Origin of the sequence: Caballeronia sp. LP006 (assembly GCF_031450995.1) — a bacterium.
Classification (GTDB): Bacteria; Pseudomonadota; Gammaproteobacteria; order Burkholderiales; family Burkholderiaceae; genus Caballeronia.
The window spans coordinates 979,834-1,207,921 of sequence record NZ_JARTVW010000003.1 but is presented as its reverse complement, the minus strand read 5'-3'; the positions used below and the strand labels follow the sequence as shown (position 1 = coordinate 1,207,921).

At 62.0% G+C, this 228,088-nt stretch carries 218 protein-coding genes, 1 tRNA gene and 2 pseudogenes (2 of these 221 running past the window's edge); 120 read left to right on the top strand and 101 right to left on the bottom strand.

All coding sequences use genetic code 11. The features are described from left to right. Both P9250_RS10140 and gmd read right to left on the bottom strand, forming a co-directional pair. Positions 1–116, bottom strand: the beginning of a protein-coding gene (locus P9250_RS10140; protein ID WP_250468644.1) for a GDP-mannose 4,6-dehydratase. The gene continues 802 nt to the left of window position 1, outside the view; only the first 116 of its 918 coding nucleotides appear in the window; the start codon lies at positions 114–116; its stop codon lies beyond the left edge, outside the window. 6 nt (positions 117–122) lie between these two features. After that, on the bottom strand, positions 123–1,166 hold the full coding sequence (gene gmd / locus P9250_RS10135) for a GDP-mannose 4,6-dehydratase (RefSeq protein ID WP_310392717.1): 1,044 nt from the start codon (positions 1,164–1,166) through the stop codon (positions 123–125). 281 nt (positions 1,167–1,447) lie between these two features. Between gmd and P9250_RS10130 the strand changes: the two genes are divergently transcribed. From P9250_RS10130 to P9250_RS10120, 3 genes are read left to right on the top strand one after another with little or no spacing between them, the layout of a single operon-like run. Next, positions 1,448–3,643, top strand: coding sequence for a hypothetical protein (locus tag P9250_RS10130; RefSeq protein WP_409014856.1), 2,196 nt, complete (start codon positions 1,448–1,450; stop codon positions 3,641–3,643). A 15-nt stretch (positions 3,644–3,658) separates the two neighbouring features. Continuing rightward, positions 3,659–5,170, top strand: a complete 1,512-nt coding sequence (locus tag P9250_RS10125) for an oligosaccharide flippase family protein (RefSeq protein ID WP_309848186.1) — start codon at positions 3,659–3,661, stop codon at positions 5,168–5,170. Between the two features lie 23 nt (positions 5,171–5,193). Next, the gene (locus P9250_RS10120; RefSeq protein ID WP_409014866.1) at positions 5,194–7,632 is read left to right on the top strand and encodes a glycosyltransferase family 4 protein; all 2,439 of its coding nucleotides are present in this window, start codon (positions 5,194–5,196) and stop codon (positions 7,630–7,632) included. Positions 7,633–7,689: 57 nt separating this feature from the next. Here the strand turns inward: P9250_RS10120 and P9250_RS10115 are convergent, their stop codons facing one another. Beyond that, on the bottom strand, positions 7,690–8,826 hold the full coding sequence (locus P9250_RS10115) for an acyltransferase (protein ID WP_310392792.1): 1,137 nt from the start codon (positions 8,824–8,826) through the stop codon (positions 7,690–7,692). A 217-nt stretch (positions 8,827–9,043) separates the two neighbouring features. On the opposite strand from P9250_RS10115, the gene P9250_RS10110 reads away from it, so the two are divergent. The 4 genes from P9250_RS10110 (at position 9,044) to P9250_RS10095 (ending at position 12,028) form a co-directional block, all read left to right on the top strand. Next, positions 9,044–9,196 carry a hypothetical protein gene (locus tag P9250_RS10110; protein WP_244829986.1) on the top strand — a complete coding sequence of 51 codons (153 nt, stop codon included), beginning with the start codon at positions 9,044–9,046 and terminating at the stop codon, positions 9,194–9,196. A 101-nt stretch (positions 9,197–9,297) separates the two neighbouring features. After that, a complete protein-coding gene (gene galU / locus P9250_RS10105; protein ID WP_244829987.1) occupies positions 9,298–10,230 on the top strand; it encodes a UTP--glucose-1-phosphate uridylyltransferase GalU in 933 nt (310 codons plus the stop codon). A gap of 156 nt (positions 10,231–10,386) precedes the next feature. After that, positions 10,387–10,917 (top strand): septal ring lytic transglycosylase RlpA family protein, encoded by a 531-nt coding sequence (locus P9250_RS10100; RefSeq protein WP_250494210.1) that lies wholly within the window; start codon positions 10,387–10,389, stop codon positions 10,915–10,917. A gap of 49 nt (positions 10,918–10,966) precedes the next feature. Further along, entirely contained in the window at positions 10,967–12,028 is a 1,062-nt protein-coding gene (locus tag P9250_RS10095; RefSeq protein WP_310392711.1) for a phytoene/squalene synthase family protein, read from the top strand. Here the strand turns inward: P9250_RS10095 and P9250_RS10090 are convergent. After that, positions 12,006–12,857 (bottom strand): LysR substrate-binding domain-containing protein, encoded by an 852-nt coding sequence (locus tag P9250_RS10090; RefSeq protein WP_310392709.1) that lies wholly within the window; start codon positions 12,855–12,857, stop codon positions 12,006–12,008. The two genes, P9250_RS10095 and P9250_RS10090, sit on opposite strands and share 23 nt — an antisense overlap. A 106-nt stretch (positions 12,858–12,963) precedes the next feature. Here P9250_RS10090 and P9250_RS10085 point away from each other — a divergent pair, with 106 nt between their 5' ends. From P9250_RS10085 to P9250_RS10075, 3 genes are all read left to right on the top strand, one after another. Beyond that, the gene (locus tag P9250_RS10085; protein WP_310392706.1) at positions 12,964–13,833 is read left to right on the top strand and encodes an alpha/beta hydrolase; all 870 of its coding nucleotides are present in this window, start codon (positions 12,964–12,966) and stop codon (positions 13,831–13,833) included. Positions 13,834–14,031: 198 nt separating this feature from the next. Next, positions 14,032–14,448 carry a hypothetical protein gene (locus P9250_RS10080; RefSeq protein ID WP_310392702.1) on the top strand — a complete coding sequence of 139 codons (417 nt, stop codon included), beginning with the start codon at positions 14,032–14,034 and terminating at the stop codon, positions 14,446–14,448. Positions 14,449–14,637: 189 nt separating this feature from the next. Then, a complete protein-coding gene (locus P9250_RS10075) occupies positions 14,638–15,534 on the top strand; it encodes a fructose bisphosphate aldolase (protein WP_244829993.1) in 897 nt (298 codons plus the stop codon). Positions 15,535–15,579: 45 nt separating this feature from the next. Here P9250_RS10075 and P9250_RS10070 read toward each other — a convergent pair whose 3' ends face one another. Continuing rightward, positions 15,580–16,818, bottom strand: a complete 1,239-nt coding sequence (locus tag P9250_RS10070) for an NAD(P)/FAD-dependent oxidoreductase (protein WP_250494205.1) — start codon at positions 16,816–16,818, stop codon at positions 15,580–15,582. A gap of 280 nt (positions 16,819–17,098) precedes the next feature. Between P9250_RS10070 and P9250_RS10065 the strand changes: the two genes are divergently transcribed. Beyond that, a complete protein-coding gene (locus P9250_RS10065) occupies positions 17,099–17,398 on the top strand; it encodes a DUF4148 domain-containing protein (RefSeq protein WP_310392789.1) in 300 nt (99 codons plus the stop codon). An 82-nt stretch (positions 17,399–17,480) separates the two neighbouring features. Here P9250_RS10065 and P9250_RS10060 read toward each other — a convergent pair whose 3' ends face one another. Continuing rightward, positions 17,481–18,422: a LysR family transcriptional regulator gene (locus P9250_RS10060; protein ID WP_244829996.1), complete on the bottom strand. Its 942-nt coding sequence runs from the start codon at positions 18,420–18,422 to the stop codon at positions 17,481–17,483. A 108-nt stretch (positions 18,423–18,530) separates the two neighbouring features. On the opposite strand from P9250_RS10060, the gene P9250_RS10055 reads away from it, so the two are divergent. The 9 genes from P9250_RS10055 (at position 18,531) to P9250_RS10015 (ending at position 29,846) form a co-directional block, all read left to right on the top strand. Continuing rightward, positions 18,531–20,042: a CoA-acylating methylmalonate-semialdehyde dehydrogenase gene (locus P9250_RS10055; RefSeq protein ID WP_250468613.1), complete on the top strand. Its 1,512-nt coding sequence runs from the start codon at positions 18,531–18,533 to the stop codon at positions 20,040–20,042. Between the two features lie 137 nt (positions 20,043–20,179). Further along, complete coding sequence (locus P9250_RS10050; protein ID WP_310392699.1) at positions 20,180–21,271, top strand: nitronate monooxygenase; 1,092 nt, start codon at positions 20,180–20,182, stop codon at positions 21,269–21,271. 148 nt (positions 21,272–21,419) lie between these two features. Continuing rightward, positions 21,420–22,355, top strand: a complete 936-nt coding sequence (locus P9250_RS10045; protein WP_250468609.1) for a TauD/TfdA family dioxygenase — start codon at positions 21,420–21,422, stop codon at positions 22,353–22,355. A 64-nt stretch (positions 22,356–22,419) separates the two neighbouring features. Beyond that, a complete protein-coding gene (locus P9250_RS10040) occupies positions 22,420–23,481 on the top strand; it encodes an ABC transporter substrate-binding protein (protein ID WP_310392697.1) in 1,062 nt (353 codons plus the stop codon). Between the two features lie 29 nt (positions 23,482–23,510). Continuing rightward, on the top strand, positions 23,511–24,341 hold the full coding sequence (locus P9250_RS10035; protein ID WP_310392695.1) for an ABC transporter permease: 831 nt from the start codon (positions 23,511–23,513) through the stop codon (positions 24,339–24,341). Positions 24,342–24,350: 9 nt separating this feature from the next. Next, entirely contained in the window at positions 24,351–25,142 is a 792-nt protein-coding gene (locus P9250_RS10030) for an ABC transporter permease subunit (RefSeq protein WP_310392693.1), read from the top strand. Positions 25,143–25,162: 20 nt separating this feature from the next. Next, positions 25,163–25,930: an ABC transporter ATP-binding protein gene (locus P9250_RS10025; RefSeq protein WP_250469491.1), complete on the top strand. Its 768-nt coding sequence runs from the start codon at positions 25,163–25,165 to the stop codon at positions 25,928–25,930. Positions 25,931–26,316: 386 nt separating this feature from the next. After that, the gene (locus tag P9250_RS10020; RefSeq protein WP_250494199.1) at positions 26,317–29,457 is read left to right on the top strand and encodes a CheR family methyltransferase; all 3,141 of its coding nucleotides are present in this window, start codon (positions 26,317–26,319) and stop codon (positions 29,455–29,457) included. 11 nt (positions 29,458–29,468) lie between these two features. Continuing rightward, the gene (locus tag P9250_RS10015) at positions 29,469–29,846 is read left to right on the top strand and encodes a response regulator (RefSeq protein WP_250468600.1); all 378 of its coding nucleotides are present in this window, start codon (positions 29,469–29,471) and stop codon (positions 29,844–29,846) included. A gap of 10 nt (positions 29,847–29,856) precedes the next feature. Here the strand turns inward: P9250_RS10015 and P9250_RS10010 are convergent, their stop codons facing one another. The 3 genes from P9250_RS10010 to P9250_RS10000 all read right to left on the bottom strand — a co-directional run bounded on the left by P9250_RS10010 (position 29,857) and on the right by P9250_RS10000 (position 32,830). Further along, positions 29,857–30,621 (bottom strand): enoyl-CoA hydratase, encoded by a 765-nt coding sequence (locus tag P9250_RS10010; RefSeq protein WP_310392687.1) that lies wholly within the window; start codon positions 30,619–30,621, stop codon positions 29,857–29,859. Then, positions 30,618–31,793, bottom strand: a complete 1,176-nt coding sequence (locus P9250_RS10005) for a CoA transferase (RefSeq protein ID WP_309958340.1) — start codon at positions 31,791–31,793, stop codon at positions 30,618–30,620. Before P9250_RS10005 ends, P9250_RS10010 begins: the two co-directional genes overlap by 4 nt. 146 nt (positions 31,794–31,939) lie before the next feature. Further along, positions 31,940–32,830 (bottom strand): LysR family transcriptional regulator, encoded by an 891-nt coding sequence (locus tag P9250_RS10000; RefSeq protein WP_310392685.1) that lies wholly within the window; start codon positions 32,828–32,830, stop codon positions 31,940–31,942. A 238-nt stretch (positions 32,831–33,068) separates the two neighbouring features. Here P9250_RS10000 and kdgT point away from each other — a divergent pair, with 238 nt between their 5' ends. Next, positions 33,069–34,085, top strand: coding sequence for a 2-keto-3-deoxygluconate transporter (gene kdgT, locus P9250_RS09995; protein ID WP_244830008.1), 1,017 nt, complete (start codon positions 33,069–33,071; stop codon positions 34,083–34,085). Between the two features lie 21 nt (positions 34,086–34,106). Here kdgT and P9250_RS09990 read toward each other — a convergent pair whose 3' ends face one another. The 4 genes from P9250_RS09990 to P9250_RS09975 form a co-directional block, all read right to left on the bottom strand. Further along, positions 34,107–34,340: a hypothetical protein gene (locus P9250_RS09990; protein ID WP_244830009.1), complete on the bottom strand. Its 234-nt coding sequence runs from the start codon at positions 34,338–34,340 to the stop codon at positions 34,107–34,109. A gap of 122 nt (positions 34,341–34,462) precedes the next feature. Continuing rightward, a complete protein-coding gene (locus tag P9250_RS09985) occupies positions 34,463–34,681 on the bottom strand; it encodes a hypothetical protein (RefSeq protein ID WP_244830010.1) in 219 nt (72 codons plus the stop codon). Between the two features lie 358 nt (positions 34,682–35,039). Then, on the bottom strand, positions 35,040–35,726 hold the full coding sequence (locus P9250_RS09980; protein ID WP_310392682.1) for a type 1 glutamine amidotransferase domain-containing protein: 687 nt from the start codon (positions 35,724–35,726) through the stop codon (positions 35,040–35,042). 128 nt (positions 35,727–35,854) lie between these two features. Beyond that, positions 35,855–36,460: a TetR/AcrR family transcriptional regulator gene (locus tag P9250_RS09975; RefSeq protein WP_250468592.1), complete on the bottom strand. Its 606-nt coding sequence runs from the start codon at positions 36,458–36,460 to the stop codon at positions 35,855–35,857. 250 nt (positions 36,461–36,710) lie between these two features. On the opposite strand from P9250_RS09975, the gene flgM reads away from it, so the two are divergent. Continuing rightward, on the top strand, positions 36,711–37,016 hold the full coding sequence (flgM, locus tag P9250_RS09970; protein ID WP_244830013.1) for a flagellar biosynthesis anti-sigma factor FlgM: 306 nt from the start codon (positions 36,711–36,713) through the stop codon (positions 37,014–37,016). Positions 37,017–37,367: 351 nt separating this feature from the next. On the opposite strand, the gene P9250_RS09965 is transcribed toward flgM, so the two are convergent. Then, the gene (locus P9250_RS09965; protein ID WP_244830014.1) at positions 37,368–38,144 is read right to left on the bottom strand and encodes an EAL domain-containing protein; all 777 of its coding nucleotides are present in this window, start codon (positions 38,142–38,144) and stop codon (positions 37,368–37,370) included. Positions 38,145–38,231: 87 nt separating this feature from the next. Further along, a complete protein-coding gene (gene gcvA / locus P9250_RS09960; protein WP_310392678.1) occupies positions 38,232–39,164 on the bottom strand; it encodes a transcriptional regulator GcvA in 933 nt (310 codons plus the stop codon). Between the two features lie 108 nt (positions 39,165–39,272). On the opposite strand from gcvA, the gene P9250_RS09955 reads away from it, so the two are divergent. The 7 genes from P9250_RS09955 (at position 39,273) to P9250_RS09925 (ending at position 46,273) form a co-directional block, all read left to right on the top strand. Continuing rightward, positions 39,273–40,478, top strand: coding sequence for an MFS transporter (locus P9250_RS09955; RefSeq protein ID WP_310392676.1), 1,206 nt, complete (start codon positions 39,273–39,275; stop codon positions 40,476–40,478). A 304-nt stretch (positions 40,479–40,782) separates the two neighbouring features. Continuing rightward, positions 40,783–42,084, top strand: coding sequence for a gallate dioxygenase (locus P9250_RS09950; protein ID WP_310392674.1), 1,302 nt, complete (start codon positions 40,783–40,785; stop codon positions 42,082–42,084). Between the two features lie 30 nt (positions 42,085–42,114). Further along, the gene (locus P9250_RS09945; protein ID WP_250468578.1) at positions 42,115–43,467 is read left to right on the top strand and encodes an aromatic acid/H+ symport family MFS transporter; all 1,353 of its coding nucleotides are present in this window, start codon (positions 42,115–42,117) and stop codon (positions 43,465–43,467) included. Positions 43,468–43,481: 14 nt separating this feature from the next. Further along, positions 43,482–44,507, top strand: coding sequence for an amidohydrolase family protein (locus P9250_RS09940; protein ID WP_310392671.1), 1,026 nt, complete (start codon positions 43,482–43,484; stop codon positions 44,505–44,507). Between the two features lie 2 nt (positions 44,508–44,509). Continuing rightward, entirely contained in the window at positions 44,510–45,193 is a 684-nt protein-coding gene (ligK, locus tag P9250_RS09935; protein WP_310392669.1) for a 4-carboxy-4-hydroxy-2-oxoadipate aldolase/oxaloacetate decarboxylase, read from the top strand. A 1-nt stretch (position 45,194) separates the two neighbouring features. Then, on the top strand, positions 45,195–45,887 hold the full coding sequence (locus P9250_RS09930) for a substrate-binding domain-containing protein (protein WP_309848164.1): 693 nt from the start codon (positions 45,195–45,197) through the stop codon (positions 45,885–45,887). Further along, entirely contained in the window at positions 45,884–46,273 is a 390-nt protein-coding gene (locus tag P9250_RS09925; RefSeq protein ID WP_244830023.1) for a hypothetical protein, read from the top strand. Before P9250_RS09930 ends, P9250_RS09925 begins: the two co-directional genes overlap by 4 nt. A gap of 28 nt (positions 46,274–46,301) precedes the next feature. Here the strand turns inward: P9250_RS09925 and P9250_RS09920 are convergent, their stop codons facing one another. The 5 genes from P9250_RS09920 to P9250_RS09900 are packed head-to-tail and all read right to left on the bottom strand — an operon-like array spanning position 46,302 to position 51,744. Continuing rightward, positions 46,302–47,222 (bottom strand): dihydrodipicolinate synthase family protein, encoded by a 921-nt coding sequence (locus P9250_RS09920; protein ID WP_250494189.1) that lies wholly within the window; start codon positions 47,220–47,222, stop codon positions 46,302–46,304. A gap of 19 nt (positions 47,223–47,241) precedes the next feature. Further along, the gene (locus P9250_RS09915) at positions 47,242–48,198 is read right to left on the bottom strand and encodes an amidohydrolase (RefSeq protein WP_250468564.1); all 957 of its coding nucleotides are present in this window, start codon (positions 48,196–48,198) and stop codon (positions 47,242–47,244) included. Between the two features lie 6 nt (positions 48,199–48,204). After that, the gene (locus tag P9250_RS09910; RefSeq protein ID WP_244830026.1) at positions 48,205–49,206 is read right to left on the bottom strand and encodes a 4-hydroxythreonine-4-phosphate dehydrogenase PdxA; all 1,002 of its coding nucleotides are present in this window, start codon (positions 49,204–49,206) and stop codon (positions 48,205–48,207) included. A 22-nt stretch (positions 49,207–49,228) separates the two neighbouring features. Continuing rightward, positions 49,229–50,515, bottom strand: a complete 1,287-nt coding sequence (locus P9250_RS09905) for an MFS transporter (RefSeq protein WP_244830027.1) — start codon at positions 50,513–50,515, stop codon at positions 49,229–49,231. A gap of 53 nt (positions 50,516–50,568) precedes the next feature. Beyond that, positions 50,569–51,744 carry an L-rhamnonate dehydratase gene (locus P9250_RS09900; RefSeq protein ID WP_244830028.1) on the bottom strand — a complete coding sequence of 392 codons (1,176 nt, stop codon included), beginning with the start codon at positions 51,742–51,744 and terminating at the stop codon, positions 50,569–50,571. Between the two features lie 169 nt (positions 51,745–51,913). Here P9250_RS09900 and P9250_RS09895 point away from each other — a divergent pair, with 169 nt between their 5' ends. Beyond that, complete coding sequence (locus P9250_RS09895; protein WP_244830029.1) at positions 51,914–52,837, top strand: LysR family transcriptional regulator; 924 nt, start codon at positions 51,914–51,916, stop codon at positions 52,835–52,837. A gap of 58 nt (positions 52,838–52,895) precedes the next feature. On the opposite strand, the gene P9250_RS09890 is transcribed toward P9250_RS09895, so the two are convergent. The 4 genes from P9250_RS09890 to P9250_RS09875 all read right to left on the bottom strand — a co-directional run bounded on the left by P9250_RS09890 (position 52,896) and on the right by P9250_RS09875 (position 58,162). Then, the gene (locus P9250_RS09890) at positions 52,896–54,212 is read right to left on the bottom strand and encodes an MFS transporter (RefSeq protein WP_250494183.1); all 1,317 of its coding nucleotides are present in this window, start codon (positions 54,210–54,212) and stop codon (positions 52,896–52,898) included. A 225-nt stretch (positions 54,213–54,437) separates the two neighbouring features. Then, complete coding sequence (locus P9250_RS09885) at positions 54,438–55,994, bottom strand: methyl-accepting chemotaxis protein (RefSeq protein ID WP_310392664.1); 1,557 nt, start codon at positions 55,992–55,994, stop codon at positions 54,438–54,440. A gap of 190 nt (positions 55,995–56,184) precedes the next feature. Beyond that, a complete protein-coding gene (locus P9250_RS09880; RefSeq protein ID WP_310392662.1) occupies positions 56,185–57,159 on the bottom strand; it encodes a glycosyltransferase family 2 protein in 975 nt (324 codons plus the stop codon). A gap of 241 nt (positions 57,160–57,400) precedes the next feature. Then, positions 57,401–58,162 (bottom strand): DUF899 domain-containing protein, encoded by a 762-nt coding sequence (locus P9250_RS09875; RefSeq protein WP_310392661.1) that lies wholly within the window; start codon positions 58,160–58,162, stop codon positions 57,401–57,403. Between the two features lie 101 nt (positions 58,163–58,263). Between P9250_RS09875 and P9250_RS09870 the strand changes: the two genes are divergently transcribed. From P9250_RS09870 to P9250_RS09850, 5 genes are all read left to right on the top strand, one after another. Next, positions 58,264–59,484 (top strand): helix-turn-helix domain-containing protein, encoded by a 1,221-nt coding sequence (locus P9250_RS09870; protein WP_310392658.1) that lies wholly within the window; start codon positions 58,264–58,266, stop codon positions 59,482–59,484. 39 nt (positions 59,485–59,523) lie between these two features. Beyond that, a complete protein-coding gene (locus P9250_RS09865; protein ID WP_244830040.1) occupies positions 59,524–60,162 on the top strand; it encodes a DUF5074 domain-containing protein in 639 nt (212 codons plus the stop codon). A 161-nt stretch (positions 60,163–60,323) separates the two neighbouring features. Beyond that, complete coding sequence (locus P9250_RS09860; RefSeq protein ID WP_250510759.1) at positions 60,324–62,441, top strand: hybrid sensor histidine kinase/response regulator; 2,118 nt, start codon at positions 60,324–60,326, stop codon at positions 62,439–62,441. Between the two features lie 141 nt (positions 62,442–62,582). Next, positions 62,583–64,817: an EAL domain-containing protein gene (locus P9250_RS09855; protein ID WP_250494175.1), complete on the top strand. Its 2,235-nt coding sequence runs from the start codon at positions 62,583–62,585 to the stop codon at positions 64,815–64,817. 89 nt (positions 64,818–64,906) lie between these two features. Next, positions 64,907–65,125, top strand: coding sequence for a hypothetical protein (locus P9250_RS09850; protein WP_244830044.1), 219 nt, complete (start codon positions 64,907–64,909; stop codon positions 65,123–65,125). Positions 65,126–65,200: 75 nt separating this feature from the next. Here the strand turns inward: P9250_RS09850 and P9250_RS09845 are convergent. Further along, positions 65,201–65,277, bottom strand: a tRNA-Val gene (locus tag P9250_RS09845). A gap of 180 nt (positions 65,278–65,457) precedes the next feature. Between P9250_RS09845 and P9250_RS09840 the strand changes: the two genes are divergently transcribed. The 4 genes from P9250_RS09840 (at position 65,458) to P9250_RS09825 (ending at position 68,678) form a co-directional block, all read left to right on the top strand. Beyond that, positions 65,458–65,856, top strand: a complete 399-nt coding sequence (locus tag P9250_RS09840) for a VOC family protein (protein WP_244830045.1) — start codon at positions 65,458–65,460, stop codon at positions 65,854–65,856. A 62-nt stretch (positions 65,857–65,918) separates the two neighbouring features. After that, positions 65,919–66,566 (top strand): twin-arginine translocation signal domain-containing protein, encoded by a 648-nt coding sequence (locus P9250_RS09835; RefSeq protein ID WP_310392655.1) that lies wholly within the window; start codon positions 65,919–65,921, stop codon positions 66,564–66,566. An 81-nt stretch (positions 66,567–66,647) separates the two neighbouring features. Then, positions 66,648–68,231 (top strand): GMC family oxidoreductase, encoded by a 1,584-nt coding sequence (locus P9250_RS09830; protein WP_250510757.1) that lies wholly within the window; start codon positions 66,648–66,650, stop codon positions 68,229–68,231. A 99-nt stretch (positions 68,232–68,330) separates the two neighbouring features. Next, a complete protein-coding gene (locus P9250_RS09825; RefSeq protein ID WP_250468531.1) occupies positions 68,331–68,678 on the top strand; it encodes a ribbon-helix-helix domain-containing protein in 348 nt (115 codons plus the stop codon). Between the two features lie 39 nt (positions 68,679–68,717). On the opposite strand, the gene P9250_RS09820 is transcribed toward P9250_RS09825, so the two are convergent. Further along, complete coding sequence (locus P9250_RS09820) at positions 68,718–68,918, bottom strand: hypothetical protein (RefSeq protein WP_309958361.1); 201 nt, start codon at positions 68,916–68,918, stop codon at positions 68,718–68,720. A 289-nt stretch (positions 68,919–69,207) separates the two neighbouring features. On the opposite strand from P9250_RS09820, the gene P9250_RS09815 reads away from it, so the two are divergent. From P9250_RS09815 to P9250_RS09795, 5 genes are all read left to right on the top strand, one after another. Then, positions 69,208–69,888 carry a CsgE family curli-type amyloid fiber assembly protein gene (locus P9250_RS09815; protein WP_284507839.1) on the top strand — a complete coding sequence of 227 codons (681 nt, stop codon included), beginning with the start codon at positions 69,208–69,210 and terminating at the stop codon, positions 69,886–69,888. 33 nt (positions 69,889–69,921) lie between these two features. Further along, complete coding sequence (locus tag P9250_RS09810; protein ID WP_250468527.1) at positions 69,922–70,362, top strand: curli assembly protein CsgF; 441 nt, start codon at positions 69,922–69,924, stop codon at positions 70,360–70,362. A 14-nt stretch (positions 70,363–70,376) separates the two neighbouring features. Further along, positions 70,377–71,315 (top strand): CsgG/HfaB family protein, encoded by a 939-nt coding sequence (locus P9250_RS09805; protein ID WP_244830057.1) that lies wholly within the window; start codon positions 70,377–70,379, stop codon positions 71,313–71,315. Between the two features lie 24 nt (positions 71,316–71,339). Next, positions 71,340–71,870 carry a hypothetical protein gene (locus P9250_RS09800; RefSeq protein ID WP_310392652.1) on the top strand — a complete coding sequence of 177 codons (531 nt, stop codon included), beginning with the start codon at positions 71,340–71,342 and terminating at the stop codon, positions 71,868–71,870. A 166-nt stretch (positions 71,871–72,036) separates the two neighbouring features. Beyond that, positions 72,037–73,311, top strand: coding sequence for a hypothetical protein (locus tag P9250_RS09795; protein ID WP_310392651.1), 1,275 nt, complete (start codon positions 72,037–72,039; stop codon positions 73,309–73,311). 76 nt (positions 73,312–73,387) lie between these two features. On the opposite strand, the gene P9250_RS09790 is transcribed toward P9250_RS09795, so the two are convergent. Both P9250_RS09790 and P9250_RS09785 read right to left on the bottom strand, forming a co-directional pair. Further along, positions 73,388–75,472 carry a glycosyl hydrolase family 28 protein gene (locus tag P9250_RS09790; protein ID WP_310392650.1) on the bottom strand — a complete coding sequence of 695 codons (2,085 nt, stop codon included), beginning with the start codon at positions 75,470–75,472 and terminating at the stop codon, positions 73,388–73,390. A gap of 268 nt (positions 75,473–75,740) precedes the next feature. Further along, on the bottom strand, positions 75,741–76,376 hold the full coding sequence (locus tag P9250_RS09785) for a TetR/AcrR family transcriptional regulator (protein WP_310392649.1): 636 nt from the start codon (positions 76,374–76,376) through the stop codon (positions 75,741–75,743). Between the two features lie 151 nt (positions 76,377–76,527). Between P9250_RS09785 and P9250_RS09780 the strand changes: the two genes are divergently transcribed. Continuing rightward, positions 76,528–77,646, top strand: a complete 1,119-nt coding sequence (locus P9250_RS09780) for a porin (RefSeq protein WP_255784700.1) — start codon at positions 76,528–76,530, stop codon at positions 77,644–77,646. Between the two features lies 1 nt (position 77,647). Here P9250_RS09780 and P9250_RS09775 read toward each other — a convergent pair whose 3' ends face one another. After that, positions 77,648–78,394, bottom strand: a complete 747-nt coding sequence (locus tag P9250_RS09775) for an NAD(P)H-binding protein (RefSeq protein WP_310392648.1) — start codon at positions 78,392–78,394, stop codon at positions 77,648–77,650. Between the two features lie 105 nt (positions 78,395–78,499). On the opposite strand from P9250_RS09775, the gene P9250_RS09770 reads away from it, so the two are divergent. After that, positions 78,500–79,948 carry a PLP-dependent aminotransferase family protein gene (locus tag P9250_RS09770; protein ID WP_310392647.1) on the top strand — a complete coding sequence of 483 codons (1,449 nt, stop codon included), beginning with the start codon at positions 78,500–78,502 and terminating at the stop codon, positions 79,946–79,948. Positions 79,949–79,955: 7 nt separating this feature from the next. Here the strand turns inward: P9250_RS09770 and P9250_RS09765 are convergent, their stop codons facing one another. From P9250_RS09765 to P9250_RS09740, 6 genes are all read right to left on the bottom strand, one after another. After that, on the bottom strand, positions 79,956–80,573 hold the full coding sequence (locus tag P9250_RS09765; protein WP_310392646.1) for an NAD(P)H-dependent oxidoreductase: 618 nt from the start codon (positions 80,571–80,573) through the stop codon (positions 79,956–79,958). Further along, positions 80,570–81,028 (bottom strand): GNAT family N-acetyltransferase, encoded by a 459-nt coding sequence (locus P9250_RS09760; protein ID WP_250494166.1) that lies wholly within the window; start codon positions 81,026–81,028, stop codon positions 80,570–80,572. The genes P9250_RS09765 and P9250_RS09760 overlap by 4 nt, the downstream gene beginning before the upstream one ends. Positions 81,029–81,120: 92 nt before the next feature. Next, positions 81,121–81,972 (bottom strand): sugar phosphate isomerase/epimerase family protein, encoded by an 852-nt coding sequence (locus P9250_RS09755; RefSeq protein ID WP_310392645.1) that lies wholly within the window; start codon positions 81,970–81,972, stop codon positions 81,121–81,123. A gap of 4 nt (positions 81,973–81,976) precedes the next feature. Next, entirely contained in the window at positions 81,977–83,140 is a 1,164-nt protein-coding gene (locus tag P9250_RS09750; protein ID WP_310392644.1) for a dihydrodipicolinate synthase family protein, read from the bottom strand. An 8-nt stretch (positions 83,141–83,148) separates the two neighbouring features. After that, positions 83,149–83,928 (bottom strand): 3-ketoacyl-ACP reductase, encoded by a 780-nt coding sequence (locus P9250_RS09745; protein WP_250494163.1) that lies wholly within the window; start codon positions 83,926–83,928, stop codon positions 83,149–83,151. A gap of 127 nt (positions 83,929–84,055) precedes the next feature. Beyond that, a complete protein-coding gene (locus P9250_RS09740) occupies positions 84,056–84,721 on the bottom strand; it encodes a TetR/AcrR family transcriptional regulator (RefSeq protein ID WP_244830074.1) in 666 nt (221 codons plus the stop codon). Positions 84,722–84,917: 196 nt separating this feature from the next. Here P9250_RS09740 and P9250_RS09735 point away from each other — a divergent pair, with 196 nt between their 5' ends. The 5 genes from P9250_RS09735 to P9250_RS09715 all read left to right on the top strand — a co-directional run bounded on the left by P9250_RS09735 (position 84,918) and on the right by P9250_RS09715 (position 89,526). Beyond that, the gene (locus tag P9250_RS09735) at positions 84,918–86,438 is read left to right on the top strand and encodes a CoA-transferase (protein WP_310392642.1); all 1,521 of its coding nucleotides are present in this window, start codon (positions 84,918–84,920) and stop codon (positions 86,436–86,438) included. A gap of 26 nt (positions 86,439–86,464) precedes the next feature. Further along, on the top strand, positions 86,465–87,235 hold the full coding sequence (locus P9250_RS09730; RefSeq protein ID WP_310392641.1) for an enoyl-CoA hydratase/isomerase family protein: 771 nt from the start codon (positions 86,465–86,467) through the stop codon (positions 87,233–87,235). A 71-nt stretch (positions 87,236–87,306) separates the two neighbouring features. Next, on the top strand, positions 87,307–88,605 hold the full coding sequence (locus tag P9250_RS09725) for an MFS transporter (RefSeq protein ID WP_310392640.1): 1,299 nt from the start codon (positions 87,307–87,309) through the stop codon (positions 88,603–88,605). A gap of 48 nt (positions 88,606–88,653) precedes the next feature. After that, positions 88,654–89,148, top strand: a complete 495-nt coding sequence (locus P9250_RS09720) for an MOSC domain-containing protein (protein ID WP_250468490.1) — start codon at positions 88,654–88,656, stop codon at positions 89,146–89,148. A gap of 45 nt (positions 89,149–89,193) precedes the next feature. Further along, positions 89,194–89,526 (top strand): DUF2322 family protein, encoded by a 333-nt coding sequence (locus P9250_RS09715; RefSeq protein ID WP_250468483.1) that lies wholly within the window; start codon positions 89,194–89,196, stop codon positions 89,524–89,526. Positions 89,527–89,585: 59 nt separating this feature from the next. Here the strand turns inward: P9250_RS09715 and P9250_RS09710 are convergent, their stop codons facing one another. Both P9250_RS09710 and kdgD read right to left on the bottom strand, forming a co-directional pair. Next, the gene (locus P9250_RS09710) at positions 89,586–90,938 is read right to left on the bottom strand and encodes an MFS transporter (RefSeq protein ID WP_310392639.1); all 1,353 of its coding nucleotides are present in this window, start codon (positions 90,936–90,938) and stop codon (positions 89,586–89,588) included. A 90-nt stretch (positions 90,939–91,028) separates the two neighbouring features. After that, entirely contained in the window at positions 91,029–91,946 is a 918-nt protein-coding gene (gene kdgD, locus P9250_RS09705) for a 5-dehydro-4-deoxyglucarate dehydratase (protein ID WP_310392638.1), read from the bottom strand. A gap of 194 nt (positions 91,947–92,140) precedes the next feature. On the opposite strand from kdgD, the gene garD reads away from it, so the two are divergent. The 4 genes and pseudogenes from garD to P9250_RS09685 form a co-directional block, all read left to right on the top strand. Continuing rightward, a complete protein-coding gene (garD, locus tag P9250_RS09700) occupies positions 92,141–93,733 on the top strand; it encodes a galactarate dehydratase (RefSeq protein ID WP_310392637.1) in 1,593 nt (530 codons plus the stop codon). A gap of 174 nt (positions 93,734–93,907) precedes the next feature. Further along, entirely contained in the window at positions 93,908–94,609 is a 702-nt protein-coding gene (locus tag P9250_RS09695) for an ABC transporter ATP-binding protein (protein ID WP_244830087.1), read from the top strand. Continuing rightward, positions 94,606–97,173, top strand: coding sequence for an FtsX-like permease family protein (locus P9250_RS09690; RefSeq protein ID WP_310392635.1), 2,568 nt, complete (start codon positions 94,606–94,608; stop codon positions 97,171–97,173). Before P9250_RS09695 ends, P9250_RS09690 begins: the two co-directional genes overlap by 4 nt. A 140-nt stretch (positions 97,174–97,313) precedes the next feature. After that, a pseudogene (locus tag P9250_RS09685) lies at positions 97,314–98,362 on the top strand (lipocalin-like domain-containing protein); the annotation flags it as partial. 6 nt (positions 98,363–98,368) lie between these two features. On the opposite strand, the gene P9250_RS09680 reads toward P9250_RS09685, so the two are convergent. Both P9250_RS09680 and bluB read right to left on the bottom strand, forming a co-directional pair. Further along, complete coding sequence (locus P9250_RS09680) at positions 98,369–99,073, bottom strand: DUF4148 domain-containing protein (RefSeq protein WP_310392633.1); 705 nt, start codon at positions 99,071–99,073, stop codon at positions 98,369–98,371. 198 nt (positions 99,074–99,271) lie between these two features. Next, positions 99,272–99,928, bottom strand: coding sequence for a 5,6-dimethylbenzimidazole synthase (bluB, locus tag P9250_RS09675; protein ID WP_310392632.1), 657 nt, complete (start codon positions 99,926–99,928; stop codon positions 99,272–99,274). Between the two features lie 248 nt (positions 99,929–100,176). On the opposite strand from bluB, the gene P9250_RS09670 reads away from it, so the two are divergent. From P9250_RS09670 to P9250_RS09660, 3 genes are all read left to right on the top strand, one after another. Continuing rightward, a complete protein-coding gene (locus tag P9250_RS09670) occupies positions 100,177–101,400 on the top strand; it encodes a PepSY-associated TM helix domain-containing protein (RefSeq protein WP_310392631.1) in 1,224 nt (407 codons plus the stop codon). A gap of 172 nt (positions 101,401–101,572) precedes the next feature. Continuing rightward, on the top strand, positions 101,573–101,986 hold the full coding sequence (locus P9250_RS09665) for a DUF1801 domain-containing protein (protein WP_310392630.1): 414 nt from the start codon (positions 101,573–101,575) through the stop codon (positions 101,984–101,986). 113 nt (positions 101,987–102,099) lie between these two features. Then, complete coding sequence (locus tag P9250_RS09660) at positions 102,100–102,963, top strand: NmrA family NAD(P)-binding protein (RefSeq protein WP_310392629.1); 864 nt, start codon at positions 102,100–102,102, stop codon at positions 102,961–102,963. A 4-nt stretch (positions 102,964–102,967) separates the two neighbouring features. Here P9250_RS09660 and P9250_RS09655 read toward each other — a convergent pair whose 3' ends face one another. The 3 genes from P9250_RS09655 to P9250_RS09645 form a co-directional block, all read right to left on the bottom strand. Then, positions 102,968–103,345, bottom strand: coding sequence for a DUF1090 domain-containing protein (locus tag P9250_RS09655; protein WP_310392628.1), 378 nt, complete (start codon positions 103,343–103,345; stop codon positions 102,968–102,970). Positions 103,346–103,528: 183 nt separating this feature from the next. Further along, positions 103,529–104,170, bottom strand: coding sequence for a DUF1109 domain-containing protein (locus P9250_RS09650; protein WP_310392627.1), 642 nt, complete (start codon positions 104,168–104,170; stop codon positions 103,529–103,531). Beyond that, positions 104,167–104,712 carry a sigma-70 family RNA polymerase sigma factor gene (locus P9250_RS09645; protein ID WP_310392787.1) on the bottom strand — a complete coding sequence of 182 codons (546 nt, stop codon included), beginning with the start codon at positions 104,710–104,712 and terminating at the stop codon, positions 104,167–104,169. The genes P9250_RS09650 and P9250_RS09645 overlap by 4 nt, the downstream gene beginning before the upstream one ends. A 321-nt stretch (positions 104,713–105,033) precedes the next feature. Between P9250_RS09645 and P9250_RS09640 the strand changes: the two genes are divergently transcribed. The 3 genes from P9250_RS09640 (at position 105,034) to P9250_RS09630 (ending at position 106,748) form a co-directional block, all read left to right on the top strand. Continuing rightward, complete coding sequence (locus tag P9250_RS09640; protein WP_244830104.1) at positions 105,034–105,648, top strand: cytochrome b/b6 domain-containing protein; 615 nt, start codon at positions 105,034–105,036, stop codon at positions 105,646–105,648. A gap of 19 nt (positions 105,649–105,667) precedes the next feature. Further along, positions 105,668–106,444 carry a molybdopterin-dependent oxidoreductase gene (locus P9250_RS09635; RefSeq protein ID WP_244830105.1) on the top strand — a complete coding sequence of 259 codons (777 nt, stop codon included), beginning with the start codon at positions 105,668–105,670 and terminating at the stop codon, positions 106,442–106,444. A gap of 70 nt (positions 106,445–106,514) precedes the next feature. Further along, positions 106,515–106,748 carry a pentapeptide MXKDX repeat protein gene (locus tag P9250_RS09630; RefSeq protein WP_244830106.1) on the top strand — a complete coding sequence of 78 codons (234 nt, stop codon included), beginning with the start codon at positions 106,515–106,517 and terminating at the stop codon, positions 106,746–106,748. A gap of 94 nt (positions 106,749–106,842) precedes the next feature. Here the strand turns inward: P9250_RS09630 and P9250_RS09625 are convergent, their stop codons facing one another. Further along, entirely contained in the window at positions 106,843–107,955 is a 1,113-nt protein-coding gene (locus tag P9250_RS09625) for an MBL fold metallo-hydrolase (protein WP_310392626.1), read from the bottom strand. Positions 107,956–108,050: 95 nt separating this feature from the next. Here P9250_RS09625 and P9250_RS09620 point away from each other — a divergent pair, with 95 nt between their 5' ends. After that, positions 108,051–108,689, top strand: a complete 639-nt coding sequence (locus P9250_RS09620) for a TetR/AcrR family transcriptional regulator (RefSeq protein WP_310392625.1) — start codon at positions 108,051–108,053, stop codon at positions 108,687–108,689. A gap of 34 nt (positions 108,690–108,723) precedes the next feature. Next, positions 108,724–109,464, top strand: coding sequence for a beta-ketoacyl-ACP reductase (locus P9250_RS09615; RefSeq protein WP_310392624.1), 741 nt, complete (start codon positions 108,724–108,726; stop codon positions 109,462–109,464). 10 nt (positions 109,465–109,474) lie between these two features. On the opposite strand, the gene P9250_RS09610 is transcribed toward P9250_RS09615, so the two are convergent. After that, positions 109,475–110,884 carry an HdeD family acid-resistance protein gene (locus P9250_RS09610; RefSeq protein ID WP_244830110.1) on the bottom strand — a complete coding sequence of 470 codons (1,410 nt, stop codon included), beginning with the start codon at positions 110,882–110,884 and terminating at the stop codon, positions 109,475–109,477. 113 nt (positions 110,885–110,997) lie between these two features. Then, entirely contained in the window at positions 110,998–111,870 is an 873-nt protein-coding gene (locus P9250_RS09605) for a GNAT family N-acetyltransferase (RefSeq protein ID WP_310392622.1), read from the bottom strand. A gap of 237 nt (positions 111,871–112,107) precedes the next feature. Between P9250_RS09605 and P9250_RS09600 the strand changes: the two genes are divergently transcribed. The 11 genes from P9250_RS09600 (at position 112,108) to P9250_RS09550 (ending at position 124,610) form a co-directional block, all read left to right on the top strand. Next, positions 112,108–113,586, top strand: a complete 1,479-nt coding sequence (locus P9250_RS09600; protein WP_310392620.1) for an aldehyde dehydrogenase family protein — start codon at positions 112,108–112,110, stop codon at positions 113,584–113,586. 195 nt (positions 113,587–113,781) lie between these two features. Beyond that, positions 113,782–114,450: a haloacid dehalogenase type II gene (locus tag P9250_RS09595; RefSeq protein WP_250468443.1), complete on the top strand. Its 669-nt coding sequence runs from the start codon at positions 113,782–113,784 to the stop codon at positions 114,448–114,450. A 22-nt stretch (positions 114,451–114,472) separates the two neighbouring features. Beyond that, a complete protein-coding gene (locus tag P9250_RS09590; RefSeq protein WP_309848125.1) occupies positions 114,473–115,747 on the top strand; it encodes an FAD-binding oxidoreductase in 1,275 nt (424 codons plus the stop codon). Between the two features lie 94 nt (positions 115,748–115,841). Then, the gene (locus tag P9250_RS09585) at positions 115,842–117,458 is read left to right on the top strand and encodes an ABC transporter substrate-binding protein (RefSeq protein ID WP_244830115.1); all 1,617 of its coding nucleotides are present in this window, start codon (positions 115,842–115,844) and stop codon (positions 117,456–117,458) included. 75 nt (positions 117,459–117,533) lie between these two features. Then, the gene (locus P9250_RS09580) at positions 117,534–118,490 is read left to right on the top strand and encodes an ABC transporter permease (RefSeq protein ID WP_244830116.1); all 957 of its coding nucleotides are present in this window, start codon (positions 117,534–117,536) and stop codon (positions 118,488–118,490) included. Then, positions 118,487–119,431 carry an ABC transporter permease gene (locus P9250_RS09575; protein ID WP_310392616.1) on the top strand — a complete coding sequence of 315 codons (945 nt, stop codon included), beginning with the start codon at positions 118,487–118,489 and terminating at the stop codon, positions 119,429–119,431. Before P9250_RS09580 ends, P9250_RS09575 begins: the two co-directional genes overlap by 4 nt. Next, positions 119,428–121,275: an ABC transporter ATP-binding protein gene (locus P9250_RS09570; RefSeq protein ID WP_310392614.1), complete on the top strand. Its 1,848-nt coding sequence runs from the start codon at positions 119,428–119,430 to the stop codon at positions 121,273–121,275. Before P9250_RS09575 ends, P9250_RS09570 begins: the two co-directional genes overlap by 4 nt. Further along, entirely contained in the window at positions 121,272–121,592 is a 321-nt protein-coding gene (locus P9250_RS09565; protein WP_244830119.1) for a (2Fe-2S)-binding protein, read from the top strand. Before P9250_RS09570 ends, P9250_RS09565 begins: the two co-directional genes overlap by 4 nt. Continuing rightward, positions 121,571–122,989, top strand: coding sequence for an FAD/NAD(P)-binding oxidoreductase (locus tag P9250_RS09560; protein WP_310392613.1), 1,419 nt, complete (start codon positions 121,571–121,573; stop codon positions 122,987–122,989). The genes P9250_RS09565 and P9250_RS09560 overlap by 22 nt, the downstream gene beginning before the upstream one ends. Further along, entirely contained in the window at positions 122,986–124,155 is a 1,170-nt protein-coding gene (locus P9250_RS09555) for an FAD-dependent oxidoreductase (protein WP_310392612.1), read from the top strand. Before P9250_RS09560 ends, P9250_RS09555 begins: the two co-directional genes overlap by 4 nt. Next, positions 124,152–124,610 carry a helix-turn-helix domain-containing protein gene (locus P9250_RS09550; RefSeq protein WP_250527918.1) on the top strand — a complete coding sequence of 153 codons (459 nt, stop codon included), beginning with the start codon at positions 124,152–124,154 and terminating at the stop codon, positions 124,608–124,610. The genes P9250_RS09555 and P9250_RS09550 overlap by 4 nt, the downstream gene beginning before the upstream one ends. On the opposite strand, the gene P9250_RS09545 is transcribed toward P9250_RS09550, so the two are convergent. Then, complete coding sequence (locus P9250_RS09545) at positions 124,524–125,495, bottom strand: LysR family transcriptional regulator (protein WP_250494137.1); 972 nt, start codon at positions 125,493–125,495, stop codon at positions 124,524–124,526. The two genes, P9250_RS09550 and P9250_RS09545, sit on opposite strands and share 87 nt — an antisense overlap. Positions 125,496–125,598: 103 nt before the next feature. Here P9250_RS09545 and P9250_RS09540 point away from each other — a divergent pair, with 103 nt between their 5' ends. The 6 genes from P9250_RS09540 (at position 125,599) to P9250_RS09515 (ending at position 131,933) form a co-directional block, all read left to right on the top strand. Next, positions 125,599–126,675 (top strand): ABC transporter ATP-binding protein, encoded by a 1,077-nt coding sequence (locus P9250_RS09540; RefSeq protein ID WP_250468435.1) that lies wholly within the window; start codon positions 125,599–125,601, stop codon positions 126,673–126,675. Between the two features lie 81 nt (positions 126,676–126,756). Further along, positions 126,757–127,470 (top strand): HAD-IA family hydrolase, encoded by a 714-nt coding sequence (locus P9250_RS09535; RefSeq protein ID WP_244830125.1) that lies wholly within the window; start codon positions 126,757–126,759, stop codon positions 127,468–127,470. A 2-nt stretch (positions 127,471–127,472) separates the two neighbouring features. Further along, positions 127,473–128,783 (top strand): FAD-binding oxidoreductase, encoded by a 1,311-nt coding sequence (locus tag P9250_RS09530; RefSeq protein WP_310392611.1) that lies wholly within the window; start codon positions 127,473–127,475, stop codon positions 128,781–128,783. Next, positions 128,780–129,691, top strand: a complete 912-nt coding sequence (locus tag P9250_RS09525; protein WP_310392610.1) for an ABC transporter permease — start codon at positions 128,780–128,782, stop codon at positions 129,689–129,691. The genes P9250_RS09530 and P9250_RS09525 overlap by 4 nt, the downstream gene beginning before the upstream one ends. After that, positions 129,688–130,482: an ABC transporter permease gene (locus tag P9250_RS09520; RefSeq protein ID WP_250468432.1), complete on the top strand. Its 795-nt coding sequence runs from the start codon at positions 129,688–129,690 to the stop codon at positions 130,480–130,482. The genes P9250_RS09525 and P9250_RS09520 overlap by 4 nt, the downstream gene beginning before the upstream one ends. A gap of 23 nt (positions 130,483–130,505) precedes the next feature. Then, positions 130,506–131,933 (top strand): aldehyde dehydrogenase family protein, encoded by a 1,428-nt coding sequence (locus tag P9250_RS09515; RefSeq protein ID WP_310392608.1) that lies wholly within the window; start codon positions 130,506–130,508, stop codon positions 131,931–131,933. 56 nt (positions 131,934–131,989) lie between these two features. Here the strand turns inward: P9250_RS09515 and P9250_RS09510 are convergent, their stop codons facing one another. From P9250_RS09510 to P9250_RS09465, 10 genes are all read right to left on the bottom strand, one after another. Beyond that, positions 131,990–133,732, bottom strand: a complete 1,743-nt coding sequence (locus P9250_RS09510; protein WP_310392785.1) for a GMC family oxidoreductase N-terminal domain-containing protein — start codon at positions 133,730–133,732, stop codon at positions 131,990–131,992. A 23-nt stretch (positions 133,733–133,755) separates the two neighbouring features. Next, positions 133,756–134,772: an ABC transporter substrate-binding protein gene (locus P9250_RS09505; protein WP_244830130.1), complete on the bottom strand. Its 1,017-nt coding sequence runs from the start codon at positions 134,770–134,772 to the stop codon at positions 133,756–133,758. A gap of 243 nt (positions 134,773–135,015) precedes the next feature. Beyond that, positions 135,016–135,363, bottom strand: a complete 348-nt coding sequence (locus tag P9250_RS09500; protein WP_250510718.1) for a cupin domain-containing protein — start codon at positions 135,361–135,363, stop codon at positions 135,016–135,018. A gap of 25 nt (positions 135,364–135,388) precedes the next feature. Continuing rightward, positions 135,389–136,366, bottom strand: a complete 978-nt coding sequence (locus P9250_RS09495) for a M14 family metallopeptidase (RefSeq protein ID WP_250468429.1) — start codon at positions 136,364–136,366, stop codon at positions 135,389–135,391. Further along, positions 136,363–137,829: an NAD-dependent succinate-semialdehyde dehydrogenase gene (locus P9250_RS09490; protein WP_310392605.1), complete on the bottom strand. Its 1,467-nt coding sequence runs from the start codon at positions 137,827–137,829 to the stop codon at positions 136,363–136,365. Before P9250_RS09490 ends, P9250_RS09495 begins: the two co-directional genes overlap by 4 nt. Positions 137,830–137,839: 10 nt before the next feature. Then, entirely contained in the window at positions 137,840–138,919 is a 1,080-nt protein-coding gene (locus P9250_RS09485; RefSeq protein ID WP_310392603.1) for a tartrate dehydrogenase, read from the bottom strand. A gap of 133 nt (positions 138,920–139,052) precedes the next feature. Beyond that, on the bottom strand, positions 139,053–139,550 hold the full coding sequence (locus P9250_RS09480; RefSeq protein ID WP_244830135.1) for an Lrp/AsnC family transcriptional regulator: 498 nt from the start codon (positions 139,548–139,550) through the stop codon (positions 139,053–139,055). Between the two features lie 45 nt (positions 139,551–139,595). Continuing rightward, entirely contained in the window at positions 139,596–141,026 is a 1,431-nt protein-coding gene (locus P9250_RS09475; RefSeq protein ID WP_244830136.1) for an aspartate aminotransferase family protein, read from the bottom strand. Between the two features lie 139 nt (positions 141,027–141,165). Beyond that, positions 141,166–142,092 carry a glyoxylate/hydroxypyruvate reductase A gene (locus P9250_RS09470; protein WP_310392600.1) on the bottom strand — a complete coding sequence of 309 codons (927 nt, stop codon included), beginning with the start codon at positions 142,090–142,092 and terminating at the stop codon, positions 141,166–141,168. Positions 142,093–142,097: 5 nt separating this feature from the next. Beyond that, a complete protein-coding gene (locus P9250_RS09465) occupies positions 142,098–142,973 on the bottom strand; it encodes a GNAT family N-acetyltransferase (protein WP_310392598.1) in 876 nt (291 codons plus the stop codon). 200 nt (positions 142,974–143,173) lie between these two features. On the opposite strand from P9250_RS09465, the gene P9250_RS09460 reads away from it, so the two are divergent. Together P9250_RS09460 and P9250_RS09455 are read left to right on the top strand one after the other, a co-directional pair. Continuing rightward, positions 143,174–144,988, top strand: coding sequence for a DNA-binding protein (locus P9250_RS09460; RefSeq protein ID WP_310392596.1), 1,815 nt, complete (start codon positions 143,174–143,176; stop codon positions 144,986–144,988). 169 nt (positions 144,989–145,157) lie between these two features. Further along, a complete protein-coding gene (locus P9250_RS09455) occupies positions 145,158–146,180 on the top strand; it encodes a polysaccharide deacetylase family protein (protein WP_409014851.1) in 1,023 nt (340 codons plus the stop codon). Here the strand turns inward: P9250_RS09455 and P9250_RS09450 are convergent, their stop codons facing one another. Then, positions 146,181–147,305: a glycosyltransferase gene (locus tag P9250_RS09450; RefSeq protein WP_309958392.1), complete on the bottom strand. Its 1,125-nt coding sequence runs from the start codon at positions 147,303–147,305 to the stop codon at positions 146,181–146,183. It lies immediately after the preceding gene. A 659-nt stretch (positions 147,306–147,964) separates the two neighbouring features. Between P9250_RS09450 and P9250_RS09445 the strand changes: the two genes are divergently transcribed. Then, on the top strand, positions 147,965–149,020 hold the full coding sequence (locus P9250_RS09445) for a hypothetical protein (RefSeq protein WP_310392594.1): 1,056 nt from the start codon (positions 147,965–147,967) through the stop codon (positions 149,018–149,020). Positions 149,021–149,125: 105 nt separating this feature from the next. After that, the gene (locus P9250_RS09440) at positions 149,126–150,208 is read left to right on the top strand and encodes an EpsG family protein (RefSeq protein WP_310392592.1); all 1,083 of its coding nucleotides are present in this window, start codon (positions 149,126–149,128) and stop codon (positions 150,206–150,208) included. Positions 150,209–150,250: 42 nt separating this feature from the next. Here the strand turns inward: P9250_RS09440 and P9250_RS09435 are convergent, their stop codons facing one another. Next, on the bottom strand, positions 150,251–151,213 hold the full coding sequence (locus P9250_RS09435; protein WP_244830144.1) for a GNAT family N-acetyltransferase: 963 nt from the start codon (positions 151,211–151,213) through the stop codon (positions 150,251–150,253). 525 nt (positions 151,214–151,738) lie between these two features. Here P9250_RS09435 and P9250_RS09430 point away from each other — a divergent pair. The 3 genes from P9250_RS09430 (at position 151,739) to P9250_RS09420 (ending at position 155,076) form a co-directional block, all read left to right on the top strand. Continuing rightward, on the top strand, positions 151,739–152,884 hold the full coding sequence (locus P9250_RS09430; RefSeq protein ID WP_310392590.1) for a GNAT family N-acetyltransferase: 1,146 nt from the start codon (positions 151,739–151,741) through the stop codon (positions 152,882–152,884). Positions 152,885–153,499: 615 nt separating this feature from the next. Continuing rightward, positions 153,500–154,651 (top strand): hypothetical protein, encoded by a 1,152-nt coding sequence (locus tag P9250_RS09425; RefSeq protein ID WP_250494123.1) that lies wholly within the window; start codon positions 153,500–153,502, stop codon positions 154,649–154,651. A gap of 215 nt (positions 154,652–154,866) precedes the next feature. Next, complete coding sequence (locus P9250_RS09420; RefSeq protein WP_250510706.1) at positions 154,867–155,076, top strand: hypothetical protein; 210 nt, start codon at positions 154,867–154,869, stop codon at positions 155,074–155,076. A gap of 31 nt (positions 155,077–155,107) precedes the next feature. Here the strand turns inward: P9250_RS09420 and P9250_RS09415 are convergent, their stop codons facing one another. The 12 genes from P9250_RS09415 to P9250_RS09360 all read right to left on the bottom strand — a co-directional run bounded on the left by P9250_RS09415 (position 155,108) and on the right by P9250_RS09360 (position 170,632). After that, complete coding sequence (locus P9250_RS09415; protein WP_310392587.1) at positions 155,108–156,328, bottom strand: glycosyltransferase; 1,221 nt, start codon at positions 156,326–156,328, stop codon at positions 155,108–155,110. Next, positions 156,325–157,506 (bottom strand): glycosyltransferase family 4 protein, encoded by a 1,182-nt coding sequence (locus tag P9250_RS09410; RefSeq protein WP_310392584.1) that lies wholly within the window; start codon positions 157,504–157,506, stop codon positions 156,325–156,327. Before P9250_RS09410 ends, P9250_RS09415 begins: the two co-directional genes overlap by 4 nt. 17 nt (positions 157,507–157,523) lie before the next feature. After that, positions 157,524–158,702: a glycosyltransferase family 4 protein gene (locus tag P9250_RS09405; protein WP_310392582.1), complete on the bottom strand. Its 1,179-nt coding sequence runs from the start codon at positions 158,700–158,702 to the stop codon at positions 157,524–157,526. Beyond that, positions 158,699–160,036 carry a lipid II flippase MurJ gene (gene murJ / locus P9250_RS09400; RefSeq protein WP_309848102.1) on the bottom strand — a complete coding sequence of 446 codons (1,338 nt, stop codon included), beginning with the start codon at positions 160,034–160,036 and terminating at the stop codon, positions 158,699–158,701. The genes P9250_RS09405 and murJ overlap by 4 nt, the downstream gene beginning before the upstream one ends. Positions 160,037–160,079: 43 nt before the next feature. Then, entirely contained in the window at positions 160,080–161,165 is a 1,086-nt protein-coding gene (locus tag P9250_RS09395) for an SDR family oxidoreductase (RefSeq protein WP_310392580.1), read from the bottom strand. A gap of 18 nt (positions 161,166–161,183) precedes the next feature. Then, complete coding sequence (tviB, locus tag P9250_RS09390) at positions 161,184–162,461, bottom strand: Vi polysaccharide biosynthesis UDP-N-acetylglucosamine C-6 dehydrogenase TviB (RefSeq protein ID WP_244830153.1); 1,278 nt, start codon at positions 162,459–162,461, stop codon at positions 161,184–161,186. A gap of 80 nt (positions 162,462–162,541) precedes the next feature. After that, on the bottom strand, positions 162,542–164,788 hold the full coding sequence (locus tag P9250_RS09385; RefSeq protein ID WP_250468410.1) for a polysaccharide biosynthesis tyrosine autokinase: 2,247 nt from the start codon (positions 164,786–164,788) through the stop codon (positions 162,542–162,544). 506 nt (positions 164,789–165,294) lie between these two features. Beyond that, positions 165,295–166,764 (bottom strand): efflux transporter outer membrane subunit, encoded by a 1,470-nt coding sequence (locus P9250_RS09380; protein ID WP_310392577.1) that lies wholly within the window; start codon positions 166,762–166,764, stop codon positions 165,295–165,297. A 17-nt stretch (positions 166,765–166,781) separates the two neighbouring features. Continuing rightward, positions 166,782–167,813: an HlyD family secretion protein gene (locus P9250_RS09375; protein WP_310392575.1), complete on the bottom strand. Its 1,032-nt coding sequence runs from the start codon at positions 167,811–167,813 to the stop codon at positions 166,782–166,784. After that, on the bottom strand, positions 167,810–168,019 hold the full coding sequence (locus P9250_RS09370) for a DUF1656 domain-containing protein (RefSeq protein WP_244830156.1): 210 nt from the start codon (positions 168,017–168,019) through the stop codon (positions 167,810–167,812). The genes P9250_RS09375 and P9250_RS09370 overlap by 4 nt, the downstream gene beginning before the upstream one ends. A gap of 34 nt (positions 168,020–168,053) precedes the next feature. Beyond that, a complete protein-coding gene (locus tag P9250_RS09365) occupies positions 168,054–170,156 on the bottom strand; it encodes an FUSC family protein (protein ID WP_250527902.1) in 2,103 nt (700 codons plus the stop codon). Beyond that, positions 170,153–170,632, bottom strand: a complete 480-nt coding sequence (locus P9250_RS09360) for a MarR family winged helix-turn-helix transcriptional regulator (RefSeq protein ID WP_244830158.1) — start codon at positions 170,630–170,632, stop codon at positions 170,153–170,155. Before P9250_RS09360 ends, P9250_RS09365 begins: the two co-directional genes overlap by 4 nt. Before the next feature lie 106 nt (positions 170,633–170,738). Here P9250_RS09360 and P9250_RS09355 point away from each other — a divergent pair, with 106 nt between their 5' ends. The 7 genes from P9250_RS09355 (at position 170,739) to P9250_RS09325 (ending at position 178,526) form a co-directional block, all read left to right on the top strand. Continuing rightward, on the top strand, positions 170,739–171,500 hold the full coding sequence (locus P9250_RS09355; RefSeq protein WP_244830159.1) for a YoaK family protein: 762 nt from the start codon (positions 170,739–170,741) through the stop codon (positions 171,498–171,500). Between the two features lie 23 nt (positions 171,501–171,523). Next, on the top strand, positions 171,524–172,699 hold the full coding sequence (ampC, locus tag P9250_RS09350; RefSeq protein ID WP_409014850.1) for a class C beta-lactamase: 1,176 nt from the start codon (positions 171,524–171,526) through the stop codon (positions 172,697–172,699). A 473-nt stretch (positions 172,700–173,172) separates the two neighbouring features. Beyond that, positions 173,173–174,258 carry a linear amide C-N hydrolase gene (locus P9250_RS09345; RefSeq protein ID WP_250494111.1) on the top strand — a complete coding sequence of 362 codons (1,086 nt, stop codon included), beginning with the start codon at positions 173,173–173,175 and terminating at the stop codon, positions 174,256–174,258. Positions 174,259–174,340: 82 nt separating this feature from the next. Continuing rightward, positions 174,341–175,045 (top strand): DUF3348 domain-containing protein, encoded by a 705-nt coding sequence (locus tag P9250_RS09340; protein WP_310392779.1) that lies wholly within the window; start codon positions 174,341–174,343, stop codon positions 175,043–175,045. Between the two features lie 9 nt (positions 175,046–175,054). Further along, the gene (locus P9250_RS09335; RefSeq protein ID WP_310392567.1) at positions 175,055–177,334 is read left to right on the top strand and encodes a DUF802 domain-containing protein; all 2,280 of its coding nucleotides are present in this window, start codon (positions 175,055–175,057) and stop codon (positions 177,332–177,334) included. Continuing rightward, a complete protein-coding gene (locus P9250_RS09330; RefSeq protein WP_244830162.1) occupies positions 177,331–177,972 on the top strand; it encodes an OmpA family protein in 642 nt (213 codons plus the stop codon). The genes P9250_RS09335 and P9250_RS09330 overlap by 4 nt, the downstream gene beginning before the upstream one ends. Further along, on the top strand, positions 177,969–178,526 hold the full coding sequence (locus P9250_RS09325) for a DUF2894 domain-containing protein (RefSeq protein ID WP_310392565.1): 558 nt from the start codon (positions 177,969–177,971) through the stop codon (positions 178,524–178,526). The genes P9250_RS09330 and P9250_RS09325 overlap by 4 nt, the downstream gene beginning before the upstream one ends. 25 nt (positions 178,527–178,551) lie before the next feature. Here the strand turns inward: P9250_RS09325 and P9250_RS09320 are convergent, their stop codons facing one another. The 10 genes from P9250_RS09320 to P9250_RS09275 form a co-directional block, all read right to left on the bottom strand. Continuing rightward, positions 178,552–179,553 carry a transketolase family protein gene (locus P9250_RS09320; protein ID WP_250494107.1) on the bottom strand — a complete coding sequence of 334 codons (1,002 nt, stop codon included), beginning with the start codon at positions 179,551–179,553 and terminating at the stop codon, positions 178,552–178,554. Continuing rightward, entirely contained in the window at positions 179,550–180,392 is an 843-nt protein-coding gene (locus P9250_RS09315) for a transketolase (protein WP_244830165.1), read from the bottom strand. The genes P9250_RS09320 and P9250_RS09315 overlap by 4 nt, the downstream gene beginning before the upstream one ends. A 24-nt stretch (positions 180,393–180,416) precedes the next feature. Continuing rightward, positions 180,417–181,745, bottom strand: a complete 1,329-nt coding sequence (locus P9250_RS09310; protein WP_244830166.1) for an MFS transporter — start codon at positions 181,743–181,745, stop codon at positions 180,417–180,419. Positions 181,746–181,833: 88 nt separating this feature from the next. Further along, a complete protein-coding gene (locus P9250_RS09305) occupies positions 181,834–182,583 on the bottom strand; it encodes an SDR family NAD(P)-dependent oxidoreductase (RefSeq protein WP_250468402.1) in 750 nt (249 codons plus the stop codon). A gap of 135 nt (positions 182,584–182,718) precedes the next feature. After that, positions 182,719–183,615: a LysR substrate-binding domain-containing protein gene (locus P9250_RS09300; protein WP_244830168.1), complete on the bottom strand. Its 897-nt coding sequence runs from the start codon at positions 183,613–183,615 to the stop codon at positions 182,719–182,721. Between the two features lie 149 nt (positions 183,616–183,764). After that, on the bottom strand, positions 183,765–184,352 hold the full coding sequence (locus tag P9250_RS09295) for a peroxidase-related enzyme (RefSeq protein WP_250468401.1): 588 nt from the start codon (positions 184,350–184,352) through the stop codon (positions 183,765–183,767). 19 nt (positions 184,353–184,371) lie between these two features. Continuing rightward, the gene (locus P9250_RS09290) at positions 184,372–186,981 is read right to left on the bottom strand and encodes a PAS domain-containing protein (protein ID WP_250468400.1); all 2,610 of its coding nucleotides are present in this window, start codon (positions 186,979–186,981) and stop codon (positions 184,372–184,374) included. Between the two features lie 221 nt (positions 186,982–187,202). Beyond that, positions 187,203–187,379 carry a hypothetical protein gene (locus P9250_RS09285; RefSeq protein ID WP_244830173.1) on the bottom strand — a complete coding sequence of 59 codons (177 nt, stop codon included), beginning with the start codon at positions 187,377–187,379 and terminating at the stop codon, positions 187,203–187,205. 62 nt (positions 187,380–187,441) lie between these two features. Further along, the gene (locus P9250_RS09280; protein ID WP_250494101.1) at positions 187,442–188,272 is read right to left on the bottom strand and encodes a siderophore-interacting protein; all 831 of its coding nucleotides are present in this window, start codon (positions 188,270–188,272) and stop codon (positions 187,442–187,444) included. 14 nt (positions 188,273–188,286) lie between these two features. Beyond that, entirely contained in the window at positions 188,287–189,036 is a 750-nt protein-coding gene (locus P9250_RS09275; protein WP_310392561.1) for a PadR family transcriptional regulator, read from the bottom strand. 150 nt (positions 189,037–189,186) lie between these two features. On the opposite strand from P9250_RS09275, the gene P9250_RS09270 reads away from it, so the two are divergent. Continuing rightward, positions 189,187–189,768 carry a flavin reductase family protein gene (locus P9250_RS09270; RefSeq protein ID WP_310392559.1) on the top strand — a complete coding sequence of 194 codons (582 nt, stop codon included), beginning with the start codon at positions 189,187–189,189 and terminating at the stop codon, positions 189,766–189,768. Between the two features lie 312 nt (positions 189,769–190,080). Further along, on the top strand, positions 190,081–190,833 hold the full coding sequence (locus P9250_RS09265) for a hypothetical protein (RefSeq protein WP_310392557.1): 753 nt from the start codon (positions 190,081–190,083) through the stop codon (positions 190,831–190,833). 94 nt (positions 190,834–190,927) lie between these two features. On the opposite strand, the gene P9250_RS09260 is transcribed toward P9250_RS09265, so the two are convergent. From P9250_RS09260 to P9250_RS09250, 3 genes are read right to left on the bottom strand one after another with little or no spacing between them, the layout of a single operon-like run. Continuing rightward, positions 190,928–192,271 carry a HAMP domain-containing sensor histidine kinase gene (locus P9250_RS09260; protein WP_250510692.1) on the bottom strand — a complete coding sequence of 448 codons (1,344 nt, stop codon included), beginning with the start codon at positions 192,269–192,271 and terminating at the stop codon, positions 190,928–190,930. Then, positions 192,268–193,008, bottom strand: coding sequence for a response regulator (locus tag P9250_RS09255; protein ID WP_250510691.1), 741 nt, complete (start codon positions 193,006–193,008; stop codon positions 192,268–192,270). The genes P9250_RS09260 and P9250_RS09255 overlap by 4 nt, the downstream gene beginning before the upstream one ends. Before the next feature lie 7 nt (positions 193,009–193,015). Beyond that, positions 193,016–193,138 (bottom strand): hypothetical protein, encoded by a 123-nt coding sequence (locus P9250_RS09250; protein ID WP_284507835.1) that lies wholly within the window; start codon positions 193,136–193,138, stop codon positions 193,016–193,018. A gap of 271 nt (positions 193,139–193,409) precedes the next feature. Here P9250_RS09250 and P9250_RS09245 point away from each other — a divergent pair, with 271 nt between their 5' ends. From P9250_RS09245 to P9250_RS09235, 3 genes are read left to right on the top strand one after another with little or no spacing between them, the layout of a single operon-like run. Further along, positions 193,410–193,598, top strand: coding sequence for a DUF4148 domain-containing protein (locus P9250_RS09245; RefSeq protein ID WP_309848077.1), 189 nt, complete (start codon positions 193,410–193,412; stop codon positions 193,596–193,598). A 39-nt stretch (positions 193,599–193,637) separates the two neighbouring features. Continuing rightward, positions 193,638–193,910: a hypothetical protein gene (locus tag P9250_RS09240; protein WP_309848075.1), complete on the top strand. Its 273-nt coding sequence runs from the start codon at positions 193,638–193,640 to the stop codon at positions 193,908–193,910. A 36-nt stretch (positions 193,911–193,946) separates the two neighbouring features. Continuing rightward, entirely contained in the window at positions 193,947–194,363 is a 417-nt protein-coding gene (locus tag P9250_RS09235) for an organic hydroperoxide resistance protein (protein WP_309848073.1), read from the top strand. A gap of 99 nt (positions 194,364–194,462) precedes the next feature. Here P9250_RS09235 and P9250_RS09230 read toward each other — a convergent pair whose 3' ends face one another. The 3 genes from P9250_RS09230 to P9250_RS09220 all read right to left on the bottom strand — a co-directional run bounded on the left by P9250_RS09230 (position 194,463) and on the right by P9250_RS09220 (position 196,592). Further along, positions 194,463–195,086, bottom strand: coding sequence for a superoxide dismutase (locus P9250_RS09230; RefSeq protein ID WP_310392552.1), 624 nt, complete (start codon positions 195,084–195,086; stop codon positions 194,463–194,465). Between the two features lie 30 nt (positions 195,087–195,116). Then, entirely contained in the window at positions 195,117–195,608 is a 492-nt protein-coding gene (locus P9250_RS09225; protein ID WP_309958413.1) for a hypothetical protein, read from the bottom strand. A gap of 255 nt (positions 195,609–195,863) precedes the next feature. After that, positions 195,864–196,592 carry a haloacid dehalogenase type II gene (locus P9250_RS09220; RefSeq protein WP_310392550.1) on the bottom strand — a complete coding sequence of 243 codons (729 nt, stop codon included), beginning with the start codon at positions 196,590–196,592 and terminating at the stop codon, positions 195,864–195,866. A gap of 93 nt (positions 196,593–196,685) precedes the next feature. On the opposite strand from P9250_RS09220, the pseudogene P9250_RS09215 reads away from it, so the two are divergent. From P9250_RS09215 to P9250_RS09205, 3 genes and pseudogenes are all read left to right on the top strand, one after another. Then, a pseudogene (locus P9250_RS09215) lies at positions 196,686–196,871 on the top strand (helix-turn-helix domain-containing protein); the annotation flags it as partial. Between the two features lie 372 nt (positions 196,872–197,243). Further along, positions 197,244–197,876, top strand: coding sequence for a TetR/AcrR family transcriptional regulator (locus P9250_RS09210; RefSeq protein ID WP_404989408.1), 633 nt, complete (start codon positions 197,244–197,246; stop codon positions 197,874–197,876). A 188-nt stretch (positions 197,877–198,064) separates the two neighbouring features. Then, the gene (locus P9250_RS09205) at positions 198,065–198,472 is read left to right on the top strand and encodes a VOC family protein (RefSeq protein ID WP_250494094.1); all 408 of its coding nucleotides are present in this window, start codon (positions 198,065–198,067) and stop codon (positions 198,470–198,472) included. Positions 198,473–198,563: 91 nt separating this feature from the next. On the opposite strand, the gene P9250_RS09200 is transcribed toward P9250_RS09205, so the two are convergent. Next, positions 198,564–198,986, bottom strand: a complete 423-nt coding sequence (locus tag P9250_RS09200; protein ID WP_310392547.1) for an RcnB family protein — start codon at positions 198,984–198,986, stop codon at positions 198,564–198,566. A 276-nt stretch (positions 198,987–199,262) separates the two neighbouring features. On the opposite strand from P9250_RS09200, the gene P9250_RS09195 reads away from it, so the two are divergent. The 3 genes from P9250_RS09195 (at position 199,263) to P9250_RS09185 (ending at position 201,895) form a co-directional block, all read left to right on the top strand. Next, positions 199,263–200,777: an FGGY family carbohydrate kinase gene (locus tag P9250_RS09195; RefSeq protein WP_310392545.1), complete on the top strand. Its 1,515-nt coding sequence runs from the start codon at positions 199,263–199,265 to the stop codon at positions 200,775–200,777. Then, a complete protein-coding gene (locus tag P9250_RS09190) occupies positions 200,774–201,436 on the top strand; it encodes an HAD family phosphatase (RefSeq protein WP_310392543.1) in 663 nt (220 codons plus the stop codon). The genes P9250_RS09195 and P9250_RS09190 overlap by 4 nt, the downstream gene beginning before the upstream one ends. Before the next feature lie 201 nt (positions 201,437–201,637). Beyond that, positions 201,638–201,895 (top strand): hypothetical protein, encoded by a 258-nt coding sequence (locus P9250_RS09185; protein WP_250494088.1) that lies wholly within the window; start codon positions 201,638–201,640, stop codon positions 201,893–201,895. A gap of 19 nt (positions 201,896–201,914) precedes the next feature. On the opposite strand, the gene P9250_RS09180 is transcribed toward P9250_RS09185, so the two are convergent. Then, entirely contained in the window at positions 201,915–203,084 is a 1,170-nt protein-coding gene (locus tag P9250_RS09180; RefSeq protein WP_310392540.1) for a zinc-dependent alcohol dehydrogenase, read from the bottom strand. 42 nt (positions 203,085–203,126) lie between these two features. Then, on the bottom strand, positions 203,127–203,330 hold the full coding sequence (locus P9250_RS09175; RefSeq protein ID WP_250510684.1) for a CsbD family protein: 204 nt from the start codon (positions 203,328–203,330) through the stop codon (positions 203,127–203,129). A gap of 265 nt (positions 203,331–203,595) precedes the next feature. Here P9250_RS09175 and P9250_RS09170 point away from each other — a divergent pair, with 265 nt between their 5' ends. Beyond that, complete coding sequence (locus tag P9250_RS09170; protein WP_309848060.1) at positions 203,596–203,784, top strand: hypothetical protein; 189 nt, start codon at positions 203,596–203,598, stop codon at positions 203,782–203,784. 58 nt (positions 203,785–203,842) lie between these two features. Here P9250_RS09170 and P9250_RS09165 read toward each other — a convergent pair whose 3' ends face one another. The 6 genes from P9250_RS09165 to P9250_RS09140 form a co-directional block, all read right to left on the bottom strand. Beyond that, positions 203,843–204,670: an ABC transporter permease gene (locus P9250_RS09165; protein ID WP_310392537.1), complete on the bottom strand. Its 828-nt coding sequence runs from the start codon at positions 204,668–204,670 to the stop codon at positions 203,843–203,845. A gap of 19 nt (positions 204,671–204,689) precedes the next feature. Next, positions 204,690–205,943: an ABC transporter permease gene (locus P9250_RS09160; RefSeq protein WP_310392535.1), complete on the bottom strand. Its 1,254-nt coding sequence runs from the start codon at positions 205,941–205,943 to the stop codon at positions 204,690–204,692. 77 nt (positions 205,944–206,020) lie between these two features. Beyond that, positions 206,021–207,067 carry an ABC transporter substrate-binding protein gene (locus P9250_RS09155; protein ID WP_244830197.1) on the bottom strand — a complete coding sequence of 349 codons (1,047 nt, stop codon included), beginning with the start codon at positions 207,065–207,067 and terminating at the stop codon, positions 206,021–206,023. A 1-nt stretch (position 207,068) separates the two neighbouring features. Beyond that, on the bottom strand, positions 207,069–208,250 hold the full coding sequence (locus P9250_RS09150) for an ABC transporter ATP-binding protein (protein ID WP_310392532.1): 1,182 nt from the start codon (positions 208,248–208,250) through the stop codon (positions 207,069–207,071). A gap of 29 nt (positions 208,251–208,279) precedes the next feature. Continuing rightward, on the bottom strand, positions 208,280–209,428 hold the full coding sequence (locus P9250_RS09145; protein ID WP_310392530.1) for an SRPBCC family protein: 1,149 nt from the start codon (positions 209,426–209,428) through the stop codon (positions 208,280–208,282). 166 nt (positions 209,429–209,594) lie between these two features. After that, complete coding sequence (locus P9250_RS09140) at positions 209,595–210,521, bottom strand: LysR family transcriptional regulator (protein WP_250468380.1); 927 nt, start codon at positions 210,519–210,521, stop codon at positions 209,595–209,597. Between the two features lie 234 nt (positions 210,522–210,755). Here P9250_RS09140 and P9250_RS09135 point away from each other — a divergent pair, with 234 nt between their 5' ends. The 5 genes from P9250_RS09135 to P9250_RS09115 all read left to right on the top strand — a co-directional run bounded on the left by P9250_RS09135 (position 210,756) and on the right by P9250_RS09115 (position 215,970). Continuing rightward, positions 210,756–212,087, top strand: coding sequence for an NAD(P)/FAD-dependent oxidoreductase (locus P9250_RS09135; protein ID WP_310392527.1), 1,332 nt, complete (start codon positions 210,756–210,758; stop codon positions 212,085–212,087). Between the two features lie 57 nt (positions 212,088–212,144). Next, on the top strand, positions 212,145–212,576 hold the full coding sequence (locus P9250_RS09130) for a RidA family protein (protein ID WP_244830202.1): 432 nt from the start codon (positions 212,145–212,147) through the stop codon (positions 212,574–212,576). Between the two features lie 15 nt (positions 212,577–212,591). Then, positions 212,592–213,269, top strand: a complete 678-nt coding sequence (locus P9250_RS09125; protein ID WP_244830203.1) for a DUF1028 domain-containing protein — start codon at positions 212,592–212,594, stop codon at positions 213,267–213,269. Further along, entirely contained in the window at positions 213,262–214,425 is a 1,164-nt protein-coding gene (gene argE, locus P9250_RS09120) for an acetylornithine deacetylase (RefSeq protein WP_310392524.1), read from the top strand. The genes P9250_RS09125 and argE overlap by 8 nt, the downstream gene beginning before the upstream one ends. Positions 214,426–214,533: 108 nt before the next feature. Further along, a complete protein-coding gene (locus P9250_RS09115; protein WP_250468377.1) occupies positions 214,534–215,970 on the top strand; it encodes a cytosine permease in 1,437 nt (478 codons plus the stop codon). Between the two features lie 56 nt (positions 215,971–216,026). Here the strand turns inward: P9250_RS09115 and hpxZ are convergent, their stop codons facing one another. From hpxZ to P9250_RS09090, 5 genes are read right to left on the bottom strand one after another with little or no spacing between them, the layout of a single operon-like run. Then, positions 216,027–216,404 carry an oxalurate catabolism protein HpxZ gene (hpxZ, locus tag P9250_RS09110; RefSeq protein ID WP_310392522.1) on the bottom strand — a complete coding sequence of 126 codons (378 nt, stop codon included), beginning with the start codon at positions 216,402–216,404 and terminating at the stop codon, positions 216,027–216,029. Next, positions 216,401–217,804 (bottom strand): AtzE family amidohydrolase, encoded by a 1,404-nt coding sequence (locus tag P9250_RS09105; protein ID WP_310392520.1) that lies wholly within the window; start codon positions 217,802–217,804, stop codon positions 216,401–216,403. Before P9250_RS09105 ends, hpxZ begins: the two co-directional genes overlap by 4 nt. After that, positions 217,801–217,998 carry an AtzG-like protein gene (locus P9250_RS09100; protein WP_310392518.1) on the bottom strand — a complete coding sequence of 66 codons (198 nt, stop codon included), beginning with the start codon at positions 217,996–217,998 and terminating at the stop codon, positions 217,801–217,803. Before P9250_RS09100 ends, P9250_RS09105 begins: the two co-directional genes overlap by 4 nt. Before the next feature lie 50 nt (positions 217,999–218,048). Continuing rightward, positions 218,049–219,182, bottom strand: coding sequence for an amidase (locus tag P9250_RS09095; RefSeq protein ID WP_310392517.1), 1,134 nt, complete (start codon positions 219,180–219,182; stop codon positions 218,049–218,051). Continuing rightward, positions 219,179–219,982 (bottom strand): cysteine hydrolase, encoded by an 804-nt coding sequence (locus P9250_RS09090; RefSeq protein WP_310392776.1) that lies wholly within the window; start codon positions 219,980–219,982, stop codon positions 219,179–219,181. The genes P9250_RS09095 and P9250_RS09090 overlap by 4 nt, the downstream gene beginning before the upstream one ends. Positions 219,983–220,157: 175 nt before the next feature. Between P9250_RS09090 and P9250_RS09085 the strand changes: the two genes are divergently transcribed. From P9250_RS09085 to P9250_RS09060, 6 genes are all read left to right on the top strand, one after another. After that, entirely contained in the window at positions 220,158–221,165 is a 1,008-nt protein-coding gene (locus tag P9250_RS09085) for a BMP family protein (protein WP_404989399.1), read from the top strand. Beyond that, positions 221,162–222,733, top strand: a complete 1,572-nt coding sequence (locus P9250_RS09080) for an ABC transporter ATP-binding protein (RefSeq protein ID WP_310392515.1) — start codon at positions 221,162–221,164, stop codon at positions 222,731–222,733. Before P9250_RS09085 ends, P9250_RS09080 begins: the two co-directional genes overlap by 4 nt. Further along, positions 222,730–223,836 carry an ABC transporter permease gene (locus P9250_RS09075; protein WP_409014843.1) on the top strand — a complete coding sequence of 369 codons (1,107 nt, stop codon included), beginning with the start codon at positions 222,730–222,732 and terminating at the stop codon, positions 223,834–223,836. Before P9250_RS09080 ends, P9250_RS09075 begins: the two co-directional genes overlap by 4 nt. Beyond that, entirely contained in the window at positions 223,833–224,750 is a 918-nt protein-coding gene (locus tag P9250_RS09070; RefSeq protein WP_310392513.1) for an ABC transporter permease, read from the top strand. The genes P9250_RS09075 and P9250_RS09070 overlap by 4 nt, the downstream gene beginning before the upstream one ends. A gap of 41 nt (positions 224,751–224,791) precedes the next feature. Then, positions 224,792–225,496 (top strand): TetR family transcriptional regulator, encoded by a 705-nt coding sequence (locus P9250_RS09065; protein WP_310392511.1) that lies wholly within the window; start codon positions 224,792–224,794, stop codon positions 225,494–225,496. Between the two features lie 158 nt (positions 225,497–225,654). Beyond that, positions 225,655–225,930 (top strand): hypothetical protein, encoded by a 276-nt coding sequence (locus tag P9250_RS09060; RefSeq protein WP_310392509.1) that lies wholly within the window; start codon positions 225,655–225,657, stop codon positions 225,928–225,930. A gap of 29 nt (positions 225,931–225,959) precedes the next feature. Here P9250_RS09060 and P9250_RS09055 read toward each other — a convergent pair whose 3' ends face one another. Continuing rightward, positions 225,960–226,850: a LysR family transcriptional regulator gene (locus tag P9250_RS09055; RefSeq protein ID WP_310392507.1), complete on the bottom strand. Its 891-nt coding sequence runs from the start codon at positions 226,848–226,850 to the stop codon at positions 225,960–225,962. 219 nt (positions 226,851–227,069) lie between these two features. On the opposite strand from P9250_RS09055, the gene sdhC reads away from it, so the two are divergent. The 3 genes in view from sdhC to sdhA are tightly spaced (at most 5 nt apart) and all read left to right on the top strand, a layout consistent with a single transcriptional unit that may run on beyond the window. Beyond that, positions 227,070–227,480, top strand: a complete 411-nt coding sequence (sdhC, locus tag P9250_RS09050) for a succinate dehydrogenase, cytochrome b556 subunit (RefSeq protein WP_244829107.1) — start codon at positions 227,070–227,072, stop codon at positions 227,478–227,480. Between the two features lie 4 nt (positions 227,481–227,484). After that, positions 227,485–227,853, top strand: a complete 369-nt coding sequence (gene sdhD / locus P9250_RS09045) for a succinate dehydrogenase, hydrophobic membrane anchor protein (RefSeq protein WP_250511816.1) — start codon at positions 227,485–227,487, stop codon at positions 227,851–227,853. A gap of 5 nt (positions 227,854–227,858) precedes the next feature. After that, positions 227,859–228,088, top strand: partial view of a succinate dehydrogenase flavoprotein subunit gene (gene sdhA / locus P9250_RS09040; protein ID WP_244829109.1) — the start only. Its footprint extends 1,546 nt past the window's final position; only the first 230 of its 1,776 coding nucleotides appear in the window; the start codon lies at positions 227,859–227,861; its stop codon lies off the right edge, out of view.

Genomic DNA, 228,088 nt, shown 5'->3' with positions numbered 1-228,088 from the left:
GCTTCCGGCGAAGCGGACGTGGTGCCCCAGACGTCGTAGCCTGCGTTCATCAAATGCGCCGCCATGTGGCGGCCCGTGAAGCCGGAGAGCCCGGTTATGAGTGCGCGACGAGGCATGGGCGTTCAGAAGGTAGGCTGCAATTCGTTACGCTTCAGGTCCGCTTCGACCATCATCTGGCAGAGCGCTTCGAGCGTGGTCGAGGGATGCCAGCCCAGCTTTTCGCGTGCCTTGTCCGCGCTGCCAATCAACAAATCCACTTCCGCCGGACGATAGAACTTCGGGTTCACGCGCACCAGCGTGCGTCCCGTCGATATGTCGATACCGCGTTCGCGCTCGCCTTTACCGGCCCATTCAAGTTGATAACCCGCTGCGGCAAATGCCATGCGCACGAAGTCGCGTACCGTCTCCGTGCGATTGGTGGCGAGCACATAAGTATCGGGCTCGCTCGCCTGCAGCATGCGCCACATGCCTTCCACGTATTCGGCGGCAAAGCCCCAGTCGCGCTTTGCGTCGAGATTGCCAAGCTCGAGCAACTCTTCCTTGCCGAGCTTTATTTTTGCAACCGTATCCGTTATCTTGCGCGTGACGAATTCACGGCCACGCAACGGCGATTCGTGATTGAACAAGATGCCGCTGCATCCGAAGATGTTGTACGACTCGCGATAATTGATCGTCGTCCAATGAGCGAACAGCTTGGCCACACCATATGGGCTACGCGGATAAAAGGGCGTCTCCTCCGATTGCGGAATCGCCTGCACCTTGCCGAACATCTCCGATGTCGATGCCTGGTAATAGCGGATCGTCGGATCGATCACGCGCACGGCTTCGAGCAGATTGAGTGCGCCTAAGCCCGTGACGCCCGCGGTCGTCGAAGGCTGATCGAAGGAGACGCCCACGAAGCTTTGCGCCGCGAGGTTATAGAGCTCGCTTGCTTCGGCGGATTCGAGCAGACGCAGGTTCGAACCAAGATCGGTCAGATCGTGCTCAACCAGCTTGAGCTTCGGATGCCGGTCTATACCGAGTTCCGCGATACGCCAGAAATTCACCGAGCTCGTGCGCCGATACGTACCGACCACTTCGTAACCTTTGTCGAGCAGCAGCTTGGCAAGATACGCGCCGTCCTGCCCCGATACTCCGGTGATGATCGCCTTGTTCTGCGTGGCCATGGTGTTACCTCGTCGGTGATGTCATGAGGCGATTCTAGGCAAAAGAAATCGGAAAAAAACCTTTAGCAATTTTTAATGAGCGCGCCATTCGGCGCTTAGGAAAAGACGTTTCTTAAGCCATGCGAATGCCATTTAGCAGACGAATATTTTTCGTTTTTTTAGCTTTATTTGGCCTCTAACCTGCAAAGCGTCGGACCGCGACTCTTCTCGTTGATGCGACCAGACGACGTCCCGATGCATCGAGCGCACCCGGCGTGCACGCAGTTTTATCGGAGGCCCCGTTGCAGCGTAATTCGTTCTTCACTTCCGTTTGCAGGCTGATCTGTTTGCCGCTCGCGTGCGTGGCGGCTGGCGCATTCGCGACGCCGCCCGTGCTCGATGCAAAGACATCGTGGATAGGCAATACGTCGGGCTTTGGCGACGGCACATGGACGCAGATCAACATCACGGCGATTGCCGTTGCGCCCGATGGCCGCGTGTTCACCAATGCGCCGTGGGACGAAAGCGGCGCGGAAGCGAGCGTGTATCGCGATGGCCGCATGTCGAGTTACGCCGGCGGCACGCATGGATGGGGCGCTTCCGGCGGCAACGCCGTTGCAGTGAATTCGCGCTATGTATTTGTCGCCGTCGGCGTAGGTAACGAACGAGGCCGGCTCGTCAAGCAAGGCGTGTGGCCGCCTGCGGGCAAGCAGTGGTGGGGCGTATCGCGTCGCGATATCAACGACGTCAAGCGTCCCGTGCCTTTCGGTGCGAGTGCATTGGACGAAAAGGACCCGCGCGCCACGCTGGCGCGCAGCTTCCTCACGATCAACGAGTCGAACGACGCACGACAGGACGTAAGCGGTCTTGCTGCAAGCGAAACAAGGCTTTATGTGGCGAACACGGCGCTGAATCGCATCGAAGTCTATGACGCGCAGTCGATGCAAAAAGAAGCGCAATGGAGCGCGCCGCAGCCGGGGAAAATCGCGCTGTCGGCGGATGGTTCCTTATGGGCGATCGTGGAGAGCAATGGCGATCATCCGCGCATCGCGCATTACGCCGCATCGGGCGCGTTATTGGACGATGCGCCGCGCTTGAATGCCGATAGCAGCGCGGTGGATATCGCCATCGACAGAGAAGGGCGTCTGCTTGTAGCCGATAACGGGCCGCGTCAGCAAGTGTTGTTCTTTTTGCGCAAGGCGAATGCTTATCTCGAAGCTGGCGCGTTGGGCGAGCGCGGCGGCATCTTCTCCGGCGTTGCGGGAACGTCGGGCCCGCGTCGCTTCAATGGCCTGACAGGCGTGGGTGTCGATGCCGCTGGCAACGTCTACGTGTCGACGAACGGAATAGGGCCACGCACGGGTTCGACGGGCGCCGGTCTTGGCGCGACGCTGGAAAGCTATGCCGCCAATGGCGCGTTGCGTTGGCAGACGCAAGGGCTTCTTTTCGTCGATGGCGCGTGGATCGATCCGGGCCGCCCCAATAGCGTCTTTACCGGCAACAAGCGTTTCGAGCTGGACCTGTCGAAGCCTGCGGGACAGGACTGGAAATACGCGGGCTTTCTGTCGGGCCGCTTCAAGTATCCCGACGATCCGGTGTTTCACGTCGATCAATGGCCGGGCATGCCTATCGCAAGAAAACTCGATGGCCGCACGTTCCTGTTTCTGACCGACATGTATGCGGATCACATGAAGATCTATCGCTTCGATGCGAAGCATGACGGCGAGCTGGCGATTCCATCGGGCTTTATCGCGGGAAGACCACGCCCCGTGCAGAACGTGCCGAACCGCCCCGAAGGCGGCGAGTGGATTTGGCGCGATAGCAATGGCAACGGCCGCTTCGACGAAAGCGAATTCAAGCGCAATCCGGGCACTGCGCGCATGACGGGCGGCTGGGGCTGGTGGGTCGATATCAAAGGCGACATCTGGCGCACGAGCGACGTGAAGGGCATTTATCGCGTGCGCTATGGCGGCCTCGACAAGCAAGGCAATCCTGTCTACGACTACGAAAACATCGAGACGTACCCCGTTCCCGCGCCGTTCACCGAATTGCGCCGCGCGATCTACGACGCGGCAAGCGACACGCTCTATGTCACCGGTTATACAGCGGACGCGCCTTACGACAAGCGCTATTGGAAAGAGGTCGGCAAGCGCCTCGTGCGCTACGACCACTGGTCCGACGGCCCGCATCAACGCTATGCAATCGACTTGCCGTGGGATACGCAGAAGAAGCCGCTATCGACCGTGATTGGTGTGACCGTCGAAGGGCAATACGTGTTCGCGGTCGAGCCTGTTGGCGACGTGCACGTGTTCGACAAGGACTCCGGCAAAGAGGTAGGCGTAATCAAGCCGGGGGCGGAAGTCGGTCATGCGTCGGGCTGGGTGGACGTACCCAATGGCGTGAGCGCCTATAAGCGCGGCGATGGCGAGTACCTGGTGTTCGTCGAGGAAGACGCACGAGGCAAGGTGATGATGTACCGCTGGAAACCCGGCACATGAAGTCGCGAGGAACCGATGGAAAAGAGCATGGTCAGGAACGTCGGCATCAACTTCGTCGGGTTGATCCTGCCGACATTCGTATCGCTTGCAACGGTGCCTGCCTATATCCACCTCGTAGGCGTGGAGCGTTATGGCGTGATCAGTCTCGTATGGACGCTGATCGGCTACTTCGGGATTCTCGATCTCGGCATGAGCATGGCCGCGCAACATCAGATAGCGAAAGCGCATTCGGCCGGGGATATGGCACAGCGCGCGCAGGTCTTCTCGAGCGCGGTGTGGCTCAACTTCGCGACGGGCGTGGCAGGCGGCCTCGCCATCTACTTCGGCGCGTTTCTCTATACGGCGTATGTGGCGCACTCCGCACCGGCCTTGCAGCATGAGGTTTATCGCGCGTTGCCGTGGCTCGCGCTCGCCATTCCCATTGCCAATGTGTCGTGGGTTTTTGCTGGCGCGATCAACGCGATGGAACGCTTCGGCATCTATAACGCCAATCAGACCTTCGGCACTTTCCTGTTCCAGTTGCTGCCGCTCGGTGCTGCGTGGTTCATCGCGGCCAATCTGCAAACGGTGCTGGCTGCCGCGGTCGTCGCGAGATTGCTTGCGGCCATTCTGCTTGGAAGAGCGAGTCTGAAGCTGCTGGCGATACGCCGCATCGATTGGCCGAAGCGTGCCGTTACGGGCGGACTCTTCCGCTTCGGCGGCTGGATGCTGGTCTCAACGATGACCTCCATGCTCACCGATTCGCTCGATCGCGTTCTGCTCGGCGCGCATCTCGGCGCGCGTTTCGTCACGTATTACACGGTGCCGCAGAACCTCGTCACGCGTCTCAACATGCTGCCCAACGCGATGGTGCGCACGCTGTTTCCGCGCCTTTCATCGATCGATCGCAGCGACGCCGGCAAGATGGCCGCGACATCGCTCGAATTCCTCAATGGCGTATTTACGCCGCTCGCGATCTTCGCGATGCTCGTGCTCGAACCGTTCCTGCATGTGTGGATCGGCGCTGACCTCGCCATCGCAAGCGCGCCGGTAGGCCGCATTCTCGTGATCGGTGTATGGCTCGTCGGTCAGGCGAGCGTCACGCGCATCCTCATTCAGTCGCAGATCAACCCCGCTTCGGCTGCACGTGCAGGACTCTTCCAGTTGCCGTTCTTCGTGGCGCTTCTATGGTTCGGCATCCAACGATACGGGCCCGTTGGCGCCGCAAGCGTGGTTGCCCTGCGAGCGCTTGCGGACTACGCGGTGCTCTTGTGGCTGACCCGTGTGCGCGCAACCCCGATTGCGCTCGACATGCTTGCCCATCTCGCGTTTCTGCTCGCGGGGCTGGTGCTTGGCTATCTGATCGATGCCATGGCGCATCCGCTCTATGCAATATCCGCTGCCGCCTTGCTCGCACTCGTCGATGCGGGATGGTCCGTGGTGACGCGGCCGGCCTTGCGTGCGCTTTTGCTTGCAGTGTTACGCAAGGCCGGCGCGCGTTTCGGAAGACGCAATCATTTACCGTTGAAGGCGAGGAGTGACGCATGAAAACAAATATCGAAGACGCGTTCATGGGGAGCGCGAAAGCGCGTCATTTCCTGCACGAGCCGGCGCCAGCCATGACGCCGGTGCCGCGTCGCGAGCGCAGTATCGCGCGTGCGAACGGTGTACCGCGTATCGCTATCGTGCATGACTGGCTCGTGACCTACGCTGGCGCGGAGCGTGTGCTGGAACAGATGATCGCGTGCTTTCCGGACGCGGATATTTTTAGCGTCGTCGACTTCCTCGAAGACAGAGGGTTCTTGCGCGGCAAGCAGGCGAAGACCTCGTTCATCCAGAAGTTGCCCTTCGCGAAGAAGCGCTATCGCGCATATTTGCCGCTCATGCCGCTCGCGATAGAACAGCTTGACGTGTCCGGCTACGACCTCATTCTGTCGAGCAGCCATGCGGTAGCGAAGGGTGTGTTGACAGGACCCGATCAGGTGCACGTCAGTTACGTGCATTCGCCCATACGCTACGCATGGGACCTGCAACATCAGTATCTCAAGCAGTCGAATCTCACTGCGGGCATGAAGTCGCTGATCGCACGCATGGCGCTGCATTACATGCGTAGCTGGGACATACGTACCTCGAATTCGGTGAATCATTTCATCGCTAATTCGGCTTTCATTGCGCGGCGAATCCACAAGGTTTATCGGCGTTCGTCGCAAGTGATCTTTCCTCCTGTCGATGTCGCCGCGTTCAACGTGTGCGAGGAAAAGGACGATTTTTATTTAACGGCGTCGCGCATGGTGCCGTACAAGAAGATCGATCTGATCGTCGAGGCGTTCGCGCAGATGCCTGAGCGCAAGCTCGTCGTGATCGGCGAGGGCCCGGACATGGCGAAGATCCGTGCGAAGGCTACGCCCAACGTGCGCATCATGGGGTATCAGCCGTTCTCCGTGCTGCACGAAAAGATGCGCCGCGCGAAAGCGTTCGTCTTCGCGGCGGAAGAAGACTTCGGCATCTCGGTGGTCGAAGCGCAAGCGTGCGGCACGCCAGTGATTGCCTATGGCAAGGGCGGCGCATTGGAAACCGTGCGCGATGCGTCGGAGGCCGAGCCCACGGGCATGTTCTTTCAGGAGCAGTCGGCGGACGCCATCGTGGATGCTGTCGAGGCCTTCGAAGACGGGACGGTGACGTTCAAGCCAGCCGACTGTCGCAAGAACGCAGAGCGCTTTTCCAACGCGCGTTTCAGGGAGCAGTTCCATGCGCATGTCGCACGCGTGGCGCCGCGCTTCGTTCTTCCTCCGCTGCCGGCCGAGCCCGAGGTTCAGGTCGAAGAAAAGAGCGATTTGCGCGTGCTTGCCGTGGATCAAAGCGGCTCGCTTGGCGGCGCGGAACTCTCCATGCTCGAAGTGGTGAAGAACATGCGCGGCGACGTGCAGACGGTTCTTTTCGACGATGGTCCGTTTCGCATTGCGCTGGAAGCGGTCGGCATCAAGGTAGACGTGCTCGACGGCAAAGCGCTCGGCAATGTTCGCAAGGACGGCATGACGCGTCCCGGCGCGGGCGTGGTGGGCGGCGTCGTCAAGCTCCTGCGCGGCACGCTCGAAAAGTCGCGCAATGCCGATGTCATCTACGTCAACACGCAGCGCGCGATGGTGATCGGCGCCATCGCCGGCCTGATCTCGCGGCGCCCCGTGGTGTGGCATCTGCGCGATATCGTGAGCGAGGACCACTTCGGGCGCACGCAGCTTTCCATCATCAAGTGGTGCACCAAGCTCATGCTCGAACATGTCATCGCCAATTCGACGGCATCGGCGGCCGCGGTCACGGCGCTCACGCGTTTGCGCGAGGAGCGGCTCGATGTCGTGTTCAACGGCATATCGGCGGAGCCTTTCACTAGCATCGAAACGGTGGCGCAGCATGAGTTACGAGCACGGTTCGGCTTGCCGCAAGATGCGTTTCTCGTCGGATGCTTTAGCCGTCTTGCACGCTGGAAGGGTCAGCATGTACTGCTCGAAGCGTTGCGCGAATGCACGGAGATGCATGCCGTTCTGGTTGGCGCGGCGCTTTTTGGAGAACACGAGTACGAGGCCGAGCTGCGTGCTTTCGTACTCGAACACGGGCTTGCGGACCGCGTGCATTTTCTCGGCTTTCAGGATGACATTGCCGCGTGCATGAAAGCGGTCGATGTGGTCACGCATACGTCGATCATGCCGGAGCCGTTTGGCCGCGTGATCATCGAAGGCATGTTGTCGAAACGGCCCGTTGTTGCGACGCGTGCGGGCGGCGTGACGGATATCGTCGACGATGGCGAGAACGGCCTGCTCTGCGCTCCCGGCGATGCCGCCGAACTGGCGCGCATACTGGATCGCCTCAAGGACGACTCACCGCTTCGTGACCGTCTGACCGAAAGCGGCTTCGTACACGCAACGAAAAGATTCGGGACCGAGCGATATGTCGAGAGCGTCGAGAGAATCCTCGGAGACGTGGCGGCGAAGGCGAAGAAGCGCGAGCGTAGCTGAGGTACTCGAACTTCGATTAAGCCGCCTTTCGAGGCGGCTTTTTTTAATGGCGCTTTATCAACGCGCAATGCGAACGCGTGTCTTCGCAGGTTTCAATCTTGCGGCCCAGGCCATGGCGGGTCGCTCGACAAGCGCATAGAACGCTGCGGCAATGACAACGGCAATGGCGGTAAATGCGAACGAGGCCCAGATGCCCGTTTGCAAGACCGAATGAAAAAGCACGGACCCAAGCAGCACGAGAATGGGCAGATGCACGACGTAAAGCGAGAAGCTGAACTCGCCGAGCACGGAAAACACGCGCACTGGGCCGCCTTCACGCATGGGCCGATCTAGCGCGCCAAACAAATAAACGGCAAACGCCAGCGCCCAAAGCTGAAACGCCAGATATTGCGCAAGCCCGAAGGCAGCGCATCCGCATAGCGCGATGCCAACCGCCACGACTGCCGAGCGCCTCGGTGCGCGCACGTTGCGCGCTTTCGCTTCGGCGATCCACGCCCCGAGCATCCATGAAAGCCAGTAGGACGTGAAGATCACGATCTGCAGGCGCTCGAAGACGAGCGCCGACACGATGTTGACGACAGCGACAAGGCCGACGACCGCCGGCATTCCGATTCGCCTCCGCAATGCAATCACGAGCGGATATACGAGGTAGAACTGCACCTCGACGGAGAGCGTCCATAAGGCGCCATTGGAGCCGAACGTCTTGCCCGCGATTCCCTGCAAGGAAAAGAGATTGATGAGGAAAGCATGAAGATCGAAGGGATTGATCTTGCGGCTGACCGGATCAAAGCCGACGCTAAGCGAATCCAGCACGAACGTCAGTACCAGCGCGGCAATCAGAACCGGATAGATCCGCACGAACCGCCGTAGCAGAAAATTCAAGCCGTCGAACGGCGCGCGCGGGTCGGCATTCAGGCGCCGCGCCATCGCGCGATGAATGCAATAGCCGCTGATGATGAAGAAAATCGGCACACCGGCCGATCCCCAGGCGACAGGGAACGTGAGGTAACTGACGACTGTGTTGAGGTCGAACGCGGGCGAAGCGCGATGAAACTGCTGCATGCCGACCCACGTAACCTGCCTGCAATGAAAGTACGCGACCAGCAACGCGGCGACACCACGCCATGCGTTGATCGCGACGTCTCTATCGTCGGCGATAGCGTTCGAATTGCGCGCGGAAGTGCGCAGCGCCATGCCGCTTTCGTCGAAGGCCGGGGAGTCGCTCATCGCTAAACCTTAAGGAGCCGAAGGGATCGGCCCATGTTAGAGCAGCAAGAAATTCATGCCTAAGCAAAAAATTCGGCGCATTTCTTAAGAAAACAGGCAGCGTAACGGCTTAAAGCGGGCGAATTATTTATCGATTTTTTTCTGCTACGGTGAGCCCTCATCTACAGGCGAATGGGTGTCGATCATGGATATGCATGCAGTCGCCGGCATAGCCGTGCTGCTGGTACTCGTGGCGGCGTCCGCGTACCGCGACGCGTTGCGCAACGACCCTCTCGATCCCTTCCGCAAGAAGGGCTCCAACAATGCGCAGGCATCGCAGATGGAGGAAGCGGAGTAACGCGCGCAACGCCAGAAGCCTGCCGCAAGTGCGGGCGAATTCACAAGAAAAACAGCGCGGGGACAACGTCAATTTTCCGGTTTCGATCTGGAGGAGCAGTCATGCTTAAAGTGACCAAGGCCGTATTTCCAGTTGCAGGTCTCGGCACACGTTTTTTGCCAGCCACCAAGGCGAGTCCGAAGGAAATGCTGCCAGTGGTCGATAAGCCGCTCATTCAATACGCGGTGGAAGAAGCCATTGCTGCGGGCATGACGGAGATGATCTTCGTCACGGGTCGGGGCAAGCGCGCAATCGAGGATCACTTCGACAAATCATATGAGCTCGAAGCGGAACTGGAAGCGCGCAACAAGGCGGTTCTGCTCGATGCGGTACGCAGCATCAAGCCCGCGAACGTGGATTGTTTCTACGTGCGCCAGCCGGCCGCGCTGGGCTTGGGTCATGCGGTGCTATGCGCGGAACGGCTCGTCGGCGGTGAACCATTCGCCGTCATTCTGGCCGACGACCTGCTGCACGGCGCCGAGCCTGTCATGAAGCAACTCGTCGATGTATTCGACCACTATCACAGCTCGGTGATCGGTGTGGAACGCATCGCGCGCGAGGAAAGCGCGTCGTATGGCGTGATCGAAGGCCGCGAATGGGAAGAGGACGTCATCAAGTTGTCGGGTGTCGTCGAGAAGCCGCAGCCCGCGCTTGCGCCTTCCAATCTCGGCGTGGTCGGGCGTTACGTGCTGATGCCGAGCATCTTCGATCATCTGCGCAAGACGAAGCCCAACGCGGGCGGCGAGATTCAGCTAACCGATGCCATCGGCTCCTTGCTCGCGGTCGAACAGGTGCTGGCGTATCGCTACTACGGCACGCGTTTCGACTGCGGCAGCAAGCTCGGGTATCTCAAGGCGACGGTACAACTGGCCTTGCAACATCCTGAAGTGCGCGGAGACTTTGAGGCGTATCTGCGTGCGGCGGTATGGGCGCTCATGCCGCAAACAAAGGACGAACCGATGACGCATGCGGAATCGCTACAGGATTCGCTGTGATTGGAAATAGTTCGAATGACGAATCATGATCATCGTAAGGCAAACGTAGTCCTGTAAAGAAGCGTCATATCCAAGGAAGGCAGGTCAACGCTAAAAAGCAGAGGGCGTTAAGGGCGATCCGATCCACGAATCGGTAACTCATGGAGTAGATCGCCCATGCAGGTCCGCGCATTTCATGCGCGCCGGCTATTGGCCTGGATCGTGTCCATCGGCGCTTGCGTGTTGCTGTGCGGATGGACTTCACATCGGCCAGTCAAGCCAGCACGCAAGCATCATGCTTTACACAAGGCCGTGTCGCACACGAAGCATGTGCACGCCAAGAAGGCATATGCCTTCCAGATCGGCATGGCCAGCTATTACGCCGACGCCTTCCAAGGCCGCCCCACCGCGAGCGGCGAGGCTTACGACATGAACGCGCTCACGGCCGCGCATCTCACGCTGCCGCTCGGCACTTACGTGCGCGTCAGCAATGCCGCGAAGACGCGGTCGGTCGTCGTGCGCATCAACGACCGCGGCCCCTACCAGAAGGGCCGCGTGATCGATCTTTCGTTTGCGGCGGCGGTATTGCTCGGCCTGCAACACGCGGGCACGGCGCAAGTGGTGATCGAGCGTGTATCGGCGCATGATGCCGTCGCCATTCCCTTGCATCATCGCGCAAAGAGGCGAAGGCACAAGCGGCACCGTTGAGCCGGATACAATGCGCTCTCGCCTGCTTGAGCGCTCTCTGATCCCACTCATGAATCAATCGACCCGGGCAGTCCTCCTCGGCCCGCTTCTCAAGAGCGTTTCGCGCTCGTTCTATCTGACGCTGCGGATTCTTCCGGCGGGCATGCGCGACCCCGTCGCGCTGGCGTATCTGCTTGCGCGCGCCGCCGATACCATCGCGGATACGTCGCTCATCGCGCCGCAACTTCGTCTGGAATTGCTGCTGTCGTTGCGCGCGCAAGTCAACGGCGCACCGGACGATGGCGCGCTGGCCCGCATAGCCGGCGAAGTAGCGGGCCAGCAAGCGCAAGCGGATGAACGCGCGCTGCTCGAATCGCTCGGCGGAGCGCTTGCCATCCTGCCGCAATTGAGCAAGGCCGACCGCGATGCCGTGCGCGATATCGTGACCACGCTCACAACGGGCATGGAGTTCGACCTGCGCACGTTCCCCGATGAAACCTCTGGCGAGATCGCGGCGCTCGGTGAATTCGACGAACTGGACCGCTACACCTATCTCGTCGCGGGCTGCGTGGGCGAGTTCTGGACGAAGATGACCTACGCGCATATGCCGGGCACGCTCGAGGCCGCGCCGGATGTCATGCTCGCGCGCGGCGTGCGCTTCGGCAAGGCGCTGCAGATGACCAACGTGCTGCGCGATTGCGCGCGCGATCTGCGTATCGGGCGTTGCTATCTGCCTTCGTCGATGCTGGCGCGTCATGGCATCGCGCCACGAGAACTGCTCGCGCCCGATGCATCCGATAAAGCGCGTCCCGTACAAGGCGAGCTGTTGCAAACCACCATCGCGCTCTATGGCGACGCGCTGGCCTACACGATGGCGATTCCATCGAGCGCCATTCGGCTGCGGCTCGCGTGCCTGTGGCCGATCATGATCGGGCTGGAAACGCTGGTGTTGCTGGCGCGTAACGACGCATGGCTCGCCCCGGAGCGCATTACCAAGGTGCGCCGCAACGATGTCTATCGCATCATGGCGGCGTCGATGCCGCTGGTTGCATCGAATAGGCTTCTGAAGGCGTGGGCCGAACGCAGGATCAGCGCCATCCAAGCCGCACTCAACGGCGCAACTCGGCCATGATGCGTTCGGCCAGGAAGTCGCAAGGCGGCCGTTTGGATGCCGCGCTGCGCGCCAGCACCACTTCGAGCGCGGCGATTTCCGGCAGCCCTTGCGCCTGACCGAGTAGCGTGAAATGCGCGGGGACAGCGCACTTGGCAAGCGGCGTGACGGCAAGACCGGCTTCGGCCATCGTCAGGAGACCGAGCAGACTCGGGCTCTCGTACGACGTGCGATAGCCGATACGCGCGCGTTCCAGGCTGCGTATGGCGTTCTCGCGCGCCACGCTGCCCGGCAGGAACACGGCAATGGGCAAGGGACGTTCGCGCCAGATTTCCGTGGCGCCGGGCGCGGCGGCCCAGACCATCGGCTCATGACGCAGGAATTCGCCGCTCAGACCTTTCACGCGCGTGGCGCAGACGAGATCGACCGAGCCGTCTTTCAGCTTCGGCGCAAGCGCCACGCTCGGCAAGCCGACCACCTGAATCTCGACTTTGGGAAAGGTCGCCGAAAACTTCTTGAGGATGGGCGGAAACAGCGACGACGCGTAGTCGTCCGGTACGCCGATCACCACGCGCCCCGTCACGTCCGGCCGCACGACGGCGGCCCATGCTTCATCGCGCAAGGCGAGCATGCGGCGCGCGTAGGTCAGTAACACTTCGCCGTCTTGCGTGGGCGTCACGCTGCGCGGTTTGCGCACGAACAGCGCCTTGCCAAGCGCGGTTTCGAGCGTCTTGATCTGCATGCTGACGGCCGATTGCGAGCGATGCACGAGTTCCGCCGCGCGGCTGATGTTGCCCGTGTCCGCGACGGCGACGATCATGGCAAGGACATCGAGGTCGAGTGCTTTCATGCCTGTGTATGACGACTTGGTATCAGAAAATCTGAACGATGTTATCAATATTATGCGATTTTCTTTTAAATTGGCGGACGGCATAGTGCGGGAAAGGAGCGAATCAATGAACGCCCGTACCGATCCCGCCGTACTGTCCGCCTTGCAAGCCTTGCCGGAAGCGTCTTTCGCAACGACCGCGTCCGGCATTTCCGTGCCTTACGTGGATTGCGGAGAAGGCGAGCCGCTCCTGTTCTTGCATGGTTCGCTCTGCGATTACCGCTACTGGAGCGCGCAGATTCTGCCGCTTGCCAGGCAGTTTCGTTGCATCGCGCCGAGTCTCAGCCACTACTGGCCCGCCGTCGATGCCTTCGTGCAGGGCGAATTCACTTGGGAAGCGCATGTCGCGGAGATGGCGGAATTTATCGAGGCGCTCGACATTGCACCCGTGCATCTGGTCGGGCATTCGCGCGGCGGGTGCGTCGCGTTTCATCTCGCAAGGGAACATCCGCGTCTCGTGAAGACGCTCACGCTCGCGGACCCGGGCGGACCGCTCCAGGTCTCGCCGCAGCCTGCGGCCGCCAGCTTGCCGCCCGCGACCAACGCGTTGCGCACGCGCGTGGCGGAACTCATCGAGATGGGCGAAATCGAGCCGGGGCTGGAACTGTTCGTCGACTCGGTCAGCATGCCGGGCTTCTGGCAAAAGAGCACGCCGGCTTTTCGACGGATGGCGATAGACAACGCGCTTACGGTGCCGAAGCAACTTCGCGATCCCTTGCCCGCTTATACCCGCGACGCCGCGCGCGATATCAAGTGCCGCACTTTGCTGATAGACGGACAAAAGAGCCCGCGCATGTTCCGCAATAACGTCGACAAGCTGGCGGAATGGATTGAATTCACGGATCGGCAAACTATTGCCGGGGCATCGCACGGAATGAACGTGGCAAGCCCGGCCGCATTCAATCGCGCTATACAGGCGTTTGCCGGTGCCTGGTAATTTCCTTAGCGATTCTTGAGCAAGAACGCTCGTTCGCTCGAAAGTCACGCTTAAGAATATCTTTGGCTATTGCTAAGGAAGTAATGGAAGGCAAGCTTTTATCGTCCGACTTTTTGTCTGCTTGTTGTGGCGGGACAACGCAAACGCGCGGGTCTCGGGCTAACATCATTGCCACCTCATCGCCAAGAAGAGGCCAATGTGAGTACGGGCCAAGACGATCTCGAAGTATGGAAGCGCCAGCGCACCCAGCAATTGGCGTTCGAACTGGCCGATAGCGGTCAGTACGAGAATTTCGCCGATATCGCTTATGCGCTGCAATTCGAGCGCGGTCTCGCGACGGCGCAAGCACTCATCGAAAATCCGGAAATGCGTCGCTTGCTCAACGTGCATTGCGCAAATGCGCGTGAAGCGCTCTTGAACGTCAAAGCGCCAGCGCCTGAAAAATTACAGGCGCAATCTCAGCCGGTTTTAGAAGCGCCCGAATTACCCACCCTCGAAATCATGGCGGCGCAAGGCGCGCCATCGTTCCTGCGCCGCGCTGCATTCATGCTCGGGCGAAGCGCACGCGCGGTCGAACCCCTGAACGCCGGGGACTTCAACTCCGCTGCGCCTTGAGCAGATCGAGCCGCAAAAGCCCTGCCGCGTCGCCCTTTCTCTCCTCGATTTGAGTGTGTGGCAGGGGAAATGGCGGATATGCACAGTCAAGTCGCGCCTCAAAACCATTACACTTACCGTAGTGGAACCAGAAGCCCGGGCCGTGCTCGCGCGCGTTCCGGTGTTTGAACTTTGAGGAGGGAAATGTTCGTGGCTAACGAAAAGATGCTGTCGCAAATGGCGGAGAAGCAAGGTTTTATCGCCGCCTTGGATCAAAGCGGCGGTTCGACGCCGGGCGCGCTCAAGCAGTACGGCATTGCAGAAGACGCCTACAACGGCGACGCCGAGATGTTCAAGCTGATGCATGAAATGCGCGTGCGCATCATCACCGCGCCGTCATTCACGGGAGAAAAGGTCATTGGCGCCATTCTCTTCGAAGCCACCATGGACGGTCAGGCAAATGGCAAGTCCGTGCCTGCGTTCCTGTGGGAAGACCGTGGCGTGGTGCCGTTCCTCAAGGTCGACAAGGGCCTCGAAGCAGAAGCCGACGGCGTTCAGGTCATGAAGCCGAACCCCGGCCTCGACGCGCTGCTGGAACGCGCCGTGAAGCTCGGCATCTTCGGCACGAAGATGCGTTCGGTCATCAAGGACGCGAACGAAAAGGGCATCGCCGCAGTCGTGAAGCAGCAATTCGAAGTGGGCAATCAGATCATCGGACACGGTCTCGTGCCCATTCTCGAACCCGAAGTGTCCATCAAGAGCACGGACAAGAAGGGTGCGGAAAAGATTCTGCGCGACGAATTGCTGAAAGGTCTCGACGCGCTGCCGGAATCCAGTCAGGTGATGATCAAGCTGACCATCCCCGATGAAGTGGACTTCTACGCGCCGCTGATCGAGCATCCGCGTGTCGTGCGCGTGGTGGCGCTTTCGGGCGGCTATACGCGCACCGACGCATGCCAGCGTCTGGCGAAGAACCACGGCATGATCGCGAGCTTCTCGCGCGCGCTCATCAACGAACTGAAGAAGTCGATGAGCGACGAAGAGTTCAACGCTACGCTCGGCGAGTCCATCGACGAGATCTACGAAGCATCGGTCGACAAGGTTTGATGCTTCAGTGGCGATGAGGCGTGGTGTCTGCCCTCATCGCCACGATCATGAATCGGCGCGTGTCGTCGATGGCGGCGTTTGCACGATAGGCGCGGCAGCCCGGAACAACTCTTCGCGGCAGCCGCTCCTCGGCGGATAGATCCGCTCCCCGTTGATCGTGCGCTTGGTCGCCTTGGCGGCCTCGCCTTCCGACACCAGCTTGCGTTCCCATCCCTCCGTATAGACCGCGCCCCACGGGCCCAGGTCGCAGACCGTCGTGTACCAGTCGATCTGCAACGGCAGCATCTCTTCTCCGTATAAATCGCAGACGGCGTTATTGCCGGCGTAGCGGCCCATCGGCCGGCCATGCTGACACGACATGACCGAAGGCCGTTTACCGTCGATCAGCACGCGTGCGCAATCGCCCGCCGCAAATACGCCGGGAACGCCCGTGACGCGGAGATAGGCATCGACGGGCACGCGGCCCATGGAATCGAGTCCGACGGGAAGCTGGCTCGCTAATGCGTTGGCGCGCATGCCGCCGCACCAGACCACGGTGCATGCCTGGATGTAATCGGCATTGACGCCGTCCGAAAGCGAAGCGCCGTGTCCGTCGAGTTCTTCCAGCGATACGCCTGGCCTAAGCTCGACATCGAGCGAGGTCATGGCCTGAACGACGACGCTTTGCGCGCCGCCCATCGATTGCGCGATTTTCGGCGACCGATCCGCGAGCACCACGCGCACCTTGTCGCGATCCGCTTCGCCCACGATCTCACGCAGGCGGCCGGGCAATTCCGCCGCGAGTTCGATTCCCGTGAGGCCTGCGCCGATCACGACAGCCGTATAGCGTCCGGGCGAGTCGGGCAATGCGGGCAGGGTGGACAGATGCGCCTGGAGCTTGCAGGCGCCCGCGTAGGTATCGACGTCGAACGAGTGGCGATCCAGCCCGGGAATTTCCGGGCGTACCAGTTCGCTGCCTACCGCGAGGATGAGCCGGTCGTATTCCAGCGAACCTTCTCCGTCTTCCCGCGTGAACATGACGCGCCGATTCGCGCTATCGACCGTGTGCGCGGTCGCCTGGACGAAGCGCACGCCGGTCGGACCGAACACGCCGTCGAGCGGCACGAGCGTGGGATCGAGCGGTTGCTCGTAGTTGCGCACGCGCACGCTGTGATAAGGCTGCGGATTGAGGACGACCACTTCGGCCTCATCCGCTGGTTGCTGCAATTCATCGAGTTTGCGCGCGGCGGCGAGCGCGCTCCATAGTCCGGCAAAACCCGCCCCAACGACCACGATTCGCTTCAAGGCATTGCCTCCTTTGCAAACCGAACGTTCGATCCATTTGGCATGATGTGTCGTGGACAACGTCCTGCTTACTTTATAGGCGATGCGCTAAGCAATTTCCCGTCGATGCTAAAGAACTGGAGTTTTCAGGCCTGGATTAGTCGCGATTTCACCAAAACTGATTTCGTGGATTAAGTATTTACCCTTAGCGAAGCACTCACTAAACTCTCTTCAACGGTCGCACACGAGCAAATGCCAAGTGAGCGACAGCCCCAAAAACCTAAGCTGGAGGGTATCAATCATGAACAAGCTCATTGGAATCGCAGCAGTTGCCATCGCTTTCGCCGCACCGGTTGCTTCTTTCGCACAATCGAACCAACCGCTTACGCGCGCTGAAGTTCGCGAACAGATCGTTCAGTTGGAAAAGGCCGGTTATAACCCCGGCTTCGTGAGCGACTCGCACTATCCGTCGGACATTCAAGCTGCTGAAGTGCGCGTTGCGGGTCAAGGCAACTCGTTTGGCGGTGCGACTGAAGGCTCGGCGCAAGCCGGCTCGCGTGCGGTGCAAGCCGACGTGTTCCCGACGTTTGCGCACCACTAAGCAACAGGTAGTCTCGCTATAAAGAAAGCGCTCGCAATTGCGGGCGCTTTTTCTTTGGCTAAGGCAAGCGCTAAAGAAAACGCTAAAGCGGAAAGCCGCCCGCAAAGGTCTCGCGCAAATAGCCGATGAAAAGCGCGACCGCACGCGGCACATGAGGCGCATAAGGACGCACGACATAAAGCTGATCGGCGAATGTGCCCACGCAGCGCCAGTCCGGCAGCAACACCACAAGCTTTCCCGCCTGCACCGCGGCTTGCGCGCTGAAGTCGGGCAACAGCGCGATACCCAGATCGTCGAGCGCGGCATCGCGCAGCACTTCGCTATTGTTCGCGGAGAATGGCCCGTTGACCGCAAGCGTATGAGGCCCGGCCGCCGTCTTGCGCGCGCCCTTACGCACGAACGACCACACGCCCGATGTCTGCGCGCGCGGATAAAACAGGCAGTCGTGCACCGCGAGATCGGCGGGCGTCGCGGGCATGCCGCGCCGTTTGAGATATGCATGTGTCGCCACGATCACCGAATGGGTATCGCACAACTTCCACGCGACATGCGTTTCCGGCGCTTGCGCGCTGTGCCGGATGGCGAGATCGAAGCCCTCCGTCGCAATGGAACTCAACCTGTCCGATGCTTCCAGTTGCACCCGCACTTCCGGATGCGCATGCAGAAAGCCCGCTAAACGCGGCACCAATTGCTGACGCGCGAACGCCATTGGCGCGGTGACGCGGATCAAGCCGCGCGCCACGCCCGCCATTTCCCTCACGCTCGAAAAGCTCGCGGCGATATGCTCGTACTGCGTGCGTGTATCGTCGACGAGGCGCCGTCCTGCCTCCGTGAAGCGCACGCTGCGCGTGGTGCGCGTGACGAGCGGCACGCCTGCCGCGCGCTCCAGTTCGGCGATACGCTGACTCATTGCGGCTTTGCTCACGTTGAGCCGCGCCGCCGCCGCCGTGTAGCTGCCCTGCTCGGCGAGCACCGTGAGCCAATGCAGATGCGTCCAGAGCCCTTCGACTTTTTGTGCGTCCATGCGCGGGGATTGTTTGCTTTTATGAACAATGAGTTCAATCATAACGCGTTCGCGGCGCACGATTCCGTCCTACACTCTTGGCATTGACACTTCTGGACAGGAGACGAAATGCAAGCGTATAACGACACCGCCGACGTGGTTCACTTCATTCATGGCGAACGCGTGAATGGCTCGGGCGCCCGCTCGCAGCCCATTTTCAATCCCGCGACGGGCGAGCGTCCGCGCAAGCTCGTGCTCGGCGAAGTCGCCGATGTCGATGCCGCCGTCGAGAGCGCGAAAGCCGCGTTCCCCGCATGGCGCGATACGCCGCCCATTCGGCGCGCGCGCGTCATGCTGAAGTTCCTCGAACTCATGAACCTGCGTCGCGATGAGCTCGCGGCGATCATCACCGCCGAGCACGGCAAGGTCTTTACCGACGCGCAGGGCGAAGTGTCACGCGGTATCGACGTGATCGAATTCGCTTGCGGCATTCCGCAATTGCTGAAGGGCGATTACACCGAACAAGTCTCCACCGGCATGGATAACTGGACGACGCGTCAGCCGCTCGGCGTCGTCGCGGGCATCACGCCGTTCAACTTCCCTTGCATGGTGCCGTGCTGGATGTTCCCCGTGGCCATTGCAAGCGGCAACGCGTTCATCCTGAAGCCGAGCGAGCGCGATCCGTCCGCGTCGCTTTTCATGGCTAATCTGCTGAAGGAAGCGGGTCTGCCGGACGGCATTTTCAACGTGGTGCAAGGCGACAAGGTCGTGGTCGATGCATTGCTCGAACATCCCGATGTGCGCGCGATCAGCTTCGTCGGTTCGACGCCCATCGCCAACTATATCTACGAGACCGGCGCGAAGCACGGCAAGCGTGTGCAGGCGCTCGGCGGCGCAAAAAATCACATGGTCGTGATGCCGGACGCCGATCTCGATCAGGCTATCGATGCGCTCATCGGCGCGGGCTACGGTTCGGCGGGCGAGCGCTGCATGGCGGTATCGGTCGCGGTGCTGGTGGGCGACGTGGCGGACAAGATCGTGCCGCGCCTCGCCGAACGCGCGCAGCAGCTCGTCATCAAGAACGGCATGGAGCTGGATGCCGAAATGGGGCCGATCGTCACGCGCGCCGCGCTGGAACGTATCGAAGGTTACATCGCGCTGGGCGTGGATGAAGGCGCGAAACTCGTCGTCGATGGACGCGGCCACAAGGTTCCCGGTCACGAAGACGGCTTCTTCACGGGCGGCACGCTGTTCGACCATGTGACGCCGAACATGCGCATCTACAAGGAAGAAATCTTCGGGCCGGTGCTTTCATGCGTGCGCGTGAAGGACTTCGGCGAAGCCGTGGAACTCGTCAATGCGCACGAGTTCGGCAACGGCGTCGCCTGCTACACGCGCGACGGTCACGTTGCGCGCGAGTTCGGCCGACGCATCGAAGTGGGCATGGTCGGCATCAACGTACCCATTCCCGTTCCGATGGCATGGCATGGCTTCGGCGGCTGGAAGCGCAGTCTCTTCGGCGACATGCACGCTTATGGCGAAGAAGGCGTGCGCTTCTATACGAAGCAAAAGTCCATCATGCAACGCTGGCCGGAAAGCACGGAAAAGGGCGCGGAATTCGTGATGCCGACCGCGAAGTAAGGCATACGCAGCACAGGTGGTCGTCGCCCGCTTGGCTTCCGTGCAGGAAGGAGCGGGCGATTTGTTATCTGGCCTCGCAGCCTTGCGTGCGGTTTCATCGTCGAGAAGCTCGAGGCCACTATCGAGAGGACATGGTCATGAGCAGGAGCAACGCTTTATTGCCGTTACTCGGCATCAACAAGCCCATCATTCAAGCGCCGATGGCCGGTGTCACGACGCCTGCTCTCGCGGCGGCGGTATCGAATGCGGGCGGACTGGGGTCGCTCGGCGTGGGCGCGATGAACGCCGAAGCGGCGCGCAAGGTTATTCGTGAGACGCGCGCGCTGACCGACAAGCCGTTCAACGTCAACGTGTTCTGTCATAGCCCGGCTAAAGCCGACGCCGCTCTGGAAAGCACGTGGATCGAATGGCTCGCGCCCGTCTTCGCGCGATACGGCGCCACGCCGCCCGCGCGGCTCAGCGAAATCTACACGAGCTTTGTCGTCGATGAAGCCATGCTCAAGGTCTTCGTCGAAGAAAAGCCGGCTATCGTGAGCTTTCACTTCGGCCTGCCTTCGAAGGACTATATCGATGCCCTCCGTAACGCGGGCATCAAACTGATTGCATCTGCAACTAATGTGAGTGAAGCGGAGCAAATCGCAAAAGCGGGTATCGATGCGATCGTCGCGCAAGGCATCGAAGCGGGCGGGCATCGCGGTATCTTCGACAGCGAAGCCGACGACGATTATCTCGGCACCTTCGCCCTCACGCGTTTGCTCGTGCGCAAGTTCGACGTACCGGTGATCGCGGCGGGCGGCATCATGGATGGCGCGGGAATCGCCGCCGCGCTCGCGCTCGGCGCGCAGGCGGCGCAGCTTGGCACGGCTTTCGTTCCGACCACCGAGTCCGCAATCGATGCGGGATATCGTCGCGCGCTTCTGAGCGATGCCGCGAATCGCACCACGCTTACCGCCGCGATATCGGGCCGCCCGGCGCGCAGTCTCGTCAACAAGTTCACGGAACTCGGGCGTGAGGCAAACGCACCGAACAACCCCGCGTATCCCGTGACTTACGACGCGGGCAAGGCGCTGCATGCGGCGGCCAAGGCACGAGGCGAGTTCGGCTATGGCGCGCAATGGGGCGGGCAGGCGGCCGCACTCGCGCGCGAAATGTCCGCTGCGGAATTGATGGCTCGGCTCGAAGCGGAACTCGATGAAACGATCGAATCCTTACAGCGTTATTCGCGTTGAATAGCGGATTCGAGCAAAGCGTCATCACCTCGGCGCTGTAAAGCTTAGTCGAAACGCTTCGTTGGTCGGATGGGCAGTCGATGCTTCAATGTTTCGGTCGCGTTCTTTCGCGGCTTGCCCACGATATCCGAAACCAACGGAGCAACCGATGTCCGATTCCGCTACGCTCGACCACGATTCCGTCCGTCAGCCCGCCGCCACGCAGGAGCCTTTCCAGGTCCGTCCCATAGGCGGCCGCATTGGCGCCGAAGTGCGCGGCGTGACGCTCTCAGGCGATCTCGACGATACCGCCATCACTCGCATCAACGACGCGCTGCTCAAGCACAAGGTGCTGTTCTTTCGCGGCCAGTCGCATCTGGACGACGCTTCGCAGGAAGCGTTCGCCGCGCGTTTTGGCGACACCGTGGCGCATCCCACGGTGCCTTCGAAGGAAGGCACGAGCCGTCTGCTCGAACTCGATTCGAAGCACGGCACGCGCGCCAATTCATGGCATACGGATGTCACTTTCGTCGATGCCTATCCGAAGATTTCCATCCTGCGCGGCGTGGTGATCCCGCCTGCCGGCGGCGATACCGTGTGGGGCAACACCGCCACCGCCTACAGCAACCTGCCGCAGCCCTTGCGCGATCTCGCCGACAACCTCTGGGCGTTGCATTCGAACGCCTACGACTACGCAGCCACGCGCAACGCGCCCGACACCGAGACGGAGCGCGAGTACCGCAAGCAGTTCACCTCCACGCTCTACGAGACGGAACATCCCGTGGTGCGCGTGCATCCGGAAACGGGTGAACGCACGCTCGTGCTGGGTCACTTCGTGCAGCGCTTCGTCGGGCTGTCGCAGCGCGATTCGGACCGACTGCTCGAAATCTTCCACGATCACATTCAGCGCCTCGAGAACACGGTGCGCTGGCGCTGGACCCAAGGCGATGTCGCGATCTGGGACAACCGCGCGACGCAGCACTACGCGGTGGCGGATTACGGCGATGACCACCGCGTCGTGCGTCGCGCGACCGTTCACGGCGACGTGCCCGTTTCCATCGACGGCAGAAAGAGCCGCACCGTCAAGCGCGAAGCACGCGCCTGAACGCCCTCACTGGCGATGACGCGGGTCATCGCCAGTCGATCATCGAATAACGCCGAAGGACAAGATGACAACGAGATTCGCGCGCTTCGCGGGCGCTCTTTTGTACGCCGCATTCGTTTCCATCTCGCACGCCGCGGCGCCGGAAACGGTGCGCATCGGCGTTGCGCAGCAGGGCGCGGGCGACCCGCCCACGTTCGGCGGCTCGCCTGCCGCCACCGCGCAATTGCAGCATCGTGTCGAGGATGCATTGCAGGGCGATCACATCAAGGTCGAGTGGATCTTCTTCAAGGGCGCGGGTCCGGCCGTGAACGAGGCGCTCGCCAACAAGCAGATCGACTTCGCGTATCAGGGTGACTTGCCCGCCGTGCTCGGACGCGCGAACGGCCTGAAGACGCACTTGCTGCTCGAATCGAATGTGCGCGCGGGCGTGTATGTCGCGGTGCCGCCGGACTCCGACATCAAGTCGGTGAAAGACCTCAAGGGCAAGCGCGTGGCGATTTTTCGGGGCACGAATCTGCAGCTCGTCGCGGATAACGTGCTCAAGGAAAACGGCCTGACCGAACGCGATCTGCGCGTCATCAATCTCGATACGGCCGCGGCGCAGGCAGCGCTTGCGTCGAAGGGCGTCGATGCCGTGTTTCTCGACTACTCGCTCTTCAAGTTGCAGCGCCAGGGTCTCGCGAAGATCGTTTATGCGTCGCGCGATGGCGGCATGCAACTGACGCGGCAAGCGCATCTGCTCGTACTCGACGACTTCGAAAGCGCGCATCCCGACGTGGTGCAAAAGGTCGTGACTTCGGTGGTGCAGGCCGCGCAATGGTCGTCCGACGAAGGCAATCGCAATGCGCTCTTCACGTTGTGGTCGAAGAGCGGCGTGCCGTCGGAGTCGTGGGCATCGGAGTATGCGAATCAGCCTTTGAAGGACCGCAATTCGCCGCTCATCGATCCATTTGTGCAGGCACGCTATCAGTCCGTCGCCGATGACGCCTTGCGGCTGAACCTCATTCGCCAACCTGTCAGCGTGAACGGCTGGTTCGAGCCGAAGTATCTCGATCAGGCGCTCAAGTCGCTCAAGCTCGAAAGCTACTGGCCGCGCTTCGATGCGTCGGGCAAGCCGGTCGCCTGACCCGCTTCTTTCTTAACGGAGAACTTCCGATGGCGAATGCTCTCTCGCGTGTGCTGGTGCCGGCGGCACGCCGCAACGCTTCGGTCGCGCGCGCATCCGGCGGCACGGCGCGTTCGCTTGGCTGGGCCGTATTGCCGTGGCTTCTGCCGCTCGCCTGCGCGTTGCTATGGGTGCTGGGCTCGCGTTTTGGATGGATCTCCGCGCAGGTTCTGCCGCCGCCCTCGCTGGTCTTCGATACCCTTGCCGCGCTCATCAAGAGCGGCGAACTATGGATGCACTTGGGCGCGAGCATGTCGCGCGCGGCTGTCGGCTTTGGCGGCGGCGTGGTGCTCGGCATTCTGCTAGGCGGCGTGCTCGGCCTGTCGCGCACGGTCGAGGCGTATGTGCTGCCGAGCTTCAACGCGATCGTGCAGGTGCCCGTGCTCGGCTGGCTGCCGTTTCTGATGATCGTGGTGGGCATCGGTGAGCCGTTGAAGTATCTGCTCATCGGTCATGCCGCGCTCGTGCCGGTGACCCTGAGCACCTTGCAGGGCTTTCGCAGCACGCCGCCCGAGTTGCGTGAGGTCGCGGCGGTGTATCGCTATACGCGCTGGCAAACCATTTTGCGTCTGGTCTTGCCCTCGTCGGTGCCGATGATCGGCACGGGCATTCGCCTCGCCTTCACCAAAGCATGGCTGACGCTCGTGGTCGTGGAACTCGTGGCATCGTCGGAAGGGCTCGGCTATCTGATCGTGTACGGACGCCAGCTCTTTCAGCTCGATCTGGTGCTGGCTTCGGTCTTGATCGTGGGCGCGGTCGGCTATGTCGCCGATCGCTTGTTGACCGCGCTCGAGCGCAAGTTGCAGCGCGGCGCGGTCTAGGAGCGGCCGATGTCATCGATAGAACTCGAAGCAGTCCCGCGTGTCGCCGTGCCGAAGCGCTGGCGCGGCTTCGTGCTGCCGCTCGCGGCGCTGGCGATATGGTGGCTCGTATCGCGCGATGCCAAGCCCGCCCACAGCATGATGGTGTCGCCCGCGCAAGTGCTGCATGTCGCGTGGGAACAGTTGCGTAGCGGCGCGCTGGCGCGTGCGTTGTCGGCGTCGCTTGCGCGGGAGTTGACGGGCTTTGCGATCGGCACTTCGCTCGGGCTCGCGCTCGGCGCGTTGCTGGGTGTGTCGAAGCTCGCGAATCGCGCCATTGCGCCGAGCTTCAACACCTTCAAGCAAGTGTCGCTGTTCGCGTGGATTCCGCTCATCTCCGTGTGGTTCGGTCTCGGCGATGTCGCGAAGGTCGTGTTCCTGTCGCTCGCCGCGCTGGTTCCGGTCGTGATGCATACGAGCGACGGCATCCGCGCCGTGCCGCCGCGTTTTCTCGAAGTGGCGCGCGCGTATCGCTACGGCAAGTTGCAGACGCTCGCGTTCGTGGTGCTGCCGGCCGCGCTGCCTTCGATCTTCACGGGCATCTATCTCGCGCTCATCTATTCGTGGCTCGCGACGCTCGGTGCGGAGTATCTGCTCGTCGCGGGAAGCGGGATCGGCAATACGCTCGTGGATGGCAGCGAGCAGTTTCGGATGGATCTCGTCGTATTCGGCGTGATCGTCGTGGGAATAACGGGGTGGGCGCTCAACGCGCTCGCGCGTGCGGTGCAGCGGCGCTGGTTCAGCGAAGCGCGCGCGGCTTGAGGAGAATGACGATGGCAGCGATACCAACGATGGCAACGGACACGAGCGGCCTCGCGCTGCGGCGGGTGAGCAAGCGTTATGAGGGCGATGCAGGTGCGCCCGTGCTGGATCGTATCGACCTCTCGATCCGAAGCGGCGAGTTCGTGAGTATCGTCGGGGCGAGCGGTTGCGGGAAGTCGACGCTCTTGCGGTTGATCGCAGGCCTCGATGCGTCGTACGAAGGCGAAATCGAATTCGGCGGCGAGCGCGTGGTCTCGACGGATCTTTCGCGCGGCATCGTGTTTCAAGATCATCGTCTGTTTCCATGGCTGAACGTCGAACAGAACGTCGCGGTGGCCTTGCGCAACGCGCCTTTGAGCAAGCACGAGAAAGCGCGTGCGGTAGCCGAGCATGTGGCGCTCGTCGGCCTCGAGGGGTGCGAGGGACAGTATCCGCATCAGCTCTCGGGCGGCATGGCGCAGCGTGTCGCCATTGCGCGAGGGCTCGTCAACCGGCCGCGTTTGCTCTTGCTCGATGAACCGTTCGGCGCACTCGATGCGCTCACGCGCGCACGGCTCCAGGACGAACTGCAACGCATCTGGGCGCAGGAGCGCATCACGATGGTCCTCGTCACGCATGACGTCGAGGAGGCGGTGCTGCTCTCGGATCGCATCGTGGTGATGGAAGCGCGTCCGGGACGTATCGGCGAAATCGTCGATGTCGACCTGCCGCGTCCGCGCAAGCGCGGCAGTCTCGATGTCGTCGCGCTCAGGGACGGTATTCTCGAAGGGTTCTTTCACGAAGCGTAGAAGTACTGCCAGACAGCGCTCGTCGCCGTCGCCATCGCCGTGAAATAAAAATCGAACGGATTCGACGGCGAGTCAAGGCTTATATTCGTGAAGTGGCCCGCGCGGGCCGTTTATGTTCAACACTCTGGCTGACCGCTCGCGTCACGCCATACATGTCTGCCCGCCTTGCACGCACGCTTCGACGCCCGTTGCGCGCGCGGTAATATAGACTGATACCTTTGTTCTTCGAGGCGGTCCATGACCAGCAAGCACGCAATCGACGTCCGTCTTACGGAACATCTCGCGGTTTTCGTCAGGGCGCGCTCAGGCCTTGCTCGCGAAGCCGGACTTCTCCCAGAGGCAAGGCGCCTGGACCACAGCGACAATGCGCCGATGCGGGAGAAGTCATGACACCGGCAACCGACTTCCCCATTGTCGGCGTCGGCGCGTCCGCGGGCGGCGTCGAGGCGCTGGAAGGCTTCTTTCGCGGCATGCCGGAAAAGCCAGGCCTCGCTTGCGTGATCATCACGCACCTGAGCCCGGACCGTATCAGCTTGTTGCCGGAGATTGTTTCGCGTTTTACGCCAATGCAGGTACACGCGATTGCCGAAGGCGAGCCGATCGTGATCGATAGCGTCTATCTCTTGCCGCGCGATGCCATCGTCAGCGTCTCGAACCGGACCTTGCACGTGCAGTCACTGGACAAGCCGCGTCGCGAGCGCAAGCCGATCGACCATTTTCTGAGCACGCTCGCGCTCGATATCGGCGAACTGTCGGCAGGCGTCATTCTCTCGGGCGGCGATTCGGACGGCACGCTCGGCATCAAGGCCATCAAGGAGCGGGGCGGACTGACGCTCGCACAGGTTGCGGACGGCTTCGGACCGCATCACCCGGACATGCCCAATAGCGCCATTGCCACTGGCCTGGTCGATTTCGCCGTGCCGGTCGACCAAATGGGCGCGAAGCTCGCGAGCTTTGCCGCGGGCGCCTTCAGGCTCGATTCCGTCGTGGAAGAGCCCGAAGTCGAAGCCGCCGCGAAAGCATTCGACGAGGCGCGAGAAGCCATCTACGGCATCTTGCGCGATAACGTCGGACACGACTTCAGCGGCTACAAGGTCAAGACTTTTTCGCGGCGGGTGCAGCGGCGCATGCAGGTCCGGGCGATGGCAACTCCGGAGAGTTATGTAGCGCGGCTCGCGGCCGATCCGCAGGAAGTGACGGCACTGTTTCGCGATCTCTTGATCAACGTCACGAGCTTTTTCCGCGATGAGCACGCGTTCGAGAGTCTCGCCACACTCGTCCTGCCGAAGCTTTTCGAAGGCCGCACCGCCGAGGATGTCGTACGTGTCTGGGTGCCGGGCTGCGCCACGGGCGAGGAAGTGTATTCCATCGCCATGCTGATGTCCGAACAGATCGCAGGTGTCGAGAAGGCGCCGCGCATCCAGATCTTCGCCACCGATATCGACGACGGAGCGCTCACGGTGGCGCGTGCGGCGCGCTATCCGCTGGCGTTGCTCGACAATGTATCGCAAGAGCGGCGCGACCGTTTCTTCGTGCCGGACGGCAGCAGCTTCGTGGTGGCCAAGGAAGTGCGCGAACTGTGCATCTTTTCGCCGCACAGCGTCATTCGCGATCCGCCTTTCTCACGCATCGATCTCGTGTCGTGCCGCAATCTCCTCATCTACTTCGGCATCGAGGTCCAGAATCAGGTCATTCCGACCTTCCACTATGCGCTGCGCCCGGACGGTTTTCTGTTCCTCGGCCCGTCGGAGAACGTGAGCCAGTTCGACGAGTTGTTCGTTCCGCTCGACAAGAAGCATAGGCTTTTCAAGCGCCGCGCCGATGTCGTGTCGCAAGTGCGTCTGCCGCTCGCGGTATCCGCGCTGACTATCGGCCATCTGTCCGCGTTGACGCCGAGCCGTCCGCCCCTGGGCGGCGCCGCGCTGCGCCTGGCTGTCGACGGTCATATGATCGACCGCTTCACGCCGCCGCACGTGCTCGTGACGCGCGATGGCGATGTCGTCTACTACTCGGGCCGCACCGGCAAATATCTCGAGGCAGCGCCCGGCATGCCGACGCGCCAGCTATTCGCAATGGCGCGCAAGGGGCTGGGCCTCGACTTGCGCTCGGTGTTTCGCGAAGCGGTCGACTCGGGCCGCACGATCGCGCGAGAGGGGGTGGTGGTCGAAGGCGAGGACGGCCGTGTACAGGTGATCAATCTGACCATCGAGCCGCTCGTCCAGCAAGCGCCGGGTGAGCGCATGTATCTCGTCGTGTTCCAGGACCAAGGGCCCGTGCTCACGCGCGAAGAGGCGCTTGCGCGCGCCGAGGCCATGCACGACGGCACCGCGGAGCAAATCGAAAAGGAACTACGGGATACCCGTGAACGCCTGCAATCGATGATAGAGGAATACGAGACCGCGCTCGAAGAACTCAAGTCGTCGAACGAAGAGTTGGTTTCGGTCAACGAGGAACTGCAATCGTCGAACGAAGAGCTGGAGGCGTCCAAGGAAGAGCTCGTCTCGCTCAACGAGGAGCTGCACACCGTCAATCTGGAACTGAATGGCAAGATCGACGCGCTCGACCGCTCGAACAGCGATCTTCACAACCTGTTCGAAAGCACGTCGGTCGCCACCGTGTTTCTCGACCGGCAATTTTCCATTCGCTCATTTACCCCGGCAATGGCCGATATCTTCCATATCCGTCCGGTCGATCGCGGGCGTCCCATTTCGGAGCTCGTCAGCCGTCTCGACCTTCCGGGGCTGGAAGAAGGCATCCGTGAGGTATTCAGGAGTCAGGAAACACGCGAACAGCAGGTCAGCAGCAAGGATGGGCTGAATCATTTCCTCGTGCGTCTCGCACCTTATCTCAACGGCGATCGCAAGATCGACGGTGTGGTCATTGCTTTCGTCGATATCACGGGAATGGTTCATGCTGAAGGTAGACAGGACGTTTTGATTGCGGAACTGCAACACAGGACGCGAAATCTGTTGTCGGTGATTCAGTCGATCGCGCAACAGACGCTCTCGGGCGACGAAGCGCTCGACACGTTCACGAGTCGCCTCGCCGCGCTTGGCAGGCTGCAGGGCTTGATCGGCGAAGCGAACGGGCATCTGATCAATTTGGGTGACATCGTTCGCCTTGAATTCGAGGCGCTCGGTGTCGGCAGCAGCGACAGGGTCTCGGTGAGTGGACCGGTCGTGCCGCTCGGCTTTCGCAACGTTCAGACGATCGCGCTCGTGCTTCACGAACTCGCGACCAACGCGCTCAAGTACGGCGCGTTGAAGCATAAAGGCGCACGGCTCGTCGTCAGCTGGATTGTCGAGAAAAGAGAGTCCGGGCCGGAATGGCTCGTTCTGGACTGGATCGAAAGCGGTGTGCGCATCACGCCCGAGGACAAGAAAATCGGCTTCGGCCGGCAACTCATCGAGAAAGCGCTTCGTTTCACGCTACACGCTCGCACCGAGCTGGACTTCAACTGGGATGGGGTTTCGTGTCATATCGAGATCCCGCTGCGACCAGCGCATATGCACGGCAGCAGTCCCTAGGGGGTCCGAAAATGGCAGTAGTCGGGACACCGCTCGAAGGTTTGAGCATCTTGGTCGTGGAAGACGATTACCTGGTGGCGCTCGCGCTGTCCGCGTTGCTCGAAATTGCAGGGGCAATCGTCGTCGGGCCGGTGGCGTGGGCGCAGGACGCGCTGGCGCTTCTCGACGACGACGAACATTACATCGACGTTGCTATTCTCGACATCGACCTCAACGGCGAGAAGTCATACGCCGTAGCAGATGAACTGACGCTGCGTGAGATCCGCTTCATCTTTGCAACCGGGTACGGTGTCGATTCGATCGATATCGCCTACCGGCATCATCCGCGTTGTCAAAAACCCTTCGATCATCAAACGCTCTTCAACACGCTCGCACTGAGCGGGCGTTGAAGAGCCGCGCTCACCGTTTCGGCTTGCCCGAAGTGAATGCTGCCACCGCGTCACGAAAAGCCGCGCTTCCATAGACTTCCTCGATAATGTCTTCGTCCGCGAAGCTCTGGTCGATCACGATGCGCCGCAGGCTCTCCTTTACCGCCTTCTGCGTGATTGGCGACAACGCCATGAGCCGCTCGGCAAGCGCATGCGCGCTGGCATTGAGCGCGTCTTTCGTCACCACCGAATATACGTAGCCGCACGCCAGGACCTCGTTCGCTGCGAGAAAGTCGGCGAGCATCAGCATGCGCTTGACGCGCGGCACGCCGAAAGCCGCATGTAGCCGCGCGATATTGCGCGACGAAAGCGTGTTCGAGAGCGTCTCGGCAATCGGTGCGCCGAAACGGGAGTTTTCGCTGCACACGCGAAAGTCGCAGGCAGTGGCGAGCGCGAGACCACCGCCGACCGCCCAGCCATCGATCACGGCGAGCGTGGGAAGCGCGATGCGCTCGACTGTATCGATCACGCGCTCGACCAGCGCTTCGTAGGCCACGCCATCGTGTCCGCCGCGAAAGTTCTTGAAGTACTCGATATCCGTTCCCGCGATAAACGACTTGCCGCCCGCGCCGCGAAAGAGAATGCAGCGCACGTCTTTATTGCGCTGGCATTCGTCGATACGCGCGAGCAGCGCTTCGTACATGGGAATCGACATGGCGTTGTGACGCTCGGGCCGGTCGATGACGATCTCCGCCGCGCCCGATGCATGCAGCGTAAGCCGGACATGTTCGCTCATGGCTTCATTCCACTGGTTCCGTTGATCTCCGCGAAGATCTCTTCGTTATGTTCGCCGAGCAGGGGCGGATGGCGGCGCACGGTCTGCGGCGTCCCGAGCAGCTTGACCGGAAAGCCGATGTTCTTCACTTTGCCTTCGTGCGGATGATCGATTTCCATTGCCATGCGGCGATGCGTGGCATGTTCGCTCTCGAATGCTTCCGGATAAGTCAGGATAGGGCCGGCTGGAATGCCGGCCGCGAGCAGGGTATCGACCCATTCCGCGCTGTCGCGCTTGGCGAACTCCTCTTCGAGCACTTGGATCATGGCCTCGCGGTTTTTCAGGCGCAGCGAGACGTTCGCATAGTCGGCGTGGTCGATCAGATCGGGCCGCTCCAACAGCCCGCACAGCTTCGTCCACAGCTTCTGGTTAGTCGCGCCCATCACGAAGTAGCCATCGCGCGCCTTCACGGCCTGATACGGCGCGCTCATCTTGTTGCTGGTGCCAAGCGGTGTCGGCGGCACGCCCGTGCCCCAGTATTCCGACATGTCCCAGATCGAGAAGGCCATGACGGAATCGAAGAGAGAAGCGTCGATATGCTGACCGACGCCCGATTTTTGCGCGCCGATATAAGCCGACAACAGCCCCGACACCGCAAAGAGCGCGCAGCCGATATCCGCCACCGGCACGCCCGCCTTGACCGGCTTGCCGCCGGGATATCCCGTCACGCTCATGACGCCGGACATGGCCTGAGCCATCAGATCGAAGCCGGGCCGCGTGGACCACGGGCCGCTTTGCCCGAAGCCCGAGATGCTCACATAAACGATCTTCGGGTTGATCTCCCGGATCGACTCGTAATCGATACGAAGCCGCTGCACCACGCCTGGCCGATAGTTCTCGACGATTACATCGGCAGTCTTCGCGAGCTTGTAGAAGAGCTCGCGGCCTTCGTCGCTCTTCAGGTCCAGCGTCACCGAACGCTTGTTGCGGTTCATGTTGAGAAAGCCCATGCTGTCGGGCCCTTTCATCTTGAAGCCCATCGCGCCGCGCGTCTGATCGCCTTCGGGCGGTTCCACCTTGATGACATCCGCGCCCATGTCGGCGAGCAGCATGCAGGCGAACGGTCCTGCCATGACCTGGCTTACGTCGAGCACGCGGATTCCGTCCAGGGGGAGAGGTTTTGTCTGGGTCATGTCGATTGGTTCGGTGGAGAAGGGCTTCGACCTGCGGCGCGGGTCATGCCTTCACTTTCGACCACCGCTTGCAATGCCGCAAGGCTTGCGCGGGCAAGGCTGGCTTCGCAATTCGCGAAAGCCTCGAGCGTGCTTCCTCGTTCAGACTAGTCGCGTTCGGCGAGCAGCTCGGCCACGACGCGTTGAAGCGTCTGTTCCTGAGCGTGACCTTCGACGCAAGAAAGCACGTAGCTGCGCTTATGCCAGTCGCCTGCAATCTCCTGCGACGCAATCGCGCGTTCCGGGTGAAAGCTGCGCAGCACAGCCGCGGGCATGAGGCCGACGCCCAAGCCCTGACGCACCATCACGAGCATGGTGTCGAAGCCGCTCACGGCGTAATTGTTCGCGAAGAGTCGTCCCCGGCTCTGATGTGCGCGTTGCAGCGCGGACAGAATGGCGGAGCCTTTGCCGAGACTGATCACGGGCAAGTCCATGATCTCGTCGATACCGAGCGGCGCATCGTCGAACTGAAAATGTTCGGTGCTATACACGAGTTCGAGCCGGTCTTCGCGATACGGCACGCGGTCGAGGTCGAGAAAGCCGCTCTTCTTTTCGTAGATGCCGATATCGATGACCTTGTCGCGCAACAACTGCTGAACGATTTTGCTGTTCTCTTCCTGAACCATGAGCGAGATGCCGGGATGCTTGCGCTGAATCCCGGCGATGGCGCCCGCCAGAAACTGCATGACCACCGCCTTCGGAGCACCGATGATGATGCGCCCGTGGCGCCCTTCCTTGAGCGCGCGCGCATCGCCTTCGAGACGGTCGATCAGATTGTCGATCTGGCGGATGTAGAGCAGCAGCTTCGCGCCCGGCTCGGTGAGCTGCACACCGTGCGGAACGCGCGTAAAGAGCTTCGCGCCCAGTTGCGCTTCGAGGTCCGATACGCGCCGCGAGGCGGCGGCCACCGCGAGACTGAGCTTGTCCGCGGCGCGCGAGATGCTGCCTTCGTCCGCGATGGCGAGAACCAGACGGATGGTGGTCGTATCGAATTTCACTAAGGCTCCGTTTTGTCGTGCTCGCGAATGTGAAGTGTCCGCGAAGGCCCACCGGACAGGCAAACCCGGTAACTCTGCCCGCGCGCGGGTAAACGATTAACCCGCCTCCCGGCCTTGCATTCAGCGAATATAAAACAGCGATGCTATATTGCGCCGAACCGATGCGGCCGAGCTTAAAGCGGCGCATTGCACTGGGTAGACAGCCCGCCATCCGGACGCCAAAGTCCACGGAGGAGACATGAATATAAAGAAAGCGATTGACCGCATTCCAGGCGGTCTCATGCTCGTGCCCTTGCTGCTCGGCGCCTGCGTCCATACGTTCGCGCCGGGCGCGGGCAAGTACTTCGGCTCGTTCACGAACGGGTTGATCACGGGCACCGTGCCGATTCTCGCGGTGTGGTTCTTCTGCATGGGCGCGACCATCGACCTGCGCGCGACCGGCACCGTGCTGCGCAAGTCGGGCACCTTGCTCGTGACGAAGATGGCGGTTGCGTGGATCGCGACCATCGTCGCCGCGCACTTCATTCCCATCGATGGCGTCAAGGCCGGTCTCTTCGCGGGCCTCTCCGTGCTCGCCATCACCACGTCGATGGACATGACCAACGGCGGACTCTACGCCGCCGTGATGCAGCAGTACGGCAGCCGCGAGGAAGCGGGCGCGTTCGTGCTGATGTCGGTGGAATCCGGGCCGCTCGTCAGCATGCTGATTCTCGGCGCGACGGGCGTCGCGTTCTTCGAGCCACGCCTTTTCGTCGGCGCGGTGCTGCCGTTTCTGATTGGCTTCGCGCTCGGCAATCTGGACAGCGACCTGCGCGAACTGTTCGGCCGCTGCGTGCATCCGCTGATCCCGTTCTTCGGCTTCGCGCTCGGCAATGGCATCGACCTGCACGTGATCGCGACGAGCGGCTTGCCGGGCGTTGCGCTTGGGTTGGGCGTGATCGTCGTGACGGGCATTCCGCTGATTCTCGCGGATCGCTGGATTGCGGGCGGCAATGGCGCGGCGGGACTCGCGGCTTCATCGACGGCGGGCGCGGCGGTGGCGAATCCGGCGATCATCGGCGAGATGATTCCGCGCTTCAAGCCGCTCGTGCCGGCGGCCACCGCGATGGTCGCGACCGCCTGTCTCGTGACGGCCATTCTCGTGCCAATTCTGACCGCGCTCTGGGTGCGCCGGCATCGGGCGCGTCATGGCCTTGAAGAACAACGTGTGGAAGAACCGGTGCGGCCGCTCGGCGAGCGCGACGTGCACGTGTGATTTCGTGCGGCCGACGAGCCGTCAGGATGGCTCGTCGCTCACGAACAGCATCGAGATATAAAGAATGGTCGAAACGGCGATAAGGCCAACGCCCGTGAACACCTTGGTGCGATTGAATTCGAGCCCGCCGTCGATGGCGATACCAATGCCGAGCACCGAGCCGAGCGTCCCGAAGGCCGCGAGCGCGACATGCGCCTTGCTCAAAAAGAGACGCCGGCGTTTTCTGCCGGCTTCGCTGAAGGGTCCTCGTCGCATCGCTTCTCCACCGGCTATGTAGCCGCGCCGTTATTTGCGTTCCGGATGAAGCAGCAATATCACAAAAATAAAACGTGCTTCGCGAAAGAAAATCGGCGAAGCACGTTCGTATCGACAATGCGTCACTCGACGCTTTCCCAGTGCTCCGGCTCGCCCTTGTCCGTGATACGCACCTTCGCCAGCAAGGGCGTATAGCCGCGCAGCCTGATTTCGCTGACCGCGAGCTTTTCTGAACTGAACACCTGCTCGGTGATCTTCGTGCCGTCGGGATACTCGAGTGTGTATCCATCGATTGGGCCCCATCGGCCCTTGGGCAAGGGTTCAACGTAGATTTGCATCATGATGACTCCGGCGTTGTAGGAAGCGTCGGGCAAGCGCCGTGACTGCGGCTGCCTCTTATATAAGAGCGTAGCCCTTAAGCGTGGCGCTGCATCGAGGAAAATGACGGCTAAATTTGCGCGTTGAATCAGAGGGTTGGAGAGAAAATTCCGCGATGAGAAACGCACCGGGGCTATGTGCAACGCGTGCATGCTGCCACGCAGCAGGATTTCTCACGACACGCGGGCTGGTTTCGTGATGTGGGATCGACGAGCTCACGCGCCCGGCAATTTGCCCGTGCATCGCAAGTCCTGGCACGAGCGTGGGTTCCATGGCGCGCGGCCGCCCAATGGCCGCGCGCGCCGGTAACGTCAACGTCGGTTATTGCGCGAGCGCCGAGTGCTTCATCAACGTCGCCGCAGCGGACGACGATGAAGCCGGGTTCTGCCCGGTAATCAAAAGGCCATCGGTGACGACATAAGGTGCCCAGTCTTCGAGCTTCGAATAGATGCCGCCCTTCGCCTTGAGTTCGTCTTCAACGAGGAACGGCACGACATCGGTCAGTCCGACCGCGGCTTCCTCGGAGTTGGTGAAGCCCGTGACTCGTTTGCCTTCGACAAGCGGTGCGCCCTCCGGCGTGCGGACATGGCGCAGCACGCCAGGTGCGTGGCAGACCAGCGCGACAGGCTTGCCAGCGGCCAAGAAGGCTTCGATCAGGGCGATCGAGTTTTTGTCTTCGGCCAGGTCCCAGAGCGGACCATGACCGCCCGGATAAAACACGGTATCGAAATCGGCTTGCGAGACGAGATCGAGCTTTACCGTGCTGGCAAGCTGCGCGGTAGCCTGCGAATCGGCTTCGAAACGATGTGTCATCTCGGTCTGATTGGCCGGCTCGTTGCTCTTCGGGTCGAGCGGCGGCTGACCACCTTTAGGCGATGCCAGCACGATTTCCGCGCCCGCATCCCTGAAGGCGTAGTAGGGTGCGGCCAGCTCTTCGAGCCAGAAACCCGTCTTGCGGCCCGTGTTGCCGAGTTGGTCATGCGAGGTCAGAACCATGAGCACTTTCATGTTGCATCTCCGTGGGTGAGTAAGGCGAAACCGTAAAGAAGGTTGATGGGGTTAGTAGACCAGTCGTCTAGTAAATGCTTCAAAAAAAGCACCTCTAAAGAAGTGCTGGCACCTCGCTCCCTGCTTCGTCAGGGAGCAAGTCGCAAGATCTGCTGCGTTGTCGTCGTCGCCACTTCAAACGGCTGCGTGTTGCGAACAATCTTCACCATGATGCTGGCGCCGAGCCACAGTTGATACAAGCTCTGCGCGACGCTTTGCGGATCACCTTCGATCGAAAGCGAGCCTTCCGCCACACCGATTTCGATTGCACTTGCAAGACGGCTAACGATCCCCGCCGTGCCGCGCTTCAGCGTGGCGCGCATGGCCTCCGACATGTCCGCCACTTCGGCGCCGAGCTTGACCGCGAGACATTTGCCCTGGCAATCGAAGAAGGACTGGGTTTCTTGCCAGATGCTCCAGTAGTTCGTCAGCCGCTGCGCCATGCTCAGTCCGGGCTGCGCTAGCGTCTGGTCGAGGTCGTTCAGGTAGTCCTCGAAATAGCGTTCCAGGAGCGCCACGCCGAACGCATCCTTGGAGCCAAAATAATGATAGAACGAGCCCTTCGGCACGCCGGCTTCCGTGAGAATCTCATTCAGGCCGACGGCGGAAAAGCCTTTGGCGCCGATCAACCGTTGACCGACGGTAATGATGTTTTCGCGGACGTCGACGGTTTCTGATGTGTTTGCGGTAGGCATGGGTGGACTTTAGCTTATAGTAGACCAGTCGTCTAGTATTTTAAGAAATTTCTTGCCCTCGCAGACGCCAAGTCCGGTCTATGTGCGATTCCTCACACTTTGTTTCAATTTGTTGCAAATACACGGGAGGCTTACTGGATAAGGCTTTGCGGGCTGGACGAGGTTGCGAGGGTGTCGGCAGGCCGCCGGGCTTGGTAAAGATTTCAAGCCCCACTCCGTTAAAGAACTCAACAGACAAGGAGCCGAAGCCATGAAGATCGAATCGAACAACACGCCCGCCGCACTCCAATCCGACACCTTTCGCGTAGCAAGCAAACGCGATGTGCAGGCTACGGGCGGCGTGCAGCAAACCAGCGCGACCAACGCAACCAGTTCGAAAGTGACGTTGTCCTCGTTGTCGTCTATGCAAGTCACGGGCGGCGCGGACATCGACACGGCGAAGGTCGAATCGATCAAGGCGGCTCTGCGTGATGGAACCTACAAGATCGACTCGGGCAAGATTGCGAGCGGCATGTTGAGCACCGCAGGCGATTTGCTCAAGACGACGATGCGTTGATGGGTGGTTAAGCGGGAATGGAGCGCGGGCGGCGTAGCGCAAAGCGTCGGGGGACAAAACCAAATGCCCCGTTCAAATGGCATGGCCGATTCTGCAGATTCGTAGTCGAGCGGACCGACGCGTAGTGAGCCCGACACCAATCACTCGCCTGGCGGCCCATACATCTTCGGATTTCTGCGCGGCGCCTCGACACGCTCTGAATGTGAATGATCAGTCGATGCCGGAGCTTGGGTGGCCGACCCTTCGGCTCCAACGCTATTCTCCGGCGATGCCGGCGCACCAGGCACCGCGCATCCCGCCAAAACGATTAGCAACGTCCCAAGCGCGGCTTTCAACATTTTGCACCCGGCATTAACGCACATTGGCAATCGCGGGCATCTCTTTGAACGAGGGCTTGGCGAACAAATAGCCTTGCATCAGGCTCACGCCGGCTGCTTCCAGAAAATCGCGCTCGCCTTGCGTCTCGATGCCTTCCGCGATCACGCGAATTCCCAGATCACTGCAAATCTTCAAGACGCCGGCAACGATCCGCTGACGCACGGTGTCGGTGTCGATGTCGCGCACCAATGCCATGTCGAGCTTGATCAAGTCCGGCTGAAAGTCGGCGAGCAGTGTGAGCCCTGAATAACCCGCGCCGAAATCGTCGATCGCGGTCTGAAAGCCGAACGATTTATACGCGCGGAAGATCTGCACCAGATGCGAACGGCTAATGATGTTTTCACCTTCGATGGTTTCGAAGATGATCTTATTCGCCGGGAAGCCGTGTTTCTCGGCGGCCTCGAAGGTACTGCGAATGCATGCCGCAGGCTGATAAACCGCGTTCGGCATGAAGTTGATCGACAGAAAGCTGTCCATGCCCATGCTTGCCGCCTGCTCGATTGCAGTCGTGCGGCAACGCTGATCGAAGTTATAACGGTTCGAGTCGTCGACCTGCGACAACACCGAACCCGCCGATTCGCCATTCGGCCCGCGTACGAGCGCCTCGTAGGCATAGGGACTGCCCGACCGCACGTCGACGATAGGCTGAAACGCAAAGGCCATTTCGATCTGCGCCACTTCGGGGCTATTGCAGCCACCGCAGCGAACGGGGCCGTTTGCCGGCTGTCCCGCCTCGTGAATTTTGATCATGTTTCGTTCGTCTGAAAAGTTGGTCTCTGAAGCGACCGCTTGCCATCACGCCGGCCTTCAATATATCGGACGATGGGACGCGCTTCTTTAACTTCCGGCACCTCCCGCGCTCGCCATGATCCACTTCTCGAAGGAAACCACGGCGTCATCCCCGACGCGGTCTGCGTTGATCACCAGTGTGTAATCGGCCGCGCGCCACGCCGGCGCCGCGATCGGGCATACGAGTCGGCCTTCGGCGATATCGCGTCCGATCAGCGGCAACGACGCGAGCGCCACGCCGAGCCCCTCCGCTGCAGCAGCGAGTTGCAGATATGTGTGCTCGAACTCGACATGCCGGGCCGCGCGCAAGTCCGCCGCGCCCGCCTCCTTGAGCCACGACGACCAACTCGTGCGCGTGCTGGCGGAATGCAGCAGCGCGTGATGACGCAGATCCGCGACGCTTGCTATGGGACGCTGACGCAGCAGCGCGGGGCTGCACACCGGCAGGCGCACATCGGCCATCAACGAGCGCGATACGACGCCCGCACCTTGTTCGTGACCCGAGCGTATGCCGATATCGAAGGCATCGCCGATATACCGCAACTTGCGCGACGTGGTCGACAACCTGACGTCGATATCGGGAAAGCGCGCCTGAAAGTCGGCGAGACGCGGCAGCAGCCAGCACAACGCGAAGCTCGCCAGCGCGTTCACGCGCACGACGCCGGACACGCGGCGCGTGAATTCGTCGTGCCTGAGGCGCGCTGCTCCGCGTGTGAGACGTTCGAACGCGCTGCTCACGTCGTTGAGGAGTGCCGCGCCTTCATCGGTAAGTTGAACGCCGCGCGCGCGCCGCTCGAACAACGGCACGCCGAACCAGTCTTCGAGCAGCCGTATTTGCTTGCCGACCGCCCAATGAGTGACATGCAGGTCGGCCGCCGCCGCGGCGAAGCTTCCATGCCGGGCGACCGCTTCGAAATTGCGCAACGCATTGAGCGGCGGCAGCCTGTCCCGGTCCTGCGCCAGATTTGCTGGTTCGTCCATGGCGTGACTTTATCTCTCCATTGACGCGATCTTACGTCAATTGAAGGCGCCTTCCTCGAGTCATAAAATTGTCTTTTAGGCCTCGTCACGCCGTCGTCCGGGACACTCATGCGCTTTATTCCGTTTTCCTTGCCGTCTCTGCTTAAAACCGACCGGACCGCGCTTCTACCTTCGCGCGTGCTTTGGCTGTCCTGCGTCGCACACGCGCTGCACGACGGTTACACGGACATGATCTACGCGTTGCTGCCGGTGTGGCAGGCGGACTTCGGTCTGGGGTATGGCGCGCTCGCCATGCTGCGCGGCGTCTATGCCGGAACCATGGCGAGTCTCCAGATACCGGCCGGGCGTCTGGCGCAAAGGCTTGGCAGCCGGGCGACGCTTGCGCTCGGCACGTTGCTCGCAGCCGGTGGCTACGCGCTCGCGGGTATGTCGGGAAGCCTGCTCGGTCTGTGCGTGGCGTTGGCGGTATCGGGAAGCGGGTCGAGCACGCAGCATCCCATTGCATCGGGCGCGGTGTCGCGCGTCTATGGCCGCCGCGCGCGCGGCCCCTTGAGCGTCTACAACTTCTCCGGCGATCTCGGCAAATCGGCATTGCCGGCCGCAATCTCTCTTCTCGTTACGCTCATGCCCTGGCGTCACGCGCTCTGGATCATGTCGGTCCTGGGTTGCGTCGTCGCTGTATCCATTGCACTTTTCTTCCCTGTCGTACCGAGAAGCACGCCGGCCGCCGATGCGCAATCCAGCGGCAACTGCGGCGGCTCAGGACGAGGATTTTCGATGCTGCTCTCGATAGGCGTGCTCGACACCAGCGTCCGCATGGGCCTGCTGACGTTCCTGCCGTTCTTGCTGAAAGAGAAGGGCATCTCTCCACCGATGCTGGGCACGGCGCTCGCGCTGGTTTTCATCGGCGGCGCGGCCGGCAAGTTCGCCTGCGGATGGCTCGGCGCGCGGCTGGGCGTGATCGGCACCGTGCTCGCAACCGAGGGCGGCACGGCGGCCTGCATCGTCGCGGTGATGCTCTGCCCGCTGAGCGTCGCGATGGTCTTGTTGCCGCTCCTCGGCGTGATGCTCAATGGCACCTCGTCCGTGCTCTACGGCACCGTGCCGGAACTGGCGCCACTCGACGGAGCCGAGCGGGCCTTTGCGCTTTTCTATACCGGCACCATTGCGTCGGGCGCGATCTCGCCGGTCATCTACGGTTTCCTCGGCGACCGGATCGGCGTGCACGGCGCCACGCTTGCCACGGCTCTCACGGCCATCGCCATTTTCCCGCTGGCCATCGCACTGCGCTCGCGCCTCGCGCACGAGGCCTAGATCGCGCATGTTCGTGCCAATCCGTCCGCGAACATGCGGGCGGTCGGGCGACCTTGCGTCTTCCTTCTTCACGCATCAGTTTTATTTATCGGACGCCGCATCACGCAGCCAGCCGATCGCTCGCCAAACCCCAGCAAGCAAAGGCATCGAACGCCGTCGGACGTATCGAATCGCGCCCATCTTCATGGTTTACGCGTAGTTTCCCGCGCAACCGCCAGCCGCTATCTTCCATTCAGTTTTCCGCACCAGACACCGCTGCCGATGGACGCGTAACGCGTCGCCCGGCACCCGAAGGAGCATCACAATGGCTCGCATCATCGGCGGCATTGCTGCCTCGCATACCCCGACCATCGGTTTCGCGTTCGACAAGAACAAGCGTGACGACCCGGTCTGGGCTCCCATCTTCGAAAACTTCGCGCCGCTCGCCACGTGGCTCGAAGAGAAGCGCCCCGATGTGGTCGTGACGATCTACAACGACCACATCACGTCGTTCTTTTTCGATCACTACTCGGCCTTCGCGCTCGGCGTCGGTCCGGAATGGCGCGTCGCGGACGAGGGCGGCGGCGCGCGCGATCTGCCGCCGATCAAGGGGCATCCCGCGCTCGCGGCGCACATCGGCAACTCGCTCGTGACCGACGAGTTCGATATGTCGTTCTTCCAGAACAAGCCGCTCGATCACGGCTGTTTCTCACCGCTCTCGATGCTTACCCCGCACAAGCCCGACTGGCCGATGCAACTGATTCCGCTGCAAATGGGCGTGCTGCAACTGCCCGTGCCGAGCGCGCGGCGTTTCTACAAGCTCGGTCAGGCGCTGCGCCGCGCCATCGAAAGTTATCCGGAAGACCTCAAGGTCGCGATCATCGCGACGGGCGGCCTGTCGCATCAGGTTCACGGCGAACGCGCGGGCTTCAACAACACGGAATGGGATCACCGCTTCCTCGATCTCTTCGAGCGCGACCCCGAGCAACTCGCCGACATGACGCTCGCCGAATACGCGGAACTCGGCGGCTTCGAAGGCGCTGAAGTGATCATGTGGCTGACCATGCGCGGCGCGCTGTCGAACAACGTCGTGTGCAGGCACCGCAGCTACTACCTTCCGTCGATGGCCGGTATCGCGACCGCCATCTACGAAGGCGAGGACAGCGAGACGAAACCCGCGATACTCGAACGTCATCGCCAGAAGATGGCCGTGCAACTCACCGATGTCGAGAAGCTGCAAGGCACGTATCCGTTCAGCATCGAAACGGCGGTGCGGGCTTATCGCATCAACGACTATCTGCATCGCATGGTCGAGCCCGCGCATCGCGAGGCGTTCAAGGCCGACGAGGAAGCGAGCTACGAAGCAGCGGGTCTGAGCGAACAGGAGCGCGATCTTCTGCGCCGCCGCGACTGGCGCGGTCTTCTTCACTACGGCGTGATCTTTTTCATGCTCGAAAAGCTGGGCGCGGTGACGGGCATCTCGAACCTGCATATTTATGCGGCGATGCGCGGCGAAACGCTCGAGGAATTCCAGAAGACGCGCAATGCGCCCGGCGCGCTCTACTCGGTGGCGGGCAAGGGCGCGGGCAATCTCGCCTGGGACAAAGAAGAGAAGAACAAGGCTTGACGGCCAAAACGATGCAACACGGAGACGAACATGAACAGCGGTAAAACCATCGACATCAAGGGCTTCATCGACGCGCGGCCCATCTCGGCGTACCAGTGGTTGCTGGTCGCGCTGTGCTTTCTCGTCGTCGCGGCCGACGGCATGGACGTCGCCATCATGGGTTTCGTGGCGCCCTCGATCATCGGCGACTGGCACATCTCGCGGCCCGCGTTCGGACTCGTGATGAGCGCCGCGCCCATCGGACTCGTGATCGGCGCGTTGACGGCGGGACCGGCTTCGGACCGCATCGGCCGCAAGTGGGTGCTGATCACCTCGGTGTTCCTGTTCGGCGTCTTTACCATCGCGACGGCGTTCACCAATTCGCCCTCGTCGATGGCGCTCCTGCGCTTGCTGACCGGTATCGGTCTTGGCGCGGCCATGCCCAACACCACGACGCTGCTCTCCGAATACGCGCCGCAGCGCAAGCGCTCGCTGCTCATCACCATCATGTTCACGGGCTTCAACCTCGGCTCCGCGCTGATCGGTTTCGTCGCCGGCTGGCTGATTCCCGAGCACGGCTGGCGCTCGGTGCTGATCTTCGGCGGCGCGTTGCCGCTCGTGTTGATTCCGCTGCAAATCTGGCTGCTGCCCGAATCGGCGCGTCTCATGTCGGTGCGTGGCGCGACCTCGCAACGGATCGGTGCAGTGCTCGGACGTGTCTGCGGCGAGCGCTTCAAGGGCGATGAAGTCTTCGTATCGACGGAACCGCCGCTGCCGACCAAGAAGCCTATCGGCGTGCTGTTCTCGCAAGGCTATGGTTTCATGACCGCCGCGTTGTGGGTCACGTACTTCATGGGCCTGCTCGTGATCTATCTGCTGACCGGCTGGCTGCCCACCTTGATGAAGGATGCGGGTCTCACGGTTTCCGCCGCCGCCAACATCACGGCGATGTTCCAGATCGGCGGCACCATCGGCGCGATCATCGTCGGCTTCATCATGGACAAGACGCGGCCCGCGCCTGTCATCAGCGCGGCGTATCTCGGCGGCGCGGTGTGCGTGCTGGGGCTTGCGTGGATCGGCGCGTTGTCGTCGTCGCTCGCCGTGCTCGTGTTCGCCGCGGGTTTTTGCATGAGCGGCGCGCAGACCGGCCTCAACGCCTTCGCGCCGGGACGCTATCCGACCGTGGCGCGCGCCACCGGCGTGAGCTGGATGCTCGGCATGGGACGCTTCGGCAGCATTTTCGGTTCGGCGATCGGCGGCGCGCTGCTCGGTCTGGGCTGGCAATTCGGCGCGATCCTCGCGATGCTCGCCGTGCCCGCCACGCTTGCCGCCGTCGCCATCCTCGTCGCGCAGAAAACGCGCGCCGGCGAACCCGCGCCGCAAACGAACGCCGCTGCACACTAGTTTCTGGAGCAAGGATGATCATCGACATTCACGGCCACTACACCACCGCGCCCAAGGCGCTGGAAGCGTGGCGCAACCGGCAGATCGCCGGCATCAACAATCCTTCGGAGAGGCCGGCGGTTTCCGAACTGCGTATCAGCGACGACGAATTGCGCGAGTCGATCGAGAGCAATCAGCTTCGCCTGATGCGCGAACGCGGGCTCGACCTCACCATCTTCAGTCCGCGTGCGAGTTTCATGGCGCATCATATCGGCGACTTCGACGTGTCGAGCACATGGGCCGCGATCTGCAACGAGCTGTGCTTTCGCGTGAGCGAGTTGTTCCCCGATCACTTCGTCCCCGCCGCGATGCTGCCGCAAAGCCCAGGCGTCGATGTGGCGACGTGCATTCCCGAACTCGTGAAGTGCGTCGAGCAATACGGCAATGTCGCCATCAATCTGAACCCGGACCCGTCCGGCGGTCACTGGACGAGCCCGCCGCTGTCCCATCGTTATTGGTATCCCATCTACGAAAAGATGGTCGAGTACGATATTCCCGCGATGGTCCACGTGAGCACGAGTTGCAACGCGTGCTTTCACACGACCGGCGCGCATTATCTGAACGCGGACACGACCGCCTTCATGCAGTGCCTGACCTCGGACCTGTTCCGCGACTTTCCGAGCCTGCGTTTCGTAATTCCGCATGGCGGCGGCGCGGTGCCTTATCACTGGGGTCGTTTTCGCGGGCTGGCGCAGGAACTGAAAAAGCCGCTGCTCGAAGACCATTTGCTGAAGAACATTTTTTTCGATACCTGCGTGTATCACCAGCCGGGAATCGACCTGCTGACGCGTGTGATTCCCGTCGACAACATCCTCTTCGCGAGCGAGATGATAGGCGCGGTGCGCGGCATCGACCCGCAAACGGGACAGTATTTCGACGATACGAAGCGCTATGTCGAAGCCGCGCAGATCGAACCCGAAGCGCGCTACAAGATCTACGAAGGCAACGCGCGCCGTGTGTATCCGCGCCTCGATACGGCGCTCAAGTCAAAGGAACGTTGAACATGGTCGAACTCGGAGTGGTTTATCGCAACATCGATCGCGCGGACGCAGAGGCCGCGACCAAACTCGGCGCGCTCGGCTCGGCGACCGTGCATGAAGCCATGGGGCGCGTCGGTCTGTTGAAGCCGTACATTCGGCCCATCTATGCGGGCGCTCAGGTGAGCGGCACGGCGGTGACGGTCCTTCTGCAACCCGGCGACAATTGGATGCTGCACGTCGCCGCCGAACAGATTCAGCCCGGCGATATCGTCGTGGCCGCCTGCACCACCGACAACACCGACGGCTTCTTCGGCGACTTGCTCGCGACGAGTTTCAAGGCGCGCGGTGCGCGTGCGCTCGTCATCGACGGAGGCGTGCGCGACGTGCGTGTGCTGACCGCAATGAACTTTCCCGTGTGGAGCCGCGCGATCTCGTCGAAGGGAACGGTCAAGGCGACGCTTGGCTCGGTCAACATTCCGGTGGTCTGCGCGGGCGCATGGGTTACTCCCGGCGATGTGATCGTCGCCGATGACGATGGCGTGGTCGTGGTGCCGGCTGCATCGGCGAGACAGGTGCTCGACAAGGCGAGCGCGCGCGAGGCGCTGGAAGAAGAGAAGCGCGACAAGCTCGCGAGCGGCGTGCTGGGTCTCGACATGTACAACATGCGCGAGCCGCTGCAACGCGCGGGCCTGCGCTACATCGACTGATATGGCAACGACGATTACCGGCATCTCGTCGATGGCGACGAAGCATCTGCTAGCCGATCTCGCCCATGCTTATGCAAGCGCATTCGCGCAGCCGGTCGCGATCGAATCGACGGGCGGCGTGGCGGCGTTGCGGCGTATCGAGGAAGGCGAGGCGTTCGATATCGTCGTGCTGGCCGCGAACGCCATCGAGCGTCTTGCCGAAGCGGGACGTATCGATCCGGCGAGCCGCGTGGATATCGCGCGTTCGGGCGTGGCCGTCGCGGTGAAGGCGGGCGCGCCGCATCCCTCCATCGACGACGAAAGCGCCGTGCGTCACGCAGTGTTGGCCGCGCGCAGTATCGGCTATTCGACCGGGCCGAGCGGCGCGTATCTCATGCGGCTGTTCGAGCGCTGGGGCGTGCTTCAGGAGGTGTCGTCGCGTATCGTGCAGGCGCCGCCCGGCGTGGCCGTGGGCGGACTTATCGCGCAAGGAGAAGTGGAGCTGGGCTTTCAGCAGATGAGCGAGCTGATCGGCGTCGCGGGCATCGACGTAGTGGGTCCGTTGCCCGCGGACATTCAGACGCTCACGGTATTTCAGGGCGCCGTGTGCACGGCCGCGCGCGAACCCGTGCTCGCGCGCTCCCTTCTTGCTTACCTGAGTTCTCCGGAAGCCGGCGCTGTCATGCAACGTCATGGCATGGAACCCGTTCGATGAGCACGCGCCTGAGCGAACGATGCAGACTTGCACTCTTTCGCCTGGCGTTGTCGGCGCCAGGCGGCGTCACCGTGTTTTTGATGGCCGATGGACGAGAGAGCGCCTTGCGCATCGCGCGCGCGGCCGTCTCCATTCTTCGCGAAGTGCCGGTGCATGAAGTGCGCGTACGCGAATCGCTGTCGTTTCGCGAGCTGCTTCGCGCGGGCGTCAGCGACGACCCCGATCTGCGCGTGTTCGAAGCATCGTCGAAAGACGGCAAGGTGCAAGCCTGGATCGAGCCGCCAATCTTCTTTACCGACGACGCCACCTTGCTCGGGAAGTGGGCCGAGCTGCATGCGGATCTCGCGACGGAGACCGCACGGCAGCTCATTGACCGCGCAAAGTAGGGGCGGACTTCAGGCCATTAAAGCGGCGTCAGTGCCCCCAGCGCAGCACCAGCGGGTCGAGCTTTCGCGCCACCTTGAGCAAGCCTTCGCGCACTTTAGGATGCATCGGCGCAAGCGGATGCCTCACCGCGTCCGAGCCGATCACGCCGCCTTCCTTCATCAGCGTCTTGCATGCGGCAAGCCCGCACTGACGGTTCTCGTAATTGATGAGCGGAAGCCATTGCTGATACAACTCGGCGGCTTCGTCGGTGTTGCCGGCAGCGTAGGCATCGACGATCTTGCGGATGCCGTCGGGGTAGCCGCCGCCCGTCATCGCGCCGGTCGCGCCTGCATCGAAATCGGGGATCAGCGTGATCGCTTCTTCGCCATCCCACGGGCCGACGATGGCATCGCCGCCGAGTTCGATCAGCTCGCGCAGCTTCGACGCAGCCTGCGCCGTTTCGATCTTGAAGTACGACACGTTTTCGACTTCACGCGCGAGCTTCGCGAGAAAGGGCGCGGACAGCGGCGTGCCCGCGACGGGCGCATCCTGAATCATGATCGGAATGTCGATGGCGTCCGACACCTTCGCGTAGAAATCCTGAATGCCGCGCTCGCTCACGCGGATAGTCGCGCCGTGATAAGGCGGCATGACCATGACCATGGCCGCGCCCGCGTCCTGCGCCGCGCGGCTGCGTTCGGCGCAAACGTGCGAGCTGAAATGCGTCGTCGTGACGATCACCGGCACGCGGCCCGCGACATGTTCCAGCACGGTGCGCTGCACGGCATCGCGCTCTGCGTCCGTCAGCGCAAACTGCTCCGAGAAGTTCGCGAGAATGCACAAGCCGTTCGAACCGGCATCGATCATGAAGTCGATGGCGCGCTTCTGGCCTTCGAGATCGAGCTTGCCTGCGTCGTCGAAGATGGTAGGCGCGACGGGGAACACGCCGCGATAAAGGGGAGCTGCCATTGATTGTTGTCTCCTGAATTTAGATGCGATAGAGGGCGCTGGCATTGTCGTGGAAAAGGGCCAGTCTTTCCGCGGGCGTTCGGTGCGCGACCATCGCCTTGAAGCCGCTGAAAAGATTGTCCAGCGAAACGACGAGGCTATCCACCGGAAAATTACTCGCGAACATGCAGCGCTCGACGCCGAAGCTCGCGATGGCCTCGCGCACCACCGGCCCGTTGCGCTCCACGCTCCAGTTTATCCCCGCTTCGCCGATGCCGGATATCTTGAGCCACACATTGGGCCAGCGCGCGAGCGTATCGAGCGCGGCGCGCCATGCGCGCAACGCCTCCTCGCTGCGATCGGCCGGTAAGCCCGTGTGATTCACGATGATCTTCACGTCGGGAAAGTCGCGCGCAAGTTCGGCCGCTTCCGCGAAATGCCACCACGGAGCCTGCAGTTCGAACATCAGATCATATGCCGCGAGCAGCGCGTAACCACGCCGCCACCGCTCGCAGCGCATGGAACCCGCTGCCGAGAAATCCGCGCGATGCTCCGCGCGCGGCACGGTCTTGGGCTTATGACGCACGCTGCGCACGAGCGGCAAGCCACGATATCCATCAAGCACCGCGCGCACGTCTTCGCGATCCAGCCAGATTTGTCCGGCCATTGCATTGGGCAGGCCGGTGCGCGCATTGAGCGCGCTCGCCCAGCGCGCTTCGCCGAGCGGATCGCGCGCGTCCCATTCGCCTTCCATCATCACCGTCTTGACCACGCGATGACTCGCCGCCTGCGCAAAGTAATCGTCGGGCAGGAAGTCATGGCAGATGGCCGCGTAATCGCCATAACGAAACGGAATGCGCGGCAGATCGCGCAGCCACGGATGATAGTTGTTCGCGAGGTCCCAGAAATGATGATGCGCATCGACGACAGGCAGGTCGGCATCGTCGCCGCTTTGCAGGAAGCGCTCGCGCAAGGCATCGATATGGGCGTGCATCATGGGCTCTTAGCTCACGCGGTCTTGTGCCATGCGCACGAGAATATCGAAGGCCTTCTGTGTAGCGCCGACATCGGCGGAACCCTTGCCGTGGATATCGAACGCGGTGCCGTGCGCGGGCGTCGCGATCGGCACCGGCAAGCCGCCGTGCACCGTGACGCCGCGCCAGAAGCCCATGAGCTTCATCGCGATCTGGCCTTGGTCGTGATACATGGTGACGACGCCATCGAAGACCTTTTGGTCGCGTGCACGCACGAAGATGGTGTCGGCGGGAAAGGGGCCTTGCGCGTCGTAGCCGAGCGCGCGTGCATGCTCCACGGCCGGCGTGATGACATCGATCTCTTCGCGGCCGAATGCGCCGTTGTCGCCGTTATGCGGATTGAAGCCGCAGACCGCGATGCGCGGCGCCGCGATGCCCGCGCGTTTGAGTCCGTCGTGAATCAACTGCACCGCGCCGACTATGCGTTCGTCAGAAAGCCGCGCGCTCACGTCCTTCAATGCAATGTGGGACGTGACGCGCGAGGTCCACAGTTCATCGAGCACGTTGAATTCGCAAAACGCGCCGGCATAGTCGAGCTGATGCGCGAACCATTCCATCTCGTCGTTCGTGTCCATGCCCGCCATGTGCAGCGAGGTCTTGTTGACGGGCGCGAACAACATGGCGTTGGTGCGGTTCGCGCGCGTCAGTTGCAGGGCTTGTTTGAACGCTTCCAGGCTGTAGCGTCCGCCGCGTTCCGTGGATACGGCGGGCTCGTAAGGCGCGTCGTCGGGCAGGCGGAAGTCGATGAGCGAAGGCACGTCGGTATCGCGCGCGGCGGCGGCTTCATCGTTCACCACGGTGTAATCGAAACGTTGCCGCGCGATCTCCATGCCGCGATCGAGTTCGCGCCGGTCGCCGATGATGAGCAGATCGGCACGCTTGCGATTTTCCGGCCGTGCAACGAGACGCGCGATGAGTTCGGGGCCGATGCCGGCGGGGTCGCCGAGAAGGACAGCAATGCGAGGTTTCATGACGGATCAACCTTTGAGTTTTTTAGCGGGTACGGCGCAGATCGATGGCGATCGAGCCGAAGATATACACCAGCGCGCAGGCGCTGTAGAAATGCAGCACGGTATCGAACGAACCGGTACGCTGCAGGATGAAGCCGGTGATGAGCGGAATCGAGATGCCGCCGACGCTGCCCGCGCAGTTCATGCATGCACCGAGCAGACCGACGCGCCCCGGCGTCGCGAGCAACGAAGGCAGGCTCCAGTAGAGACTACCCCACATCAGCAAGAACGACGCCGCGCACAGCACCGCGACCGCACTCACCGGCGACTGAATGGTCGGCAGCGCGGCGAATACGGCAAGCGTCGTGATGCCCGACAGCGCGATCATGCTTTTGACCACCTTGCCGCGCGAGAAGCCGTGCGTGCAAAGTGCATCGCAGAGAAAGCCGCCCGACAGCGAGCCCAAAGCGCCGGAAAAGAAGATGAAGAACGTGGCCGCGCCGATCTGCGAAAGACTCAAGCCGCGTGCTTGCGTCAGATAGCTCGGTCCCCACGTGATGAGCCCGAAGAAGATCATCGCCCAGCTCATGCGGCCTACGCACATGGCGATGGTCGAGCGCAGCGGCAAGGGTTCCTCGGCGATGACGCTCGCGGCGACCGGGGCCGCGCCGTCACGAATTCGCGCGAGTTCCGCGCCATTCACGAAGGGATGCTTCGCGGGATCGTCGCGCAGATAACGCCATGCGAGCCAGCCCGCCGCGATGGTCGCGATGCCCGCCACGACGAACGCCATGCGCCACGAGCCGAACGCGAGGATGAGATTGGAGATTGCAAGCCCGCCGATGGCCGCGCCCAATGGCGAGCCCGCATCCATCAATACGGCGCCGCGACCGCGCTCTTTCTTCGAGAGCCACAATGCATTGAGCTTGCTGCCGGCGGGAAAGAGCGGTGCTTCGGCGCCGCCCAGACCCACACGCAGGAACAGCATCGACAGACCGCCGCCGGCAGCGCCCATCAAGGTCTGGAAAATGCCCCACAACACCGTCGCGCCCGCGATGATCTTGCGCGGACCGTAGCGGTCGATGAGCCATCCGCCCGGTATCTGCAACAGCGCATACGACCAGAAGAAGCTCGACAGGATCAGCCCCTGCATGGCGGGCGAGAGCGCGTATTCCTTGGCGATGGTGGGCATCGCGATGGAAAGCGAGATGCGATCGACGAGATTGATCAGCGTGATGAGAAACACCACGCCAAAGATGCGCCAGCGCACGCTCGTCGCGCGCTCCGACGTAACCGCGTCGAGCGCGGGCGCCTCTATTCTGCTTTCCATTGCGTGTCTCCAATTCTTTATGTCGAGGGCTGCATTGGCCCATCGTTCATGCGTTATTCGATGATGTTGAAGTCATCCAGATACTTGTCCGAGAGCGTGATGCCGAGGCCCGGCGTTTCATCGGAGAGTTGCAGATAGCCGTTCTCCGGTTGCGGTTCACCGTCGAAGATGTAGTAGAAAAGCTCGTTGCCCACTTCCACGTCGTAGACCGGGAAGAACTCGGACATGGGGCTCGCCACGCTCGACATGGTGAGGTGATAGTTGTGCATCTGTCCGGCATGCGGAATGACCGGCACGGACCACGCCTCGGCCATTGCGTTGATCTTGCGCGCCGCCGTGATGCCGCCCACGCGATTCGTGTCGTACTGAATGACGTCCACGGCGCGGCGTTCGAGCAGGTCCTTGAAGCCGTAGATGGTGAACTCGTGTTCGCCGCCCGAGATCGGGATGACGTTCATCTTCTTCAGTTCCTGATAGCCCTCGATATCGTCGCCGATGACCGGTTCTTCCAGCCAGCGCGGATTGAATTCGGCCAGGCGCGGCAACATTCTGCGTGCGTATTCGAGCGTCCAGCCCATATAGCATTCGACCATGATGTCGATGTCGTCGCCCGCGAGTTCACGCAAGAGACGCAACTGTTCGACGTTCTTCGCCATGCCGCTCGGGCCGTCTTTCGGGCCGTAGCCGAAGCGCATCTTCATCGCGGTAAAGCCGTCGTCGAGATAGCTCTTTGCTTCGGCGAGAAACACGTCGCGGTCGTCGTTGTTGTAGAGCTTCGAGGCATAGCACCAGATCTTTTCCTTGGTACGTCCGCCGAGCAGTTTGAAGACGGGCTTCTTCACCGCCTTGCCCATGATGTCCCACAAGGCGATATCGACAGCCGAGATCGCCGCCATGCCAATACCCTTGCGCCCCCAGGCAAGCGTGCGCCGATACATCTTCTGCCAGATGTATTCGTGATCGAACGGGTCTTCGCCAATGGCGATAGGCGCGAGATATTCGTCGACGATCTGCTTGGCCACGCGCGGCGCAAGCGCGCAATTGCCGATGCCGATGGTGCCGTCGTCGCACTCCACTTCGACCACGAGCCATTGGTGAAAGCGGAACGAGCCCATGGCGTCGCCGCGTTCGTAGAGAATGTCCACGGCATTTGTGCAGAAGTGCGCTTGCGGCGGCACGACCTTGCCTTTCCATTCGAATACGCGTGCACGGATATGCTTGATCTTCATCGCGAATGTCTCCTTCTTGTTTGATGGAAGGCCGCGCGAGGAAGGGTTTGCGCGGCTGTTTCGGGTGACGCTAGTGTGCGAAACTGCGCGATAACTGACTATTGAATAATTTGCATCGGGTTATTTCCTGCGGTTATCGCGGGAAAGCGCTCACAGGGTTATCGCCGACATGATTGCGCCTGCCAATACCATCCGCAAACGCCTGCGCTTGCGTCATCTTCAACTGATGATGGCGCTCTCCGAAACAGAGTCTCTGCGCAGCGCCGCCGACGAACTCGCCATGACGCAGCCCGCCGCGACCAAGGCGTTGAAGGAACTGGAGGACACCATGGGCGCGTCGCTGTTCGTGCGGCATGCGCGCGGCATGCAGGCAACGGTATATGGCGAAGCGGTCATGCGTTATGCGCGCGTGGTGTTCGAAGACCTCGACGAGTTGCGCGAAGAACTCGCGGCCATCGAAGCGGGGGATATCGGCAAGGTGCGGATTGGCGCGGTCATGGCGCCCGCGCCCGAGCTGTTGACGAAAGTGATCGTACAGTTGAAGGACGCGCATCCGCGTCTGCATATCACCGTGCAGATCGATACCAGCGATGTGCTCGTGCAAGCCTTGCAGCAGGACCAACTCGATATCGTGGTCGGGCGCATTCCCTACGGGTTTCCCGCCAACGACTTGAGTTTCGAAACGCTTGCCGAAGAGGCATTGGCGATTGTCGCGCGGCCCGGGCATCCGGTGTTCGAATCGACCGGGCGCCCGAAACTGGATGAGCTCGCGGGGTATGCGTGGATCGTGCAGCCGCATCCGAGCCCGATGCGCGAGATCATCGATCAGACTTTCAGGGAGTCACGCGTCGCACCGCCGGTGAGCACCGTCGAGACGTCTTCCATTCTCACGACGCTTTCGCTGTTGCGCGATTCGGATATGTTGGCGGTGCTGCCGAGTTCGGTTGCCGACTACTACGCTTCGCTCGATACCATCGCTTCCATTGCCACGCCGCTGCGTGGACGGCTCGCGCCTTATGGGTTGATCCTGCGCAGTAACCGGCGCATCAGTCCGGCTACGCAACTGGTCATCGAGGCGATTCGGGCAGCCTAGTTAGGGCGACGGCGCGGCCGCGTCATGCGTGTCGAGCGCGAGACGCCGTCGCCGTCCGTCATCGGCGATCCGCGAATGCCAGTTTCCCTTCGGCATCGCGCAACGAGGAATCGGCATCGTTCGCCGGATCGAGTTCGATATCGGGTCGCATGAAGAACGTCATCACGATACCCACCGCAAGCAGTCCCAGCGAGCCGCCGAACGGCAAGGTCCAGCTTCCGGTGCGGTCCACGATGAAGCCGAACACGATCGGCGAGAAGATGCCCGCAATGGCCGATCCCGCATTGACGAGCCCGCTCGCAATCCCGACGTGCTTGGGCGTGATGTCCATCGGCACGGCCCAGATGGGACCGATGGTCATTTCGAGGAAGAAGAACGACAGACTCATGCAGCCTGCCATGACGGGCAAGGACTTCACCACCATGACGGGCGCGAGAAAGATCAACGCGCCGAGAAATGCGACGATGATCATGTTGCGCCGCGCGGCGACCACGTTGCCGGTGCGTTTGAGAATGCGGTCGGAGATCACGCCGCCCGCCGTATTGCCCACGACGCCCGAGAGAAACACGCCCGCTGAAAAGAGCGCCGAGCTCTTGAGATCGAGGCCGCGTCCGTGCATGAAGAACGTCGGCAGCCACGTGAAGAAGAGCCAGCCTGTCCAGCCGTAGCAGAAGTAGACCATCATGGTCGGCCCGATGCGCTTGATGAGACGTCCCCACGGCGTCGGCTCGCGGGTCTTCTCCACGGCCACCTTATTCTCGGGCGGCAGCTCGGCGATTTCCTCGGCCGTGATGTGCCGATGCTTGCGCGGGTTATCGGCGAAGTACCACGCGTAGACCAGCACCCAGACCGCGGTCAGCGCGCCCACCAGAATGAACGATGCACGCCACGACGCGAAGGCGACGAGAATCGCGATCAGCGGCGGCGTCAGCGCATTGCCCAGGCGCGAGAACGAATGCGTGAGCCCTTGCACGAAGCCGCGCTTTTGCGCCGGATACCAGTTGACTAGCGCGCGGGCCTGCGCCGGAAGCGCCGCGCCCTCGCCGACACCGAGCAGCATGCGCGCGCAGAAGAGCGATACGACGCCGCCCGCGAAGCCCGTCGCGACCGTGGCGACGATCCAGATCGACGCGCACAGCACGAGCGTGGTCTTCGCGCCGAAGCGATCGCTCACCCATCCGCCGATTACCTGGCAGATCGCATAGGTGTAGGCGAAGGCGCCGAACACGAAGCCGATATCGGTATTGCTGAGATGAAGATCATCGCGAATCAGGCCTGCCGCGGCGGACAGGTTGACGCGATCGAGATACATGATGAAAGACATCGCGCACATGAGCGCGAGGACCGACCGGGTGACCTTGGGTCGATGGAACATAGCGTGTCTCCTCCGAGGCTTGTGCGCTTCATGCGCGCTCTTATCGAGGGCGAATCGTGTATCGATCCGACGTCCGAAGTCTGGAGAAAACAGCGATAGCCGTCTATTGAATTTGCCTTATGAGGCGATTACCACAGGTTATGTCCTTGAAAGCGGCTTCGAAAAAATGCAGCGGCCCGCGCTTCCTTGAGAAGACGCGGGCCGTCAGGGTGAACCAGTAGACGGTCAAGCGGCGATGCGCGCGCCTTCGTCATGCAGACGGAAGATTTCGACTGCGGTACGCAACGCGCCCGCCTGATCTTCGAGCGACTGCGCCGCTGCCGCCGCTTCCTCGACGAGCGCCGCGTTCTGCTGCGTCACTTCGTCCATTTGCGTCACGGCGCGCGCCACTTGTTCGATACCGCTCGATTGTTCTTCCGATGCCGCCGCGATCTCGCCCATGATGTCGGTCACGCGTTGCACGGCGTTGCTGATGTCGTTCATCGTGCGGCCGGCTTCATCGACGAGCGCCGCGCCGGATTGCACGCGTTCGACGGAGGTATCGATCAGTTCCTTGATCTCCTTCGCCGCCGCCGACGAGCGTTGCGCGAGCGAGCGCACTTCGCCTGCCACGACCGCGAAGCCGCGTCCTTCTTCGCCTGCACGCGCCGCTTCCACGGCTGCGTTGAGCGCGAGAATGTTGGTCTGGAACGCGATGCCTTCGATGATCGCGATGATGTCCGCGATCTTCGTCGAGCTCTGGTTGATCTCGCCCATGGTGGTCACCACTTGCGACACCACATGGCTGCCCTTGCCCGCGATCTCCGATGCATTGGCGGCCAGCACGCTCGCCTGGCGCGCGTTGTCGGCGTTCTGTTTGACCGTGCCCGTGAGCTCATCCATGCTCGACGCGGTTTCCTGCAATGCCGACGCCTGTTCCTCGGTGCGCGAGGACAAGTCCACGTTGCCCGCCGCAATCTGCTTGGTCGCGGATGCAATCGATTCGCTACCCGAGCGCACCGAACGCACGGTTTCGACGAGGCTCGCCTGCATGGTCGAAAGCCCGCGCAGCAACTGGCCCATTTCGTCGTTCGAGGTGATGCGCACATCGCGGCGCAGGTCGCCTGCGGCAATGGCGCCGAACTGTTCGAGCGCGGCGTCGAGCGGGCGCGCAATGCGCTGGCGCAGCGAGAACCACGAATACGACGATGCAGCGAGCCCGATCACGATCGCGATGATCGACACCATGCGGAACATGGCGAAGGTCGCCTGGCTCGCGTCGAAGTCGCTTTGCGCCTGGTCGAACTGCAGCTTGCGCAACTCGACGCCGGTCTTCGCGAAGTCGTTGAACGCGGCCTGCATCGTGGCGGCGTCGGCGGTGACTTTCGCCTGGTCCTTCGCGCGCACGTCGGCATAGCCTTCGTCGAGAAGCTTCTGCATTTGCAGACGCTGCTCGTTGAATTTGTTTGCAAGCTGCTTTTCGCCGGGAGCCTGGGGCAGGGCGGCGTACTTCGTCCATGCGTCGTCGGAAGTCTTGCGCATCAGCGCGCCCCGGCCGATGGCCTCGTCCGCCGCGTTCGTGCCGATGTTCAGCGCCGCGCGATCGAAGCTCAGACGTTCGCGCGCCATGAACATTTCCGCATTGCCGACCGACACCGCGCTCGGCATTTCATTCGTGAAGAGGTCGTGGGTCGTCTCGTTGGACTTGCTCATGCCGACGAGTCCGACCAGCCCGATGCCGATGAGCAGCATGCTCAGCAGAGTCATGGCGAGGGCGAGGCGGCCCTTGATTGTGGAAAACATATTCGTCCCAAAGGTGGCTGCATCTTGTTCGCGCGCCGGCACGCGAGGATGCTCTCGCCTGCCACGCGGCCAGTGAAATGTCACCGGCCGCCTGTATAACGACCGCAACGCGATGGCCTTTAGGGAAACGGTTACCGATAACTGCGCGGCTTTGAGATCGACCGTGCGAAAACCTCGGACATTCAGCGCATCAGGGAAAACGTGGCGTGCCTGAACGCTGCCGGCTACGCATGGCGACGAGCGCGCGCACGATCAGCATGAGGTGATAGTAGAGCCTGAGACTTGCGCCATACGTATAGGCATCGGGATGTTCGAAGGCGACGCGCAGCGCGGCGAGCGGCGCATCGTGCCTCGCGTGCAGCGAAACGACGATCGGCGCCAACCGGCGCAACGCGATGCCGCGCGCCGCTTCGAGCGATGGATCGAGCGTCATCGCCGAAACGAACTCGTAGGCGCTAAACGCTGCCGCGCTGACCGAACGGCGCGTGCTGCGCGACACGGAAGCCGTCGTCTTGCGATAGTACGAAACGTATTCGTGCAGATAGTAGACATGCTTGGCCGCCAGACACAACTGCGCGCCGAACACGTAATCGCAGCACGCGCCGACTTCCTCGCGATACCCCACTGCCCGCACGAGCGCCGCGAGCGCCATCCAGCCATTGTTGGGGAACATTTGCACAAGACCGGTTCGTCCTGGCAGCGGCTGCATGCCTTGCGCGCGCCGTTTTCGATGGAACGCCGCATTGAGCGCCGCGCTTTTGTGGACATCGACGCGACCTTCGGCATCGACCTCGTATTGATCGCCGAACGCGACTTGCAGATGCGGATACGTCGCCCAAAGCGCCGCGAGCCGCGCGACGGCGTCGTGCACGAGATAGTCGTCGTCGTGGATCAGCATGACGAGCGCGCCCGTCGCACGCTCGAAGAGGCTCGACACATTGCGTGCTTGCCCGAGCGGCACGTCGTTGCGTACATATCGCACGCGCGCGTCGTGCGCGTAGCACGCGGCGATGAGCTGCTGCGTGAGATCGTCACGCGAGTCGTCCCCGATCAATATTTCGATGTGCGGATACTTCTGCGCGAGGCAGGAGTCGAGGCACTGCACGATCAGTTCGGGCCGGTTGCAGGTGGGCAGGCAAATGGAGACCGTCAGCGCGTTTTTCATCTTCTTCTCGCTTCGTCGTTTGTTTATATCGGCGATTTTGTCGGCGATTTTCAGCGGCCGCTTCACAATGCGAAATCTTTCGCGTCGTTAGCAAGGTAGAAGAAAGAGGAAGAAAAATAATCCGAAAAAAATGGGTAATTAATACGGCGTTTGCGGCGGGATTCGTACGCCATACCGGTTTACGCGATTCGCGCGATTTATGCGTGCATCGCTCTGCCTAACCGGCGCGATGCCCGCGCAGTCAGTCCGGATATTCGTCGTGACGCTTCCACCAGTTGCCGGTTTCGTTGCGGCCTTTCGGCGCGCGATCGAGCCACTGATACATGCCCCAGAGACTGTCGAGACCTCGCGAGTAGGCCGAGTACGTGTGATAGACGTCGCCGTCCTGCATCGCGAAGACGCTCAAGCCTGGTCTGTCGAGCGAATACGCGGGCGCGGTCGTGCCGACATCGGCGGCGCCTTGCTTGACGGTTTCGGGCGGGTCTTTCTGATCCATCGCGTGGCGATTTTTCGCATAGTTATATTCGATGCTGCCGTCGCGCTGCTGCTCTTCGGTGAACGACACGTTGAAGTCGAAGTTGAAGTCGCCATCGTGCGCGGAGGCCCATGGGAAGTGCCATCCCATGCGCTTCTTGTAGGCCGCGAGCTTCTCGATGGGCGCGCGGGACACGCACCACAGCGCGACATCGTGATGCGCGAGATGAATGGCGAAACCGTCGAAGCCATCCGCGATCGCGGAGCAAGACGGGCAGCCCGCCTTCCAGTCCGGCCCGAACATGAAGTGATAAACGAGCAACTGCGAGCGGCCGCCGAACAGGTCAGCCAGCGTGGCACTTCCTGTTTCCGTATCGAAGCGATAAGTCTTGTCGATGCGAACCCACGGCAACGCCTGACGTGCCGCGGCGAGTTCATCGCTTTGCCGGGTGAGTTCCTTTTCGCGCGAAAGAAGGCTCAAGCGTGCGGTCAGCCAGTCGTCGCGCGTTCCTGTCGTATGACTCGTCATCGTGCTTGTCTCCCGAGTAAGGTTTCGAAATGCACGGTGTTAGATTAGTACCGGACGCACAGCTGAGGGGAGTGACAATTGTGGCGGGAATCTGAGGCGGCATGGATTCGCTGATCAACGCGGCGGCGCGCGCGCTCGCGGCCGGCGACCCCCTTGGCGCGCTCAATCGTGTTGCATTGCGCGACGACGCCGCTGCGCTCGCACTGCGTGGCATCGCCATGGCGCAACTCGGCGAGTTCGCGCGCGCGAAGACCTTGCTGCGCAGCGCGGCGCGTCGATTCGGCGCGAAGGAAGCGGTTGCGCGTTCGCGATGCGTGGTCGCCGAAGCGGAAATCGCGTTGGCATCGCGCGATCTTGCGTGGCCGCAGAAAGCGCTCGATGCCGCGCGCGTCACGCTCGAAGCGCATGGCGACCACGTCAACGCGTTCCATGCACGCATATTGGCGGTGCGCAGGCTCGCGTTGCTCGGCCGGTTGGACGATGCTCGGCTCTTGCTCGCATCGCTCGACGCCTTAAGTCTTCCACCGGCATCGGAGGCCGCGCGCGAACTCATTGCGGCGGCAATCGCGATACGGCGTGTGGAGACGCAGCCTGCGCGCGAAGCGTTGACGCGCGCGCGAGAGGCGGCGCATCGGTCGGGTATCGCCGCGCTCGAAGCCGAAGCGGAAAGCGCGTCGAGCGTGCTCGATGCGCCAGCGGCCAGGCGTATCGCACAAGGCGAAGCGCGGCTCCTGCGGCTCGATGAAGTGGAGGCGCTGTTCGCATCGGCTGCGTTCATCGTGGATGCGTGTCGCAATGTCGTGCGCGAAGGCGGCGTGACCATTGCGCTCGCCACGCGTCCGGTGCTTTTCACGCTGGCGCGCGCGCTTGCGGAAGCATGGCCGGACGACGTGCCGCGCGACACGCTCATCGTGCGGGCGTTTCGCATGAAACATGCCGACGACACGCATCGGGCGCGCTTGCGGGTCGAGATCGGGCGCTTGAGGACGATGCTGCAATCGCTCGCAACGGTGAGCGCGACGCCGCGCGGCTTCACGCTGACGCCGCGTCGGGCAGATGAAGTCGTCGTTCTGGCGCAGCCAACGGAAGACGCCTACGCGACGCTGCTGGCCGTTCTCGCCGATGGTCAAACGTGGTCCAGTTCGGCGCTTGCGTTGGCGCTTGGATCGAGCCAGCGCACGGTACAGCGTGGGCTTACGACGCTCGCGGCGGCGGGCAAGGTTCAGGCATACGGACAAGGACGCGCGCGCCGCTGGATGACCGCACCCCTGCCCGGTTTCACGACGGCCTTGTTACTCCCTGCTGGTTTGGCCTACGACTAGCATGAAGTCTCGATCAACCAGTGAGCAGAGGAAGGCGACATGAAACGCGCAAAGGCGGAGATCATCCGCGAATACGGACCTTTTCCCGAAGTGGAAGGCGTGCACGGCGTGAGCTGGGACGGACAGCAAGTCTGGTTCGCCTCGGGCGATGCCCTCAACGCGCTCGACCCCGAAAGCGGCAAGACCCGACGCAAGCTCGCGGTCGCGGCGCACGCGGGCACGGCCTTCGATGGCGAGCATCTGTATCAGATTGCCGAGGACCGCATTCAAAAGGTCGATCCAAAAACCGGCGAGGTCGTCTCGACCATTCCCGCTCCCGGCGGTGGCGCGGATTCCGGTCTCGCGTGGGCAGAAGGCACGCTCTGGGTCGGACAATATCGCGAGCGCAAGATCCATCAAGTCGATCCGGGCGATGGCAAAATTCTGCGCACCATCGATTCCGATCGCTTCGTCACGGGCGTCACCTGGGTCGATGGCGAACTCTGGCACGCCACGTGGGAAAGCGACGCGAGCGAACTGCGACGCATCGACCCGGCCACCGGCGAAGTCTTCGAGCGGCTCGACATGCCGGAAGGCGTGGGCGTCTCGGGACTCGAATCGGACGGCGGCGAGCGCTTTTTTTGCGGCGGCGGGCGCACAGGCAAGATAAGAGCCGTGAAAAAGCCGAAGCCAGAATGATGCACCGGCGCTGTGCCGAAACCGTCAAGCCTCGAGTCGAAGACCAGGCATCCCCCTTGCGAACACGCTACTCCGACATTTCGCGCGCCGCGAATTAGCTTTACTCTGTCGGATTGGTGCGCGCCCTTCGCGCATCGTTCAAAGGAAAAGGATTCCCCGATTTGGATTCGACTTTTTTCGGTCGCCCTCAACTCGATTCATGGGTCGGCGAAACGGCGCGCTTCATACGCGATTTCGACTGGCGCAAAACGCCGTTGGGCCCGATCAACGACTGGCCGCCGGTCTTGCGGTCGGTCGTGCAGGTCATGCTGCCCAACGCATTGCCGATGGCCCTGCTTTGGGGCGACGAAGGCACGCTCGTCTACAACGAAGCCTATGCGAAGTTCTCGGGTGTGCGGCATCCGGGCATCCTCGGCATGGCTATCGAGAAGGCATGGCCCGAGGCGGCGGACTTCAACCGTAACGTGATCGATTCGGGCATGCGCGGCGAGTCGCTGACTTACCGCGACACGCGCTTCGTGCTGGCGCGCGAGCACGATCCCGTCGAAACATGGCTCGATCTGCACTACAGCCCGGTTGCATCGGATGAAGGCGTGCCGGTGGGCGTGCTTGCAGTCGTCGTCGAGACAACCGAGCGCGTGCTGCTCGAACGCAATCGCAGTGCGGCCGAAGCGGCGTTTCGCGGAACCAACGAGCGGCTGCAACTCGCGTTGAATTCGGGCGCCGTGCGCGGCACCTTCGTGTGGGAAATCACGCAAAACCGCGTGAAGGGCGACGAACGTTTCGCGCGCACTTTTCTCTTCTCGCTTCAGGAAGTGGAAACCGGCTTGCCGATCGAGGCGGCGCTCGAGATCATCCATCCGGACGACCGCGGACGCGTGACTTCGCTGATCGCCGCGACCTTGCGCGATGGTGCGCCGTATCGCGCCGAATATCGCATCCGCACGCCGGACGAGGGCTGGATCTGGATTCTCGCGTCCGGCCGCTGCGAATACGATGAAGCCGGAGCGCCACAGCGGTTTCCCGGCGTGATCGTCGATATCAACGACCGCAAGATCGCCGAAGAAAGCCTCAAGGAACTGACGCGCGGTCTCGAAGACAAGATTTCCGAAGCCGTGGCGGCGCGCACCGCGGTCGAGGCGCAATTGCGTCAAAGCCTGAAGATGGAAGCGCTCGGTGCGATGACGGGCGGCGTCGCGCACGACTTCAACAACACGCTGCAGGCCATCAGCGGAAATTTGCAATTGATGCAGTATCTGCCGCCAACCGACCCGCGCGTGCCCGAACGCGTTCAGGCTGCGCTGGACGCCGTGCAGCGCGGCGCGACGCTCGCCTCGCAACTGCTGTCGTTCGCGCGGCGGCAGCCGCTCTCGCCGGTGGTCGTCAATCCGCAGCGGCTTTTTGCCGAGTTGCACGAACTTCTGCAGCACGCGGTGGGCGCGTCGGTGGTGATCGGCGCCGCGTTGCCGGAACAGGCGTGGAATTTCTGCGTCGACCGCAATCAGTTGGAGAACGCGCTCCTCAATCTCGCGATCAACGCGCGCGACGCCATTAGCGGCGATGGCCGGCTCACGCTCACGTGTTCGAACGAGTCGCTGGATCACGCCGCGTGTGAGGGCAACGACCTGCGTCCCGGCGAGTACGTGCGTCTTTCCGTATCCGATACGGGCACGGGCATGCCGCCCGATGTCCTCGAACGCGCCTTCGAGCCGTTCTTCACCACCAAGCCGGAAGGACACGGCACGGGGCTCGGCTTGTCGATGGTGTTCGGCTTCGTCAAGCAGTCGGGCGGCCATATCCATGTGTCGAGCACGGTGGATGTCGGCACGACGGTGGAGATCTACTTTCCGCGCAGTTACGACGACGAGACCTCGTCGGCCGAAGCGGGCAGCATTCCCACGCACACGGGCAGCGCAACCGTGCTCGTCGTCGACGATGACGTCGCCGTGCTCTCCTCGACGGTCGCGATTCTCGAAGCCATGCATTACACCGTGCTCAAGGCCGCAAGCGGCGACGCGGCGATGAGCGTGCTGGAAAGCGGAATCGGCGTGGACGTGATCCTGACCGACGTGGTGATGCCGGGCAAGGTGAAATGTGCCGATCTCGCCGAATGGGCGTTCGCCCAGCCGCAGCCGGTGCCGGTGATCTACGCGTCCGGCTATACCCGCGACATCATCTCGCGCGACGGCGTGCTGCGACCCAACGTGACGCTGCTGAACAAGCCTTATCGGGCGGAGCAACTGGCGAAGGAAATTGCGTCGGTGTTGAAACGCGAGTGAGCGCGCTTTCCATTCCATCTAAAGTATTTACCGATCCCGCCGTTATGCATCAGTAAGATAAACCAAAAGCAACAGCAACAGCGGACGGGGTCGAAGGTGCAGGGCAGAGCGTCTGATTTTCTCGGGATCATCGGCGAAAGCGTGGCCGGCGAATCTCATTATGTCGAATGCACACGGCGCCTGGACGGGTTTGGAGCCGCGTTCTTCGGCGTCTTGCTGGTCGCCGCGGTGACGCCTTTCATTCCGCTGCCGTGGAACCTGCTGCTCGCGGCCATCGCCATCGCGGCGGTTGTCGTGATCCAGCAGATGCAGCGCGCGCACCGGCAAACCTTCGTCGCGCGTCAGCTCTCGAATGGTCTTCTCTCCATCGCGGACGACTGCATCAAGCTTTTGAGTCCGGAAGGCAAGGTCGTCTGCATCTCCGAAGTCGGCCAGCGCCTGATTGAAGCGCGCGCCGCCGACGATGTCGTCGGCATCGACTGGCTCGCGCTCTGGGACGGCCCCGACGCGCGCCGCGCTTTCGAACGCGCCAAGGCCGGCGAATCCACGTCCTTTACCGGCGCGTGCTGCACCATGCGCGGCAATCTGCGCTGGTGGACTTCCACTTTCGCGCCGGTCTACGGCGAGTTCGGCAAGCTGATAGCGGTACTTTGCAAGTCGCGCGACATCACGGCGGAGCGCACGCTCATCGACGAATTGCGGGGCAAGGCGCGCGTGCAGAAAGACATGGAAGATCACGTCGATGCCGTGTTCTGGACCGCGAGCCACGACTTCCGCGAACTGCTGCATGTGAGTTCGGCATTCGAGCGCATGTGGGAAATGCCCGTGTCCGCGCTCGAAGCGGACGAGACCGCATGGTCGCAGCGCGTGCATCCCGAGGATATCGCCGGGCTGCGCACGCAGATGCGCGCCGCCGTCAACACGGCCATGCCCGCGCAAAGCTATTTCCGTTTGCGCTTGCCGGAGGAACGCACGCGCTGGGTTCGTGCGGATATCTATCCCGTCAGCGAAGACGGCGCGGTGTCGCGCGTGGTGAGCGTTTGCGTCGATGCCACCGAGGAGCGCAACCGGCTTCAGCAATTGCATCGCCTGGCGAACATCGACAGCCTCACGGGTCTTCATAATCGCAACGCGATCGTCGAGGCGCTCGACGCGCGCTGCGCATCGGGCGAGCCGTTCGCTTATCTCTTCGTCGATATCGACCGCTTCAAGTCCATCAACGACACCGCCGGCCACACCGCCGGCGACACCGTGCTCAAAGCCCTGGCCTCGCGCATTCAGGAAGCGCTGCCGCCCGATGCAATCGTCGCGCGGCCGGGCGGCGACGAGTTCACCGTGATCCTGCCGGGCGCGTTCGATCACGAACAAATCGCGCGGGCGTGCCGACGGCTTGCCATTGCGTGTCATCGCCCGATAGCGATGGATTGCAAGAGCATCGCGATGACCTGTTCGATCGGCGTGGCGCTCTTTCCCGAGCACGGCAGTTCGCCCGAGTCGCTCTTCATCAGCGCCGACATGGCCATGTACGCGGCCAAACGCGCGGGCCGCAACACGTTCCGCGTGTTCGGCGAGCGCGAGAAGGACGAACTGGCGCGCGCGCATCTCGAATCCGAACTGTTGAACGCGATTCGCCAGAACCAGTTCCTGCTGCATTTCCAGCCGCAATATCGCGTGGATTCCGGCACGCTCGTGGGCGTGGAAGCGCTGTTGCGCTGGAATCATCCGCTGCTCGGTCTGCTCGGTCCGGGCGCGTTCGTGCCGATGCTCGAAGAGAGCGGCTTGATCGTCGAAGCGGGGCACTGGATCATTCGCGAAGCCGTGCAGGCGGCGTCCCGACTCTCGCATGCAATGCCCGCCGTGCATTCGATGGCGGTGAACGTATCGCCGAAACAGTTTCGCGATCCGCGTCTCGTCTCCGTGCTTAGGCACGCGATCAAGCGATGCTGTATCGACCCGAACAACGTCACGCTGGAAATCACGGAGTCGGCGCTGATCGAAAACGTCGACGATGCACAGGACGTGCTGTCGAAAGTGCGCGAGATGGGCGTGCGGATTGCCATCGACGATTTCGGCACCGGCTATTCGAGTCTCAACTATCTGACGCGTTTCAGGCCCGACGTGCTGAAGCTCGACAAGTCTTTCGTCGATAACATCGCCACCGACGAGATGATGCGCATCGTGGTGGAAGGCGTGATCGAGCTCGCGCATAAGCTCGGTGTGACGGTCGTCGCGGAAGGCGTGGAAACGGCAGAGCAGCTGGACTGTCTGCGCGAGGCGGGTTGCGACAAGGTGCAGGGCTATTTGCTGAGCCGGCCGGTCCCGCTCGACTCGCTGCTCAAGACAGTCACAAAAGTGCAGCGGCTGGCAGCGGGCTGACGCTGCGGCCTGCTTGTCGGCACAGCTCGCAGGCGGGTATACAATCGACTTGTTTATCTGTCGCGCGTTCGAATGCGCCTGCCGCCATCATGGAAACTCCATCGACCAAGGAAACGCCCAAGAAGCGGATGTCTCCCGTCATGCTCAACGTGCTGACCGCGCTCGTTGGCATCGGCACGCTTGGCGTGGGTATCGGCTGGCTGATCTATAGCTGGGTCGTGGATTTGGAAGTGCCTTACTTCGCCATTCCGCTCGTGCTCACCGTGCCGGTGATCGCCGCTGTCGCGTTCCGTAACTGCTGGGACTGAAAACACTCGTTTTGATCGACGAAAAAAACGCCGCGTTCTTATACGCGGCGTTTTTTCTTGATGCAATGCATTCGTTGGTAGGCTCGATTGGATTCGAACCAACGACCCCCACCATGTCAAGGTGGTGCTCTAACCAACTGAGCTACGAGCCTGTGGAGCGGCGGATTATAGAGAGCGGCATCGCAATGCACAAGAGCGCACGCAAAAATTTTTGCGGCGGCGCGGCAGGCTTTCAATTCGCCTCTCAGGGCAAGTCCTGAGTCGGCTATTTAGCCGGGCATTACCTTGACCCCAAGCGTCTCCCTAAACTTGCGTCACAAGGAGGAGACGCCATGTCAAAGCTGATCCACACGATGATTCGTGTGCAGGACCTCGACCGCTCGCTGCGCTTTTACCAGAACGCGCTGAATCTCGAGACGGCGCACCGGCTGGACTTCCCGGACTTCACGCTCGTCTATTTGCGTAACGACGAAACCGACGCTGAAATCGAACTCACGTGGAACAAGGGACGCGCCGAGCCCTACACCCATGGCGATGGCTACGGACACGTCGCCGTGAGTGTCGCGGATGCCAAGGCCGAGCGTGAGCGTCTCATCGAACTGGGCATGACGCCCAACGACCTGCGCGAATTCCGCGACGACGACGGCGCGCTCATCGCCCGTTACTTCTTCATTCAGGACCCGGACGGATACAAGATCGAAGTGCTGGAGCGGCACGGCCATTATCAGTAACACGATTTCGAGCAGCGCATACACATAAATAAGCTGTTGCAGTACCCCACAAGGAGATAGACATGCGAGACACGATCATTCCGATCGTCGCGCCGCGGCGGGCGGGCGACGTCATCGAGGCGGGCGTGCGGCACTCGGAAACGCAAGCCGCGCCGCCTAAAATTGCGTTGACACGACGCGAATTCCTGCGCGGTTCGGGCGTGCTGGTCGGCACGCTCGCCGTAACCTCGGTGTTCGCGAGCCTGGCGCCAAGCCGCGTGTGGGCGCTCGAACTGCAAGGGTTCGACACGCATCAGGACGAAGTGTTGCTTGCGTTCACGCGCCAGGTGTTTCCGCATCCCACGCTGGACAACGCCGTGTATGCGCTCGTCGTCAAAGACCTCGACGCGAAGGCCAAGGCCGATCCGGCAGTGCGTCAACAACTCGCCGATGGCATCGGCAAGCTCGATGCCGGCGCCGGTTCCGACTGGACCAAACGCGCCGCGGCGGACCAGGCAAAGGATGTCGCGGCGCTTGCCGGCACACCGTTCTTCGAAACCATTCGCAGCACCGCGGTCGTCTCGCTCTACAGCAACGCGATGGCGTATGCGCACTTCGGCTATGGGGCATCGAAGGGAGACGGAGGCTATCTCTATCAGGGCTTCAACAATCTGTCATGGCTGCCGGACCCGCCGGTCGCCGCAAGCGGACCGATTCCGAAAGACGGCTGATTGCGCGCGGATCGAAACGACATCGGGCGAGCAGGCAGCAGCGCCGACTCTCGCGATACAGCGGACACAGCGGAGACAGACATGTACGCAGGCAACAAGGTGCAGTTCAAGCAGAGCGACGACCATGTGGTCGTCATCATCGGTTCGGGCGCGGGCGGCGGGACGCTTGCCAACGAACTTGCGCAGAAAGGGATCGACGTGGTGGTGTTGGAAGCGGGCGGCTCGCATACGCAAAGCGATTTTTCGACGGAGGAATGGAACGCGTTTCAAATGCTGTCGTGGCTCGACAAGCGCACGACGTCCGGGTCGTGGCGCGTGGCGAAGGACTTCCCGAATCTGCCCGCATGGATCTGCAAGACGGTGGGCGGCACCACCGTGCACTGGGCGGGCGCGAGCCTGCGCATCCAGCCGTGGGAGTTCAAGGCGAAGTCCACGTATGGCGATATCAAGGACGCGAACCTGCTCGACTGGCCCGTCACGCGCGACGAGCTGAACCCGTACTACGACCGCGCAGAGAAGAAGCTGGGTGTCACGCGCACCAACGGTTTCCCCGGACTGCCCGGCAACAACAACTTCAAGGTGATGTCGGCGGGCGCGGAGAAGGTCGGATACAAGGAATGCAACACCGGCCACATGGCGATCAACAGCACCGTGCGCGACGACCGCGCGCATTGCTTCCAGCGTGGCTTCTGCTTTCAAGGCTGCCGCATGGGCGCGAAGTGGTCGACGCTCTATACCGAACTGCCGCGCGCGCAGGCCACGGGGCACATGGAGTTGCGCACGCAGGCGCACGTGGTGCGCATTGAACACGATGCGCGCGGCAAGGCGAGCGGCGTCGTCTACTACGACGCGAGCGGCAAGCTGCAACGTCAGAAAGCGCGCGTCGTCGCGGTGGCGGGCAATTCCATCGAGACGCCGCGCCTCTTGCTGAACTCGCAATCGAGCAAGTTTCCGGACGGGCTCGCGAACGGCTCGGGACAGGTGGGCCGCAACTATATGCGCCACACGACGGGTTCGGTCTACGGCGTGTTCGAAGACAAGGTCGAGATGTTCAAGGGCACGACGATGGCGGGCATCATCGAGGATGAAGCCGTGTTCGATCCCAAGCGCGGTTTCGCGGGTGGCTACCATCTGGAAACGGTGTCGCTCGGTCTGCCGTTTTATGCTGCTTTCGTGGATCCGGGCGCGTGGGGTCCGAGCTTCGCGCAGACCATGGATCAGTACGCTTACACAGCCGGCATGTGGATCGTCGGCGAGGACATGCCGCGCGAGACGAATCGCGTGACGCTCAATTCGGACGTGAAGGATCAATACGGCCAGCCGGTGGCGAACGTCCATTTCGACGATCATCCGAACGACCAAGCAATGCGCGAGCATGCCTACAAGCAGGGCAGCGCCGTGTACGAGGCGGCCGGCGCGAAGATGACGTATCGCGTGCCGCCGTATCCATCGACGCACAATCTCGGCACGGCCCGCATGAGCGCGCGCGCCGAGGACGGCGTGTGCAACAAGCATGGCCAGACCCACGAGGTTGCAAACCTGTATATCTCCGACGGCAGCCAGTTCACGACGGGGGCGGCGGAAAATCCGACGCTCACCATCGTGACGCTCGCGATCCGGCAGGCGGATTACATCGCGGGACAGATGAACGCGCGCCGCGTTTGAATGGATGCACTAATGCCTGCCACGCTTCCGGGTCCGACTCGATTGCTGGACGAGTCGCCCGGAAGTAGGGTTGACCGGCAATCACGGGAGGGCTTTCTCATGTGCGGGGTCTATATCAACGCCGATCCGATTCTGTATGAATCGCGCACGCGCTCGCTGCGCATTCACGGAGTGATCACCACGGTCAGGCTGGAGAATCTGTTCTGGGATGTGCTGCAGGAAATCGCGGAGCGCGAAAATCTGACGACGAGTCAGTTCGCGGTGAAGCTCTACGACGAGTTGATCGCACTGCGTGGCGAGATGCCAACCAACTTCGCCTCATTCTTGCGCGTGTGCTGCCTGCGGTATCTGTCGATTCGCGAAGCGAAAAAGGCGCCAGCTGAAAGCGAAGCGCGCGTGGGCAATGCGTTGAATGATTCGGGGTTGAGGGTGTTGAAGGCGCGGTAGCGGCTAGCGCCGCCGCCAGTCCAGACAGCGCTGAACCCTTCAATTACAAGTCCCATCGATATACTCGAACCCCGAAGCGATCGCAAACCTGATCGCTTCTTCCACGCAATCGAATTCCCCTGGCAGTTGCACCGAGCGCTCGCGGCCGTCCACGTCCTGAACGCGCGCCATTGCGGCAAACGCATCTCCATGCCGGACTGCTGCCGGCGTGACCAACATATCTCTGTAGCTGAAAACCATCGTTATCTCTTGTCGCAATCAATTCTGTCAGCGGCGCTGCCTGTGGAAAACCCTAATTCGGCACGCTCTGCACCGATTAACGGCATCGGCAAACGTTTCTTTACAGTGATTTTCAACTGGCTTTGAGTGGCCTTTCCAACACGATTTCATTTCTTGCGACTTTCCTCAGTCGAATGTGGCGACGACAACATAAAAGCCGTCGCGTCTCGATCAGAATCGGTTCCGTCTTACGAATAAAAACAAACGCTTCAAGGCAGCACCATAGCGGCCAGAGGCTTACGGGGAAGTCATGCAGCGAGATAAAAACAATTCGCTCGAGAAGGGTTTTAAAACCCTCCGGCGAACGACCGCAGTGTGCATCACGTTTTGGGGAAGTATCACGGGCGCTCACGCGCAGGACGCGGAAGCGCCGGCCATCGCCACGCATGTGACGACCTCGGCGCAAGCTCAGCCGCTCATTTCGCTGCCGAGCACGCCGACGCCCAGCCCGCTGAACCGCGGCACCGCGCTGCCCGCCGCCAATGGCGCGCCTCTCAGCTCGCGCGGCACGGTGAATGGTTCGTCATCGCTCGACAAGGGCGATACCCTCGCCGATACCCCGCGTGCCCGCGGCGCCGACGTCAACGGTCAGAAGCCGCTCGACGATGCGCTCGGCGGCGTCGTCACCACCGACACCGTGACGCTTGCCGGCCAGGACTTCTACAACTGGTTCGCGCAGGCATGGGGCGCGATTCCCCTCTCCGAGCGCTACATCGTCTCGGTGCACGAGCGGCCCTCGGCGCGCTACGGCAGCCTCGTGTGGGTCGAGTTCGGGCAACGCCGCGTGTTCCAGGCGTTCCTGCCGATCGCTCGCTCCAATGTGAAGCCGGTGGCGGAAAACGCGGCGCAGATCGCGTTTCAGAACGTCATGCAGGCCGACATATCGCGCCTCTTGTTCCGCGACGCCGACATGGCGACGGACGAACTCTAAAAAAAGCAACACGGCCAATCACGGGGATTCACGATGAAGATCACTGCGCCCGCAAAACGCGCGATGCTCGCCTGCGCGCTCTCGACGACGCTCGCCGCCGCACACGCCACCTCGCTCGTCTATGAACCGGTCAATCCGAACTTCGGCGGCAATCCGCTGAACGGCACGAACCTGCTCAACGAAGCGAACGCCCAGAACAAGTACAAGGACCCGTCGCTGTCGGATCTCGGCACGAGCAGCCAGTCCACGCTCGACCAGTTCAACACGCAACTTCAGCAGGCGATCCTGTCGCGCGTCGCATCGTCGATTTCGAGCTCGATCGTCGGCACCGACGGCACCTTGCATCCGGGCACGATCAATACGGGCAACTTCTCGATTGCGATCACGCAAGTCACGGGCGGCAATCTGCAAGTGACGACCACGGACAAGACCACGGGCGCATCGACGACCTTCGTCGTTGGCAACGGACAGTGAGCTCGAACATCGTCATGAATAAGAACAACTTCAAATTTTCCGCGATGCGCGCCGCGCTCGGCGCCGCCGTCATCGGCTCGATGCTGCTCACCGGTTGCGTCACCGCGCCGATGCCCTCGGCGGGAAACGCAACCCTCACGCCGCCGACGCGCGTGACCCGCGATCTCACGCATCTGCCACCGCCGAAGGGACGCATCGTCGCGGCCGTGTATGGCTTTCGCGATCTGACGGGCCAATACAAGCCGTCGCCGGACAGTTCGTTTTCCTCGCAAGTGACGCAAGGCGGCGCGTCGTTCCTCGTGAAAGCCATGCGCGATTCGGGCTGGTTCACGCCGGTCGAACGCGAGAATCTCCAGGACCTGCTCACCGAACGCAAGATCATGCGGGCGCTCGAAACGCCCGACGACAAGAACCGCGCGATTCCGCAGATCGGATCGCTGGCGCCGGCGAGCATCGTGCTGGAAGGCGGCATCGTCGGCTACGACTCGAACATTCGCACGGGCGGCGCGGGCGTCGCGTATCTGGGGATTTCGGCGTCGCAGCAGTATCGCGTGGATCAGGTGACGGTGAACCTGCGTGCCGTGGATATTCGCAACGGCACCATTCTCAACAGCGTCTCGACCACCAAGACCATCTATTCGATTCAGGTCGATACGGGCGTGTACCGCTTCATCGGCTTCAAGGATCTGTTGCAGGCCGAACTCGGCATGACGCGCAACGAGCCGCAACAGTTGTGCGTGAACGAAGCGATCGAATCGGCGCTCGTGCATCTGATCGTGCAAGGCGTGGCCAATCAGTCGTGGTCGCTCAAGGACACGAAGGACTGGTATGACCCGACCATGCAGCGCTACTTGCAGGAAAACCAGGGCTATGCCGCGACGATGGAGCAGATCAATCCCGCGTATAGCCCCGAGAAGATCGATCCGCCGAGCGCATCGGCGGCCAAGAGTTAAGGCACATTGATGGAGGAGACTGAAATGAAGTCAATGCGTTCCTTGACACGCGCCCCGAAAATCGCGCTGCTCGCGGCGTGCGGCGCGGTCGTGAGTGCATCGCTCGCGGTGTTCGCGGCGGACCTCTCGCCGATCTCGGACTTCGGTCCTTCGGAGCCGGGCTTCGGCGGGCAGACGGCGCGTGTCAATCAGGCGGGCGCGGGCAATCGCATCGTCGGCCTGCAGGCAGGACAGAACGTGCTGCTCGCCAATCAGGCGGGCGTGGCGAACGCCGCCGCGATGGCGCAGGCAGGCAACGACAACTGGACGGCGCTTTCGCAGTCGGGCAGCGGCAACCAGTACGCCGGTTATCAGGCCGGAACGAACAACCGCTCGGTCATGGTGCAGAGCGGCAGCGGTAATGCAGCAGCGGTCACGCAGATCGGTTCCTCGATGTCTTCGCAGGTGACGCAGTACGGCGCCGGCAACGAGGTTTCCATCCTGCAAAGCCGCAACGGCGCAGGCGTGTCTGTGACGCAGACGGGCGGCGCGAGGGCTTCGGTCCTCATGAAGTAGGTGCCTGAACGCCATGGTCGAGTGCCAGGGTGAGAGGAGACCGCGGTAACGCAGTAAGGTGTGATGCAGGAGAGTAGGTGGAGTCGTGCCGGCTGACGGTAGGGGCCGTCAGCCGTTAGGGTGACTAATCGAAGTACTCAAAATATCAAATCAACGAGGCATAAAAATGAAAGTCAAGGCATCTATCATCGCTATGGGTCTGGCAGCACTGGCATCGACGGCAGCTTTCGCCGACAACTCGTCGGTAGGCGAAAAAGCCTTCGTGACGCAGATCGGCGCCGGCAACGCGGCTACCGTGACGCAGACGGCATCGAGCAACGACACGGTCAATGTTCTGCAAAGCGCGAACAACGCGCAAGCTACTGTCACGTCGTCGAACGGCTCGAACAACGACACCGACATCAAGCAACTGAGCGGCGCGGCGAACTCGAAGCTCGGCGCGACGGTCACGCAAGACGGCGCACACAGCGAAACCACCCGCATCTCGCAGAACGGCACGAACTCGACGGCCAACGTAACGCAAACCAACGCGTCGCAAGACAAGGACACCGTCAACCAATACGGCGCCAACAGCAAGTCGACGATCTCGCAAACGGGCGGCGGCTCGAACAGCGTCACCATCAATCAAGGTTCGACGCAGTACGGCAAGATCGACGGCGGCGAAGCCACCGTGACGCAGTCGGCCACGATCGGCAACACGGTGAAGATTTCGCAAGACCGTGACCACGGCAAGGCAGTGGTGCAAACCACGGGCGGCGGCTACAACGACACGACCGTGACGCAAACGGGCGGCGTGACCGACACGTCGGTTCAGCAAAACAACGAATACGCCGACACGGTCAAGATCACGCAGAACGGCGCGGAAATCGCCAACGTCTCGTCGACCAACGGTGGCAACAACCACACGACCATCGACCAGAGCGGCGCCAGCCTGCCGAACCTCGCAAGCGTGCATCAGATCAACGCGCAAAACGAGACGACCAACATCGTTCAGTCGGGCGCCGCGTTCAACACCGCTTACGTCGATCAACTGTACGCTTCGAACGACCACGCGACCGTCGTCCAGACCGGCAGCAACAACACGGCTTCGGTTGCACAGCGCTTCGGCGGCGGCAACACGGCAAGCTCGCTGCAACTCGGCTCGTCGAACAAGGCCGATCTGACGCAGGACAGCGCGGGTGAATCGAACATCGTGTCGTCGCAAATCGGCGATCTGAACACGGCGAAGGCTTCGCAGTCGGGCTCGTATGAAGACTTGCTGCTGACGCAAGCGGGCTTCGGCAACGTCGCGACCTCGTCGCAAACGGGCGCCAACAACGTCGGCGTGATCACGCAGATTGGCCTGGGCAACAACGCATCGGTGACGCAAGCTGGCTACGGCAACACGGCTGTCGTGACGCAAACGGGCACGGGCAACAAGGCGACCATCGCACAGAAGTAAGCATCGCGGTTCTTGCAGTACCTTGCGGGCGGCTCATGCGGGAGCCGCCCGTTTTTTATTTGCGTGTCTTATTGCGTTACGCGCCTTGCCCCGGGAAAGGCACGAAGGCGGCGCTGCAATCGACCGGGCCTGACGTGCCCGTGTTGGTCGAACGCGTGACCGTCACGCTGCCGGCGGTCTGAAAGGGCAGATTCGTTCCATCCGCTCTAATGGCAATAAGCGCATCCGACACGGCGAAGCCAGCCGGCGCCATATCCGCGATAACGTTGTTGAGCGAAATCACGAGCGGATTCACGACCGGCGGATTCGGCACACCCGCCGTGCCGCCGGACCATCCGGAGCCTTGCATGATGGGACTTGCCGAATTGAAGCCCTGGAACGTATAGCTCGATGCATTCACGATACGCACGCCATCGAGCGCGATGCCCTGCATGTTCGGATAAAGGCCGCCATTCTTCGTCGCGCTGTAATACGGCGAGAAGATGAGTGCCTGCGGGTTGCCGTCCGGCGACGACGAAGGCGTGCGGATGCAAATGTTCGAATAGCGGATGTTCGAGATCAGTCCGCTGCGGCTCCAGTCCGACTTGATGCGCAGGCCGTTGTCCGCGCCGTCGATCGCGAGATCGTAGACATTGACGTTGCTCACGCTCGGCAAGACGCCGTTGACCGCGACGACATCCGGATTGGCCGCGCCGTTGTCGGTGCCAGCGGTTTCGCTGCCGATCGACATGCCGTGGCCTTCGTAGAAGTGACTATGCGCAACGGTGAGGTTATAGGTCCGGCCGTTGACCGTGCCCGTGCCGCCCTTGATCGCCATGTTGTCATCGCCGGTGCGGATGAACGAATAGGCGATCAGGATGTTGCTCGCGTCCCCCGCGAGCCTGCCGGGATTGCCCGCATTGCTCGTGATGACGCCCGAACTGCCGGGATCGATGCCGTCGGTGTTCTTCGCGGTGGCGGGGCTATACGGCATGCCGAGATAGTTCGTCATGGCTTCATAGGCGGCCGTCGGCGTGTAGATCTTGACGGCCCATGCCGTGAAGCCGTCGATGCCGCTCGGCACCACATGGAACTTCGGCGCATTCTGCAACGTCACGCGGTACAACGTGAAATTGCGCCCGTTGCTGATCTGGACGAGGCGCGGATTGTTCTGCGCCTGATTCAGCACCTTGTTGGCCTTCCAGCCGATGTCCCACCAGCTCATGGTGGTGCCGTCGGGGCGTTTGAGCAGATTCGGGTCGTTCGGCACGCTGCTCACGAGGGGACTGCCGCCGCGCCCGTCGATGACACCGTCGCCCATCACCGCGACATTGGCGACCTTGCTCGCGTTGATGAGCGCGAGACAGCCGTTGTCGCTCGCGGTGATGACGCCGCAACTCGCCGTCCCCTTGGTCTTGTCGTACTGACGTGGGTCGCGCGACGCGAAGAGCGTGACGCCCTGATCGATCCACAAGGTGATGCCGGTCGGCATGGTCAGCGCGCCTGCGAGAAACTCGTTCGCGCCGCCCGATCCGGCCATCAGATGCACGGCCTTGTTGGTCGCGAGACTCGTGCTCGACTTGTTCGCGCAGTCGTTGAGCGCGGCCTGAATGCGCGCGGTGTCGGGCGCAGTGTCGGTGGCGTCGGCGCTATCGGGCAGGAGGCCGTTTGGCAGCGCGGAGAGCGTGGCGGGCAGTTCCTTGCAGACTTGCGCGGCGGTGGGCAACGACGGTTCGGGCGGCAATGCGGCGTCGTAGAGCGTCGTGCCGACCTTGAAGCCTGCGGGCGGCGTGACGACGGCCGAGTCACTGGCGGGCGCGGCATCGGACGCGGTTTGCGCAGGCGTGGCGTCGGAGGCGGTTGGCGCCGGTGTAGCGGTCGATGCAGGAATAGCTGCCGATGCAGGCGCAGCGGACGAACCCGCTGAAGCCGCTGAAGCCGCTGAAGCCGCTGAAGCCGCTGAAGCCGCCGAAGCCGCTGAAGCCGCCGAAGCCGCTGAAGCCGCCGAAGCCGCCGGTGCTTCGCCGTTATTCTCGACCGCCGCGTTTGTCGGCGTGGACGAAGAGCCGCCGCAAGCGCCGAGCGCGAACACCGTCGTAACCGATAAAAGCCACGCGGCCGCGATCCGCGACGGACTGCTCTTGGTTTCTCTCTTTGAACTGCTGTGGATGCAATTTCTCATGCTTGGGTCAAAGCCTCGTTGTTTGAATACGTCATCCGAGGGAGAACGCTGCCTGATGTCATCCGATAAGGCGGCGCAATCTTCTCATGTGGTCGTACAACTTCGAGGAGAATCTTAGCGATCCGAATCAAGAGAGATACTTGGGTTTGTCCCTTAAGCCATTTATAAGAAAAACATAAGAATCGGCGGCGAACTTGTCTTCGAAATCGCCGGTTGAATCGGTTTCAACGTAAGCGCGTCCTGGCTGGCGGGTACGGAGAAGACCCCGTCAACTGCTAGAAGGCATCAAAAACCGGTCGACAATATCCACGATCTGCGCGCGCTTGGCCACGAGAAACGCTTCGGCTTTCATGTCGATATCGAACAGCGTGCCGAAGGTGTGCTGATTCGCGATGCAGAAAAAAGCTAGGCTGCTGATGGTCATGTGCACGTCCTTCGCGCTGACATCGCGGCGAAATACGCCTTGCTCGCGGCCGCGTTCGAGGATGGCGTCGAGCAGGCGAATGATGCCCTGATTGCTCTCGCGCACCACGCCCGATTTCGCGAGGAATGCGCCGCCTTCTATGTTCTCGCTTGCCACGAGCCGCACGAAGCTCGGATGGCTCACGTAATAATCGAACGTGAAGGCGCAGATTTGCGCGAGCGCTTCGCGTGGCGGGATGTTGGCGTCGCCGAGCGCTTCTTCCTCGCGACGGATGCGCTGATACGCCGCTTCGAGCGTCGCGATATACAGTTTCTCTTTTGAATCGAAGTAGTAAAAGACGAGCCGTTTGGTGAGTCCGACGCTTTGCGCGACGTCTTCCACGCGCGTGGAGGCGAAACCGTTTTGAGCGAACGCTTCGGCGGCGGCTTCGAGCAAGGCCGCTTTCGTGCGTTCGGCGTCGCGTTGTTTAGGCTTGATCATGCGGCGAGGCTTCGAGTCGGTGAGAGACGCGATTGTATGCTTAACATGTTCCGTCGCCGTCATTCGTGAAGACTTCGCGAGTTGGTGCTATGTTGCTGCCGGAGATACTTCCGTCAATAAGATTGCGCCAGTCAAAGGAGTGCAACACATCATGAGACATCGTTTGATCAAAGCGGCAAGTATCCTGTTTTTATCGACAGGTTTTGCGTCGGGCGCGTATGCGCAATCCACGGTCACCATGTATGGCCGTCTCGATGGCGGCATCGAATATCTGAACCACGTGGCGAACGGTCAAGGCGGCACGTCCTCGCGCTGGAGCGCCGAAGGCGGCGACTGGGGCACGAGCATGTTCGGGCTGAAAGGTATCGAAAATCTGGGCGGCGGCACGTCGGCCATCTTCACGCTCGAAACCGCCTTGCAGATCATGAACGGCACAACGGGCGGCGGACGCATGTGGTCGCGGCGCGCTTATGTGGGACTGACTTCGAAAGAGTGGGGGCAATTGCAGGCCGGCCGTAATCTTTTCATCGATAGCGACGGCGTCTGGGAATTCGATCCCTTCGTGCAGCAGGCGGTGTCGTCGGCATCGCTCGTGAGAGGACGCAACTGGCAGCAAAGCAGCAATAACGTCGAATATCACAGCCCGGTGTTTCATGGCCTCGACGTGCAGGGGCAGTATGCGTTCGGCAATCAGCCGGGCGCGTTCAACAAGGGCGCGACGGGCGAGTTCGGCCGCTCGGACGGCATCATGCTCACCTATCATTCGTCGATGCTCGACGTGCGCGGCATCTACGATGAACTGCGCAGCGTGGATGGCCGGCTCGACAACATCTTCCAGGCGTCGCGCGAATACTTTGTCGGTGCAAACGTGAAGGTCGACAAGTTCAAGCTGCAAGCCGCGTACACGCACTACGCCGCGCCGGATTCGCCCGCAGGCGTGGCGGATAGCGCCGATCACTACTGGCTCGGCGCGACTTACCAGTGGACGCCGCAATGGGCCGTGACGGCCGCGGGCTTTTACATTCACGTGGGCGACGGCACGGGCGATACGGCGCACGATCCAGCCAGTCACGCGACGCTCTATGCGCTCGGCACGACCTACAACTTCACCAAGCGCACGTTCGTCTATGGCACGGTAGCCTACGTGCGCAACAGCGCGAACGGCACGTTTTCGGTGTTCGCCACGCCGCGCGACACGACGCCCAGCACGAGCCCGCTCGCGGGAGAATCGCAAACGGGTGCGTATGTCGGCCTGATGCACATCTTCTGATTCAGGCTTCGCGGCGCAACCAGTCTGCAAGACGCGTGCGACCCAGACGCGCATCGGCGAGCGGCACGAGCGAATCTTCTTCGAGCGTGCCGCCGAAGTACGTGGCGTTTGTATCGACGACGACATCGCGCGTGTCACTCACCGCCTGCAGATAGCGCGATATCAATTCGTTCATGGGCGCGCGCTCCGGTCCGGCTATATCGAGCACGCCATTCAGCGGCGCGGTCAGCGCGATATCCGCGACGATGGCGGCCACGTCGTCCGCTGCAATCGGCTGAAATCGATGCGGCGAGAGACGCGTTTGGTCATCGCTCGTACAGACATCGGCGATGCCTTGCAGAAACTCGAAGAACTGCGTCGCGCGTACGATGGTGTAAGGCAAACCCGATTCGCGAATCAGCTTTTCCTGCTCGTCCTTCGCGCGAAAATAGCCGTTGTCCGGCATGCGATCCGTGCCGACAATCGACAACGCCACATGATGTTTCACGCCCGCTGCGTGTCCGGCTTCGATCAGGTTCATGGTCGACGTGCGGAAGAACGCCATCACGTCATCGGGCGCCCAAGAAGGCGCGTTCGTTACGTCGATAACCGTGTGCGCGCCCGTCAACGCTTCCTTCAAGCCTTCGCCCGTGACGGCATTCACACCGCCGCGCGACGATGCGGCCAGTACATCGTGAGCCTGTGCGCGCAGAATGGCGACTGCCTTCGCACCGATGAGCCCCGTTCCGCCAATAACGACAATCTTCATGTCCAGCCTCTTCAAGTGGATGAATGGTTGAAGCCATTGTGCAAGAATGATGGCTCACCCAAAAGGGACAAGATTCGCAAGATTGACTAGGCCATAGGATGCGTCATGGCGTGGAACATGGAAATCGACCGGCGCGAGGAATTGCCGATCTATCTGCAGATTTGCGAGCGATTCAAGTCGGCTATCGCGGCAGGGCATTTGCGGCCCGGCGACCGCGTGCCCGCCTTGCGAGGCTTGGCGACGCAGCTCAACACCGCGCGCGGCACGGTGGAGTTGGCCTACAGCATCCTCGTCAACGAAGGCTATCTGCACATGCGCGGCGCGGCGGGTACGTTCGTATCGTCGTCGTTGCCTCCGTCGGCGACCGCCGCGCGATCGCGCAAGAGCCGTGACCGCGCGCTTGCGCCCGCGCAGCCTCCGCGTGCGGATGACATCGGCAACGACGCGAAGCCGCTACGCCCCGGCCTGCCCGCGCTCGATGCCTTTCCGCGCAAGGTCTGGAGCAGGCTCGTGGCGTATCGCGCGAGAAGCGGCGATGTCGCCGCGCTCACCTATCCGGAACCAGCGGGCTATGGACCGTTGCGCGAGCACATTGCAACGTATGTCGGCTTGTCGCGCGGTGTGGAATGCTCGCCGGAACAGGTGTTCGTGACCAACGGCTATCGCGCGACGCTCGAACTCGTCTTGCGCGGCCTCGCTCGACCGGGCGACAGCGCGTGGTTCGAGGAACCGGGCTATCTGCTCGCGCGTAACTTTCTCATCGAAGCGGGACTGCGGCTCGTGCCGGTCCGGGTCGATGACGAAGGTCTCGATGTCGAACGCGGCGTGGCGCTCGCGCCGGATGCGCGCTTTGCGTTCGTCACGCCGTCGCATCAGAGTCCGCTTGGCGTCACGCTTTCGCTCGCGCGGCGCATGAAGCTGCTCGACTGGGCGAATCGCGCGGGAAGCTGGATCGTGGAAGATGATTACGACAGCGAGTTTCGCTACGTCGGGCGTCCGTTGCCGGCGTTGAAGAGCCTCGATCGGGATGATCGCGTGATTTATTGCGGCACCTTCAGCAAGGTGCTGTTTCCCGGCTTGCGGCTTTCGTATGTGGTGGTGCCCGAGCGGGCCGTCGCGCGCTTCGGGCAATTGACGAGGAGCACCAATGCGGGCTCGCCGTATCTATTGCAGGCGGCCGTGGCGGACTTCATCGCGCAAGGGCATTTCGCGCGGCATCTCAAGCGCATGCGTGCGTTATACGACGAGCGTCGCACCTTGCTTGCCGATGCGCTCGTGCAGGCGTTCGGGGCGAGGCTGAGCGTGGAGTTGCCCGCTGGCGGCATGCATCTGGTGGCCATCTTCAATGCGGGCCGCGACGGTCCCGTGGATGATCTCGCTGTCGCCGCGCGCGCCCGCGAGGCAGGGTTCGCGGTGATCGGTTTATCGGCGTGGTATCTGGGCAAACGCACGAAGCGCACGTTGAGTGGCCTCGTGCTCGGCTTTGCCAATGTCGGCACCGCAGCGGAAGCGTCGCGTCTTGCGCGCATGCTGAGGCGCGCGTTCGATGGCTAAAGCGCGATTAGAGCGCGACGGAATCGCTCGAAGCGAAGAGCGCATGATGCGCGAGCCTGGCGCGTGCAACACGCAACGCGTCCTCGACTGCGGCGTCTCCCATGACGAGCCCCTGCAGCAACAAAAACTGCACGCTGTGAATGCCGATGGAACCCAGCGCATATCGCAGATACGGCGTCAGAAAGTCCGGCTGACGCGCGCGTTCCCCTGTATGAAAACCGCCGGACCCGACGATCACGAACGTGGGCCGGTCGCGCATCAAGCCGATCTTGCCTTCGAGCGTGGCCGCGAACGTGCGATGAATGCGCAACACATAGTCGATCCATAGTTTCAACGCGGCGGGAACGGTGAAGTTATGCATCGGCGTGTTGATGATGAGCGCATCGGTCGCTTCTATCTCGCCGACCAGCGTTTCGGAGAGATCGAACGCGCTGGCATCGGGCGTGCGCGAGGTAACGTTGCCGGCATAATCGCGTGTGATGGGCGCAAGCGGATGCGCCGTCAGATCGCGTTCGATCACTTCGACGATATTGGTGCTGCGCAGACGCTCGATCATCTCCATGGCGAGTCGATGGCCGTGGCTGTTCTCGCCATGCGGGCTGGCGTTGAGCAGAAGAAGTCTCATCGCGTCTGCTCCGTCGTATCGTTCAGCGTCTCGACGAAATGCATGCCTCGCGCGAGCAAGCCATTGCGGTAGTAGAAGCGCTGCGCGAGTGCCATATGCAGGCCTGTGTCGAGCACGAAGTGGGCGCAATCGGATTCGCGCGCGATGTTGCGCACGGCATCGAGCAGGCTTGCGCCGATGCCGCTACGTTGCAACTCGTTCGTGACGACGAGATCGTCCACGTAGACGAAGCGTCCATAGATCAGATTCATCTGCGTGCGATAACCCGCGAGTCCGAGGACCGTGTCCGCGTCGGACGCGGCGATCAAACGGTAGCCTTGTTCATGCTGTGCTCGCAGTTGCGTGCAGAAAGCCGTGGCATCCGTCAGATGCGGACGCAGTTGTTTCATCACCGAGAAAGCGCGCGTCCAGTCGGCGGGCGTATCGAGATGGCGTATGACGATTCTTGGGTTCATGCGTGTTTCTCCTTGAGGCATGAACCGTACGATACATTCTCGATGACCCAGCGACGAGAGCCAAGAAAGCGCAAACCAACTAGGCCAAGATTTCAGCACACACTCGGCAGACGCTGCGCGCAAATGTCGAGCACATCGGCGGGATCGCGGCGCCACCAGTTGTCCTTCGAAAAAATCTCCACTTCGATCAAACCGTCATAGCCCGCCCGTTCAACCGCGGCCCGCAGCGCCGCGAGTTCGATCACGCCGTCGCCCATCATGCCGCGATCGAGCAACATGTCGCGCGTTTCGCGCAGCCAGTCGCATACGTGAAACGCACGAATCCTCTTGTCGCTTCCCGCCGCGCCTATCGATTCGACGAGCGCCGGGTCCCACCAGCAGTGGTAGGCATCGACAGCGATGCCGAGAAAGCCATCCGCATGAGGATCGATGTCCGTGCATATCGCCAGCGCTTGCGCGATCGTGTTGATGGCCGAACGTTCTGCCGCGTACATGGGATGCAGCGGTTCGAGCGCGAGCGGCACGCCGCAGTCACGTGCGGTTTCATGCAATAAGCCGATGCCTTCCGCTATCTGCTCGCGCGCGCCGCGCAGGTCGCGACTGTCATCGGGCAGCGCGCCCACGACCATGACAAAGGCGCGTGCGTCGAGAATCGCTGCATCGCGCAGAGCCGCGCGGTTCGCTGCAATGTTCGCGTCGAACCCAGCACGCGTCGTCGCCGGAATGTAAGTCGAGCGGCAATAGCCCGTCACCGTGAGTCCGTGCGTGCGAATCCGCCGTGCAATCTGCTTGACATCTGCTTGTTCCACCTCATGCCGCCACGGCGCAATGCCGCCGAATCCCGCACGCGCGATACGGTCGATGGTCACGTCGAGCGGCTCGCGATGGCCAAGCGTCGCCGTGTTGATCGAGCATAGATCGAGTCTTCCTTGCAGGCTGCGCATGATGTCAGGCGCCGCAACCGAGGGCCGATAAAACTGCGCGCGCTCGCACAATCGCTTGCTCGGGATCGCGCAGTAGGCCAGCGCGATCGGCAAGACGCAATACATCCGCGAGATACACGGGCGGCCGCATGCCGTGATGCCCGCCGAGCATGAAGAAGTGATCCTGAAAGCCGTTCAGATACGCGAGAAACACGACGCCCGTCTTGTAGTACTGCGTCGGCGCACGAAAAATATGGCGCGATAGCGGCACGGTCGGCGCGAGCAACGCGTGATAGCGCGCGTGATCGTTGACGGCGAGCGCGGCGAGCGCCTGCGATGCGGCGGGCGCAATGGCATCGAAAATGCCGAGCAGCGCATGCGAATGCCCGACCTCGTCGCCTTCTATCAGAACAGGATAGTTGAAGTCGTCGCCGGTGTACATCTTCACGTCATGCGGAAGGCGGCGCCGAAACGCGATCTCCTTCGCGTGGTCGAGCAGCGAAATCTTGATGCCGTCGATCTTCGCCGCGTTCTCGCCGATAATGTCAAGACACGTCCGCGCCGCGCTCTCGTAGTCTGGCGCGCCCCAATAACCCGCGAGTTCCGGGTCGAACATGTCGCCGAGCCAGTGCAGGATGACGGGCTCATTGCACATCGACAGGACTTCACGATAGACGCGCCGGTAATCGTCGCCATTTCGCGCCACCCGTGCGAGCGCGCGGCTTGCCATCAGGATGACGCGGCCGCCTGCGTGCTGGATGGCTTCGAGTTGTTCGGCGTAGGCGCGGATCACGTCGTCGCAAGAGCCGACTGTATGCGGCGCGACGTGGTCGGTGCCGCAGCCCGAAGCGATCGAAGCGCCGGGCATGTCACGCGTATCCGCTATCGTGCGCGTGATCAGTTCGAGCGCGCTCTTCCACGGCAGGCCCATGCCGCGCTGCGCGGTGTCCATCGCTTCGGCGATACCGAGCCCTTGCCCGATCAGATAGCGCCGATACTCGAGCGTGCGCGCCCAGTCGATCGCAACGGGTTCGTGAAGCTCGCCGCTCTTGCGTGGATCGGCGACGACATGTGCCGCCGAGTACGCGATGCGATTGAACGGCGCATCGGGTTGGCGCGGCACGAGCGGCGTGCCAATCAGACGATAGGTTTCCAGTGTGCCGCGTTCGGTCGGAAGCGTGATCTGCATGCGTATGCTCAGTATTTGTGAACGAGAAGACCGCCGTCGATGCGAATCGGCTGGCCGATGCTGTAGGGCAAGCCGCCCGTGGCGAGCGTGCGCACGGCGGTAGCCACTTCTTGCGGCGTGCCCCAGCGCTTGATCGCGGTGAGACCGTGTTCCATTTGCACGTCGTAGCGCGCTTTCGAGGGCGCCGTCATCTCGGTTTCGATGAAACCCGGCTGCACTTCGTAGACGCCCACGCCGAAGTCCGCGAGCCGTAGCGAGAAGAGCGTCGTTGCCATGGAGAGACCGGCCTTGGACACGCAATACTCGCCGCGCCGCACGGAGGCCGCGACGGCATTCGACGAAGTAATGGTGATGATCGACGGTGGATAGTTCGCCCCAGGCGCAGCGGTATTGCGCGCGATGCGCCGCCCGAACGCCTGCATCAGAAAAAACGTGCCGCGCGTGTTCACCTGGAGGCACCGGTCGTAACTTTCCGGCGATACATCGAGCAAATCGCCGCGCGACATCACCGAGACGCCCGCATTGTTGACGAGACACGTCACCGGTCCCAGACGTTCTTCGATTGCGCCGAACAGGCTGTCGTGTTGCGCGATGTCGGCGAGATCGGAGAGTTGCACCGCGCATCGTGCGCCGCGTGCGATGACGGCGTCGCGGGCATCGTCGAGTTCGGCGGATGCGGCGATATCCGTGATGGCGATATCGAAACCGGCGCTTGCGAGTTCCAGCGCGATCGCGCGGCCAATGCCGCGACGCGCGCCGGTGACGAGCGCAACGGGACGTTCGTTCATTGCCCTTTCCCTCCATGATTTGTAAGTAACGATACGGTTCGTTATTTATAAAATCAAGCGATATCGAGCCGAAGAGGGTTTTTACCTAGCAGGAGAGCGGCGGCAGAGAAAGGCCGCCGAAACGCGGTCAGCGCGGACGCAGCAGGCTGAGCACGGTATCGATATTGAATTCGAGGCGTTCGCGCAGCGCCTCTTTCGAGACGAAATCGAAGCCGAAGATCACTTCGCCGGTGAAGCGATTGGTCAGGTAGTAGTAGCCGATGGCCGCAAGCGTCAGATGCAACTGGCGCGCGTCGATGCCGCTGCGGAAGTCGCCGGCCGCGACGCCACGGTCGAGAATCGACTGCAGCATGTCGATGAAACCGCCGTGCAGTTCGCGAAAACGCAGCGACTTCTTCACATGCCGCGCGCGATGCAGATTCTCGCTATTCACGAGCGCCATGAACTCGGGATGCTTGAGGTAATACTCCCAGGTGAACGTCATGAGCGCGCGGATGGCCTCGGCGGGCGGCAAGTGGCCGAGTTCCAGCTTGCGCTCCGCGTCGCGAATATCGGACCACGCGTCTTCCAGCACCGCCTGAAAGAGTTCGTCCTTGCCCTTGAAGTATTCGTAAATCATGCGCTTGTTGACGCCCGCCTTTTCGGCGATCGAATCGATGCGCGCGCCACCCAGCCCGACTTTCGCGAATTCCGCCTTGGCCGCGGCCAGGATCTTCGTCTGCGTCTGGATTGGATCGCGCGTGCGTTTGGTTTTCTTCGGCGCGTCCGGCGCTTCGGCGGTCGTTATCGGCATTGCCCCGTCTCATTCGTGTTCGAAGCCTGAACGTTAGCCGACGCCGCCGGCACTGGCAATGCGCGGACTGTCGACGTGATAATCGTAAACCCCACTTTGTTCATCGAGCGCTTGAAGCCAATCCGAGCGTGTGCCAACATCTTCCTTAAGTAACGAACCAGTTCGTTGTTAAAGAATCAGAGCGAGGTAATTTAAATTGGATAAATGGATTCACGCCGAGGCCGTCGCGAACGCGATCCCCGACGGCGCGACGATTGCAATCACCGGTTCCGGCGGCGGCTTGCTGGAACCGGACGCCGTGCTCGCCGCCATCGAAACGCGTTTTCTGACGACGGGGCATCCATGTGACTTGACGGTGGTTCACGCGCTCGGCGTCGGCGACGGGCGCGGCAGCGGTCTGGGCCGTTTTGCGCACGAAGGCATGGTCAGGCGCGTGATCGGCGGACATTGGGTCTGGTCGCCGGCCATGCAGCAACTCGCCGAGAGCGGCCGTATCGAGGCGTACAGCTTTCCGGGCGGCGTGATTGCCACGCTGTTTCGCGAGATCGGGGCGAAGCGTCCTGGCGTGCTGACGCGCGTCGGCTTGCGCACGTTCGTCGATCCGCGCTTCGGCGGCGGCAAACTCAACGATCAAACGCATGAGGATCTCGTCGAACTCGTGACGCTGGGCGGCGAAGAGTATTTGCGCTACATGCCGTTTCGCATCGACTGGGCCATCGTCATGGCGTCTTCCGCCGATGACAGCGGCAACCTCACCACGCGCCACGAACCCGCCGACCTCGATATCTACGCGGTCGCGCTCGCTGCGCACAATAGCGGCGGCACGGTCGTCGCGCAGGTGAAGACGCGTTCGCAAGGCTACGTGCCCGCGCGGCTCGTGCGCGTTCCCGGCGTGATGGTCGACCGGATCGTCGAGACGCCCGCGCAACGTCAATGTGCGATCAGCGACTACGACGCGGCGTTGAGCGGCGAAGCGCTCAAGGAAGCGCATTCATCGAACGATGAGGCGGCTTATCCCGAAGGCATGCGCCTGATCGTCGCCGAGCGCGCGGCGCGGGAACTTGGCGTGGACCAGTCGGTGAACTTCGGCTTCGGCTTTCCGGGCGCGATTCCCGCCGTGCTCGCAAGACAGGGGCGCGTCAACGACTACTGGGGATCGGTGGAGCAGGGCGTGCATCGCGGCGTAATGCTCGACGGCGCCATGTTCGGCACGGCGCGAAATGCCGATGCCATTCTCCCGAGCGTCGATCAATTCGACTTTTATAGCGGCGGCGGTATCGACGTGACTTTCCTCGGCATGGGCGAATTCGACGAAGAAGGCAACGTCAACGTGTCGAAGCTCGGCAGCACGGTGGTCGGCCCGGGCGGATTCATGGACATTGCACAGGGCGCGAAGAAGATCGTCTTCTGCGGCGCATTCGAGGCGAAAGGTCTCGAAGTGAAGCAGCACGCCGACAGCCTCGAAATAGTCACGCCCGGTTCGGTGCCCAAGGCCGTGAAGCGCGTGCGCCATGTCACGTTCAGCGGCGTGCAGGCGCGTCTCGAAGGCAAGGAAGTCCTCTACGTGACCGAGCGCGCCGTGTTCCGGCTCGATGCGCTCGGCGTGCGGCTCATCGAAGTGGCGAAGGGTATTGACGTGCGCCGCGACGTGCTCGCGCGCATGGCGTTCGAGCCGCTCGTCGACGAGCGTTTGCTCGAAGTGGAGTCGGCCGCATGACAACGATTCGGAACGAGGAGACAGGTATGCAATCGGAATCCGGCATTCGCTTTGCCGTCGAGGGCGGCATCGCGGTCGTCACGCTCGAACGCGTGGCGCGTCATAACGCGCTGACGCTTCACATGCTCGACGATATCGCGCGCGCCGTGAAAGAAGTCGAACGCAACGATGACGTGCGCGTCTTGCGCTTCGAAACCGCGAGTCCGCGCTTCTTTTCGAGCGGCGCGGATATCAACGAGTGGGGCGACATCGATCCCCAGAAGATGGGCACGCGCTTCATACGCGAGGGAAATCGCGTGTTTCGTGGCATCGCGGAACTGGATATTCCGACCATCGCGGTGCTCTCGGCCAGTGCGCTTGGCGGCGGACTGGAACTCGCGCTTGCATGCGATCTGCGCTATGCGAGCGTCGATGCGAAGCTCGGTTTTCCCGAGGCCTCCGTCGGCGCGATTCCCGGCTGGATGGGCTGCGCGCGTCTCGCGGAACTCGTGGGCGCGGTACGCACGCGTGAACTGATTCTGCTCGGCGAACCTATCGATGCCGCGCGCGCGGTGGCATGGGGAATCGTCAACGAAGCCTTGCCCGCGGATACCTTGCGCGCACGTGTCGATGCCGTGAGCGCGTTGCTCGTCGGCCGGTCGCGGACCTCGCTGTCGGTTGGAAAGCGGCTGCTTCGACTAGTCGAAACAGGCCAGGCAGAAATCGCGCACGAATTCGCGGCTTCGGTATGCAAGGCATCGCCGGATGCGCTCGAAGGGGTGGCGGCTTTTCGCGAGAAACGCAGCGCGAGATTTTAGTGCCTCTCGGCGCAGTCATCGTGGGCCAGATAATTACTTAGTAAACCGTATGAAGTGGAGAGAGACAAGACATGGACCGTTCCAGTTACCGCTGGCGCATCTGCGCGCTGCTGTTTTTTGCGACCACCATCAACTATTTGGACCGGCAAGTGCTCGGTCTGCTCAAACCCGCGCTCGCGGTGCAGTTCAGTTGGACGGAGACGCAATATAGCTACATCGTCGTCATTTTCACCGCTTGCTATGCAGTGGGCATGCTGCTGTCGGGAAAGCTCGTCGATCGCGTCGGCGTGAAAATTGGCTATGGCGTGTGCGTGTTGTTGTGGAGCATCGCGGCGTGCGGACACGCGCTCGTGCGCAGCACCTTCGGCTTCGGCGTGATGCGAGCCTTGCTCGGCTTATCGGAATCGGGCAGCTTTCCATGCGCGGTAAAGAGCGTATCCGAATGGTTCCCGCGCAAGGAACAGGCGTTCGCGGTCGGCATTCTGACTTCGGGCACGAGCATCGGCGCGGTGGTGGCGCCGGCGACCGTGCCTTGGCTCGCGGCCGTGTACGGATGGGAAGCGGCTTTCTTCGTCACCGGCCTGACCGGTTTCGTGTGGCTCGGCTTCTGGTACTTCATGTATCAGGCGCCTTTGAAACACAAGAAGGTGTCGCGGGAAGAACTTCGCCTGATCGACGATGGCGCTTCCACCAACGCCGCGACGCAACCGCGCATCAGCTGGTTCGTGCTCTTGAAGTTGCGGCCGACATGGGCGTTCTTCGTCGGTAAATTGCTGACGGATCCCATCTGGTGGTTCATGCTGTTCTGGCTGCCGTCGTACTTCAATTCGCGCTTCAATCTCGACTTGAAGAACCTCGGGCTGCCGCTCGTGATCGTGTATGTCGCGACGTCCATCGGCAGCGTGGGTGGCGGGTGGGTATCGTCGAAACTGATTGCGCGCGGTTGGAGCGTATCGAAGGCGCGTGGCACGACCATGTTCGGCCTCGCGCTGCTCGTCACGCCAATTGCATTCGCGCCGTGGATCGACAACATGTGGGCGATGGTCGGTTTGCTCAGTCTCGCGGCGGCGGCGCACCAGGGCTGGTCGGCGAATCTTTTCACTACCGCGTCCGACATGTTCCCGAAGCAACTGGTCGGCTCCGTGGTCGGCATCGGCGGATTGGCGGGTGCCTTGGGCGCGACACTCTTTCCGCTTTTCGTCGGCGCGGTGCTCGACCACTTCAAGTTGCTCGGCAACATCGGCGCGGGTTACAACGTCATCTTCGTGATCTGCGGCAGCGCTTATCTCATTGCGTGGCTCTTGATGCGCGTGATTCGCGCGTCCAGGACGGTGACCGATGTCGACGGCCTGCAGGCCGACGCGAGTTAAAGGCAAACGATAGAATCGTACGTATCGCCGTGCGCTTCCATCGTCCTCATGCCGCTCAATCCTGCTTCGCCGCTCGCCCGTCTCATGCTCGCGCCCGTGCTGCCCGGCGGAATAGTATGGATAGGCTTGCGCACGGCGCGGCGCGCGCCCATGCAACAGGTCGAGAGCACGACGGCGCTGACAGGCGGCGGCCTTGACGGCGACCACTACAGCCGCAAGCAGGGCAACCGGCAAGTGACGCTGATACAACTCGAAAGCATGCGTGCCATTGCGAGCCATCTTGGTCGCGACGAAGTCTCGCCATTCGATCTGCGACGCAATATCGTCACGTCGGGCATCAATCTGCATGCGCTGAAGGACCGTCGGTTTCGTATCGGCGATGCGGTGCTCGAAGCGAGCGGCGAATGTCATCCCTGTTCGCGGATGGAAGAGACTTTCGGCGTCGGCGGCTATAACGCCGTGCGCGGCTTCGGCGGAATCACGGCACGCGTGATCGAAGGCGGAGCGATCGCGCTTGGCGATGTGATCGTGCCTTTGACTTAAGATAGCGCGCTTCCGAACGTCCATTATCGAACAGGAGCGTCAAGCGTGATCGAGCCGAAGAGCTTATTCAAGGACAACCTGGCGCAATTGCCGGGCATCGATGGTATCGGGCGTATCGATCTGATCGATAGCCGAGGCGCGGTGGTGTCGAGCATCGAAAACAAGCCGGGCAAGCAGGGCTCGCTCGCGGTGTATCGCTATCTCAAGCAGGCCTTCGGCACGCTCGATGTCGAGGCCGCCGAGTATGGCCTCGCTCTTTTCGCCGAACATACGACCGATGCGCGCAGCCGTCCGGGCGCGCATCCGAATGTGGATCGGCTGGTCGAGATTGCAAATGGTGGCGAACCGTTGCGTATTGAAGTGATCGCCGCGGAATGAGAAAAAGCGGCCACGAAGGCCGCTTTCATCGACTTAAGCCGACACATCGAGCTGACACATCAAACCGGCTTCAACTCCACCCGCTTGATGTCCTTGACGATCACGAGATAGGCAAACACCGTGATCAGCGCATTGACGCCGACGAACGCCAGCGCGCCGTTGAACGAGCCGGTCCGCGCGAGGATATAGCCGATCACGATCGGCGTGACGATGCCCGCCGCATTGCCGAACATATTGAAGATCGAACCCGACAAGCCGATGGCTTCCTTCGGCGCCGTATCCGCGACCACCGCCCAGCCCAACGCACCTATACCCTTGCCGAAGAACGCGAGCGACATCAACGCCACGACGAGCCCGTCCGCATCCACATAGTTGCAGCCGATGATGCACGACGACAGCAACATGCCGGCGACGATCGGCAGCTTGCGTGCGAACGTGACCGAACGCCCGTGGCGGATCAGCGAGTCGGACAGCACGCCGCCCAGCACGCCGCCGAGAAAGCCGCAGATTGCAGGCAGCGAGGCGATCAGGCCCGCTTGCAGAATCGTCATGTGACGCGCCTGCACGAGATAGATGGGAAACCACGTCAGGAAGAAGTACGTCAGCACGTTGATGCAGAACTGCGCGAGATACACGCCGAGCAGCATGCGGTTCGTGAGCAACTGGCGCACGGCGCTCCAGCCCAAAGCGTTGCCACCGTTGCCACCGACGCGCCCTCGCCGATGCCCGCGCACGAGGCCGCCGCCTTCCTCGATGTAATCGAGTTCCTGCTTGTTGATGCCCGGATGATCGGCGGGATTCTTCATGACAGCGAGCCATGTCAGCGCAAGCAGCAAGCCGGCGATACCCATGACGATATACACGTGATGCCAGCCGAAAGCGTGCGTGAGCCAGGCCATCAACGGCGTGAACACGACAGCGGCGAAATACTGCGCCGCATTGAAAATAGCCGATGCCGTGCCGCGTTCGCTCGTCGGAAACCAGCTTGCGACCACTTTGGCGTTGGCGGGGAAGGCGGGCGCTTCGGCCGCGCCCATCATGAAGCGCAGCACGAACAACGCGGTCACGGCGGTGGCGGCGCTGCCGAGCAGGCCGATCGAGCTTTGCAGCAGCGTAAACAGCGACCACAGAAAGATACTCGCCGCATACACGCGCCGCGCGCCGAAGCGGTCGAGCAGCCAGCCTGCGGGAAGCTGCGAGAGCACATACGCCCAACTGAAGGCCGAGAAGATATATCCCATGCGGATGGCGTCGAAACCGAACTCGGCGCGCATCGCGGAGCCGGTGACCGACAAGGTCGCGCGATCCGCATAGTTGAAGGTCGTGATCACGAAGATCAGCAACAGAATCACGTAACGCACTCTCGTGCGCTTCATGGCGTCGGCCGGAGCAGCAGCGCGGCTCATCGACATGGCAATCTCCTTTTGGTTACGGCAAAAAAAACGCGCGGCGCTCGTTGATGACGGCGCCGCGCGTTTTTGTGTCTCCTGCCTGTCGTACTCTTACTGTGCGCCGAGCTTCTTGATCAGCACGTCGAGCTGGGCGACTTCTTCCTCGGTCAGGTCGGTGAGCGGTGCGCGCACCGGGCCCGCGTCGTGACCGACCAGCTTCGCGCCCGCCTTGACGATGCTCACCGCATAGCCCGCACGGCGATTGCGGATGGCAAGGTACGGCAGGAAGAAGTCGTCGATCAGCTTGCCGACGGTTTCGTGGTCGTCCGCCGCGATGGCGCGATAGAAGTCCATCGCGGTCTTCGGAATGAAGTTGAACACGGCCGACGAATACACCGGCACGCCGAGCGCCTTGTAGGCGGCGGCGTAGACTTCCGCGGTCGGCAGGCCGCCGAGGTACGAGAAGCGGTCGCCTAGACGGCGGCGGATGGTGACCATGGGCTCGATCTCGCCCACGCCGTCCTTGAAGCCGATCAGGTTCGGGCAGCGGTCGGCCAGACGTTCGAGCATGTCGGCGTTGAGCTTGGAGTTGGCGCGGTTATAGATGATGACGCCCATCTTCGGCACGGCCTTGCAGACTTCTTCGGCGTGAGCCGCGATACCTTCTTGCGACGCTTCGGTCAGATAATGCGGCATCAGCAAAATGCCCTGCGCGCCGTTCTTCTCGGCTTCCTGCGCAAACGCGATGGCCGTGCGCGTCGGGCCGCCCGCGCCGGCGAGAATGGGCACCTTGCCACGGCACACTTCGGTGGCCGTCTTCACGATCTGCGAATATTCGGGTTGCGTCAGCGAAAAGAACTCACCCGTGCCGCCCGCCGCGAACAGCGCCGATGCGCCGTAGGGCGCGAGCCATTCGAGGCGTTCGGCGTAAGTATCCGCGCGGAAATTGCCTTGGCTGTCGAAGTCGGTCACGGGAAAAGAAAGCAGGCCTTCGGAAACGATTTGCTTGAGTTCTTGCGGTGTCGTCATGGTGTTATCTCGGTGGGCAGCGTCCGGCGGTTGCAGCGCTTATAGGTCATCGTACAACATGGGGTGACGTCGTACAATCAAAAGTGAATGGAATCGACGCTCTTCGGGGTAAACACCGACCAAAAGACGGCAGCTATGTTGTAGGATGACATAACTCTAGCCGGTAGAAGTTTTCGCGCCAAGGATCATCAAGAATGAATCAGTCCCCGCTCTATATTCGCGTGCACCCGGAAGATAACGTCGCGATCGTCGTCAACGACGGCGGTCTGGGCGAAGGCGCCACGTTCGCCGACGGCCTCGTGCTGCGCGAGCGCGTGCCGCAAGGCCACAAGGTCGCGCTGGCCGATCTGCAGGAAGGCGACGCCGTCATCCGCTATAACGTCGTGATCGGCTATGCGAACAAGCCGCTGCCAAAGGGAAGCTGGATCAACGAGCACGTGCTGCGCATGCCCACGCCGCCCGAGTTGCACGATCTGCCGATCGCGACCATCAAGGCGCCGGACAACTCGCCGCTCGAAGGCTTCACGTTCGAGGGATATCGCAATGCGGACGGCTCGGTCGGCTCGCGCAACATCCTCGCCATCACGACGACCGTGCAGTGCGTGGCCGACGTCGTGCAGCACGCGGTGACGCGCATCAAGACGGAACTGCTGCCGCAATACCCGAATGTCGACGATGTCGTGAGCCTCGGCCATACGTACGGCTGCGGCGTCGCCATCGACGCGCCCGACGCCATGGTGCCTATCCGCACGGTGCGCAATATCGCGCTGAATCCGAACTTCGGCGGCGAAGTGATGATGGTGAGTCTCGGCTGCGAGAAGCTGCAGCCCGAGCGCCTGATGCCGCCTGGCACCATTCCTATTGCGGCGGCATCGGTGGAAGTGGACGACGTTGCCGATATCGGCGATCTCACGGCGGACGAGAACGGCGGCGCGGTCGTGCTGCAGGACGAATCGCACGTCGGCTTCGAGTCGATGATCGATTCCATCATGCGCATGGCCGACTCGCACCTGAAACGCCTCAACAATCGTCGCCGCGAGACGTGTCCGGCGGCGGACCTCGTGATCGGCGTGCAGTGCGGCGGCAGCGACGCCTTCTCCGGTCTGACGGCGAATCCGGCAGTCGGTTTCGCGACCGACCTGCTGGTGCGTGCCGGCGCGACCGTCATGTTCTCGGAAGTCACCGAAGTGCGCGATGGCGTCGCCCAGTTGACGGCGCGCGCCGCGAACGGCGAAGTGGCGGCGGCGATCATCCGCGAGATGCAGTGGTACGACGATTATCTGAAGCGCGGCGGCGCGGATCGTAGCGCGAACACCACGCCGGGCAACAAGAAGGGCGGGCTGTCGAATATCGTCGAGAAGGCGATGGGGTCCATCGTCAAGTCGGGTAGCTCGACCATTTCGGGCGTGCTTTCGCCGGGCGAAAAGGTGAAGCAGAAGGGCTTGATCTACGCGGCGACGCCCGCGAGCGACTTCATCTGCGGCACGCTGCAACTGGCTGCGGGTATCAACCTGCATGTGTTCACCACCGGACGCGGCACGCCGTACAGCCTGGCCGAAGTACCGGTCATCAAGGTCGCGACGCGTTCGGATCTGGCGCGGCGCTGGCACGATCTGATGGATATCAACGCGGGCACCATCGCGACGGGCGAAGCGACGATTGCAGACGTGGGCTGGGAGTTGTTCCGTCTCATGCTCGATGTCGCGAGCGGAAAGAAGCAGACGCGCGCCGAGAAACTGAAGCTGCATAACGCGCTGGTTCTGTTCAATCCGGCGCCGGTGACCTGATTTTTTATCGCTGTTCGCTGGAACGATGCGCCCCGTCACCGGCATGGCTGGTGAACGGGGCGCAGTGGTTTGTGGTGGTGAGCGCGTCGAGGCGAGCGCTGCCGTCGCTGCTTGCCGCGATGGCTCCGGGTACACTACTTGCCCCTTGAAACGACCGTCCCACGCCTGGCCCTCATGCCCTCCATCGCTCCCGCACTCGAATGCCGCCGCCTCAGCAAGTCCTACGGCAACGGCCGCATCGTGCTCGCGGGCCTCGACTTCATCCTCGAATCGGGCGAGTTCGTCGCGATCATGGGCGACTCGGGCGTCGGCAAGTCCACTTTGCTGAATCTGATCGCCGGTCTCGATACCGCCGACAGCGGCGACGTACTGATCGATGGCGCGCCGATGTCCACCCAAAGCGACGATGCCGCCACGCGCACGCGCCGCGAGAAGCTCGGCTTCGTCTTTCAGGCGTTTCACGTGCTGCCGCATCTCACGCTCGCGCAAAACGTCGCCGTGCCGCTGCTGCTCAACGCCATGCCGCCTGCGCCCGCGAACGCGATGCTCGCCGCTGTCGGTCTCGCGGGCCGCGACGATGATTTGCCGCGACAGTTGTCCGGCGGCGAGTTGCAGCGCGTGGCGATTGCGCGCGCGTTGGTGCATCGGCCGCGCCTCATTCTCGCCGATGAACCCACCGGCAATCTCGATCCGCAAACGGCGCACGAAATCCTCGCGCTCTTGCGCCACGAAACGAAATCGACGGGCGCCGCGACCATCATGGTCACGCATTCCGAAGCGGCCGCCGCGGTTGCCGATCGCGTGCTCGTGCTCGCGGACGGCACCTTGCACGAGGCGGAATCGCTCGCGGCGTTCAACGCAGCGCGCGTCCAATGACGGCGCTCGCCGCCGCGCCCCGCACGCTCACGCGCTGGCTGCTCGGCGCGCAATGGCACAGTCATCGCGGCCGCGCGCTGGTCGCCATACTCACTATCGCGCTTGGCGTCGGGCTCGGCTACGCGGTGCAACTCATTAACAGCGCCGCGTTCAACGAGTTTTCCGCCGCCGCGCGCAGTCTGTCCGGCCAGGCGGACTTGCAGGTACGCGGCGCACAGCCGTTTGTCGATGAAAACATCTATCCGCAACTCGCCGCGCACGAAGGCGTGGTCATGGCGAGTCCCGTGCTCGAAGTCGATGCCGCCGTACCCGGCCGCGATGCGCCGCTCAAGGTGCTTGGCATCGACGTGTTCCGCGCCAAGCGCGTCGCGCCGGACCTTACGGGCGTGCCGTCCGCCAACGCGCCGTTCGACGTGCTGTCGGGCGATGCCATCTTTCTGTCGACCGCCGCATTGCAATGGCTCGGCGCGCGCGCCGGCGGCAAGGTTGCGTTGTTGAGCGGGACCGAGAAGGTGCCGTTGCGGGTGGCGGGCGGAATCGCGCGGGCATTGCCGGGACAGCGCATCGCGGTGATGGACATTGCGGCGGTGCAGACGCGCTTCCATATGACGGGCAAGCTGTCGCGCGTCGATCTGCAACTCGCGCGCGGTGTCGATCGCGACGCCTTCCAGCGCGAGCTGCAGCAGTCGCTCGGAGCGCGTTTTGTCGTCGGACAGACGCGCGATGTCGAAAGCCGCACCGACCGGCTTTCGCGCGCGTATCGCATCAACATGAACGTGCTGGCGCTCGTCGCGCTTTTTACCGGCGCGTTTCTGGTGTTTTCGACGCAAGCGGCGGGCGTCGTGCGCCGCCGCGCGCAATTCGCGATGTTGCGCGTGCTCGGCATGACGCGCAGGCAACTCGTGCGGCAGATCATGCTCGAAGGCGCATTGCTGGGCGTGGTGGGCGCGATCATCGGCATTGCGCTGGGTTATGCGGTGGCGGCGGTGGCGCTGCGCTTTTTCGGCAGCGATCTGGGCGGCGGCTACTTTCCGGGCGTGCAGCCGCGAGTCGGTTTCGAACCGCTTGCGACGGCCATCTTTCTTGCGCTCGGGATTGGCGTGGCGCTGGCGGGGACGCTCGTTCCCGCGCTCGAAGCGGCGCGCGCGCGGCCCGCGCCCGCGCTCAAGGCGGGCAGCGAGGAAGCCGCACTCACGCCGCTGCGCAAGCCGTGGCCGGCGTTGATCTGTCTTGCGCTCGGCGTGGTGCTGACGCAAGTGCCGCCTGTCTTCGATGCCCCCATCGCCGGTTATCTCGCCGTCGCGTTTCTGCTCGTCGGTGGCATCGCGCTCATGCCGCGTCTGACGGCCATCGTGTTTCGTGCGGCGAGCGTCGGCTATGCATCGCGAAAGAATAAGGCGCCGCGCGCGCGCAGCACGATCGCCACGCTTGCGCTCGCGCGGCTTGCGAATGCGCCCGGTCAGGCGTCGATTGCCATGGGCGGCGTACTGTCGAGCTTCACGCTGATCGTCGCGATGGCGATCATGGTGGCGAGCTTTCGCGTGTCGGTGGAAGACTGGCTCATGCATCTGCTCTCCGCCGATCTCTACGTGCGCATGGCGTCGAGCGGCGATACGGGCGGCTTGCGTCCGGCCGAGCAGGCGCAACTCGCGGCGACGAAGGGCATCGAACACGCGGCGTTTTTGCGCACCTCGCAGGTGACGCTCGATTCGGCGAAGCCGCCTATCGTGCTGATTGCACGCGAAATCGATGCCGCCGATCCGGGCGCCACGTTGCAGATGACGGGTTCCGTGCTGCCGCCTTCGTCGTGGCAACCGAACGAGACGCCGGTATGGGCGTCGGAGGCGACGGTCGATCTTTATGGCTATCGGGTCGGCGAGCGCATTGCGTTGCCGGTCGGCGCGGCGAAGGAGCGCTTCGTCATCGCGGGCATCTGGCGCGACTACGTGCGGCAGACGGGCGCGTTGCAGATTCGGCTCGCTGATTACCGCCGCATCACGGGCGACACCACCGCGACCGACGCCGGCATCACGCTGTCGAAGGGCGTGCCGGCCGCACAGGTGATCGACGCGCTAAAGCGCTTGCCGTTCGGCGCCGCGCTCGAATTTTCGCAGCCGGGCGACATCCGCGCGCGCACGCTCACCATCTTCGACCGGAGTTTCGCGGTGACTTATTTGCTGGAAGGCGTGGCTATCGTAATCGGCCTGTTCGGCGTGGGCGCGACGTTTTCGGTGCAGACACTTGCGCGCGCTCGCGAGTTCGGCATGCTGCGGCATGTCGGCGTCACGCGCGGGCAGATCCTGGCGCTGCTTGCAAGCGAAGGTGGCTTGCTTACCTTGCTCGGTATCGCGATGGGTTGCGTGCTTGGGTTCGCGATCAGTTTGATCCTCGTGTTCATCGTCAATCCACAGTCGTTTCACTGGACGATGTCACTGCATGTGCCCTGGTCGATGATCGCGATTATCGGCTGCGTGATGCTCGCTTCTTCATGCGCGACGGCGGTGCTGGCGGGAAGACGCGCGGTGTCCATCGATGCCGTGCGCGCGGTGCGGGAGGATTGGTGATGCGTGCGTCTTTGCTTTCGACGATGATGCTTTTGGCGACCGTCGCCGGCGCGGCAGATGCGGCAGATGCGGCAGGCGCGGCAGATGCGGCAGATGCGGCGAAAGCGGCAAGCACCACGGAGACGTCCGACACAGCCAGCTCCACCGACCGGCAATTTGCATCCGTCAGCCCCGGCCACTCCATCCAATGGCCCCAAGACACCGGCTCCCACCCGGCTTACCGCACCGAATGGTGGTACGCAACCGGCTGGCTCGAAACACTCGATCACAAGCCGATGGGCTTCCAGATCACCTTCTTCCGTTCGAAGACCGGCAAGGGCGCGCCAACGAGTGCTTTCGATCCATCGCAACTCATCATCGCGCATGCCGCCCTGAGCGATCCCGCGCACGGCGCCTCGTGCACGATCAGAACGTCGCGCGACAAGGCTTCGATCTCGCCTACGCGAAAAACGGCAACACCGACGTCAAGCTCGATTCATGGCGCATGACGCGCGCAGCGGACGGCCGCTACACCGTCAGCGCCGATGCCGCCGGCTTCGCATTGCATCTCGTCTTCGCGCCGACGCAGCCGCCGATGCTGCAAGGCGATGCGGGCTACTCGCAGAAGGGCCCGCTTCCCGCGCAGGCGAGCTACTACTACAGCGAGCCGCAATTGAGCGTGAGCGGAAGCGTCACGCGGCCGTCGGCATCCGAGAAAAAAGGCGATACGGTCGCCGTCACCGGCAAGGCCTGGCTCGATCACGAATGGTCGAGCACGCTGCTTTCGTCGGATGCATCCGGCTGGGACTGGCTCGGCGCGAATCTCGACGACGGCTCCGCACTCATGGCCTTCAAGGTGCGCAGCCGTGACGGCCACGCGATCTGGGCGCATGCCGCATTACGCGATGCCGCCGGACACGCGACGCAATACGGCCCCGCCGATGTCGACTTCACACCGCAACGTCAATGGCGCTCGCCGCGCACGGGCACGACGTATCCGGTGGCGATGAAGGTGCGCGTCGGTGCGTTGCAATGGCAGCTTGCGCCGCTCATCGACGATCAGGAACTCGACTCGCGCGATTCCACCGGCGCGCTTTACTGGGAGGGCGCGGTAACGCTGACAGGGACGGGTTCCGCGCCCGCTCAACGGGGGCGCGGCTATCTCGAACTGACGGGTTATGCGAAGGCCATCGAAGTCGAAAAGCGCTGACGCCGGTTACGGCGCCGTCGCGCTCGGCGTGCCGCCGGGACCGTAAGGATCGGGATTGCCGAAGCGAGGCAAGTTGCCGTTCATGCGCGCCCGGCGCAACTCGTCCTGCACTTCGGCGCGCGTTTTCGGCGCCTGAGTCGATACGACGTAAGCCGGCGCCGCGTTAGCAACCGGGCTTGGTTTCGCGGCTACTGGGATGGGCGCATCCGTGGCCGGAGCGCGCGCGGGTTTATCGAGCGTATTCGCGGCCGCGGATTCGAGCGGCGCGCGTTGCACGGGCGGCACAGGCGCGCGCACCGCCGCGGCTTCAAGCGGCGCCACGCGGGTTTGCGCGACGGCATGGTTACCGCGATGCTTTTCGCGCGCAGTCTTTCTGGTTTCCAATGTCCGCTTCTGTGCGCGATGCACGCGCGCCGGTTCTGCCTGTGCAACCGGCCTGGGCGCGGGTTCATCGCGTGTAATTTCGGCTGCGGTTGCCGTTGCGGTCGCGGTTTCGGGACGCGCATCGGCGACGGCTACGACAGGCGCCTTTGCAGGCTCCGGCGTTTCCTCGCGCACGCTGCCGCGCACGACTGCGCCGCGGTCGCGCGACATCATGTTCGTCCTGTCGTCGCTGCGTCGGTCCTGCTTGGGCAGCAGGTTGACGGCCAGCAAGGACAGCACGATGACACCCGCGCCAATAAACGTAATGCGGTCTGCGTAGCGGAGCATGAGAGCGTGATCCTCCTTGAATCGTCTGGCGAATATGGCGGACAGCGTGCATCGGACCACCGCGTATCAGATTGGTACGCGCGATGCCGTCCGACGGATGCGCCAATCGTTCGCCAATCGCCGCCAAACTCACTCGATTGATGTGAAGGACCACCGCGCCGCCGCGTCACTTGTAGTGCGCAACGCGCGGTCCAGGCATCAGCTTTGATCCGATGCCGCCGGCCAGCGGTTCTCGAACACGCATTCCTTGCGGGTACGGCGCTTGGCCCAGCCTTCGGTTTCGAGCATGGGTTCGTCGTAAAAGCGCTCGACATGTCCCAAGCAGAGAATCGCGACTGGCTGCGCGCCTTCCGGCATGCCGAGCAGGTCGGCGACGTCGTCGGGATCGAATATGGAGACCCATCCCATGCCGATGCCTTCCACGCGCGCCGCAAGCCACATGTTCTGGATGGCGCACGCCACCGACGCGAGATCCATCTGCGGCAAGGTGCGCCGGCCGAAGACGTGCGCCTCGCGTCCGTCCATGAGCGCCATCACGATGATTTCCGCGCACTCGCGCATGCCTTCCACCTTGAGCGCCATGAAAGCGTCGCGACGCTCGCCGAGGGCATCGGCGGTGGCGACACGTTCCCGTTCGACGATAGCGTGAAGCGCTTCGCGCGTTGCATCGCATGTGATGCGCAGCATGCGCCAAGGCTGCATGAAGCCGACGCTCGGCGCACACAGCGCGGCATCGACGATACGCTTCAACGCGTCTTGCGCGACCGGTTCGCGCGTGAAATGGCGCATGTCGCGCCGTTCGTGGATTGCGCGATAAACGGCATCGCGCGCGGCTTCGTCGAAAGGCTCGTTCATTGAGAAATGCGCTGGAAAGTGGGTTCGTGCTGCGCGGATTCTAGTTCGTGCGGGTGCGCTCGCGCTGTTGGTGCTGCGTAGCCGATGTCCCCATCAAGTGCAAACAAGCCCATGCTGAATGCAACAACAGCTTACAAAAACCTTGATCGATACCCTGCGCGACCCGTAGAATGCGAACCATTCTTATTTGACGAGCGTCGCTGGCATGTTGGCAATTGCGTTGAATGATCTTCCGAAGGCGTGCTGACGTGCGGCCCGTTCTGGTTCGGCTCCATCGATGGCTCGGCGTCGCGACAGCGCTCTTCTTGTTCGTGTCCGGTCTCACGGGCGCGGTGATCGCGTGGGATCACGAAATCGACGCGTGGCTCAATCCGGCGTTGTTTTACGCGCGCACGGAAGGCGCCGCGTTGCCGGCGCTCGAACTCGCGCATAAGGTCGAAGCCGCCGATCCGCGCGTTCAGGTGACGTATCTGCAACTCGGCGCCGAACCCGGCCACACGCTGCAGATGCTCGTCACGCCGCGCACGAACCCGGCAACGGGTGCGCCATTCGATGTCGATTACAGTCAGGTCGCGGTCGATCCGGCAACGGGCGTCATTCAGGGCAAGCGGCTGTGGGGCACGGTGTCGCTGGCGCGTATCGATCTGATGCCGTTCCTCTACAAACTGCATTACACGCTGCATCTGCCGGTGCTCGGCGGCATCGATACGGGAACGTGGCTGCTCGGCATCGTCGGGATTTTGTGGTTCTTCGACAGCGGCATCGCGCTCGTGCTGTCGTTTCCGAGCGTCAAGGCATGGCGCAAGTCCTTCGCGTTTCGCTTTAGGCGCGGCGGTTATGCGCTCACGTTCGATCTGCATCGGTCGGGCGGCGTCTGGATCTGGGGCTTGCTGCTGATGGTCGCTGTCACTTCGATATCGATGAATCTCGGCGATCCGGTCGTGCGTCCGCTCGTCTCGCGCCTCTCGCCGCTCGCGCCAACCATGTTCGATAACCCGGAACTCACGCGCGCGGCGCCCAAGGGCAGCACGCCGCTGCCGGCCGAAAGCGTCCTCGCGACCGCCGTCGCGGATGCAAAGCGCCTCGATATCGCCGCACCGCCCGGCGCGCTGTATTACCTTCCGGCGATGCAAGCTTACGGCGTCGGCTTCTTCGCTCCGGGCAACGATCACGGCGACGGCGGTCTCGGCAACGCCTGGCTTTACTACAACGGCTACACCGGCAAGCTCGCCGGATCGTCGATTCCTGGACGCGGGTCGGCCGGCGACATCTTCATGCAGGCGCAGTTTCCGTTGCATTCGGGACGCATCATTGGCGTGACCGGACGCGTGCTCATCAGCTGCGTCGGCGTCATGGTGGCGATTCTCAGCGCGACTGGCCTGATGATCTGGCTGCGCAAACGCACGGCGCGCTCGCGTTCGGCGGCGTCGGCACGCGAACGCGTCGCACGCGGCCAGTCGGTTTCGTCCTGATTTGCTGGGCGGCATCGGCGGGTGCTTCGTGCATGACCTGAGAGTGGAAGACGCCTCTGCGAGTCGAAAGACCGCCGAGGCGTTTTTTTGTGGCGCGTGCGCGGATTCGCGGGACGGCGAGACCCTGTGCAGTACCATCACTCGGTGCATGAAAAAAAGACATGGAGCACTCATGAATGCATCGGAACAGATCGACGAATTGATCGCGGGAATCACCGACTGGCGCGGCGAGACGTTCGCGGACATTCGCCGCGTGGTTCTCTCGGCGGACCCGCGCATCATCGAGGAATGGAAGTGGATGGGCAGCCCGGTCTGGTCGTGCGACGGCATGATCGCGGTGGCCAACGCGCACAAGGGCACGGTGAAGCTGACCTTCGCGCACGGCGCGGGTATTGCCGATCCGGACCAGCTCTTCAACGCGGGCCTCGAAGGAAACGCGCGACGCGCCATCGACTATCACGAAGGCGACAAGGTCGATGCCCGCGCTTTGAAGGCGCTCGTGCGCGCGGCTATCGCTTATAACCAGACCAAGCTCAAGAAGAACGCGCCTGCGCGCAAGCGGGTGAAGGCGGGTAGCGAAGGTTGAACGGCGGACATAACGCGGCGTCATCAATCCAATAACCTCAAAGCCATTTTTAGCATCGAATACGCGCTCTACCATTCAACTCATCGTTTCATAACGAACACGGAGAGTCGATCATGTACGTCATCACGGGAATCAGCGGAAAGGTAGGCGGCGCGCTCGCCAATGCATTGCTCGACGCGGGTCAGACGGTCCGCGCGGTCGTGCGCGATGCGAAGAAGGGCGACGCGTGGAAGGCGCGCGGCTGCGAGGTGGCGCTCGCCGACATGACGGATGCGCGAGCGCTCACGCGTGCGTTCGAAGGCGCGACGGGCGTGTTCATTCTTCCGCCCTCGGATTTCGATCCGGCGCCCGGCTTTGCGAGCGCGCGCGAAGTGATCGATGCGATCGTCGCCGCTATCGCGCTTGCGAAGCCGAAAAAGATCGTTTGTCTGTCGACCATCGGTGCGCAGGCGAAAGAAAGCAATCTGCTCTCGCAACGCACGCTGATGGAAGAAGCGTTGAGCAAACAGCCGATTCCCGTGACCTTTCTGCGTCCGGGCTGGTTCATGGAAAACAGCGAATGGGACGTCGATACGGCGCGCGCCGAGGGCATCGTCCATTCGTTCCTGCAGCCGCTCGATCGCGCCATCCCGATGATCGCCACGGAAGACGTCGGCCGCGCCGCCGCCGCCTTGCTCCAAGAGGATTGGAGTGGCGTGCGGTATGTCGAACTCGAAGGCCCGCAACGCGTCAGCCCAAACGATATCGCAGCGGCGTTCGCGCAGACGCTCGGTAAGCCGGTGCGCGCGCAAGCCGTGCCGCGCGAACAGTGGGAAGCGTTATTCGTGAGTCAGGGCATGCGGCATCCCACGCCGCGCATGCGCATGCTCGACGGCTTCAACGAAGGCTGGATCGACTTCGAAGGCCCGGTGGAGCGTGTCCGTAAGGGCTCGGTCTCGCTGCTGGCGGTGATCGGGAAACTCGTTTCCTCGCGCTGAAGTTTCAAGGCGCCGCTTCGGTCTGCGCGCGCGCGAGTTCCGCGTGCGCTTCGTCCACCTTGCGCTGGCGCTCCGCGATCTTCTTCGCGCTCTTGCCTTCGGTCTTCGCTTTCTGCAGATCGTGCTCGCGTTCGGCGAGCTTCTTTTGCGCGGATGCGACCTTGCGCTGGCTCTCGTTGCGTAAGGACGCTTCCGTGCAATTGGCGTTCAGTTTGCCAAGTGCGGTTTCCAGGCCATCGATACGACTCGCATTGCCATGCGCACGCGCATAGGTAATTTCCTCTTCGATTGAGGCGCGCTTCGAGTCGCAACTGGTCTGTGCGGAACAGAAAAGCGGCATGGCCGCCATTGCCAGACATGCCGCCGTGAACGCCGTTTTCATAGTCGATCCTCGCGATGAATGGTCCGTCAGCATAGCGCAAAGCGCTTGACCCATTTGCCTGCTTGCGCCAACTTGCCGGTTGCGGATCTGTCGATCGAAACGAAAGATGGCTTGGAATGTCCGGCGCTTCATTCACGCACGCGCGAAAGCACGGCGAGCGCGGCGAGCAAGCCCGACGTCTTATCACCAACGCAGCAAGCGCGGCCCGAGCCATGCGCCGATAGCGGCAGGCATGAGCATGCCGATGGCATACCACACGCTCCAGAACGCGGGGCTCATCTCCGGGCAATGCAGGCAATACGCCAGCGTGGCGAGCGAGCTTGCGAGTAAGCCCGCGACCGCCCCAGCGAGCCGCAAACGTGTGGGTGCAAGCCCCTTGACGGCCCAAAACACGGCCGGAAACGTCGGCAACGATAGCAGCGTGATATTGAACGGACAACTGCGCCACGAATGCCCAAGAACGAGCGGCGCGCGGTCCACGGGAAGCGCGGCCGCGAGGACGAACGCCCCGGCAACCCACACGACGACGAAAGGCAGCACCACGAGCGCCCACGCATGACCCGCGCGCGCACCCGGCCTGCCGAGCCGCGTCACGACGAGCAACGCGCCGATGCCGACGCACGAGGGAAATGCGATCTTCGCCCAGAACATCGCGGTGCCCGCGACGCTGCGCAAGTCGGGCCGCATTCCATAGACCATCAGCATCAACACGACGGAGCCGAGCACACCGAGCGGCAACGCCTCGCCGAAGCGTCGTGCAATGGCCGCGCGATCGACGCGCGTTGCGCCATTCGAGAGGAGATCGATCAGGTCATCGGTTTTCATCGGATACCCCGGATGCGCGCGGCAAGCGCCTTCAGGCCGCGATGCACGCCCACCTTCACCGCCGACTCGGACAGCCCCGTGATGCGCGCCGTTTCGGTGACGGAAAGGCCTTCGAGCTTGACATGGACGATAGGCAAGCGCTGTTTGTCAGGAAGATGTTCGAGCAATTTGCCGATGTCGTGACGCGCGCGCGCGGGTCCGTCGTCGCTGAGCGCGAAGAGGTCCGTATGGTCGTCGAGCGGGTCGTTCAGCGATTCGTGACGCGAGCGCGAGCGGAAGAAGTCGGTCAGCTTGTAGCGGGCAATGGCATGCACCCACGCCGTGAGCGGTTCGTCCGGCCGATACGTATGCCGCGCATTGTGCACGGCGAGCAGGATTTCCTGCACGAGGTCTTCGACATCTTCGCGATGCTGCGGAATACGTTTGCGCAGATAAGCCCGCAAATGCCGCGTCAGCGCCTGCAGGAATTCGCGGTAGGCAGTCTGCTCGCCGTCCAGGCCGAGCACGAACAGAGCCTTCAGGCGGTGTTCCGCGTCATGCAAGATGGGTCCTGTGTTGACGAGGCGACAAATGGGCGATTCCGCATTGCGCTGCGTGGCCGCGCGGTCACGTTCACGTTCTGGATCGGTCGATCCAGAATAGCCGAAGCCAAGATGCGTCGCAACATTGGCGCTGATTGCGTGCAACGTGCCGTCGGTGTTCATCGTCATCGTCGTGTAGTGGAAGGGTCGACCTGGGTAGTTCGTTGCAAAGCGTCCCGTGGTTACAGTTTCTTTGCATCGATAAAAATAATGTGTCGCTGTAACCGGCGGCGCGTTGGCGGCGAATTACTCGGAACACAACCGCGTTGCGCCCGAACGATCATGCAAACCACTCTTGTCGATCAGCCTTCTGAACTCGTGCATCCGCTCTGGCTGCGCGTCTCGCACTGGCTCAATGCCTTTGCCGCTTTCATCATGCTGTTCTCGGGATGGCGCATCTACGACGCATCGCCCGTCTTTCCCGGCTTCGTCATTCCGCCATCGATCACCCTTGGCGGCTGGCTCGGTGGCGCGTTGCAATGGCATTTCGCGGCCATGTGGCTGCTGTTCTTCAACGGCATCTTCTATCTGATACTCAATCTCGCGAGCGGCCGTTTCCTCGCCAGGTTCTTCCCAGTGTCGCCACGCGCCGTATGGCGTGACCTGGTCGCGGCGCTCACCGGCAAGCTCTCGCATGGCGACTTGCGCCAGTACAACGCGGTGCAGAAGCTCGCGTATCTCGTCGTCGTGATCGATCTGATGGTGCTCGTGCTCTCAGGGCTCGCGATCTGGAAGTCGGTGCAGTTTCCGCTGCTGCGCGAACTCATGGGCGGCTATGACCGGGCGCGCGTCGTCCATTTCTGCGCGATGGCGGTGATGGCGGCGTTCATCGTCGTCCATGTGGCGATGGTCGCACTCGTGCCGCGTTCGCTTCTGACCATGCTGCGCGGCCGTTGAACCGATACGAGACTCCACGATGAAACCCAAGGACAGAAGCATCATGACGCTCGATCGCGCATCGATTCTCGCGGATGCGCGGCGCGAACTCGATATGCCGTCGCGGCGTCTTTTCGGCAAGCGCCTGTTGTCGCTCGGCGGACTGGCGATGCTCACCGGCTGCTCGATCACCGACGACGACTCGGTGAACACATTTTTGACTGCGGTATCGCGGCTCAACGACCGCGTGCAAGGCGCGCTATTCGATCCCGCGCGGCTCGCACCGACCTACACGGAAGCGCAAATCACGCGGCCGTTTCCATTCAACGCGTTCTACGGAATCGACGACGTACCGAGCGTGAATGGCAGCGACTATCGGCTGAAGGTGAGCGGGCTCGTGGCGGGGCAGCGCGTATGGACCTTGCCGCAGCTTTACGCGCTGCCGCATGCCGAACAGATCACGCGTCATATCTGCGTGGAAGGCTGGAGCGCCGTAGGACGTTGGGGCGGCACGCCGTTCTCGGAGTTCCTGCGTCGCGCCGGCGCGGATACGACGGCGAAGTATGTCGGTTTTCGTTGCGCGGACGACTACTACGAGAGCATCGACATGCCGACGGCGCTGCATCCGCAGACACTGCTCACTTTCGATTACGACGGCGAACGCTTGCCGGCGAAATACGGTTATCCGATGAAGCTTCGCATGCCGACCAAGCTCGGCTACAAGAACCCGAAGCATATCGTCGAGATCTTCGTCACGAACACGTATCCCGGCGGCTATTGGGTCGACCAGGGCTACAACTGGTTCGGCGGTTCATGATCGCCGCTCGTTGAAATCCGGCTTTGGCCGGAGCAAAAGACTCAACCTCACTCACTCAAGGAGAAGTAGCATGAAGCAATTGATGACGGCAGTTTTCACCGCGGTCCTTGCAATCGGCACGACGGCCGCATACGCGCAGGCAAGCGATACGATGGCGCAGGGCTCGATGAGCAAGGACAGCATGTCTCACGATTCCATGAGCAAGGACGCGATGTCGCATGACTCGATGGGCAAGGGCGACAAGATGAAGAAGCACGACAAGATGAGCAAGGATCACGCGGCTTCGGGCGCGATGGCGCAGTAAGCGCAAAGGCCGGGAGTGATATCCCGGCCTTATTCCTTTTAGGACAGATGCGCTTCAACGCCATGCGAAGCGACAACCGCTGCGGCAACGAGCATCACGAAGACTCACGTCCCGCGCACCACCGCCATCCTGTCTTCACCGTCTCGACTTCCGGCACTTCGCGCCACCATTTCTCACCGCGATGCGGCTCGACCAGATTCAGCCGCTCGCCCATGCGCGGCGTCGCCAGCGCGATACCCCGTGCAAGCGCGAGCCCCGTCACGCGCTCGAACGGTTCCTGCCAGCGATGCATCGCCAGATCGAACGTGCCGTTGTGAATGGGCACGAGCCAGCGGCCGCGCAAGTCCACGTGCGCCTGGACGGTCTCCTCGGGCTGCATGTGCACGTAGGGCCATTGCGCATCGTAGGCGCCGGTTTCGATGAACGCGACATCGAACGGTCCGAGTCGCTCGCCGATGGTCCGGAATCCTTCGAAATAGCCGGTATCGCCGCTGAAGAACACGCGCAAGGCGTCATCGACGATCACCCACGACGCCCACAACGTGCTGTTGCCATCGAAGAGACTGCGGCCGGAAAAGTGCTGAGCGGGCGTCGCGGTGAATGCGAGGCCGTCTAGCTCCACGCTTTGCCACCAGTCGAGCTGGCGCACCTTGCTCGCGTCGATGGCCCATTCGATCAGCCTGTCGCCCACGCCGAGCGGCGTCAGAAACACGTCCGTCGTCGCGGCGAGCGCAAGCACGGTCTCGCGGTCGAGATGGTCGTAGTGATCGTGTGAAAGGATCACGCCGCGCAACGGCGGCAGGTCGGCAAGCGCGATGGGCGCCGCATGAAAACGCTTCGGCCCGACATTGCGGAACGGCGATGCGCGCTCGCCGAACACCGGGTCGGTCAGCCAGAACTCGCCGCGCAGTTTGAAGAGCAGCGTGGAGTGGCCGAGGCGAAAGAGGCTGCGGTCCGGCGCGGCATCGAGTTGCGCGCGCGTCAGTGTCAGCACGGCCGGCGGCTCTACGGGCGCGGTGCCGCGCGGCTTGTTGACGATCATGTTCCACATGATGCGCAAGGTCTTGCCCATGCCCTCGGCCGGACGCGGCTTGACATTGCGAAAGCGCTCGCCGTCGTGCTGCGGCGACGTATGCGACAGTTCGCGTCCGCGCCTGGCTGCGGTGAGTCCGAGCGCGCGGCTGATCGAGGCGGTAATCGACGTCATGGCAAATGGCATCCGGTTGGTGCAGCAGGAAAGTAGACTGCCCAGTGTAGTTTATTTCCGAGATGAAAGTAAACCGCTCAGTGTAAAATTGCCTGATGGAATCGAACGCTGACCAACCTCGTCTGACCGACCGCAAACGCGCCGCCATCGTGAGCGCGGCGGTTGAGGAATTCATCGCCTCGGGTTATGACGCCACGAGCATGGACCGCATCGCGGCGCGCGCGGGGGTATCGAAGAGAACGGTGTACAACCATTTCGACGGCAAGGACGCGCTGTTCGCGGCGATCCTCCATCAGTTGTGGACCGCAAGCCAGTCCGACGACGCTCCTTCCTACGACCCTCGATCGCCGTTGCGTGCGCAGTTGCTCGACCTGCTTGCGCGCAAGTTGAATCTGTTGAACGACGCCGCGTTTTTATCGCTTGCGCGAGTGGCGATTGCGGAGGGCATTCATTCGCCCGAGCGCGCGCGGGAGATGGTCGGCAAGCTTGGCGAGCGCGAAGAAGACTTGACGCGATGGATACGCTCCGCCGCCGCCGATGGCCGCCTGAATGTGGCGTCGGACCCGGCGTTCGCGGCGCAGCAGTTGCATGGCATCGTCAAGGGATTCGCGTTCTGGCCGCAGGTCACGATGGGTCAATCGCCCTTGTCCAAGCGCGAGCAGAAGCGGGTGGCGGAAGCGGCGGTGGATCTCTTTCTGGCGGGGTATGGCGTGCCCGATTCATCGTCGAAATAACTCCAGTTTTTCCCTTAAAACAAGGTTCGAACGAATGAGACTGAAAGGAAAAGTAGCGATCATCACGGGCGCGGCGCAGGGCATCGGCGCGGCCACGGCACTCAAGTTCGCGCAGGAAGGCGCGATCGTCGCGGCATGCGACCGCAACGCGGAAGCGCTGGGAGCGGTGGTCGAAGCGTGTCGGCAAGCGGGCGCCCAAGCGAGCGCATTCTGCGTCGATATGTCGGATCGTGAGCGCGTCGACGAGATGGTGGCGACGGTACGCGACCGCTATAAGCGCATCGACGTGCTCGTGAACAATGCGGGCATCACGCGTGACGCACGCCTGCAGAAAATGACGCTCAAGCAATTCGACGATGTCATCGACGTGAATCTGCGCGCCGTCTTTCACGCGAGCCAGGCCGTGGTCGATGGCATGATCGCGCAAGGTTCGGGCGTGATCCTGAATGCGAGTTCGGTGGTCGGCATCTACGGCAATTTCGGGCAGACCAATTACGCGGCGGCCAAGTTCGGCGTGATCGGTTTCACGAAAACGTGGAGCCGTGAACTCGGGCCGAAGGGCATCCGCGTGAATGCGGTTGCACCCGGTTTCGTCGATACCCCGATTCTCGCGACCATCCCCGCCGAAGTGCTAGAAAAGATGCGCGCCAATGTGCCGCTCGGCCGTCTCGGCAAGCCCGAGGAAGTCGCGAATGTCTATGCGTTCCTCGCAAGCGACGAAGCCAGTTACGTCAACGGCGCGGTGATCGAGGTAGCGGGCGGCATGACGCTTTGAAGGTTGGCGTTCAGCCCGGTTCCTTCACTTGCCCGGCTTGCGCGGCGGCGTCTTGCGCCGCCTCTTCTTCCGCACGCCAGCGCTGACGCGATCGATACATCGTCGCCAGCGCAATGCGCGCCATCTTCACCCAGCCCGAACGGCGCGGATCGGCCAACATGCTGAGCGCGCGCGCGTAGTCGAGCGTCAGGCCCGGCGTCCACGCCATGGTCGCCGCGCGCTTGCGCACTTGCGCCGCCACCCATAGCTCGGGCGTCGTCATGATGCGCACGAGCGGATTCCACCCGCCCCGCTTGCCCCAAACACGCGCCGATGCGCCTTCGATGGCCGCTTCGAGCGCGCGCGCCACGGTGCTCGAACAGTTGCGATACGTGAGGTTGTAGGTCGTGTCGCGCTGATATTCCTGCCAGAAGCGCGCGAGCCTTTCGGGATCGTAATTGCGGATGCGTACCTGTTGCGTCGACGGGCACCATGCTTTCGATTCGGTCGCGTAGTCGGGTTGAAACATGCCGGGCACATCGTTATCGCGGGTCGCACGCAAGAGGCGCGAGAACTCGTCCGGCGAGCGGTCTATCTCCACCGCCGGATACAGGCTGATATACACGCCCTCGGGCGTTTCGAGCGCGGCATGGCCGGTCGAGATGGTGCCGTTGCGGTCGACGGCGGCAATGTACCGGTCGATGATCAACTGCCTGCGCGGCTGCATCTTCGCGGTGCCGACCGGCGTCCATACATGCACGGTCAAGGCGGCTTCGTCGGGTCCGGGAGGGCCGTCCCAGACGACGCCCGCGACCGGCGTGCGTGCCGCCTGCACAGACGCCTGCGATGCAGCTGCGGCGGCCGCGGCGTCATCGGCTGCGGGGTTGCGCGCGAGACGCCGCACGCGCGAGGCGAGCAGCAGCATGTTCCATCCACCGAAGAAAAGGCCGAACGCCACGCAATAAGCCACCGTGCCCGCGTAGTAATCCGGATACGGCTGGTAGAAGAAAATGGCGATGGCGATCTCGAACACGCCGCCTGCCATCGCGAGCTTCCAACGGCGATAGCGGACCACGCGCGCGGAGACGATCTGCAACGCGCCATCCACGAGAAAGAGCGTGCCGAAGATGAGCGACAGCACGAAGTTGCCGCGCTCGCCGCCGATCAGCACGAGCAGCGCCGACAAAGAGAACGCCGCGCTCTTCACATAGCGCAGCGTGCGTTGCCCGCCCATGCCGGTCCACGCAACCGCAAGCGTGGCGAGTCCTTCGAGCAGCAAGGCGAGCGCGAACGGGATGATGGGAAAGTACAGCGAGCCGTCGAGGGCATCGACGAAAATGACTCCGCCCAGCGCGATGCTCAGAAAGCCGAGCACCATGACTTCGCGCCAGCGCGTGCGCAGATAGTCCACGCCGAGAAGAATCATCACGAGACGAACCATGTCGAAGCTCCGTCGAACTGTTCGGTGCGTGGAGTGCGTCCATTCGCAAACGACGCGGCCACTCACTATATAAAGCATCGGACGGGGAAGCGGCAAGCTCGCGATGACAAGCCCTAACCTAACGCCTGACTGGCGATGGCGTATTCGATCGATGTGGCATCGACGGGCAAGGGACCATTGCGCACCACGCGCTCGATGCTGTCGACATGCGGCAAGCCGAGGCCTTCGAGCCATGTCGAAAGTCCGAGCCTCGCGGGGGTATCGACACGTACGAACATACCTGCATGCAGCGCGAGCCAATAACTGATGAGCGCTTTCGCGCGGCTTTCATTCGGCGAGTCGGGCGCGACCACCGGGCCGATCACATGACCGTCGCCGAAGCGCCGGAACAATGCGAAGCCGAGCAACTCGCCGTCGCGATCGAGCGCGATACCGCTTGCGACATCGAGTAATTGCGGCAGCACGGCGCTGCGATCCAGCCCGCTTGCACGCGAGGCGAGATCGACCAGACGCGGCGTGTCGTTCGCGCCGATGGGCCGCAGCCGCTCGCCCGGCGGCAGCGAAACGAGCGGCGGCTGAAACGCCGCGCCCTGATGCTGATGGATGGTGCCGGTCTTCTCGAAGCCGAGCGTTTCGCATAGCGCGAGCCCGGAACCGATCGCATGCATGACGACCGTGCGCGCGCCGAGTTCCCGTATGTGCCGCTCGATCAGCTCACGTCCGATGCCGAGTTGCTGATGCTCCGGCGACACGATGAACATGCCGATGGACGCGGCCTCCACACCGAACTTCCACGCGAGCGCCGTACCGACCACTGCGCCGGAAGCGTCGACGGCGGCGATGCCGCTGCTGGTCTGCGCGGCAAATCGCCAGTCGTCCGGGCGATGCCGCCACCGGACGGCGCTCGACAACGCGTGTCCTGCCGCGATGTCGTCGGGCGTGAAAGCGCGATATCGAATCGCCTCGTGCTGATTAGAGTCGGGCACGCCGGCCTCCTGGTTCTGAGCGTTCTGTAGACGGTTATCGCGACTGTGACACCGCACAACGCGCATGACTAGGACGATCTTCCTATCAAGCGTTGCGCTTTTGATGCAATGCAAAACCACGGGTTACGCGTGCAAGAACGCGCCCGATATGCCGATTGCGCAATTTTGTCAGCGAATTATGCCGGGCCTTCGGACCTAAGATTTCATACGACATCAACGCATACAAGGCCCAAGCACATGGACCGTTTCGATCCCGCCGTCATTGCCGTGCCGCGCGGCCACTTCATCGGTGGCGAGTTCGTCGATGCAGGCACCACGCGCATCGACGTCACGCGGCCTTCGGATGGCGTCGCGTACGCATCCATTCCAGTCGCCGATGCGGCCATGATCGACCACGCCGTGCAGAACGCCTACACCGCGTGGCGCACGAGCGGCTGGGCAAGCTGCGCGCCGCGCGAGCGGGCCCGCGTGCTGCGCCGTTTCGCGGATCTCGTTGCCGCCGACGCCGCCACGCTCGCGCCGCTCGAAGCGCTCGGCTCCACGCGTCCCGTGCGCGATGCATTCAACTGGGACGTGCCGTTCACCGCCGAAGGCATCCGCTTCTACGCGGAACTCGCCGACAAGATCGGCGGTGAGGTCGCGGCGACGGATCATCGGCACCTCGGCATGACCATGACCGAGCCGTATGGCGTGATCGGCGCCATCGCACCGTGGAATTTTCCGCTGGTGATGGCGTCGTGGAAGATCGCACCGGCGCTCGCGGCCGGTAACGCGGTGGTTCTCAAGCCTTCGGAGATGACGCCGTTTTCGGTGCTGCGTCTCGCCCGGCTCGCGCTCGAAGCAGGCGTGCCGCCGGGCATCTTCAATGTCGTTCAGGGCGATGGCCGCACGACCGGCGACGCGCTCGTGCGTCATCCGCGCATCGCCAAGGTGACGTTCACGGGATCGACACGCACGGGCGCCGCGATCATGGCCGCCTGCGCCGAGACCGGCACCAAGCCCGTGACGCTGGAACTGGGCGGCAAGAGTCCGCAGATCGTCTTCGCGGATGCCCCGCGTATCGATGAAGTCGCGCGGCGTATCGCCGGTGCGATCGCCGGCAACGCGGGCCAGGTATGCGTCGCGGGATCGCGGCTCCTGGTCGAGCGTTCGATCGCGGATGAACTCGCCGATCGCATTGCACATGTATTCGGCGAACTGCATGCCGGACCGACCTGGGCCGCCGACACCACCTTGCCGCCGATCATCTCCGAGCCGCAAGCCGCGCGTATCGAAGCGATCGTACAACGCAGCGTCGCGAGCGGCGCCGCGCTGCGCTGCGGCGGAGAACGCCCGCATGCCGCGACGCCCGGACCGTTCTATGCGCCGACGCTTCTGACCGGCGTGACACAGGAATCGGAAGCCGTGCGCCACGAAATCTTCGGCCCGGTGCTGACCCTGCAAGCCTTCGACAGCGAAGAGGAAGCGCTCGCACTCGCCGCTCACCCCGACTATGGCCTCGCCGCCGGCGTGCACACGGCAGACCTCGGCCGCGCGCTGCGCATGGTGCGCGGCATCGAGGCGGGCACGGTGTGGGTCAACCGCTACGGCCGCACCAGCGACTTCGTGATTCCCACCGGCGGCTACAAGGGTTCGGGCATCGGCAAGGACCTCGGGCGGCAAGCCTTCGAAGCCAATTTGCGCATCAAGAGCGTGCTGATCGACATCGGCCAATGAACGATCGATCGTGCGTCGGAAACGCGCCGCATAAGCTGCTGCGGACATGCCTCGAAAGAGTTGTTTTGCATGGTCGAAGCACCCGCATTCAACGACATCAGTATTTTTGCCCTGATTAAATTTTCTTCAGGAAATGCGTTTTTCCTGGCCCTCGCCCCTGAACCCTGCGGTTCATTACCCGATAGGACTGACACCATGATCGATTTCGAGCCTAAGTACATCACCTTCGACTGCTACGGCACGCTGACGAAGTTCCGCATGGCCGATATGGCCCGCGAGATGTACGGCGACCGTCTGAAGGGCGCCGAGCTTGAAAAGTTCGTCGCATTCTTTTCCGGATACCGCCGCGATGAAGTGCTCGGCGCGTGGAAGCCGTATCGCGATGTCATCGTCAATGCCGTGCGCCGTGCGTGCCAGCGCATGAACGTCGAGTTCAACGAAGCCGAAGCCGAAAAGTACTACCTCGCCGTGCCGAGCTGGGGCCCGCATCCGGACGTCCCGGAAGGTCTGTCGCGTCTCGCTTCGAAGTACAAGCTCGTGATTCTCTCGAACGCATCGAACGACCAGATTCAAAGCAACGTCGACAAGCTCGGCGCGCCGTTCCATCGCGTGTTCACGGCACAGCAGGCGCAGTCGTACAAGCCGCGCATGCAAGGCTTCGAGTACATGTTCGACCAGCTCGACTGCAACCCCGAAGACGTGCTGCACGTGTCGTCGAGCCTGCGCTACGACCTGATGACCGCGCACGACATGGGCGTGAAGCACAAGGCGTTCGTCAAGCGCGGCCACGAGCCGAGCACGCCGTACTACGAGTACTACGAAGTCGACACCATCGGCGATCTCGCCACCGAGCTCGGCCTGTAATCGTCATCCTCCGGACCCGCCGATGAAACTCGACTCCTACTGGCTCGATACCGCACCCGCCTTCACGGCGGCGCAGGAAGGCCCGGCCGATGGCCGGGTCGATGTGGCGGTGATCGGCGGCGGCTTCACCGGTCTGTCGGCGGCGCTGGCGCTTGCCAAACGCGGCGCGAGCGTCGCCGTGTTCGATGCGGGGAAAATGGGCGGCGGCGCTTCCGGGCGCAACGGCGGCCAGTGCAACACCGGCGTGGCGCAGGACTATGCGGCGTTGCGCTCGCAACTGGGCGTCGAGCGTGCGCAGGGCTGTTATCGCGCGTATGCGGCCGCCGTCGATACCGTCGAGCGTTTGATTCGCGAGGAAGGTATCGATTGCGATTATGTTTCGACGGGTAAGCTCAAGCTCGCGTCGAAGCCGCATCATCTCGCGCATATCGAACGGACCGCCGAACTCATTCGCCGCGAAGTCGATCCCGATATCGACGTGCTGACTCGCGAACAGGTTCGCGGCGAAGTGCAGTCGGACAGTTTTCATGGCGGCTTGCTGCAACGTCATGGTGGCCAGATGCATATGGGCAAGTTCGCGGCGGGTCTTGCGAACGCCGCCGTGCGGCAAGGCGCGAAGCTTTTCGAACATGCGGAAGTGCGCGGCATCACGAAGGAAGACGGCGGATTTCGAATCGATACGGCGCGCGGCGCGGTGAGCGCAAAGCAAGTGTTGATCGCGACCGGTCCTTCCAAGCACGGTCCGTTCTCATGGTACAGACGCAGGCTCGCGCCGGTGGGCTCGTTCATCATCGTGACCGCGCCGCTGCCGGCAGAAGAGCTCGCGCGCATCTTGCCCAAGCGCCGCTCCTACACCACGAGCCGCCTCATGCATAACTATTTTCGCGTGACGCCGGATGCGCGTTTGCTGTTCGGCGGACGCGCGCGCTTCACGGCATCCGAAAGACCTTCGGATGCGAAGAGCGGCCGCATCCTGCAGGACAACCTCGCGCAGATGTTCCCGAGTCTCGCGAGCGTGGGCATCGACTATTGCTGGGGCGGTCTCGTCGATATCACCGCGGACCGTCTGCCGCGCGCCGGGCAGCACGACGGCATCTACTTTTCGATGGGCTACAGCGGCCACGGCACGCAGATGTCCACGCACATGGGCCAGGTCATGGCCGACGTGATGAACGGCAAGGCCGACGCCAATCCGTGGCGCGATTTCGACTGGCCCGCCATTCCGGGTCACACGGGCAAGCCGTGGTTCCTGCCGTTGGTCGGTGCGTACTACTCGATCAAAGACGTTTTCTATTGAAGCATCGAAGCATCGAAGCATCGAAGCAAATACAGCCAGCCGGAAACAACCGAGCCGGCGATTCATTCAGCCCCAATCTCACGCGGAGAAGTTCATGAGCATCGATCAATCGCCTGATGCAGTCGACCATGCCGGTATCCGGCTCGACGAACTGACGAAAAAAGGCGCGTCGCGCCGTAGCGTGCTGCGCGCGCTGACCGCGGGCGGCTTGCTGTCCGTCACCGGCACGGGCCTGCTTTCCGTGAGCGGCGCCGCGTTCGCGCAGGAAAAGCCGAAGCAGGGCGGACGGATTCGCGTGGCGACGCAATCGTCTTCGTCCGCCGATACGCTCGACCCCGCCAAGGGCGCGCTCGGCACCGACTACGTGCGCGGCTTCATGATCTACAACGGCCTGACCGAACTGGATTCGCATCTCGGCGCGCAGATGTCGCTGGCTGAATCGCTCGAAACGAAAGACGCGACCGTGTGGGTCGTGAAGCTCAGAAGCGGCGTGCAGTTCCACGACGGCAAGTCGCTCGCGCCGCAGGACGTGATCTATTCGCTGATGCGTCACAAGGATGCAGCGGTCGGCTCGAAGGCCAAGACCATTGCCGACCAGTTCAAGGACGTGAAGGCCACCGGCCCGAACGAAGTGACCATCACGCTCGCCGGCGCGAACGCCGACCTGCCCGTGATTCTCGCGGATTCGCACTTCCTCATCATCAAGGATGGCACCACCGACTTCAAGACGGCGATCGGCACGGGTCCGTTCAAGGTCAAGGAATTCACGCCAGGCGTGCGTACGGTCGGCGTGCGCAACGAGAAGTACTGGAAGCCGGGCCTGCCGCATCTGGATGAAGTGGAGCTGATCGGTATCGCCGATGAATCCGCGCGCGTCAACGCGCTTCTGTCCGGCGACGTGCAACTGATCAACGCGGTGAGCGCGCGCTCGACGGACCGCATCAAGGGCACGCAAGGCTTCAACGTGCTGGAAACGAAGACGGGTCAATACACCGACCTGATCGTGCGCGACGACGGCGGCATCACGGGCACGAGCGATTTCCGGCGCGGCATGATGCACTTGATGGATCGCGACCAGATTCGCCAGACCGTGTTTCGCGGCTATGGCGCGATCGGCAACGACCAGCCGATCGATCCGACCAACAAGTACTACATGGCCGGTCTGCCGCAACGCAAGTTCGATCCGGACAAGGCCAAGTTCTACTTCCAGAAGGCGAAGCTCGGCAGCGCGCCGGTGCAACTGTACGCATCGCCGGCGGCTGAGGGTTCGGTCGAAATGGCCGTGCTCTTGCAACAGGTCGCGCCGCAAGCGGGCCTGAATCTGCAAGTGGTGCGCGTGCCCGCCGACGGCTATTGGTCGAATCACTGGATGAAGCATCCGCTCGGCTACGGCAACATCAACGCACGCCCGAGCGCGGATGTGCTGTTCACGCAGTTCTTCAAGTCCGATGCACCGTGGAACGAAGCCAACTGGAAGAACCCGCAGTTCGACCAGATGCTGGTGGCCGCGCGCGGCGAGCCGGACGACGCCAAGCGCAAGAAGATCTACGGCGACATGCAGCAGCTCGTGCACGAGGACGGCGGCATCGGCATTCCGATGTTCCAGAGTTCCCTCGATGCCCACACCGCGAAGCTCAAGGGTCTCGGCTCGATTCCGCTCGCCGGTCTCGGCGGCTTCATGTTCGCGGAAAAGGTCTGGCTCACGGCGTAAAGCACGCTGCGTCTCAAGCGACATCGCGCGCCCTCAACGGACGGCGCGCGAACCTCAAACCGGAGGCGATATCCGATGAAAGTTCATGCGCAACGACTCGTCGCCACGCGCATCGGCCTCGCGTTGCTGACCTTGCTGATCGTCTCGGCGGTGGTGTTCGGCATCACGGGTCTCTTGCCCGGCGATGCCGCACAGCAGGCGCTCGGCCAGGCGGCCACGCCCGAGCAGGTCACGGCCCTGCGTCACGAGTACGGGCTCGATCAGCCCGCGCTGCAACGCTACGTGCAATGGCTCGTGCACGTGGTCTCGGGCAACTTCGGCACGTCGCTGTCGAACAATCTCCCGGTGAGTCAGCTGATCGCCTCGCGTCTGCCGAATTCGCTCGTGCTGGCCGGTTTGACCGCGCTGGTTTCGGTGCCGGTGGCGCTTTTCATCGGCATCGTGTCGGCCATGTTTCGCGGCTCGCTGCTCGACCGCGCGCTCAACGTGCTGACGCTTTCGACCGTGGCCGTGCCCGAGTTTCTCGTCGCGACCATCGCCGTCCTGATCTTCGCGGTGAAGCTGCGCTGGCTGCCAGCGCTCTCGTATCTCTCGGATGTGTCGTCGTTCGGCGCGCTCTTGCGGGTCTACGCGATGCCAGTGATGACGCTCTGCTGCGTGATCGTCGCGCAAATGGCACGCATGACGCGCGCGGCGGTGCTGGATCAGCTCAACGCGTCTTACGTGGAGATGGCGCGTCTCAAGGGCGCATCGCCGATGCGCGTGGTGTTGCGGCACGTCTTGCCGAACACCATCGGCCCGATTGCGAACGCGGTGGCGCTGAGTCTCTCGTATCTCTTCGGCGGCGTGGTGATCGTCGAATCGATTTTCAACTATCCCGGTCTTGCAAGCCTCATGGTCGATGCCGTCACCAACCGCGACATGCCGCTCGTGCAGGGCTGCGTCATGGTGTTCTGCGCGGCGTATCTCGCGCTCGTGCTGATTGCCGACCTGGCCCAGATCGTATCCAACCCGAGGCTGCGTCAACGATGAATCGTCCCTCGACACCTCACGTGCCACACGCCTCGCAGGTCATGTACGAGCCGGAGCCCGGAATACCAGACGTGGCCGAAGCGCCGGTCGTCGTGCAGAAGCGCGGCCCGCTGCGGCGTCTCGCCGGACGCTTCTCGCTGCTCGGCTTGATCGGTCTTTTCATCGTCGTGTTCTGGCTCGCGGTCGCGTTCCTGGCTCCGCTCGTCGCGCCGTACAAAGGCGGCGCGATGACTTCCATCGACATCTTCGGCAGCTATAGCGCGGCGCACTGGCTCGGCACCGATTATCTCGGCCGCGACATGCTGTCCCGCGTGCTGTACGGCACGCAGTACACGGTGGGCCTCGCGCTTGCGGCGACGCTGCTCGCGAGTTTCATCGGCACGTTCTTCGGTCTGATCGCGGCTGTGTCCGGCCGCTGGGTCGACGAAATCCTGAGCCGCTTCTTCGATGCGCTCATCTCCATTCCGAGCAAGGTGCTCGCGCTGGTGGTGATCGCCGCGTTCGGCTCGTCGATTCCCATGCTGACGATGGTCGCCGCGCTCGCCTACATTCCCGGCGCGTTCCGCATTTCGCGCTCGCTCGCGGTCAACATCATGACGCTCGAATACGTGCAGGTGGCAAGAGCGCGCGGCGAGAAGCTGTTCTATATCGCTCGCGTCGAAGTGCTGCCGAACATGATCCACCCGATGCTCGCCGACTTCGGCCTGCGCTTCGTGTTCATCGTGTTGCTGCTGTCGGGCCTGAGCTTTCTCGGCCTCGGTGTCCAGCCGCCGAACGCGGACTGGGGTTCGCTCGTGCGCGAGAACATCGGCGGTCTCGCGGAAGGCGCGCCGGCCGTGCTCATGCCGGCGGTCGCCATCGCCACGCTGACGGTCGGCGTGAATCTGCTCATCGACAGCCTGCGCCGCCACGGTGCGCGCGGCAACGGAGGCGCGCAATGACCACCAACATGATCGAAGTGAAAGGCCTGCGCGTGGTCGCGGGCGCGGCGCCGGACCCGGTCGTCGAGATCGTCAAAGGCGTGGACTTCGTCGTGAAGAAGGGCGAAGTGCTCGCGCTGATCGGCGAGTCGGGCTCGGGCAAGACGACGATTGCGCTGGCGCTGCTCGGCCATGCGCGCACCGGCTGCGCGATTGCGGGCGGTTCCGTCAAGATCGGCGACACCGAAGTGCTCGAACTGAGTGAAAAGGGCCGTCGCGCGCTGCGCTCGCGCACGGTGGCTTATGTGGCGCAGAGCGCGTCGGCGGGATTCAATCCGGCACGCACGATCATGGATCAGGTGACCGAGCCCGCGTTGCTGCACAAACTCATGTCCGCCGCGGCGGCGCGCGAGAAGGCGGTCGCGTTGTTCCGCGCGCTCGCGTTGCCGAATCCGGAAAGCATTGGCGACCGGTATCCGCATCAGGTCTCGGGCGGGCAGTTGCAGCGGTTGATGGCCGCGATGGCGCTGATCACCGATCCCGCCGTCGTCGTGTTCGACGAACCGACCACCGCGCTCGATGTGACCACGCAGATCGAAGTCCTCGCCGCATTCAAGCGCGTGGTGCGCGAACTCGGCACGACGGCGGTGTACGTATCGCACGACCTGGCCGTGGTGGCGCAGATGGCGGACCGCATCGTCGTGCTGAACGGCGGACGCGTGCGCGAGAACGGCGCGACCGCGCAAGTGCTCGACGCTCCCGCCGACAATTACACGCGCCAGTTGCTCGGCGCGGTGCGCCGCCCCGATGCGCTGCTCGCCGAACTCTCGCCGCTCACCAGTCAGGGTGAAAAGCCGTTGCTGGAAATTCGCCGCCTGAGCGCGGGTTATGGCCGTGTCGATGCGAACGGCGTGCCCGCCGTGCGCGTGCTCGACGACGTGAGCCTGAAGATCGCGCGTGGCAGCACGCTCGGTGTGATCGGCGAATCGGGATCGGGCAAGACGACGCTTGCACGCGTGGTCGCGGGTCTGGTGGACCGGGCGCGCGGCGACGTGCTGCTCGACGGCAAGCCGCTGCCGGCCAAGCTCTCCGAACGTACGCTCGAACAATACCGGCGCGTGCAGATCGTGTTCCAGAACGCCGATACCGCGCTCAACCCGAGCCGTACCATCGCCGATATTCTCGCGCGGCCGATGAACTTCTATCACGGCCTGCGCGGTGCGGCGGCACGGAAGCGCATGCTGGAACTGCTCGATCTGGTGAAACTGCCCGCAGCGATTGCGAAGCGCCAGCCGGGCGGTTTGTCGGGCGGACAGAAGCAGCGCGTGAATCTGGCGCGCGCGCTCGCCGCCGACCCCGCGCTCATTCTCTGCGACGAAGTCACGTCCGCGCTCGATACGGTGGTCGGCGCGGCCATTCTCGATCTGCTCGCGGAATTGCGGCGCGAACTCGGCGTCTCGCTCATGTTCATCAGCCACGACATCTCGACGGTGCGGGCCATCTGCGACGAAGTCATCGTGCTGTATGCGGGCCAGTGTGTCGAAGCGGGCCAGCGCGAGTCGCTCTCGCATCCGCCGTATCACCCGTACACGGGTCTGCTCGTCGATTCGGTGCCTGCGCTGCAACCGGGCTGGCTCGACGAGCGGCGCGCATCGACGCTGACTGCCTTGCCCGTGCTCGGCTCGGATAGCGGCGTGGATGCGTTGTGCAGCTTCCGTGCGCGTTGCACGGTGCGCATCGACGGCAAGTGCAACGTGACACCGCCATCGGTCAAGACCTTGCCTTCGGGCGCCGCCATTCTGTGCCACCGCTCGGCCGACGACCTCACGCGCATGCAGACACAAGACAACGCGGTGGCTGCATGAACGCACGTTTCGTGAGAGTGGCGGAGACGGGGCGCAAAACGGTGACCATCGTTATCGACGGCAGCATCGCACAGGCCAAGGAAGGCGACACGCTGATGGTCGCGCTGCTGACGGCGCAAGACACCTTGCGCGATTCCGAGTTCGGCGATGGCCGCCGCGCCGGTTTCTGCCTGATGGGCGCGTGCCAGGATTGCTGGGTTTGGACCGCGAGCGGCGAACGCCTGCGCGCCTGCACGACGCCGGTTGAAGAAGGCATGTCGATCGTCACACGCATCGGTCAGACGAAGGAGGGTGTATGGCCGCGCGCGAGCGTTTGAAGGTCGTGGTCATCGGCGGCGGACCGGCGGGCGTGCGCGCAGCCGAAGCGCTCGTGCGCGCGGGCTTGCGTCCGACCGTGGTCGATGAAGGACGGCGCGACGGCGGGCAGATTTATCGGCGGCAGCCCGACGGGTTTTCGCGCTCGTATGAAACGCTTTATGGCAGCGAAGCCGTCCGCGCTCAGTCGCTGCATCGCACGTTCGACGGCTTGCGCGCGCAGATCGACTATCTGCCCGAGACGCTCGTGTGGAACATCGAACCGAACGTGGTGCATATCGTCAGCGGCACGCGCTATCGCAAGCTCGACTTCGACGCGCTCATCGTGTGCAGCGGCGCCACCGACCGCCTCATGCCGGTGCCGGGCTGGCATCACGCAGGCACGTATAGCCTCGGCGGCGCGCAGGTCGCGCTGAAGTCGCAAGGCTGTGCAATCGGCGCGCGCACCGTGCTGATGGGCACGGGACCGCTGCTCTATCTCGTCGCCGCGCAATACGTCAAAGCAGGCGCGACGGTCAGTGCGGTGCTGGACACCTCGACGCTTGCACAACGCATTCGCGCGTTGCCGCAACTGCTCGCCATGCCATCGACGCTCGTCAAGGGCATCGGCTTGATGCGCGTATTGCGTCGCGCGCGCGTGGCGGTGCATCGCGGCATCACGCCGGTTGGCATCGGCGGGACGGCCGAACATGGCGTCAGCGGCGTGCGCGTTGAAACGGCGAACGGCGCGCAACTCGATATTGCCTGCGATGCCGTCGCGCTCGGCTATCACCTCCGTCCCGAAACGCAGCTCGCCGATCTCGCGGGCTGCGAGTTCGTCTTCGATCAGGCCGCCCGGCAATGGCTTGCTCGCATCGACGGCGATGGCCGCAGCAGCGTGCCCGGCGTCTATCTCGCGGGTGACGGCGCACGCGTGCGCGGCGCGGACGCCGCCGAGCGCTCCGGACAACTCGCGGCGCTCGCCGCCTTGCACGATGCGGGGCTCGCGCCCGACAACGCGCGCGTCACGCAATTACGCGCCGAACTCGCGCGCTTCACGCGATTCGCCGCCGGCCTGCGGGCCGCTTTCCCGTGGCCCGCGCGCTTCGCTGCCGCGCTTCCGGACGAGGCGATCGTCTGCCGCTGTGAAGCCATCACCGCGGGCGAATTGCGTCGCGTGGTACGCGAAATGGGCGCGCGGGAAGCGAATCGCGCGAAGGCGTTTTCCCGCGTCGGCATGGGCCGCTGTCAGGGCCGATATTGCGCGCACGCGGGCGCGGAAGTCATCGCCGCCGAGGCGCGCGTGCCGCTCGAAGCGGTCGGACGTCTGCGCGGACAAGCGCCTGTCAAGCCGCTGCCGATGGCCGTGACGCCGCAGGACGAAGTGCATCGAGGAATCGAAAAGGAGCTGAGCGAATGAACGAGCGCGCCGATGTGATCGTGATCGGCGGCGGTATCGTCGGCACGACGACCGCATTTTTTTTGCGCCGCCGTAAGCGTTCCGTGATCGTGCTCGAACGCGGTCTCACCGGGCAGCAGGCAAGCGGCGTGAACTTCGGCGGCGTGCGTCGCCAGGGCCGCGCGCTTTCGCAACTGGCCATGTCCAATCGCGCCTTGCAGACCTGGAAACGCTCGCGGGAACTGCTCGGCGAAGATGTCGAATTCCTGCCTTCGGGCCATACGCGCGTCTGCTATCACGCGCACGACGCCGCGTATTTTCAGCGCTATGCCGATGAAGCGCGCGCCCACGGCCTCGATCTCGAAGTGCTCGAAGGCCGGGCGATGTTCGAGCGCTTCCCCTTCCTCGGCCGCGAAGTCCTTGCCGCATCCGTTTCGCCGCTCGATGGCCACGCCAATCCGCGACTCGCCGCGCCTGCGTTCGGGCGTGCGGCGACGCGGCTCGGAGCGCGCATCGTCGAGAACACGGAAGTGGTGCGTATCGAGAAAGAAGCGGGCGGCTTTCGCGTGGAAAGCGCGGCGGGCGACATCTATCGCGCCGAACAAGTGCTGGTATGCGCGGGCGCGTGGGCCAATACCTTGTCGACGCAACTCGGCGAGCCTGTGCCGCTCGTCGCGCGCGGCCCGCAAATGGCCGTGACCGAACCCGTGCCGTATGTCTTCCAGCATTCGATGGGCGTCTACACGACAGTCAAGGCCGAGAGCGTGTACTTCCGCCAGATTCCGCGCGGCAATCTCGTGCTCGGCGGCGGCCCGCCCGGTCCCGCCGATATCGCCACGCGCCGCGCGGGCGTGCTGCCGGAAAACACCGTCGCGCAGATGGCGCAGTTTCGCCGCATGGTGCCAGCGCTCGGACCCTTGCACGTAATTCGCGTCTGGAGCGGCGTCGAAAGCTATCTGCCGGATTCGGAACCGGTGATCGGCCCGAGCACGAAAGCCGATGGCCTCTTCTATGCGTTCGGTTTCAGCGGCTCGGGGTTTCAGATCGGGCCGGGCGTGGGCGAAACGCTCGCGGAACTGCTCGATACCGGCGCCACACCCATTCCTCTCGATTCGTTCTCCATTCAACGATTCCAGCGCGGCGCATCGGCACACGCGGAATCGGCCACGTCAGAGACTTCTTCATGAACCACGAGAGCCACGCGAACATCAAGCCCGCCGTGCTCGGCAACGCGCTCGCCTATATCGAAGCGAATTTCGACAAGACCGTGAGTCTTGCGCAGCTCGCCGATGTCTCGGCGTTGTCGGTGTCGCGCTTTGCGACCGTGTTTCGCGAGCAGATCGGGCTTTCGCCCTACAAGTATCTGTGCCGCGTGCGGGTGCGGCGTGCGCAGAGTCTGTTGCTCGCGGGCATGCCGGGATCGGTGGTGGCGACGGAAGTCGGCTTTTTCGATCAAAGCCATCTCGCGCGGCATTTCAAGCGCTTGTGCGGCATGACGCCGAGTACGTTCATCGAGCACGCACGCGAGCACGCACGCGACCATGCGGACACGCGTTCAGCCAAGCTCGATGCCGGTTGCCTTAAGGGCATCGCGAAGACCGAGCCGCGGATACTTGCTCTCGACGACGCGCATGTCGCCTAGCGTCTCCGCGATGAGCCAGTCGCGCACGTCGGCGACGATAGGCCGCAACGGCCGGTTCGGCGGCGTGACGAGGCAGCAGCGCCGGCTCGTCACGATGAGTTCCTGTTCCGCCGGCACGAGCGCGCCTTGCGCGAGCCAGTGAGACGCCACGTTGAGCCAGCCGAGCGCCATGCCTTGCCCGAGCAACGCGGCCTGCACGACGATGGCGTAGTCGTTGAAACTGAGCATGCCGGCGACATGCCGCTCTTGGTCGGCGAACGCATGAAAGCGCTCATGCCAGCCGCGTTCGCCGTCGTCCATGACGATCACCGTATCGCCATGCGCGCGGCCCGCTTCGGTACACGCGGTTTCGTGGTATCGCTCGTTCGATACCGGCAGCAGCGCTTCGGGCATGACCAGCACGGCGTTTTCGTCGATCTCTTCATCGTGAAGGAAGCGCATGCCGAGATCGACATCGACGAGCGGCCCGCCAATGCGCCCCGAGATCAGTTGAAAGCGCAGGTCCACCGAAGGAAACGCCTGATTGAGCCGGCTCATGCGCGGCATCAGCCAGTGCGTGGTGAAGGCGGTGGAAACCGACAGCGTGACCGACTCCACGCCGGTGGCGCGTGCCTCGATTTCGCGGATGGCGCTTTCTATGCCATTGAAGCCTTCCGATATCTTGCGATACAGAATGCGCCCGCTTTCCGTCAGTTCAATGCCGCCGCGCACGCGCTCGAAAAGCCGCACGCCGATATGGTCTTCCATGCGCGCGAGCATGCGGCTGACTGCGGGCTGACTCACGTAAAGTTCTTGCGCGGCACGCGTGAAATTACCGCAGCGCGCGGCCGCTTCGAAGACGAAAAGCGCGTTGGCGCTGGGCAGTTTCTTGCGAAGGTTTGGCATGACCTGATGTTATGCCCGATCCAACAATTTTGGAATTGCCGTCAAAAACATCGCGCCGTATATTTTTCTTAATCCTCAAGCCCGAAGACACGAGACGACACTCATGGATGCACGAGCGAAAACCGGCGTATCGATCAGGTCGGCAACCAAGCGCTACGGCGCGCTGGCCGCACTCGACGATGTTTCTCTCGACATCGCGCCGGGCGAATTCGTCTCGTTGCTCGGCCCGTCGGGTTCGGGCAAGACCACGCTACTAGGCATTCTCGGCGGCTTCGTGCAGCCAACGTCCGGAAGCGTCTGGGTCGGCGAGCGCGACATTACATTTGCGCCGCCGCACAAGCGCGATATCGGCATCGTGTTCCAGAACTACGCGCTCTTTCCGCATATGACGGTGGGCGAGAACGTCGCGTTCTCCCTGCGTGCGCGACGCGAGCCGAAATCCACCTGGCCGAAGAAGGTCGCCGATGCCCTGGCGATGGTCGAACTCGCGGGCTACGAGAATCGCGGCATCGACCAGTTGTCGGGCGGGCAGAAGCAACGCGTGGCGCTCGCCCGCGCGATGGTCTTCGAGCCGCAACTGATCCTGATGGACGAGCCGCTCTCCGCGCTCGACAAGCAATTGCGCGAGACCATGCAGATCGAGCTGCGGCGGCTGCATCGGCGGCTTGGCGCGACCATTGTCAACGTGACGCACGATCAGCGCGAGGCGCTCACCATGAGCGACCGCGTGGCCGTGCTCAAAGACGGCAAGCTCGTGCAGATCGACACGCCCGAGCGTCTCTACGACCGTCCTTGCGATGCGTTCGTCGCGAGCTTCATCGGCGAGGCGACCTTGCTCGACGTGAGCCGCGCGGGCGACGACGCCGTGCGTCTCGGCAACACGGTCTTGCGCACGGCGCACCCGTTGCCACGCGGCGAGAAGCTCTTGCTCGCGGTGCAGACGGAGAAGCTTTTCATCGCGCATGGCGACGCGCAAGCAAACGCCAACCGCTTTTCCTGTCGCGTGACCGAAGTGCTTTATCAGGGCGAAAGTCTGCGCGTGTTCGCGGTGCTCGCAGACGGCACGGCCATCAGTCTGAGACAGCCCGGCAGCTTCGAGGCGCGCCGCCGCATTCCCCAGCCGGGCGCCGAGATGATCGTGGCGCTCGATCCCGCGGACACCATCGTCGTGCCCGCATGAACGGTTTTTCATCGCCTGTGCACGGGCGATTCGACTGGCACATGTTGCCAACTCATACGCAACCCGCAAAAGGATGATGCAATGAATCTCACCGATTTCAAGGTCCTGACGTTCGATGTCGTCGGCACGCTGATCAACTTCGAAAAAGGCGTGCTCGATTCCGTGCGGCGTCTGGGCGGCCCGAAGGCAAAGGACCTGACCGATGACCAGATCTTCACGCCGTACATGGATGGCCGCGCGAAGTATCCGGGGCGTTCGAGCCATGAGATGGCCAACGTCTATCTTCATCTGGCGAAGGAACTCGGTTTGCCCGACGACGCGCAATCGGCTGCCGCGTTCCAGCGCGACGTGCTCGAATGGCCCGCCTTCGAAGATTCCGTTGCCGCATTGAAGCGCCTGCGCAAGCACTTCCGGCTCGTCGCGATGACCAACGCGGACCGCGTCGCACTGTCGGCGTATGCGCATACGCTCGGCAATCCGTTCGACGATACCGTCTGCTGCGACGAAACCGGTGTCGCCAAGCCCGACCCGCAATTCTTCGCTTACAACCGTGGACGTCAGGCTGCGTTCGGCTACAAGTTCGACGAGATTCTGCATACGGCGCAGAGCCAGTATCACGACATCGGCGTCGCGACGAAGCTCGGTTATGCGACGTGCTGGATCGAACGCCGTCAAGGTCAGAAAGGCTTCGGCGCCACGCCCGTGCCGGAGAACGTGACGACGCCGACGTTCAAGTTCGCGACCCTCGCCGCGCTCGCCGATGCGGTCGAGGCCGAACTGCGCGCCGCCGCCTGATCATGCGCGCCCCGACGACGCCGCGTCCCGTACCCGACTCGCTCTGGCGGGCGATGGCCGGCCCCGCTGCCGCCACGGCGCCCTTGGCTCGCGACCTCGATGTGGAAGTCGCGATCATCGGTGCGGGCTATTCGGGGCTGACGGCCGCCCATGCCTTGCAAAAGCGCGGCGTGGCGTGCGCCGTGCTCGATGCGAATCCGGTCGGATGGGGCGCAAGCGGTCGCAACGGCGGCGTGGTGTCGTCGAAATTCAGGCTGTCGTTTCCGTCGATTGCGAGCGCGCATGGCGTCGCTATGGCCAAGCGCATGCATCGGCTCGCGCACGAGGGCGTGCGCGCGGTGGAAGCGCTCATCGACGAATTCGGTTTGCAGGCCGCGCAATTCGAGCACACGGGCAGTCTGCGTTGCGCCCATACCGAGCGCGCTTTCGCCTCGATACGGGCGGAAGCCGAGTGGGTTCGCACGACACTCGGCGACACGACCATGAGCGTGCAGTCGCGCGCCGAAGTGGAACACGAGACGGGTTCGCGTGGTTTCGTGGGCGGCGTGTTGAGCGCGGACGCGGGCACCATCTTGCCGCTGGAATACGTGCGCGGGCTTGCCGACGGACTGACTGCGCGCGGCGTGCCGATCTTCGAATCGACACCGGTGATCGACATGACGCGCGCGGACGATCGTCGCGTGATCCTGCGTGCGCCTGGCGGCACGGTGCGCGCGAAACAGGTGATCGTCGCGACCAACGCTTATTCGAATCTTTCCGATGCCACCGCCGCCTATCATCGCGAACTCGTGCCGTTTCGCAGCGCGATGATCGCGACCGCGAAGCTCCCCGCCGACCTCGACGCGCAGTTGATGATCAATCGCCGCAGCTACGCCGAAACGCGCCGCATGATGAAGTGGTTTCGCAAGGTGGATGGCCGCATGCTCTTCGGCGGACGCGATGCCTTCGGCAAGGAAGGCGAGCCAACCGGCTTCGATGCGTTGCAACGCGCGATGATCGCGCTGTTCCCCCAACTCAACGGCGTGCCGGTCGAGTACCGCTGGTCGGGTTATGTCGGCATGACCTTCAACGCGCTGCCGCATGTTGGCCGTAGCGACGACGCCACCACGTTCTGCCTCGGCTACAACGGCGCGGGGATTTCCATGGCGAGCCTCGTCGGGCAACATGCAGCGGCGCTCGCCCTCGGCGACAAGCCCGATCTCGCGCTGCTCGCGCAAGACGGCCTGCGGCCGGTGCCTTTTCATGCGCTGCGCGCGCCGGGCGTGAGGCTCGTCGCCGCGTGGTATCAGTTTCTCGACGCCGTGGGTGCATGATGACGATAGCCAAACGGATACTAGAGGATGCAACCCCGATACATGCCGCCGCAACCGACCCCTCGGTGCGCCATCAACGACGCGAAGACCGCGCCATGCTGCTGCTCATGGCGCCCGCGTTGTTCGTGGTGATCGTGCTGCTGGTGGTGCCGCTCGCGTGGCTGTCGTGGCAGTCCATTTATCACGAAGGCGCGTTCACGCTCGTGAACTATCGGCGCGTTTTCACGGGCGCTTATCTCGACACCTTTCTGCTGACGTTCAAGCTGTCCATCATCGTGACGGGCGTGACGCTTTTGCTGGGATATCCGGTCGCTTATTTCGCGGCATCGGTTTCGCCGCGATGGAGCGCGCTGATACTCGGCATGGTCATTCTGCCGTTCTGGACCAGCGTGCTCGTGCGCACTTACGCATGGCTCGTGCTGTTGCAGCGCACGGGCCTTATCAACAAGGCGCTGCTCGGCATGGGGCTGATCGAGCGGCCCTTGCAGCTTTCGTATAACCAGTTCGGCACGATCATCGCGATGGTGCATATCCTCTTGCCTTTCATGGTGCTGCCGCTCTATTCGGCGATGCAGAAGATTCCGCCGAACCTGTCGCAAGCGGGCGCGAGTCTCGGCGGTTCGCCCTTGCATGTGTTCATGCGCGTGTTCTTGCCGCTCTCGATGGGCGGCGTGGTCGCGGGCGTGACACTCGTCTTCGTGTTGTGCCTGGGCTTCTACATCACGCCGGAACTCATGGGCGGCGGCAAGTCGATGATGGTCTCCATGATCGTCAGCCGTAATGTGGAGATCTACAACAGTTGGGGCGCGGCGAGTTCGGTGAGCGTGGTGCTGTTGCTGTGTGTCTTTGCAATCTTCTGGCTCGCGAGCCGCGTGATTCCGCTCGAAAAAACGCTGGGGGCGAAATGAAGAGACTGTCGCTCGGCCGGATCATACTCGGCGCATCGGTGCTGCTGATCCTCGTGTTCCTGATGGTGCCGGTGGTGATCGTCGTGCCGCTGTCGTTTTCGGATGCGCGCTTTCTGACCTTTCCGCCGCCCGCGTATTCGTTGCGCTGGTATCACGCGTTCTTCGACAACCCCGCGTGGATCGACGCAGCCAAGACGACGTTCGCCGCATCGACATGCGCGGCATTGATAGCGACGCCGCTCGGTATTGCGGCGGCTTATGGCATTCAGTACGGCTCGCACTGGTCGATGCGCTATCTGCGCACGCTCCTCATGTTGCCGATGATGGTACCGATCATCATCGTCGCGGTGGGCGTGTTCTTCGTGTTCACGCAAGCGGGATACGTGAATACGCTGGGCGGGCTCATCATCGCGGACACCATGCTGGGTCTGCCTTATGTGCTCATCTCGGTCGGCGCGGATCTGCGCAGCTTCGACCGCACGCAGGAAATGGTCGCGCGCAGTCTCGGCATGAACCGCTTTCGCAGTTTCATGGCGGTGACGCTGCCGCAGATTCGCGCGAGCGTGATCTCGGGCGCGGTGTTCGTCTTCATTCAGGCGCTCGATGAAACCGTCGTCGCGCTGTTCATTTCGGGCGGCAGCAACCAGACGCTCACGCGCCGCATGTTCGTCACCTTGCGCGACGAGATCGATCCGACCATCGCGGCCATCAGCACCATGCTCACGGCGATTACGTTGTGCCTCGTGATGATCGTCGTCGTGAGCCGGCGCTCGGCGGTGGCGCGCACTTAACGCTTATAGAAACGGATCAACGCATGTCACACTCATTGCAGTTCTACATCGATGGCGCGTGGGTCGAATCGGCCGGCACGCGACGTCTGCCCGTGATCGATCCCTGCACGGAAGAAGCGTTTGCAGAGATCGCACTCGGCGATGCGCGCGATGTCGATCGCGCGGTTGCAGCCGCGCGGCGTGCATTCGAAACGTACTCGCGGACACCGGTATCAGAGCGCGTCGCGTTGCTCGAACGCATACTCGAAGCGTACCTTGCGCGTTACGACGAGATGGCCGAAGTCATCACGCGTGAAATCGGCGCGCCTTCCAAGTTATCGCATGCGTGGCAGGCGTCGCTCGGCAAGCGGCATATCGAAGAGACCTTGCGCACGGTCGCGCGCTTTCAGTGGCAACGCAGGAAGGGCACGACGCTCATCAACCACGAACCGGTCGGCGTCGCTGCGCTCATCACGCCGTGGAACTGGCCGATCAACCAGATCGTCTGCAAGGTCGCGCCCGCGCTCGCTGCGGGTTGCACGGTAGTGCTCAAGCCAAGCGAAGTATCGCCGCTGAATGCGCTCTTGTTTGCCGAGATTCTCGATGCGGCAGGCGTGCCGTCGGGCGTGTTCAATCTCATCAATGGCGACGGTCCGACCGTGGGCGCGGCGCTGTCTTCGCATCCGGATGTGGACATGGTGTCGTTCACTGGCTCGACGCGCGCGGGAGTCGAGATTGCGAAGCTGGCCGCGCCGACCGTGAAGCGCGTGCATCAGGAGCTGGGCGGCAAGTCGGCGAACATCCTGCTTGACGATGTCGATCTGGAAGCGGCCGTGACGGCGGGCGTGAACTCGTGCTTCGGCAATAGCGGTCAGTCGTGCAATGCGCCCACGCGCATGCTCGTGCCTGCATCGCGTCATGCAGAGGCCGTGGAGATCGCGCGGCGTGCGGCTTCGAAGCAGCGCGTCGGCCCCGCCGATGCGGACGGCACGACGATGGGCCCGGTCGTCAGCGACGTGCAGTTCACGCGCGTGCAGCGGTTGATTGGCATCGGCATCGAAGAAGGCGCCGAGTTGGTGGCGGGCGGTTTGGGGCGTCCGGACGGGTTGGAACGTGGTTACTACGTGAAGCCGACGGTGTTCGCTGGTGTGGATCCTTCGATGACGATTGCGCGCGAGGAAATCTTCGGGCCGGTGCTTGCGATCATGCCGTATCGCGATGACGAAGAAGCAATTGCGATTGCCAACGATACGCCGTTCGGGCTTGCGGCTTACGTGCAGTCCGGGGATAAGGAGCGGGCGCGGAAGGTGGCGCTACGCATGCGCGCGGGTAGCGTTTATGTGAACTATCCGCCATGGGATGCGGGGTCGCCATTTGGCGGATATAAGCAGTCGGGGAATGGGCGCGAGTATGGGGAGTGGGGATTGGAGGCGTTTTTGGAGGTCAAGGGGATTGTGGGATTTGGGGAGTAGTCAAGCGCACGCGCCTCGATTCGTAGCGCGCGTGACGCGACCGCCAATCTCACGCCCTACGATATCCGCTTCGACCCATACCCATCCACCACTCCGACCTCGCTCGCAAAGCGATTGGCGTTCGACTCCGCCCGCAGCATATCCGCCACGCGCTCGGCCATCATGATCGTCGGCACATTCGTATTGGCACAGGGTATCGAAGGCATCAGCGAGGCGTCGCATACATAAAGACCATCGACGCCATACGCCGCGCCGCGCGCGTCAGTCACGGCGAGCGGATCGTTTTCAGCGCCCATGCGGCATGTGCCCGACGGATGCCACGTTCCGCCAACCGATCGTGTCACGAACCGCGTGAGCGCTTCGTCATCGTTCATCAATTCGGAGATGCTCACGCCCTGCGTCACCACGCGTCGGATCAGCCATCCACGCAACGGTCCCGCAACATCCAGCAGCGCACTCAACGCGCCGCGCTGCAACGCGTTCCACATTCCCGGCACGGCGACCGCTGCGACGCGCGGCGAATAGCTCGACGGAAACACGATGTCGCGATGCGCATCCATCGACGCCGCGTTAAGTGTTTGCGCGCCGAAGCGCAAGGCAAGCTTGAGCCGTTCGAGGTCGCGCGTATCGGAAAGCATGGCGAAATCGACCTTCGGTTCATCGAGTGGATTCGCCGATGCCAACGTCACCCGCCCGCGCGAATACGACTTGTTGACCCAAAAGAAGATCGTGCCGAGCCGATAACCCACCGAATGCCAGCCGGAACGCGAAAGAATCGCGCCGTGCATGTCGCCGGGCACGGTGTCATCGAGATGTGATGAGAAGCGCACGATCGCCTGCTCGTGATGCTCATCGGGATAAGGCGTGCGCGCCGAACGCGGCAAAAACGCGGACACCGCAATCGACGGATGCTCCATCAGATTGCCGCCCACGCCCGGCCGGTCCGCGCATACTTCGATGCCGAGCGCAGCCAACGCTTGCGCCGGCCCGATGCCGCTGCGCATGAGCAACGCGGGACTGTGTATCGCGCCCGCCGAGACGATCACGCGCCGCGCGTGCACATCTTCGTGCGTGCCATCCGGCCGCAGGATGCGCGCACCGATCGCGCGTTTGCCATCGAACAAAATGCGATCGACGACGAGACCCGTGCGGATCGATAGATTCACGCGTTTGCGCGTGGCATCGTCGAGATAACAGACGGACGTCGGAATACGTTCGCCCGCCGCGCTCACCGAGAGCGAGCCGATAAACGCGCCGTCTTGCCAGTGCCCGTTCTGATCGTCATGTAATGGATGGCCGCTCTTGCTAAGCGTATCCAGCACGGCGCGCACGAACGGCGAGATGCGCGCCCACTTCGGACGCTGAATGCGCAGCGGTCCGTCCGAGCCGTGATAGGGGCCGGCGAAGTCGCAATCGGTTTCGAGCTTGCGGAAGTAAGGCAGGCAGCTCTGCCAGTTCCAGCCATCGGCCCCGAGCGTGTCCCACTCGTCGTAATCGGCGGGCGCGCCGCGATTGGCCATCAGCGCGTTGATCGCGGAACCGCCGCCGAGAATGCGCGCTTGCTCATAACGTCGAACGGGCGCGAGCGCGCTCATGCGGGCCTTCAACTGCCGCCAGATGTTGTTCGTATCGAGATAAGCGCGCCCCGGATAGCGGCTGCGAACCGCGTCCGGCATGGTGCTCGCGGAGATGTCGCGGCCCGCCTCGACGAGGCATATGTGCCTGCCTGCGTCCTCCGACAGGCGCGCGGCCAGCACGCAGCCCGCCGAGCCGCCGCCGAGAATCAGATAATCGATCATGCCGGAACGCGCGCGCTGCACGCTCACTGCATGAACTTGAGCCACCGCGCCTTGGCCTGAATGCCCGGGTCCGATGCCCACCATTCTTCCTGCATCAGCGCTTGTTTCGCGGCATTGGCCGGTGAACTCGGCAGCTCGGACGCGCGCTTCTCGCTGATCTTGCCGGTCTTGAACGCGGCCGGATTGCCCGGACCGTAATCGATATAAGTCGGCAGGTTCGCCTGCAATTCCGGCGAAAGCGCGGTATTGAGGAAGCGCACCGCATCGTTGAGGTTCGGCGCGTTCTTCAGGATGCACAACTGCGTGTTCTGCAGGATGCCGTCGTTGAAAGTGAAGTCCACGTCCGGATCGTCCTTGCGCACGGCGCTCGCGCGGCCGTTCCAGATCATCGTCATGTCGACTTCGCCGTCGTGCAGCAACTGCGCCGACTGGCCGCCCGAGGTCCACCATACCGTGATGTTCGGCTTGATCTCTTCGAGCTTCCTGAACGCGCGATCGACATCGAGCGGATAGAGCTTGTCGCGCGCCACGCCGTCCGCGAGCAAAGCGGCTTCGAGCACGGTCTGCGGGTCGTTGCGCAAGGCGCGCGTGCCGGGGAAACCCTTCACGTCCCAGAAGTCCTTCCAGCTTTGCGGCACCTTCTTGAGCGTTTTCTTGTTGTAGCCGATGACGGTCGAATAAAACTCGTACGCCGCCGAATAGGGCGTGCGGTATTGCTCGGGCATCGCGGCCGCGTTGGGGATCTTCGAGAAGTCGAGCTTTTCCAGCAAGCCTTCGCGCCCGCCGCGCAGACAGTTCGACGTCGGGGTATCGATCACGTCCCAGATCGGCTTGCCGGTAGCGGCTTGCGCTTTGACTTGCGGCCATGCATCCGGAATGCTGTCCTGCTTGATCGTGATGCCGAGTTCTTTCGCAGCGGGATCGAGAATCGCCTTGGTCTGCGCTTCCTGATAAGCGCCGCCTTGCGACACGAAAGTGATGCTGCCCGCGGCAAAAGCCGGTGCCGCGCCGCCCAAGGCCATGCCAAGCGCGAAAGTCATGGCAAGCGGGCGAAGCGTGAGACGGGAACAACTGAACCTTGCAATATTGATCACGGCGTTTCCTCGACAAGGTTGAAGCGAAGGACGTCTTGCAGGTCGCGCCGTCACTGCGGATGAGCATGTCATCGCGCAAGAACGACGCGGGTCTGAGCAAAAATATATTGGGTCAAATTCGCTGGAGCAACGCCGCAATTGTTGGAGGCTCCATGACCTTAGGTTATGCCCTGCAATTCAAGAAACGCTTCACTGGAAGATCACGTAGACCTTGCGCATGGTCTCCTCGACTTCCCATGTTCCTTCGGTGTTCGCCGCGAAAAACAGCGTGTCGCCGCCCGTGAAGTGCACGGTGTCTTCGCCATCGGGGGTGAAGCGTCCGCTTCCGGCGAGAAAGTGCATGACTTCGGCTTCCTTGACCGAGCGACGATACGTGCCCGGCGTGCATTCGAACACGCCGGTGTCGATGTTCTCGCTGCCCGGAATCACGCGCTGTACGCCCGAAACCCTGACTTGCGGTGTGCCCGGAAGGCCTGCCGTGCCCCAGTCTTCCAGGCCTTGTAGCCCGATGCTCTGCTTGATCTGCTGAACTTTCATATGGTCGTGTCTTGTCGATCGAATGTTATTGCGATGCAGCGATACGCTGTTCTATCTTCCCAAGCCTCACCACCGTCACGCCCGCGCGCAATTGGCGCAGCGAAGGCATGACGAGCATGCAATCGGCATAGGGCGTGCGGACCGCTTCGCCTTCGGACCAGCCGATCACGCTACCGGCTTCCGGAAAGACTTCGAGTCCGGTGTAGGCATCGGCGAAACGGAAGTCGAGGCTCTTTGCCACGACAGGTTCCGTCACGCGCACGATCAGCATCTCCGGCGGTGACGGCTTGATCCATCCAATGGGAAGATCGGCCTCATCGAGCACGTCGGCAAGGCGGAGAAAGCGCGCCGTGACGTCGCGCGCCACGTCCACCGCGCTTGCTTCCCAGTGCTGTCCGCATTCGATCAGAAGCGCGTTCTTCTCGCTGGCCGGATCGCCAAAGCCTTCGTAATCGCGCATGCGGCGGCCTTCCGGATGGCCTTCGTCGCAGATCACGGTCGCGGGCGTGCCGAGTTGCGCCGACAGCGCAATGCCTTTATCGAGCGGTCCCGCGACGATCAGCGGCGCGCTCTTCTCGTGCATCGAATGCAGGTCGAGCAGCAGATCCACCGTGTCGATGACCGGACGCATCGCGCGGGCGCGGCGCAGTTCGCTCGAATCGCGCGAGGTGTCGTCGAGCGTCTGCGCGGTCCACACGCGGTTGAAGTCCTGATCGACGAAGCGCGAGGCATCCGGCTTCGCGGCATCGAAGCGTCGATAGGCATCGACATTCGCAAACGCGAGCGTGAGCTTGCCGCGCCGCGGGCGCACTTTCGCGCGCAGGAGTTCATCGACTGCAATCGCGCCGCACACTTCGTTGCCGTGCGTGAGCGCGTTGATCATCACGTGAGGACCGGCCACGCCCGAATCGAAGGTATGCACATAAGGGATGCCGGTGTTGCCGGCCTCATGCGCGCCGATGTCCGGAAACGTGACCTGAATGGGATAAGCCGTCGCGTTCATTCGAGACCGCCCTGACAGAGATATTTGATCGACAGATAGTCGTCGAGGCCGTACTTCGAGCCTTCGCGGCCGTAGCCCGATTCCTTCACGCCGCCGAAAGGCGCGGCTTCGCTCGCGAGCGCGCCTTCGTTGATGCCGACGATGCCCGCTTCGAGCGCACGCGCCACGCGGTCGATGCGCTTCACGTCCTGGCTGTAGAAGTACGATGCGAGGCCGAAGGGCGTGTCGTTGGCGGCGCGAATGCCTTCGGCTTCGTCGTCGAAACGAAAGAGCGGCACGACAGGACCGAAGGTTTCCTCGCAGCTCAGTTGCATGTCGGGCGTGGCATCGGCGAGCACGGTCGGCGCGTAGTAGTTCGCCCCGAGTTCCGTGAGCCGCTTGCCGCCCGCGAGCACGCGTGCGCCGCGCGCGACGGCGTCCTCGACATGGCGGGCGATCTTGTCGACCGCGCGCGAGTTGATCATCGGGCCGATCTGCGCTTTCGGGTCGGTCGCGGGCGCAACCTTCAATGCAGCGACGCGGTTACTGAGCAAGTCCGCGAAGCGCTCGTACACGCCGGACTGCACGAACACGCGATTCGGGCACACGCAGGTCTGTCCGCCGTTACGGAATTTCGAGGCCATCAGGCCGGTCACCGCCGCGTCGAGATCGGCGTCATCGAACACGATGAAAGGCGCATTGCCGCCGAGTTCGAGCGAGAGCTTTTTCAGCGTATCCGCCGACTCGCGCGCGAGATACTTGCCGACAGGAGTCGAACCCGTGAAGGTGATTTTGCGTACGCGGCTGTCCTGAAGCCAGTCGGCGACCGCGGGCACCGCGCTCTCCCGCGACGAACTGATGAGATTCAACGCGCCCGCCGGCACGCCCGCCTCGTGCGCGAGCATGACGAGCGCAAGCGCGGTCAGCGGCGTGTCTTCGGCTGGCTTGCCGACGACCGTGCAGCCCGCCGCGAGTGCGGGCGCGATCTTGCGCGCAATCATCGCGAGCGGAAAGTTCCACGGCGTGATGGCCGCGACGATTCCCACCGGTTCTTTCACCGCGCTCATGCGCTTGCCGCGCTGCTGTTGCGGAATGATGTCGCCGTAAATGCGCGTGGCTTCGTCGGCGAACCACGCCACATAAGACGCGCCGTACAGCACTTCGCCGCGACCTTCGGCAAGCGGCTTGCCTTGTTCGAGCGAGATGAGTTCGCCGAGCGCGTCGGCATTCTCGACGATCAGCGTGTGCCAGCGGTGCAGCACCGCCGCGCGATCCTTCGGCAGCGTGTCACGCCAAGCGGGAAATGCGCGCGCGGCGGCATCGGCGGCGGCGCGGGCATCGGCGGCGCCGCTGTCGGCTACTTCGACGATGACTTCGCCCGTCGCCGGGTTCGTCACGGCAAAGCGCTTGCCGTCGGCGGCCGCCACCCATTTGCCGTCGATGAAATTATCGGCGCGGATCAGATCGCTCAATGTATGGCTCATGGCAGCTCCTTTAAAGCAGACGTTGCGCGACGGCTTGCCCGACTTGCGTCGTGTTCGCCTTCCCGCCCAGGTCGCCGGTATGCGGGCCTTCCTTGAGCGTTGCCTCGATGGCGGCGAGGATCGCGTCGTGGGCCTCGCGCTCCTTGCCCGTGCCGTTGCCGAGGAAGTCGAGCATCATCGCGGCCGACCAGATCATGGCGATCGGGTTCGCAACGCCCTTGCCCGCGATATCGGGCGCCGATCCATGCACCGGCTCGAACAGCGACGGGAAGTTGCGCTCCGGATTCATGTTGGCCGAAGGCGCGATGCCGATGGTTCCGGTGCACGCCGGCCCGAGGTCCGAAAGAATGTCGCCGAAGAGATTGGTGGCGACGACCACATCGAAGCGATCCGGGCTCAAGACGAAGCGCGCGCACAGAATGTCGATATGCTGCTTGTCCCACTTGACGTCCGGATACTGCTCCGCGATCTCCGCGGCACGCGCATCCCACCACGGCATGCTGATCGAGATACCGTTGCTCTTGGTCGCCACCGTGATGGTCTTTTCGCGGCGTTGCGCGAGATCGAACGCGAACTTCAGCACGCGCTCCGCGCCCTTGCGCGTGAAGATGGAGGTCTGCGAGACGAACTCGCGTTCCGTGCCCTCGAACATCGCGCCGCCGACCGACGAATACTCGCCTTCGGTGTTTTCACGCACGATCATGAAGTCGATATCGCCCGCCTTGCGATTCGCGAGCGGCGAGGGCACGCCTTCGAAAAGACGCGCGGGACGCAGGTTGATGTACTGGTCGAACTCGCGGCGAAACTTGAGCAGCGAACCCCACAGCGAAATATGATCGGGCACGGTCTGCGGCCAGCCCACCGCGCCGAACAGAATGGCGTCCGTGTCCTGCAGTTGCGCCTTCCAGTCGTCGGGCATCATCTGGCCGTGCGCCGCGTAGTAATCACAGCTCGCCCATTCGATATGTTTGTATACGAGCGCAATGTCAAAGCGCTTGCTCACGGCATCGAGCACGCGAATGGCTTCGGGCATCACTTCCTTGCCGATGCCATCGCCGGGAATAACCGCAATACGATATTTGCTGGACATGAGGATCTCCGCTTTCGTTTAGTCAGGAACCACGCGCGCGAGGGTCGTGCGCCGACCCGCCCGCGGCGCGAGCGTTCGAAGCTTCAATACAGGAAACAAGGATAACAACGCGCGTGAATGCGCGTTGCGGTGGTCAGTGCTGGCTTGGCGAGAAGAGCGTTTCGAGCGGGTAATGCGTTTTCGCGAACGCCGTCTTGATGATGACGTAGCTGAAGTACTTCTCGATGCCGATATCCCGCTCCAGCAGCCCTTCGACGATGTTTTGATAATGGCTCACGCTGCGCGTGACGAACTTCAGCAGATAGTCGTAGCCGCCGCTCGCCAGATGACATTCGACGATCTCGTCCACGTCTTTCACCGCATTCACGAACTTGATGAAGTCTTCGCGCCGGTGATCCGCCAGCGTGACTTCGGTGAAGACCACCTGAATGTCGCCGAGCTTCTCCAATTGAATCTGCGCGCCGTAGCCCACGATATAGCCCGCCTTTTCCAGACGCTTCACGCGAATCAGGCAAGGGCTTGGCGATAAGCCGACTGCATCGGCGAGTTCGACATTGGTGATGCGTCCGCGCTTTTGCAATTGCGAGAGGATGCGCAGGTCGATTCGGTCCAGCTTGCAGTCGGTGCTCATCGTGGGAGGCGGGGCGGGACATGTCGGAGAAGTCGGTCGATGGTATCACGCAGCCACGCGACGATTAAATCCCGTTGCACCGCCTGCCGCGCCGCCCAGCGCCGCGCGCACTTCCGCTTGTGCGAGGACGTCGTCGAGTGTCTTCGTGAGACGCTCGAACATCATGTCGAAATTGGCTTCCGTGTAGCACAACGCCGGTGCAAAGCCGAGGATGTTGTCGCCGAACGCGCGGAACACGAGGCCGTTGGCGTACGCGGCAGCGGCGATGCGGTCCGGCAGTTTGAGCGAGGCGTCGAAGCCGCGCTTGGTCTCTTTGTCGGCTACGAGTTCGAGCGCGCCGAGCAGACCGCGATGCCGCGAATGTCCGACGAGCGGATGCGCAAGCAGCGAATCGAGCCCTTCGGCAAAGCGCGGCGCCCGCGCCTGGCCGTTTGCGAGCAGTCCGCCTTCGTGATAAAGCCGCATGACTTCGAGACCGATCGCCGCGCTCACCGGATGCGCCGAATAAGTGTGACCGTGACCCACGGCCACGCCATTGTTCGTACCCGACGCGATGCCTTGATAGACGGCATCGGACATGAGGACGGCGCCCATCGGCGCGTAACCTGCCGTCAGGCCCTTGGCGACCGTCATCAAGTCCGGTTCCACGCCTTCGCCTTCGCACGCGAAGAGCGGGCCGGTGCGCCCGAAGCCGGTGATGACTTCATCGGCGACGAAGAGGATGTCCAGTTGGCGGCATGCTTCGCGCATGGCCTTGAGCCAGCCGACAGGCGGCACGATCACGCCGCCCGAACCTTGAATGGGCTCGCAGAAGAAGGCGGCGACGTTCTCCGCGCCGAGCGCTTCCACCTTGGCCCGCAGCGCCGCCACCGACGCGGTGATGAGCGCGTTGTCGTCCGCGTAGTCGTTGCGATACGCGTACGGCGAGGGAATGTGATGCTGCGTCGCGAGCGGCAGATCGAAGTTGCGATGGAACGCGGGCAGCGCGGTCAGCCCCGCACCAACCGACGACGATCCGTGATAGCCGCGTTCCAGCGCGATGAAGTGCTTCTTCGCCGGACGGCCGGTCGCGTTGTAGTAGTGCGTGATGAAGCGCAGCGCGGAATCGACCGCATCCGAGCCGCCGAGCGTGAAGTACACATGCGTAAGCGATGCCGGCGCGAGATCGACCAGCTTTTCGGCCAGTTCGATAGCCGGTTCGGAGCCGAAGTGGAAGTAGCCGGTGGCGTAAGGCAGACGCGCCATCTGTTTCGAGGCCGCCTCGACGATGCTCGCGTGACCATAGCCCGTGTTCACGCACCAGAGGCCGGAGAACGCGTCGAGCAGTTCCTTGCCTTCGATATCGCGCAAGAAGACGCCGTCCGCCGAATCGAGCACGGTGACGCCGCGCGCTTCATGGGCGCGGTAGCTTGCGACTGGGTGAATCAGATGTTTGCGGTCGGATTCGACCAGGGCTTGCTTGGATTGATTCGACATGAGCGGGCTCTTCTCGGAAGTAAGCTGGACCGTTCCATACTATCGGGGGAGCGCCGTCGGGCGCATCGCCAAATAAATCGCGGAAAAGCAAATATGCGGCGTTTTGCGGGGCGTGCGCAGCATTTTGTGCTGAGGCGCCTCAGTAGCCCCGGCTGCGGTCTATCTGACCGATCATCGGCTGCCCTTCGCGATGCCGGCGCAAATTGTCGAGCACCACGTCCACCGCTGTTTCCGGCCGCGTCGCGCTCGCGATATGCGGCGTCAGACGCACGCGCGGATGCGTCCAGAACGGATGCGTGTCGGGCAAAGGCTCGGGATCGGTGACATCGAGAATGGCGGCGTGCAGATGGCCGCTATCGAGCGCATCGAGCAAATCGTCCTGATTCACTTGCGGACCGCGCCCGACGTTGATGAACGACGCGCCTGGCGGCAGCGCGGCGAACACGCGCTTATTCAGCAGGCCGCGCGTGGAGTCGGTGAGCGGCAAGAGGCACACGAGCACATCGGTGCGGGCGAGGAAGGCATCGAGCGACTCGACACCCGCATGACATTCGATGCCTTCCAGTTCATGCGCCGAGCGGCTCCAGCCCGCGCACGCAAAGCCGAAACGGTGCAACTGTTTCAGCACGGCCGTGCCGAGCATGCCGAGGCCCAGCACGCCGACACGCCGCGTGGATGCCGCGCGCACCGGCATTGCGCGCCATACGCGTTCGCGTTGCTGCGCCACGTATTCGAAGAGATCGCGATGCACGGTGAGCACCGCCTGCGTCACGTATTCGACCATGCCCTCGACGATGCCCGGCTCGACCATCCGCACCACGGCGATGCTGGACGGCACGGCGGACAGATCGAACTGGTCGATGCCCGCGCCCACCGAGAAGATCACTTCGAGATTCGGCAGCGCGCGCGTGAGGTCGGCGGGCGGTTGCCATGCGGCCAGATAGCGGATGGACGCGGCATCGCCGATATCCGGCCACAGGCGAAACGGTGTCTCGGGCGCCTTGCTGGCGAAAAGCTGCGCCCACTGTCTGCCGCGCTCGGGGTCGGCCTTATAGAGAAGAGCCATCGTATTCAACCCACTGCCTGATTGACGATGCCGAACTGGCCCACAGACGCGTCCGGCCGCGGCGCACCATTGCGCGCCATCTTGACGACCGCATCGACCTGCCTGAGTCCCAGTTCTTCGAGCCACGGCGTGAGGCCGCTGTCGCCCGGCGTATCCATGCGGGTAAAGGCGCCTTCGTTGGCGGCAAGCCAATGTGCAACCAGCGCCTGCGCGCGCTGCAACCGTTCCTGACCTTCGCCCGTGGCGATGACCGGACCGATGGCGTGGCCGCGCCCGAATGGCCGCATCAGCGCGAAGCCGACGATCTCGCCGCCGGATTCCAGCGCGACGCCTTGCGCCACGCCGAGCAGTTGCTGCAGAATCGCGCCGCGATCCACACCGGCCGCGCGCGATGCCAGTTCGGCGAGACGCGGCGTATCGGCGGATTCGAGCGGACGCAGGCCTTCACCGGCCTGCAGCAAAATGGCAGGCGCGCGAAAATCGGCCGATTGATGTTGATGCAAGGTGCCGATTGGCTCGAAACCGAGCTTGGCGTAGAGCGGCTGTCCGGCGGGCGTTGCGTGCAGGAGGGTGACGCGGGAGCCGAGCGCATCGAGCAGCAGTTCCATCAGCTTTCGCCCGATGCCGTGCCCTTGCCGGTCGGGCGCGACGATGACCATGCCGAGCGAGCCGGCATCCTCGCCGAACTTCCAGTAGAGGGCTGTGCCGACCACGCGCTCGCCTTCCTGCGCGATGAAGCCGGCGCCAGCGTCGAGAACGAAGCGCCAGTCGTCGGCGCGGTGCGGCCATTTCACTTCGACCGACAGCGCATGCGCGGCGTCGATGTCGCGGGCTTCGAAGGGTCGGTACAGAATGGTTGAGCGTATTTCGGCAACGGACACGGCGCACTCCAGGGACGGGGACGCATGCTACTTTGACAGCCGCGAACGACCCGGGCTAGGACGATCCTGCTGCGCCGCGAACGCGGCTTCGCGCGATGGCAGGCACCGCGCCGTGCACGGAAAATGACGGATCTCGCGGCGAACGTAGTAACGTTACGCCAGTCGATGTTTTATCAGGCAAATACAGTGTTGAGGGGCACATGTCAGAGTCAAGCACCATTACGGATCAACAGGTCGCATCGATCGCGCAACGGTTGAGCGGAGAAGGCCGCGAGTTGTCGCCATTGACCGTCTGGAACGAAATCCGCAGCGGTTCCATCATCGAGGTGGCAAACGCGTTGCAGCGCTGGAAAGCGGCACAGGAGCCGCAAGCCGCGCCCACACCCGTCGACGACGAAGCGAGCTTGCCGCAAGGCGTCGCCGAGACGCTTCTGAACGCGGCGCATCAGCTTTGGGCGGGCGCGCATCAGCAGGCCGGGCAACGCTTCCAACCGCAATTACGCACGCTGGATCAGCGGCTTACGGCCACGCTCGCGGAACGCGACGAAGCGCTCGCCGGTTTCCAGCAGGCCGACGAGGAAGCCGACCGCGAGCGCCAGCAGCGCAACAATCTGGCGCAGGCGTTACAGGCTTCGGAACAGACGGTCGAACATCTGCGCAGTGCGCTTGCCGACGTGAGCGCCCGCGCCGAGACCGCCGAACGGCGCGTCGAGGAACTGACGCAGCGGGAATCGATGGAGCAGGGCAGGCTTGCAGCGGCGATCGCCTCCTTCGAGGAAGCGCAGCGTTCGCAGGAAGCGTTGGCCGCGTCGATCTCGGATAAGGATGACGAGCTCGCCCGAATTGCGCGGGAGCGGGACGAAGCGCGCCATGCGCATGAGGCGCTCACGGCATCCGTCGCGGCGAAGGACGACGAGATTGCGCGAATCGTCCGCGAACGCGACGACGCGTTGAACGCGGCGACAGTCGGCAAGCACGAGGAGATCGCGCGCATCGTCCAGGAGCACAACGATGCCTTGCACGCGGCCGTCTCGCAAAAGGACGAGGAGATCGCGCGCTTCGTGAGCGAGCGCGACGACGTGCGGCAGGCGCATGAAGCGCTGAGCGCGCATGTCGCGAGCAAGGACGACGAGATTGGCAGCCTTGTTCGACAACGCGACGAGGCGCGTCAAAGAGCCGAGGCGCTGCAGCATGAAAGCCAGGCGAAATCCGATGAAGCGCAACGCTACGCGCATGAAGCGGGCGTTACCGCCGAACGCGTGGCGGCGGTCGAGCAGCAAGCGAACGAGCGTTTTGCGCGTATCGCGGAACTCGAAGTCGAACTCGACGCGGCACGCGGTGCGCTAAACGAGTTGCAACAGGCTTACGCGGCCAAGCACGATGAAGCCACGGCGCAGTCCGGCGAGCTTCAGCGTGTTGCACGAGAACTCGAAGCGGCGCGTTCGCAGATCAGCGCGTTGAACGAGCAAAAGGACGCGGCAAGCGCCGACGCCGCCCAGCGCGCGCAAGATGCCGCCGCTGCCCGCGAACGCGCGGAGAATGCCGAACAGCAGGCGGCATTGCTGCAGGAGCGTTTGGCCGAACAGGAACAACGCGAAGCCGATGCAAGAAGCACTCACGCCTCGCAGCGCATGGAACTCGAGGCACGCGGCGTCGCGGTGGAAGGCGAGATCGCCGCTTTGCAACGGCAGATCACGACACAAGCCAAGGATCATACGAAGGCCTACGACAAGCTGCGCACGCAGGCCGAAGAATGGGTCAGTTATGCCAAGGACCTGAAGCAGCGGCTCGACGGCGCGAACGAGAAACTGCTCTTCATCGATGCACGCAGCACCGGCGAAGTCGCGCTCATGCGCCGGCTTGCGCTGGAACTCGAACGGCTCAAGCCGGACCATGAACTCGTGTTGCGTGAAGCGCAGCAAAGGGTGATCGGCGACAAGATGGTCCAGCAGCTTGCGCAGAAGGGCTATCGTTATGACCCGGCTACTTCGGCGATTTCGAAGATCGAAGAGTAGGCGTTAATCAAGCGGGACTCGAGTGAGAACGTCAAGCGGGCCATCGTCGATGGCCCGCTTCGTCTAAGTGCGGTAGCCCACCATCGTCGGCGGGGAAATCAGCGAACATGCGCATGCATCAAGCATCGTTCGCCTGATTCATTTCTCTTCCACGACGAAAAGCCGCTTCATGACATTCGACCATGGGGTGTTCACGGTCTCGCTTGACTTCGAATTGCTCTGGGGCGTGCGCGAGACGCGTACCATCGAGAGCTATGGCGCGAACCTGCGCGGCGTGCGCGAGGCCATTCCGCGCATGCTCGATGTCTTTGCCGCAAACGGCATTCACGCGACATGGGCCACGGTAGGCTTTCTTTTTCATCGCAATGCGGATGAACTTCGCGCGGCTTTACCGCCGCCTTCCCTGCGGCCGAATTACGTGCGCGCAGGCATTTCCCCTTATGAATATATCGATGCAGGCCAGGCGCTCGATCCGCTTTATCACTTCGCGCCCGAACTCGTCGAACGCATTGCGGAGCAGCCTGGTCAGGCTATCGGCACGCACACCTATTCGCATTACTACTGTCTAGAACAAGGTCAGGGCTTGCGCGAATTCGAAGCGGATATCGAATGCGCCACGGAGGTTGCCAGGCGCGCAGGCTTGCGGTTGAAGAGCATCGTATTTCCGCGCAACCAGTGCAATGAAGACTACCTTGCGGCGCTCGCGCGGCATGGCATCGTGTGTTATCGCGGAACACAAGGCGGTCACGCTTATGCGGCCTCCGACAAGGCAGGGCAAGGCTATCTGCGCCGCGCAACGCGTTTGCTCGATGCTTATATGAACGTGTCCGGACACAATACCCATGCGCTCGAATCATGCTTCGAAAGCGCGCCTTTCAATTTTCCGGCAAGCAGTTTTCTGAGGCCTTATTCAAGCAAATGGGCAATGCTCGATGGCTTGCGCCTTGGACGAATAAAAAATGCCATGACCGATGCGGCGCTCAACAAGCGCCTTTATCACCTCTGGTGGCATCCGCATAACTTCGGCCGCAATACTGCGCAGAACATCGCGTTTCTTGAGCGCATTGTCGAGCACTATGTTCTGCTGCGCGAACGCCACGGCTTCGCTTCGCTCAACATGGAGGAGCTTAGCGAGCTGGCGGCCACGCGATTGGTCGATCAAACAAGCTTGCCTGCCGCCGAGCCTGCGTAATCAACGGCGGGTTTCGGAGGCGGTCGGAGCAATCGCCGAATGCGCGGTGAGAAAACGCGGCGTCCTGAAACGCACGATGCTTGCATAGAACCATACGTAGACCGCGACGAACATCGCGCCGGTGACGAAAAGCGCAAGCGGCCGGTCCCAGAACACCGTTGCGGGCGCGACGCCCACGGCGCACAACACCCACAGATAAGGCGATGTGCGGCCATTGCGGCGCGCGCGCTGACGCACATCGCTATAGTCCGATCCTTTGAGTGCAATACGCTTGTAAATGAGCGTGTGAAGGTGCACGCCATCCGGTTCGCTCACGGGTCGGCCTCGCACGAACTTGCGGCGATAGATCGAGAACACGGTTTCGAAGAGCGGATAGATGGCGACGACCGCCGCATACCACGCCGACACGGAAGGATGCCGCGCGATCAGCAGCACGAGCAATTCGGCCATGACGAAGCCGATAAAGTATGCACCGCCATCGCCCAGGAAAATGTGGGCGCCTGGATAATTCCATACGACGAAGCCAAGGATGGTGCCGATCATGGTCAACGCGACGCTCATGACCAGCCAGTCGCCGACTTGATGCGCGACGAAACCTATCGAAGCGAAGATCAGGATGGACGAGACCGATGCGAGGCCATTCATGCCGTCAATGAGATTGATTGCGTTCGTGAGCCCCGACACGGTCAGCACGGTGAGGCCGACCGCAAGCGGCATGAGTTGAAGCCCGTGATCGACCACCGGCAGATCCACGCGAACCAATACCGCATGCAACGCATAGACGCCACCGATCGACCCTGCCATGGCCGCGAGCAGACGCGCACGCGGGCTTACATGCTTGGTCAGGTCTTCGAGACAGCCGGCCAGGAACGGTAAAGCGGCGCACGCCAACAACAGCATCGACTCGCCTCGTGGATTCGCACCGAATAGGCCGCCCATCATGAACGTGATTGCCGTTCCGCCGACGATGGCCGCACCGCCCACGCGTGGCACGGGGACCGCATGATTCTTCTGCACTCCATTGAGGTCGGTGTCGAGTAAATGCGATCCCGCATGACTCGCATAACGCACGATCCAAAGAGTCAGACAAAACGAAGTCAGGCAACCGAGAGCGAGGTTTAGCATTGTCTTATGCTCGTCTTAAACGCGGACGGTCGTTAATTTCAGTGAGGACGAACTATCGTTCGGCGAGACCGAAGCATGCAGATAGTCCAGGAAGTAAGCGGCGCAACATCGACGAAACTGAAAAACGAACAGCAACGGAATGAGATGACAAGGCGGTACATCGCGCTTACGGCTAACGGCTATTTCATCAAGCCATTTGCTTTTTGCCGTATTTACTGATTAATTAGGGAAACCCCCATCATTAAATGCCTTTCGGAGTCCAAATATCATCTCGCGGAGTGCAGCGAAGTGAGCATCTTTTTTTGAAGATGAAATGTGGGCTAGACCGCGTATCGATTCAAATTTGCTAGCGCTTCGAAGACGACTTTTGTGCTCTAAGCATTGTTGAACGTTATCGAGTCAAGCCTGTGGCAAAGCGTTAGCGAAATGCTGACACTGATCGTTGATACGAGCGAAGCAGCTTGGCTTTCAATTGGACTAGCAACGAATGAAATAGCGGCCGGCATGACCCGCGTGCAAGGTCGTCAAAGATCTCTCGTCCGATGAAAACCTTTGGATCGGAGCGCTTCATTGGCCACCGCTAAGACGCGCGTCAGGCGTGACAATAGACCTAAAGGTCTTCAGAGTCGAAGATGTAAGTCGCGATGCGGGTCCATCCCGTGAATGCTTTGTTCAACGCGTTAGACCATTACGATATGCTCGATAGAAGAACTGCATTAAAGGTTTTTGCATCGTGCGCATTGGTGCAAACCCTTGCGCCGCATCGCGCGCATGCGCAAACAAATGATTCGACTGAGCTTATACGGGCAAGCACGTTCGGTGTGATAGGCGACGGTAAAAGCAATGACCGCGCGCGTCTTCAAGCCGCGATAGACAGTACCGTCGGCAAGACCTTGTTGATAGAAGGTCGGTGTCGAATGGATACGCGAGGTCTGGATTTGCACAGTAGTACGCATCTGCGTTTTGCGGATGGCGCATCGATCAAGCTGTTGCCTCACAACACGCCTTCTTATCAGATGATCCGTATCTGGGATGCGGATAACGTGCTGCTGGAAAATGCGACGCTGGATGGCAGCAAGGAGCTCAACGCAGCGCCGCCCGAAACACACGACGGTGGCTACGGTATGGGCATTTCTATCGCGGGGAGCACCGATGTCACGATAAACTCGGCCACGACGATCGGCTGTTGGGGCGATGGCCTTTATATCGCCAATAGTTATGAACGGGCGACGCGACGATCCCGCAATATTGTCGTCCGCGATCATCATGCGCGTGCGTGCCGGCGTCAGGGTGCGTCGCTCATCAGTGGAATGAACGTGCTGATCGAACGTGGTGTGTGGGAAGACATCGGTGGAACAGCGCCTTCGGCAGGCATCGATATCGAACCGAACTCCAATCGAGACGTGCTCGAAGACATTCGCATTGTCGATCCGCTTACGCGCCGATGCAGTATCGGCATTCTCGTTTATCTCGCGGAATTGCCCGGCCCCAAGCCTAAGACCGTAAGCATAGAAATAAGCGGACAGCGCGATGAATCTTCTTCCGACAATGCCTTTAGCGTATCCGGTCTCGACACTAAAGGATGGACGGTGAAAGGTAGCGTGACGAATGTCTCGCCGGTATGGGTGAATTCGCGGCTAGCCTCAGTCGAAAGCGTCGACTACGATAAGCGCGGGCCGGCTATCGTCGTGTCCGGGTTACGCCTCATCCGTTAAGCCACATGCTGTGCGACAACGTACAGACGGGTCGCATGTACTCACGACACCCTCAGCGGGTTATCGCCAATATCATCAGAATCGCGCTAGCAAGGGAATTCCTAGATGAGAGCAAGAGCAATGGAAGCGCGAAGCGTTTCTCCTTCCCGTCCTCGCGCGCGTGCTCATTCCTATCTGGCGACGCCGAATGGCTTGCTGTTCATCATTCTCGCGCTCGTCGTCCTGTATGTGATGGCGACGGGCGTACGCAATGTGCCGACGTTGCTCGATCAGGACAATTACCTCGAATACTTCCGCAAGACTACGTGGGACTGGTTCCTCAATACTTACGAGGAACGCAAATCAACGGTTAGTTTCGTCATCAGCACGATCACCGAGGAATTCGGTTGGCGCGCTTGGGTCGTCGCTTTGAACGCATTGGGCTTGACACCCGATGCCGGTGTGCGACTCACGGTGGTGCTGCTCAACGCGCTGATCTTCATTGCGCTTCTGGAAGTACGCCGGCCATTGCTGGGTCTCGTGCTCTGGTGTGTCGTGCCGATGGCGCTCGCCACTGTCGGACTATTTCAGATTCGCCAGGGGATGGCGTTCTCTATCGCCATGCTCGTGTCTTTGCGCTATCAAAGACCCGTAACGGGATGGCTGCTCGCGAGTTTTATTCACACCACGTTCGCGGTGCCCGCGCTCCTGCTTATCGCGATGCGTCCATGGGGCAATCGCAGATGGCTCGCGTTGGGAAGCGCTTCGGCGGTGGCGGTCGTGCTGGTTTCGTCGGCGGGCTTTCTCTTCAAGAACTTTGGCGGCCGTCGTATCGACGAATATGCGGGCTACCAGAACGATTTCACCATCAAACTGGTGATTCTCCTCGTGATTTATATGACGGCGGCACTTGTCATGCTTTATACGGAATGGAAAACGAAGCAGGCGGGCAAGGCTCAGGCATGGCGCGACATCTGTTTCATGGACGTCGCCCTCGTGCTTTATCTGGTGCTTGCCTTCCTGCTGTTTCCCTTCGGCAAAGGGCGCGTATGGTATTGCGTGCCCTTGCTACTGCCGTTTCTCGTCGGGCAGACGCGCTTCAAGAATCGCTTCGTAAGCTGGTGGACCGTGGGAATATTGCTGGTGCTGACTGCGGAAATCATCAAGAGCTATTACGAGGGCGTGTACGCGTATTTCCTCGGCTTATGACCGCACATGGCAAGCAATGGCGCGGTCATTCGCCTGCATGATTCACGTTTTATCGAGCGTTGCCTTGCGCAAGCGTCGCGCGCCAGTGCGGATTGCCATCTTCTCGCCTCTTAGTACGGTGCGCAGGGCGCCGTAATCCGCGCGCATGCGTTCAATTTCATAGCGCGTTACAAGGCGTCCTCCGAAGCCCGATAGAAAGTCGAGAATGGTAGCGGTGGAAATGCCGTCGAAATCAAAAATGAGTTTGCGTTCTCGCGCCACGCGCGCGCCTTCCCAAATCAGAAGACTTATTGCGCCGCCGTGTGCATCCGCCGCGCGCGATGACAGCAGGTAATACACGGCACGCGTATCCCACACGAGTGCGGTCTCGGCGACGAGTTGGCCGTTCTCGTCGAATGCGCCAAGCATGACACCTGCATTGCGCTTGATGACTTCGCCGAGCACGCGGCGCATGATCTGCGAGCCGTACACGTTATTGCGTTTGCGCACGGCGAGGTTGGCGTCGTAGAAATCCGTGAAGGCGTCGGGGCTGTTTATTTCGCGCACGGTAAGCCGTTCGGTGGCGCGACGCAGCCAATTGCGTGTATTGCGCCGCAGCGCCGACCATGCCTCGGCTTCGCTTCGATCAGCCGGCAACTCGAGCGTATAGCCTATGGAGACATCGAAGCCATGCAGCGAAAATGCAATAGCTTCGGCTTGCGACATACGCGTGTCCATCAATTGATGAAAATGCGCACACGCCGGAATCTTCGAGACGAGCTGATTCGTGATGTCCATTCGATAACACCATTCGCGCTCGCCACTACCTAAACGTTGCGGTTTGATGACAGGGCCAAGCGTGCGCGTCAAAGGCGGCAGCACGGATATGCGCCAGATGCCTTTACGCTCGAACATATAAGGCATTTCCCCAATGACGACATCGCCCTGCTTTACTTCAGCAATGCCCCATTTACCGTCGGTCGCCGCTTCAAGCCACCAGGGCTCATGAAAGATGGAGCGCTCCACGATGCCTTCTGCTTTAGTGGTGCTCGAATCGTTCTTGACGTTTTCCCTGATTTTCTTTTTAACCGGTTTTGAGCTTGGCTCGATAGGTGAAGAGCTTACTGAATAGCATTCGTTATCCATTGTCCCTCACAACTCGGTTCATGAAAGCCGTTCGCTTTGTGTGTATGCCGCTTTGATCATCCCGTTCGCCGCCAAAGATGGACGATTGCACCGGGCCGCCTCGCAGATGAAGCGCCGTGTTGCAGGCCGCTTGTCGCGGACCGGTGACAGCATGAGGATGTGCGTTCTATCGAGACGAAGTCGCGCCGTCTCCTGCGCGACCCTGTATAGGAACTTACTGGAGCGTAAAGACCAATCGCATGCACCACTGTACGCCATCGCACGTTGGGCAGTTTGCTATTCGATGCAAGATCTTGAGACGAAGGAGAGCCAAGCTTGTGCTTAAGTGCGCGCTATGAGGGCACGCTTGTGCGGTTGCAGATCCATGATCAAGCGAACCTCGAATAACGATGCCGGAGCTGCCCGATGAATACGGCAAAATATGTGATCGATCTGATTAAAAGTCCTGACGAATTCGAAGCGCTGCATAAAGAATGGGATGAGCTGTGGACGCTCGCTGACGGGCGGCATCATGAATCGTTTGCGGTCTGCTCATTGGTTTGGCGTCATGTCGCCAAACCTGCGGGACGGTCACTTTGCATCATTACTGCGCGGCGCGAGGAACGTATCGTTGCCATTTGGCCGCTCGTGCGTTCGCGCAATCGCCTCTGGAACGTGCTTCGGCCACTTAGCTCTGAATCGGCAGACTATACGACCGTGCTGACCGATCCCGCGTATGCATCGCCGGATCTGTCGCAATCGATCTGGCAGGCGGCGCGTGACCTAGGGAAGGGCGATATTGTTTTGCTTCCGTATGTCGATTGCAAAAGCGAGTTGTATCGGCTCGCTGCGGAGCATCCTGGGATCATGCTCGCCAAGGAACATCCCTATGCCGTGGCTAAACTTTCGGAAGTGAATTGTTGGGAAGAATTCGTCATTGGCTTGGGCAAGCTTTCGGGCAAGCGACCCGGCCAGTTGCGTGAACGACTCGAGCGCGAAGGCAAGTTCGAGGTGTGTATTCTCGGCCCGCACGACCGTGAAGAGAACGCGCGCATGGTCGACTGGATGCTGGCGAGAAAGCGCGAGTGGGGCGAACGCGTCGACAAGAAGGGCAGTTGGCTGTGGGAGGAAACCTTCCGCAATTATCTGATCGAGCTGCTGAATCATTGTCATCCCCTCGCATGTGCAAAGCTCATGGTCCTGAAACTCGATGGCGAGATTCTCGCCGTGAACATGATCGGTCTCGGCGCAAAGAGCATGATCGGTCTGATTGCGAGTTTCGATAAGCGCTTTGGCACATTCGCACCCGGCGCGGTTTCAACCGAGGCATGGGTTCGGTGGGCAATCGAGCAGCGTCTGGATTTCGACCTCGGCATCGGCGCAGAAACGTTCAAGCCGTACTGGAGCCGGGGCAATACCGCAATGGTTTGCAGTCTGCAACTTGCGCAAACGAACTGGGGACGCGTGGCATTTGCCATTTCTGGCGCACAACGAATGCTTAAGAAAGCGAGCGCTAATATCTGGCGTTCGAACGTTCGGTCAGAAAAATCCTTGGGTAAAGAACAGGCGTAGAACGGCCCAGAGCAAATCTATTCACGACTTAGAGCGGTTTGAGAATGATTGATCAAGCCTGTGTGATTCCGTGCGCTCAGCGTTGCGGGAAACAAGCTAAACACGAAAATCAGAGATTTTGCCGAAAGATTTCAAATCAGATGATTAAAACAATTAAGGGATAATTGGCTTCATTAATCTGATAAATAGCCGTTGTTTCACTGCGACAGAATTCGTTTTTCGCAATAAATTCGAGAATTGCTTATTCATCTGATTATATGCGCAATAGAAAAGCGCATTTCCCGCCTGACGTGCGATCGCGCGTTGCGTGAGCCAGAAAATTCGGCCCTGTCCCCGTTATACAGTTACAGATAGTTACGATTCGTCTCTATTCGTCATACAACGATCTGTATCATACGATCCGTAGTCGGTATTTAATGCCTTATCAGAAGCGAAATTAACTTCGTTAAAGGTAATTAATGCCGTTCCGACGAGTGCGCGAGTTTGCTGGTCCTTCCAAGGGCCATCCGAGTCGTGAAAATCCAATCCGAAAGCTGACACGGCGAATCTGTTCGTCAGACGCCCATTGATAACTTCGAGCTCATGTCCTTGACCAAAAAAACTCCTGTTACTCCAATGCAATTTGCTGATCAGATCGATCAAATCTTCACGCGTCGCAAGTTTCTCACTGCGGTGATGGCCAGCACCGGATCGCTCGCACTTTCCGCATGCGGTGGCGGCGGTGAAGGAGATGTCGCTGATTCCGTCTCCAAGCGCCGCCGCCGTGCGTCCGGCACCAGTTCCGCCTCAAGCACCCAAGCTGCTTCGACACCGGCGGTCGCTTCGTCGACGCAGGCCGCGACGACATCCGGCACGGTCACCGACACGTCCTTCGGCGTGAAGGGCGATGGCACTACCAACGACCGCGTCGCGCTTCAGAAAGCGATCGACGGTTCAGTCGGCAAGATTCTGCTGATCACCGGCAAGAGCCGTATCGATGCGGCCGGCCTCGACCTGCGCACGAACTCACACCTGCGTTTCGCAAGCGGCGCGTCGATCAAGCTGCTCGCGCACAACGTCGCCAGCTATCAGATCCTGCGCGTCTGGGATGCCCAGAACGTGCAGATTGAAAACGCCTCGCTCGACGGCAGCAAGGAACTCAACTCCGCGACCAACGATCCGAACGACGGCGGCCAGGGCATGGGCATCTCCATCGCGGGTTCGACCAACGTGACGATCACCTCGCCGACCACGATCAACTGCTGGGGCGACGGCATCTACATCGGCAACTCGTATCGCAGCCTGACGACGCCGAGCAACACGGTCAACATTACGAAGCACCACGCGACCGGTTGCCGCCGTCAGGGCGCAACGATCACGAGTGGCGCGAATATCACGTTCGATACGCCGACCTGGGAAAACATCGGCGGCACGTTGCCTTCGGCGGGCCTCGACATCGAACCCAACAACAACAACGCCGTGCTGCAGAACATCAAGATCATCAGCCCAACGACGAACAGCTGCCGCTATGGCATTCTGATTTATCTGGGCGCCTTGCCAGGTTCGGTGAACAAGGTAGTCTCGATCGATATCTCGAACCATCGCGACAACAACGCCAATCACGTCGCGTACGAAGTCGGTGGCCTTGCGCTAAACGGCCATTCGGTCACGGGTCATATCACGAGTGCGTCGCCGGTCTATATGCATTCAGCGCTCGGCTTTAGCAAGACCGATTGGGACAACGCCGGTCCGACGGTCGAAGTCACCAACATGGTCTACACGCGTTAAGCGTTTAGCGAGGCAACATGTCGAAAAGAGGGCGCGCGTTCAGCGCGCGCCCGGTGTCGGTGCTTGGCGCACCGATTTTTCTTTGCGCGGCGCTTCACCATGCCAGGCTTTTTAGACGGAGATGCCGAAAACGATTGGCATGGATGGTGCTCTAATAAAGTATCGGGCGTAACGAAACGCCATCTCCGAAAACGCAGGAAAAGTCTGGAGATTCAATGGATCTCGCCATCATCATTGGCACGATCGCCTTCTTCGCTGTCGTCGCGCTTGCGTTGCTCGCGCTTGCCGACGTACTGCTGCCCTCGCGCCGCCGCCGGCGCGAGGAGCAAGGGCGCACGAGCATCTGGTCACGTTCGCATAAGGCGGGCGAGCTGAAGACTAAAGGCGCGGGCCATTCCGGGCCGGGTTCGGGACATCCGAAATGACGAAGCGTGTGCAAAATCTTCCGGTGCGCGGTTATTGACCGGAACCAATGTGTCGTTCATTCGCCGACACCTGTGCGACTGGCGCCGACGCTTCATCCACTGAGCCTCTTCGTTCGCTGATTCGCAAGTAGATGTCTTCATAGCGACGCCAGCTGGCTTCGATCGAAAAAACCCTGTCGATTCGCTCTCTTGCCGCCACGCCGAGCGCCGCGCGCCGCGTCCGCGGCAGCATCAACATGTCGACGAGCGCCTGCGCCAGTGCATCGGCATTTCGAGGCGGCACGACGGTTCCCGTTTCCCCGATGAGCCACGCGGTATCGCCGACGTCGGTCGCCACGCATGGCGTCTCGCATGCCATGGCTTCGCCGATGACGGTCGGCAATCCCTCGCTGCGTGACGAAAGACAGAAGACATCGAGCCCCGCCAATAGCGCTTCAGGATGCTTAAGCGGTCCAAGCAAGCGGCACGCATGTGCCACGCCTTCACTGCGAATGAGTTCGACGAGCTCGCGGTTGTCATCGTCGAGTCCATTGCCTGCCATCACGAAGCGGCACTGCGGCAACGCTTGCAGCACACGCCGCACTGCCGCGATGAAGTTGGGATAGTCCTTGACGGCGTGATACCGGCCCATGATGCCGACGACCGGCGCATCCGCAGCGAAGCCGTGGTTTTCGCGTAATGCCATGTGAGACGCTGGCGCGGGCTTGAAGACATCGAGTTCGAAGCCGTTTGGAACCGCGATCATCTTCTTCGCGCAGTAACCGCCTTCGACATGCGCGCGCCGTGCAGCTTCGCCGCAGCAGATGATCGCATCGGGCACGTGGTTCGACAGCAGCGCGCATGCTCGCGTCACCCAGCGCGTCATGCGGCTGCTGCCGCTCGAACGAAGGTCCGTGTGATGAATGCCCCAGGCGAGCGGCAGCCGTTTCTTGCGCCATGCTCTCACGGCCGTGACCGCGAGTCCGCCCATCAGATCGCCGTGATAAAGCCAGGTCTGAACGACATCGGGTTCGAGTTCGTCGATCCAGCGCACGAGCTGCACTAACTTGCGCGGCTCCGGCAGACTCTTGCTCATGCCGAGTATGCGCACTTCGGCGCCTGCCTCACGAATACGCGCCGCCAGCGTGTCTTCGGACGTCAGCGAGATGACCGCATGCTCGACGCCTTCGCCGCGCGATGCGCGAATCAGTCGATATAGCATCATCTCCGCGCCGTCCGCGGGCAATGCGGTGATGACATGAACGATCTTCAAGGCGTGATCTCGACGGATGCGGTCGCACTCGCCGTCGATGTCGCGGGCGCGAGCGCGCGATACACCGCAAGGGTCCTGTCGATGACGATCGCTTCATCGAATTCGCGCAGCGCCTTCTCGCGCGCGGCGAGTCCGAGCTTGCGCGCGAGCGGACGGTCGTCGTCGAGCAGGCGGATGGCGTCGGCCAGCGCCGTTGCATTGCGCACCGGCACCACGAGCCCGTCTTCGCCGTTGCGGCTCACCACTTCGCGGCAGCCGGGTGCATCGGTCGTGATGAGCGGCAATGCGCACGCGGCCGCTTCGATAAGGGACTTTGGCAAGCCTTCGCGATAACTCGGCAGCGCCATGACATCCGTTTCTGCAAACAGACCCGGCATGTCGCTGACATGACCGCGCCATTCGACGAGGCCTTCCTTCAACCAGCCTTCTATCGTCGACTGTTCGATCGAAGCGGGATTGCCCGCGTCCGGCGTCCCCGCAAGAATGAAGCGGATGGTGCGTCCCTCGCGCTTGAGCACGCGCGCGGCCTCGATGAATTCGGCAATGCCCTTGTCCCACAGCATGCGTGCCGCAAGCAGCACGCGCAGCGGCGCGTGCGAAAGAGGCGCATCGGCGGGAGGCGCCGTGAAGCGCGCGCAATTCACGCCGGAGCCTTTGATGAGGTGGATGGCTTGTTCATTGGCAAGACGGGCGCTCTTGAACATCGCTACATCGTCCGGATTTTGCAGGATCAGCGCACAGTTCTCGCCGTCAAGAGCCAGACGCAGGACCTGGCGCACCACGGGCCGTAAAAAGCGCGCTTTCATGTCGCGGCTCGTGAAAACGTAACCCAGCCCCGCCACCGAATTCACGCGAGCGGGCACGCCTGCGAGCCTCGCGGCAAGCGACCCATAGACCGCGCTCTTGATCGTGAAGCCATGCACGAGCGAAGCCTGTTCCGCGCGAAAGAAACGCGCGAGCCAGAGCACGAGATTCAGTTCGCGCAATGGATTGAGACTGCGCCGGACCATTGGCACCGCATGCCAGCGAAAGCCGAGTTCGATCAGGCGCGGTCCATATTCGCCGGGCGGCGAGAGCAATATGACTTCATGCCCGAGATCGCGAAGTCGATTGGCAAGCGAAAGACGAAAGTTGTAGAGGTACCAGTCGGTATTCGCAAAGAGAATGACCTTGTTCATCGCCTGCCTCTCAGGATCTAGTTCAACGTGCCGGGGCTCGATGCTTCTGCATGACGCAGGCCAGTATCCGTACCGGTCGATGTTTTCGTTTCGCTGATACCCACGCGCGCGAAGAGTTCGTCCCACGCCCGCAGGATGGTGCTGACGGCATAGCGCGCGCGTACCGATTGCGCGCCCTTGACGGAGAGCGCTTTGCGCAAACCTTCGTCGGCAAGCATGCGGCGCAATGCGTGCGCGAGCGCAATGGGATCGCCAGGTGGCACGAGCAAGGCGTCTTCGCCATCGCGCGTGATATCGCGTGGACCGCTCGGGCAGTCGACTGCCACTGCCGGCACGCCGAGCGCCATGCTCTCGGCCAGCGCAAGTCCAAAGCCTTCGAAGCGCGAGGACATGACGAAGGCCTGCGAGCGCAGCACTTCGGTCCACGGCTTGTCGGTGACGCCAGGCATGAAGATGCGTCCGCTCATGCCGCGCTGCTGGATTCGCGACTGCAACGCCATGCGTTCCGCTCCTTCGCCCCAGATCCACATATCCCAGAGTGGAAATTCATGGGCGATGGCCGCGAACGAATCGATCAATAAGCCGTAGTTTTTTTGCGGATGCAGCCGTCCGAGCGAAACGAGCCGCATGCGTTCATCGGGGCTTGCCGTTGGCGCGGGCTGGTGGAACAGGTCGTCGGGCAGCGGGTTCGGCATGACCGCCGTGTGCTTGATGCCGGGCACCATCGCGTTGAACGGCGCAACGACGTTGTCGGTCAGTACCGTGACGGCGCGCGCATGCGGATAAGCGAGGCGCGTGGCGAACTTCCAGAACGGCGTGCGGCCATCGACGGAAGGATCGTTGTGTTCGCATGCAATGACCGGAACGCGCAGACCCGCGCAAGCGAGAATGCTTGCCACGTTCACGTTGGTGAGGAAGCTGATCACCACGTCCGGATTGGTCTCGCGTATCAGCTTGCGCAACGCCCGGTGCCGTTGCATGTACCCGAAGAATTTATTGCGCGTGGGCGTGATCCGATCCGCAAGCTGAATGAAGCGCACCTTGTCGGACAGCGCATAGAAGCACGCGCGCTTGCGGCTATACGTGGCGACGAGCGTGACCTTGTCGCCGCGCTCGCTCCATGCATCCACGAGTGTGGCGGCCACGCGCTCGGCGCCGCCGCTGCCCATCGAGCTCACCAACAGCATGATGTTCATGCAGCCAATCCTCCGGTCGGTCGCAGCGGCGGGATGCGTCGCGTGAAGAGCATCGAGAGGCAAAAGACGGATGCCTGCATCACGCCGGTCGCGACGACCACGCCCGGCATGCCGATCCAGCGCGTGAGCAATGTGTTGGCTGCGACTTTGACGATAAACCCCAGTGCGGTAATGATGGCCATCTCCTTGTAACGTCCCTCGACCGACAACAGGTTCATCATCACGAGCGAGGCGAAGTAGAACGGCAACTGCACGAGCGAAAAGCGCATGAGTTCCGCGACCAGTTCCGTGTTCTGCGCGGTAAACGCGCCACGCTGAAAGAGCACGCCGACCATCCACGGCGCAAGCGGGTATGCAATCGCCGCGCAGACGGTTCCCGCGCCGAGCATCAGAAGCGACCATTGGAACGCGGTATGACGCGCGCGCTTGTGATCGTCGCGGCCGAGAATGTCGGACAGCACCGGCAAGGTGCCCTGCGCAATGGCAAGCGCGCCCATGCTGATGATCAGACCGAACACGCGGTTCGCATAGCCGAGGGTCGCGACCGCGCCATCGCCCAGATGGGCGACGAAGTATTGATCGATCGCGGGTGTGCAGCACACCACCAGTTGACCGAGCATGAAGACGCGTACCGCGTGATAGACGGGCGGCCATTTGCGCGAGCGGAACGTGAAGCTCAAGCGCGCATAGTTGTTATCGACCTTGCCGCCGAGCGGCCTCAGCACCAGAACCAGCGCGACATATCCGAGCAACGTGCCGTACATGAGCGGCTGCATTGCGCTATTGCCGGTAAAGAACAGCACGAGCAGAAGCGTCATTACGGCAGGCAGGCCGTCGAGCAAGGTCGCGATATGACGCTCGCTCGATTGCAGACGCGTCGAGTAGGCCGTGACCATCATGATGAGGACGCCGATGGGCGCCATCACCATCATCATGTGATGCGCCATGTCCTGCGTCTCGACGGCGAGATTGCCCGCCATGAGCCGCAGAACGTATGGCCAGATCAGATACAGGATCGCGGTGAAACCGAGTCCCACCACGGCCGACCATGTAACGAGTTCGCTCAGAAATTGCGCTTCTTCGCTCGCGGATTGCTTGCGCAGATCGACGAATGCAGGCACCAGAACGATGGCGAAGATGGCGGAGCACGCCGACGGCAGCCACGAAACCAGCATGAGGGTGATCTGATAGGCATCGACCACGTTGCTGATGCCGTAGCGATATGCGATCACCATCTCCTTGAACGCGCCCGCGGAGCGCCCGATCAGCACGAACGCCGCCACTCTCGACATACCCCGCGCAGCGCGAAGATGGTCGGGATGAAGCTGCAGCAAGCGGTCTCTCAACGCGGCGAATTGTGATATCAACGCGGCGGCCTCACTTTCCGCTGGCCATGGCCGAGAGCGCGTCGACGCGGTTCGGCTCGTGGCCAGCACGTTCTGCCAGAAAGCGGATGTACCACGGCATCGCGCGCGCGAGTCCTTCCGCAAACGGCACCTTGCCGTCATAACCGAGCAGACGTTCGGCCTTGCCGACATCGGCTTGCGAATGACGGACATCGCCCGCTCGAAAAGGTCCAAACTGCGCATCGCGCTCATAAGCGATGCCGTGCGCGGCGAGCAGACGCTTGAGTTCCGCGAAGAGTTGTCCGAGCGTCGTGCGATCGCCCACGGCGACGTTGTAGACCTGACCGCGGGCCGCGGCATCCGCCTTGGCCGCGAGCAGGTTCATCTGCACGACGTTATCGACGAAACAGAAATCGCGGCTCGTTTCACCGTCGCCGTTGATGGTCACGATCTCGTCGTTGATGAGCGCGGCCGTCCACTTCGGAATCACGGCGGCATAAGCGCCATCCGGGTCCTGACGCTTGCCGAAGACGTTGAAATAGCGCACGCCCGTCGCATTGAAGCCGTAAGCGCGCGCGAACACCGACGCATAGAGCTCGTTCGCATATTTCGTGACAGCGTAAGGCGAGAGCGGCTGGCCGATGCGATCTTCCACCTTCGGCAAGCCGGGATGATCGCCATATGTCGAACTCGATGCCGCATACGTGAAGCTCTGCACTTGCGCATCGCGCGCGGCGCACAGCACGTTCAGGAAGCCGCTCAAATTCGTTTCGTGCGTGGCGATGGGGTCGGCCACCGAGCGCGGCACCGAACCGAGCGCCGCTTCGTGCAGCACGTGATCCACGCCTTGCATGGCCGCCTGACAATCGAGCAGATTGCGGATGTCGCCTTCGATGAAGCGAAAGCGCCGCCACTGCCTTTCATCGACGCTCTCGCGCACTTCGTCGAGATTGCGTTCGTGCCCGGTCGCGAAGTTATCGAGTCCGACCACGCGCTGATCGAGCGCGAGCAACGCTTCGAGCAAGTTGGAGCCGATGAAGCCGGCCACGCCCGTGATGAGCCATGTCTCCGGACGTGCGCGCAATTGTTCGCGCACGCTTTCGTATCGATCGTTCATTGTCATTTTATGCCTGCACTACAGGCGCAAGTCGCTTGCGTCGGCGGGAAGAACGTATTTCAGATCGTAGACGACGTGTTGCTCCTTGCCGTACGCATGCAGCGCGGCCGCACCCATTTCCGTGAATTGCCGGTGCGATACCGCCACGACGATCGCGTCGTACACGCCCTTGGCAGGCTCTTCCACGGGCTGGATGCCGTATTCGTGGAACGCGTCTTCGCGCGAGATCCACGGGTCGTAGACATCGACATTCGTGCCGTATTGCGTGAGTTCAGTGACGATGTCCACCACACGCGAGTTGCGCATGTCCGGACAGTTCTCCTTGAACGCGAGTCCCATGACGAGCACGCGCGCGCCGGGAATATAGATGCGCGCACGCGTCATCGCCTTGACGAGTTGCGAGACCGCATACGTGCCCATGCTGTCGTTCAGGCGCCGTCCGGCGAGAATGATTTCCGGGTTGTAGCCGATCGACTGCGCCATGTGCGTCAGGTAGTACGGGTCCACGCCGATGCAGTGACCGCCCACGAGTCCGGGCCTGAAGTTCAGGAAGTTCCATTTCGTGCCGGCGGCGAGCAGCACGGCTTCGGTGTCGATACCCATCTTGTTGAAGATGATCGACAACTCGTTGACGAGCGCGATGTTCACGTCGCGCTGTGTGTTCTCGATTGCCTTTGCCGCTTCTGCCACGCGAATGCTCGCGGCCTTGTGCGTGCCGGCGGTGATGATCTGTCTGTAGAGTTCATCCACGGCTTCGGCCACTTCGGGGGTGGACCCGGAAGTCACTTTCTTGATGTCCGGCAAGCGATGCAGCTTGTCGCCCGGGTTGATCCGCTCGGGGCTGTAGCCCGCGAAGAAATCGACATTGAAGCGCAAGCCCGACACGCGTTCGAGCTCGGGCACGCACTCCTCCTCGGTCACGCCCGGATATACGGTCGATTCATAGATCACCACGTCGCCCGGTTTGAGCGCGCCGCCTATCGTTTCGCTTGCGCGCAGCAGCATGCCGAGGTCGGGGCGCTTGTGCCGGTCGATCGGCGTCGGCACCGTGGCGATGAACACGGTGCAATCCTTGAGCGCTTCGGGATCGTCGGTGAATGCAAGCGATTGCGCCGCATGCAGCTCGTCGTCGCCGACTTCCAGCGTGGCGTCGTGTCCTTCGCGCAACGAGTCGATGCGATGACGGTTCACGTCGAAGCCGACTACCGCGTGATGCTTGCTGAACTCCACCGCGAGGGGCAGGCCGACATAGCCCAGCCCGATGACGGCGATCTTCTGGTCCGTGAGCGAACGCATTGAGGTGTCTCCAGTCTCGAAGCAACGCAAGGTTGTGATTGGGTTACCGCATATTCGTTAAAGCCGGATGTCCTCTCGCTTCAGTCGGGCGCCGACTCGTAGTTATGCGCGACATAAGCGCTGCTGCCGTAGCGCCCCGCGAGCGCGGTATTGGCGGTATGCAATGCGACGCTGTTGAGCAGCACGCCCGTCACGCGTGCGCCGGTTTGATTGAGGCGCTTGATCGATTCCTTGATTTCACCGACGCGCGTCTGCCCGTAAGACGAAACCAGAAAGATGCTGCCTGCGGCCGGCGCAATGGCGCCCGCATCGGATACGGCGAGCACGGCCGGCGCGTCGACCAGCACGATGTCGTAGGCCTTCGATGCCTCGTCGATCACTTCGCGATACTTCGCTCGCAGAAGCAGCTCGGCCGGCGTCGACGGATAAGGACCGCCTTGCAGCACATCGAGATTCGGAAACACCTGGCGATTCACGGTGGCCTCGAGCGTGCGGTTGCCCGCCAGCATGTCGGCGAGACCCGGTCCCGGATCGAGCCCGAACTGCTTGTGCAGATAACCCTTGCGCAAGTCGGCGTCGATTAGGAGCACGCGCGTGCCGCCCGAAGCCAGCACGGTGGCGAGATTCGCCGAAAGGAACGACTTGCCCACGCCCGGCAGCGGCCCGGCGATCATCACGACGTTGTTGCGCGCGCCGACCAGCGTGAATTGCAACGCGGAGCGCAGGATGCGCAGCGCCTCCACGGTCGGGTCCTTCGGGAACTGCGCGGCGAGCACGGCCTGACGCGGCGCGGAACCACCGATGGCGGTCGTCAGCGCAGCTTGCCGCGCGCTCTTCGGAATGGTTGCGAATACGGAAAGGCCCGTCTCGATCTCGATCTCCTGCGTGTCCGTGACGCCACGGAAGACGCGATCCAGAAGCATCGCGAGCCCGATGCCGAAGAAGAGACCGAGCACGAGCGCGATGGCGAGCGCCAGTAGCTTGACTGGCTTGACCGGTTGTTCGGGCACGTCGGCGATATCGATCAGTTGCACCGATGCCGCCTTGCCCGCCTTGATGAGCATCATCTCTTCGATGTTGTTGCGCAGCGCCGTATAGAGATCGGTATTCACGCGCACGTTACGCAAGAGGCGCAGTGCGCCTTGCTCGGCCATCGGCATCGAGCGGGTGCGGTCGTTGAGTTTTTCGAGGAATTGCTGAGTCGCGGCGATCTGCCGGTCCACCGCGACCACACGCGGATGCGAAGGCGAGAAGGTCGTGGCGAGATCGTCGCGGGTATGGCGCAAGGCCAGCAGTTGCCCGTTGGCGTCGGCTGTCTGCTTGAGCAGCAGACGGTTGGCTTCGTCCGAATCGAGCAGCGAGTTGGCGTCGCGGTACGTGTTGTACGCGTTCTCCGCTTCTTCCATCTGTTGCTTGAGCACGGGCAACTGGCGCTGCAGATAAGTGAGCGAGTTCTCCGCGATCACCGCCTTGCGGTCGCCGTTGAGACGCACATACTGCCGCCCGATCTCGTTGATGGTCGCGGCCACTTGCACGGGATCGGCGCTTTCCAGCGTCGCCTTCAGCACGCTCGACTTGTTGCCTTGTTCGCTGATCTTGAGCTGGTTCTGAATCGCGTCGATGGTCAATTGACGCGAGTAATGATTGACGTTGAAGCCGGCGCCAGGATTGCCCTTGAGCGAAGAGACGAAAAGCCTGACCGGCCCCTTGGCGGTTTGCGCTTCCAGAATCTCGCCCACCTTGCCCGTCACGGGCGCGCCGAGCGCCGGGTGGCCGAGCGTGTATTCGCCATCGCTGCCGGCCGTGAGCAGGAAGTTCTGGCCTTCGAGCGAGCGCGGCACGTCGAAGTCCGTGACGCTGATGGATTCGTCGCCCCAGGTGTAATGGCCGAAGCCGAAGAGGCCCGGCTCGGATAGCGAGCCGTCGTGATGAACCAGACGGCTGCCGATAAAGGGCAGGCGCAACGGCCGCGCGCTGATATAGAGCTTGAGTGCGTCGACGGCGCGCGAGACGACGAGCTTCGAACCCAGCACCTGAATTTCGCCTTCAGCGGAAGAGCGGTCATCGAGTGTCGGCAACATATTGCTCAAAGGGTCGCCAGCGCGTGAATTGGAAACGTCCTTGTTGTCATCCACCTTAATGAGAATGGCGGATTGGAAAATCGGTGGACTTAGATAGGCATACGCGGCGCCAATCAATAGCGCGAGACAAACCACCGTGCTAATAAGAATGCGGTGGTTAATAATCGTATCAATCAGCGCTGCGAAAGGAATTTCGTCATCGGATTCAACGCCGGCTTCTTCAGACGATTTATCACTCGCAATCATGTGAGCAGATCCCGAATCTTATGGTTAATTCAAACGAGGCTTGAAGACGACATGCTGATAAAGGCCTGCCGAGCCGTCTCGCGAAGGTGCCGCCGATCGATATGGACCGTGAGAGAGGCGAGGATTGTGCGTGTCGCAACCGTATCAGCGGGTAGGTTGCCGGTATGCGCGGAAGCCCACATATCCAATCGTGGTGCATGCCAGCCTTCAAAAATTCATGCGGATTTCTGAAGGCGATTATCTGGCTTGGTGTTTCCCGGTGAATGGCTTGTGACAAGCCGGAGAAAATCAGTATTGGGATTTACACGTACAAGCCTGATTGCGCGATTATCTTCAGGCGAATTTATAAGGCTTTGATAAGCGTAATGACTTGTACAGATTTAATACGCTATACAAACCCGCGCTAATTTGTTTTTGATTAGGGAAAACCAGTGTCGGGAATAGCGGACTGCAAGTCCATGCGCTCGGGCATCGACCTGGTTCCAGTCGATGCCCAAGGAGCACGATTAATTACCCCCGCCCCCCACCGCCACTTCTTCATCGCGTTCCCATCCGCCGCCAAGCGCAAGAAACAGCGTGACCTGATCCTGCGCGACCTGCGCTTCGGCCGCCGCCACTTGCGCGGCGACGCTCGTCAAGGTGCGCGTGGCGTCGAGATCCGAGAGAAAGGATTCGCGTCCCGCCGAATACAGCCGATGCGTTTCATCGGCCGATTCGACCGCCGACTTGTACGCGGTGCGCAGCGCGTCGGCGCGCGTGGTGTCGGACGCGTAGTTCGCGAGCGCGCTTTGCGTTTCGCGCAGCGCGTTGAGCACGACGCCGTCGAAATGCGCGAGCGCGCCGCCGGATGCCGCCTCGGCCTGGCGCACGCGCGCACGCTGACCGTTGATCGGAAAGTTCCAGTTGATGAGCGGACCGAAAGCCCAGCGGTTGGTCGAGGCGCCGAGCAAATCTTCGGCAACGCCCACCGACCCGACCGATGCCCCGAAACTCACCGATGGATAAAGCGCCGCCGTCGCCACGCCGATACGCGCCGTCGATGCCGCCAGTTGCCGCTCCGCCTGCCGCACGTCGGGTCGGCGTCTGAGCAGCGCCGCGCCGTCGCCGACCGGAATCGGCTGCCGCACATGCGGCGCCTTCTTGCAGGCGAGCGTGGCACGCGGCAATTGCGCGGCAGGACGCGCGAGCAGCATGGCGAGCCGATACTGCGCCACGCGGCGACGCGCCACATAACGCGGGATGTCGGCGGCGAGCGTGTCGGACTGCGTTTGTCCGCGCGTAACCTCGGACTGATTGCCACGGCCTGCATCGCGCAGACGCTGCGAAAGCGTCACACGCTGCTTCTGCAAGGACAGCGATCGTTGCGCGATGCCGAGCTCTTCGGCGGCCGCGCACGAATCGACATACGCGCGCACGACATCGGCGACCACGGTGATGCGCGCGAGATCGAGGGCGGCTTCGATGGCTTCGTCATCGGCATTGGCGGCTTCGACACCGCGCTTGAGCTTGCCGAAGAGATCGAATTCATAGGAGACGCTCAGGTCGAGCACGCCTTCATTGACGACCGGAAGCTTTTCGGTCAGCAGATACTGCTCCGCCGATTCCTGCGCGCGCTGAAACCCCACCGACGACTTGGACGAGAAGCCGCCTTGCTGATTGGCGAATTCCACTTCGGCGCGCGAACGCGCGAGATTCGCCGCCGCCACGCGCAGATCGGAATTCGAAAGCAGCGCCTCGTTGACGAGCTCGTCGAGCGCGGGATCGTCGTAGAGACGCCACCACTTCGCGGGCACCGTGCCTTGCGTGACGGGCGCTCGATCGGCTCCATCGATGGCGGCATTCGCGTAGTCCCGGTTGACGACCGCGCCGTCGGGCAGCTTGTAATTCGGCCCGACGGTCATGCAGCCGGCAAGCGCGAGCGTGGAAGCAAGAAGCGTGAGGCCGCAGCGCTTGAGCCGCTTGGGTCGCTTAGGCATCGAGATGATGCGGTGTTTCATCGCAAGGCACCCGAAGCACCCGAAGCACCCGAAGCACCCGAAGCACCCGAAGCACCCGAAGCACCCGAAGCACCCGAAGCACCCGAAGCCGCCACCGGCGATGCAGGCGCGGTGGCCTGAGCGGGCACGGTGTTCGAAGCGGGCCGCGCGCCGACCGTCGGGCCGATGCCGCGTACCGAAACCGTCGCCGTGCGTCCCGCGATCATGCGGAAATCGGCGGGAATCTCATCGAGCGTCACGCGCACGGGGATGCGCTGCGCGAGCCGCACCCAGCTGAACGCAGGGTTCACGTTCGGCAGAAGACTCGAGCTTTGCTGACGATCGCGATCCTCGATTGCCGCCACGATGCTCTGCACATGACCGCGCAGCAGATTCGGCTCGCCCATCACCTTGATATCCACCGGTTGGCCGATGTCGATGCCATGCAGCTTGGTCTCTTCGAAGTAACCATCGACGCGGAAGGAGTTCATATCGACCACGGACAGCACGGCGCGGCCCGAGGCGACGTATTCGCCGACTTTCGGCGCGCGGTCGTTGAGATAACCGTCGACCGGGCTCAGCACTTCGGTGCGCTGCAGATTGAGCCGCGCGGTATCGATGGCGACGTCGGCATCCGCGAGCGCGGCAGCGGCCTGTTCGACGCGCGAATGCGTTTCTTCCACGACCTCGCGCGCGACGAGATTGCCGAGCGAGCGATTGCGCACGTCCTCGCGCTTCGCCTGATCGAGCGTGGCGCGGCGTTGTTGCGCGGCGGCTTGCGCGTTGCGCAGTGCGAGCGTGTAGCGCGCCTGATCGATCACGAAGAGCACGTCGCCGCGTTTGACTTGCTGGTTGTCGACGACCTTGACATCGGTGATGAGACCGGCCACGTCCGGCGCGACCTGAATGACGTCGGCGCGCACGTGGCCATCGCGCGTCCAGGGCGCGAACATGTAGTAATCGACCAGCTTCCACAGGACCGCGCCTGCAATTGCGACGACGATGAGCGTGAGCAGAATCTGCCCGACGGAGAACCAGGTTTTTTTCACGGGATGAGCCGATGCGAAACGACGACGACAAGCCCCAGCACCAAGACGTAGATGCCGAGATCGAAAACGGAGCGATGCCACACGAAACGATAGAAGCCCACGCGTGCGAGCACCGTGCGAATCACGAGGTTCACCAGATAAGCGATGAACATGAGCACGAGCACGGCGGGCACGAAGACGCCGAGAATATCGATTTCGCCGATCATGCGAGTCGATCCGAAGAGAGCGTTCGAGACGGCATCACGCGGGTTCCTGACGTTCGTTGGCGGGTTTATCGACAGCCGGCGGATGCAACGAAAGCCGGATGCCGACGAGCGCATGCAGCGTATCGCGCAACGAACGCTCGCCGCGCGACGCGACGGGCACGGCTTCTTCCGCGACGCTGTTGGCCGCCACGACTTGCCGCGCGGCGGCGTCGATGGTCTGAATGAGCGTGCCCGGCACCGGCTGACGCGCGCGCCGTTCGATGCAATGCTGGAAATACTGGCGAACGCCGGCGAGCACATCGTCGATGGACGATTGCACTTCCACCGACATCTTGCGGCGCGCGCGGCGCAGATCCAGCGCGTTGAGCGCCACGCGAAAATCGCGAAAACTTTCGATGGACGGATGCCGGTGCGCATCCGTTGCGGCGAGACGCGGCAGCACCTGCATCAGCCGGTCGAGCATGCGCGAGTAGAAGTTGCGCTGGTCGTGAAAGGCTTCGGGCAAGGTGCTCCTGACGATATCGCGCCACGCCGAGCGCGTGAGCCGCGCGACGGCCAGTTCCGCGCCGAAGGGCCGCGTTACGCGCGTCCAGACGAAGGCGAACAGAAGTCCCGCGACGCCTGCCAGATTGCTGTTGAGAAACACGAAGAAGTCCGCTTCGTAGGCGCTTTGGATGCTGATGAAGGTCGCCGTGTTGACGGCCACGAGCATGGTGACGAGATTGAAGCGCGGCCTTGGAATCAGCGTGCCGATGATCAGGAACGGTATCGCGAAGATCAACACGAGCATGGCGAAGTCGTGCACGTGCGGCAGCACCGCGAACACATAAAGACCGGCCAGCACCACGCTCATGCAGGTGGCGAGAAAGAACGCGAACACTTGGGGCGCGGGTTCGTCGAGCGCCGCGAAGAAGCAGCAGGCGACAGCGGCGAGCGTCACGGCGCCGGCTCCGTCGTTCCAGCCTGATTCGATCCACAAGCCGCACGCGACGATGATCGCGCTGACCGCCACGCCCGTCGAGAACAGCATCATGCCGCGATCGAAGAAGCGCGCGGTGCCGCCAAGACGCCAGTGACGAAAGCGCGGTTGCCATTCGTGAGTGTCGTTCAGGATGGCGAGGCGCAAACTGCGGATGTCCTGCCATACGTCGATGACTTGCGTGAGCCGCCAGAGCGCGCTGGAGAGCAGTGCGCCGTTCTCGCTCGCAAGTCCTTCGGCGGATGGCCGCATGGCTTCGGCGCGGGCACGCAGCGCATCCGGCGTGCGCGCGAAGGCTTCGACGGCGGTCGGCTCGGCGGAATCGGGCATGGGCGCGGCGACCCACGCAGCCACGTCTTGCAGCAGCGCCTGCAACTCCGGCGTGCCCGCGCCGCGTTTATCGATCAGTTCGATGAGCGGGTCGGCCATCGACGAGATCAGCGGCAAGAAAATCTGCATGCGTCCTTGCAAGGCGCGCGCGCGGCTCACGATATCCGGCCGCGTATGGTCGTAGGTCAACTGGCTCAACAGCACTTCGAGGCCGTTCACCGTAGCGGCGAGCCGTTGCCGCGCCGCCGAGATGGCCGCCCCCGCGAGCCGCCCGGAGAGCGATTCGCTCGCGTAGAACGCGGCGTCGCGAAACCACGCGTCGGTGCGCTCGACGAGCGTCGGCGCGAGCCGGCTCGGAAACACCACGGAGCCGACGATGCTCGCCACCACGATGCCGAGCAGAATCTCTTCGGTGCGCGAGATCGCGAGATCGAACACGGTGGCCGGGTTCAACACGGAAGGCAGCGCGATCAGCGGCAGCGTATAGCCCGCGAGCAGGAACACGTAGCTGCGCGCGGTGCGGTCGAACATGGAGAGAAAGAGCAGGGAGCCCGTCCATAGCGCGACGATCACGCTGAACAGAAACGGCGACTCGACGAACGGCGGCACGATCAGCACCGCGCCCGCCGCGCCGATAGCCGTGCCGAGCGCGCGATACAAAGCCTTCGAGCGCGTCGCGCCGACGAACGGGTTCGAGACGATATAGACCGTGGCCATTGCCCAGTACGGGCGCGGCAGTTCGAGCGCGAGGCCGATATAAAGCGCGATCATCGCGGCGGCGAAGGTCTTGCCGGAGAAGAGCCACTCGCGCGCGGACGGGAAGTTCATGGCGTGCGCGCTCCGCTCTTGCCGTCATCGCGTGCGGGCACGGTGTCGAGCGTGGCGCTGAACGCGTTGAGCACGCGCAGCGTGGTTTCGAGGTCCTCGCGGCTCACGCCCTTGAGCAGCCGCGCGCGCAGCGACATCAGGCGCTCTTCCATGCGCGCGGTGACGGCGCGGCCTTCGTCGGTGAGTGTAATGGTCTTGGCGCGCTTGTCTTCGGGGTCTTCGTCGCGCCGCACGAGTCCGGCCGCGCATAGCTGGTCGAGCAGACGCACGAGCGACGGTCCCTCGATACCGACATGCTCCGCGAGCGTCACTTGCCGCACGCTCTCACCGAGCCGGTTGGCCGTGAGCAGTGGCACCGCGCACGCTTCAGAGACGCCATAGGACGCGAGCACGCCATGACTCGTACGCCGCCAGCGCCGCGCGGCAAGTACGAGTGTGCTGCTGACGGAGCGGCGCAGAAGGTCGAGATGGCTCATGGGGCGCGATTATATCGGCAGTTTTATTCGTTAGCGTCCTATCGATCAAAAATATTGCGGCACGCTCGTGTTATCTTTTTTGTCTCTTCATCGCGCGGGAAACGTCATGCCGATCGCCTATCTCCGGGGCCTGACTTCGCCCAGCCGCACGCAGTCGGCCAACCGCCGCCTCGGCTGCGCGCTGGCCTTCGTGGCGGGCGCGGCCAATGCGGGCGGCTTTCTCGCCGTGGGTCAATACACCTCGCACATGTCGGGGCTGGTGTCGTCGATCGCGGATAATTTCGTGCTCGGGCAAGCGGCGCTCGTGTTCTCGGCGATGAGCGCGGTGCTCGCGTTCGTCGCGGGAGCCGCGACTTCCGCGTTGCTCATCAACTGGGGACGCCAGCGCGCGGCGCATAGCGTGTTCGCGGTTCCGCTCGTCCTCGAAGCTTGCCTGCTGCTGGTGTTCGGCGTGCTCGGCGCGAATCTGGAGGCGCATCGTTTCTGGGACGTGCCGATGACCGTCATGCTGCTGTGCTTCGTGATGGGCCTGCAGAACGCGATGATCACCAAGATATCGAAAGCCGAGATTCGCACGACGCATGTGACGGGGCTCGTCACGGATATCGGCATAGAGCTGGGCAAGAGTCTGTATTGGAACCGGCGCGTCGGGCGCGACGACGAGCGCTATGTGCGCGCCAATCATGCGCGGCTCGCGCTCTTGAGTTCGCTTTTCGCGATGTTCATCGCGGGCGGCTTTGCAGGCGCGGTAGGCTTCGCGCATCTCGGGTTCATCGCGACCGTACCGCTTGCGGCCTTGCTGCTGCTCTTTGCGGCGGTGCCGGTGATGGACGATTTATCCGCTGGCCTGAGACGGGCGCGGAAGTAGTCACACTAAAACGGAGACGTTGCATGATCAGGATCGGGACGTTGAGCCTTTTGGCAACGGCCATTTTTTCCATCGGCGCAAGCCAAGCGGCGAATGCGGCGGCGGCGAGCGACAAGGCCATCAGGCAGACGGTCGATCGCACCATCGAGCCCTTGATGGCGCGCAATGGCATTGCGGGCATGGCGGTGGGGATCGTACTCGATGGCAAGACGCATATCTATAACTATGGCGTGGCGTCGAAGGAAGGCGCGAGGCCCGTCACGCGCGATACCTTGTTCGAACTGGGATCGGTGAGCAAGACGTTCACGGCGACGCTCGCTTCCTATGCCGAAGTGACCGGCCATCTCTCTATCGACGATCACGTGAGCCGCTTCGTGCCGTCGCTGCGCGGCAGCCGTTTCGGCGACGACGTGACGCTCGTCGAACTCGGCACGCACACGCCGGGCGGCTTGCCGCTGCAAGTCCCCGACGACATTCACGACAACGCGCAACTGATCAAGTATTTCGAGGCGTGGAAACCTTCGTGCGAGCCGGGCACGTGCCGCACGTATGCGAATCCGGGTATCGGCATGTTGGGGTTCATCGCGGCGAAGAGCATGAATGCCGATTTCGATCAGCTCATGCAGCAGCGCATTTTTCCGGCGCTGGGATTGAAGAACACGTTCATCGACGTGCCGCCTTCGCGCAAGCACGATTACGCGCAAGGTTATGCGAAGGACGGCGCGCCCATTCGCATGGCGCCGGGCGTGTTGTCGTCCGAGGCTTATGGCGTGAAGTCGACTGCTGGCGACATGACGCGCTTCTTGCTGGCCAACATGAACGAAGCAGGACGTTTCGATGCAAAACTGCAACGCGCGATCGTCGCCACGCATACGGGCTACTTTCAAACCGCGCCGATGACGCAGGATTTGATCTGGGAGCAGTATCCGTATCCGGTCGAACTGCAGGCGTTGCTCGACGGCAATTCATCTTCGATGGCGCTGGAAGCGCATCCCGCCACGCGCCTCGACCCGCCGATGAAACCGCGTCAGGACGTGTGGATCAACAAGACGGGTTCGACCAACGGCTTTGGTGCTTATCTGGCATTCGTGCCGGAAGAGGACGTGGGCATCGTGTTTCTGGCGAACAAGAACTTCCCTATTCCGGAACGCGTCGCGGCGGCGCATGCGATCGTTAAGGCGCTGGATACCGTGAAGTAGGTTACAGATGCGCTGCATCGCGAGAAGCGCATCGACGTCCATAAAGGCGCGTGGGTTGAGCCGATACCCACGCGCTCAGAACATCACCGTCGCGATTACCGTATCGCTATGACTGCCTGGCGGCGGGGTCGGTTGCGAAGTCGATATTCGACGCCGCACTATTCTCCGAACATGCGTGTGATTGAAAGCGGGCTGTTACTCTGCCGCTCCTGCTCACTTGACGACGTGCGGGAAAAAATCCTGAAGCTATTGATTCATTGTATTTGTTTAGGTAATTTTCACCGGTTGGTTAAGCTGGCTCACCTTTGGCGCCGATGTTCGGCGTGCTTGGCATTTCGTCTTTACAAACGCTGGGAATTCCCCTATTTCTGAAGACGGCGCGGCGTCACCTCTAGAAACGCGCCGCCGTTCATCGCGCGAAAGGGTTTCGCCGTCCTCATTCAGAATTCGAAACGATAAACGGAACTGTTGCCATGACTCGAGGATTCACCCGGAAGCTCGTCTGTCTCTTTGCACTTGCTTGGTTGTCCACCTCGCTTGCTCTCGCCTGTACGCGCGCGCTGTATGTCGGCGACAAACTCACCATCACGGGCCGCACGATGGACTGGTCCGAAGACATGCGGTCCAACCTTTGGGTGATGCCTGCCGGCATCGAGCGCGATGGCAACGCCGGCGAGCGTTCCACCAAATGGAAAGCGAAGTACGGGAGCGTGGTGGTATCGGGCTACGACATCGGCACCGTGGATGGCATGAACGAACGCGGACTCGTCGCGAATGCGCTTTATCTCGCCGAGAGCGACTACGGCAAACCCGACCCGAAACGCGATCCGCTCTCCATCAGCCTGTGGGCCCAGTACGCGCTCGACAATTTTGCGACGGTCGCGCAAGCGGTCTATGTGCTGAGCCGCGAGCCGTTTCAGATCATCGCGCCGCCTTTGCCGGACGGCAAGCCTCTCACCATCCATCTGGCGCTCTCGGACGCGCGCGGCGACTCCGCGATCTTCGAGTACATCAAGGGCAAACTGATCATCCATCAAAGCAAGCAGTACAAGGTGGTGACGAATTCACCGGCGTATGAAGACCAGCTCGCCATCGACGCATACTGGAAAGGCGTCAGCGGCACGGCGTTCCTGCCGGGCACGAACCGCGCGGCGGACCGCTTTGTGCGCGCGTCGTTCCTCATGAATTCGATCCCCAAGCAGGCCGACCCGAACTACATGGCGGGCGTGCCGCAGAAGTCGTATCCGTTCCAGGCGGCGGCAAGCGTGATGAGCGTGATGCGTTCGGTGAGCGTGCCGCTCGGCATTCGCTCCGACAACATGCCGAATCTCTCGTCGACGATCTGGCGCACGGTGTCCGACCAGACCAACCTCGTCTATTACTTCGATTCGGCCACGCGCCCGGACACGTTCTGGGTGTCTCTGAGCAAGGTCGATCTGCGCCCGGGCGCGCCGGTGAGGAAGCTGACCATCGACGCGGGCCAAGTGTTCTCGGGCGAGACGGCGGATAAATTCGTGACGACGCCGTCGTTCACCTTCCTGCCCGCGAAAGCGCAGTGACGCGCGTGCGGCGTCCCTCCATCTCAAAATCGAGGCCGGCGCTGCGTCAGCGGTTAAAATAGCCAGCTTTTGCCCTGGTCATATCGTGCAAGCCCAGACGCGCACGGCGCTCAGCGGCCCGGCGCTCGTGCGTCTGCTGGCACGCATCGCCAACCTCGATGTTCACGAACCCGCCGCATCGCTTTCGGACCGCCTGAGCCAATGGCTCGGCTGGACCGATGCGATCGCGCTTTCGACCGCGCTCGCCGATGCGCCGCCGGCGCCTCTCGTGCCAATGCACTCAGGTGCGCACGCGCTGGAAGAAGCCTGCATGCGCATGCGCGCGTCGCTGGTGAATGCCGTCGCGGGCGGCGTGAAGCCTACACCCGGACGGCATCGCGCACGCGTGCCGACGCCACCTCCGGACGATCTTTCGCTCGACTTTGCGGCGTTCCGCCAGCGCTATGTGTCCTTGCAGCAGACCATGGAAACCGACATCGGCCTGTTGCGCGGCCGCTTGCGCGCGGCGCTTGCGGCGCAATCGCCCGATCTGGCGCGGCTCGCCGCCGTCGATGCCGTCATGGAACAGGCGTTGAGCGCACGCGAACGCAGCCTGCTCGCGCACGTGCCCGTGTTGCTCGGCAAGTATTTCGAGCGCATGAAGCGCGCAGCCGCGGACCAAGCCGCACCCGTGTCGAACGCCTGGCTCGATGCCTTTCGCGACGACATGCGCCACGTCTCGCTCGCCGAACTCGAAGTCCGTTTTCAACCGGTCGAAGGGCTGCTTGCCGCCCTTCGAACCCGCTAAAGCCACGCCATGCCTCGCTATATCCTGAATGTCGCCGTCTTTCTCGCTGGTCTTGCCGCCGTTTGCGGAATCGCCATTGGCTATGTCGGCTCGAATGCGCTCGCGTTTTGCGTCACGCTCCTGATCGGCGCGTGCTACCTCGCGGGCGCCGCCGAACTGCAGCGCTATCAGCAAACCACCTATGCATTCGCGCATGCGCTGCGGCAACTCGCCGTCACGCCGAAGAGCCTTGCCGTCTGGCTCGAAAGCCTGCCCGTGGGTCTGCGCAATGCGGTGCGCTTGCGGGTCGAAGGCGAGCGCGCCGCGTTGCCGGCGCCTGTGCTTGCGCCATATCTCGTCGGGTTGCTCGTGTTGCTCGGCATGCTCGGCACGCTGCTCGGCATGGTCGTGACGCTGCGCGGCACCGGCGCGGCGCTGGAAAGCGCGACCGATCTTTCGGCGATCCGCTCGTCGCTCGCGGCGCCGGTCACGGGCCTGAGTTTCGCGTTCGGCACATCGATCGCGGGTGTCGCGACATCGGCCATGCTTGGCCTGCTTTCAGCGCTGTGCCGCCGCGAACGGCTCGACGCCGTGCAGACCCTCGACCTCAAGATTGCGACGACACTGCGCGTATTTACAGAGACGCATCGGCGCGAGGAAGGCCTGAAGCTGATGCAACGGCAGGCCGAACTCACGCCGAAGCTGGTCGATCGCCTGCAAGCGATGATGCACGCCATCGAACAGCAGAGCATCGCGGCAAACGAGCGGCAACTGACCAATCAGGATGCGTTTCATGCCAAAACCGAGACTTCGTATCGGCGGCTGGCGGCATCGGTGGAACAGTCGTTGAAGCAGAGCGTCGCCGACAGCGCGCGCGCCGCGAGCAGCGCGCTGCAACCGATCATGCAATCCGCCATGGACGGCATCGCGGGCGAGACGGCAGCCTTGCACGGCAAGATCGAACAGGCCGTGGCGCGGCAGCTGGATGGCTTGTCGAGCGGCTTCGAGGCTTCGTCGGCGAAAATCGCGGGCATCTGGCAAGACTCGCTCGATAAACATCGGCAGTCGAACGAAGCGCTCGTCACGCGCATGGGCACGTCGCTCGACAGCTTTGCGCAAGGCTTCGAAACGCGCTCGGCCGCGTTGCTCGAAGGCGTATCGGCGCACATGGAACGCATCACGAGCGGCTTCACGACTTCGGTGACGGAGATCGCGGAGCACTGGAACCAGTCGCTCGCCGGGCATCGAAAGTCGAACGAGGCGTTGATAACGGGAACGCGCGCCGCGCTCGATGGTCTTGCCGAAACGTTCGAACAACGCGCGTCCGGTTTGATCGATGGCGTCGCCGCGCGGCTCGACCACACGTCATCCACGCTCGCCGAAACGTGGAGCGAGGCGCTCACGCAACAGACGCGCACCGGCGAGCATCTCGCCGCGCAACACGAGCAGGCGTTGCTTAAAGCGACGGCGAGTTTCGAGGAACACGCCGCTTCGCTGCTGCTCGCCGTCGATCGATCGCACGCCGGTTTGCGCGACGAGATCGCATCGAACAGCGAAGCGCGCCTGAACGCCTGGACCGATGCGCTCGCCACGCTCGCCGCCAACCAGCGCGAACAATGGCAAGAGACGAGCGCGTTCGCCGCCGAGCGTCAACAGAACATCTGCGACACGCTCGCGCGCACCGCGAGCGAGATGGCCGCCGATGCCGAGAAGCGCGCGAGCGGCACCATCGCGAAGATCGAAGGACTGGTCGCGGCGGCGTCGGAAGCGCCGAAGCTCGCCGCCGATGTGATTGCGCAGATGCGCGAGAAACTCAGCGAATCCATGGTCCACGACAACGCCATGCTGGACGAGCGCACGCGCTTGCTCGCCACGCTCGAAACCTTGCTCGATGCGGTGAATCACACGTCGAACGAACAGCGTGTGGCCGTCGATGCGCTCGTCGCTTCGTCATCGGACCTGCTCGCGCGCGTCGGCACGCAGTTCACCGACAAGGTCGAGGCAGAGACCCTCAAACTCGAAACGGTCGCGGCGCAAGTCACGAGCGGCGCGCTCGAAGTCGCGAGTCTCGGCGATGCGCTCGGCGGCGCCGTGCAGTCTTTCGGCGCATCGAACGAACTGCTCGTCGCGCATCTCAAGAGCATCGAGGCCGCGCTCGACAAGTCGCTTGCGCGCAGCGACGAACAGCTTGCCTATTACGTGGCGCAGGCGCGTGAGGTGATCGATCTGAGCACGCTTTCGCAGAAGCAGATCGTCGAAGACCTGCAGCGTATCGCGGGGCAGCGCGCCGCCGGAGCGAAGGCCGCATGAACGAGGAGATCGATGGCGGCGTGGAGGCCGCCGCGCCCATCTGGGCTGCGTTCGCCGATCTCATGTCGGTACTGCTGGGCGCGTTCGTGCTGATCCTGGTCGGCGTCATTGGCGTGCAGTTGCAACTGTCGACGCGGCTGGAAAACGAAGTCAAGCAGCGGCAGATGGAAACGCAGCGCCGCAAGACGCTGGAGCAGGCGCTGGCTGGCCCGCTCGCGTCGGGGCGCGTGACGCTGGTGAACGGGCGCATCGGCATTAGCGGCAGCGTGTTGTTCGCGTTGAATTCCGATCAGTTGCAGCCGCAAGGGCGCGATGTGCTCAAGAGTCTTGCAGGACCGCTTTCCGCCTATCTCGGTTCGCACGAAGAGATTCTGATGGTGAGCGGTTTCGCCGACGATCAGCAGGTGCACGAAGGCAATCGCCGCTTCGCCGACAACTGGGAACTCTCGGCCAAACGCGCCTTGACGGTGACGCGCGCGCTGATCGACGCGGGTGTGCCATCGTCGTCCGTATTCGCGGCGGCGTTCGGCTCCGAGCAGCCGATCAGTTCCAATGCCGACGATCTGGGTCGCGCGAAGAATCGTCGAGTCGAGATTTCAGCGGTGCCGCGGCCGACCAACGGTGGAGTAAAGCGGTGACTGAGCGCTCGCAAGCACGCGCAATGCTCGATGAATGGCGCGTTCAGGGCGATGATCGCGTGAGTCCGCTGCGCTTCGCGTTCATCGATTCGCTCGAACGGAGAGCGAGCGCGCAGCGTGGCGAGGCGCGTCGTTTGCTCGATGCACGCTTGCAGGCCTTGCTCCATGACTACGCGCGAGAAGTCCAACTTGCCGCGCCTGTCGAGGCGTCACGAAAGGTTGAAAACACGCCGCTCGCCGTGCTGGTCGCCGACATGAATGCGCGCCTGGCGCATGCCTCACAGAGCGAATTGCTCGAATACTTCCGTGAAGTGTGGGCCCGACTCAGCGCCGAGCAGCGCCTGAACGAGTCTCTCGCGCGGGTGCCGAAAAACGCGGGTCCGCTCAATTCGAGCAGTCTGGTGCATCGTTCGCTTGCATTGATGCGCGAAGTTTCACCCGCTTATTTGCAGCACTTTCTTGCGTATCTGGACGGGCTTTCGTGGATGGAAGAAATGGCGGGCGATGCACCCGCCGTCAAGAAACCCATGCGGGGCAAGGCGGCTCGCGGTTGAGCCGCGCCCGCCCGCATTCGTGCCGTTAGCCCAACCATCCTTTGATGGTTTCGCTCATCACGCGGGTGGAAATGCCATAACGGTCATGCAAGGTCGGTAACGCGCCGGCATCCAGAAACGCATCGGGCAGGGCGATCTGCTTGAACGGCGGCGCGACGCCAGCGTTCAGCAACGCGGCAGCGACACCTTCGCCAAGCCCTCCGATCACCGTGTGATTCTCGGCCACGACCACGAGCCGTCCCGAACGCCGCGCTTCGCGCACGATGGTCTCGGTGTCGAGCGGCTTGATGGTCGGCACGTGCAGCACCGCGACATCCACGTTGTCGGCCTCGAGCGCCTTCGCGGTTTCCAGCGCGCGCATGGTCATGATCCCGGACGAGATCATCAGCACGTCGGCGCCATCGCGCAGAAGCTTCGCCTTGCCGAGTTCGAACTGATAGTCGTATTCGTCGAGCACGGCGGGCACGTTGCCGCGCAACAGGCGCGCGTACACCGGCCCTTTGTGCGCGGCGATGGCGGGCACCATCTGCTCGATATCGAGCGCGTCGCACGGATCGATCACGGTCATGTTGGGCATGGCGCGCATCAACGCGAGGTCTTCGGCGGCCTGATGGCTCGGACCGTAGCCCGTGGTGAGCCCCGGCAATGCGCAGACGATCTTCACATCGAGATTGTCTTCGGCGATAGTCTGGTGGATGAAGTCATACGCGCGCCGCGTCGCGAATACGGCATAGGTCGTGACGAACGGCTGCGCGCCTTCATGCGCGAAGCCGGATGCCGCGCCCATCAGCAACTGCTCGGCCATGCCCATCTGGTAGAAGCGCTCGGGAAACTCCTTCGCGAAGATATGCAGGTCAGTGTACTTGCCGAGGTCGGCCGTCATGCCGATCACATTGCTCTTGGTGCGTGCAAGTTCCACCAGCGCGTGTCCGAAAGGCGCCGAGCGCGTGAGCTGTCCTTCGCTCGCGATGGACGCGATCATCGCCGATGTCTTCAGGCGCGGCTTTTGTGTCAGCGTGTCGCTCATGCTTGTCTCCCTTGTTCAAGTGCCTGCAGCGCCAGTTGCCATTCGTCGGCATCGACACGGATGAAGTGGTTCTTTTCGCGCTCTTCGAGAAACGGCACGCCGCAGCCCATGCGCGTATCGCACACGATGATGCGCGGCTTCGCTTCCTTCAAATTGCGCGCGTTATCGAACGCTTGTTTGACGGCGTCGATGTCGTTGCCAGTCACGCGCTGCACATACCAGCCGAACGCTTCGAGCTTCGGCACGAGCGGCTCGAACGCCATGATCTGCGTCGAGGGTCCGTCCGCCTGTTGATTGTTCACGTCGATCATGGCGATGAGGTTGTCGAGCTTCCAGTGCGATGCCGACATCAGCCCTTCCCAGATCGCGCCTTCGTCCAATTCGCCATCGGAAAAGAGCGTGTAGACAAAAGACTTCGATCCTTTACGCTTGAGACCGAGGCAACGGCCGACCGCGATCGTGAGCCCTTGTCCGAGCGAGCCGCCCGACATTTCCATGCCTGGCGTATAGCTCGCCATGCCGGACATGGGCAGACGGCTGTCGTCGCTGCCGTAGGTCTCGAGTTCCGCTTGCGGCAGGATGCCCGCTTCGAAGAGCGCAGCGTACAGCGCGATTGCATAGTGACCGTTGGACAAGAGGAAGCGGTCGCGCTCTTCCCATTCGGGATCTTCGGGGCGATAGTTCATCGCGCCGAAGTAAGCGACGGCCAGCACGTCGGCGATATCGAGCGCCTGGCCGATATACCCTTGACCTTGCACTTCGCCCATCAACAACGCATTGCGGCGGATACGGTAGGCACGCTCGGCGAGCGTGACCTCTTCGATGACTGCACTGCTCATGATGTTTGTCTCCTTGAAAAATCTTTAGCGGTTCACGGTCTTGGCGGGCACGAGAAAGACCAGCGCCGCGCCCACGACGATTGCAATCGAGATGAAGATGAGACCGGCCGTCGATTTGCCCGTGAAGTCATTCAGCCATCCGACGATGGCCGGAGAAAAGAAGCCCGCGAGATTGGCGAAGCAGTTGACCGCGGCAATGCCCGCCGCCGCCGACATGCCGCCCAGCACGGCCGTTGGCAACGACCAGAATTGCGCCGATGAACTCAGGATGCCTGCCGCCGCCACGCTCACACAGATGATCGACGCGCTCACGCTGCCAAGCGTCGGCAAGGTGGCGAACGCCGCTGCGGCGATGAGCATGGGAATGGCCAGATGCAGGCGCCGCTCGCGGCGTTTGTCGGCGCTCGAACCGATGAGCGGCAGCGCGATGATGGCGCACAGATACGGAATCGCGGTGAAGATGCCGACCCACAGCGGGTCCGCCACGCCGGCACGTCGCACGATGGTCGGCAGCCAGAACGTGAGCCCATACTGTCCGAGCACGACGCAGAAGTAGATCGATGCCATCAGCCACAAGCGACGGTCGCCGATGAACGCGCGAATCGATACGTGCTGCACGGTCTGCGCATTGTCCTTTTCGACGTTGCGGGCGAGCAGGGCTTTCTCCGCATCCGTGAGCCACTTGGCTTGCGCAATGCTGTTGTCGAGATAGAAAAGGATCGCGACGCCGAGAAAGAGCGAAGGCAACGCTTCGAGCATGAAGAGCCACTTCCATCCGGCAAGTCCGTGCGCACCGGCAAGCGCATGCATGATCCAGCCGGAGAGCGGACCGCCGACCATGCCCGCGAGCGGAATGGCCATGAAGAACAGCGACAATGCCTTGGCGCGCCGCGCAGCGGGAAACCAGTACGTGAGATAGAGAATCACGCCCGGCGCGAAGCCCGCCTCGGCGACACCGAGCAGAAAGCGCAGGACATAGAACATCGTCGGCGACTTGACGAACACGAAGCTCGCCGAGATCACCGCCCACGTGAGCATGATGCGCGCAAGCCAGTTGCGCGCGCCGACTCGATGAAGAACGAGATTGCTCGGTACCTCGAAGAGGAAGTAACCAAGGAAGAAGATGCCTGCGCCCACGCCGTAGATGGTTTCGCTGAAGCGCAGGTCATTGAGCATCTGCAATTTGGCGAAGCCGACGTTGACGCGATCCAGATACGCGCCGAGATAGCACAGCATCAGAAAGGGGATGAGCCGCCGTCCGACCTTGGCGTAAGTCTGCGCTTCGAAGCTCGTGGAATCGGCAGGCGAAGCAAATTCGGCCGTGGCGGCCGGCGCGGAATATTTCGGTTTCATGCTTGTCTCCAATGGACCGGAAAAGCGCCTGCGCGTTGATCCGGTCACGTGCCCCGGTTGGTCCGGGTGCGTATCTGAGGTCGAATGCTTAGTGAATCAGCATGCCGCCGTTCACGTCGAGTGTGACTCCGGTAAGGTAGGAAGAGAGGCCGCTCGTGAGAAAGAGGCAGGCGTTGGCAATATCGGCGGCGTCGCCCAGACGTCCGAGCGGAATGCCCTTGATGATGTCCGTGCGCATTTCAGGCGTGAGCTTGTCGCCCGTGATGTCGGTCTGGATCAGGCCCGGCGTGATGGAGTTCACGCGGATGTGGTCGGGGCCGAGTTCGCGCGCCATCGCGCGGGCAAGACCGAGCACGCCCGCTTTGGCCGCGCTGTAATGCGGGCCGCCGAAGATGCCGCCGCCGCGTTGCGCGGAGACCGAAGACATGCAGACGATCGAGCCTTGCTGCTGCTTCTTCATCTGCGGAATCACGGCTTGCGACATATGGAGCGTGCCGCGCAGATTCACGCCGATGACCGCATCGAAATTGTCCGCGCTGATTTCCAGCGTCTTGATCGGTTGCGTGATGCCCGCGTTGTTGATGAGCGCATCGATACGCCCGTATTTCTCGATGGCCGCGTTGGCGGCATCGACGCAGGCGGCTTTGTCGGTGACGTCGCAGGCAAGACCGAGATGGCCGTCGCCGAGATCGCTCGCGGCGCTTTCGGCATCGGCCTGACGCAGATCGAGAATGACGATGCGCGCGCCTTCCGCCGCGAGCGCTCTGGCCGTTGCCTTGCCGATCCCGCGCGCCGAAGCCGCGCCCGTGACGATCACTACCTGGTTGTCGAGCAGCATGTTTGTCTCCGTTGGTTGTCTGGTGTGGATGCAGTGTCTTCGCGTTCCACATGACGATCAACGGAGTTTGTCTCAGCTATTGCTGAGAAATTTTCAGGTGTTCGCGGCGCCTTTCACTACGGGCCTCGAGGGCTGTCACCGTCTCTCACGGCCTCGTTCAATCTCCTGGTCCATCCACGCGAGAAACTTCGCGACGCGCGGCAGGTCCGCGTTCTGACTGGGGTATACCAGATGATGCGCGCCGACTTCGACGGCATACTCGCGCCCGAATACCGGCACGAGTGAACCGCGTTCGAGATGCACGGAGGCGAGCATGGTGCTTTCGAGCGCGATGCCATGACCGAGCGCGGCGGCTTCGAGCGACATGTAGGAGCGATCGAAGGAGAAATCGAACGCCTTGCGCCGCGTTGCCACGCCGAACTTGCCGAACCACTGCTGCCATTGCACGAGCGGCGACTCGGAGAAGATCAGCCTGTGTTCGATCAGATCGTCGGGCGATGCGACCGGATAGCGTTCCAGATACGCGGGAGATGCGAGCGGCGCAATGGTTTCGTGACGCAGGGTTCTGACTTCGATATCGGTCCAGTGCCCGTAGCCGTGACGGACATCGACATCGTAAAAACCCGAGGTAAAGGACACGTTTTCATAGGAGCACGCGAGGTTCATCTGGATATCGCCATTCGCCTCCTGGAACGCGGCGAGGCGCGGCAAGAGCCACATGAGGCCGAAGCTCGGACTCGAATGAATGCGTAGTATCTCGACCGATGTTTCGCTCGATGCCCGCTCGGTTGCGCGGTTGAGTTCGGCGAGCGCGCCGGTGACATCGGCGAGATATTGCGTGCCGGTGGGCGTGAGAACGAGGCCGCGTCCGAGCCGCGTGAAAAGCGCGCGGCCCACGATGCTCTCTAGATTCGCGAGCTGATGACTGACCGCGGAGGGCGTGAGGCCGAGTTCATCGGCGGCGCGGTTGACGCTCTTGGTGCGGGCGACGCTTTCGAACGCGATGATCGACTTCAGGGGAGGAAGGCGCATGGATGCGAGCGTGGAGTTGTCGAGGAGCGGGGCGGTGAAGTTTAGCTCGATTCGTGGGGCATACGCAGTGCAATGGACTCGCAAAGCACAGCCATTTCAGCGCCGCAGGAAGACTTGCGAAACGAATGCTTCCTTCTCTCGACGGGCCGCTAACCGCGCTCCCTACCCACCCGTCCCATCAGATAAAACTCCTCGTTCGGCCGCATGGAGATCACGTTCGCCATGCGGTTCGACAACCCGAAAAACGCCGTGATCGCCGCGATATCCCACGCGTCTTCATCGCTGAAACCGTGTTCGCGCAGCGTGGCAAAGTCTCTATCATCCACCGTGCCTGAGGCCTGGCAGACCTTCAATGCGAAATCGAGCATGGCCTTTTGACGCGGCGTGATGTCCGCCTTGCGATGATTCACCGCGACCTGATCCGCCACCAGCGCATTCTTCTCGTAGATGCGCAGAATCGCGCCATGCGCGACCACGCAGTAAAGGCAATCGTTCACCGCGCTCGTCGCCACCACGATCATCTCGCGCTCGCCCTTGGTCAGCCCGCCGTCCTTCAGCATCAGCGCATCGTGATACGCGAAGAACGCACGAAACTCGTCGGGCCTGTGCGCAAGCGTCAGGAACACATTCGGCACGAAGCCGGCCTTCTCCTGCACTTCGAGAATGCGCGCACGGATATCGTCCGGCCACGCTTGCGGATCGGGAACGGGGTAGCGGCTGATGGGACGCGTGGTCATCGTTTCTCCGGTCATGGCTTCATCGCGCGACGGTCAGCGACGAAAGCAGCTTCAATAAACTATCCACGTTGACGGGCTTCACGAAGTGATAGTCGAAACCTGCCGACTGCGCGCGCAAGCGATCCTCCGCTTGCCCGTAGCCGGTAATCGCGATCAGCATGGGCGCACGTTCGCCCTTGCGCCGCAAGCGCCGCGCCAGTTCGTATCCGTCGATATCCGGCAAGCCGATGTCGAGCAGCGCGACATCCGGATGAAACGGCGGCGCGGCATCGAGCGCTTCGGCCGACGAATACGCCACGCGCGCCTTGTGTCCTTCCGATTCGCACAGCATGGCGAGCGAATCGGCGGCATCGCGATTGTCATCAACCACGAGTATGCGCAACGAAGCATTCGCTTTCGGCGCTTCGGTATCCGACAACGCGCGCGCGGAATGCCGCTCATGATGATGAAGCCGCGGCAGCCGCACCGTAACCGTCGTGCCGAGTCCCGGTCCCGGACTTTGCACGGTGATGGTTCCCTTGTGCATCTCCACGAGCTTCTTCACGAGCGAAAGGCCGATGCCAAGCCCGCCATTCGAGCGGTCCAGCGTGCGCTCGCCCTGCGAGAACAGCTCGAAAACCTTGGGTAGAAGGTCCGCCGAAATGCCCGTGCCGCTATCCGCGATGACGATCGAAACCCACTGCGCATCCGCCTGAACACTCACCGAAATGCGCCCTTGCTCGGGCGTGTACTTGCTCGCGTTATTGAGCACGTTGACGAGGATTTGCGAGAGCCGCGTGACATCGCCGCAGACCCAGGTGGTGGCATCGGGGACATCGACGGCAATGTGCTGCGAGCGCGCCTCGACCATGCCGGCAATCGCCTCGACCGCGTGATATACCGCCGTGCCCACGAGTATCGGTTCCACTTGCAGCGCAATGCGCCCCTGCGTGATGCGCGACACTTCGAGCAGGTCATCGACGATACGCGTCATGTGTTCCACTTGTCTGCGCATGAGGTCGATCATCTCGCGCGTTTGCGCCTCGACGTCGTGATCCTTTTGCACGAGGGCAATCGCCGTGCGCAGCGGCGCGAGCGGATTGCGTAATTCATGCGCGAGCATTGCGAGAAACTCGTCCTTGCGACGGCCGGCCTCGCGCAACATGAGTTCCATGTGCTTGCGTTCGGTGATGTCGATCACGCTGCCGATGATGCGCAACGGCACGCCGTCCTTGCTGCGCTGAAGCAGGGCGCTGCCCTGCATCCACTGTTCCCCGTGCATCGTCTGCACACGAAACTCGAACTGACTGCCCGGATCTTCGCCGGATGCCACGCGCCGCACGTAGTGGTCGAGCGTCGCGGCATCGTCGGGATGCACGCGGGCGAGCGCCGCGTCATACGTGATCGTGTCGTTCACCTGCCATTCGCCGCCGGTTTCGAAGAGGAGCGTCCAGGTTTCGAGTTCGAGCGAAACGATATGAATCTTGGCCGCCTGCATCGCCACCGTAAGACGCAGGCTGCGCGCTTCGATGGCGGCCTGCGCCTCGTATTGTGGCGTGACGTCGGTGGTCGTGCCGAACCATTCCTGCAGGGCGCCCTGATGATCGTAAAGCGGCGCGGCATGCGCCTGCACGATGCGGTAGGTGCCATCGCGTCTGAACATGCGGAACGTGAGCGTGAGCGCGTTGCCTTGTCGCACGGCGTCGAGCCACGTGCTGCGCGTGCGCTCGCGGTCGTCGGGATGCACGAAGTCGAGCCAGCCGAAGCCCATCAGACGATCGGGGGGCGCGCCCGTGAACTTCTCCCAGTCGCCGCCAGAGGGGCGAATAGCGCCGTTGGCATCGGCGGACCAGACGAGCGCATCCGTCGATTCGACGAGCGCCCGATATCGTCGCTCGGAACGGCTCAGACGCTCTTCGTCCGCGCGCTGTTCGCTTATATCGAAGCTCACGCCGTAGACGCGCGTCAGCACGCCATGCCGGTCGAACTCGGGATGCCCGCGCATGCGCAGCCAGCGATGCTCGGACTGATCGCCATCGAGCATGAAATCGAACTCGAACGGACCGCCGTCGCGCAGTGCTTCGGTGAGCATGCGCTGGAACGGCTCACGATATTCCGGCGCAACGCGATCCCACACTTCCGAGAGCATGACGGCCTCGGTGCCCGGCGGAAACGAATAGAGCGCAGCGAGTTGCGCGGTCATGCGCACCACGCGCGTTTTCATGTCCCATTCCCACGCGCCCATGCGCGCGCCCGCGAACGCAGCCTGCAAACGCCGTTCGCTTGCTTCGTACAAGGCCCATGCATGCCGCGATTCGTGGATGTCGATGGCCACGCCGACCGTATCGCCGAACTCGCCTTCGTCGTCGCGACGCGCCTGTAAGTGAAGCGTATGCCAACGGTAAGCGCCGTCCGCGCGCAAGAGACGCACATCGACATTGCGCAGCAGCGTGCCGTCGCGCATTTGACGGAGCGCATCGAGCACGGGCGGGATGTCGTCGGGATGAACGAAGGCGTCCCAGTGACGGCCTTCGAGTTCCGGCATGGCAATGCCGAGATACCGGCAAGCCCACGGATTGGCGTAGCGGATAGTGCCGTCTCGCGCCGCACGCCAGACGAAGGACGGCAGGAAATGAGCAGGATCGTGCATGGGCGTCTTTGCTTCGAATCACCGGCAAGACGCGTTGCCTGGTGCGATATATGGTTGTGAGCTAGGGGTCGTACCAATAGCTTAGGGATACCATACATCAAAGCGCGGCAACATCGGCGCTTCCGAGCAAGTTCAACACTCGGTAGTCCGTGTGATTCGGTACAAAGTGCGCTGCGAACGCCCGTTCGCGGCGCTATGTACTCTGCACTTCGTTAAGAGAACTAGCCTGCTTCGCCTACGTCTTTCGGATCGGGCAGCTTGCCTCCTTCGCTGCCCTTGGCGGGTTCTGGCTCGTTCTTCAGTTCACTTTTCTGCTCATCGGAAAGACGCCGGTCAGCCACGTTCGGATCTTCGCTCGTCTGCTTCGGCGGCGTCTGTCGTTCGTTTTGCTCGCTCATGTGCGCTCCACGCGTTGGGTTCGATGGAGCATGTTGCACGCGGCGTGCCCAGGCTTCTAGCGTTACTCGTCGATGGTCCCGTGCACGCCTTGCTCGCCATGCTTCCAGTACGCCGAAGCCCGAATGCGCCGCTTGTCGAGACCGCGTTCGTTGCACAGCAACTGGCGCACTGCGCGCATGAGCGTGGCTTCGCCGGCGGCCCAGACGTATCCGTCGCCTTCGGGCAGATACGTGTAGCGCAAGGCGTGCAAGAGCGCGGCATGTGCATCGTCGCTGTCGCTGCGATAAATCCACTGCGCGAAGAGATCGGCACGCGTGTCGAGTTCGATATGCGCCGATAAGTCCGCCGCCTGAATCAGCGTGGCGACGCGTGTACCGGCAGGCAATTCCTCGAGCCGCCGCGCGATGGCGGGCAGGGCGGTTTCATCGCCGATCAAGAGATGCCAGTCGAATTGCGCGGGAATGACGAACGAGCCACGCGGCCCGCCGATGCCGAGGTACTGCCCTGGCTTGGCTTGTGCCGCCCACGCCGTGGCCGGCCCGGCTTCGTGCATGGCGAACTCGAGGTCGAGCTCGCGCGCGGCGCGATCGAAGCGGCGCGGCGTGAAATCTCGCGCGACGGGGCGCGGCTTGTCCGGATCGAACACTGGACCATTCGGGCCTGCTTGCGGCACTACGGGCTTGTCCTCGCCCGGCAGTGGGAAAAACACCTTGACGTGGTCGTCGAACGAGGCGCTTTCGAAGTCGGCGAGATCGTCGCCTCGAAGCGTCACGCGCACCAAATGCGGGTTGAGCGTGGCAACCTGCGTGACTTGCAGCAAGCGAAACTTGAGCGCATGCCGCACGCGCGTGACTTCCAGTTCGGGACGGTGTTGCAGTGCGGATTCTGTCATCGTGTGTCGCTCCTTTACGCCTGCTTGGGCGCGGGATTCTGTTCGATCTCGGCGGTCGCGCGCGCCAGAATTTCGGCGATACGGCGTTGCTCGTCCGGCGAAACATCGGTGCGCAAGACCAGCGCGCGTTTCAGCGCTCGGCGCGCGGCGATCAGCTCGGGCGTCCAGCCGTTGTCGGCGGCGGTATCGTCGCTTTCCTCGCCGGCATAGGCGCGGCGCACGAGGTCCATCTTGCGGGCAAAGTGCGTGAGCTTCGCGAGCATCAGGTCGATGCGTTCGCGGTTCGCTTCCAGATAGTCGCGGCCCGCGTCGGACAGCGCGTAGCGCTTGCGGTTGCCTTCCACTTCGACAGTCGCGTAGCCGATTTCTTCCAGGTATGTCAGCGCCGGATAGACCATGCCGGGGCTCGGGGCATAGAAACCGTTCGAACGGTCTTCGAGCGCCTTGATGAGTTCGTAACCGTGACGCGGCGCCTCGGCCAGCATGGCGAGCAGCAGCAGTTGCAGGTCGTCCGAGGAGAACTTGCGGCCGCGCGGCATGCCGTCTTCGCCGCCGAAGCCACCGCGTCCGCCACGGCCACCGAAGCCGCCGCCAAAGCGGTCGTCTCCGCCGCCACCTCCGCGTCCGTGCCGGCCGATCAGCCCCAGGCGGGAGAAGGCGAAACGCTCGACCCACTCGGGCGCGTTGCGAATGTCGAAGGGAAAGTCGAAGCCAGCCGCGCGAGAACCCGCGTCGCGCCCGCGATGAAAACATTTGGATCGCATGAGATCACTCCGTAGATATCGTAAAACATATCTAAAGATATATATCGTAAGAGCGTCTGTCAAGCGGCTATTTCAGGATGAGCAGCCGTCCGGCGATGCCACCTACAATCCTTCGATATTCACCCCTACCCAATCACGCAGGAAACTCAGATGACTCACTTCCGCTCCGTCGCCCTTGAACACGCAAGCCGGTTGATCAATCACGGACCCACCGTGCTCGTCACGAGCGTTCATGGCGAACGTCGCGACGTGATGGCCGCGGCCTGGTCGATGCCGGTCGAATTCACGCCGCCGCGCATCGCCGTGGTCATCGACAAGAGCACTTACACGCGTGAACTCGCGATGGCGAGCGGCGTGTTCGGCGTCGTCATTCCGGGCGCGGCGGCTATCGACTTGACGTTTGCGGTCGGCTCGACGAGCGGACGCGAGATCGACAAGTTCAAGACTTTCGGGATCGAGACGATAAAAGGACCAGTACTCGGTCTTCCGTTGATCGAGACGAACTGTGCGGCATGGCTGGAATGCCGGCTCATCAGCGAGCCGCATACCGAAGACACCTATGACACGTGCTTTGCCGAAGTGGTGTCCGCTGCGGCCGACGAACGCATTTTCTCTAATGGTCATTGGAACGTGGATGACTCCAATGCGTCGCTGCATACCATCCATCATCTTGGCGCGGGCAAGTTCGTGCGCGGCTCATCCATGCAGCAAGCCAAGCCGCTCACGCGATAAAACTTGCCGCTTGTCGAGGCTGTCGTCGGTCGATCTGACTCGCCCTTGTACGCCTTTAGAGCGCACGTTCTAAGCGTGAATTAAAAGGTCTAAAGAATCTCTTTTCCCGGTCGTTAAGCAGTCGACGAACGCGAGGCACCGATGGTGCACTTGCGTCGCAAATAACAAGCACGCGATCCGTCACATGAACTCGGACGTGTGCGATAGGTGGGTGAGGACAGGTTTCATACAGTCACGGGCTTGCTGCGAAAGCGGCGCGCCGGTGTGACTGCCATGAAGGCCGCTCGCACCATCCGGGGAAAGGGGTGTGGTATGAAACAACGGTTTTCGGGTTTGCGATTCGTCGTTTATCTCGTGGGCTTCACGGGGCTACTGTGGCTGAGACTTTTGATCTCACCCGATGGCAAAAGCGGCGTGTTGGCCTTCTTCGCGTGCGTGGCCTCGCTCGCGGCGGCTTATCTGGTTTATTACGCGGCGTCGGAGGGTTACTTTCGCAACCTTGCTGGTGGCGTGGTGGTTTATCTTGCCATCGCGGCAGTGGTCGTGGCGTGTCCGCCATTCGTCTTGCTGCTTGCGTTCTGGTCGGTGACGAGCGTCTTCAAGCAACGCCGCGCGCTGCTCATGCATGCGCTTGCAAGCGTCACATTGTTCCTGCTCATCTTTCCGATGCCGCTCGCCGAGCGCCTTGGCATGCCTGAACTTGCGGGTGCGCCAGCGGGTCTCGCGTATTTGGTGTTTTCGCTTGCGTGGTCGGCTGTGGCGGCGCGCAGTCCGTTGAAGATCGGCCTCTTCAAGTTCGCGACGATGCTTGTGGCCCTGCCGCTCATTGGTACTTTCGTGTCGCTGGTTGGCGGCGGGATGCTGAATCGTCCGGAGCGGCGTGTGCGTAATTCGCTGGCACGTTCGCGACGGGCGATGCAGTTGGCTTTGCCTGCGCCCGAGGCTACACCGGCTTCTTCCGCCTCGCGTGTGGCTTCGACCGATGCCGGATTGGCGTTGCCTGCCGCCTTGATCGCGGGGATCGCGGCTGAGGTGCTGATGCCGGTGGCTGTCGCGGCTGAGTAGGAGAGGTGTTTCGCCGATATGCTTGGTGGATGAGCGTATCGGCGGGGATATTGGAGGCAGCTTGTCGGCACGCGGAAGGCAAAGCCGCAGCCCACTAAGCCTTCACCACCAACCTAGCCTCCAACCCACCCCCCTCACGCTCATGCAGCGTGAGCGTCGCATCCATCGCAAGCGTCAATTGACGCGCAATCGCGAGCCCCAGGCCGGTCCCTCCGGTCTGCCGGTTACGCGATCCTTCCAGCCGCACGAACGGCTCGAACACCGCTTCCAGCGACTCGGCCGGAATACCCGGTCCGCGATCCAGCACCACGATCGAAGCGCCTCCGTCCGGCAGTCCGCCGATCTCGATCTCCGCTGCTCCGGCGAACTTGAGCGCGTTATCCACGAGATTGCCGACGATCCGTCGCAACGCCTGCGGCCGCGTCACCATCGTGCCGCCGATACTTCCCTTGAGCGACACGACCTTGCCCGCATCGAGATAATCGTTGAGAAGGCTCTCGAATAGCGCGTCCGAATCGACACGGAGCGGCGCCTCGGTCGTGCCGTGCAACGTCCGTGCATAAGTCACGCCTTCCTTCACGAGCGTTTCCATCTCCTGCAAATCCTGCTGTAACCTGGCACCGGCAGGATTTTCATCCATCGTGTCGACGCGCAATCGCATGCGCGTAATCGGCGTCTGCAAGTCATGCGTGATGGCCGCGAGTATCTGCATGCGCTGGGTCATGTACATCGAGACGCGGTCTTGCATTGCGTTGAATGCCTTGGCCGCGCGCGTTACTTCGTCCGGACCGTGCTCGGGCAGACGCGTGGCCTTGAGGTCCGGACCGAGCGTGTCCGCGGCTTCGGCCAATTGCTTGAGCGGGCGCGTCGCGATACGCACCGCGAGCCAGCAACATGCCGCGAGCAGCACGAGTTGTCCTGCAAGCACGAGCGGCAGCCACGCGGACAGCGGCGTGCCGACCATCGGATGCATGTCGATGGTGAGCGGGCTGCCATCGGTGAGACGCAAGTGAACCTGCATGCGTTCGGCATCGCCGGGAACGGCATTGACCGTCAGCGGATAACGCTTGCCGATGCCATCCGCTATCGACTTCGCAAAGCGCTCGGAAAGCGCGGCATCGAGCGGCGTGCCGCTTTCGCCCAGCCCGAGGATGAATTGATAGCTGCGGCGCGCCAGTCGCGGCAGCCACTCGGCACGTTCGGCGGGCGGCAGATGATCGAGCAGCGCCACGGAACTCGTCACCTCGCGCTCGACGTAGCCGACCATCACGTTGGTCATCGACTGATCGCGCTCGGTCATCGTGATCCAGAACGACAGCGTCTGCGCAAGCGCGATACCCACGAACAGAATCACCGCGAGCCGCGCGAACAGCGTGCGCGGCCAGGGCAAAAACCGTGGCGGATGCGCGGTCAATGTCGTTGCACCGAGCGCGCTCATGACGATGCATCCAGCGGCGTGACCGCAGCGGAAAACACATAGCCTTCGTTGCGCAACGTCTTGATGTAGCGCGGCTCGCGCGCCTCGTCGCGCAGACGCTGACGCAAACGGCTCACCAGCAGATCGATGGAGCGGTCGAAGGCATCGGCCTGACGGCCTTGCGTCAGGTTGAGCAATTGATCGCGCGTAAGCACGCGTTGCGGATTGTCAAGGAACACGCGCAGCAGGCGATATTCCGCGCCCGACAGCGCCACCATGGTGCCTTCTGCATCGAGCAGATGGCGCGCGGTGGTGTCGAGCCGCCAGTCGCCGAAGCCCAGCATTTGCGCCGATTCGGTCACTTCCATTCCCGGCGGCAACATGCGTGTGCGACGCAGCACGGACCGGATGCGCGCGAGCAGTTCGCGCACGGCGAAGGGCTTGGGCAGGTAGTCGTCCGCACCCATTTCGAGGCCGAGAATGCGGTCGGCTTCCTCGTTGCGCGCGGTGAGCATGAGCACGGGCACCGCGCGGAACTTGCTCGCGCGCAATTCGCGGCACAACACGAGGCCGTCCTCGCCGGGCAGCATCAGGTCGAGCACGATCAAATCCGGCGCGCCCTGTTCGAGCGCCGCGCGCATCTGGCGTCCGTTGGCGGCGAGCGAAACGCGCATGCCATTCTTTTCGAGGTAGGTCGCGAGCAGCTCGCGGATACCGCGATCGTCATCGACGATCAGCACATGGTCGGTCGTTTCCATCGATAGCTCACGGCTTCTTGCGCTTGATCTGCACGCGGCCCGGGGTTATCGAGAGGCACTGCACCGGATGGGCCAGTTCGGTTGCGATACCGCCGAATAAAAACGCTGCGACGGCGAAGAACTGCTTCATTTTCAATCTCCCGCGTGATCGCTGTGTCTGCGTTATAGCGCAAAACGCGAGCGGTTTTGTATCGCAGTGTATCCGGACTTTCTCGCGACACATGCGGATTCACTCGCGTGTCTTGAACGGCGCTTCGTATCGCAATGTATCCGCGCTGCCTTCGATACAAAACATTGCTCACGCAACACACAGCGGATACGTCCGAACGTTTTAATGCATCAACGACGGCGTTGGCGGATTTCAAGCGTCGCCTCCCACCCACCAGTTAAGGAGTAGCACCATGAAGATTTCCATCGTTGCTTTCGCTCTCGTTGCAAGCGCCATGACGGGCATTGCTCACGCGGAGGTTCACGCCACGTCGACACAACCGCAGGTCGGCAAGACACGCGCGGAAGTGAAGCGCGAACTCATACAAGCGCAAAAGAACGGGCAGATCGCGGCGCTCGCGAATCTGTATCGCGGTAGCTGATCGGCACCCATTGTCTCAATCCATTTCGTGAGGTTCACCATGTTCAAGAAGCTCATCACCGCTGCAGTCGTCGTTGCTAGCGCCACTGCCGCAGGCTCCGTTTTCGCAAGCAGCGGATACGGTCTCGCGCCGCACGGTGACACGTCGGCCGGCGTGCGCGCATCGCAACGCGCTCAGCGTGTGCAGTCCATCAACGATAGCGGCATGCAGGGCTATGGCGGCGTGCGCGATGTCCAGACGCAGTCTGGCAGCGCATCGACGATCACGACTTTTCCGACGAGCGGCACGGGTTCGCTCTTCGCGCATCACTAACGCCTTGATCAACGCCTACCGAAGGAGATGAACACCATGACGCAACTCGACAAGCTTCTCTACACCGGCAAGACACACGTGACCGGAGGCCGCGATGGCGCGGCGCGCAGTTCCGACGACCGGCTGGATGTCAGGCTCACGCCGCCCGGCGCGCCTGGCGCGGGGACCAATCCCGAGCAATTGCTCGCAGCGGGATGGTCCGCATGCTTCATCGGCGCGATGGGCAAGGCGGCCGCGAAACTGCAAGTGAAGTTGCCGGCCAATACCGCCGTCGATGCAGAGATCGATCTGGGTATGAATGGCGATGCGTACTTGCTGCGCGCGCGCCTGAACGTGAGCTTGCCGGGCATCGAACGTGATGCGGCGCAGGCGATCGTCGAGGGCGCGCATCGAACCTGTCCGTATTCGAAGGCGACGCGCGGGAATATCGATGTGACCATTACGGTAGTTTGAAGCCGCAAAAACTAAGCGCAGCCATGCAAAGTGCACTGGCTGCGCTTCTTTCTGCTGGCCGTTCAAAGCGGGAAAGCTCCCGCTCGCGATACTCGAGACTTACTTCTTCGCTTCGGCAAAGCGCCGCGCGACTTCCTTCCAGTCGATCACATTGAAGAATGCGGCGATGTATTCGGGTCGGCGATTCTCATACTTCAGATAATAGGCGTGCTCCCATACATCGAGACCGAGAACCGGCGTATTGCCCGAGCCGATTCCCGACATCAACGGGTTGTCCTGATTGCCCGTGCTTTCGACCGCGAGCTTGCCCTGCGGTGTCACGCTGAGCCACGCCCAGCCGCTGCCAAAGCGCGTGAGTGCGGCCTTGGTGAAAGCTTCCTTGAAGGCATCGAAGCCGCCGAGGTCGGTATCGATCGCCTGGGCTACTTCGCCTTCCGGCTTGCCGCCGCCTTGCGGAGACATGATGGTCCAGAAGAGGCTATGGTTCGCGTGGCCGCCGCCGTTATTGCGCACCGGGGTGCGGACCGCTTCGGGCAGTTTGTCGATCTGCGTGATCAGTTGCTCGACCGCCAAGTCCTTGTGCTCCGAACTCTCCAGCGCGGCATTTAGATTATTCACATAGGTCTGATGATGCTTTGTGTAATGCACTTCCATCGTGCGCGCGTCGATGTTCGGCTCGAGTGCATCGTAAGCGTAGGGCAGGGGAGGCAGGGAATAAGCCATTGCGAATCTCCTTTTTGACGATGAGAGGAATCAATGCCGGGCCGGGCCGCTGGCGGAAAGCGCCAGACTGGCGTTTTCGATGGTCCGGGCAATGAGGGAATGCGGCCCATGACGGGCGACGTGGCGGATCAGCGCCACGTGTGTTTCGCGGCTGTGACGCAAGGCGGCTTGCCGGATCGTGACCGGCCGCTCTGCGCTTACGGACAGCGCCAGAAGTGCTTCGTGCGCCTCGCAGCGCAACTGCGCGGCGGCGTCCTGATTGCCTTGTTCTGCGTAGTGATCGGCGAGGTTGTGATGCGAGACGACGAGCGCCGCGATACAGTCCTCGCCGCGTCCGGGCGGCGGTGCTTTGATGAGTCGACGCGCGATCTCAAGTGCGTGCTCGAAGGTCGAGCGTGCTGCCGTGGTCTGTTGTTCCGCTGCGGCTTTGATCGCTTGCCGCATGAGTGCTTCCCACACGGGAAGACTCGGGCTGTCTTGTGCCGATATGTCCACGGCTTGGAATTCGATTCGTTCGTGCATGGCGTAGGCTCCAGTTCCTGCGCCCTTTGCGTCGACGAAAAGCCTGCGTACTCGGGACAAACAATGATAACCAGTATCGAGGGAGTCTGCACGCGGGGGCTAAACCTCGCGCAAAGCGAAAGCTTGCAAGATTGCCATGCGCGGATCATAGAGCAACTAACCGTCTTCCTCTTGACCATCCACGAATTGGCCCACCAGTAGCCTATTAGCGACTCCGCTTGCCAACATGAGTTCCAAATAAAGACAGTGGCACGGTCAAGCCGTATCACTCAACGTATCCCGATGCGCCTGCGCAAACTCCGCCATGCTATTGAACCGAAAGTCGATGCGAGGTTGCGCGCCTGGGTCCATCGTTGCGCCGAAGCCCGGCTGCCCGTGCCGTCGATGAATCCAGCATGACGTCAGCCCGATTTCGTTCGCGGGCTTGTGATCGTGAAACAGACTTTCCGCGACGTGAAGAATCTGCTCCTTGCGAATATCTCTGCTTGCAAGCTTCTCCAGCAAATACTCGAAGTTACGTTGTGATGGCTTGTAAGCGCCGACATCCTCGGCGGTGACGATGCCGTCGAATTCCACCTGCAACTTCGCGTTGCTGAACGCAAAGCTTTCGTTATCGACGTTTGAGAGAATCACGAGCTTGAAATGCTGCTTCAGATAACGAAGCGCTTCGGCCGAATCCGCGAACGCAGGCCAGTTGCGGATGGACTGACCATACGCGACGCATTCTTCCTGCGTGTAAGAGAGTTTCCATTCCTCGGCGAGCCGCTTGTAAACGATGGCCAGCACCTCCTGATAGCGCTTGCCCGGCGTGTAGTGCTGCTGCGAAGACTCGTGACGCGCATGCGCTTCGAGTACCTGATCGCGCGTGGGCGGCCGAACCGCGCGTTCGAGCAATGGCCGCAAGCCTTCGAAAATGCCGGTTTCCCAGTCGATCAAGGTTCCGTAGCAGTCGAAGGTGAGCGTATCGAAATCGGTGAGATTCACTGCGGCTCCTTTTTGGCGTTGGTAACGAACACCCGGTATCTTGCCGCAGATTAGAATATGAGCGAATCACTCATTTTAAAATGATAAGGCCGCATGATGGCGCAAGCTCGCAACGCTCCCCGGCAAGACCGCTCGATAAGGACTATCGATTCCATCGTGGATGCCGCCGCGCGCCTGCTCGGTGAACGCGGCCAGCTTCTGACGACGAATGCGGTCGCAGAAGCAGCGGGCGTGAGCATCGGTTCGCTGTATCGATACTTTCCAGACAAGGGCGCGTTGATCGAAGCCGTCCGCCAGCGTCATCGCGATGATCTGCTTCCCGTGCTGCAAGTCGGACGTGGGCAAGTCGCCGCGTTCGTCGATGGGATGATCGAGGTGCATCGCCGCAATCCTGCCGCGCAGCGTGTGCTGCTGGAAGACGGACGCTGCGAAGCCGAATGCAGACGAGCGTACGAAGCGCTCTTCGCGGCCTTGACGCGATGCTCCGCGGAGCACAGGCGCATTGGCGCTGAAGTGTTTGCGGGCGCGGTGGGCGGCGCGCTTGAGGAGGCGGCGCGCAACGAACGCTTGGCATCACCCGTGTTTCGATGGGAACTGATCGCGCTCGTCGAGGCTTACACGAGCAAGCCGCGCCCTGCAAAAGCAGTCACGATCGAGCGCGCACCGCAAACCTCGCGAGCAAACAAGCGTCAGCCGCGTGCCCATTTGCGCCTGCGTAAATCGCCGACGCAGCCGCGCTCGTCGGAGACTGTCGCCGCCATCGTGGAAGCCGCGGCTCAAGTGCTCGAAAGCGAAGGCTTCGAAGGCTTCAATACGAATGCAGTCGCCGCGCGTGCCGGCGTGAGCATCGGCTCGCTGTATCAGTACTTCCCGGGCAAGGACGCGCTGACCGTTGCGCTCATCCATCGTGAGACGCAACGCTTCTACGATGACGCAGCCATCGCGCTGGATAAGCGAAGCGGCAAGGCGGCGCTCGAATATTTGATCGGCGCGTCGGTGCGTCAGCAACTCGAGCGTCCGATGCTCGCGCGTCTGCTCGATATCGAGGAGAGCCGTCCGGCCTTGCGCGATGAGCTTGCCAAGGTGGACCTCGCGGGGCTGTTTGCTGCAATCGTAGCGAGAGCGGCTCCGAAGCATCCGCAACCGGAAATAGCGGCAGGCGACCTGTCGGCGATTATCCGAGGCATGACCGACGCGGCGGGCGAACGCGGGGAACGCGACCTCGAACGTCTGCAACGGCGCGTTCGCGCGGCGGTTTTCGGGTATCTCGCGCGCGAGAGCTGAACATGCGAATGTGAGCAAGCGCAAAGCAAGCACGGGCGTGCCAAGCCGCGACGAACCGCGCCATGCGGACTTCACGCCGCGCGCGTGGAGGCGCTCGATGCGAGTTGTCCAATGTGAGCGTTTACTTTTATTCTGACGTCGTCGAGCGAAACGGCATGGGCCTTCGCCATTAACAGATGAGAGCGACGATGACAGAAACCATCAAGAGCATGAAGCTCAACCACCTGAGCTTTCCTTCACGCGATACTGCTGCAACCGCGAAGTTCTTCGAGCACTATCTGGGCTTCACCGTCTCAGGAAGCTGGGACAAGTCGTACATTTTGAAGCGTCCGGGCTTCGACGTGGTAATCGATCATGTCGAAAGCGATGACGTCACGTGGCCCCGGAATTTCCACGCGGGCTTCGAACTGCCGACTGTCGATGCGTTGCAGGAACTGCATGATCGCTTCAAGCAAGAGGGCGTTCAGATGGAAACGGCGGTCTTCAACAATGGCCGTGGCTCGCGCTTCTTTTGCCGCGCGCCGGGCGGTGTGATGTTCGAGTTGAATACGCGTTCGGACGCCGCACCGGAGTTTCGCGGCACGTTCGACGAGTAAGCATCGAGCGTAGATTGCGAAATCCGCATTGCCCCGTGAAAGGCAATGCGGCTTGTGTCGTTTCGCGAGACGCCTCGCGGCGTAGTGCGAGTTACTGCGAAAGCACGACTTGCGCGATGATCCCCGAAGCAACGGCGACGAGCAGATAGTCGCCACCGACGCCTACCCACTGATAGCCGCGCGGCGGCTGACGCAGGCCGTGTTCATGGTAGTTATCGACGACGTATTGATGGTCACGATAGTCTTGCGACAGATGCTGACCTTTCTGCCAGTCTGAATGGCGCGGGCCGTTGTCCGCGTGCTCGGGCGGGCGCGGTGCGTCATGTCCGTAATTAGCAGGGCCGTGTCCTGGTTGGGCAGGACCGCCATGATTTTGCGGGCCGCCGTGATTTTGTCCCGGACCGCCACCGTGGTTCTGATCCGGACCGCCGGGGCCTTGCTGCGCAAAGGAAGCGCCGGCAGCAAGACTCAAGGTCGCGCACAACAGCGCGGCAACGATTCGATTCTGCTTCATGTTGATTCTCCAATCGAGTGAGAGGTTCGCGTGCATCGCCTGATGCGTGCGCTGCGAATCGATGAGCGGACTTTACTCAAAGCCGAAAGGAAACGGGGTGAGCAGATGTAAGCGTCGCTTACGTATCATTACGGCGAGGGGGGAGCAGACACGCGAAGGATACAGATCGCGGCACGTACCGCCTGGCCGGGTACTTCGACATCTGTCGGTACACTTGGAAGGCAGGCCGCGTGGACTGCATGACCAGCAATGAGGTTGTCCAACGGATGGAACGACATGCAGACCTATTACCTTGCCATCGATGTCGGCACGGGCAGCGTGCGAGCCGCACTCGTCGATGCGCGTGGCGTGGTGCGCAGCATCGCCGCACACGAGCACGAGCAAATCGTGCCGCGTTACGGCTGGTCTGAGCAACGCCCAGCGGACTGGTGGGAAGGCGCCGCGCGCTCGATACGCGAAGTGATCGACGACGTTCCGGATGCAGCTTCCCATGTCGTCGCGATATGCGCATGCGGCCAGATGCACGGCACGGTGCTGATCGACGCCGATGGTCAACTCGCACGCGATACCGCGCCGCTCTGGAACGACAAGCGCACCTTCGCACAGGTCGCGGCGTTTTGCGCGCGCCACGCAAGCGCCTCGTATCTCGCGAAGACCGCGAACCCCGCGACGCCCGCGTGGCCCGGTTTCAAGCTGCAATGGATCAAGGAGCACGACCCGTCGGCTTATGAACGCGCGAGCACGGTGTTCATGCCGAAGGACTACGTGAACTTCAAACTCACGGGCGAACGTGCGTGCGACTGGAGCGATGCATCGACGAGCTTCATGATGGACCCGCGCACGCGCGAGTGGTCGCAAGACATGCTGACTTTGCTCGGTCTCGATGCCGCGAAGCTCGCGCCGATTCGTGCGCCGCTCGACATACTCGGCGGCGTGACGCACGAAGCGGCCGCCGCAACCGGTTTGCGCGCGGGTACGCCGGTGCTGGTTGGCGGCGCGGATTATCCGGTGTCCGTGCTCGGCTCGGGCGTGTTCGAGCCGGGGCTGGCATCGGATATCACGGGCACATCGTCGATCATCACGATCATCGCCGACACACCGATGCTGCATCCCGAAGTGTCGAATCTGGCGACTTGCGAAGGGCTGTGGGGACGCTTCATGTTGCTCGATTCGGGCGGCGATGCCATGCGCTGGGCGCGTCGCGCGTTCCATGAAAACGCGCTGTCCTACGACGATGTCGCTGCCAAGGCCGCAAGCGCGCCGGTGGGTTCGGAAGGTTTGTTCTTTCTGCCGTATCTCACAGGCGAGCGTCTCGGCGAGCACGCTAATTCGCGTGCACAGTTCTTCGGTATTGCGGCGAGTCACGGGCTCGCCCATCTACATCGCGCGGTGCTCGAAGGCGTTGCATTTGGCGTGCGTCGGCATATCGCGCTCATCAAGCCCGAAGGCGTGGGTATCGAGCGGCTCGTTGCGGCAAGCGGCGGCGCGAAGGCGTCGCTTTGGCTCGATATCAAGGCCAGCATGTACCGCACGCCCATTCTCGTGCCGGCGCAAGTGGAATGCGGCGTGATAGGCTGCGCCATTCTTGCTGCAACGACGCATGGCCAGTTCGCACGTCTCGCCGACGCCGTGCGCGCCTTCGTGCAGTTCGAGCGCGAAGTGCAGCCCGACCCGCGTGCGAGCGATACCTATGACCGCATGATGCCGATTTTCGAGCACCTTTATGTGCACTCGCAGCAGTTTTACGACGATCTCGACCGACTCTTTCCAGACAACCCAACCTCTACATGACGAATCAGACTTCCATCAAGGCTGTCCTTTGGGACATGGACGGCACGCTCGCCGAAAGCGAACCGCTTCATTTGAGCACGCTGGTTGCGGTGCTTGCGCATCACGGCATCGAAGCGGGCGACGAATTGCATCCGCTGATCTTCGGTAAGACAGGGCGCGAAGTGCACGCGCTGTGTAGCGAACGCTTTGACATCGAGACGGACTTCGCGGACTGGTCCGCGTTTCGCGCACGGCATTATCTCGAAGGCGCGCCTCGGCTCGTGCCGCGTCCTGGCGCGCTCGAGGTGTATCGCGCGGTGAAGCGGGCGGGCATAACGCAAGGAATCGTGTCCAATTCGTCGCGCATGTTGCTTGAAGCGAACTTGCGAGCACTGGGCATCGAGGAACCGCAACTCGTGAGCGTCAGTGTGAACGACGTGCGCAATGGCAAGCCGAGCGCCGAGCCGTACGAACGCGCGGCGTGGCTCATGCGTCTCGAGCCGGAGGAAGTGGTCGTCGTGGAAGACAGTCCCACTGGGGCGCGCGCGGCGATCGCGGCGAACATGCGCGTGCTGGCCTGGCCTTTCGACGATACTGGCGCCGCGCTTTTTTCGAACGATGCGCAAATCGTCCGCTCCGCTGAGGAGCTTGCCAAGGCGCTGGGCGTAAACCTGGCCTAAGCAAGAAGGTGCCGGTGTTTTCAGGTGCGCCGCTTGCTAGAGCGAGATGGCAATCGGTGCATGCCTTCATTAAGCGAGCATGATTCTATGCAAAGCACGCGCTTAATGACGCGCTAATATGAATGGCTGCACATGGAACGTGCTTCGTTCGCATAAGGCGCCGCGCGCTGCGAACGGACGCTCGGAAAAGAAGGAGACACCATGCTTACGCTCTATCATCGAGGTGTAGCGCTACAGCCGTCCGCAGGTCGAAGCGGCAAGCTGTTCGTATCGCGCGTATCGATTCTGGAAGAAGACGGCGAGGAGACGGTACTGCGCGAGTTGGGCGCATTTCCCAGCCGCGACGCGGCGCTGCAGTTTGCACTGACATGCGGCACCGCTTTCGTCGATGGTGAACCACTGCCTGTTGCGCCACAATCCGTCGTGCGTGACGAGGAATCGAAAAACGCCGGTCTTTGAAGACCGGCGTTTTTTTGCTTCAGGGTGTGAGTACCACCTTGATGCAACCGTCCTCCTTGTCGCGGAACGTCTTGTACATTTCCGGTCCTTCCGCAAGCGAGACGCGGTGCGTGATGACGAACGAGGGGTCGATCTGACCTTCCTGAATGCGGCTGAGCAGGTCGTCGGTCCAGCGGGCCACGTGCGTCTGACCCATGCGCCAGGTGAGGCCCTTGTTCATCGAGGCGCCAAAGGGAATCTTGTCGATCAGTCCGCCATAGACGCCCGGTACCGACAGAATGCCTGCGGGACGGCATACGTAGATCATCTCGCGCAACACGTGCGGCCGGTCCGACTCGAGCATGACCGCCTGCTTGGCGCGATCGTAAAGCGAGTCGAACGAGCCCGTGGCGTGCGACTCCATGCCAACAGCATCGATACACTTTTCCGGGCCTTTGCCTTGCGTGAGATCGGCGAGGCGCTCGACCACGCTCTCTTCCTTGAAGTTGATGGTGGTGGCGCCAGTGACGCGCGCCATTGCAAGGCGTTCAGGCACGCAGTCGATTACGACGACATGCTTTGCACCAAGCAGAAACGCGCTGCGAATCGCCATTTGTCCCACCGGTCCCGCGCCCCAGATCGCCACGGTGTCCGTTGGCTCGATATCGCAGTTGATCGCCGCTTGCCAGCCTGTCGGGAAGATGTCGCCGAGGAAAAGCACTTGTTCGTCTGAAAGGCCATCGGGAATCTTCACGTGCGTTTTATCGGCGAAAGGTATGCGTACGTACTCGGCCTGGCCGCCGGCATAGCCGCCCGTCAAATGCGTGTAGCCAAAGAGACCCGCCGTGGTGTGTCCGAAAACCTTGTCGGCCGTGCCCTTGTTGCGATTACTGCGCTCGCACACGGAGAAATTGCCGCGCTTGCATTGATCGCATTCGCCGCAAAAGATGGTGAACGGTACGACTATGCGGTCGCCGACCTTGAGCGCAGCGTTTTCGGCGCCGACTTCGACCACTTCGCCCATGAACTCGTGGCCCATGATGTCGCCGGATTCCATGCCCGGCATGAACCCATCGAACAGATGCAGGTCCGAGCCGCAGATGGCGCAACTCGACACCTTGATGATCGCGTCGCGCGGATGCTCGATCTGCGGGTCCGGTACCGTGTCGTACCGAATGTCCTTCTTGCCGTGCCAGGTAAGCGCTTTCATTGGAAGTATCCTTGTCCTTGAGAGTGAACTGTCGACGAAGCCTTACTTGTTAGTTGGCTCGCCGGGATCTTCGATGCCCTTTTCCATATTGTCCTTCTGGTCACCGTAGTCCTTTTGATTCGCACCGTTCGTTATCTCGACGTCACCCTTCAGCTTGCGATCTTCGTTGCCGGTGAGTGTGCCGATGGCCGTGTCGGTCCAGCCCTTTATTTGTTCCTTGATGCCTTCTTTCTGATCCTTGTTCATTGCGTTCTCCGTGCCATGTATCGGAAGCCTAAGAATCTCTGCGCCAATCGTTGGCGTCGATACAGTTCAGCAACGCGTGTGCCTTCGCGCGTGTATACATTGCGCGAGCGCTCCGGCCGACATGCGGCACTACGATTGCTGCGAGAAAGAGGTGCGCTTCATGGTTCGACATCGCGCATCGAATCCACGCCTGATCTGTGCGTCCGGATGTGATTCGTCTGTTTATCCATCCGATCACTTAAACGCAACTATCAGGAGCAACAAGATGAACACGCCCGCCGAAACCCCCATGACCGATGATCCGAAAAGCGACGACGAAGTCGAATCCGGCACGGACGATGCGCTCACCACGGATATATCGGAAACCGATGATGAAGGAACGACTGTCCGCGAAGCGGAAGTTGACCCGGACGATCTGACGGAGATTGAGCCGGAAGGAGGCGATAAGTCTTGATGTAAAGCGTTGTGAGCGGCGCGGTCCGAATGGCCCGCGCCGCTTATTGTGTGTCTGATCAGCCGAGCGCCTGACTGGCCGCCGCTGCACGTCCGCGCAGCCAGTTGATGCTCGCAAAAAGCAGTACGGCGAAGACGATCAGCACGGTCGCGACCGCAAGTATTGAAGGGTCGATCGAATCGCGGATGCCGCTCCACATCTGACGCGGCACGGTCTTCTGATCCGGCCCGCCGATGAATAGAATCACGATGACTTCATCGAATGAAGTGGCAAAGGCAAACACGCTGCCTGTGGCGACTGCAGGCATGATCAGCGGTAACGTCACACGCCTGAACGTGATCCATGGCGCCGCGCCAAGACCGGACGCCGCGCGCAGCAGGCTCTGATCGAACGACAGCAGCGAAGCCGTCACGGTGATGACCACGAAGGGCGTACCAAGCGCCGCATGCGCGAGCACGACACCCGCATATGAGTTCACGAGACCGAGCGGCGCGAAGATCAGATAGAAGCCGGCAGCCACGACGACGATGGGTACGATCATCGGCGAAATGATGATGGGCATGATAAGCGAGCGCCACGGAAACTGCGCGCGGCTCAGGCCCAACGCGGCCAGCGTGCCGAGACAGGTCGCGATCAACGTCGACGCCGCGCCGATCCCGATGCTGTTCAATAGCGAGCGCTGCCAGTCCGCGCTCGTCAACGCCTGCTCGTACCAGCGCATTGAAAAGCCCTGCATCGGATATGAAAAGTACGAACCCGAATTGAACGAGAGCGGAATGATCGCGAGTATGGGAGCGATCAGAAAGAATAGGACGATCGCCGTATGCACGCGCACCCAGCGATTCGCCACGCGTTCGGTCAGCACGGTATTGCGTTGATCTTGCATGTCGTCGAGTCCGTGTCGTTCAACCGAAACGCAGCCGGTCGATGCCGACTATGCGGTTGAAGAGGAAATAGAAGACCGCCGTGAAGATCACGAGGTACGCCGACAGCGCGCCCGCGAGTCCCCAGTTGAGCTGCGTGTTGGTCTGAATGGCGATGAGCTGGCTGATCATTTCATCGCCCGCGCCGCCGAGTAGCGCAGGCGTGATGTAGTAGCCGAGCGCGAGCACGAACACGAGGAAGCATCCTGCGCCCACGCCCGGCAGCGTCTGTGGCACATAGACCCGCATGAACGCAGTGAACGGATGCGCCCCCAGCGACTTCGCTGCACGCATATAAACGGGCGATACGCTTTTCATCACCGAGAAGATGGCGAGGATCATATAAGGCAGCAGCACGTGCGTCATGCCGATCAGCACGCCCGCGCGATTGAAGATGAGCGGCACGGGATGCGACGCAAGGCCCAGCCCCATGAGCAGGCTGTTGATGACGCCACCCGGTTGCAGCAGCACATACCAGGCGGTCGTGCGCACGAGAAGCGAGGTCCAGAACGGCACGATCACAAACAGCATGAGACGGTTGCTGCTCTTAGCGGGCAGATTGGCGAGCAACCACGCAACGGGGTAACCGAGCACGAGACACATGAGCGTGACGGTTGCGCTGATGGAGATGGTACGCACGAACGCCTCGCGAAACACCGATGAATCGGCCGGCATGGACGCTATCTTGCCTTGCGGTGTCACTTGCGCATCGACGGCAGCGAGCAGATAGTCGGGCGTGGGCGATGCAGCGGCGCGTTTGAGCAAGCGCCAGATTTCCGGGGAATTCCAGCGCTCGTCGGTTTCGATGAGCGCGGGTTTCCATGCGGGTGGTGCATCGGCGGGCAGGCTGCGTGCGGTACGCATCAACAGGCTGCGAAACTCCGCTTGCGCGAAGTTCAGACGGCGCGCCACGGTGCCGAGCTGACCGCTTTGCTGGGCTTCCTTGAGGCCGGCGGCCAGCAATGCGAAGGTGCGTTCGTCGGGCAAGCCGTGGCCGTCCCACGCATCGAGCGCGCGCGTGAGGGCGGGCATGCTGTCGGGGACTTCGCGATTCTGCACGCTGCGCGCGAGCAGTAGCGCAATCGGCGCGATAAAGGTGGACAACAGAAACACGATCAGCGGCAACGCAAGCAACAGCGCTTGCAACGATGCACGGCGACGCGCCTTCTGATAAGACGCGTGGCCGTCGGCGCTTCTAGGAGAGCCCGATGGCGCGGCCTTTGCGGATACGGACATGTTGGTGGTCGCGGTCAAGTCGGGCTCTCTTCGGATCATGTTTCGCGTGAAGCGGACAGTGTCGATACCTTGCTGTCTTACTGCGTCAGCCACACCTGAAAGCGCTTGTTGATCTGATCGGCATTGTCGGCCCAGAAATTCGCGTTGATCTGCACGGCGCGCTTGAAGTTGGCAGGCGAGGTCGGCAGGTCGGCAAGACGCTGCTTGTCCACCAGTTCTATAGCGTCCTTGCGCGGCGGCGCATAAGCGATGTACTTCGTAAGATCCGCATACGCCTTCGGCTGCGATGCCGAGATGATGAACTTGGCCGCCGTGTTCGCGTTCTTCGCGCCCGTCGGAATGCCCCACCATTCGAAGTCGTACACCTGCGCGTCCCACACGGCCTTGAAGGGCTTGTTGTCCTTCTTCGCTGCATCGTCGATACGGCCGTTGTAGACCTGTGTCATCGCCACTGCGCCGTCGGCGAGCAATTGCGGCGCCTGCGCACCCGACTCCCACCACACGATGTTCTTCTTGATGGTGTCGAGTTTCTTGAATGCGCGATCCACGCCAGCTGGCGTGCCAAGCACCTTGTAGACATCCTTGGGATCGACGCCGTCGGCGATCAACGCCCATTCCATCGTCACCTTTGGCGACTTGCGCAGGCCGCGCTTGCCGGGAAACTTCTGCAAGTCGAAGAAGTCGTTGACGCTGGTCGGCGCGGTCTTCAACTTGCTCGCATCGTAGGCGTAGACGGTGGACCACACCATGCTCGCCACTGCGCAATCGAGGATGGAGCCGGGAATGAAGTCGCTCGTCTTGCCGAGCGTCTTCTTGTCGAACTTCATGAGAAGACCTTCGTCGCAAGCGGTGATCGCGTCGTTGGTTTCGAGGTCGATCAGGTCCCACGTCGTGTTCTTCGCCTGTTCCATCGCGGAGAGCTTGGCCAAGCCGCCATCATACGATTCCGTCGAGAAGCCGACGCCCGTGGCTTGCGTAAAGGGCTCGAAATAAGCCTTCTTCGCAGCGGCTTCATAAGCGCCGCCGAACGTCACGACCGAAAGTGTCTCTGCAGCCTGAACGGTGATGCTGGAAAACGCGCATAACGCGAGTGCCGCGCATTGAGTTTTGATAAAAGTGCGCATGTCAGTTGGCTCCTGCTGTAGCGGGCGTGGTGATTGAAGTTGACGACGGTGTGGAAGAAAGAGGTGTGGACACGCTTATGGACGCGCTCATCGCAAGTATCTTGCAGTCGTCGTGGCGCCAGGCGACATCGACCGTGCTGCCATCCGCGGGCAAGGCGTGACGCTGAGTGTTCGGCAGCTTGACCACGAGGTTGTCGCGCGTGCCAAGCTTCAGATGCACGCGATGATGATCGCCGCAATACACGAGTTCTTCGACTCGGGCGCGCACCACGTTGCTGTGTTCGTCGACATGCGAACCTTCCGCGCTCGGAATGTGCGCGCGTTCGGGGCGCAGCGCGAGCATGGCTTCGTCGCCTTCGGTGAGGCCGGGTTCGCATCGTCCACGAATGATGTTGCCGTCCGCGAGGGCCAGGGTCGCCCATTCGTCGCTCGCACTGGCCACGCGGCCAATGAGGCCGTTGTTCTCGCCCACGAAGTTCGCGACGAAAGCGTTCTGTGCGTTCTCATAGAGTTCGCCGGGCGTGGCGGCTTGCTGAATACGGCCATCGGAAAACACGGCGACGCGGTCCGACATGGTCAGCGCTTCGGCCTGATCGTGCGTGACATAGACGATGGTGAGCGACAACTCGCGATGCAGCCGCATGATCTCGTATTGCATGGTCTCGCGCAGACGCTTGTCGAGTGCGCCGAGCGGTTCGTCCATGAGCACGACGCTCGGTTCGAAGACGAGTGCGCGCGCGAGCGCCACGCGCTGTTGCTGACCACCGGAAAGCTGCGAAGGACGCCGGTTCGCGAGATGCGGCAGTTCGATCATTTCGAGCGCGCGCTTTACACGTGCCTTCTGATCGGCGCGGCTTACGTGGCGCACGGAAAGCGGGAACGCGACGTTCTCTGCAATCGTCAGATGCGGAAACAGCGCATAGTTCTGAAACACCATGCCGATATCGCGCAGATGCGGCGGCTTGTCGTCGAGACGTTTGCCATCGAGACGAATCTCGCCTTGCGTGGGAGATTCGAATCCCGCGAGCATCATGAGCGTGGTCGTTTTGCCTGAGCCCGATGGCCCGAGCAGCGACAGGAATTCTCCCTTGCGCACGTCGAGATTCAAGTCTTCGACGACATAATGCACGCCGTCATAAGACTTGCTCACGCCCGTGAACGAGATGAAGGAAGCGTCAGGCATCGTTCGGTCCTGTCCGTTTGCAGTCATGTTCAATGCGCGCCAACCTTGCTGGCGAGATAGCGCGCGAAGTCATAGTTGGGCCGTTCGAGATGGCTGAGATGACCGGGCTTTGCAAGCGGCGCATGCACGCCACGAAAAACCGCTTCGACGCCGCGCTTGTCTTCCGCGTTGACTTCATCGAGCAAGGTCTTGAGCGAGGCCATATGCGCGTTCGCTTCTGGGTCGGCGATGAACTCGGGCGCAAGACCGCCGCCGAAACGAATATGCACGCGGCCAACGCCTTGCGGTTGCAGCACGAGATACCAGAAGTAGCCAGGTGTGAGCGTGACGAGATGCGTCGGATAGATCGCCAGCAGCGCCGTGGTCTTGCGCCAGTGTCCCGTAAGCCGCGTGTTGTCCGGATGCGCGTTACCAATGGGCAGAGACGCTTCCTTCGTGATCCAGTGGTAATTAAATGCGGGAAAGCCGGGCGGGCATTCCATCTCTTCAAGACGTGAATGCGGTCCTACTGTCGCGCGATGCAGCATGGGCAGGTGATAGCTCTCCATGAAGTTTTCAGCGAGGATCTTCCAGTTGGTGTCCCACACGTGCTCTTCATAGAAAGTTTCGATGTAGTGCTCCATGCCGTAGGCATCGATGAGCCCGCTCAAATCGGCAAGCTGTTCACTGACCGGCCGCGCTTGATCGTCGAGCGTTACATAGATCCAGCCTTGCCATTCTTCACAACGCACGGCGGGCAACTTATAGCTTTCCTTGCAGAAACCTTCTTGACGGTCCATCAGGGGTGCGCCCTGCAACGCGCCATCCAGCGAGTAATTCCATGCATGATATGGACACACGATCCTGCGCACGTTGCCGCGCCCTTCGAGCAGAGCCGACATGCGATGCAGGCAGACGTTGGACATCGCCTTGAGTTGCATCTGCTCATCGCGCAACACCACGATAGGCTGTGCGCCAATGCGCGCCGTCAGGTAGTCGCCCGGCATCTTCAAGGCGCTTGCGCGGCCAACGCATTGCCATTCGTGTTCGAAGATGTCGCGCTCTTCGAGCGACAAAAAATCGGCGGAGGTGTAGACGCCAGGCGGCATGGCATGCGCGTCGTTGAACGATCGTTCGCAACCGGCGCGCAACTCGTCGACGAGTGCCGTGATCGGGATCGTTCTTGCCTGGCTGGTCATGAAAGACTCCTTGAATCTATTTCCTTATAAGCGCGCCAGCGTAGAGTCGGCAAGGCGTTGCGCTCGCATGGCAACAAATTTATCAAGCCAAATTACCAGCCAAAATATTGTTTTCGGATACAAAGCAGAGCTTTTGCCTATGTAGCGTTCCTGGCTTTGGCGTTTCTTAGGCGTCTAGATGCAGCCGCCGGATATAGTTCTCACAAAACGAGGCGAAGCGTTGCACCACTTGGCGCGGCTTCATGGTGCGCGATTGCGCAATGCCTAGCGTCGTTGCGTTGACGTTGTCCTTGAAGCGCTTAATCACGAAGTCTTCACCATCTACGGTGCGATTCGATTTGAGCGGAAAATTGAGGATGCTATAGCCTAAGCCGTTAGCCACCATGCCGCGCACGACTTCAGGCTGCGACGACCGAAATGCGGGAACCGGCCGGTTGCCGACGGCATCGAAAAGGGCCGCGAAATATTCTCGGCTATGCGGTAAATCCAGCATCACGTAAGGCTCCGCTTCGAGATCCGCTAATGAGACCTTGCGCGCGCGGGCTAGCCGGTGCGTCTTCGGCAAGATGACATAAGGCGGCAGAGAAAGCAGTGGCGTAAACGCGATGTCCTCGGTCAAATCCAGGCTATAGGTCAGCGCAATATCGAGCGAGCCGTCGTGCAAGCCTCTTAGCAGGCCATCCTGATGCGCCTCGACGGTCCTAAAGGAGATCCCTGCATGCTCGCCGGTAAAGCGGCTTATGAGCCCCGGCATGAGCGGCGGCGCAAGTGAAACGAGGCAGCCGAGCGCGATCGAGCCCGTCATGCCGCCATCCATTTCCTTAGCGGCCATTTGCAATTCTTCGGCTATTTTTAGCAGGTTGCGCGCTTGCCCCAGAAGGTCTCGGCCTGCTTGCGTAAGCGACAATCCCGCCGCGTGATGCCGTATGAAGAGCTGCACGCCAAACGATATTTCGAGGTCCGCGAGCGCGGTCGAGATCGACGGCTGCGAAATGTGCAGGCGCCGCGCGGCGGCTGTAAAAGACAGCACTTCCGCCGTTACGACGAAGTAGCGCAATTGCCGAAGCGAGTAGCGCAAAGGGTGGTTTTCCATCGGAAACGCTCCGCCTCTAAACGGTTGATCGGCCGAATTGTGGCTTCGCCAAAAAGGATTGCATAGCCAAAACCGATGCTAAGCATTTTTTAAATATATTTTTAGAATTCTGCGCTCAAGCGTAAATTTGGGCTTCATTGGCAGCACGCCAGCCACGCACGACTGCACGTTTCTCAAGGACGCTGACTTCGCCGGACACATCCGCGAAGTAAAGCCATATCGAAGGACATAGCCATGACAGTGGAAATAACCTCAATCGACACGCTCGTCGTTGGCGCCGGTCAGGCCGGCGTGGCGATGAGCGAGCATCTGAGCAAGCTCGGCGTGCCGCACCTCGTTCTTGAACGCGACCGCATTGCGGAACGCTGGCGCACGGGACGTTGGGACTCGCTCGTGGCGAACGGTCCGGCGTGGCACGATCGTTTCCCCAATCTCGAGTTCGATGAAGTCGATCCCGATGGCTTTGCCAATAAAGATCAGGTCGCCGATTACTTCGTCACCTACGCCGAAAAGTTCGATGCACCCATTCGCACGGGCGTCGAAGTCAAGAAGGTGGTTCGCAATGTCGGGCGGCAAGGCTTCACCGTCGAAACATCGGAAGGCGTGATCGAAGCGAGCCGTGTAGTCGTCGCTACTGGTCCGTTCCAGAAGCCGGTCATCCCGGCTATCGCCCCGAAGGACGAACGTCTTACGCAGCTTCATTCGGCTGATTATCGGAATCCTGAGCAATTGCCGGAAGGCGCGGTGCTCGTGGTCGGCGCGGGATCGTCGGGCGTGCAGATTGCGGATGAACTAATGCGCGCCGGTAGGAAGGTGTATTTGTCGGTCGGCCCGCATGACCGTCCGCCACGCGCGTATCGTGGCCGTGATTTTTGCTGGTGGCTGGGCGTGCTCGGCGAGTGGGATGCGGAAGTCATGCGGCCGGGCAAGGAGCACGTCACGATTGCAGTGAGTGGCGCGCGCGGTGGACAAACAGTCGATTTCCGCCGTCTCGCGCATCAGGGCATGAACCTCGTCGGTCTCACGAAGTCATTCGAGAATGGCATTGCAACGTTTCAGCCAGACCTCACGACCAACATCAACAACGGCGACGACAACTACTTGTCTTTGCTGAGCGCCGCAGACGCGTATGTGGCGCGCAACGGTATCGATCTGCCGGACGAGCCCGAGGCACGCATCATTCCGTCCGATCCGGAATGCATGAAGCAACCTGTTCTCGAACTGAACCTTGCCGATGCTGGCGTGAGTTCGATCATCTGGGCAACCGGCTACGCCGTCGACTTCAGCTGGCTCGATGTCAACGCCTTCGACGATAAAGGCAAGCCCAAGCATCAGCGCGGCGTTTCCAAGGAGCCCGGCGTTTATTTCCTTGGCTTGCCCTGGCTTTCGCGGCGCGGCTCCGCTTTCATCTGGGGCGTCTGGCACGATGCAAAACATATTGCCGATCATATCGTCACGCAGCGCAAGTATCTCGCGTATCACGATGTGTCGCGCCGTCATGCCGACCAAGCCGCGACTTTCAGCGATCCGCGCGTGCACAAGGTCAGCGAGATGGGCGTGAGTTGACGATCGCTCAAGACGCCGCTTTCACTATTCAATCATTCTCAGCTTCGAGGTGCATCGATGAGCCAACCTACGCATACGCGTATCCGCATGTTCAACACGAAGGATACGTACCCGAACCAGACGCTCGATAACGATCTTTGCCAGGCCGTGCGCGCCGGCAACACGGTCTATGTGCGTGGTCAGGTGGGAACGGATTTCGAAGGCAATCTGGTGGGTCTCGGCGATGCACGCGCGCAAGCCGAGCAGGCGATGAAGAATCTCAAGCAGTTGCTCGAAGAGGCGGGCAGCGACATGAGCCATATCGTCAAGACGACCACGTATCTGATCGATCCGCGTTATCGCGAGCCGGTGTACCAGGAAGTCGGCAAGTGGCTCAAGGGCGTGTTTCCCATTTCGACGGGGCTGGTGGTGAGCGCGTTGGGACAGCCGGAATGGCTGATGGAAATCGATGTGATCGCGGTCATTCCTGAAGGCTGGAAGCCGGCCTAAGTCGAGGAGCCTTGCATGACATTCTCCGTGATCGGACGTTGCCAGGAAACCGGCCAGCTTGGCATTGCAATCAGTTCGTCGAGTATCGCCGTGGGCGCGCGATGTCCGTGGGCACGCGGCGGCGTGGGCGCGGTGGCCACGCAAAACGTGACTTTGCCCGCTCTTGGGCCGCAGATCCTCGATCTCATCGACACTGCACAACTCGATCCTCAGGCGGCGCTCGACCGTGCGCTCGATGCGAACGCGTACAGCGAATATCGGCAAGTAACGGTCATCGACGCTCATGGCCGCACCGCGTTTTTTAGCGGCAAGGAAGCGCTTGGCCTGCATCACGCGGTGGCTGGAGATCAATGCGTCGCCGCAGGCAACATGCTTGCGAGCCTCGGCGTGATCGAAGCCATGATTCCCGCGTTCGAAAACACCAAAGGCATGCTGGCGGATCGTTTGCTCGCTGCGATGCGGGCGGCGATGACCGCAGGCGGCGAAGCCGGGCCGGTGCATTCCGCAGCGCTCAAGATCGTAAGCGATCTGAGTTGGCCTATCGTCGATCTGCGCGTCGATTGGGCCGACGCCGACCCCATCGGCCAGCTCGATGGTCTGTGGCAGGCTTATCGGCCGCAAATGCAGGACTACGTGACCCGTGCGCTGAACCCGACAGTGGCACCTAGCTATGGAGTGCCGGGCAATGAATGAGATGTCGAGCCGCGACGTGCTCGAACGGCTGATCGGCTTTGCAACCGTCAGCCGCGATTCGAACCTGGAACTCATCGAGTTCGTTCGCGACACCCTTGCGAATCTCGGCGTCGAGAGCGAACTGTTTTATAACGCCGAGCGAACGAAGGCGAATCTGTTTGCGACGATCGGTCCGCGTGACAGGGGCGGCATCGTGCTATCCGGTCATACCGATGTCGTGCCCGTCGATGGCCAAGCCTGGACGCTCGATCCCTTTCGGCTTACCGAGAAGGAAGGGCGCTTATATGGCCGTGGCACGGCGGATATGAAGGGTTTTATCGCCTCGGTGCTGGCGTCGGTGCCCACGTTTCTTAAGAAATCGCTAGTCATGCCCGTACACCTTGCCTTCTCCTACGACGAGGAAGTCGGTTGCCTTGGGGTGCGGCCCATGTTGGAGCAACTAGCAAGGCGCCAACACAAGCCCGTTTTGTGCCTGATCGGAGAGCCTACTGAACTGAAGCCGGTGCTCGGTCATAAAGGCAAGCTCGCCATGCGCTGCCATGTGAAGGGCGAGGCTTGTCACTCGGCTTACGCGCCCTACGGCGTGAACGCCATAGCGTATGCAGCACGTCTTATCGGCAAGCTGGATGATATTGGCGAGCAGCTGGCACGGCCCGAGCACCATGACGCACTCTTCGATCCACCCTATTCGACCGTGCAGGCAGGCGTCATCAAAGGTGGGCGTGCGCTCAATATCGTGCCGGCGGAATGCGAATTCGATTTCGAAGTGCGTGCGCTTCCCGGCTTCGACGCGCATGAGGTGGCGGATGAATTGCAAAGCTTTGCCGAAGCCGAATTACTTCCGAAGATGCGCGCGGTGAAATCGGACACGGACATTCGCTTCGAATCCTTGAGCGCCTATCCGGGCTTGGCCACACCGCCAGATAGCGAAGCAGCGCGCCTGCTGACGCTTCTTAGTGGCTCGAACGAGTTCGGCACGGTGGCGTTCGGCACCGAAGGCGGACTCTTCAATCAAGCGGGCATCCCAACCGTGGTGTGCGGACCGGGAAGCATGGATCAAGGGCACAAGCCCGACGAGTTCGTGAGCGTCGAGCAACTCGACGCCTGCGACGCCATGCTCGCGCGTCTTGCGGATTATCTAGCAACCGCTTCCTGACACGCGCCATGGCGCGTTCGAGAGCCCCGAGACTTTCGACGGGCTCCGCGGTGCGCATGGTCTTTCGAAACGACTCGCGCATGCGCAAAATCAATAAAGGAGACGACTTTGAATACGTCGGATAGCAACACGTCATCGTTCATCGAGAAGCATACGATCGGCTATGTGCCGCCGGAGGATCGGCATGGCAAGGTGCGCGATCTATTCACGCTCTGGTTCGGCGGAAACATTGCGCCATTGCCTATCGTGACGGGCGCGCTTGGCGTGCAGATATTCCATTTGAACTTGCTGTGGGGAATCGTCGCGATCATCGTCGGTCAGGCAGTGGGCGGCGTGTTGATGGCGCTTCATTCGGCGCAAGGGCCACAGATGGGTATCCCGCAGATGATCCAGAGCCGCGCGCAGTTCGGATCATGGGGTGCCTTGCTCGTCACGGTGATTGCGGGCGTGATGTACGTGGGCTTCTTTGCATCGAATATCGTGCTCGCGGGCAAGTCGTTGCATGGCATCGAAACGTCCATATCGGTGCCGGTCGGGATCGTCATCGGTGCGGTGGGCTCGGGGTTGATCGGGATCATCGGCTATCGATTCATTCACATACTCAATCGAATCGGTACGTGGGTGCTGGGCATCGGTATCTTCGTGGGCTTTGCATACATCTTCACGCATATCGCGACGGCCGACTTCTTCACGCGCGGCGGCTTCAATTTCGCGGGCTGGCTGGCTACCGTTTCCTTGTCCGCGCTATGGCAGATTGCGTTTGCACCTTATGTTTCCGACTACTCGCGCTATTTGCCGAGCAATGTGCGTGTAGCGTCGACGTTTTGGGCGACTTATCTGGGCTGCACCATTGGTTCCTCGCTTGCGTTTGCCTTCGGTGCGGTCGCCGCGCTTGCCGTCGCGCCCGGCGCTGATACCATGGACGCCGTCAAGACTGCGACCGGCCCCCTCGGCTTGCCCATGCTCGTCTTGTTTCTGCTTAGCGTGATTAGTCATAACGCGCTCAATCTCTATGGCGCGGTGCTCGCCACGATTACTTCGTTGCAGACGTTCGCTTATCGCTGGATTCCCACGGCCAAAGCGCGCGCCGTGCTTTCAGTCGCGATTCTGCTTGCCTGCTGCTATGGAGCGATTGGCGCATCGACCAACTTCGTGGGAAATCTCGTCGATCTGGTGCTTGCCTTGCTCGTGGTGCTCGTGCCCTGGACCGCGATCAACCTGATCGACTTCTATGTCATCCATAAAGGGAAGTACGATATTCAATCGATCTTCGAAGCCGATGGCGGCATTTATGGGCGCTTCAATCCGCAGGCTTTGATCGCTTATGCAATCGGCATCATCGTGCAGATTCCGTTCATGAATACGCCGATGTACGCCGGTCCCGTGCCGAAGTATCTCGATGGCGCGGATCTGTCGTGGGTCATTGGCCTGCTGCTGACTTCGCCGCTTTATTACTGGCTGGCTTCGCGGGATTCGGGCTATCGGCGCAGACAAGAGGGCGCGTTGACGATGCGGCAAGCGCGCACAGGTCCCGGATACGAGTGATGATGCCTGGCGTCGCGGCGATCCGTCTGCATGAGGATCGCCGCTCGCGGTCGCATTTAGGTCATCCAGCTGACATGCGCGCTGACGACCTTCCATCCATCCTCGAAGCGTATCCACGTCTGACTTTGTCGGCCTATACGCGCGTCGCCTTCCCTCTGGAATTCGATATTTGCAACGGCCATCGAATCTCCATAGGTCGTAACCATTCGTGCCGTCACCTCGCGCGCCAAACCTGTTCCGGACCGTGCCGCACGAAACTCGCGTATGGCGTCGTAGCCGTAGAGATTTTCCGTCGCCCCATAGCGCACCGTTAGCGACGAATCAAAAAACAGGTCATCCAGCATCGCGACGTCATTGCTAGTCAGGGCCCGTTCATACGCGTCGAACACCGCATTCACTTCCTCGAGAACATCCGGTCGATTGATCCCGTTCACGCTTTCTCCTCGGCAAAACGCGGTGTCGCACAACCTGCTACGCCAGCTTGCTCCAGACGCCGGGCGGCTTCGAATGCCAGGTCTTCGCGCCACGGCGCGGCAATCAACTGAACTCCCATCGGCAAGCCGGCTTCCGTTCGCATAGGCGCGGTCACAACGGGCAACCCAAGGCACGAGATGGGTTGCGTCAACATGCCGAGGCTGGCTCGCACTGCCATTCGCTCACCGCGGACCTCCATGAACTCGTCGCCGATGCGCGGCGCCACGACTGGCGTCGCTGGCGCGATCAAGACGTCGTAGCGCTCGAAGAGTTCCAGCACGCGTCGCCGCAACGAAGCGCGGACGCGTTGCGCCTGAATGATCCATGCGGCAGGCAGCAACGCACCCGCGATCAAGCGGTCGCGCGACAAAGGCTCACGCTCGTCGTAGTGCGCGCGAAGGTCCTTCATGTGCAATTGGCCGCCCTCGGCAGCGGTGATGAGAAACGCTGCACCACGCGCCGCATCGGCATCCGGATACTCGACGGTATCCGTCGCTTCGAGCGCGGCTGACGCAGTGAGCGATGCGTTGCGCGCATCGTCGTTTGCGTAGTCGTCGAAATAGCCGGTCAGACGTGCAACGCGCAAGGTTCCGCTCATCGCACGCGCGGGTTCGAATTCACGCTGCGCGCAAGCCATATCGAGTGGATCGGCAAACTGTAGCGCCTCATAGGCAGCGCCGAGGTCCTCGACACTGCGCGCGAATGCACCCATATGATCCAGACTCGCGACGAACGGATACGTTCCACGCCGCGACAAGCGTCCATAGGTCGGCTTTACGCCGAACACGCCGCACAGCGAGGCAGGCACGCGCACTGACCCATTCGTATCGCTTCCGAGAGTGAGCGGCACGAAGCCCGCCGCGACCGCCGCGGCGCTGCCGCCCGACGATCCACCCGCCGAGCGTGTCAGGTCGTGCGGATTGCGGCACGGTCCCGCGTGACTGTTCTCGGTGGTGAAACCGTAGGCGAACTCGTCCATGTTGAGCGCGCCGACCATGATTGCGCCATGATCGGTGAGTCGTGCAACGAGCGTTGCATCCGCAGCGGCGGGCGCGGCATTGGCGAGCACGCGCGATCCCGCGATCGTCGTGACGCCCGCGATGTCGAACAGGTTCTTCGCCGCAAAGGGAACGCCTGCGAGCGGTGGCAAAGCAGCGCCGCTCGCGCGCCGTGCATCGAGGGCAGTGGCTTCATCGAGTGCGCGTTCGCGCGTGATCGTGGTGAAGGCGTTGATCTGCGCGTTAAACGTGTCGATGCGAGCGAGCGTTGTTTCGATCAATTCGCGCGCACTGAATGCACCTTCGGCATAGGCGCGTGCAATGGCAACTGCGCCAGCAGGGAATGCGTCGTTGATGGTCATGGGCGATACACCGGCGCAGGTTCGTCCTGGGCATCGACGGGATAGGCGAGTACCGGTGCCGCGAGTTGCGCGATGCGCGCGAATTGCGTCTTGACACGCGCGGCGGTGTCATCCGTTAGATGAGGGAAGTGCAGCCGAAGTGCGGCGTCGGCATAAGCGTCGAGCGTTCCATCGATTTCCGGTGGCATGTTCATGGTTCTCATTCGATGTTGAAAGCGATGGCAAGTAGACAAGTTCGTCTACCTCATTCGATATTGGAAAACAGACTTCGCACCCGCGCAATCAAGGCACGGTCGCTGTTACGCGGACCGATCAAGGACAACGCGAGCGGGCCGGTCGACTCGTTCGCAATGGGTATGGTCACTTGCGGCAGTCCGGCAAATGCCGCGATGGCGTTGAAGGTCAAGGCATCGCGATAGAACGCGCCGATACGCTCCGACGTTTCATTCTGGCGCAAAAGCGAGACGGGCGTAGTTGGCAGCACAATCAAGGCATCGGCGACGATATGCGCAATATGTGCCGCATATTCCTCGCGTAAAGCGTGGCACCGATTCACCTCCGCGTCGTCGATCGACTTGAGCCGCGCGAAGCGTGGCGCGATGTTCGCTCCAAAGCGCGGCGTATGCGTGTCGATCCATGAACCAAGAGACGCACGTATCGCGTCGTCCTGCAACTGCTGATAGACATGCAGCCAGTCCGAGCCCTCGCCCGCGAAGAGTTCGATTTCGGCGGATGCGGGTGCAAATTCGCGCAGACGCGCTGAACCGTGCGCGTCGAATGCTTCCTTGCAGCGCACGAGACGCGTGGGGGCATCGTGGGAAGCGACCTCATCAAGGAGCACGTCGGCAACGCGCGCAAGCACATCACCCGAGCGCGCGAACCATCCGACCGTGTCGAAGCATGATGCAAACGGCAGCACGCCATCGAGCGATACCGCGTCGTGCGTTGGCCGTATGCCCCAGAGTCCGCAGAACGCGGCAGGCACACGCACCGAGCCGCCGGTGTCGGTGCCGAGTGCGAAATCGACACTGCCCCTCGCAACCGCCGATGCCGATCCGCTCGACGATCCACCCGGCAACGCATGCGGCCAACGCGGATTGAGCGGCGTGCCATAGTGTTCGTTCGCGCCTTCGAGGCTGTAGGCGAGTTCATCGGTGATGGTCTTGCCATCCACGGATGCGCCCGCCGCTAACAGCTTCGCCACGCACGGCGCATGACATTGCGCGGCATCGTGCGTGGCAAACCAATCGGGATTGCCGCCGCCCGTCGTTACGCCCGCGATATCGATCAAATCCTTCACCGCAAAACGCAAGCCATCGAGCGCGCCGCTGCCGGTTGCGTTCACGCGAATACGCGGACCGGGAACGAAAGCGTTCATGCGGCCGCGCTGTTCAATGCGTCGGCGAATTGCAACGAATCCGCGACGAAGCCATAGCATTTCTTCACGTTCCAGATACTCGCTTCCGTGCAGAAGTCGGGCGATGAAGTCGCGCAACAATCGGTGAGCATGACGCAACCGTAGCCGAGAAAATTGGCATCGGTGAGTGTGTGCATCACGCATTGGTCCGTGTTCACGCCCGCGAAAAACACGGTACGTGTACCGAGATTACGCAAAATGCTGTCGAGCGGCGTGTCCCAGAAGCCGCTGATGCGGTACTTGTCCACGCAGATGTCTTGCGGTTCGATCTTCAGTTCATCGACCACGGCGGCTGCCCACGAATCTTTTTCAAGGACATGTGCGCCATGTTCAGGCAAGGCCTCGCCAAGCCCGATGCCCGTTCCCTTCGGCTTATACAGATGCAGTTGATTAGGCGGCATGTTGGCGAGATCGGGCCTATTGCCCCAGTTCACCCAAATCACCGGCACGCCGCTTTTCCGCGCGATCGGCAGCAGGCGCTGCAATGGCGCTATTGGTGCACGGTCCGCACCGTAATCGCCCCCGATATGGTCGACCCACCCGCCTTTGGTGCAGAAGTCGTTCTGCATGTCGATGATCACGAGCGCTGTTTTCTCGATGTCGAAGCGCACTTTCTGCGGCTCGGCATCGAGTGTCGCGAGGCGCGGAACGGGCGTTGGCACGGCCATATCGACGAGCGTTTCCGTCGCTTGCCAGCGCGTCTGCGCAAATGCGCCGAGCAAGCCAGCGCCTGCCGTGGCGGGGTTCGGGGCGTGGTCCATCGTGTTCTCCATCGGAAAGAGTTGAGGATGTTGCCGCAGGTCGCCGATGACACCGAACGCGACTGACGCGACGTATTCGTCATTCACGCGCGGGTCGAACATGGCATTGAAGTTGCAATGTGCATTTCGCTCATGAATAACCTACTTACCGAAACTCAACGCAAAAGGAGTGCCAGTGATGTTCCGTTCGCAACAGCCTTCCATCCTGATGAAACGCGTCGTGGCCATTGCCGGCGTAGTTGCGCTCGGCGTGCCGGCGTTCTTTATCCGCCCGGCGCACGCGGCCGATGAAGCGATGCGCGTGGGCGTCCTGATCCCCGGTTCGAAATCCGACAAGGGCTGGATGGAGTCGGGGTATGAAGGCGTCGCGGCCGCGCAAAAGGAGTTCGGCCCGAAGCTGAAGACGCAGATCATCGAGAACATCAACTACGCGGACATGGAGCAGGCGCTCACGAATCTCGCGACGAAGAATCAGCTCGTGATCGGCATCGGCGGTCAGACGCAGGCTGCGGTACTCAAGGTCGCGAAGCGCTTTCCCAACGTGAAATTCTCCATCGTCGGCGGCAACAAGGGCGAGAACATGCCGCCAAATGTCGCGGGCTATGACGTGAAGCAGGCCGAGATCGCTTATGTCGCGGGCGCGGCCGCAGCCATGCTGTCGAAGAACGGCGCGGTGAGTTATGTGGGCGGCATGGAAATTCCGTCGATCGTGAATGCGGGCAAGGAATTCGGCAACGGTGCGCGCTATATCAATCCGAAGGTCAAGTACTTCGAGGCTTATACCGGCGACTTCGACAACGTGGCGAAGGCGCGCGAAGCGACGGCAGCGGCCATCGCGCAGGGCGCGGACGTGCACTATCACATCCTGAATCTCGGCTTGCGCGGGCTCGAACAAGCGGCGAAGGAAAAAGACACGCACATCATCGGCAGCTATACGGACCGTTGCGGAAGCGATCCGCTTTACATCGCATACAGCATCACCGGCGTGGGCTATCAGGCGCAGTACGCCATCGAGCAACTGGAGAAGGGGCAATGGCAGCCGGGCTATAAAGCGTTCGGCCTTGCAATGGGGCCGAAAGCATCCGGCATGGTGATCTGCAAATCCACGCCCGCCATGGACGCCAAGATCAAGCAGATCGAAGACGATATCCAGAGCGGCAAGATCAAGGTCTCTGAAGGATGAGCACGCTGGCTTCCCCATCCGCCGATAGTTCGCCCATTCTCTCGCTGCAGGGAATCGGCAAACGCTTCGGCGCGTTCACGGCGCTCGACGACGTCTCGCTCGACCTGTTTCCCGGCGACGTGCATTGTCTGCTCGGCGAGAACGGCGCGGGCAAGTCGACGCTGTGCAATGTGATCTTCGGTGTGCATCAGCCGGACGCGGGTGCCATGCGCGTCAACGGCGCGCCGTATCGGCCGCGCAATCCGCGTGAAGCGCTCGCGAACGGTATCGCGATGGTGCATCAGCATTTCAGTCTCGTCGACGATGCCACCGTGCTCGACAACCTGCTGCTCGGTCAGGCGCGCGGCTGGCTCGACCGGCCAGCGGAAGCCACGCGCGTGCAAGACGTGTTGGCGAGCGTCGGTCTCGATCTTGCGCTCGACGCGAAGATCGCGGACTTGTCCGTCGGCGAACGGCAACGCGTCGAGATCGTCAAATGCCTGATGCGCGAGCCGCGTCTTCTTCTGCTCGATGAACCCACCGCCGTGCTCTTGCCCGCCGAGATCGATGCGTTGCTCGACACGTGCGAACGCGTGGCGAAACGCGGTTGCGCAGTGGTGCTCGTGACGCACAAGCTCAAGGAAATCGGCCGCATTGCGACACATGCGACCGTGCTGCAATCCGGACGCGTGGTCGCGCGTTCGTCGAATCCATCGAGGGATATCGACCGGCTCGTGCACGCGATGATTCATCGCGAAGACAGCGATGCCGCCGACGATCTCGCGACGCGTCTGTCACTCGTGCAAAGCGGCTCGCCGTACTCGCGACCGCTCGACGACGAAGTACTGCAACTCGACGGCCTGAGCGCTCGCGACGCGGAAGGCGTCACGCGTCTCGCGGACTGCACGCTCGTCGTGAATCGCGGCGAAATCGTCGGTATCGCGGGCGTGGAAGGCAACGGTCAAAGCGAACTCGGCGCGGTGCTCGCGGGCATGCTGAGCGCATCGTCGGGGCGCTTCTTTATCGCTGGCCGCGACATGACCAACGCCAGCCCGCGCGAACTCACGAAAGCGGGCGTCGGTATCGTGCCGGAAGATCGTCATGCGGTAGGCTGCGTCACCGGCATGAGTCTCACCGACAACCTCTTGCTCAATCATCTCGACCGCTATACGCGCGGTGGATTTCTGCGCCGCCGCGCCATGCGCGACGCCGCGCTCGAACTCATGCAACGTTTCGACGTGCGTGCAAGCGGCCCCGATGCATTGTTCGGCGGACTCTCCGGCGGCAATCAGCAGAAAGCCGTTCTTGCACGCGAACTCACGCTCGACCCTTTGCTGTTCCTGCTTGCGGCGCAGCCCACGCGCGGGCTCGATGTCGGCGCGGTGGCCGCCGTCTATGCGCATATTCGCGCGGCGCGCGACCGCGGCGTGGGCGTGCTGCTCATTTCCTCTGAACTCGACGAACTAATGAGCGTCGCCGATCGCATCGTCGTGCTGTATCGCGGTCGCATCATGGGCACATGTACGCCCGATGCGAGCAATCGCGGTCGTATCGGTGCATGGATGGCGGGTTCGGGAGATAACGCATGAACGTCAACATGAAGCTGCATCGGCCGTTCGCGGCAACGTCCGGCGCGCGCCATGCGCCGCAATTACGCGTTGCGTTCGTGATCGCGGCGGCCGTGCTCTTTGCGATGCTCGCGGCGCTCGGCTTGATCGCGTTGATGGGCGTATCCATTGCCGATGCGCTCGCCGCGTTCGCCGATGGCGCGTGGGGCTCGCCCTATGCAATCGGGGCCTCCGTCAATCGCAGCCTCGCGTTCGCGCTCGTCGGTACGGGCTTCGTCATCGCAAATCGCGCGAAGCTGACCAACGTGGGCGGAGAAGGGCAACTGGCGATAGGCGGCATAGTTGCCACGGCGATGAGTCTCTACGGCGGATGCGCGCACTTGCCTTTCGGCCTCGCCTTTATCGTGCCGATGCTCACGGCGGCCGCCGCGGGTGCGGTATGGGGCGGCGTGCCCGGCGTGCTGAAAGCTAAAGCCGGTACCAACGAAGTCATCAGTACGCTGCTGCTTTCGTTCATCGCCGTGTGGCTGCTTTACTGGTGCGTGCAAAGCGATGCACTGTTGCGTCAACCAATGACGAGCGGCGCGACCTTGCCTGAATCGCTGGAAATTCCCGATGTAACCAAGCTGCCGGCCATCTTCATGGCAAGCGGCATGAACCTGAATATCGGCTTGCCGGTGACGCTCGTGCTGGCTGTTGCATCGGCCGTGATGCTCGCGCGCACGCGCTTCGGCCTGTCGTTGCGCGCAGCGGGGCTCAACGCCGTTGCCGCGAAGCGCGCGGGCTTGCCGATCACATCATCGCTCGTCGGCGCGCTTGCGATCGCAGGCGCGTTCAGCGGACTCGCCGGCGCGTTGATGCTGCAAGGCGATCAATACTCGCTGAAGGCGGGCTTCTCGTCGGGCTACGGTTTCGATGGCCTCGTCGTCGGTTTGCTCGCGCGTGGTTCGATCACCGGCGTGTTCGCGGCGGCCTTGTTGTTCGGCTTCTTGCGCTCGGGTGGCATCAACATGGAGATGGTCGCGCAAGTACCATCAGCGCTCGTGCTGATCGTGCAGGGCATCGTCACCATCGCTTTGGCAGGCGGCGCAATGTGGCTCGATAAAGGAGAAACTTCGCGATGAACCTCGAACTTCTCGCGGTCTTTGCCGGCGCATCCATTCGCCTGGCCGCGCCCATGTTGCTTGCTTCGACTGGCGAACTCATCAGCGAACGCGCAGGCGTGTTGAACATGAGCGTCGAAGGCATGATGCTGACGGGCGCGTTTCTCGGCGCGGTGTTTTCCTGGCTGACGGGGCATCCATCGCTCGGGCTTTTATGCGGCATGCTCGGCGTGATTCCGCTTGCCTTGCTGCAGGCGTTTCTGAGCGTGACCTTGCGCGCGAATCAGATCGTGACGGGCATCGGCATCAACATTCTCGCGCTTGGTGGCACGACGCTCGCATACCGGGCAGTTTTCGGCGAACGTTCCAGCGCGGTCATTCCCGGCCTCGCGCACTGGTCGCCGCCCGTGCTTGGCAAATTGCCGTTGATCGGCGAGCCGGTGTTCGGTCAGGTGTGGCTGCTGTATGCGGGGCTTGCCGTTTTGATCGCATCGTCGGTCATCATGCGCCGCACCGCGCTCGGCATTGCGCTGCATGCGACAGGCGTCGCGCCACGCGCCGTCGATCAATCGGGGCTGCCTGTCACGCGCATTCGTTATGGCGCGGTGCTGTACTCGGGCGTGATGTCGGCGGCAGCGGGCTGCTTCATTTCCATCGGCGACATACACACGTTCACGGAGAATATGACTAACGGTACGGGTTATCTGGCGATTGCCGCCATCATCTTCGGCAGCTGGAAGATCGGCCGCACGGCGCTCGCGTGTCTCTTGTTCGGTGCCGCCACGGCCATGCAGTTTCAGCTCCCGATGTTCGGCCTGCACGTGCCCACAGCGTTGCTCATCATGTTGCCGTATTTGCTTGCGTTGATCGCGGTGGCGGGGCTCATCGGCAGACAGACCGCACCGCCCGCGCTCACGCTGCCGTTCAGACGTTAACGGCGGGTAACATCGACATGTCCTTATCAACGACACGACTCATGGCCCCGCCCAAGCTGAAAAGCGCCTCGAAAGAAGATGCCGCGCCCACACGCCGCACGCAGCTCGCGGCGAAGACGAAGGAGCGCATCTTCAGGATCGCGATTCACGAGTTCGCGGACAAGGGCTTTTCCGGTGCGCGCGTAGAGACCATCGCGAGCCGTTCGAAGGTCAACATCCGCATGATCTATCACTACTTCGGCGGCAAGGAAGCGCTTTATGTCGAAGTCCTGGAGCATGTGCTCGCGCGCCTTCGCGAAGCCGAATTAGCTGTCACGCTGGACGCGCAAACCGTCGATCCCGCCGCGGGCATTTTGCAACTTTATGACTTCACCGAAGGCCATTTCGCGGCACACCCCGAGTTGCTGTGTCTGCTTTCATGGGAGAACCTGAATCGCGCGCGCTACATGAAGCGTTCGAAGGTCATTCCAGCAATGTCGTCGCCGGTGCTCGACATGCTGCGCACGCTGATCCGTCGTGGCGAGACGGCAGGGACGTTAAGACGCGGCATCGACCCGTTGCATCTCTATGTCACGCTGGTGAGTCTCGCGTATTTTCACAAATCGAACGCGTACACGCTGTCACGCATGTTCGATACCGAGATGCTCGCCGCATCGTGGCAATCCGCGCACAAGGATCAGGCGCATCAACTCGTGCGCGCGTTTCTCGCAAGAGAAGGTACGATGAAGCTCGCGGTGAATGCGTGATGCGGTGAATGCGTGAATAAGCGTGCGATTCAAGCCGCGCGCAGGCATGTTTGCGAAGGCCGCAGCAAAGAAGCATTGCGATGCGCCGCCTCTTTGTGATAAAAGCCGAGCCACGCACGCGTCCGTTATCGACGCGGGACATGCATTGGGAGTCAAGGTTGAGAAGGTCCGCCGAAAACAAGTTGAAGGTCGTCGCGGTTCGTGTCGAGCCCGCGATCGAACAAAGATTACGCATACTGGCGGAAGCGACTGGGCGCAAGCAGTCGTTTTTTCTGCAGCAGATGATCGAAAGCGGCATCGCCGCAATGGAAGAGCGGTGGCTCTCGCCGCAAGTGCTCGAACAGGTCAAGAGCGGCGCGTTGCAGTCGTTGCAGCCATCGAGCGGTGCGACCTCGGATTTGTTCGGCGATATGCACGATGCTCAGGCCGAATGAGCGGCTTCGCTCACGCGGAAGCGGCCACCCTAAACCTGAGCAAAACCCAGTGCCATATTGAGAAAGTTCGCGGTCTTGGCTTGCGTGGCTTCAATCCGCGATGCCAACGCAAGCCTGATCGATACGGCTTTGCCGGTCATGTCGGCATACACGACGCCTTCGACCTGTATCTGGCACACGGAAGCCGGCACGAGCGACACGCCGAACTCGGCTGCGACGAGGTTCACGACCGACGAAAGCTGCGGCGCCTGCTGGCCTGCAACGGGCTCGAAACCGGCCTCCCTGCATGCGCCGACGATCACATCGTGCAGCGTCGGACTCGCCACGCGCGGCAGCATGACGAAGGGATCTTCGGCCAGCGCTGACAATGCGATCTTCTTTTTCTTCGCCAGCCGATGCGTGACGGGCAGCACCACGCGCATGGGCTCTACCGCGATGTGGTGAAACTCGACGCCCACGGGCGACTGGCTGCCGAGCCGCACGAACGCGACATCGACGGTGCCTGCATCGAGATAAGCCAGCAGTTGGGCGGTGTTGCCTTCGGCCAACGTAAGCGTAACGTTAGGAAACGCCTGCCGATACGCGCGAATCAGTTGCGACACGACCGGATTGAACGCCGCCGAACCCGTGAAACCGATGTTGAGTTGCCCCATTTCACCGCGTCCCGCGCTTTGCGCGTTTTCCACGGCAATGCGCGTGTCGTTCAGGATGCGTCTGGCATCGGCCGCAAACGCTTCTCCGGCCTCGGTCAGCACCACGCCGTGCCCCGTGCGACGGAACAGACGCACGCCGATTTCGTCTTCTAAAGCGTGAATCTGCTGACTGAGCGGCGGCTGCCCGATGCCAAGCCGCTCCGCCGCGCGCGTCACGTTTAGCTCTTCGGCCACGGCCAGAAAATAACGAATATGGCGCAATTCCATGCGATATCTGTTAAAGCTATTTCAGAAAGACGAGATAGATATTGGACAGTATAACAACGACGCGACAAAATAACGCTATCGCGCAGACCGCGCGCCTATAACTCTTCCTCCAATACACGCGGCCGGTTTTCGACTGAGGCCGACGGGACGAGTCGCGCTCGACGAGCGTGCCGGCGACGTGCTGCGGTTGCTCAATCCAAAGTGAGAAGGGGTCTGCCCGTGGCTGAAGCCGTAAAAAAACCAAGGCCCGAGTTCCGGAACATCGGGCTTGGTCAACTCGCGAAGTATCGCTTGCCGCTCGCCGGGAAGGTGTCCATCCTGCATCGCATCAGCGGCTTGCTGCTTTTCGTGTCGCTGCCGTTCATTCTCTATTTGCTCGATCAGAGCCTGACCTCGGAACTCAGTTTCGACGCGTTCAAGGGCTTTCTGGCCAACCCCATCGTCAAGATCATCACGCTCGTGCTGTCGTGGGCGTATCTGCATCACTTCTGCGCGGGCATTCGTTTTCTGCTGCTCGACACGCACGTCGGCGTGAACAAGGAAGGCGGCAAGCAAAGCGCGTTGATCGTGCTCGTCGTCTCGCTGCTTCTCACGGCTGTGATGGCCCTTAAAATTTTCGGAGCCTTCTAAGACCATGGCAACCCAAAACAGAGTTGGCCCGAAGCGCCTGGTCGTGGGCGCGCATTACGGCCTGCGCGACTGGCTCGCGCAACGTATCACCGCCGTCGTGATGGCGGCGTACACCGTCATTTTGCTGTTCTGGTTCTTCGCCGCACACAGCTTCTCCTATGAAGGCTGGGCGTCCATCTTCGCCATGCAGTGGATGAAGCTTGCCACGTTCGTGACTCTGCTTTGCCTGTTCTATCACGCGTGGGTCGGCATTCGCGATATCTGGATGGATTACGTGAAGCCCATGGCCGTGCGCCTGTTTCTTCAGGTGCTGACCATCCTCTGGCTCGTCGGATGCGCCGGCTACGCTGCACAGATTCTCTGGAGAGTTTAAAGAACATGGCTGCAATCAAGACTTCCCTGCCGCGTCGCCGTTTCGACGTGGTCATCGTGGGCGCGGGCGGCTCGGGCATGCGCGCATCGCTGCAGCTCGCGCGTGCGGGCCTGTCGGTCGCTGTGTTGTCGAAGGTGTTTCCCACGCGCTCGCATACGGTCGCCGCGCAAGGTGGCATCGGTGCCTCGCTTGGCAACATGAGCGAGGACAACTGGCACTATCACTTCTACGACAC

Coding starts and splice junctions, on each gene's coding strand:
- gmd (WP_310392717.1), bottom strand. CDS start 1,166: ATGGCCACGCAGAACAAGGCGATCATCACCGGAGTATCGGGGCAGGAC.
- P9250_RS10125 (WP_309848186.1), top strand. CDS start 3,659: ATGGAAAAGAGCATGGTCAGGAACGTCGGCATCAACTTCGTCGGGTTG.
- P9250_RS10120 (WP_409014866.1), top strand. CDS start 5,194: ATGGGGAGCGCGAAAGCGCGTCATTTCCTGCACGAGCCGGCGCCAGCC.
- P9250_RS10115 (WP_310392792.1), bottom strand. CDS start 8,826: ATGGCGCTGCGCACTTCCGCGCGCAATTCGAACGCTATCGCCGACGAT.
- P9250_RS10110 (WP_244829986.1), top strand. CDS start 9,044: ATGGATATGCATGCAGTCGCCGGCATAGCCGTGCTGCTGGTACTCGTG.
- galU (WP_244829987.1), top strand. CDS start 9,298: ATGCTTAAAGTGACCAAGGCCGTATTTCCAGTTGCAGGTCTCGGCACA.
- P9250_RS10100 (WP_250494210.1), top strand. CDS start 10,387: ATGCAGGTCCGCGCATTTCATGCGCGCCGGCTATTGGCCTGGATCGTG.
- P9250_RS10095 (WP_310392711.1), top strand. CDS start 10,967: ATGAATCAATCGACCCGGGCAGTCCTCCTCGGCCCGCTTCTCAAGAGC.
- P9250_RS10090 (WP_310392709.1), bottom strand. CDS start 12,857: ATGAAAGCACTCGACCTCGATGTCCTTGCCATGATCGTCGCCGTCGCG.
- P9250_RS10085 (WP_310392706.1), top strand. CDS start 12,964: ATGAACGCCCGTACCGATCCCGCCGTACTGTCCGCCTTGCAAGCCTTG.
- P9250_RS10065 (WP_310392789.1), top strand. CDS start 17,099: ATGAACAAGCTCATTGGAATCGCAGCAGTTGCCATCGCTTTCGCCGCA.
- P9250_RS10060 (WP_244829996.1), bottom strand. CDS start 18,422: ATGGACGCACAAAAAGTCGAAGGGCTCTGGACGCATCTGCATTGGCTC.
- P9250_RS10055 (WP_250468613.1), top strand. CDS start 18,531: ATGCAAGCGTATAACGACACCGCCGACGTGGTTCACTTCATTCATGGC.
- P9250_RS10050 (WP_310392699.1), top strand. CDS start 20,180: ATGAGCAGGAGCAACGCTTTATTGCCGTTACTCGGCATCAACAAGCCC.
- P9250_RS10045 (WP_250468609.1), top strand. CDS start 21,420: ATGTCCGATTCCGCTACGCTCGACCACGATTCCGTCCGTCAGCCCGCC.
- P9250_RS10040 (WP_310392697.1), top strand. CDS start 22,420: ATGACAACGAGATTCGCGCGCTTCGCGGGCGCTCTTTTGTACGCCGCA.
- P9250_RS10035 (WP_310392695.1), top strand. CDS start 23,511: ATGGCGAATGCTCTCTCGCGTGTGCTGGTGCCGGCGGCACGCCGCAAC.
- P9250_RS10030 (WP_310392693.1), top strand. CDS start 24,351: ATGTCATCGATAGAACTCGAAGCAGTCCCGCGTGTCGCCGTGCCGAAG.
- P9250_RS10020 (WP_250494199.1), top strand. CDS start 26,317: ATGACACCGGCAACCGACTTCCCCATTGTCGGCGTCGGCGCGTCCGCG.
- P9250_RS10015 (WP_250468600.1), top strand. CDS start 29,469: ATGGCAGTAGTCGGGACACCGCTCGAAGGTTTGAGCATCTTGGTCGTG.
- P9250_RS10010 (WP_310392687.1), bottom strand. CDS start 30,621: ATGAGCGAACATGTCCGGCTTACGCTGCATGCATCGGGCGCGGCGGAG.
- P9250_RS10005 (WP_309958340.1), bottom strand. CDS start 31,793: ATGACCCAGACAAAACCTCTCCCCCTGGACGGAATCCGCGTGCTCGAC.
- kdgT (WP_244830008.1), top strand. CDS start 33,069: ATGAATATAAAGAAAGCGATTGACCGCATTCCAGGCGGTCTCATGCTC.
- P9250_RS09990 (WP_244830009.1), bottom strand. CDS start 34,340: ATGCGACGAGGACCCTTCAGCGAAGCCGGCAGAAAACGCCGGCGTCTC.
- P9250_RS09985 (WP_244830010.1), bottom strand. CDS start 34,681: ATGATGCAAATCTACGTTGAACCCTTGCCCAAGGGCCGATGGGGCCCA.
- P9250_RS09980 (WP_310392682.1), bottom strand. CDS start 35,726: ATGAAAGTGCTCATGGTTCTGACCTCGCATGACCAACTCGGCAACACG.
- P9250_RS09975 (WP_250468592.1), bottom strand. CDS start 36,460: ATGCCTACCGCAAACACATCAGAAACCGTCGACGTCCGCGAAAACATC.
- flgM (WP_244830013.1), top strand. CDS start 36,711: ATGAAGATCGAATCGAACAACACGCCCGCCGCACTCCAATCCGACACC.
- P9250_RS09965 (WP_244830014.1), bottom strand. CDS start 38,144: ATGATCAAAATTCACGAGGCGGGACAGCCGGCAAACGGCCCCGTTCGC.
- gcvA (WP_310392678.1), bottom strand. CDS start 39,164: ATGGACGAACCAGCAAATCTGGCGCAGGACCGGGACAGGCTGCCGCCG.
- P9250_RS09955 (WP_310392676.1), top strand. CDS start 39,273: ATGCGCTTTATTCCGTTTTCCTTGCCGTCTCTGCTTAAAACCGACCGG.
- P9250_RS09950 (WP_310392674.1), top strand. CDS start 40,783: ATGGCTCGCATCATCGGCGGCATTGCTGCCTCGCATACCCCGACCATC.
- P9250_RS09945 (WP_250468578.1), top strand. CDS start 42,115: ATGAACAGCGGTAAAACCATCGACATCAAGGGCTTCATCGACGCGCGG.
- P9250_RS09940 (WP_310392671.1), top strand. CDS start 43,482: ATGATCATCGACATTCACGGCCACTACACCACCGCGCCCAAGGCGCTG.
- ligK (WP_310392669.1), top strand. CDS start 44,510: ATGGTCGAACTCGGAGTGGTTTATCGCAACATCGATCGCGCGGACGCA.
- P9250_RS09930 (WP_309848164.1), top strand. CDS start 45,195: ATGGCAACGACGATTACCGGCATCTCGTCGATGGCGACGAAGCATCTG.
- P9250_RS09925 (WP_244830023.1), top strand. CDS start 45,884: ATGAGCACGCGCCTGAGCGAACGATGCAGACTTGCACTCTTTCGCCTG.
- P9250_RS09920 (WP_250494189.1), bottom strand. CDS start 47,222: ATGGCAGCTCCCCTTTATCGCGGCGTGTTCCCCGTCGCGCCTACCATC.
- P9250_RS09915 (WP_250468564.1), bottom strand. CDS start 48,198: ATGATGCACGCCCATATCGATGCCTTGCGCGAGCGCTTCCTGCAAAGC.
- P9250_RS09910 (WP_244830026.1), bottom strand. CDS start 49,206: ATGAAACCTCGCATTGCTGTCCTTCTCGGCGACCCCGCCGGCATCGGC.
- P9250_RS09905 (WP_244830027.1), bottom strand. CDS start 50,515: ATGGAAAGCAGAATAGAGGCGCCCGCGCTCGACGCGGTTACGTCGGAG.
- P9250_RS09900 (WP_244830028.1), bottom strand. CDS start 51,744: ATGAAGATCAAGCATATCCGTGCACGCGTATTCGAATGGAAAGGCAAG.
- P9250_RS09895 (WP_244830029.1), top strand. CDS start 51,914: ATGATTGCGCCTGCCAATACCATCCGCAAACGCCTGCGCTTGCGTCAT.
- P9250_RS09890 (WP_250494183.1), bottom strand. CDS start 54,212: ATGTTCCATCGACCCAAGGTCACCCGGTCGGTCCTCGCGCTCATGTGC.
- P9250_RS09885 (WP_310392664.1), bottom strand. CDS start 55,994: ATGTTTTCCACAATCAAGGGCCGCCTCGCCCTCGCCATGACTCTGCTG.
- P9250_RS09880 (WP_310392662.1), bottom strand. CDS start 57,159: ATGAAAAACGCGCTGACGGTCTCCATTTGCCTGCCCACCTGCAACCGG.
- P9250_RS09875 (WP_310392661.1), bottom strand. CDS start 58,162: ATGACGAGTCATACGACAGGAACGCGCGACGACTGGCTGACCGCACGC.
- P9250_RS09870 (WP_310392658.1), top strand. CDS start 58,264: ATGGATTCGCTGATCAACGCGGCGGCGCGCGCGCTCGCGGCCGGCGAC.
- P9250_RS09865 (WP_244830040.1), top strand. CDS start 59,524: ATGAAACGCGCAAAGGCGGAGATCATCCGCGAATACGGACCTTTTCCC.
- P9250_RS09850 (WP_244830044.1), top strand. CDS start 64,907: ATGGAAACTCCATCGACCAAGGAAACGCCCAAGAAGCGGATGTCTCCC.
- P9250_RS09840 (WP_244830045.1), top strand. CDS start 65,458: ATGTCAAAGCTGATCCACACGATGATTCGTGTGCAGGACCTCGACCGC.
- P9250_RS09835 (WP_310392655.1), top strand. CDS start 65,919: ATGCGAGACACGATCATTCCGATCGTCGCGCCGCGGCGGGCGGGCGAC.
- P9250_RS09830 (WP_250510757.1), top strand. CDS start 66,648: ATGTACGCAGGCAACAAGGTGCAGTTCAAGCAGAGCGACGACCATGTG.
- P9250_RS09825 (WP_250468531.1), top strand. CDS start 68,331: ATGTGCGGGGTCTATATCAACGCCGATCCGATTCTGTATGAATCGCGC.
- P9250_RS09820 (WP_309958361.1), bottom strand. CDS start 68,918: ATGGTTTTCAGCTACAGAGATATGTTGGTCACGCCGGCAGCAGTCCGG.
- P9250_RS09815 (WP_284507839.1), top strand. CDS start 69,208: ATGCAGCGAGATAAAAACAATTCGCTCGAGAAGGGTTTTAAAACCCTC.
- P9250_RS09810 (WP_250468527.1), top strand. CDS start 69,922: ATGAAGATCACTGCGCCCGCAAAACGCGCGATGCTCGCCTGCGCGCTC.
- P9250_RS09805 (WP_244830057.1), top strand. CDS start 70,377: ATGAATAAGAACAACTTCAAATTTTCCGCGATGCGCGCCGCGCTCGGC.
- P9250_RS09800 (WP_310392652.1), top strand. CDS start 71,340: ATGAAGTCAATGCGTTCCTTGACACGCGCCCCGAAAATCGCGCTGCTC.
- P9250_RS09795 (WP_310392651.1), top strand. CDS start 72,037: ATGAAAGTCAAGGCATCTATCATCGCTATGGGTCTGGCAGCACTGGCA.
- P9250_RS09790 (WP_310392650.1), bottom strand. CDS start 75,472: ATGAGAAATTGCATCCACAGCAGTTCAAAGAGAGAAACCAAGAGCAGT.
- P9250_RS09785 (WP_310392649.1), bottom strand. CDS start 76,376: ATGATCAAGCCTAAACAACGCGACGCCGAACGCACGAAAGCGGCCTTG.
- P9250_RS09780 (WP_255784700.1), top strand. CDS start 76,528: ATGAGACATCGTTTGATCAAAGCGGCAAGTATCCTGTTTTTATCGACA.
- P9250_RS09775 (WP_310392648.1), bottom strand. CDS start 78,394: ATGAAGATTGTCGTTATTGGCGGAACGGGGCTCATCGGTGCGAAGGCA.
- P9250_RS09770 (WP_310392647.1), top strand. CDS start 78,500: ATGGCGTGGAACATGGAAATCGACCGGCGCGAGGAATTGCCGATCTAT.
- P9250_RS09765 (WP_310392646.1), bottom strand. CDS start 80,573: ATGAGACTTCTTCTGCTCAACGCCAGCCCGCATGGCGAGAACAGCCAC.
- P9250_RS09760 (WP_250494166.1), bottom strand. CDS start 81,028: ATGAACCCAAGAATCGTCATACGCCATCTCGATACGCCCGCCGACTGG.
- P9250_RS09755 (WP_310392645.1), bottom strand. CDS start 81,972: ATGCGCAGCCTGCAAGGAAGACTCGATCTATGCTCGATCAACACGGCG.
- P9250_RS09750 (WP_310392644.1), bottom strand. CDS start 83,140: ATGCAGATCACGCTTCCGACCGAACGCGGCACACTGGAAACCTATCGT.
- P9250_RS09745 (WP_250494163.1), bottom strand. CDS start 83,928: ATGAACGAACGTCCCGTTGCGCTCGTCACCGGCGCGCGTCGCGGCATT.
- P9250_RS09740 (WP_244830074.1), bottom strand. CDS start 84,721: ATGCCGATAACGACCGCCGAAGCGCCGGACGCGCCGAAGAAAACCAAA.
- P9250_RS09730 (WP_310392641.1), top strand. CDS start 86,465: ATGCAATCGGAATCCGGCATTCGCTTTGCCGTCGAGGGCGGCATCGCG.
- P9250_RS09725 (WP_310392640.1), top strand. CDS start 87,307: ATGGACCGTTCCAGTTACCGCTGGCGCATCTGCGCGCTGCTGTTTTTT.
- P9250_RS09720 (WP_250468490.1), top strand. CDS start 88,654: ATGCCGCTCAATCCTGCTTCGCCGCTCGCCCGTCTCATGCTCGCGCCC.
- P9250_RS09710 (WP_310392639.1), bottom strand. CDS start 90,938: ATGTCGATGAGCCGCGCTGCTGCTCCGGCCGACGCCATGAAGCGCACG.
- kdgD (WP_310392638.1), bottom strand. CDS start 91,946: ATGACGACACCGCAAGAACTCAAGCAAATCGTTTCCGAAGGCCTGCTT.
- garD (WP_310392637.1), top strand. CDS start 92,141: ATGAATCAGTCCCCGCTCTATATTCGCGTGCACCCGGAAGATAACGTC.
- P9250_RS09695 (WP_244830087.1), top strand. CDS start 93,908: ATGCCCTCCATCGCTCCCGCACTCGAATGCCGCCGCCTCAGCAAGTCC.
- P9250_RS09690 (WP_310392635.1), top strand. CDS start 94,606: ATGACGGCGCTCGCCGCCGCGCCCCGCACGCTCACGCGCTGGCTGCTC.
- P9250_RS09680 (WP_310392633.1), bottom strand. CDS start 99,073: ATGCTCCGCTACGCAGACCGCATTACGTTTATTGGCGCGGGTGTCATC.
- bluB (WP_310392632.1), bottom strand. CDS start 99,928: ATGAACGAGCCTTTCGACGAAGCCGCGCGCGATGCCGTTTATCGCGCA.
- P9250_RS09665 (WP_310392630.1), top strand. CDS start 101,573: ATGAATGCATCGGAACAGATCGACGAATTGATCGCGGGAATCACCGAC.
- P9250_RS09660 (WP_310392629.1), top strand. CDS start 102,100: ATGTACGTCATCACGGGAATCAGCGGAAAGGTAGGCGGCGCGCTCGCC.
- P9250_RS09655 (WP_310392628.1), bottom strand. CDS start 103,345: ATGAAAACGGCGTTCACGGCGGCATGTCTGGCAATGGCGGCCATGCCG.
- P9250_RS09650 (WP_310392627.1), bottom strand. CDS start 104,170: ATGAAAACCGATGACCTGATCGATCTCCTCTCGAATGGCGCAACGCGC.
- P9250_RS09640 (WP_244830104.1), top strand. CDS start 105,034: ATGCAAACCACTCTTGTCGATCAGCCTTCTGAACTCGTGCATCCGCTC.
- P9250_RS09635 (WP_244830105.1), top strand. CDS start 105,668: ATGAAACCCAAGGACAGAAGCATCATGACGCTCGATCGCGCATCGATT.
- P9250_RS09630 (WP_244830106.1), top strand. CDS start 106,515: ATGAAGCAATTGATGACGGCAGTTTTCACCGCGGTCCTTGCAATCGGC.
- P9250_RS09625 (WP_310392626.1), bottom strand. CDS start 107,955: ATGACGTCGATTACCGCCTCGATCAGCCGCGCGCTCGGACTCACCGCA.
- P9250_RS09620 (WP_310392625.1), top strand. CDS start 108,051: ATGGAATCGAACGCTGACCAACCTCGTCTGACCGACCGCAAACGCGCC.
- P9250_RS09615 (WP_310392624.1), top strand. CDS start 108,724: ATGAGACTGAAAGGAAAAGTAGCGATCATCACGGGCGCGGCGCAGGGC.
- P9250_RS09610 (WP_244830110.1), bottom strand. CDS start 110,884: ATGGTTCGTCTCGTGATGATTCTTCTCGGCGTGGACTATCTGCGCACG.
- P9250_RS09600 (WP_310392620.1), top strand. CDS start 112,108: ATGGACCGTTTCGATCCCGCCGTCATTGCCGTGCCGCGCGGCCACTTC.
- P9250_RS09595 (WP_250468443.1), top strand. CDS start 113,782: ATGATCGATTTCGAGCCTAAGTACATCACCTTCGACTGCTACGGCACG.
- P9250_RS09590 (WP_309848125.1), top strand. CDS start 114,473: ATGAAACTCGACTCCTACTGGCTCGATACCGCACCCGCCTTCACGGCG.
- P9250_RS09585 (WP_244830115.1), top strand. CDS start 115,842: ATGAGCATCGATCAATCGCCTGATGCAGTCGACCATGCCGGTATCCGG.
- P9250_RS09580 (WP_244830116.1), top strand. CDS start 117,534: ATGAAAGTTCATGCGCAACGACTCGTCGCCACGCGCATCGGCCTCGCG.
- P9250_RS09575 (WP_310392616.1), top strand. CDS start 118,487: ATGAATCGTCCCTCGACACCTCACGTGCCACACGCCTCGCAGGTCATG.
- P9250_RS09570 (WP_310392614.1), top strand. CDS start 119,428: ATGACCACCAACATGATCGAAGTGAAAGGCCTGCGCGTGGTCGCGGGC.
- P9250_RS09565 (WP_244830119.1), top strand. CDS start 121,272: ATGAACGCACGTTTCGTGAGAGTGGCGGAGACGGGGCGCAAAACGGTG.
- P9250_RS09560 (WP_310392613.1), top strand. CDS start 121,571: ATGGCCGCGCGCGAGCGTTTGAAGGTCGTGGTCATCGGCGGCGGACCG.
- P9250_RS09555 (WP_310392612.1), top strand. CDS start 122,986: ATGAACGAGCGCGCCGATGTGATCGTGATCGGCGGCGGTATCGTCGGC.
- P9250_RS09550 (WP_250527918.1), top strand. CDS start 124,152: ATGAACCACGAGAGCCACGCGAACATCAAGCCCGCCGTGCTCGGCAAC.
- P9250_RS09545 (WP_250494137.1), bottom strand. CDS start 125,495: ATGCCAAACCTTCGCAAGAAACTGCCCAGCGCCAACGCGCTTTTCGTC.
- P9250_RS09540 (WP_250468435.1), top strand. CDS start 125,599: ATGGATGCACGAGCGAAAACCGGCGTATCGATCAGGTCGGCAACCAAG.
- P9250_RS09535 (WP_244830125.1), top strand. CDS start 126,757: ATGAATCTCACCGATTTCAAGGTCCTGACGTTCGATGTCGTCGGCACG.
- P9250_RS09530 (WP_310392611.1), top strand. CDS start 127,473: ATGCGCGCCCCGACGACGCCGCGTCCCGTACCCGACTCGCTCTGGCGG.
- P9250_RS09525 (WP_310392610.1), top strand. CDS start 128,780: ATGATGACGATAGCCAAACGGATACTAGAGGATGCAACCCCGATACAT.
- P9250_RS09520 (WP_250468432.1), top strand. CDS start 129,688: ATGAAGAGACTGTCGCTCGGCCGGATCATACTCGGCGCATCGGTGCTG.
- P9250_RS09515 (WP_310392608.1), top strand. CDS start 130,506: ATGTCACACTCATTGCAGTTCTACATCGATGGCGCGTGGGTCGAATCG.
- P9250_RS09510 (WP_310392785.1), bottom strand. CDS start 133,732: ATGATCGATTATCTGATTCTCGGCGGCGGCTCGGCGGGCTGCGTGCTG.
- P9250_RS09505 (WP_244830130.1), bottom strand. CDS start 134,772: ATGACTTTCGCGCTTGGCATGGCCTTGGGCGGCGCGGCACCGGCTTTT.
- P9250_RS09500 (WP_250510718.1), bottom strand. CDS start 135,363: ATGAAAGTTCAGCAGATCAAGCAGAGCATCGGGCTACAAGGCCTGGAA.
- P9250_RS09495 (WP_250468429.1), bottom strand. CDS start 136,366: ATGAACGCGACGGCTTATCCCATTCAGGTCACGTTTCCGGACATCGGC.
- P9250_RS09490 (WP_310392605.1), bottom strand. CDS start 137,829: ATGAGCCATACATTGAGCGATCTGATCCGCGCCGATAATTTCATCGAC.
- P9250_RS09485 (WP_310392603.1), bottom strand. CDS start 138,919: ATGTCCAGCAAATATCGTATTGCGGTTATTCCCGGCGATGGCATCGGC.
- P9250_RS09480 (WP_244830135.1), bottom strand. CDS start 139,550: ATGAGCACCGACTGCAAGCTGGACCGAATCGACCTGCGCATCCTCTCG.
- P9250_RS09475 (WP_244830136.1), bottom strand. CDS start 141,026: ATGTCGAATCAATCCAAGCAAGCCCTGGTCGAATCCGACCGCAAACAT.
- P9250_RS09470 (WP_310392600.1), bottom strand. CDS start 142,092: ATGGCTCTTCTCTATAAGGCCGACCCCGAGCGCGGCAGACAGTGGGCG.
- P9250_RS09460 (WP_310392596.1), top strand. CDS start 143,174: ATGTCAGAGTCAAGCACCATTACGGATCAACAGGTCGCATCGATCGCG.
- P9250_RS09455 (WP_409014851.1), top strand. CDS start 145,158: ATGACATTCGACCATGGGGTGTTCACGGTCTCGCTTGACTTCGAATTG.
- P9250_RS09450 (WP_309958392.1), bottom strand. CDS start 147,305: ATGCTAAACCTCGCTCTCGGTTGCCTGACTTCGTTTTGTCTGACTCTT.
- P9250_RS09440 (WP_310392592.1), top strand. CDS start 149,126: ATGAGAGCAAGAGCAATGGAAGCGCGAAGCGTTTCTCCTTCCCGTCCT.
- P9250_RS09430 (WP_310392590.1), top strand. CDS start 151,739: ATGAATACGGCAAAATATGTGATCGATCTGATTAAAAGTCCTGACGAA.
- P9250_RS09425 (WP_250494123.1), top strand. CDS start 153,500: ATGCAATTTGCTGATCAGATCGATCAAATCTTCACGCGTCGCAAGTTT.
- P9250_RS09420 (WP_250510706.1), top strand. CDS start 154,867: ATGGATCTCGCCATCATCATTGGCACGATCGCCTTCTTCGCTGTCGTC.
- P9250_RS09410 (WP_310392584.1), bottom strand. CDS start 157,506: ATGAACAAGGTCATTCTCTTTGCGAATACCGACTGGTACCTCTACAAC.
- P9250_RS09405 (WP_310392582.1), bottom strand. CDS start 158,702: ATGAACATCATGCTGTTGGTGAGCTCGATGGGCAGCGGCGGCGCCGAG.
- P9250_RS09395 (WP_310392580.1), bottom strand. CDS start 161,165: ATGAACGATCGATACGAAAGCGTGCGCGAACAATTGCGCGCACGTCCG.
- tviB (WP_244830153.1), bottom strand. CDS start 162,461: ATGCGTTCGCTCACGGACCAGAAGATCGCCGTCATCGGGCTGGGCTAT.
- P9250_RS09385 (WP_250468410.1), bottom strand. CDS start 164,788: ATGATTGCGAGTGATAAATCGTCTGAAGAAGCCGGCGTTGAATCCGAT.
- P9250_RS09380 (WP_310392577.1), bottom strand. CDS start 166,764: ATGCCTAAGCGACCCAAGCGGCTCAAGCGCTGCGGCCTCACGCTTCTT.
- P9250_RS09370 (WP_244830156.1), bottom strand. CDS start 168,019: ATGATCGGCGAAATCGATATTCTCGGCGTCTTCGTGCCCGCCGTGCTC.
- P9250_RS09365 (WP_250527902.1), bottom strand. CDS start 170,156: ATGAACTTCCCGTCCGCGCGCGAGTGGCTCTTCTCCGGCAAGACCTTC.
- P9250_RS09360 (WP_244830158.1), bottom strand. CDS start 170,632: ATGAGCCATCTCGACCTTCTGCGCCGCTCCGTCAGCAGCACACTCGTA.
- P9250_RS09355 (WP_244830159.1), top strand. CDS start 170,739: ATGCCGATCGCCTATCTCCGGGGCCTGACTTCGCCCAGCCGCACGCAG.
- ampC (WP_409014850.1), top strand. CDS start 171,524: ATGATCAGGATCGGGACGTTGAGCCTTTTGGCAACGGCCATTTTTTCC.
- P9250_RS09345 (WP_250494111.1), top strand. CDS start 173,173: ATGACTCGAGGATTCACCCGGAAGCTCGTCTGTCTCTTTGCACTTGCT.
- P9250_RS09335 (WP_310392567.1), top strand. CDS start 175,055: ATGCCTCGCTATATCCTGAATGTCGCCGTCTTTCTCGCTGGTCTTGCC.
- P9250_RS09330 (WP_244830162.1), top strand. CDS start 177,331: ATGAACGAGGAGATCGATGGCGGCGTGGAGGCCGCCGCGCCCATCTGG.
- P9250_RS09320 (WP_250494107.1), bottom strand. CDS start 179,553: ATGAGCGACACGCTGACACAAAAGCCGCGCCTGAAGACATCGGCGATG.
- P9250_RS09315 (WP_244830165.1), bottom strand. CDS start 180,392: ATGAGCAGTGCAGTCATCGAAGAGGTCACGCTCGCCGAGCGTGCCTAC.
- P9250_RS09310 (WP_244830166.1), bottom strand. CDS start 181,745: ATGAAACCGAAATATTCCGCGCCGGCCGCCACGGCCGAATTTGCTTCG.
- P9250_RS09305 (WP_250468402.1), bottom strand. CDS start 182,583: ATGCTGCTCGACAACCAGGTAGTGATCGTCACGGGCGCGGCTTCGGCG.
- P9250_RS09300 (WP_244830168.1), bottom strand. CDS start 183,615: ATGCGCCTTCCTCCCCTGAAGTCGATCATCGCGTTCGAAAGCGTCGCC.
- P9250_RS09295 (WP_250468401.1), bottom strand. CDS start 184,352: ATGACCACGCGTCCCATCAGCCGCTACCCCGTTCCCGATCCGCAAGCG.
- P9250_RS09290 (WP_250468400.1), bottom strand. CDS start 186,981: ATGCACGATCCTGCTCATTTCCTGCCGTCCTTCGTCTGGCGTGCGGCG.
- P9250_RS09285 (WP_244830173.1), bottom strand. CDS start 187,379: ATGAGCGAGCAAAACGAACGACAGACGCCGCCGAAGCAGACGAGCGAA.
- P9250_RS09280 (WP_250494101.1), bottom strand. CDS start 188,272: ATGACAGAATCCGCACTGCAACACCGTCCCGAACTGGAAGTCACGCGC.
- P9250_RS09275 (WP_310392561.1), bottom strand. CDS start 189,036: ATGCGATCCAAATGTTTTCATCGCGGGCGCGACGCGGGTTCTCGCGCG.
- P9250_RS09270 (WP_310392559.1), top strand. CDS start 189,187: ATGACTCACTTCCGCTCCGTCGCCCTTGAACACGCAAGCCGGTTGATC.
- P9250_RS09265 (WP_310392557.1), top strand. CDS start 190,081: ATGAAACAACGGTTTTCGGGTTTGCGATTCGTCGTTTATCTCGTGGGC.
- P9250_RS09260 (WP_250510692.1), bottom strand. CDS start 192,271: ATGAGCGCGCTCGGTGCAACGACATTGACCGCGCATCCGCCACGGTTT.
- P9250_RS09255 (WP_250510691.1), bottom strand. CDS start 193,008: ATGGAAACGACCGACCATGTGCTGATCGTCGATGACGATCGCGGTATC.
- P9250_RS09250 (WP_284507835.1), bottom strand. CDS start 193,138: ATGAAGCAGTTCTTCGCCGTCGCAGCGTTTTTATTCGGCGGTATCGCA.
- P9250_RS09245 (WP_309848077.1), top strand. CDS start 193,410: ATGAAGATTTCCATCGTTGCTTTCGCTCTCGTTGCAAGCGCCATGACG.
- P9250_RS09240 (WP_309848075.1), top strand. CDS start 193,638: ATGTTCAAGAAGCTCATCACCGCTGCAGTCGTCGTTGCTAGCGCCACT.
- P9250_RS09235 (WP_309848073.1), top strand. CDS start 193,947: ATGACGCAACTCGACAAGCTTCTCTACACCGGCAAGACACACGTGACC.
- P9250_RS09230 (WP_310392552.1), bottom strand. CDS start 195,086: ATGGCTTATTCCCTGCCTCCCCTGCCCTACGCTTACGATGCACTCGAG.
- P9250_RS09225 (WP_309958413.1), bottom strand. CDS start 195,608: ATGCACGAACGAATCGAATTCCAAGCCGTGGACATATCGGCACAAGAC.
- P9250_RS09205 (WP_250494094.1), top strand. CDS start 198,065: ATGACAGAAACCATCAAGAGCATGAAGCTCAACCACCTGAGCTTTCCT.
- P9250_RS09200 (WP_310392547.1), bottom strand. CDS start 198,986: ATGAAGCAGAATCGAATCGTTGCCGCGCTGTTGTGCGCGACCTTGAGT.
- P9250_RS09195 (WP_310392545.1), top strand. CDS start 199,263: ATGCAGACCTATTACCTTGCCATCGATGTCGGCACGGGCAGCGTGCGA.
- P9250_RS09190 (WP_310392543.1), top strand. CDS start 200,774: ATGACGAATCAGACTTCCATCAAGGCTGTCCTTTGGGACATGGACGGC.
- P9250_RS09185 (WP_250494088.1), top strand. CDS start 201,638: ATGCTTACGCTCTATCATCGAGGTGTAGCGCTACAGCCGTCCGCAGGT.
- P9250_RS09180 (WP_310392540.1), bottom strand. CDS start 203,084: ATGAAAGCGCTTACCTGGCACGGCAAGAAGGACATTCGGTACGACACG.
- P9250_RS09175 (WP_250510684.1), bottom strand. CDS start 203,330: ATGAACAAGGATCAGAAAGAAGGCATCAAGGAACAAATAAAGGGCTGG.
- P9250_RS09170 (WP_309848060.1), top strand. CDS start 203,596: ATGAACACGCCCGCCGAAACCCCCATGACCGATGATCCGAAAAGCGAC.
- P9250_RS09165 (WP_310392537.1), bottom strand. CDS start 204,670: ATGCAAGATCAACGCAATACCGTGCTGACCGAACGCGTGGCGAATCGC.
- P9250_RS09160 (WP_310392535.1), bottom strand. CDS start 205,943: ATGTCCGTATCCGCAAAGGCCGCGCCATCGGGCTCTCCTAGAAGCGCC.
- P9250_RS09155 (WP_244830197.1), bottom strand. CDS start 207,067: ATGCGCACTTTTATCAAAACTCAATGCGCGGCACTCGCGTTATGCGCG.
- P9250_RS09150 (WP_310392532.1), bottom strand. CDS start 208,250: ATGCCTGACGCTTCCTTCATCTCGTTCACGGGCGTGAGCAAGTCTTAT.
- P9250_RS09145 (WP_310392530.1), bottom strand. CDS start 209,428: ATGACCAGCCAGGCAAGAACGATCCCGATCACGGCACTCGTCGACGAG.
- P9250_RS09140 (WP_250468380.1), bottom strand. CDS start 210,521: ATGGAAAACCACCCTTTGCGCTACTCGCTTCGGCAATTGCGCTACTTC.
- P9250_RS09135 (WP_310392527.1), top strand. CDS start 210,756: ATGACAGTGGAAATAACCTCAATCGACACGCTCGTCGTTGGCGCCGGT.
- P9250_RS09130 (WP_244830202.1), top strand. CDS start 212,145: ATGAGCCAACCTACGCATACGCGTATCCGCATGTTCAACACGAAGGAT.
- P9250_RS09125 (WP_244830203.1), top strand. CDS start 212,592: ATGACATTCTCCGTGATCGGACGTTGCCAGGAAACCGGCCAGCTTGGC.
- argE (WP_310392524.1), top strand. CDS start 213,262: ATGAATGAGATGTCGAGCCGCGACGTGCTCGAACGGCTGATCGGCTTT.
- P9250_RS09105 (WP_310392520.1), bottom strand. CDS start 217,804: ATGACCATCAACGACGCATTCCCTGCTGGCGCAGTTGCCATTGCACGC.
- P9250_RS09100 (WP_310392518.1), bottom strand. CDS start 217,998: ATGAACATGCCACCGGAAATCGATGGAACGCTCGACGCTTATGCCGAC.
- P9250_RS09095 (WP_310392517.1), bottom strand. CDS start 219,182: ATGAACGCTTTCGTTCCCGGTCCGCGTATTCGCGTGAACGCAACCGGC.
- P9250_RS09090 (WP_310392776.1), bottom strand. CDS start 219,982: ATGGACCACGCCCCGAACCCCGCCACGGCAGGCGCTGGCTTGCTCGGC.
- P9250_RS09080 (WP_310392515.1), top strand. CDS start 221,162: ATGAGCACGCTGGCTTCCCCATCCGCCGATAGTTCGCCCATTCTCTCG.
- P9250_RS09075 (WP_409014843.1), top strand. CDS start 222,730: ATGAACGTCAACATGAAGCTGCATCGGCCGTTCGCGGCAACGTCCGGC.
- P9250_RS09070 (WP_310392513.1), top strand. CDS start 223,833: ATGAACCTCGAACTTCTCGCGGTCTTTGCCGGCGCATCCATTCGCCTG.
- P9250_RS09065 (WP_310392511.1), top strand. CDS start 224,792: ATGGCCCCGCCCAAGCTGAAAAGCGCCTCGAAAGAAGATGCCGCGCCC.
- P9250_RS09055 (WP_310392507.1), bottom strand. CDS start 226,850: ATGGAATTGCGCCATATTCGTTATTTTCTGGCCGTGGCCGAAGAGCTA.
- sdhD (WP_250511816.1), top strand. CDS start 227,485: ATGGCAACCCAAAACAGAGTTGGCCCGAAGCGCCTGGTCGTGGGCGCG.